This window comes from Pseudomonas paralactis (assembly GCF_001439735.1).
GTDB lineage: Bacteria > Pseudomonadota > Gammaproteobacteria > Pseudomonadales > Pseudomonadaceae > Aquipseudomonas > Aquipseudomonas paralactis.
Genome location: NZ_JYLN01000005.1, coordinates 1 through 230,686, shown reverse-complemented (window position 1 = coordinate 230,686; position 230,686 = coordinate 1). Strand labels below are relative to the sequence as shown.

The window sequence follows — 230,686 nt, the reverse complement described above, 5'->3', positions numbered from 1 at the left end:
TTCAGGACTGAGCACGGCGATCCATTCGGTACCGCTGCGGCCAATCAGCTCCTTGACCGCCTCGGGGCGTTCCAGGTGACAGGGCTGCAAACGCAGCAGGCCCACGTCGCAAGAGCGATCCCCCACCGCCTGCAAGGCACAGCTGTCCACTTCCCAGCCTGCCGTGCGCAGCCCAGGCAACAGCCTGTGGCAGTCATCACAGGGGTCGACTACCAGCAAGCGGCGTTGAACAGGTGTATCAACCATGACGATTCCTTGGCGCCAATGTTATTAAAGTTATTTAGAAACAACGATTTGCGGCGCTTGCAGCTAACCCTAGCAAGATCTTGACGCTCGCCTTGTACTATTTCGCTATAAGTGTGGGCAAAAAGCCATGTGGGTGCCGTCGCGAGCGAAAAGTTGCCCGTCACTGAAACTTTCATTCAGCTTTCAAAACAGCCGCTTACATGACGTTAGTCAGGGAAAGTTAAAATTTCTTGCTCTAGCATGTGACCCGCACCCCACCATCGTGCATCAGTACAAGTAACCCACCGCACGGTCAGCCCAACCGCCGGTACTCACTTGAATGGGCATACAGAGAGAAGACCCAAATGAACGCTCCGCTGCGCATCAACGAAGCTCTTTTGATTGCAGACCGTGCCTTCCAACCCTTTCAGTGCGTGGCCTGGCACGATGGCGTTGGCGCTCTCAGCCTGAGCGTCATCGACCGTACCAACACCCGTATCGGCAGCAAACAGCTGTCCTCGACTGCCTATACCGACCCGGCCCAACTTGAAGACTTGTTGTTGCAGGCCCGCGCCGAGCTCGATAAAGATGGTCACCAGTTACAGTCCTGGGTAATGCCGAAGTAATTTAATGCGGCAACTTCCAGCCAACGCCAAACATCGGCTGGAAGTTGTGCAATAACACTTCAAGTACTTAGCGTGTCGCGAGAATAAACCGCTCGAACGCCTCGGCAGCGCCGTCTTCGACGTTGCTGCCGGTCACCACATTGGCCTGGCGCTTGACGGTTTCTTCGGCCTGGCCCATGGCAATCGACAATCCAGCCACGTGAAACATCGCTGGATCGTTGCCACCGTCGCCAATGGCGGCGGTCTGGTCCAACGGCACGCCAAGGTGCTCGGCCAGGGTTTTCAAGGCTTCGCCTTTGTTAGCCAGCATTGCGGTTACGTCCAGATACACAGGCTGCGAACGCGATACCTGAGCCAAACCTTGGACCTTGGGCTGCAACTGCGCTTCCAGCTCCACCAGCAACTGCGTGTTGTTACTGGCCGCGACAATCTTGTCGACCCGGTCCAGGTAGGGCTCGAAACTCTCCACCACCACCGGCCCATAGCCCAAGCCATCGGCTTCGCGCTGCACCATTGGCCCTGGCGGGTCACGACGCAGCCAATCGCCGTCGGCAAACACCCACACTTCTACGTCCGGCTCGGCAGAAAACAACGCCAGGGTGACCAGAGCTGCTTCTGCCGGCAAATGGTGAGCAACCAGAATGCTGCCATCCGGGTTGACCAAGGTACCGCCATTAAAGCCAGCCACCGGCACATCGATGCCAAAGGTTTCGATCAGGTGCAGCATGGCCTTGGGCGGACGCCCGCTGGCCAGGCTGAACAACACTCCGGCTTCACGCATCGCACGGATCGCGTCGGCGGTACGCTGGCTGAGGCTGTGGTCGGGGTGCAACAGCGTCCCGTCTACATCACTGAGGACAAAGCGGATGGGATGAATCGTTGCGTCACTCATCCGAGGCTATGCCAGGCACGGCCATCACGGGCCAGCAAAGCATCGGCCGCCGCCGGGCCATCTTCACCGGCCTTGTAGGCCTGGATACCGTCGTCTTGCTTCCACGCATCCAGGAACGGCTGCACTGCACGCCAACCGTTCTCGATGTTGTCGGCACGCTGGAACAAGGTCTGGTCGCCGGTCATGCAGTCGTAGATCAGGGTTTCGTAACCCGTCGAGGGCTGCATTTCGAAGAAGTCCTTGTAGTCAAAGCCCAATTCGATATTGGCCATCTCCAGGGTCGGCCCCGGCTTCTTGGCCAGCAGGTCGAACCACATGCCTTCGTTCGGCTGGATCTGGATTTTCAGGTAAGTGGGCTTGAGCTCATCGACTTCGGTATCGCGAAATTGCGCATAAGGTGCCTGCTTGAAGCAGATCACGATCTCGGTGTCGCGAATGCTCATGCGCTTGCCGGTACGCAAGTAAAACGGCACACCAACCCAACGCCAGTTATCAATCATCACTTTCAGCGCAACGAAGGTCTCGGTGCTGCTGTCGGGCGCGACGTTGGCTTCTTCGCGATAGCCGGGCAATGGCTTGCCGGCGATTTCACCGGCGGTGTATTGGCCGCGCACCGAGTTGGCCCGCGCATCTTCCAGCGACCAGGGGCGGATCGCACCGACCACTTTGGCCTTCTCACCCCTCACCGCATCGGCACCAAAGGCTGCCGGCGGTTCCATGGCGACCATCGCCAGCAGCTGGAACAGATGGTTGGGCACCATGTCGCGCAAGGTGCCGGTTTTTTCGAAAAAGTTGCCTCGGGTTTCAACGCCTACCGTTTCAGCAGCGGTGATTTGCACGTGATCGATGTAGTGGTTGTTCCAGAACGCTTCGAACAGCACGTTGGAGAAACGGCTGACCAGGATGTTCTGCACCGTCTCCTTGCCCAGATAATGGTCGATGCGGTAGATCTGCTTCTCGCTCATCACCTTGAGCAGGCACGCGTTCAGCGCTTCGGCGGTGGCCAGATCGGAGCCGAACGGCTTTTCGATAACCACGCGCCGAAAACCATCGTCCGTTTCATTCAGCAAGCCGGCACTGCCCAGGCGCTGCACCACTTCACTGAAGAAGCGCGGTGCAGTGGCGAGGTAGAACACCGCGTTGTCGGTGCCGCTATCGGCGATCTTCTGCGCGATATCCGCGTAAGTGCCGTCGTCGAGGAAATCGCCCTCGACGTAGCTGATGCCTTTGGCCAACTGCGCCCACAACGCGGGGTCCAGGGCATGTTCGGCATTGCCCCGGACTTTGCCGGCGGCTTCGGTGCGAATGAAATCCTCAAGCTTCTTGGCGAAGTCTGCGTCGCTGATGGCGTTGTGATCAACGCCGACAATGCGCAGGCCTTCGCCCAGCAGCCCGTCGCGGCTAAGGTTGTATAGCGCCGGCATGAGCAGCCGCTTGACCAGGTCGCCATGGGCGCCAAACAGAAACAACGTGGTAGGTGGAGCAGGTTCGGCCTTGGGTTTCTTGCCGTTGGCGGTCATTTTTTGGAAGTCTCCACATGGCCGCCAAAGCCGAAGCGCATGGCAGACAGCATTTTGTCGCCGTAGGTGCTTTGCTGACGGGAGCGGAAACGCGCAAACAGCGAAGTCGACAACACCGGTACCGGCACCGCTTGCTCCATGGCCGCCTCGATGGTCCAACGGCCTTCGCCGCTGTCGGCTACCGAACCGGAGTAACCGTCGAGTTTCGGGTCGGTGGCCAGGGCGTCGGCGGTCAGGTCCAGCAGCCAGGACGACACCACGCTGCCACGGCGCCAGACTTCGGCGATGTCGCCAACGTTGAGGTCAAAGCGCTGGTCTTGCGGCAGGTTTTCCGAGTTCTTGGTCTTGAGGATGTCAAAACCTTCGGCAAACGCCTGCATCATCCCGTACTCGATGCCGTTGTGGATCATCTTGACGAAGTGCCCCGAACCCGCTGGGCCGGCGTGAATGTAGCCCTGCTCGGCACGTGGGTCGGCAGAAGCCGAACGGTCCTTGGTGCGCGGGATATTGCCAAGGCCAGGGGCCAGGCTTTTGAAGATCGGGTCGAGGCGATTCACGGTCTCGGTGTCGCCACCGATCATCATGCAATAGCCACGCTCCAGGCCCCAGACGCCGCCCGAGGTGCCCACGTCCACATAGTGCAGGCCCTTTTCAGCCAGGGCCTTGCCGCGACGCACGTCGTCCTTGTAGTTGGTGTTGCCGCCGTCGATGATCACATCGCCGTCTTCCAGCAGTTCGCTCAGTGCGTTGATGGTGTCTTCGGTGGGCGCGCCCGCCGGCAACATTACCCAGACAGCACGGGGCTTTTGCAAGCCGGCCACCAGCGCTTTCAAGTCGGCAACGCCGGTGGCGCCCTCCTCGCTCAAGGCTTTGACGAAGGCTTCGTTACGGTCGTATACAACGGTGGTATGCCCATTGAGCATCAGGCGCCGCGCAATGTTACCGCCCATGCGGCCTAGTCCGATAATCCCCAGTTGCATGTGCTGATGCTCCTAACTACTAAAAAATGTGTGACATAGTTTATAGCGCAATGAGGCTAATGAGGGTTAGTCCAGAGCAGATCCGTGTAGTTTCATGACAAAAAAGTTGCCATCGTTTCACCATCACCGCCCGAAAAGTCACACGACCGCCAAAAATAAAAAAGTTCCCTTGCTGCAAAAAAGAATTCAAACTTGCTTCCGACTGTTGTCCAAACCCTGTTTGGGCAGCGCGATCTACCGGCTATTTGCGAGGTAAGCAATGAGCACAGCACAGATGACCCGCCCGCCACAGACTCTCTACGTCAGCATCCGCCGCGATGAATTGCGCCAGTTGAAGGACGAGCGCGATCAGTTGCAACAGGAAGTCCTGCGTCTGCGTTCACACCTCCAGGCCCAACTCGAGCTGCCATCCCAGGCCAAGCCGGCGCTCTGCTGACTGCGTCTGGTCAGTTTGTAAGGCAACACCTACAGAAAACTCACAAAGTTTTCACACGCTTATCCCGATACTCCCGCCCGCGATGCCGCTCACGTTCTGAGCGGCCCGATGTCGCGCGACTCTGCGCGACGATCATTGACTGATGGGGCGCTGGATGGCGATGTTCAAACGCAGCACGACGACTGCGAAAGGCTTTGATTGGGCCGGCCTTGGTTGGCTATTCCTGTTTTTCTGGTATTTCTCCGGTATTACCCAACTGCTTATCCAACTGACCGGCACTTCCGGGTTCAGTGGTTTCCGCCAGGCATTCTTCATGAGTGCGCTGTGGCTGGCGCCGATGTTGCTGTTCCCGCGCAAGACACGGCTGCTAGCCGCCTTGATCGGCGTGGTGTTGTGGGCCTGTTCCATGGCCAGTCTGGGTTACTTCTTCATTTATCAGCAAGAGTTCTCCCAGAGCGTAATCTTCATCATGTTCGAGTCGAACATCTCTGAAGCAGGCGAATACGCAACCCAATATTTTGCCTGGTGGATCGTGCTGGCGTTCATTGCCCACACCGCCTTCGCCATCTTCCTCTGGACGCGCCTGCGCCCGGTGTACCTGCCGCGCGGCCAGTCGATTGTGGCGGCCATCGCCATTGTTCTGGCCGTGGTGGGCTACCCGCTGGTCAAGCAGATCGCTACCAGCGAAACCATGGAATCGGCCCTCGATCGCTTCGAAACTCGTATCGAGCCTGCCGTGCCTTGGCAGATGATCGTCGCCTATCGCCGCTACACCGAACAGCTGGACAATATGCAGGGCATGCTCAACAGCGCCAGCCAGATCCCGCCGTTGAAGAACCTCAAGGACAGCATGGCCGGCCAGCCGTCCACGCTGGTGCTGGTGATCGGCGAGTCCACCAACCGCCAACGCATGAGCCTGTACGGTTATCCGCGCAACACCACGCCGGAACTGGACAAGCTGCGCGACCAACTGGCCGTGTTCGATAACGTCATCACCCCGCGCCCCTACACCATTGAAGCGCTGCAACAGGTGCTGACCTTCGCCGACGAAGAGAACCCCGATCTGTACCTCAAGACGCCGTCGATTGTCAGCGTGATGAAACAGGCCGGGTACAAGACCTTCTGGATCACCAACCAGCAGACCATGACCAAGCGCAACACCATGCTCACGACCTTTTCCGAACAGGCCGACGAGCAGGTGTACCTGAACAACAACCGCAACCAGAACGCCCGCCAGTACGACGGTGATGTGCTTGCGCCGTTTTCCAAGGCCCTGGCCGACACCGCCGAGCGCAAGTTCATCGTGGTGCACCTGCTGGGCACTCACATGAGCTACCAGTACCGTTACCCGCCGACGTTCGACAAGTTCACCGACCGTCAAGGCGTGCCGGCCGGTGTCAGCGACGCACAGTTGCCCACTTACAACAGCTATGACAACGCGGTGCTGTACAACGACTTCGTGGTCTCCAGCCTGATCAAGGACTACGCCAAGACCGATCCCAACGGCTTTTTGCTGTACCTCTCGGACCACGGCGAAGACGTGTTCGACTCCGCCGGCCACGACACCCTGGGTCGGAACGAAGGCAAGCCGACTGCGCCGATGTACACCATCCCGTTCATGGCCTACGCCTCACCGAAATGGCGCGAAAGCCACGACTGGAGCTTCGCCGGCGACCTGCAACGGCCTTACAGCAGTTCGCAGTTGATCCACACTTGGGCCGACATGGCAGGCTTGAGTTTTGATGAACTGGACCACAGCAAGAGCCTGGTCAGCGACAGTTTCAAGCCTCGCCCCCTGCTGATCGGCAACCCTTACGATACCAAGCAGAAGGCGCTGATCGACTTCAGCCTGATCAAGCCGAAGAAAGCCGACGGCGCCGAAGTGGTGGCCAAGTAATCAGGTGCTTCGCAATAAAAAGATAACAATCATTCTCGTTAAAACCTAAAGTTCACCAACTCCTTTCGTCTTTGAATCATGCCCTCCCACCCCCGGGAGGGCTTGAAGATGACAAGGAGTCTGCCGCTATGTTCGCGCCTTTTACCCGATCCATCACCGTTACCTTCGGGCTCTTCAGCCTTGTGCTGAGCCCGAATCTACTGGCTGAAACCGTCCCCGAAAAAGCCTCCATCAAAGCTCTGGAACTGGGCGCGACCACTATCAGCGCAGACAGCCTGGGTGCCACCACCGAGCACACAGGTGCCTACACCACCGGCTCGATGAGTACCGCCACTCGCCTGAACCTCTCTGTCAAAGAGACCCCGCAATCGATCTCGGTGATCACGCGCCAGCAGATGGATGACTTCAACCTCAATACCTTGACCGAAGTGCTGCGCCAGACCACCGGCATCAACGTTCAGCATAACGACTCGGACCGTGTCTATTACTCCTCCCGCGGCTACGGCATCAACAACTTCCAGGTTGATGGAATGCTCAACACATTCGGCTACATGAAGTCCGACGCCGACACCATCATCTACGACCGTATCGAAGTGGTACGCGGCGCCACGGGCCTGACCACTGGCGCGGGGGACCCATCGGCGACCGTCAACATGGTGCGCAAGCGCCCTACCGCCCAATGGCAGGCACAGACGGGCGTGAGTGGTGCCAGCCATGACAACTACTACAGCTACATCGATGTGGGCGGTCCGCTGGCGTTCGACGGTAGGTTGCGCGGGCGCAGCGTACTGGCCTACCGTGACAGCCGATCCTTTCGCGATAACTATGGGCTGCAGCGTGCAGTCGGCTACGGCATTCTCGAAGGCGACCTTTCAGACGATACGGTGCTGGCGGTAGGTTTTGATTACCAGGACAAGCAGGTACAGGGCACCTCCTGGGGCACGGTTCCCTACTGGAACAGCCAGGGCGACAAGGCCAGGCTGCCTCGCTCCACCAATATGGCGGCGCACTGGAGTTCCTGGCCGCTGACTGACAAGACCACCTTCGCCACCCTTGACCATCGGCTCGGCGGCGACTGGCACGTGAAGGCCGCCTATACCCATCGCCAGAGTGACACCGATGGCAAGGTTTACTACGGCGGCGCCGGTTTTCCCAACGCAGACCGCAGCGGCATGACGGCCTGGGCCAGCCATATGCGCGGTACGTCGCGAATGGAAGCCATCGACTTCAACCTGGCCGGCAGCTACACCTTGCTGGGCCGCGAACACGCATTGATGATGGGCTATGGCGAGGCCGCCCAACGTGATGTATCGCCCTTCATGCGCAGCGACCTGCCTGCCAGCTACTACCCCATCGAGGATTGGAAGCACATGGGCGGCATCGGCAAGTTCGCCGACACGGTCACTGACCTCAAGGGCGAACACAGCAAGAAACAGCAGAAAGCCGGCTACCTCGCCACTCGCCTGAGCCTTACGGACCGCTTGCACGCGGTGCTGGGCAGCCGCTACGGCAGTTGGGAGCTGGAAAACGCCACGCCCGAATACAACGACAATGATCAACTGACGGCTGCCGGCAAAACACACCAGACCCACAACGACATGTGGACGCCCTACGCAGGGTTGCTCTATGACATCACCCCGCAGTACACCGTCTACGCGAGCTACACCGATATCTTCAAGCCGCAAGACAGGCGTGACGTCAACAAGAAATACCTGGAACCGGTGGTAGGCAGCAATTATGAGGTGGGGCTCAAGGGTAGCCTACTCAATGAACGCCTGAACCTGGCGGCCGCTTATTTCTGGAGCACCCAGGACAACGTTGCAGAGCGCGATGACTCGGTCCCTCCCAACCCCGTCACTGGCGAGGAGTACTACAAGTCTGGCGGCAAGGGTAACAAGGTCAACGGCTTCGAATTGGAAGCCGCTGGCGAAATACGGCCGGACTGGAACCTGACCGCCGGTTACACCTACACACACTCGCTCAATGGTTCAGACAAACGCACCAATACCGGCCAGCCCTTAAATCTGTTGAAGGTCTCCAGCGCCTATCGCCTGCCGGGTGCATGGCGCAACCTCACCGTTGGTGGCGCAGTGAACTGGCAAAGCGAAATCCACGATTTCGGCAACCGGCCCACAGGAGCACGCAATAGCGAAGGTCGGCCGATAACCACTCGGGCGAAGATCACACAGCAGGGTTACACCGTGATCAACCTGATGTCACGCTACCAGTTCGACGAACAGGTGTCCGCCTCGGTTAACGTCAACAATCTATTTGATAAAAAATATTACGAACGTGTCGGATTCTATAATGGCGTGTACTGGGGTGACCCGCGATCTATCACGCTTGCATTGGACTGGAAACTTTAGCCCCCCCAGCGAAGTTAACAAAACTGTTAACTTCGCAGTGCCTACCCGTTAATTCCCACTTAACAAGATAGCGCCATAGTCGCTCCATGATTCTGATCAAGGACCGGCCAGACACTGATCACTCTTAATGGGAATACCGCGATGAAACTCTCGACGTTGATGCTTGCCAGCCTGATGACACTGACCTCCGCCGCTGCCTTTGCAGAGGGCGGTTCAGAGCGTTCGAAGGAGTTCTACGATAACTTCAGCTTCATTCAACAGCAAACCCACGGCGAGGCAGAGCAACGAACGGCCTCTGCCGACGGAAAGACGTTGAAGGTCGACACGGCAAGCCAGGAACAACCGAACAGTTGATTTAATGCTTAGTTAATCCGTAACACCCTGTGCCATCCCGCTCCGTTGGCAAAGGTTTATTGGGCGCCATTGAATGGCGCCTTTTTTTTGCCAACTATTTATTACAAGAGTTTGCTCCAGAACAACATACGGCCATGCTTCGGATCAAATACCGAATCATCGAAACCAAACTTGCGGTACGCCGATTGCGCCACAGCATTACCCTCCAACACTTCCAGAGTGATCTTGCAGCAGCCGCGCTGACGGGCGATTTCCTCGACTTTGTGCAGCATTTTCTGGCTCAAGCCCAAACCACGAAACCGATCCATCACCGCCACATCGTGGACGTTGACCAGCGGGCGGCAAGCAAACGTCGAGAAACCCTCGAAACAATTGACCAACCCGGCCGGTTCGCCACCAACGAACGCCAACACGCTGAACGCGTGGGGGCGCTTGGCCAGTTCGGCCGGCAGTTGCTGCAACAGATCGGCTGACAAGGCGTGGCCACCGCCCATCGGGTCTTGCGCATAATGGTTGAGCAGCAAGCCGATGGCGTTGGCGTGCACCTCGTTGGTATAGCTGGCTTGCAGCACCAGAATGTCTGGGGTGTCCATTTCCTTCCTCGATAACGACAACCAGGGATTCGTTCCCCTTTGAGAGCCTCGATTGTAAGCGTGGAGTCGGCAGTAGATGAAGGAGATTAACTACAAATATCTGACGGAAATTGCGAAGCTTGCTTGTATCAAATCGCGCAAACGGCCCTGAAGTGGCGATTTTTCCTAGACCGCAAAGCGCTGTAGTTGCATCTCCTGCAAGCGGCTCAGGGTGCGACGGAAAGGAAACGCCAGGTAGCCTTCGGTGTACAGGCATTCCAGGGGCACCCGGGCTTCGATAAAAAGTGGCACCTTGCGGTCGTAGCATTCGTCCACCAGCGCGATAAAGCGCCGCACGCTGTCATCATGCACCGACAGCTGCGGCAATTGGCGGTCTCCGGCCATCACACGCTCGGCAGCGTCCTCGGTGCCACGGGCAATCCGCCCCGGGCGCTGTTGGGCGCTGAGGTTTGGAACCTCGCCCAACAGGATGGCCCGGAAGCGATCGCACAGCAGCATGAAGTCCATCGCGGACAGGGGCTGCTCGCACAGATCGGCATAACGGCACCAGAGCACCGCGTCACTGGCCTGCACTGCCACAATGGAGCGGTAACCCACGCTTACCACGCCGCTGCTCACGCCTTGGCCTTGGCTTAATTGCTTGAACACGCAAGCCAGTGCATTGGGTTGATCCACCCAATAGCGTTGCTTACCCACACCCGGATGCAGGCGATGATCTTCACCACCGTCCACCGCTACCACTTGCATATGGCGCTGGAGCGCGTCGATGCCCGGCAGAAAACGCTCGCGATTGAAGCCATCGGCATACAGCTGATCAGGCGGCTGGTTAGAGGTGCATACCATCACCATGCCCTGCTCAAACATCACCTGGAACAACCGCCCGAGGATGATCGCGTCGCCGATGTCATTGACAAACAGTTCATCGAAGCACAACACGCGCACGTCCCGGCTCAGTTCCTGAGCCAATGCTCGCAAAGGATCCTGAGTTCCGGTGAGCTGGAACAGGCGCTGATGCACCCACGCCATGAAGTGATGAAAATGCTGGCGCCGTGAAGGTACTCGCAGGCTGTGGTGGAATTGATCCATCAGCCAGGTCTTCCCACGTCCCACCGGCCCCCACAGGTAAACCCCGGCAATTGGCGAGCGCCCCTGATGCAAAGCCTCGTGGCACGCTTGCAAGGCCTGCACCGCCCGACGCTGGGCGTCGTCAGGGACGAAGCCTTGCTGGGCGGTGGCATGCTGATAGGCAATGAGGGGCGAGTCGAAGGTCATGCCGGATGCTCTGCGAACTGATATGGGAAGGGGCTTACCAGGCAGTTAAGGCTCTGTAGGAGCGAGCTTGCTCGCGAAGAATTCACAGGCGCCGCGTTCATTCAGGAAGCACGCTTTATCGTTGACGTTTTTCGCGAGCAAGCTCGCTCCTACAGAGGGCAATGTACGCTTAGCTGATTGGCATTAGGGCTCGCCCCCGATGAACACAGGTATCTACACAACTTCGTAGCAGCCCACCGTAACCACGATGCGAGCGAGCCGCTCTTGATCTGCTCTTGATCCGAGGCGCCCCGTCAAACCACGCGGCCCGTAATCCATGGCGGATTACGGGCACACCGAGCCTAAGCGAGGTGCCACATCAAATAGAAAGCCTTACGCCAGGCTCTTGCTGACCACTTCATAAACATCGCTGGACAGCTCACCACACGCCCGAATGCGCTCCAGCTCCGCCTTCATCAGTGCCTGACGCGCGCTGTCATACTTGCGCCAGCGCGTCAGCGGCGCCAATTGACGCGAAGCGATTTGCGGATTCAAGGTGTTGAGCTCGATCACCAAATCAGCCAGGAAGCGATAACCCGAGCCATCCGCCGCATGGAAGTTGACCAGGTTCTGGCCCGCAAATGCACCGATCAACGCGCGCACCTTGTTCGGGTTCTTGATGGTGAATGCCGGGTGTTGCATCAGCGCCTTGACCCGCGCCAGCCCGCCCGGCAACGTGCTGCCGGCCTGGACACTGAACCACTGGTCCATGACCAACGGGTTGTCCTTGAAGTTCTCGGCAAACACCGCCAGGGCCTGGGCTTTTTCCGCTTCGAACGGCGAGTTCACCAGCACTGCCAGGGCCGTCAGGCGTTCGGTCATGTTATCGCTGGTGTCGAACTGATCCAGGGTAGCCGCCAGCACTTCTGGCTTGCCGCTGAGCATCAGGTACGACAACGCAATGTTCTGCAGGGCGCGGCGGGCAAAGTGCTCGGCCTCTGCCACGTACGGCGTTTGCTTGGACAGCTCACGGTTGGCCTGGTAGCGCAGCCACAAGCCTTCGAACAGGTTTTCGGCCAACTGCTTGCGAGCATATTCACGGGCCGCGTGGATGGCATCCACATCCGCCACTTCGCTGATTTCCGTCAGGTAGGCTTCACTTGGCAGCGAGAGCATTTCCGCGACCATGGCCTGGTCGAGGCTTTCGTCGCTCAATACCGTGCGCAACGCGTCGATCAGGCGCTGATCCAGCTTCAGCGGTTGGCCTGCCTGATACTGACCGATCAGTTCCTGCAACACCTGCACCGACAACTGCTGGCCAGCATCCCAGCGATTGAAGCCGTCGCTGTCGTGCTGCATCAGGAACATCAGTTGGTCACGGGTGTACGCGAAGCTGAGTTTCACCGGCGCCGAGAATCCACGCAGCAGCGAAGGCAATGGTTTTTCAGCGACATCGACGAAGGTGAACGTCTGCTCGGCTTCAGTCACCGAGATCACTCGTGAGGTGCCCACAGCAGTAGCCTCACCGGCCAGGCGCAATGCGATAGCGGCGCCCTTCCCGTCCAGCAAGCCCAGCGACACCGGAATCACGAACGACAGTTTTTCGACCTTGTCCGGCGTTGGCGGGCAGCTCTGGCGGAAGGTCAGGCTGTAGGTCCCGGCCGCTGCATCGTAGGACTCGCTCACCGCCAGGCGCGGCGTACCCGCCTGGCTGTACCAACGCTTGAATTGGCTGAGGTCGGCGCCATTGGCGTCTTCCATGGCCTTGATGAAATCGTCGCAGGTCACGGCCTGGCCGTCATGGCGTTCAAAGTACAGGTCGCTGCCTTTGCGGAAGCCTTCGGCACCGAGCAAGGTGTGGATCATGCCGACTACTTCCGAACCCTTTTCGTACACGGTCAGGGTGTAGAAGTTGGAGATCTCGATAAAGCTGTCCGGGCGCACTGCGTGGGCCATGGGGCCGGCGTCCTCGGCGAACTGGTGCGTACGCAGGTACGCCACGTCCTGAATGCGCTTGACCGTGGCCGAGTTCATGTCGGCGGAGAAGCCCGAGTCACGGAACACGGTGAAGCCTTCCTTGAGCGACAGCTGGAACCAGTCGCGGCAGGTCACGCGGTTGCCCGACCAGTTGTGGAAGTATTCGTGGGCGACGATGGCTTCGACGCGCTGGTGGGCGGCATCGGTAGCGGTTTCGGCGCGAGCCAGCACGGCGCTGGAGTTGAAGATATTAAGGCCCTTGTTCTCCATGGCCCCCATGTTGAAGTCGTTGACCGCCACGATCATGAAAATGTCGAGGTCGTACTCGCGGCCGTAGGTTTCTTCATCCCAGCGCATGGATTTTTTCAGGCTGGTCATGGCGTGCTGGCACTTGTCGATGTTTTCCGGCTCGACGTAGATGCGCAACGCGACTTCGCGGTTGGTCATGGTGGTGAAGCTGTCTTCGACGCACCACAGGTCACCGGCCACCAGCGCAAACAAGTATGCAGGTTTCTTGAACGGGTCTTCCCAGGTCGCCCAGTGTCGGCCGTCTTCGCCAGGGCCGCTGGCAATCGGGTTGCCGTTGGACAGCAGCACCGGGTAGCTGTGCTGCTCGGCGATCACCGTGGTGGTGAACACGCTCATCACATCCGGGCGGTCGAGGTAGTAGGTGATCTTGCGAAAGCCCTCGGCCTCGCACTGGGTACAGAACATGCCGCTGGATTTGTACAAACCTTCCAGGGCAGTGTTGGTTTCCGGGTGGATCTTGACGGTGGTGTCGAGGGTGAAGGTCTCACTCTTTGGCTGCACGGTCAGGTGGCTGTCGGTCAACTGGTAGTCAGCGTCCGTCAACGGCTGGTCGGCCAGGTTGACACTCAACAGCTCAAGTTGCTGGCCATCGAGCACCAATGGCGGCAAACCGGCGCCGCGCTCGGGGTTGCGGCGCATCACCAGCTGCGCGTGGACCAGGCTGTGGTCCTCGAACAACTCGAAGGTCAGGTGCGTCTCGTCGATCAGGTAGTCCGGCGCCTGATAGTCCTTAAGGTAAATCATCTTCGGTTGTTCGGTGCGCATGCTTGGGATCCTTCTACTGATGCACGGCGAGCTGGTAGGCCGTGTATTTACGAATGTTGATAACGCCGGTATCGAAGATCAGGTATTGGCCTTTGATCCCCAGCAGCGTGCCTTCGGCAATCGGATTCTTGTCCAGGTTGAAGCTGACGATCTTGGTCGGATACTGCTCGACCGGGTAGCGGATTTCAATCGGCTCGATGTCGGCAATGGTTTGGATGGCTTGCAGGCCAAAGCGTTCCTGCAAACCCAGCAAGCCCTCGGCGCAAGAGGCAAATAGCTCATCACGCACCTGCTTGAGGTCCACCGATTGCGCGTCGCCCTTGAGCAAGGCACGCCAGTTGGTCTTGTCGGCCACCTGGCTGCGAAACAGATCTTCGACGAAGCCCGATTGCTGGCGCGTCGCCACGCGCATGATCGGCAGCGCCTGGCTGGCGCCCTGGTCCAGCCAACGGGTGGGCAACTGCGTAGCACGGGTAATGCCGACCTTGATCCCCGACGAGTTGGCCAGGTACACCACGTGGTCGGTCATGCAGAATGTCTCGCCCCAACCCGGATCGCGGCAGGTGCCGGCGTCGTAATGGCAACGCTCGGGGCTCATGATGCACAGGTCACACTGGGCCAGCTTGGTCATGCACGGGTAGCAATAGCCCTGGCTGAAGCTGGTCTTGGTCTTGCGCCCGCAATGGCTGCAATGAATAGCGCCCAGGTATTCCAGGCGTACATGGGTGCCGATCAGCGGGTTGACCGGCACCTCGGTGTCGCCAAGGCGAAAGGCGTATTGAACGGTCGGCTCACCGAGTTGCGCCGACATTTTGCTGACTGCACCGCGACCAATTTCAATCAATGGATCGCATCCGACTTGAACAGGATATTCGGTACTGGCGCGGATTTAGATGCGCACTCCTGCGGGCCCATATAGCCGGTACGCTGCTCCTCGGGCAGGTTCTGGATTTCCCAGGCGATCATCGCTTGCAGGGACAATTCGCGCTGCTCGGCGGTGAGCTTGCGACCATCGGACCATTTGCCGATTTCCACGGCGAGCTTGAGGCTCTCGTAGATATCGGGGGTAATGTTTTCGATCATTTCAGCAAAAGAGGACATTCGGCTCTTCCTTATCAAATAGACGATTTGCGACGGTTGTACAGCCCGCCGAGCAAACCGGTGAGGCAACCGATAACCAGGCCGCCGACATGGGCTGCGTTGGCGATTTGGCCGAAGCCGATCATCGAGACCAGCCCCGAAAGGCACAGCAGCAGCCACACCAGCATCATCACCAGCACCCCACGGGGCAGGCGATAGGCCGGGTTGGGCGACAACAGTTGAAAGATCCAGCAATGCCCGAGCAGGCCATACAGCACACCGGACAAGCCGCCAAACAGACCGGGGCCGCCATAAGCGTACTGCGCGTAGTTGGAGACCAGGCTGAACAACAGGGTCAGGCCCAGCAGGTTGATGCCGCCTTGGCGCGCTTCAATGCGCCGCCCCAGCTCCCAGTACCACATGCCGTTCATGGCCAGATGCAGGATGCCAAAGTGGATCAGCATCGGCGTCACCAGACGCCACCACTGCCCTGAAGCGAGCGTGTCGGCCAGCGGCGTGAACTGGATGTACTCGCCCAGCACCCGGAACGGCAAGAACGTCAGCCAGGCCATGGTTTGCAGGTTTTCGCCGAGCAACGTCACGGCAGCGACGATGAGGCTGGCCAGCAATACCAGCGCGGTGACCGGGCTATGGCGCACTTGCTGGACAAAGCCTGGCCGAGCAACCGGTGCCTGTTCGGGAATATCCAGTTGCTGGTCCGGGTCACCGGCGGGGAAGCGCTGATACAACACACGCACGTCGTCACTGATGGTCTCGGGCACCCACAGCACCTGTTCACCGGCCTCTTCACTGACGCGATGGGGCACTTGCATGCGTTGCAGCAATTTGACGAAACCACCCAGGTCAACGCTCAGGGGCAAGCGCAATACAGCTACGGTACTCATGGAATGGCCTCTGGTCGCTCAACGTCGACCCATACGAATTTACGCGGATCCAGTTGGGTTTCCTGGTCCAGTCGATACGCCACCAGCTTGCCGTACAACACTGCGCTGTAATCCAGGCAGGCCAGGTTCGGGCGGATCGGTGCCGGTTTACCACTGCGCCAGTAGTGGCCGACAAACAACAGCGGCTCGTCGACGCCGTAGCGCAGCAGGGAATTCTTCTCAGTGGACGATAACGGCGTACGCGCCACCGGCTCCGGCAAGGCGTCGGGCTGGAACACGATGTCACCGTAAGTCTTGGGGTCATCTTCCCAGAACTTGGTGCGGAAGAATGACCGCGTCAGGCCGTCGCCACCGGTCAGGGTGAGGCCGTCGGGCAAGCGCATATCGGTACCGCGCAACAGCCGATCAAAGGCATTGCAGGCGAAACTGCCCGGTACGGCGGCGGCTTGCAGGAAGTGTTGGTCAATGCAGCCATCCGGGAAGGTGGCGCGCAACGGCTGGATAAAGCCTTCATCCCAGCACGCGTGCACCACGCGAAAACGCCCGGCGTCGACAAACAGCGGCATGTCATAGAACCAGCCGAGGAAGTCGTGCCAATCGTTCGGGTGGTGCTCGAACTGGGTCAGGGTCTCGTGGATCAACCGCGCATGACGTGGGTTGTGCTCGCGCACAAACTGCCTGCCGCTGCCGGGGGGTGCCGGTGTGGTCCAGCCCAGCGCATTGAACTCATGGTTGCCCATGATGCACAGCGCCTGCCCGGCCACGGTCATGTCGTGGACGATATGCAGCGCCTCACGGATGCGTGGGCCACGGTCGATGATATCGCCCAGGAACACCGCCATGCGCGACGGATGGCGCCAGGTGCCGCCCTGCTTGTGGTAACCCAATTGGTCGAGCAAGTGCTCAAGGGTATGAGCGCAACCGTGCACGTCACCAATCAGGTCGTAGCTACGCGCGGGATCGAGCATCAGTCGCCTCCACCCCCCAAGCGGCTGCCCCAGCCCAACTTGGTACGGCACACTTCGTAGTAGTTGTGATCCAGTGGGTGGATCAAGCGCAACTTCTGTGCCTTCTTGCTCACGGTGATGGTGTCACCGGGGGCGCAAGTGAAATGGTTCTGCCCGTCGCAGGAGACTTGCGGGTAGATTTGCATGTCTTTGGACACCACGATTTTCAGCTCACTGTTGCCATCGACCACAATCGGCCGACTGGACAACATATGGGGATACATCGGCACGATCACAATGGCATCGAGCTTGGGATGCATGATCGGGCCTCCCGCCGACAGCGCATACGCGGTTGAGCCGGTAGGCGTGGCGACGATCAGGCCGTCAGCCTTCTGGCTGCACACGAACTGGCCGTCGATATACAGTTCGAACTCAATCATCCGCGTGGATTTGCCCGGGTGCAGCACCACATCGTTGAGGGCATCGCCCTGGCCGATCGCCTCGCCGTGGCGGCGCACTTCGGCCTGCAACAGGAAGCGGTTCTCCACCAGGTAATGGCCGTCGAGCACCTTGGCCACTTCGACTTCCAGCTCATCGGGGCGGATATCCGTCAGAAAGCCCAGGCTGCCACGGTTGATGCCCAGCACCGGCACGTTATGCCGAGCCAGCGCCCGGGCGGCGCCGAGCAGGCTGCCATCGCCGCCGACCACGATGACCATATCGCAGACCTCGCCGAGCATCTTGCGCGACGAGGTCTGCAGGCCGTGGCCCGGGAGGATTTCGGCGATGGTGTCTTCGAGGATCACATGCAGGTGGCGCTCGAGCAGAAACTTCTTCAGCCGGCGGACGGTGTCCAACACCTGGGTACTGCCCAGGCGACCGATAATGCCGATATTGCGAAATTGCTCCATGGGGCTCCTGCGGGATTTGGGGTGCGGCAAAAAAGAACGATTATGGGCGAAAGGCCGCCTCAGGCAAAATCCTTTGTCGCCGCGGGGCCTTGATGACAATGGTTCTCAGGCACCTTCACCCGGCTGAAAAGGCTATGCTCGGACCATGACTGTGTTCTCCGATTTGCACAACTTGCCCCGCCAATTGCGCCACCCCGAGGTGCGCGACCTGGCGTGGGTGATCCTTGCCCCGCCGATGCTGGCGCAAACGCCGTGGCCGCAGCGCCACCCGCTGGCCGGCAGTGACTGGGTGCAAGCGCCGCACCGGCTTGAGCAGTGGCTGCGCGGGCTCGATCAAGACAGCAGCGCCTTGCAGCAATGGCTGAGCCTGGCGCGCACACGGCGCCTGGGCCTTTATTACGAGCGCCTGTGGCAGTTTGCCGTGCAGCACGCGCCGGGTGTGGAATTGCTGGCCGCCAACCTGCCGATCCGCCGCGCCGGGCATACCTTGGGCGAACTGGACATGCTGCTGCGCGACCGCGATGGCGTGCACCACCTGGAACTGGCGATCAAACTCTATCTTGGCCCACAGGACGGCAATGGCCAGGACGCCGCGCAATGGCTGGGGCCTGGCTGTCATGACCGGCTGGATCGCAAGCTGGCGCATCTGGCCGAGCATCAGCTGCCGATTTCTGCACGGGCCGAGAGCCGCGACGCCCTGGCGGCGCTGGATATCCAGGCGTTCGATGCGCATTTGTGGCTGGGCGGGTATCTGCTCTATCCCTGGCCGGGCACGGCGCAAGCCCCGCTCGGCGTCCACCCGCAGCATCTGCGTGGATGCTGGTTGCATCAGCGCGACTGGCCGGACTTTGTCAGCACCCGCCCAGAGGGCCGCTGGCAACCCCTGCCCCGCCACTCCTGGTTGGCACCTGCGCATTACACGGCCGATGAAGTGTGGAGTGAGGTGCAGATGCAAGGTTGGCTGGCAGACCTGGACCCACTGGCCCCAGCGCAGTTGCTGGTGCGCATGGTGCCGAACGGTGAGGAGTGGGAAGAAGCGGAGCGGTTGTTTCTGGTGGCGGATCTTTGGCCGAATGTGCCGGGGACAGGCTGATAGGTGTGGGGGGGGGTTGAGGGCCTCATCGCAGGCAAGCCAGCTCCCACAGTTTGACCGCGCCGCCGATTCCATGTGGGAGCTGGCTTGCCTGCGATGGCGATAGCCCAGGTGCTACAGCTTATCGATGTGCTGATACTCCAACTGCAACCCCACCGCCAATTCCTCAGCCCGCCCCAACCTGATCGGCCCACGCTCGATGTCAATCAACATGCCTGGGCACTCCAATCGCGGCAGCGCGCCCATCGCCTTTAGCCGCCCATCGGTCACCACCAGTAACTTCTGTTGCTCGGCGGGATAGCGCTTGCGTCGCGCCGCCAACCAATGCCCCGCCTCGGTCAGCGCAGCCAGCAACGGCGTCCCGCCGCCCGCTCCCAAATGCTCCAACCAATCGGACAAGCCTTTCGCCGCCTTCAAACCTTGCACCTGCCACTTCGGCGATGCCCCGCTGGCCGTCAACAACGCCATGCGCGCCCGTTGGCGATAAGCATCGTCAAACAACTGGGCCAACAAACCCTTGGCATCGGTCAACGCCCGATGGCGCCGGGTGGACGCCGAGGCATCGACGATTACCAACCACAGTTCAGGCGCCGACCGGCTACGCAGGTGGAACAGCAGGTCCTCACGGCATTGCGGCCGCCCACCCAGCAACGTGCCCGGCCAATTGATCGCCCCGCGCTGTGCGCTGCGGGCCTTGCCCTGCCGGCCGGTGTTCAATCGCCCCGCCTGGGGCCGGGCATCCGTTCCCTCGTCAGGTCGGGGGCGGATGCCTAGGGCTTTTTTGGCCAGGTCGGCACATCGCGACGGGCGCCCGTGGGCAAGGCCGGTGCGGGCATATCACCCCATTGGCCTTGGCCGGGTGAGCTTTCAGACGGTTTCGACGACTGCCCTTGATTCGGCGGTGCGGCCGGGGGCGTTTGCTGCTGACGACGATGGCGCAAGGCAAACTCGGCCACCGCTTCAATATCTTCCTCGGCAATGGCCGACGCACCACGCCAGGCCGCATGGGCGCGGGCGCCACGCAGCCAGACCAGGTCGGCGCGCATACCGTCCACGCCTGCCTCAAAGCAGCGTTCGGTAATCTGCGCCAACGCGTGATCGTCCAGGTCGATGCTGTCGAGTCGCGCCCGCGCCTGCGTGCAGCGTTCGCGCAACTCGGCTTGCGGCGCGGCCCACTGCGCGCAGAAAGCCGCAGGGTCACTGTCGAAATCCAGGCGACGACGAATGATCTGCCCACGTTCGGTGGGCAAGGTCTGCCCGTTCAGCGCCACATTGAAACCAAAGCGGTCGAGCAATTGCGGGCGCAACTCGCCCTCCTCCGGGTTCATGGTGCCGATCAGCACAAAGCGCGCCGAATGCCGATGGGAAATGCCGTCGCGCTCGATCAGGTTGGTGCCGCTGGCGGCCACGTCCAGCAGCAGGTCCACCAAATGGTCGGCCAGCAAGTTGACTTCATCCACATACAGCACGCCGCCGTCAGCCTTGGCCAACACGCCGGGGGAAAATTGCGCACGGCCTTCGCCCAGCGCGGCATCCAGGTCCAGGGTGCCGACCAGGCGTTCCTCAGTCGCGCCCAGGGGCAGGGTCACGAACTGCCCGCTGGCGAGCAGGTCCGCCAGCCCACGGGCCAGGGTCGACTTGGCCATGCCCCGCGGGCCTTCGATCAGCACGCCGCCGATACGGGGGTCGATGGCGGTCAGGCACAGTGCCAGTTTCAGGTCGTCAGCTCCGACCACGGCAGACAACGGAAAATGGGGAATATCAGTCATCAGCTGTCTTCTTCTATATCCAGCAAGAGGTTTTCCAGTGCTTCGCGATACGCCCCCGGCGCCTGCCACATGCCTCGCTGCTGGGCTTCAAGCATACGTTCGGTCATGTCGCGCAGGGCATCGGGATTGTGCTGTTGCACAAAAGCCCGGGTGTCGGGGTCCAGCAGGTAGGCGTCTGCGAGCAGTGCATATTGATGATCATCGATCAGCGCGGTGGTGGCGTCGAAAGCGAACAGGTTGTCCACGGTCGCAGCCATTTCAAACGCGCCTTTGTAGCCGTGGCGTTTCACACCTTCGATCCACTTGGGGTTAGCGGCGCGGGCGCGGATCACCCGGTTCAGCTCTTCCTTCAAGGTACGGATTTTGGGCAGGTCCGGCTGGCTGTGGTCGCCATGGTAACTGGCGGCCTTGTCGCCGCTCAGGGTTTCTACGGCGGCGAGCATACCGCCCTGGAATTGGTAGTAGTCGTTGGAATCGAGCAAGTCATGCTCGCGGTTGTCCTGATTCTGCAACACCGCCTGCACCTGGCTCAGGCGCTGGGCAAACTGCTCGCGGGCGGCGGTGCCTTCGTCAGCGCCCCCGTAGGCATACCCGCCCCAGTTCAGGTAAACCTCGGCCAAATCCTCGCGGCTCTGCCACAAACGCCCGTCAACCGCGCCCTGCACACCGGCGCCATAAGCGCCCGGCTTGGCGCCGAAGATACGCCAGCCAGCCTGTTTGGCCGCGGCCTCTGCGTCCAGGCCCGACTCAAGCAACGCTTGGCGCTCACTGCGCACCTTGGCGGCCAGTGGGTTCATATCGTCCGGTTCGTCCAGCGCCGCCACCGCCTGCACCGCCGCATCGAACAGGCGGATCAGGTTTGCGAAGGCATCCCGGAAAAAGCCGGACACGCGCAGCGTCACGTCGACACGCGGGCGGTCCAGCAAGCTGATCGGCAGGATTTCAAAATCATCCACCCGCTGGCTGCCGGTGGCCCACACCGGGCGCACGCCCATCAACGCCATGGCCTGGGCGATATCGTCACCGCCGGTGCGCATGGTGGCCGTGCCCCATACCGAGAGGCCGAGTTGGCGCAAATGGTCGCCGTGATCCTGCAGGTGGCGCTCCAGAATCAAATTCGCCGACTGGAAACCGATGCGCCAGGCCGTGGTGGTTGGCAGGTTACGCACGTCCACGGTGAAGAAGTTACGCCCGGTCGGCAGCACATCCAGGCGCCCGCGACTGGGCGCACCGCTGGGCCCTGCCGGGACGAAGCGCCCACTCAAGGCATCCAGCAGGCCACGCATTTCTGCCGGGCCACAGGCGTCCAGGCGTGGCGCCACCACGATGCGCAGGCTTTCGATGACCGACTTGACGTCTTCCCAGCCAGGCTCTTCCAACTGCTCGATGGGGCCCTCCAGTGCCTGCTCGATCAACCGCGCCGCATAGAGCTCCAGGCGTTCACGGGTATCGCCGGCGGTGCGCCACAGCTGCCCGTCAATTTTTTGCAGCACCAACGGGCGCCGTCCGGTCCACGGCTCGGCCAAGGCGCAATCGAGCGGATCAAAACCCAGTTCGAACGCCTTGGCCAACACCCGCAACAGGCTCGATTGCGGGCCACGTCCATCGCCACGGGGAATGCGCAACAGGGCCAGCAAGGTGTCGATGCGCAAACGGCCTTCGGGCGACTCGCCAAAAATATGCAGACCGTCGCGAATCTGCGACTCCTTCAAGTCACACAGATAGGTATCCAGGCGCGGCAACCACACCGCCGCATCCGCATCACCGCTCAGTTCAAGCTCCTGGTCGATACGGGTTTCACGCACCAGCTTGAGAATGTCTTTTTGCAGCTCAAGGGCGCGGCGCGGGTCGAGTAACTGCGCCTCGTAGTACTCGTCGGCCAACAGTTCCAGATCACGCAAGGGGCCGTAAGTCTCGGCCCGGGTCAGGGGCGGCATCAGATGGTCGATGATGACTGCCTGGGTGCGTCGCTTGGCCTGGGCGCCCTCGCCCGGGTCGTTAACGATAAACGGATAGATATTGGGCAGCGGCCCGAGCAACGCATCCGGCCAGCAGTTTTCCGACAGGCCTACGCCTTTGCCCGGCAACCACTCCAGGTTGCCGTGCTTGCCCACGTGGATCACGCCGTGGGCGGCATAGGTGTGGCGCAGCCAGAAGTAAAACGCCAGGTAGCCGTGGGGCGGCACCAGGTCCGGGTCGTGGTACACCGCGCTGGCGTCCACCTGGTAACCCCGCGCCGGCTGGATGCCGACGAACGTCAGCCCCAGGCGCAGGCCGGCGATCATCAGGCGGCCATCGCGAAACATCGGATCGTTTTGCGGCGCGCCCCAGCGTTCCAGCACGGCCTGGCGATTGGCCGCTGGCAGGCGCTCGAACATCGCCAGGTACTCATCCAGACCCAGGCTTTGATGACACGGGCGCAGGTCGAGGCTGTCGAGGTCGTTAGTGACGCCGCCGAGCAGTTCATGGATCAGCGCGGTGCCGCTGTCGGGAAGCACATCCGCCACCGGATAACCTTCGGCTTGCAAGGCGCGCAAGATATTCAGCGCCGCCGCCGGGGTGTCCAGGCCCACGCCATTACCGATGCGACCATCGCGGGTCGGGTAGTTGGCGAGGATCAACGCGATACGTTTTTGCGCATTCGGCACACGGGCCAATTCAACCCAGCGCCGCGCCAACTGTGCAACAAAGTCCATGCGTTCGGGGGCTGCGCGATAGCACACCACGTCCGACTGGCTGCGCTCGCTGCGCCAGGCCAGGTCCTTGAAGCTGATCGGCCGGCTGATGATGCGCCCGTCCAGTTCGGGCAAGGCGATATGCATCGCCAGGTCGCGTGGGCCGAGCCCCTGCTCGCTGGCCTGCCAGCCAGGCTGGTTGTCCTGGGCGCAAATGGCCTGGATCACCGGGATATTGCGCCGGAATGGGCGCAGGTGCGGTGCTTCGGGACTCGATTGGGCAAAGCCGGTGGTGTTCAGGATCACCGCCGCCTGTACTTCATCGAGCCAGTCTTCAACCACTGCCAGGCAACCAGGCTCCTTCAGGCTGGCCACCGCGATAGGCAGGGGGTTAAGGCCCGCGACCTGCAAACGCTGGCAGAACACGTCGATGAAACCGGTGTTGGCGGCCTGCAAATGGGAGCGGTAAAACAGCACCGCTGCCACCGGCCATTGCGCATTCCACTGCGCCCGCCAATCATCAAGATCGGCATTGGCAGTTTGCGGATGATAGATCGCGGTACGCGGCAACGCCTGCGGCTCGTTCCAAGGGTAATCGCGCCCCAGATAATCACTGGCCAGGCAGCGATAAAAATCCAGGGCATTACCCAGCCCGCCCTGGCGCAGGAAATGCCAAAGGCGGTCGCGCTGCTCGGCGCCAACCGTGCTCAAGCCACTGAGCTCTGGGTCTGGGCGATCATCCCCCGGCATCAGGATCAGCGTGACGCCGCGTTCGGCCAGCTCCACCAGGCGCTCGATACCGTAGCGCCAATAGCCAATGCCACCGTGCAGGGAAATCAGGATGACCTTGGCGTGACGCAATACCTCATCGACGTAAAGGTCGACCGAGGCATGGTTTTGTACCTGCATCGGGTTGGCCAGGCGCAGGCTGGGGTAATCCTCGGGCAACTGGTGGGCGGCTTCGGCCAGCAGCGCCAGGCTGGAATCGCCGCTGCACAGGATCACCAGCTCGGCGGGGGTTTGGCCAAGGTCAGCGATATTGTCGTCCGCGACGAAACCACCGGGCTGGGTCCTGAGCAGGTGCATGGTTAAACGCTGAGGGCAGCGCGCAATTGCGCTTCAAGGCCGGCGGCGTCCAGCTCTTGGCCGATCAGCACCAGGCGCGTGGTGCGCGCTTCATCGGCGCCCCAGGCGCGGTCGAAGTGCTTGTCAAAGCGTGTGCCCACACCCTGGATCAGCAGGCGCATCGGCTTGTTTGGGATAGCTGCAAAGCCTTTCACACGCAAAATGCCGTGCTGCACCACCAATTGGGTCAGGGCGTCGAGCAACAGGGCTTCGTCGGCTTGCGGCAAGTCGATGGAGATGGAGTCGAACGCGTCGTGGTCGTGGTCGTCTTCGCCTTCATGGTGCTGATCGTGATGGCTGTGGCGAGCGTCGATATGCTCTTCGGAGCTGGCGCCGAGGCCGATCAACACGTCCAGCGGCAGGCGGCCGCTGCTGGCTTCGATGACCTTCACCGCCGGCGGCAGTTCTTCGGCCACTTCCAGGCGCACACGGGCCAGGTCTTCGGCGCTGATCAGGTCGGCTTTGTTGAGGATCACCAGGTCAGCGCTGGCCAGTTGGTCGGCGAACAGTTCGTGCAACGGCGACTCGTGGTCCAGGTTGGGGTCAAGTTTGCGCTGGGCGTCGACCTGATCCGGGAAGGCGGCAAAGGTACCGGCGGCCACGGCCGGGCTGTCGACTACGGTGATCACCGCGTCAACGGTGCAGGCGCTGCGGATTTCCGGCCACTGGAAGGCTTGCACCAACGGCTTGGGCAGGGCCAGGCCCGAGGTTTCAATGAGGATATGGTCCAGGTCACCGCGACGGGCGACCAGTTCGCGCATCACCGGGAAGAACTCTTCCTGCACCGTGCAGCACAGGCAGCCGTTGGCCAGTTCGTACACGCGGCCGTTGGCTTCTTCCTCGGTGCAACCGATAGAGCACTGCTTGAGGATCTCGCCGTCAATGCCCAGCTCGCCAAATTCATTGACGATCACGGCAATGCGACGGCCCTGGGCGTTGTCGAGCATATGGCGCAGCAACGTAGTCTTGCCCGAGCCGAGGAAGCCGGTAACGATGGTGACGGGAAGTTTGGCCAGTGTTTTCATCGGATGCCCTTTGGGGCGGGCATACGGGACGACAGGCCCTGCGGCGGCGCGCAGCAGCGGATTTCGTCACCGGATCACCCCGCCCGGTTGAATTGAAAAATCGGTGACGAGGCAGGTCTCCTGGCTTGGGGCGTGCAGGTCTTGCGACCAACGTTGACTGCGCCTTCCCGCCGTCTCGGCAGTGGCATGGCAGTCAACTGAACCCTTCACAGTTGCGGGGGCAGCCGCGGCTTGAACCGCGTTCCCTTCTTAGCTTCGGCGTGGGGCCGAAGAACCTCGAAGGTGCAAGGCTACAGGGGCTCGCGGCATTTGACTACCGTCCCCGGCCCATGCTCTCCTACACATCTTGTTTCGGGTGCCCTTCACAGGGTGAAACGGGAAACCGGTGCGTCATACCCCTATGACAAGTCCGGTGCTGCCCCCGCAACGGTAAGCGAGCGAAGCGTCACGGCCACTGTGCTTTTGCATGGGAAGGCGATGCTTTTCAGGCGCACTCTGTCCAGAGCCGCCCCTCGCAAGCCCGGAGACCGGCCCGAAAAAATCAGATAACAAACCCGCGGTGGGCGGGCGCTGTTCGAACCCTGCGTGCCTGGCGCGTGGGGTTTGCATGCGCTCGTTTCACCCTGACACCTGAAAGGGACGCGCCATGTCGATCATCAGCAGCACTACGCCCTCCGCAAGCAGCACCACCACGTTGAGTCAACGCCTGAGCGCTGCGATCGGCGCGGCAATCCTGGGTGCGTGCCTTGTGTACTTCGCCGGTTTTTCGCATATCGAGGCGGTGCATAACGCGGCCCACGATACCCGCCACAGCGCCGCGTTCCCTTGCCACTGAGGCCTGCCGACATGATCAAACGTATTGCGCAAACCGCAGGTTTCACCGGCCTGCTGGCCGCCCTGCTGCTGACCCTGCTGCAAAGCTTGTGGGTCTCGCCGTTGATTTTGCAGGCCGAAACCTATGAAAAGGCTCCTGTAGCGACCGAAGTTGCCCACGAACACGGCGCAGGTGCCGCTGCACATAGCCACGACGCCGAAGCCTGGGAGCCGGAAGATGGCTGGCAGCGCGTGTTGTCGACCACAGGTGGCAACCTGGTGGTGGCGGTCGGCTTTGCGTTGATGCTCGCCGGCCTTTACACCTTGCGCGCCCCCACCCGCACCGCCCAGGGCTTGCTCTGGGGCCTGGCGGGTTACGCGACCTTTGTGCTGGCACCTACCCTGGGCCTGCCGCCTGAATTGCCGGGCACGGCCGCGGCTGACCTGACGCTGCGCCAGACCTGGTGGATCGGTACCGCCGCCTCCACCGCCGCCGGTATTGCGCTGATCGTGTTCGGTCGCAACGGGCTGCTCAAAGTGCTGGGCGTGGCAATTCTTGCCGTCCCCCACGTGATTGGCGCGCCGCAGCCGCAAGTGCATTCGATGCTGGCACCCGAGGCGCTCGAAGCACAGTTCAAAATCGCATCGCAACTGACCAATGTGGTGTTCTGGCTGGCCCTGGGCCTGATCAGCGCCTGGCTGTTTCGCCGCAACCGCGACGACCAATACTCGGCATGACGTTGGTAGTCGGCCTGGGTTGCCAGCGGGGTTGTGACGTTCACACGCTGCTGGCGCTGCTGGACAGCGCCCTCGTCGAAGCGGGTATCGGCCGCCAGTGCTTGACGGCGCTGGCCAGTATCGATCGCAAGCAGGATGAGCCAGGGTTGCTGGCGCTCGCCCAAGTGCTGAATGTACCGCTGCTGTGCTTCGATGCCACGCAATTGGCGGCTTACGAAGAGCGACTGAGCCACAAATCGAGCGTCGCATTTGCCCATACCGGCTGTTACGGCATTGCCGAAAGCGCCGCCCTGGCCCTGACCGAACAGCTCGCTAATGCCCCTGCCCGCCTGCTGATCACTCGCAGAAAAGTTGCCCACGCCACGCTTGCATTGGCCTGCACCGGCTAAAACCTTGATAATCGCCCTTGCGACCATGAGCCGTTTTCATGCTCGCCCGCTTTTCAACAGGAACTCTCCATGACCGTCTACTTCATCGGCGCAGGCCCCGGCGATCCGGAACTGATCACCGTCAAGGGCCAGCGGCTGATCCGCAGTTGCCCGGTGATCATCTATGCCGGCTCGTTAGTGCCCGCCGCGGTGCTGGAGGGTCATCAGGCGCAGCAGGTGGTCAACAGCGCCGAGCTGCATCTTGAACAGATCATGGACCTGATCAAGACCGCCCATGCCCAAGGCCAGGATGTGGCGCGCGTGCACTCGGGCGACCCGAGCCTGTATGGCGCGATTGGCGAGCAGATCCGCCACTTGCGGGAAATGGGTATTCCTTTCCAGGTCATTCCCGGCGTTACGGCAGTAGCGGCCTGCGCCGCGTTGCTGGAAACCGAGCTGACTCTGCCGGACATCGCCCAGAGCGTGATCCTGACCCGATACGCCGACAAGACCAACATGCCCCCCGGTGAGAGCTTCGACAGCCTGGCCCGCCATGGTACGACCATGGCGATCCACTTGGGGGTCAATCACCTGGAAAAGATCGTCGCCGAACTGCTGCCCCACTATGGCGCCGATTGCCCAATTGCCGTGGTGCACCGAGCGACCTGGCCGGATCACGATTGGGTTGTCGGCACCCTGACAGATATTGCCGCCAAGGTCGCAGCCAAGGGGTTCCGGCGCACGGCACTGATTGTGGTGGGCCGAGTGCTGGCCAGTGACAGTTTCGGCGAGTCGTCGCTGTATCGGGCCGGGCATGCCCACCTTTACAGACCCTGATTATGTGGGGTGGCTTGCCCTAATCCCTGTAGGAGCGAGCTTGCTCGCGAAAACCCCATAGGCGCCGCGTTTATTCAGGAAACACGCGTTATCGTTGACGCTTTTCGCGAGCAAGCTCGCTCCTACAGAGAGCGCATAAAAAAACGGCGCTCACGGGCGCCGTTTTTTATGCTCGCAGTGAACACCTTACTCAGTAGTAGGCATTTTCTTTCTGCGTGTGGTCGGTCACGTCACGTACGCCCTTAAGCTCAGGAATACGCTCAAGCAAAGTCCGCTCGATGCCTTCGCGCAGGGTCACGTCCGCCTGGCCGCAGCCCTGGCAGCCGCCGCCGAATTTCAGCACGGCGATCCCGTCATCCACCACGTCGATCAAACTCACCTGGCCGCCGTGGCTGGCCAACCCCGGGTTGATCTCGGTTTGCAGGTAGTAGTTGATGCGCTCGTTGACCGGGCTGTCGGCGTTGACGTTCGGCACCTTGGCGTTGGGCGCTTTGATGGTCAACTGGCCGCCCATGCGGTCGGTGGCGTAGTCGACCACGGCGTCGTCAAGAAAGGCTTCGCTGAAGGCATCAATGTACGCGGTGAAGCTTTTGAGCCCCAGGGCGGTGTCTTCAGGCTTTTCTTCGCCGGGCTTGCAATACGCGATGCAGGTCTCTGCGTACTGGGTGCCGGGCTGGGTGATAAAGACGCGGATGCCGATACCCGGGGTGTTCTGCTTGGACAGCAGGTCAGCCAGGTAATCGTGGGCGGCGTCGGTAATGGTTATGGCAGTCATGGAAACTCCTCACAGGCTTGCCCGCAGTTTACGCCAAATCATTACAGAGGTACAAAGTCCTAGTATTTTTGTCGGGAAATAATTACCGAATCATCAACGCCCAGCCAACGCTTGAGCACGCGATAGGTTGCCTTCTCCAGCCATCGATAGCTTGCATAAGCGCCCAAAGCTATCACCACGATGCACATCAGCAGCATCGTGTAAGGGTCTACGCCCATTCGCTGGGCAACAAAATACCCAACGGCGAGCACCGGCACGTGGATCAAGTACACCGAATAGGAACAATCCCCGAGCAACTTCAAAAAGCGGGAGCCTTGAAACCAGGGCTCCAACGCTACACAACTGATGACCAGTACCGCACTGGGCACTCCCCATTCCAGCGCACGCGGTATATCGGCCCCATGATAAATCGCCGTTAACGCAACGACGATACCCAGCACCGGCAGCCACGGCTTGGCCTGGCACCTACCCCGTCGATACATCATGCCGATCATAATGCCCATCAGAAACTCCAGCACAATGCCATTGCTGTAGAACCCACTGGCCAAGCCCAGGGCGGGGCCGATATAGCACATCAGATACAGCAACGTGGCCGCGACCCACAACCGACAGGATTCGCGAACCAACAGCGCGACTGCAAACAGCGCATAGAACACCATCTCGAAATTCAGGGTCCACCCAACGCCCAGTAGTGGGTAGACCTCTACACCCGGCTCGCTTGGAGCTGCGATGAACAGCAGCGACATCAGCACATAACTCGGATCAAGATGCTCTTGGGGAAACACCGAGGGCACGGTGGCAACCAGAACAATCATCAACAGGGTATAGAACCAATAGGCCGGGACGATCCTTGCCACGCGCATAAACATGAAACGCCAAGGGGTCAGGGCTTTGTCCGCAGTCGCAAGAAAGATCACAAAGCCACTGATGACAAAGAATATATCCACCCCGATACCGCCTTTATCGGCCAGCAGATACTCCAACGCGTTATGTGCCTCAAAGTCGAAGAACAACTGCATGAAATGAACACCCACCACCATCCACGCCGCCAGGGCGCGTAGCGCCTGCACTGAAATCAACATCGTCGGAGTACCTTTTCCCGGTTTATCGATAGATATCCGACTGCTTCAGCGCCCGCGTGGTGGGGTGACCGGATCAATACCAGCAGTTATAGGTTCTCATAGCGGTTCATGTCCAATACGCCCTCTTCCACCGGTGTGGTTTCGTGGATGTACCGCGACAAGTCGTGGAAATACTGCCAGAACAACGGATGGCTGCGCCGCACGCCCCAGTGATCAACGATTTTCTCGAAGCTTTGCGCGTCCCTGGCCTGCTCCATCTGTGCGACAAAGGCAGGTACTTCCCGGGCCGGGATATTGAACATGAAGTTCGGGTAGCTGCTGAGCACACCCGGGTAGATGGTCAAGGTGTCCAGGCCCGGCTGATAGCGATACGCCTCGCCCAGCAGGAACGCGACGTTACTGTGGGCACGGTTGCGCAGCAGGCTGTAGACCTCGCGCTTGCCGCTGGCGGTCTCGATGCGCAGCATCGTGGCTTCGGGCAATTGCTCGATCACCTTGAGCCCTGCCGCCGGCCGTGAGGTCAGGCGGCTCAGCGCTTGTTCGGCATCCTGCAAGGCCGGGTCAATGCCGTCGCGGGAGCAGAACGCGCCGCTGCAGCGGTTGATCGGGTCGGGGCTGGCGTTCAAATGGCCGTAGCGGGTCAGCAACTGGTTGGCGAAGTCACGCTTGGGGTCTTTTTCGCTCAGGTGCAAACCACTGGCCTTGTCATCGTCAATCGCTTCATAGTCCAGCCACAGCTTGAGCTTGCCGCTGTTCTGGTACCAGTCGTCCATGAAGTCTTCGCGGGTGTCGGCGGGCATCAGGCGCAGGAAGTTCTGCTCGGCGCCGTTACGGATCAGGTCGAAATACAGGCGCGTCTGGGCCTGATGCGATACGTTGCCAAACACATCGAAATTCACCGCCAACTGGTAATAGGTGCGTTCCAGCAGTGGGTAGTCGAACAGCCACATCGTCTGCGGGACCTCGCCAATCAGGCCCTTGGTCACCGAGGCGCTGTCGAAATGGCGGAAAATGCTCAACAAGGCGTTGTCATTACCCGCCCACAATGTCGACCAGCTCGGCGCCGGCAGGTCTGCATAGTTGTCACGGCGCAAGGCTTCGTACTGGTTGCGCTTGTCGCGGTAGGCCAGCCACAGGCTCAGCACACTGCCCACGTCGTCATTCTGCCCAGGCATGGCCAGCAACGGCGTGGCCTGGCCACGATAACGCGCATCGGTGATGTACAGATCGTGGTCGGGGTCCTGGAACAGCGTCCAGAAGTTATCGCGGATCACGTCCGTAGCGATCTGCCCACGGCACACCGGCCCGCGAATGAAGGTACGCACGAAGTATTCAGCGTTATCGAGCATGAATTGGTAACGCGCTTTGGCCGGGATGGCTTCGAATGTCGCAAACGGGTTGGCGCGGCTGCCGGGGCCGTAGCCTGGCAAGGCAGTGACATGCCAGTCGCCGGCGTAGAACAACGCCTTGATCCGCGCCATCTTTGCTGCGCTGAAGGGGTAAGTGATGTGGGTCTTATGCACGATCACGCCCTGCACCGGCCACAGGCGGTAGTACACCTGGGTGCCCGGGTCGTCGTTGGGGCGACGGGTGGCGATCAGGTCAATCGGCTGGCCACTGGGCGTACGCGAACGCACCCACTGGAAGTAATGCCCCGGCTCACCGCTCTCGAAATAGATATGCGCCAGAAACAAATGCTCGAACAGCCAGCGCGCCACCAGGCTTTCCCGGGCGCCCGGCTGGTTGAACAGGTTTTCCCACTGTTGCACTTGCAACGCTTCCCTGGCGCTTGGCGCCAGGCCCTGCTCGTCAATCGGCGCGCCGGAGGCCAGCCAGCGTTGTAAAGTCTGGTACTGCTGATCGGTCAGGCCGGTGACCGCCAGCGGCATGCCTTCCTTGGGGTGCGCGCCGGCATAGGCACTGAACTCGCCGGGCGTTGCGCACATATTGTCGCGGTTGAGCCCCAGCACAATGCTGTCGGGCAGCTTGGCATTGGGCGCCAACGGTGCGTTGTGCCCCAGCTCCAGCATGCGCGCCATCAGCGCAGCCTGGCTGCCCTGGGCGTCCAGCACCGAGTAGAAGCCCTTCTGCTGCCACGCCTGCTTACCAAATGCGTCATAAAACAAACGCGTCGTTGGCGTGGCCTGGCTGCGCTCGCCGTCATACACCGGCATTTTGCTTGCACCGCGCGCGGCGCCCTCGGCACTGCCCAGGTTGAGCTGGCAGGCGGAGTCGTAGCAGGCGTGGCAGGCCACGCATTTCTCGGTGAAGATCGGTTGGATATCGCGGGTATAGGAAATCGCCGAAGCGGGGCCCTCTGCCTGCGCAGTACTGGCTATCAAGGCCAGGACGGCGCTGACGATCAAACGAAGTGACATGTATCGGGTCCCGATTCAAGGCGTGCGGTCTGTGAAGTGGCGGTGATTCTACCGGGCCATGACCGCCAGCAACATGAGCGATATTCATGCATAACCCGGACATGCTCCAAATCGGCACAGGTTTGCTATGATTCACGCCCTCCGTAATGCCTGACTAGAGTAGTCCCATGCCCGATCGTAGCGCTCGCCTGCAAGCCCTTCACCAAGCCCTCAAGGAACGCATCCTGATCCTTGATGGTGGCATGGGCACGATGATCCAGAGCTATAAGCTTGAGGAGCAAGACTACCGTGGCAAACGCTTCGCCGATTGGCCAAGCGACGTCAAAGGCAACAACGACCTGCTGGTGCTGACCCGCCCAGACGTGATCGGCGGCATTGAAAAAGCCTACCTGGACGCCGGCGCCGACATCCTTGAAACCAACACCTTCAACGCCACGCGTATCTCCATGGCCGATTACGGCATGGAAGAACTGGCCTATGAACTGAACGTGGAAGGCGCACGCCTGGCGCGCAAGGTGGCCGACGCCAAAACCCACGAGAACCCGGCCAAGCCGCGTTTTGTAGCCGGTGTACTGGGCCCGACCAGCCGTACCTGCTCGCTGTCGCCGGACGTGAACAACCCCGGCTACCGCAACGTGACCTTCGATGAGCTGGTGGAAAACTACACCGAAGCCACCAAGGGCCTGATCGAAGGCGGCGCCGACCTGATCCTGATCGAAACCATCTTCGACACCCTTAACGCAAAGGCCGCGATCTTCGCCGTGCAAGGGGTGTTCGAGGAGCTGGGCGTGGAACTGCCGATCATGATCTCCGGCACCATCACCGACGCCTCCGGCCGTACCCTGTCGGGCCAGACCACCGAAGCGTTCTGGAACTCTGTGGCCCACGCCAAGCCGATCTCGGTCGGTTTGAACTGCGCCCTGGGCGCCAGTGAACTGCGCCCCTACCTGGAAGAGTTGTCGAACAAGGCCAACACCCATGTGTCGGCGCACCCCAACGCTGGCCTGCCCAATGAGTTCGGCGAGTACGATGAACTGCCGTCAGAAACCGCCAAGGTCATCGAAGAATTCGCCCAAAGCGGCTTCCTGAACATCGTCGGCGGTTGCTGCGGCACCACGCCTGGGCATATCGAAGCCATCGCCAAGGCTGTGGCCGGTTACGCGCCGCGCTCGATCCCGGACATTCCCAAGGCCTGCCGCCTGTCGGGCCTGGAGCCGTTCACCATCGACCGCAGTTCGTTGTTCGTCAACGTCGGCGAACGTACCAACATCACGGGCTCGGCCAAGTTCGCCCGCCTGATCCGCGAAGACAACTACACCGAAGCCCTGGAAGTCGCCCTGCAGCAGGTGGAAGCCGGCGCCCAGGTGATCGACATCAACATGGACGAGGGCATGTTGGATTCGAAGAAGGCCATGGTGACCTTCCTCAATCTGATCGCCGGCGAGCCGGACATCTCCCGCGTACCGATCATGATCGACTCCTCCAAGTGGGAAGTGATCGAAGCCGGCCTCAAATGCATCCAGGGCAAGGGGATCGTCAACTCCATCAGCATGAAGGAAGGCGTAGAACAGTTCATTCACCACGCCAAGCTGTGCAAGCGCTACGGCGCGGCAGTGGTGGTGATGGCGTTCGACGAAGCCGGCCAGGCCGACACCGAAGCGCGCAAGAAAGAGATCTGCAAGCGCTCCTACGACATCCTGGTCAATGAAGTGGGCTTCCCGCCGGAAGACATCATCTTCGACCCGAACATCTTCGCGGTCGCCACCGGCATCGAAGAACACAACAACTACGCCGTCGACTTCATTAATGCCTGTGCCTATATCCGAGATGAACTGCCCTACGCGCTGACCTCCGGTGGCGTGTCCAACGTGTCGTTCTCGTTCCGTGGCAACAACCCGGTGCGTGAGGCGATCCACTCGGTGTTCCTGCTGTATGCGATCCGCGCGGGCCTGACCATGGGGATCGTCAACGCCGGCCAACTGGAGATCTACGACCAGATCCCGGCCGAGCTGCGTGACGCCGTCGAAGACGTGGTGCTCAACCGTACGCCGGAAGGCACCGACGCCCTGCTCGCCATTGCCGACAAGTACAAGGGCGACGGTAGCGTCAAGGAAGCCGAGACCGAAGAGTGGCGCGGCTGGGACGTCAACAAGCGTCTTGAACACGCGCTGGTCAAGGGCATCACCACGCACATCGTCGAAGACACCGAAGAGTCGCGCCTGTCGTTCGCGCGCCCGATCGAGGTGATCGAAGGCCCGCTGATGTCCGGCATGAATATCGTTGGCGACCTGTTCGGCGCCGGCAAGATGTTCCTGCCCCAGGTGGTGAAATCCGCCCGCGTGATGAAGCAGGCGGTGGCGCACTTGATCCCGTTCATCGAGCTGGAAAAAGGCGACAAGCCCGAAGCCAAGGGCAAGATCCTCATGGCCACGGTCAAGGGCGACGTGCATGACATCGGCAAGAACATTGTCGGCGTGGTGCTGGGTTGCAACGGCTATGATATCGTCGACCTGGGCGTGATGGTGCCAGCGGAGAAGATCTTGCAGGTAGCCAAGGAGCAGAAATGCGACATCATTGGCCTGTCCGGCCTGATCACGCCGTCGCTGGATGAGATGGTGCACGTGGCCCGCGAGATGCAGCGCCAGGATTTCCACCTGCCGCTGATGATCGGTGGCGCCACCACGTCCAAGGCGCACACGGCGGTGAAAATTGAGCCCAAGTACAGCAACGACGCAGTGATCTACGTGACCGACGCCTCCCGCGCGGTGGGCGTGGCCACGCAGTTGCTGTCCAAGGAGCTGAAGGCCGGCTTCGTCGAGAAGACCCGCCTGGAATACATCGACGTACGTGAGCGCACCTCCAACCGCAGCGCCCGCACCGAGCGCCTGAGCTACGCGGCGGCCATCGCCAAGAAGCCGCAGTTCGACTGGAGCAGCTACGCCCCGGTGGTGCCGACCTTTACCGGCGCCAGGGTGCTGGACAATATCGACCTCAAGGTGCTGGCCGAGTACATCGACTGGACGCCGTTCTTTATATCCTGGGACCTGGCCGGCAAGTTCCCGCGAATCCTCACCGATGAAGTGGTGGGTGAAGCCGCCACCGCGCTGTATGCCGATGCCCGGGAAATGCTCAAAAAGTTGATCGACGAGAAACTCATCAGCGCCCGTGCGGTGTTCGGTTTCTGGCCGACCAACCAGGTGCAGGATGACGACCTGGAAGTCTATGGTGACGACGGCCAGCCCATCGCCAAACTGCATCACTTGCGCCAGCAGATCATCAAGACCGACGGCAAGCCGAACTTCTCTCTGGCCGACTTCGTGGCGCCAAAGGACAGCGGCGTGACCGACTATATCGGTGGCTTCATCACCACCGCCGGCATCGGCGCCGAAGAAGTTGCCAAGGCCTACCAGGACGCCGGCGATGACTACAACTCGATCATGGTCAAGGCCCTCGCCGACCGCCTCGCCGAAGCCTGCGCCGAATGGCTGCACCAGCAAGTGCGTAAAGAACACTGGGGCTACGCCAAGGACGAGCAACTGGACAACGAGGCGCTGATCAAGGAGCAATACAGCGGTATCCGCCCTGCCCCCGGCTACCCGGCGTGCCCGGATCACACCGAAAAAGCCCAGCTGTTCCAACTGCTCGACCCCCAAGCCCAGGAAATGCACGCAGGTCGCAGCGGCGTGTTTCTCACCGAGCACTACGCGATGTTCCCGGCGGCAGCGGTCAGTGGCTGGTACTTTGCCCACCCGCAGGCGCAGTACTTCGCCGTGGGCAAGGTCGACAAGGATCAGGTCACCAGCTACACGGCACGCAAAGGCCAGGACCTGAGTGTGACGGAGCGTTGGCTGGCGCCGAACCTGGGCTACGACAACTGAGGTAACGCTGCTACTGGCTGCGGTAACCGTTTACCGCACCTACGATGACTCAATGCGATTTCCTGTGTCGGACCGATTCTCGGTCCGCTGAACCGGCAGCTCAGCACAACCGGTTTTACACAGGAAACGCATGTCGTCATGACCGAACCCAATACTCCCTCGTTAAACTCAGCCTTTCGCCAACTGCCCGCCCAGGCAGTGCATGAGCACTTCGCTACGCGGCCGGCGCTGTATTCTGTCGTCTTCGAGGCATTGCGCAGCCGGATGCTGGAGCACTACCCGTCGCTGAACCTCGACTGGCTTGCGGTCAAACTGGCCAGCCCTCAGCCCAATGGCGAATACACCTACCCCGCACTCATGGAGGTGGCTGTCGCCCATGTACTGAACCCACAGTTACTTGACCTGCGCGCCGTACGCGAGCGTCCGTACTTCCTCACGACACAGCCCCCCGCCGTGCTCAAGACCGGGGATGGCCAGCCGCTCGACATGCAGGTGGTCGCCCAGATTCTTGACGAATTTCCCGCGTCCCTCTACTTGTACATGCAGCACGATCTGGCCGACTACTGGAGCCAGGTCGACAACCATGGCAACAGCCGCTGGCAGTGGCTTGCAGAGTTCCTCAATGGTCAGATGATTGCCACTGCGGCCAGCCAGTCACAGCTAAGCGACATGCAGCGCGACATGCTAGCGGTAGTTGCCGCCTGGCCGGCGCAACGTGAGCGCCTGCCCCGCTCCTCGCCCGCCACCTACGTATATTTCATCGAGAGCACACTCACCCGCGTCGGCAAGACGGTGCGGGTATTGACCCCGGACCTGTTACTGGTACGCGATAAACAGGTGTTGCTCTACAGCGTAGCTGGCGCAGTCCAGGCGTTTGATTCGCTGGAGGCGTTCAGCCAGGCCTGGGGGAGCAGGATGCAACGCGAGTTTCAGTTCGACAGCCTTGCCTGGCAACGCAACGAAACTGCCGCCAACGTGTTTGAACAACAGGCCGGGCTGATCCTCAACCAACAACTCGAAGACCTGGCAATCCTATCGTTCCAGGGGCAAGACGAAAAAAAACTCGATCAACGCCTGGATACTCTCACCGATCCGGCGGTTTTTTTTACCGACATCAAGGTGCCCGACACCCAGCGCCTTGGCACTGTGAGCCAGCAACTGCCGCAATGGCTCAAGCAAGCCGAGCCCGCGGATCGTTTCGCCTATCACCGCCACTTGCAGGATATGGCGCAAGTGCTGCAGAAAAACCAGGGGCGATCGTTCAACGAGGGCATTGAAAACATCCACACATTCAGCCGCGTCGCATTGCGCAAGCAAATGCAAGCCGATCACGGTGATTTCGACCCTGACGCGGTGCTGTTGGACTTCGCGGTAGCGGCGGGTTATCCGGGCGGCGCCGGAATCATCGAACACGTGCGCATGTCACTGACGGAGCTGGCTCTGAAGAATCTGGCCGGCAAGCCCAAAGGTACGTTGAAGCTATCTTCGACAACAGCCACGCCACTGCCTGGCTGGTTGAATGAAGACTATCTGATGGGCAGCAACGGCCTGATCCAGCGCGTCGATATCGGCACCACCTACCCCAAGGCCCTCAAAGAGCTGCTGCTGTCCGATACCGTCGAGGCACGTCGCCGCGAGTTGCTGTTTACTCGCGAACTGAAGGCTCATCTGCCGATGCAGGCACTGGAATTCAAGGTCCGCCAGCAGCATGGCATGACCGTGACGGGTTACCAGTATGTCAAGGCACTCATGGGAGAAACGCCTTCGCTCAGACTCGTCAACGATCAGGAAATCGTCCTGCGCCCCCTGGCGTTGTGCCGCAAAGCCGGGGCCACGCCGGACGAAGTAAATAATATGTTTATCATCGAGCCTCGCGACTCCCAGATCGGGCCACACTTGCTGTACCGACCGCTGTACGCCGAGTCCCTCAACGAATACCCCACGCGCCAGGCGCTGCTGGAGGCCATCGCCGAACCAGGTGCGTTGCAGGACAGCGTGCTGACCTGGCTGTCGGACAAGGCGCGCCCCATCTATGCACACGGCGGCATCAAAGAGCCGCACATCATCCGTTTCTTGCCCGGCGACGAGTTCAACCGACCCGAGAAACCAGCGCCCGCGACCCTGGCCGTCGATGACGGCGCCGGTGAATGGCTCCAGTCCCAGCTCAACGGCCAACTGCCCAACCACTTGTTTGGCAGCACCGCGCGGGCACTGGTCGACCTGGCGGACCGCGAGTCGATCTCCAACGCCGAAAGCCGATGGGCCATTGTGATGGAGGGTGCCTGGCTGTTGTTCAATACATTGCTGCTGCCCTTGGTACAGGGCCCAGCCATGTTGGCCGGCTGGTTCCTGGTGCTGGTTGCCAGCCTGGAGCAGGACTTGGCTGGCCTGGACAGTAGCGATCCCACCACCCGCGAGTTGGCGCTGATTGATCTGCTGCTCAATACCGCGATGGTGTTGCTGCATGGCGCATCGCCTTCTGCCAAACCGTTGTCGCCACCGAGTGCAACCGACGGCGCATTGCGCCTTGAAACCTGGCGCCGTGCTCCAGGCCTGCCGCCACCACAGGATGCGCCAGTGATACGCCCTGGCGCAGTGTCATTGCCGGGAGAACCCCCGGCATCAGGCCACACCGCCCTGGACTTCGTTCGCTCGCTGGCAAGCCCACACGCAAGCGAACGACTGAGGGCGATGCTGGACATCAATGTGCCGTGGCCTGAACCCTTGCCGGCTGCGCAAGCCAGCGGCCCGCTCAAAGGCCTTTACCGCATAGATGGCACCTGGCACGCCAGCCTCGGTGGGTTGCTGTTCCAGGTCAATGTGGTGCCGGGATTCAACGAGGTCTATCTGGTACACCCGCAATATCCTCAACACCCCGGTTTCAAGCTGATAAGCGACCACCAGGGGCACTGGCGCCTGGACACTCACGCCAGGCTGGAGGGCGGAATGCCCCGGGAACGCTTGAGTAAATGGCAGAGGGAACGTGCCGAAAAACTGGGTGTATTAAAGGCCGAACTGCAAGCACTGAATGCCGAAATATTCTCGCTGATACCCACTTCGCTTTCGCTACAAAGCACTCTGAACGCCGCCCGTGCCCAGCTTGTTGAACAAAGCAAAAGCCTGCGCAAGGATTGGTTATTGCTGGGCAGTTCCGCGAACATACCGAAGTTGCACGCAGAAGTTCTTATCCGTCATGAGAAGCGGCGTGTCGCGGCGGCCCAAGCCAGGACGCAGTGGAATATCGCCCTCGATAACTTTCAGCAGTACGGCCGTGTGGTAATGGCGCTGATGCAAAAAATCGAAGCCAAGGCCAGCGAACTGATGGCTGTCGACAGGACTGACCCCACTTATGTAAGGGAACGAAACAGGGCAAGCAAAAGCAACTTTGACTTCTGGGCAGGCATCTACGAATCGGTGTCGCAAAAAATGGCAGACGCCCTGGAAACCGATCGTGGCGAAACCGACGCTGAACTCAGCGCCCGCGCATCACGGGAGCTGCCACAAAACATCAGCGGCGCCTACGACGACTACATCATCACCAAAAAACGCCAGCTTGCCGCGCTTACGGAAATGGTCGAGCCCGCTGAAAAGATCGAGACGTTACTTAAAGAGGCAGACCCGGCCCTGCGCCAGATACTCTTGCAAGGCAAGCCTTCTGATCAAAACATCCGCTCGGTCGCGATCAAACAGCACGCCCTGCTGGTGTTCATGGACTTGGTGTTTAATCGCATGAATGACTCGCGCAACCCAACGGAATTTCCATTCGTGCGCGATCTGACCGACACGCGAACGGCAACCAGCTTGATGGCGCATACGGAAATGCTCACCACCACCGGCTACTCGGCCCGAGAGCAGATCGACGTTCTCAAGGACGTTCTGGAGCGATATGAGCAATTGGAAAACGCTGTCACGTCACTGGCTGAAATGAATTCCGGCTTCATTCGCGAGGAGCATCGCCAACCCTTTCTGGACTACCTGGCTTACGCCCGCACCAGCCTTGAAGCGCAGTTGGCCAATTTGATTCTGGTGGAAGAAGGCTTCGCGCCACTGCCGACGCCCGAGCGCATCACACGGCAGAAAGCACCGAACCGAAGAGTGATCAAGACCCGTGACCGCAGGACACTGGTGGGTGAAGTGCGCCCTGCCCAGCGTGACACACCGGGCAACTTCGTCGATATCAAGGACCCGCTCACCGGGAAAACCCTCGCCACCTACCTTGAACACCCCGGCGAAGGTGTATGGAACGTGGTTGAAGAGGTCGGGCCCTCAGCACCCGCGCCGACGGCAATCAAGCGTTCGCTGAAGACCATAGAAGCACAGGCGCAAACCGTCAGGGACGAGCGCACCGGCATTGACAGCAGCATCGCCTTCCAACAACGAAAGCTACGCGACCCGGGCCGACTGGAAAGTCTCGACCCCCTTGAGTGGGATGTGATACTGACCCAGCACGCAGCGAAGTTCACAACCCTTGCCGAAGAACTCCAGCGCGATCACGCCAACGATCCCGGCGCTCGCGCCTTGATCGACCAATACCGCAGCCTGGCGGCCGAGGCAACGCAACAGGCCCGTGAGCATTGCAGCGAAGGGTACAAGTTACAACGCCCAAAAGCCTCCCACGTCAATTACTTGTGGAAACACGGTTTTGTCGATATCAACCTGGTGAAGAGCCGCGTGCCGTTGAAGGCCGGTGACTTTCTCACCGAGTATGCAGTACGCGATAAAAGCAAAATCAGGGCGGGTATAAAGGGTAAGGACAATGTTTTGTGGTACGCCCATTTCCATTACTCATCCGTCGATCAACCGCCCTCCCAACCTGACTTCGGCCACCTTAAAACCCCGAGTGAGCAGCGATATACGCGCCGGGAACTGATTGAACAGGCGCGTGCCGACAACCGCGCCGTGGTCAATCTGGAGAAAGCCGAGATCAAGCCACCGCTTGATCAGCGGCTATTCCTGGGGTTGGAGGTACTGGCTTCCAAATGAGCCTCGACAGACTGTCTATACTCTGCACGAGAACCTTGTTGACGAGGGGTTTATGGACGATCCAATCGATAACAAACCACCGACCTTCTGGCAGATGCTGCACAGCGTGACGGCCGCCGCGTTCGGTGTGCAAAGCGGCAAGAATCGCGCCCGCGATTTCACCCATGGCAAGCCCAGCCACTTCGTGATCCTGGGCATTGCGTTCACGGTGGTGTTTGCCTTGACGCTGTTTGGCATCGTCAAGCTGGTGCTGTACCTGGCCGGTGTTTAACGCAGCCGCCGATGCAAACTGAACCGCATCAACAGGACGCCGGTTTGCCAACGACCGCCAGCGCACGGAATCCACCGGCGCTGGCGGCGCTGACAAATGCAGGCGCTCAGATGAACATTGAATATCGATCGCTGCTCAATCAACGGTTTTATTACTGGTGGCTGACCCAAAATACAGCGGTGCCGACCACGAGAATAATCAGAAACAAAATGGCCCAGGCATCAACGGTACTGTCAGGTTTACGGGCTTTGGTGGAATTACTCATCGCATCGCCTCTTGTCGGTTTTATAGGTGACTGCACTAAGACTCGTCCACAGTAAAGACCAGTCTTGCCCCCATGACAAATGTGGGTATCGCGATAACTGTTCTCATTAGTCAGTTTGGTTATGTGCATATACCCAAACATCACTTTTGCGCATATACGCAAACTGGTATCGTGCGCCGGCTCCGTTGGGAGTGCGCGGCCGTGCGCGCAGATTTGCCGAGAACAGGACCTATATGTACGTATACGACGAATACGATCAGCGCATCATCGAGGACCGCGTCAAGCAGTTCCGTGATCAGACCCGACGCTACTTAGCAGGTGAACTGAGCGAAGAAGAGTTCCGCCCTCTGCGCCTGCAAAATGGCCTTTACGTTCAGCGCTTTGCGCCGATGCTGCGGGTGGCCGTGCCTTATGGCCAACTGACCTCGCGCCAGACGCGAATGATGGCCAGGATTGCCCGCGATTTCGACAAGGGCTACGCCCACATCAGTACCCGCCAGAACGTGCAGTTCAACTGGCCGGCCCTGGAAGATGTGCCGGACATCCTGGCTGAACTGGCTACCGTGCAGATGCACGCCATTCAGACCAGCGGTAACTGCCTGCGCAACGTGACCACCGACCAATTTGCCGGCGTCGCTGCCGACGAACTGATCGACCCACGGCCGTGGTGCGAAATCGTGCGTCAATGGACCACTTTCCACCCGGAATTCGCCTACCTGCCACGCAAGTTCAAGATCGCCATCAATGGCTCGACCTCGGACCGTGCGGCCATCGAAGTGCACGACATCGGCCTGGAGCCGGTGTACAACGCTGCAGGCGAGCTGGGCTTCCGTGTGCTGGTGGGTGGCGGCCTCGGCCGTACGCCGGTGGTCGGTGCCTTCATCAACGAGTTCCTGCCGTGGCAGGACCTGCTGAGCTACCTCGACGCCATCCTGCGGGTTTACAACCGCTATGGCCGTCGTGACAACAAATACAAGGCCCGGATCAAGATCCTGGTCAAGGCGCTGACCCCTGAGGTGTTCGCGCAGAAAGTCGATGCCGAGATGGAACACCTGCGCGGCGGCCAGACCACCCTGACCGAAGCCGAAGTGCACCGCGTCGCCAAGCATTTTGTCGACCCTGAGTACAAGGCCCTGAGCAATCAGGACGCCGAGCTGGCCGCACTCGACCAGCAACACCCAGGCTTCGCCCGCTGGCGCACCCGCAACACCCTGGCGCACAAGAAGCCGGGCTATGTGGCCGTGACCCTGTCGCTCAAGCCCACCGGCGTTGCCCCTGGCGACATCACCGACAAGCAGCTGGACGCCGTAGCCGACCTGGCCGAGCGCTACAGCTTCGGCCAACTGCGTACCTCCCACGAACAGAACATCATTCTCGCGGACGTCGAGCAGAGCCAACTGTTCACCCTGTGGGGCGAGTTGCGTGAAGGCGGTTTTGCCACGCCGAATATCGGCCTGTTGACCGATATCATCTGCTGCCCGGGCGGCGACTTCTGCTCCCTGGCCAACGCCAAGTCAATCCCGATTGCCGAATCGATCCAGCGCCGTTTCGACGACCTGGACTACCTGTTCGACATCGGTGAGCTGGACCTGAACATCTCCGGTTGCATGAACGCCTGTGGTCACCACCACGTCGGCCACATCGGCATCCTGGGCGTGGACAAAAAAGGCGAAGAATTCTATCAAGTGTCCCTGGGTGGCAGCGCCAGCCGCGATGCGAGCCTGGGCAAGATCCTCGGCCCATCCTTCGCCCAGGAAGCCATGCCCGAGGTGATCGGCAAGCTGATCGACGTGTACATCGAACAGCGCACCGAAGATGAGCGTTTCATCGACACCTACCAGCGCATCGGCATTGACCTGTTCAAGGAGCGCGTCTATGCAGCGAATCATTAAGAACAACGCAGTCGTCGACGAAACCTGGCACTTGTTGCCCAAGGACGCGAGCTTCGACGGCATCTCCAACTGCGACGACCTGATCGTGCCGCTGGCCCTGTGGCGCGAACACGGCCACGCCCTCAAGGCCCGCGACGGCGGTTTGGGTGTATGGCTGGACGCCGATGAAGAAGCCGAGGAAATCGGCGCCGACGTGGAACACTTCCAGGTTATCGCCCTGAACTTCCCGGCGTTCACCGATGGCCGCAACTACTCCAACGCCCGCCTGCTGCGTGACCGTTATGGTTACAAGGGCGAGCTGCGAGCGATTGGCGATGTGCTGCGCGACCAGTTGTTCTACCTGCACCGTTGCGGGTTCGATGCCTTCGCGTTGCGAGCCGACAAAGACCCCTACGAAGCGCTGGAAAGTCTCAAGGATTTCTCGGTGACCTATCAAGCGGCCACCGATGAACCCCTGCCACTGTTCCGCCGCCGCTAAGCCCGTGTCCCTGTAGGAGCGAGCTTGCTCGCGAAAAACCTGAACGATAACGCTGACATCCTGAATGAACGCGTTGTCCTCGAGTTCTTCGCGAGCAAGAACCAGGCGTCCCCCTCGCTCCTACAGTTGCATCGCCTGTGATCGACTCCCGCTTGACATTAAAGTTAACTTTAAGCTTAGCCTGAGGCCTCCCCAGCTCAGGAGTTAACCCATGTCCCCCTTCACCCCCCTGCAACTGTCTAACGGCCAAGTCATCGCCAACCGCATCGCCAAGGCCGCGATGGAAGAGAACATGGCGGACCTGCATCAGGCACCATCCAAAGCATTGAAGCAGCTGTACAAGACCTGGGCCGACGGCGAGCCCGGCTTGCTGTTGACCGGCAACGTGATGATCGACCGCCGCGCCATGACCGGCCCTGGTGGTGTCGCTCTGGAAAACGAGCAACACCTGGCCAGTTTTCGTGAATGGGCCGACGTAGCCCGGACCAAAGGTGTGCACTTCTGGGTACAGCTCAGCCATCCGGGCCGTCAGACCATGGCCAACCTCGGTCAACAAGCGTTGGCACCCTCGGCTATTGCGCTGGATGTGGGCAGTTTTTCCAAGATGTTCGCCAAACCCAAGGCCATGACCGAAGACGACATACAGGATGTCATCAAGCGCTTCGCCACCAGCGCCCGCCTGGCCGAGCAAGCCGGGTTCACCGGGGTGCAGATCCACGGCGCCCATGGTTATTTGTTGAGCCAATTTCTCTCGCCCTTGAGCAACCATCGCACCGACCGCTGGGGCGGCTCCCTGGAAAACCGCGCACGCCTGTTGCTGGAGGTCCTCCGTGCCGTACGTGACAGCGTCAGCCCTTCATTTTGTGTGTCGGTAAAACTCAATTCCGCAGACTTCCAGCGTGGCGGCTTCGATGAGACCGATGCACGCGCTGTAGTGGAGATGCTCAATACACTGCCGATCGATTTGCTTGAGTTGTCCGGCGGCAGCTATGAAGCGCCGGCCATGCAAGGCGAGGCGCGGGACGGCCGCACCTTGGCCCGTGAAGCCTACTTTTTGGATTTCGCCACCCAAATGGCGAGCATCGCCACCATGCCACTGATGGTGACCGGAGGTATTCGCCGCTTGCCAGTGGTCCAGCAAGTATTGGACAGCGGCATCGCCATGGCCGGCATCGCTACCGCCCTGACCCTGGAGCCGCAACTGATCAAACAGTGGCGTGAAGGTCGCGACCTCAACCCACAACTGCGGCCCATGGAATGGAAGCGCAAACCCCTGGCAGCCCTCGCCACCCTCGCCGTGGTGCGCGACCAGATGCGCCGTCTGAGCCGCGGCCGTCTGCCCAACCCCAACGTTGCGCCCTGGCTGGCATTGGCCTGTGACCAGTGGTTTATAGCGCGGCGTACGCGGCAATACCGCGCAAGCATGAAGTCTTAGGCTGCGAGCGAAATCCTGCGTTGCCTGACTACCCGAACGCCATCGTTGATAGTTTCATTCAAAGAAAATCCAATTAAGCGCATTGAAAAAGAGATATTTCTTACATCCAAGAACCACGAAACGTAGCGAACCCGTCCGACATGACATCGCATAACCCCGAAGTTTCTAATAGCAGTACTTTTAGAGCAGGGTTTGCCCAATGTCGTACACAAAAAATCCCCAAGCCCCACAGCCTCTTACTCCACCCACCCAAGGAACCAGGCCGGAGACTCCGGCCTTGGTTGACGTCCTCTCGCAGTTATCGGATCCCGAATTCGACATGCGCGGCGTGGCCTGGAACCCGCTTTGCGATGCCGCCACGCCGCTGATAGGCCTGGTCATTCGAATACGCCGTCTGACCCAGCATGATGATGTACCTGCGCTGTACCAAGCCGTACGTAACCACATCACTGCAATCATGGAGGAAGTCAGCCAGCTCGACTACGACCCCGGCATGCTCAAGGCTTACTCCTACAGCCTTTGCTTGTTGGTGGATGAGGTGGTGATGGGCACGCCATGGGGGAGATCATCAGAATGGAGCCAAGACTCGCTGCTAAACGCCTTTCACCAGGAAACCTGGGGCGGGGAGCGATTCTTCATCGTGATGAACAACATGATTCCCGAAGCAGCCAGGTACCAGCATGTGTTGGAGTTCATGTACCAGTGCCTGATCTCAGGCCTTAAAGGCAAATACGGCGCCCATCCCAAAGGTGATGATGAAATCCAGAAAATCATCGACCTGTTGCACGGCCTGTTGCGCCCGCTGCGCGGCGAAACACCCAAGCGCCTGACCGACCCGCTGACCAACATCGCGCCGCGCAACTATCGGATCAAACGGGTCTGGCCGTTGTGGACGCCGTGGGCCATGGCCGCCGTGGTGCTGATAGTCGCCTACACGTTCTATTCCATGCGCCTGAACGCTCTCACTCAGGAAGTGCTGGTATCACTGAACAAGATCCTCGCGCTATAGCGCCCAACTCATCAATAGCCGATCAGGAAGGACGCCATGCCCCGTCAAAGCGACCTGCGTTTCACGTTCGAGCCCTTGAAAGGCGAAGCCTTCGATGTGGTGTCTTTCACGCTTGAAGAAAGCCTGTCCCAGCCGTTCAAACTGCAATTGGAACTGGCCAGCCACAACGCGGCCATCGACTTCAAAAACGTGCTAGACCTGGCGGGGCTGTTCACGATCTGGCGCGGCGAAATGCCGGTGCGCTACGTACACGGCCTGGTCAGCCTGTTCACCCAGGGCGACACCGGCTTTCGTCGCACCCGCTACACCGCCGTCATCGAACCGACCCTGGCGCGTTTCGACCTGCGCTCCAACTGGCGCATCTTCCAGGGCCAGACCGTGCCCGACATCATCACCAGCCTGCTTGCCGAGCACCGACTGACCGACATCCGCCGCGAAATCTGCTTCGATCACCAACCCCGCGAATACTGCGTACAGGCCGGCGAAACCGACCTCGATTTCATCGCCCGCCTGGCCGCCGAAGAAGGCCTGCTCTACACCTTCGAACACCGCGACGACGGCCACACCCTCGTCCTCACCGACCGCGTCGGCGGCCTGGGCACCATCGGCACGCACAAACATTGCCCCGTGATCTACCAACCCATGGCCGGCGGCGATGCCACAGAACCGGCCTTGACCCGTTTTCACTACACCGAACAAGTACGCACCGCCCGCCAGGTACAACGCGACTACACCTTCACCCACCCGCGCTACGACCAACAGCACACCGCCACCGGCGACCAGGACCTGAAAAACCAGCACAAGGACTACGAGCGCTACGACTACCCCGGACGCTACAAACGCGACATCGCCGGCAAACCCTTCACCAAAACTCGGCTCACCGCCCTGCGCAATGACGCCAAACTGGCGCACCTGGCCGGTGACGACGCGCGCCTGCAACCGGGGCTAGCGTTCGACCTCAACGAACATCCCCGCGAAGACTTCAACGACCGTTGGCGCACCATCGCCATCACCCATGAAGGCAAACAGCACACCAGCCTGGAGGAAGAGGCGTTCGGCAGCGACCACGGCAGCTCTTATGAAATGACCGCCAGCGCCATCCGCTGGACCTCCGACTGGAAAGCCCCGCTGCGCGACAAACCCTGCATCGACGGCCCGCAGATCGCAACGGTGGTTGGGCCGCCAGGGGAAGAGATTTATTGCGATGAATGGGGCCGGGTGAAAGTGCAGTTTCCGTGGGATCGCGCTGACAAAAACAACGACCAGAGTTCGTGCTGGATTCTTGTGGCACAGGGTTGGGCCGGTGCGACCTGGGGCGCCATGGCCATTCCACGTGTGGGTCAAGAGCTGGTGATCAGCTATTTGGATGGCGATCCTGACCAGCCCATCGCCACGGGCCGTACCTACCGCGAGACCAATCTGCCGCCGTACCAGTTGCCCAAGCACAAGACGCGGATGACCATCAAGAGCCAAACCCATAAGGGTGCAGGCTTCAACGAGCTGCGATTTGAGGATGAGTTGGGCCATCAGGAGGTGTTCATCCATGCCGAAAAAGACAAAAACGTCCACATCAAGCACAACAACACTACCTTCGTAGGAAACGACCGAAGCGAACAAGTCGGGCATGACGAGCACATCGAAATCGGTCATGACCGCAGCGAACGAGTGGGCAACGATGAAGACATTGCTGTCGCTCAAGACCAGCATCTGCAAGTGGGCCGTGATCGTATACACACTGTAGGGCGCAACCACCACATCGACATCGGTGGAGACCGCGTCGAAGAAATTGCCAACAATCGGCATGACAGGATCGCCGCTGACCACCAGGTGCAGATCGGCGGCAATGCTGAACAATCAGTACGCAACCATTACCGCCTCTGCGCAGGACAGCGCATTGAGCAAAAAACCCGAGTGTTCGATGTTGCATCGAACGAGCGCCTTATTCTGCGAGCGCCCGGCGGCAGCATCACGATTGATGGCAATGGCATCACGCTCGATGGACTGGCCATCAGAATCAAAGGCCCTGTGACCACAGATCCGATCGGAACGGGTAACCCACTCGGCACTCCACAACTGCCTGCCCTACCGCCGGGACCGTTCCTGGGGCGCTACACGTTGCTCAAGAACGACCAACGTGCCTTCGCAGGCTATCGGTATCGCATCACCGATGGCACGGCGCTGCTTGCCGAAGGGCGCACCTGCCCCTTGGGTGGCACTGAGTGGACGGTGACGCCGGCAGCCAAACCCGTGCAGGCCCATAAGGCAATCATGCGCGACGATCAGCAAATCACCGAAACGTGGGCCCCCTACCTGATGGCCCTTGATGATCAAGGCACCCCCGTTGAGGCCAAGGCGATTTTCCCCGACGACTTTCTGGATCAACACAGTGGAGACCTCGACTGATGCCAGGCCCACTAGCTCCAGCCGTCGCGCGGATCATCGACGGTGCCTATCGCGCCTATCGGGCAAACCAGGCTTTTGAGAACAGCAGAACCGCCGCCGAACTGGCCCAACTCGCGGTGGAAATTGCCGAGCGCAGGAAGCAGATCAAGGAAACCCTTCGCGTCACCATTGAAGCAATGACCCGCGAGATCGAGGTCAAGAGTTCCACCTTTGCCGTGGTGGATCGCGGCGGTAATAGCACAGTTTCTCGACGAGGCCAGGAGAACATCACGTTCAAGGAATACATCGAACGCAAAGTGCCCTTTCGCCCGGCGATCAGCCAAGTCTGCACCGTTGCGCTGCAAATGCCGATCAAGGTACCGCGCCGTATTCGCAAGAAAATTGCCGGCGATACGGTACCGACCACCATCGAGATCGCCCTCAAACAATTTACCGCCTCGTTGTTTTTTGAAGCCGTGGATGAGGCACTGGAGTGGCGCAGCCCGCTCAAGGCCGAACCCAACTACAACGGCAACAGCAAGAAGGCGTTGTTGGGCGAGCCGGTTACGCGGCCCAAACGGTTCGGCAGTGCCGTGCAGCCTTTTTGGCCACGGCCGAAGGGTTTGCTGGCGCCCGATCTGGTGGTGGTTGAGTACCGGCAAGAGCCGTTTGAAACCGAGAATGTGTTTGCGGCGGTGGAGATCAAGTTCCCGGGTGATTGGGCAGTTTCAAAACAAATGAAAAGGTACGTGACCCTCATGACACCTGAGACGGGAATAAATCCGGCGAAAATTGGCAAGGAAAAAGTGGCGTTGCTTAGGGTTCCGGAAGACTGCGTGGGTTTTAAAGCAGAAGAGAAGAATTCCTCGATGAAAGGTAATAAAAATAGGAGGTAAGCGTGAGCACTATTCATAGACTGTTTAACGAAGAAGAGCGTGATGAGTTTATTGCAGAGCTTAAGGAATGGCCCAACACCGATTGGGGTACAGATGAGGTCGCCCGGCATAGCGTAAGCCCGTTCATCAGCTTCTACTTCCCCCCCAACTCCGACAACCAAGTCGATATCGCCCTGCTGATGGTTGATATTCACGAAGCCTTCGAACGCCTGCTTGGTCATCCTTACACCATGACCATGCACGAAGACACAGATCGTCCGCACCCTTACCCCGAGGAGGAGTTCGACCTTCGCATGCAAGCGATGGATGTCGATGCAAACGATTACTTCGAATTCTGGTTTACCGACGAAGCAAACCATGCCAGTTCACCCACAACATCGGGCCATTTCTGGCGTAGCAGGCACGAAGGTACCGGGAAAAAATCGGCTTACTCCTGGGTTGTTTTCTATTACCGCTGGCAATGGTGGCAGGACAATCGCGATGCCTGGCGACAGTTCGTCCTCAAGACCATTGACCTGCTCAAGGCTCACCAGGTCTACAGCGGCTTCGCCATGGCCAATCCAATGGAATATGGCACCCGGGCGGAAGTCACTACCTGGGAGCGAGCGCTTATGCCAGCTTTCTACGGACTTGATATCGAATATGCCTATGGCATGGACGACGAATTGCCTAACGGCATCCGCCCGCCCACTTGGGCCTTCCTGCTCGCCGATCACTGGCGAGAAAAGCTCGACCTGACCCGCGAACAGGTACGTAGCGCACTCGCTCACCCCCGCATCAACGTCATCGAACTGCACAGCGGCCAGTGGATTGAGCTGGGCGAACAGCCCAAGTTGTACCCTGTCGAACTCGGCGTGCCGGAACTGCCCATGCTCTTGAACAGACTGCTCAAGCCCATCCGTTACGACGATCTGGGATTACTCGGCTTCGGCCAATGGGACGGTGATCCGAATGAGCGCTTTACCGACGCCGACAGCCGCCGCTGGATGGCACGTTTCGATACCGACAGCGACTGGCCCACGCCAGCATCGCGATTGGGCACACCCAAGCCAACGGCTCCCGCGCAAAACTCTGCGCCGCTGAGCATCATTGCGGGCATGCCATGCACCCAAGCCGGCTGGTGGCTTGTCCCGGGGGTCGCTGATTCACGTCGCGAATTCAAGCAAGGCGAAATCCTGCCCGTGCTCACCTCGCAACCCAGTGAAAGGCTGACGCTTTGGCAACGCGACTCCGACCAAACGCCCCCGGAACCCGCCCGGCACGCCAGCAGCCACGAAGCCGCTCCCCGCGCCGGCCGCTGGGAAATGGAGGCGGATCGCTGCGTGGAGTGCACCGTCCGGCTGAACGAACGGCTGCCGTTACATCAAGGCCAAAAGGTGCGCTGGTTATGGACTGTCAGCGGCATGCGCGCCCGTAGCGGCGAAACCTGCCCGTATCCAGGGAAATGGGTGTGTGACTACAAACCCGGTACCGAACGGCTATTCGATTACGCCGCCCTGATGCCGCACGTGGACGGTGAAAAAGTTGTCTGGCGCTGGTTAGGGCTGGTGCAGAGATGAGTGTCGACTGATGCCTGTCCCTCTAACCCCTGCCGTCGCGCGGATCATCGACGGTGCCTATCGCGCCTATCGGGCAAACCAGGCTTTTGAGAACAGCAGAACCGCCGCCGAACTGGCCAACTCGCGGTGGAAATTGCCGAACGCAGGAAGCAGATCAAGGAAACCCTTCGCGCCACCATTGAAGCAATGACCCGCGAGATCGAGGTCAAGAGTTCCACCTTTGCCGTGGTGGATCGCGGCGGTAATAGCACGGTTTCTCGACGAGGCCAGGAGAACATCACGTTCAAGGAATACATCGAACGCAAAGTGCCCTTTCGCCCGGCGATCAGCCAAGTCTGCACCGTTGCGCTGCAGATGCCGATCAAGGTACCGCGCCGTATCCGCAAGAAAATTGCCGGCGATACGGTACCGACCACCATCGAGATCGCCCTCAAACAATTTACCGCCTCGTTGTTTTTTGAAGCCGTGGACGAGGCACTGGAGTGGCGCAGCCCGCTCAAGGCCGAACCCAACTACAACGGCAACAGCAAGAAGGCGTTGTTGGGCGAGCCGGTTACGCGGCCCAAACGGTTCGGCAGTGCCGTGCAGCCTTTTTGGCCACGGCCGAAGGGTTTGCTGGCGCCCGATCTGGTGGTGGTTGAGTACCGGCAAGAGCCGTTTGAAACCGAGAATGTGTTTGCGGCGGTGGAGATCAAGTTTCCGGGAGATTGGGTAGTAAAAAAACAAATAACGGACTACGTGAACCTGATGAAGCCCTCAACGGGCGTCAACCCGGACAAAATCGGAAGAGAGAAAGTTGCGCTGTTGCGGGTGCCGGAAGATTGCACCGGTTTTGAAATAGATGAAAAGAACAATTCAACGTCCAAAGGCCAAAAAAACAGGAGGTAAGCATGAGTACGACTCATAGACTTTTTGATGACGAAGAACGTGACGAGTTTATTGCAGAACTGAAGGAATGGCCCAACACGGATTGGGGTAAAGATGAAGTCGCCCGCCATAGTGTCAGCCCGTTCATCAGCTTCTACTTCCCCCCTACTCCTGATAACCATCGCGATGTAGCTCTATTGATGGTGGATATCCACGAAGCTTTCGAAAAACTGCTTGGCTTCCCTTTCACCATGACCATGCACGAAGACACTGAGCGTCCTCATGCTTATCCGCAAGAAGAGCCTGATCTTCGCAGGCAGGCCATGGAAGCCCATCCACACGAGTACTTCGTATTCTGGTTTACCGACGAAACAAACCATGCCAGCTCACCTACAACATCGGGCGATTTCTGGCGTACTTGGTATCGAACTGACGGGTCGCGAACAGAGTATTCCTCAATCGTATTCTATTACCGCTGGCAATGGTGGCTGGACAACCGCGATGCCTGGCGCCAGTTCGTACTCAAGACCATTGATCTGCTCAAGGCTCATCAGGTCTACAGTGGTTTAGCCATGGCTAACCCAATGGAATATGGCACGCGAGCAGAAATTACCACATGGGAAAGAGCCTTGACGCCCGCTTTCTACGGGCTCGATATCGACTACGAGTTTTCGATGCGTGACGAGTTACTCAACGGCATCCGTCCGCCCACCTGGGCCTTCCTGCTAGCCGATCACTGGCGCGTAAAACTCGACCTGACCCGTGAACAGGTACGCGAAGCACTCGCTCACCCCCGCATCAGCATCACCGAACTGCACAGCGGCCAGTGGATCGAGCTGGGCGAACAGCCCGAATTGTACCCTGTCGAACTCGGCGTGCCGGAACTGCCCATGCTCTTGAACAGACTGCTCAAGCCCATCCGTTACGACGACTTGGGATTACTGGGCTTCGGCCAATGGGACGGTGACCCAAACGAGCGCTTTACCGACGCCGACAGCCGCCGCTGGATGGCACGTTTCGATACCGACAGCGACTGGCCCACGCCAGCATCGCGATTGCTCACAGCCAAGCAACAGCTCCCGCGTAAACCTTTGCGCCGCTGACCAGGGCTTATGCAGGTATGCATCACTGAGTGCAAGCATGACGCAATCTTCACATTAAAGGCGGAGCATTCGCCGTGATTGAACTGTCCCCTACTGATCAGCAGTTTTTCAACCTCACTGACGATTGGAGTTCCTCATGGCGAAAATCAACCTGGCGCAGCAGTTGGCGACCACCCTGGAACAGGCAGGCATCAAGCGTATCTGGGGCCTGACCGGCGACAGTCTCAATGGCCTGACCGACGCGCTGCGCAGCATGGACAGCATCGAGTGGATGCATGTGCGCCACGAAGAGGTTGCCGCCTTCGCTGCCGGTGCCGAAGCGGCGGCCACTGGCGAGTTGACGGTGTGCGCCGGCAGTTGCGGGCCGGGCAATCTGCATTTGATCAATGGTTTGTTCGACTGCCATCGTAATCATGTGCCGGTGCTGGCGATTGCCGCGCAGATTCCATCGTCGGAGATCGGCCTCAACTATTTCCAGGAAACCCATCCCCAGGAGCTGTTCAAGGAGTGCAGCCATTTCATCGAGCTGGTGAGCAACCCCGAGCAGATGCCCCAGGTGCTGCACCGCGCCATGCGCTCGGCCATCCTCAATCGCGGCGTGGCGGTGGTGGTGATTCCAGGGGATGTATCGTTGCTGGAAGTGGAAGACAAGCTCAAGCCCTGGCCAGCCCTGCACGCACCGCGCACCTTGCCGGCTGAACAGGACTTGCAACGTCTCAGCGAGATCCTTCAGGGCAGTGAAAAAGTCACCCTGCTCTGCGGCAGCGGCTGTGCCGGTGCGCACGATCAGGTGGTGGCGTTGGCCGACGCACTCGGCGCGCCGGTGGTGCACGCACTGCGCGGCAAGGAACATGTGGAATGGGATAACCCCTTTGACGTGGGCATGACCGGCCTGATCGGTTTCAGCTCCGGTTACCATGCCATGCTCGACTGCGACACGTTGATCATGCTCGGTACCGACTTCCCCTACCGTCAGTTCTACCCCACCGATGCCAGAATCATTCAGGTTGATCGTGACCCGCAGGCCCTGGGCCGACGCGCCACGCTGGATCTGGGCATCGCCGCCGATGTCAGCGAAACCATCGATGCCCTGCTGCCGCGCTTGACCCGCAAGACCGATCGCAGCTTTCTGGAGACCTCGTTGAAGCATTACGAGAAGGCCCGCCAGGGGTTGGATGACCTGGCGCAGCCCTCCAAGGCCAATCGGCCGATCCACCCCCAGTACGTCGCACGCTTGCTCAGCGAGCTGGCCGACGATGATGCAATCTTCACCGCCGACGTCGGCTCACCCACAGTGTGGGCGGCGCGTTATTTGAAAATGAACGGCAAACGGCGGCTGATTGGCTCTTTCAACCATGGATCGATGGCCAATGCCATGCCCCAGGCCATTGGCGCCCAGGCGGCATTCCCTGGGCGCCAGGTGATTTCGATGTCGGGGGATGGCGGGTTCACGATGTTGATGGGGGATTTCATTTCACTGGCGCAGTTGAATCTGCCGGTAAAACTCATTGTGTTCAATAACTCATCCCTGGGTTTTGTCGCCATGGAAATGAAGGCTGCCGGGTACCTGGACACTGGCACCGAGTTGAAAAACCCGGACTTCGCGGCCATGTCCAATGCCATGGGTATTCTGGGGATTCGCGTAGAGCAATCCGAAGATCTGGAACCGGCCCTGCGCCGCGCCCTGGCCCATGATGGCCCCGTGCTGGTGGACGTGGTGACAGCCACGCAGGAACTGGTGATGCCGCCGAGTATCAAGCTGGAACAGGCCAAAGGGTTCAGCCTGTATATGCTTAAAGCGGTGATGAGCGGTCGCGGCGATGAGGTTATCGAACTGGCACGCACCAACTGGTTGCGATAACCCCTACTGTAGGAGCGAGCTTGCTCGCGAAGATCGTTAACGATAACGCTGACATCCTGAATGAACGCGTAGTCCTCAGGTTTTTCGCGAGCAAGCTCGCTCCTACAGGTGCCGGGCTAATATCAGCCCTTCTGTTTTTCTACCCACTTGCCGTAGGCATCGATGAATGACTGCAGGAACGGTTTGGTTTTTTCCGAGACCTTGCCCGCCTCATCGAATACGTTACCGGCGCCGCCTAAATAGGCTTCCGGCTGTTGCATGCACCACACATCCAGGAACACCAGCGACTGACGCAGGTGATGGTTGGCGCCAAAACCACCAATGGCACCCGGCGATACGCTGATGATCGCTCCAGGCTTGCCGCTCCAGGCGCTTTGCCCATAAGGGCGGGAACCCACGTCGATTGCATTCTTCAGCGCAGCGGGTACGGAACGGTTGTATTCCGGGGTCACGAACAGCACGGCGTCGGATGAGCTCACCTGTTGGCGGAAAGTGCTGTAGGCTGCGGGCGGTGTTGCACCGTCGATGTCCTCGTTGTAGAGCGGCAGGTCGCCGATTTCAACAATATTCAACTTGAGGTTGGCAGGTGCCAGCTCGGCCAGGGCCAGGGCGACCTTGCGGTTGATCGACGCTTTTCTCAAGCTGCCCACCAGGACGGCAATCGTGTAGACCTTGCTCATTGAGGTTTCCCGACTTCTGAATAAAGGAGCTTGTAGTTATAGAGGCTTAGCGGCCTGTTCACCAGCGAGTTTTGATGATTCCCGCGGCGATTTCCTTGCAGCTGCTTGCGCAGGAAACGTCTGAAAACATCAGCGAATAGTATTTTTTTCTTATAGGTAAACTACCCCGCTCCCTGACGGTCTACAGAACCGCAAATCGAGTGTTTATCTCCAGAGGTTCTAAACAGATGGCAGCAGTACTAGTTGGACAGTTCCATGCTCGAGACGCGGAAGGCCGCGTATATTCGGTGCATGAGTTCCAGGAATCCGACCCGGCGCAGGGCGACCTGGCTGGCTCGACGCCCACCACCACCTACAAGCTGGCCATTGGCGACCGCGTAGAGAAACTGGAAGGCGATGAATTCAAACTGCTCCAGTCGGGGACCATTCTTGTCCGCGAATCGCAAACGACCCTGGCGTCATAAGGGCCCCCATTTTGTACACCCGCTCAGTCCTGGCCATCGTTGGCGTTGACTGGGCCGGGGTCATCAAGGGCTGCGCATCTGCGTTATTTCAATGCCCTGCTCGCTTTGTTTGAGCGTCACCACCAATTGCCCTCTTTCCCCCTCCACCGCATACATCGAGCGCTTGTAGCCCGACCGGTTGGACGCGGGATACGCCTCCACTTGCCTGATCAGGTTAACCGCCAACACGGCGCCCACCTGCTCGCTCACCTTTTCCTGGGAACGGATGAACGTTTCAAGTGCAAGGTCTTCAGGAGGGTGTTCAGTGGAGTCATTGAAGAGGTAAGCCGCCATGCACCCCACGGTCAAAAGGACCAGGAGTTGCTTGGCCGTCACCCCGAAGAACGTCGAGGGTAGAGGCATTTGAGACCAGACCTGTTTTTTGTTGTATGTACCGGCAAGCCGGCATTGGTCGTTGCTGATCAGACGCACCATTCTAATGAGGTCATGGCCGAACGCCATAGGCCGGGGCGACCCGCGCAGTCTTTTTTGCGCCTGAAGGCCTGCACCATTGAATCCAATTCGCGCTGCACATAGACTCCGGCCATGCGTTTACGTCATATCGAAGTGATTCAGGCCATCTTGCAAACCGGACACCTGGGCACCGCCGCCGAATGGTTGCAACTCTCTGTGGGTGAAGTAGACGCCACGCTCAAGGATGCCGAGCTGCAATTGGGTTTTATGTTGTTTGCCAGCGTGCGCGGACGTTTGCAAGCAACGCACGAGACGCTGCAATTGCAGGCGCACATCGTCCAGTTGTACGAAGCACTCGAACCGTTGCAACGCCTGGCCGGTCGCTTGAAACATCACCACGCCGTGCCCCTGCGTGCGCTGTGCACCCCTCCCCTGGCCAATCAACTGCTGCCGCAAAGCATTGCCATGCTGCGCAGACGCTTCCAGGACACGCCGTGCAACCTGTCGAGCCAGCCGACCCGGGAGATCGTCAGGAGCCTGCTGCTGCACGAAGCCGATGTGGGGCTGAGCCTGCATGACCCGCAACATCCACAAATTCAAAGCACCCCACTGGCCCAGGGCAAGCTGCAATTGCTCGCGCCCCACGGCTGGCTCAAACCCAAGCAGAAGTACATCGCGCTGCAGGATCTGGCAGGGCAGTCGCTGATCGGGCTGGAAGGCCACGACCCGCTGAGTCGTCTGCTGGACGCCAAACTGCAAGCCCTGCGCCCGCTGCCGGTGGTGCAGACGCGGGTACAGACCTACCAGATGATGCGCAGCATGGTTGAGGCCGGTGAAGGCTTGGCGATTGTCGATCCTTTTACCGCCTCTGGTGCCAGGGAAGCCGGGCTGGATGCGTGCCCGGTGTCGCCCCCCATAATGGTCAGCCTGTATGCACTGACCCTGAAAGACGGCGCCACCTCACCGGCATTGAATGCGCTGCTGGAGATTGTCACCCAGAAGGCCGAAAGTCTCCTGGGCGGCGACACAAACCCCTCGTAGGAGCGAGCTTGCTCGCGAAGGACGTGAACGGTTACGCGCTCATCCTGACGTAACGCGGCGCCTTTGCGTTTTTCGCGAGCAAGCTCGCTCCTACAGGGCTTAGATCGATCCCACTTCCGTCTTGAATAACCGATACCAGAAAATCGCCACTTCACGGGTTTGTGGATCAATCCCGCGATAACGCAATTGGTCGATCCCACCCATCACATACCCGCAGCGCTCATACAGGCGGCAAGCCCCCAGATTATTGTTTTGGGTTTCCAACATCATGCCCGGCAGGTTTTTCTTGCGGGCCCAGAACTGCGCCACGTCCAGCAGCGCCTTGGCCACGCCATGACGTCGCGCCGGCAACACCACGGCCAACTCATCAACATGGGCAAAACCGTTCCAGTTGGTGCTGACCACCACGTGCCCTACCGCACGGTCATCCAGGTAGGCCATGAAGATCGCACTGTCGGCGGCATCGCGAAAGCTGGCGAACTCTTCCGGGTCGATGCCATAGCATTTGCGATACGGCAGGATGCGCTCCACCGGCCATTGATCGACACGCTGGCCCATCTGCGGAACGCCATAGGCCTCGACCTCGAAGCTGAAGTCATTGCCCCATACATAAGCGTCAAAACCTTCGTCGGCGACGCGCACACTGAGCCCTGGGTACTTCGGGTTCATCACAGCTTGCTGCATAAACATTCTTAACCCTTGATGCAATCGACGGTGTAACGACGGCCACTACCGTCATCTTCGTGTTGCAGCCCATGAACATCGGCGACAAAACCGGGGAAACTGCTATCGAACGTTCGGGCAAATGCCAGGTAGTCGATGATTGAACGCGTTGATTCTGTAAAGCGCTCGCCGGGCATGATCAATGGAATGCCCGGCGGATAAGGCACCAGCATTACGGCTGCGATGCGTCCTGGCAAGGCATCGATGGATACCGCTTCGACTTCGCCCCTCACCAGTTGGTCGTAGGCATCGGCGGGTTTCATCGCGATCTGCGGCAATACCGTGTACATGCGTTTGAGATGCTTGGCGGTGGCGTTGCTACGGTAACAGCTGTGCAACTGGTCGCAAAGATCGCGCAGGCCCATGCCCTGATAACGTACCGGCCCCTGGGCGTACACCGAAGGCAAACAACTGGCCAGGCTGACGTTGGCATCGTAACTGCGCTTGAACTCCAGCAACTCGGTGAGCAAGGTACTCCACTTGCCTTTGGTGATCCCCATGGAGAACAACACAAGGAACGAATACAGCCCGGTTTTTTCCACCACCAGACCGCGCTCCCAGAGAAACTTGCTGACCACCGCAGCGGGAATCCCGCAATCGCTCAAGGCGCCACCGGCATTGAGGCCGGGCATTACCAGGGTGACTTTGATCGGGTCCAGCAAGACATAATCTTCAGCCACGTCGCCAAAGCCATGCCAATCATCCTGAGGATGCAGTAGCCAGTCCGCCGTGGCAACGCGGTCGATACCCGCCACCGATTGCGGCTGCCAGATCGAAAACCACCAATCCTCGGCAGCAATATGCTGGCGCAGGTTGGCCAGCGCGCGGCGGAAACTCAAGGCCTCGTCGAACATCTCCTGCAGCAGCGAGCGCCCGGCCGGCCCTTCCATCATTGCCGAGGCGACGTCCAGCGAGGCGATGATGCTGTATTGGGGTGAAGTCGAGATGTGCATCATGAAGGCTTCGTTAAAACGGTCACGATCCAGCTGCCGTGCGCCGCCGTCCTGCACATGGATCATCGACGCCTGACTGAATGCGGCCAGCAGTTTATGAGTGGAGTGGGTGGTAAATACCAGCGGGCTGTCCGGTGTGCGCAAGGTACCCATGCCATAGCGCCCGGCGAAAAACTCGTGAAATGCCGCATAGGCGTACCAGGCCTCATCGAAGTGCAGCACTTCTACGCTGTTACCCAATTGCTGCTTGATCAGTTCGGCGTTGTAGCACAGGCCGTCGTAGGTGGAATTGGTTACCACCGCCAGCTTCACCTTGGGTGGCCGGCCATGCGTCAACGGGCTGGCGTCGATCTTGGCGCGGATTGACTCAGGGCTGAATTCGCTCAGAGGGATCGGGCCGATGATCCCCAGCTCGTTGCGCTCCGGGCACAGGTACAGCGGGATAGCGCCGGTCATGATGATCGAGTGCAGTACTGACTTGTGACAGTTGCGGTCTACCAGCACCAGGTCGTCACGGCCAACCATGGAGTGCCAGACGATCTTGTTGGCGGTGGAAGTGCCATTGATGACGAAGAACGTATGGTCGGCGCCGAAGTTGCGCGCAGCGCGGGCCTCGGCTTCGGCCAGGGGCCCGGTATGGTCGAGCAGCGAGCCCAGTTCAGGGACGGAAACAGACAAGTCCGAGCGCAGGGTGTTCTCCCCGAAAAACTGGTGAAACGCCTGCCCCACCGGGCTTTTGCGGTACGCCACGCCACCGCCATGGCCAGGGGTGTGCCAGGAATAATTGGAATCGGCAGTGTGCTGCACCAAAGCCTTGAAGAACGGCGGCAACAGCCCGTCCAGGTAAGTGCGTGCAGAGCGGGCGACCTGACGCGCCAGAAACGGCACGGTGTCTTCGAACAGATAAAGAATGCCACGCAGTTGGTTAAGCTCGCTCATTGCATCGGCCGGCGCATTTTCCAGGGTGACTTGCTCACCCAGGGCGAAGATCGGCAGGTTGGGTGCCCGCACCCGCGCCAGGCGAATCAGCTCGACCATGTTTTGCAGCAGGTGGGTATTTTCCCCGGCGCCTTCGGCGGCAATCAACATGCACGCCAAACCGTGATGGGTGGAGGCCACCAACCGCCCCTCGGCGTAGTCCACCGCAGAAAAGATACTGAAGCCCTCTTGTTCCAATTCCCTGGCGATACCTCGAACCCGGTCACCGGCAACGGTGTCGGCCTTGATGTCACGGTGCACGATAAGAATGGGAAACTTGAGGTCTTTGTACATGAGCGCTCTTACTCCGGAGGGCTTTGCACTCAGGGTAGAAGCTGGAAGCGAATGTGGCGAATGAAGATTTTTCGGCAGTGGTGATCACATGTGCAAGCGCGCCTGCCTCACTGCCAGTCAGCTATAGAGAGGGTGCAGGCAATAGGCCCCTTGTGGCGAGGGAGCTTGCTCCCTCGCCACAACACAAGCCTGCCACCACTACTGTTGCGTAAGTTGAGTCCACAACGCCGGCGCGCCAGCAGCCTTGGCAATCGCTTCCAACCGCGCCACGTGCTCGGCCAGGTCTTGCTCGCTGGCACGAATGACCGGTGTCGGTTTGCGATCAGCCGGCAGGCGGCGGATTTCCGAAGGACGGTTGCCGGAGCCTTCCGCCGAGCCGCTGCCATCGGAGGCGTTACCCGCCAGGGACAGGCTGGTTTGCCCGCCGGTCATGGTCAGGTAAACATCGGCCAGGATCTCGGAGTCGAGCAAGGCGCCGTGCAGTTCACGGCCGGAGTTATCAACGCCATAACGCTTGCACAAGGCATCGAGGCTGTTGCGCTGGCCCGGGTGACGCTCGCGGGCCATCATCAAGGTGTCGAGGATCGTGCAGTGCTGGGAAATGTCCGCACGGTCCGTCTGCCCCATCAGGGCAAATTCGTTGTTGATAAAGCCGATGTCGAACGCCGCGTTATGGATGATCAACTGCGCGCCGTTGATGAACTCGAAGAACTCATCGGCGACTTCGGCAAAGCGTGGCTTGCCCTTGAGGAATTCGTCGGTGATGCCGTGGACGCCGATCGCGCCTTCGTCACTGTCACGGTCTGGTTGCAGGTAAACGTGGAAGTGGCGGCCGGTCAGGCGGCGCCCCATCAGTTCGACGCAGCCGATTTCGATGATCCGGTGACCATCGGTCACCGGCATGCCGGTGGTTTCGGTATCGAGTACAACAGATCGGATGGCCATCAGGGTTCAGCTCTCAACGGTTTGGTACATTTCAAGGGGCGGGATATTAGCACGCTCCAGAACCGGTGCGCCCCATGGCAAACAGCCGCGGCGGCTCGCCCAACAGTTTTTTACAAGGTTTAGCAAACCTGCTGCAGTTTGCTGCCGTCCCTGTTGTTAGCCTGCACGCCCCTTCTTGATGCGGAATACCCGGATTCATGTGCACGTTTAAATGGCTGTTTATTCCCTGCCTGCTCTGCGCCGCCAGTGTGCAGGCCACCAGTTTCGTCATGACGACTGACGCGCTGGTAAGCCTGTCGATGAGTGCCACAGGAGGCACCAGCAGCAGCTTCAAGGACGACAAGATCGTGCTGGCGGCCAAGGCCGATGCCGCGTCGTTTATTGCAAGCCAGGGTGAAATACGCGGCGTTCAGTTGGAGTCGGCGTTCGAGCACATTCGCCGTTTGAGGGTGGATCTACACTGCACGGACGAGCAACTCGCCCGTGCGATCCTGGTGCTGTAACCGCCCGGCGTGAACGGCCGCTGCGGTGTTGCGGATCAGCTCTGCTTGTAGCCGCGCACTTCATCCACGCCACGATTGGCCAACTGGTCAGCGCGCTCGTTGCCAGGGTGGCCGATGTGCCCGCGCACCCATTTCCAGGTGATGTCGTGACGGTTGCATTGCTCATCGAGCAATTGCCACAAGTCGGCGTTCTTGACCGGCTCCTTGGCCGCCGTCTTCCAACCGCGCTTCTTCCAGTTGACCATCCACTCGTTGATGCCCTTCATCACGTATTGCGAGTCGGTCACCAGCAGCACGTTGCAGCGCCGCTTGAGTTCTTCCAGGCCACGAATGGCGCCCATCAGCTCCATGCGGTTATTGGTGGTGTTGGCTTCACCGCCCCACAGTTCCTTCTCCACGCCCTTGCACACCAGCAAGGCGCCCCAGCCGCCGGGGCCGGGGTTGCCCTTGCAGGCGCCATCGGTGAAGAGTTCTACGCTATCGGTCATCGGTTGTATCCATCAAAACGGGCTGGCGGTAATCGACCGACAGTATCCCTAGGCCGGGCAAACCGGCCTGAAATCAAAAAAGGAGTTTAGCGTTCGCTTTGCTTGCGGTTGACCTTGGCCAGCGGCATCGGCACGAGCTTTCCAATGGGCTGGCGCGCAACCTGGCGTACCGGCCGCAACCCGACCACGATCTTGCGCGCCACCAGCAGATAGAAGCCGCCGCCCGCCAGTTGCCAGGCACCCGCACGGCGTTCCCAGCCCGCCAGGCGACCCTGCCACTTGGCTGTCGCAAGCGGCGGACGATAGCACCCGAAGCGACGTTTCTCCAGCGCAAAGCCCAGCAGGTTCAGCCAGTCTGCCACCCGCGATGGCGAGATACAGCGCGCCTGACGCAGGCCATCATGGGCGAATACACGGCGCAAGCCCCAACTGCTCCAGGGGTTGATACCGACAATCAGCAAATGGCCACCAGGGCGCACGCTGCTCGCGGCTTCGCGCAGCAACCCATGGGGCGACAGGCAGAAATCCAGGCCATGCTGCAACACCACCACATCTGCCGCATGTTCGCTCAAGGGCCAGGCCTGTTCCTCACAGACGATTTCAACCCCCGGCAGCGGCGCGCCCAGGCGAACATTGCGTTGCACCTGCGGCGCCGATGGCGGCGTCTGAGCCGAGGGGCCGTAATGCACCAGATAGCCGCCAAAGAACCGACCCAGCTCGTCATCGAGCATGCGCCGCTCTTCATCCAGCAGAAATTGTCCAATCGGCCCGGACAACCATTCACGGGCCGCGCTGATCAGGGCCAGCCACTCAGGATCGGCCTGGGCGAACGCTTTATCAGTCATTGCATTCTCCAACTCGCCTAGACGTTCTAAGATGCACCAATGTGTTCAGCTTGGCGAATCGAAGAATGATACAGATCAGTGCCCTACCCGCCTTCACCGACAACTACATCTGGTTGTTACAAGACCCTTCCACCCTGCGCTGCGCTGTGGTCGACCCCGGCGATGCCGCGCCGGTGCTGGCCTGGCTCAAGCACAACAGCGAGTGGACCCTCAGCGACATCCTGGTCACCCACCATCACCATGATCATGTGGGCGGCGTCGAGCAACTGAAAAATGTCACCGGCGCCAGGGTCTACGGCCCGGCCAACGAAAAGATTCCGGCGCGCGATGAAGCCCTGCAAGACAACGACCGCATCAGCGTACTGGGCTGGGACTTCGACGTGTACGCCGTGCCGGGGCACACGCTGGGGCATATTGCCTTTTATCACCAGGGCGTGTTGCTGTGTGGCGATACGCTGTTCGCTGCCGGTTGCGGTCGCCTGTTCGAGGGCACGCCGGAGCAGATGCACGCCTCCTTGCAGCGCCTGGCCGCCCTGCCTGCCGACACACTTGTGTATTGCACCCATGAATACACACAAAGCAACCTCAAGTTTGCCCAGGCGGTGGAACCGGATAACGCCGATATCGCTGAACGTGTGAAAAATGTCGCCCAACTTCGCTCCCGTGGCGAGATCACGCTGCCTTCGAGCCTGGCCCTGGAAAAACTCACAAATCCATTTTTACGCACCGCTGAAACATCCGTTAAACAAAAAGCGGACGAACGGAACGGCCGCGACAACCGCTCTGGGGCCGAAGTGTTTGCTAGCTTGAGGGCCTGGAAAGATAAGTTCTAACAGGATGCAATCTGATACGTAATTTCTGAATGGTTGACCGGAACCAAAGCGCTTTCTAGAATCGCCCGACATTTTTGCCCGGAACTTACTTCCAGCCAATGTCGTCATCTATTCGTAAATCCATTTCTTCAGACGCATTGACCCGCCTGGCTCAAGCCGTGGCGGTGGCCGTTTCCGCAACTCTGGCGGGCTGCCAATCGACTAATTACGCTGCACAATCCACCGTGCAACCCAAACCCAATCTTGCTGCCAAGATTAAGCAAAAACCTATTTGGCTATCAGAGAAGCCCAGCCCCGAAGTGCCCCAGGATGTCTGGGAACGCATGCGTCGGGGCTTTCAATTGCAGGACGGTGTCGGCGTCAACCCACGCATTGAGCAACAGCGCTTGTGGTTCGCCAGCAACCCATCATTTCTGGAAAATGCCGGTGAGCGCGGCAGCCTCTACATTCATTACATCGTCGAACGCCTTGAAGAACGCAACATGCCTCTGGAGCTGGCCCTGCTGCCAGTGATTGAAAGTGCCTACAACCCGATGGCCTATTCGCGCAGCGATGCGGTCGGCTTGTGGCAGTTCATTCCCTCCACCGGGCGCTACTTCAACCTGCGCCAGACCCGCGCCTACGATGGCCGTCGGGACATTACCGCTTCCACCACCGCCGCCCTGGACTATCTGACGCGTCTGCATGACATGTTCAACGGCGACTGGCTGCTGGCTCTGGCGGCCTACAACGCCGGCGAAGGCACGGTCAGCCGGGCGATCGAGCGCAACGAAAAGCTCGGCCTGCCCACCGACTACTGGAACCTGCCCCTGCCCCAGGAAACTAAGGACTACGTGCCCAAGTTCCTGGCCTTGTCCCAGGTGGTTCTGGCGCCCGAGGCTTATGGCGTCAACCTGAACCCGATTGCCAACACACCGTATTTCGAAGTGGTTGAAGTCAAGCAAAGCATGGACCTCTCACGGGTTGCCGCGCTGGCCGAGATCGACGAAGACGAACTGTTCCAGCTCAACCCGGCCTTGAAACAACGTACCACCCTGGACGGCCCCCAGCATTTGCTGGTGCCGACCTCCAAGGCGCAGTTGCTCACCAGCACCCTTTCGACGATGAAGCCGGAAGAGTTGCTGAGTATGCGCCCAAAAAAGCCGGTGTTCGACGAAGTCGAGTCCAAGGCGGTTGCCGGGCGTACCCGCAGCTACAAAGTGCGCAGTGGCGACAACCTTACGCTGATCGCCAAAGCCAACAAGGTCGATGTGCATGACCTGCAGCGCTGGAACAAGCTCAACGGCCAGTCACTCAAGGTCGGCCAGACCCTGGTGATGCAGGACACCCGCAAGGCTGCCGCGAAAAAACCGGTGCAGTACAAGGTAAAAAAAGGCGACTCGTTGTACATGGTCGCCAAGCGTTTCAACGTTGAGATGCAACATCTCAAGCGTTGGAACCCGCGCACGGGCCAGGCGCTGAAGCCGGGGCAAATGCTAGTGGTGTCGGGGCCAAGATAAAGCCCTCAAGAACACCGGAGGCTAATGTGGGAGGGGGCTTGCTCCCGATAGCAGTGGGTCAGTCAGCCTATGTACTGGCTGACATGCCGCTATCGGGAGCAAGCCCCCTCCCACATTGGATCGCCATCGCCCTAACTGGCTTTTTCCAACCGGAACAAGCTGTTACTGTACCGATCATAAAGCCCAAGCCGCCTGGATCGGATCTCTGACTTGAAGCGTCCTCTCCTTCTACTAATAAGTCTGGCCTTGAGCTTTGCTGCGAACGCGACGATTACCGAAAGCCACGGTTACGCGCAGTTCGGCTCACTCAAGTACCCGGCCAAGTTCACCCATTACGATTGGGTAAACCCTGCAGCGCCCAAAGGCGGCACACTGCGGGTCATGGCCTTTGGCACGTTCGACACGCTCAACCCCTATACCTTCAAGGGCACCAGCCCGGTTTCTACCGGCAACTTCCTGCAATACGGCGTCAATGAGCTGAACGAACCCTTGATGGTCGGCACCGGCCAGTACGCGCCGTCAGGGGATGAGCCCACTTCCAGCTATGGCCTGATTGCCCAGTCAGTGGAATACAGCGAAGACCGCAGTTGGGTGGTGTTCAACCTGCGCCCCGAAGCGCGCTTTCACGACGGCAAGCCGATCACCGCCGCAGACGTGGCGTTTTCCTATCGCACCCTGCTGACCGAAGGCCACCCGCAATACCGTACCAACCTGCAGGAAGTGGCCAGGGTCGATATTCTCAACCGCCACCGCATCCGTTTTGTGTTCAAGCGCGCCGGCAATCCATTGCTGATCCTGCGCCTGGGCGAATTGCCGGTGCTGCCCCTGCACTACTGGAAGAACCGCGACTTCAAGGCCACCACCTTCGAGCCGCCGCTGGGCAGCGGGCCATACCGCATGACCAAAGTCACCCCGGGCCGGCAGTTGGTGTTTGAGCGGGTCAAGGATTACTGGGGCAAGGACCTGCCGGTCAACCGCGGCTTCTACAACTACGATAAGGTCGAGGTGGAGTTCTATCGCGACAGCGACGTGGCGTTTGAAGCCTTCAAGGCCGGTGAATTCGACATTTATATCGAGCATCAAGCCAAGAACTGGGCCACGGGTTACAACTTCCCGGCGGTCAATCGGGGCGATGTGATCAAGGCGCAGATTGCCCACCAGATCCCCACACAGAGCCAGGGTCTGTTCATGAATACCCGGCGGCCCGCCTTCAGCCAGGCCAAGGTCCGCGAAGCCCTGGGGTTGATGTTCGACTTCGAATGGACCAACCGTACCCTGTTCAGCAGCGCGTATAAGCGTTCGGTGAGCTATTACCCCAACAGTGAATTTTCGGCCACCGGCCTGCCAGTGGGCCATGAATGGTTGATGCTCTCACCCTACCGCGACCAACTGCCGGCCGCACTGTTTACCCAGCCGTTCAGCCTGCCGCAAACCGACGGTCGCGGCATCCCTCGCGAAACGCTGCGTCGCGCCCTGGCCCTGCTCGGCGAAGCCGGCTGGAAACTGTCGGGGCAACGCCTGCTCGACAAGGATGGGCAACCGCTGCGCCTGGAGATCCTGCTGGTCAATCCGAACCTTGAGCGCATCCTGCAACCTTATGTCGAAAATCTGACCCGTATCGGCATCGACGCCCGCTTGCGCACCGTCGACCGGGCACAGTACAAACAGCGCCTCGATCAATTCGATTTCGACATGATTCTGATGACCCTCAACCAGACCTTGAGCCCCGGTCTTGAGCAGTGGCAGTACTTTCACTCCAGCCAGGCCGCGATCAAGGGCAGCAAGAACTACGCCGGCATCGCCAGCCCGGTGGTCGACCACCTGCTGGATCAACTACTGGCGGCGCAGACCCGCGAACAACAACTGGCCGCCGGCCGTGCCCTGGACCGCGTGCTGCTGTGGCAGCACTACAGCATTCCCAACTGGTACCTCAACTATCATCGCCTGGCGTACCGCAACCGGTTCGCCTTCGTTACCACGCCACCCTATAGCCTGGGCCTGAGTGCGTGGTGGCTGAAAGCTTCGGAGAAAGCCCAATGATGTCTTTGCGTACTACCCTGCTCGCCAGCCTGTTGCTGTGCACCGCGGCCCAAGCCGCCCCGCAACACGCGCTGACCCTCTACAACGAGCCGCCCAAGTACCCCGCCGACTTCAAGCATTTCGACTACGTCAACCCCGACGCTCCCAAAGGCGGCACCTTCCGCGAATCGGCCATGGGCGGCTTCGACAGCCTCAACCCCTACATCAGCAAGGGCGTGCCGGCGGATAACCTGCCCTTGATCTACGACACCCTGGCCATGCAAAGCCTGGATGAACCCATCACCGAATACGGGCTGGTGGCCGGCAAGATCGAAAAAGCCCCGGACAACAGCTGGGTACGTTTCTACCTGCGCCCCGAAGCGCGCTTCCACGATGGCCACCCGATGCGCGCCGAAGACGTGGTGTTTACCTTCCAGACCCTGATCAAGGACGGTAACCCGCTCTACCGCAACTACTACGCCGATGTCGACGAAGTGGTCGCCGAAGACCCGTTGCGTGTGTTGTTCAAGTTCAAACGCACCAACAACCGCGAACTGCCGCTGATCCTCGGGCAGTTGCCGGTGCTGCCCAAGCACTGGTGGGCGACTCGTGACTTCTCCAAGGGCAACCTGGAAGCGCCCCTGGGCAGCGGGCCGTACCAGGTGTCGGAGGTCAAGCCTGGACGCATGATTCGCTACGAGCGGGTCAAGGACTACTGGGCCAAGGACCTGCCGGTGAACAAGGGCTTCTACAATTTCGACACCCGCATCACTGATTACTACCGTGACAGCACGGTCTCCCTGGAAGCCCTGAAGGCCGGGCAGTTCGACTACTGGCTGGAATTCAGCGCAAAGAACTGGGCCAATGCCTACAACATCCCGGCGGTGACCCAGGGCCGACTGATCAAGGAAGAGATCCCCAACGGCAACCCCACCGGTATGCAGGGTTTTGTATTCAATATGCGCAAGCCGATGTTCCAGGATGTGCGGGTGCGCAAGGCGATCAGCCTGTTACTGGATTTCGAATGGAGCAACAAGCAGCTGTTCAATGGCGCGTACACACGGACTCGCAGCTATTTCGAAAATTCGGAAATGGCCGCCACCGGTCTACCCGGCCCGGACGAGCTGGCAATCCTTGAGCCGTTGCGCGACCAGATCCCGCCCGAAGTCTTCACCCAGGCTTTCGAACCTTCCAAAACCGATGGCAGCGGCATGATCCGCACCCAGCAGCGTGAGGCTTACCAGCTGTTGCAAGCGGCCGGCTGGAAGATTGTCGATGACAAGATGGTCGACAGCACCGGCAAACCGGTGACTATCGAATTCCTGCTGGCCCAGACCGAGTTCGAACGCATCCTGCTGCCGTTCAAGCGCAACCTGGCCGACCTGGGTATTGACCTGGTGATTCGCCGGGTGGATGTCTCGCAGTTCGTCAACCGCCTGCGCTCGCGGGACTTCGACATGCTGGTGGGCAGCTTCCCGCAGTCCACCTCGCCCGGTAACGAGCAGCGCGAATTCTGGAAATCGTCCAGCGCCGACAAGCCCGGCAGCCGCAACTACATGGGCCTCAAGGATCCGGCCGTCGACCAGTTGGTCGAAGAGCTGATCGATGCCGGCTCACGCCAAAGCCTGATTGCCCACGCCAGGGCACTCGATCGCGTACTCCAGTTTGGTTACTACGTGGTGCCCAATTGGCACATCAAGACTTTCCGCGTCGCGTACTGGGACCATTTGGGTCATCCCAAGGTCTCGCCACGCTACGACGTGGGCACGGCCACCTGGTGGGCCAAGCCTGACGTCAAACCGGCGGTATCCCTGGACACGACGCAAAACGCCGATGCGGCGAGCGGAGGCGATTAAATGCTGGCCTATATTGTTCGCCGCCTGTTGCTGATCATCCCCACGCTGTTCGGGATTTTGCTGATCAACTTCGTGATCATCCAGGCCGCCCCCGGCGGGCCGGTGGAGCAGATGATCGCCAAGCTGGAAGGCTTCGAGGGTGCCACCAGCCGCATTGCCGGGGGCGGAGCCGAAGTTGCGGTGGCCGGTTCCAGCTACCGCGGGGCTCAGGGCCTGGACCCGGCCCTGATCAAGGAAATCGAAAAGATGTACGGCTTCGACAAGTCGGCGCCGGAACGCTTGTGGATCATGGTCAAGAACTACGCCCGGCTGGATTTCGGCGACAGCTTTTTCCGTGACGCCAAGGTCATCGACCTGATCAAGGAAAAGATGCCGGTGTCCATCTCCCTCGGGTTATGGAGCACCCTGATCATGTACCTGGTGTCGATCCCGTTGGGGATCGCCAAGGCCACGCGACACGGCAGTCACTTCGATGTGTGGACCAGCTCGGCCATCATCGTCGGCTATGCGATTCCGGCATTCCTGTTTGCGATCCTGCTGATCGTGGTGTTTGCCGGCGGCAGTTACCTGGACTGGTTCCCCCTGCGCGGGCTGACCTCCAACAACTTCGATGAGTTGAGCACCGGCGGCAAGATCCTCGATTACTTCTGGCACTTGGCCTTGCCCGTCACCGCACTGGTGATCGGTAACTTCGCGACCATGACCCTGCTGACCAAAAACAGCTTTCTCGACGAGATCAACAAGCAATACGTGGTCACCGCCAAGGCCAAAGGGCTGACCAACCACCGCGTGCTTTACGGCCACGTGTTTCGCAATGCGATGCTGCTGGTGATCGCCGGCTTCCCTTCCGCCTTCATCGGTATCTTCTTTACCGGCTCGTTGCTGGTGGAAGTGATCTTCTCCCTCGACGGCCTGGGCCTGATGAGCTTTGAAGCAGCCATCAACCGCGACTACCCGGTGGTATTCGGCACGCTGTTTATCTTCACCCTGCTGGGGCTGATCGTAAAACTGATCGGTGACCTCACCTATACCCTGGTCGATCCGCGTATCGACTTCGCCAGCCGGGAGCATTGAGATGAATTTGTCCCCCCTCAATCGCCGCCGGTTCGAGCGGTTCAAGGCCAACAAACGTGGCTGGTGGTCGCTGTGGCTGTTCCTGATCCTGTTCGGGCTGAGCCTGGGCGCAGAGCTGATCGCCAACGACAAACCCCTGGCCGTGCATTACGACGGCGACTGGTATTTCCCGGCGCTCAAGCGCTACCCGGAGACCACCTTCGGCGGCGAATTCCCCCTGGAGGCCAACTACAAGAGCCCGTACATCCAGGAGCTGCTCAAGGCCAAGGACGCCTGGACCTTGTGGGCACCGATCCCGTTCAGCTACCAGAGCATCAACTACGACCTGAAGGTGCCCGCCCCCGCGCCCCCTTCAAGCGTTAACCTGCTGGGCACCGATGACCAGGGCCGAGACGTGCTGGCGCGGGTGATCTACGGTTTTCGGGTGTCGGTGCTGTTTGCCCTGACCCTGACCGTGCTCAGCTCGATCATCGGCGTGATTGCCGGCGCGTTGCAGGGGTTCTATGGCGGCTGGGTCGACCTGGCCGGGCAGCGCTTTCTGGAGATCTGGTCAGGGCTGCCGGTGCTCTACCTGCTGATCATCCTCGCCAGCTTCGTGCAACCCAACTTCTGGTGGCTGTTGGGGATCATGCTGCTGTTTTCCTGGATGAGCCTGGTGGATGTGGTGCGCGCCGAGTTCCTGCGTGGGCGCAACCTTGAATACGTGCGTGCAGCGCGGGCGCTGGGTATGCAGAACGGCGCGATCATGTTCCGCCATATCCTGCCCAATGCGATGGTCTCGACCATGACCTTTTTGCCGTTCATCCTCACCGGCGCCATCGGCACCCTCACCGCCCTGGATTTCCTTGGCTTTGGCCTGCCGGCGGGCTCGCCGTCGCTGGGTGAACTGGTGGCCCAGGGCAAATCCAACCTGCAAGCGCCGTGGCTGGGCATGAGTGCCTTTGCGGTGCTGGCGATCATGTTGAGCCTGCTGGTGTTTATCGGCGAGTCCGCTCGCGATGCGTTCGACCCGAGGAAATGAGATGAATCCGGACAATCTGATCGAAATCCGCGACCTCAGTGTCGAGTTCGTCACCGGTGAACATCACCACCGCGTGGTCAACCAGGTGAGTTTTGACATCAAGCGGGGTGAAACCCTGGCACTGGTCGGCGAAAGCGGCTCCGGAAAATCGGTGACGGCCCACTCGATTCTGCGGCTGCTGCCCTACCCGTTGGCGCGGCACCCGTCCGGCACTATCGAATACGCCGGGCAAGACCTGCTGACCCTTAAAGAAAAGACCCTGCGGCATATTCGCGGCAACCGCATTGCGATGATCTTCCAGGAGCCGATGACGTCCTTGAACCCGCTGCACTCGATCGAAAAACAGATCAATGAAGTGCTCGGGCTGCATAAGGGCCTGACCGGCAAGGTCGCCACCCGGCGCACCCTGGAATTGCTGGAGCTGGTGGGTATCCCCGAACCGCACAAACGCCTCAAGGCGCTGCCCCACGAATTGTCCGGCGGCCAGCGCCAGCGTGTGATGATCGCCATGGCCTTGGCCAATGAGCCGGAGTTGCTGATCGCCGATGAGCCGACCACGGCGCTGGACGTTACCGTGCAGTTGAAGATCCTGGAATTGCTCAAGGAGCTGCAGGCGCGGCTGGGCATGGCGCTGTTGCTGATCAGCCACGACCTCAATCTGGTGCGACGCATCGCCCATCGCGTGTGCGTGATGCAGCAAGGTTGCATCGTGGAGCAGGCCGAGTGCGAGACACTGTTCCAGTCGCCCCAGCATCCCTATACCCAGGAATTATTGGCGGCGGAGCCCAGCGGCGGCCCGGCCGGCAACGAGGTCGGGCCACCGCTGCTGGAAGTGGATGACCTGAAAGTCTGGTTCCCGATCAAGAAGGGCTTTTTGCGCAACACCGTGGATTACGTCAAGGCGGTGGACGGCATCAACTTCAGCCTGCCCCAGGGGCAGACGCTTGGCATCGTCGGTGAAAGCGGCTCGGGCAAGTCCACCCTGGGCCTGGCGATTTTGCGCCTGATCGGCAGCAAGGGCGGGATTCGCTTCGAGGGCCAGCAACTGGACAGGCTTACCCAGCAACAGGTGCGCCCGTTGCGCCGGGAAATGCAGGTGGTGTTCCAGGACCCGTTCGGCAGCTTGAGCCCACGCATGTGTGTCAGCGAAATCGTCGGCGAGGGCTTGCGTATCCACAAGATGGGCACGCCTGACGAGCAGGAAGCAGCGATTATCGCGGCGCTCAAGGAGGTGGGTCTGGACCCCGACTCCCGCCACCGCTACCCCCACGAATTCTCCGGTGGCCAACGTCAACGCATCGCCATCGCCCGCGCCCTGGTGCTCAAGCCGCGCCTGATCCTACTGGACGAACCCACCTCGGCCCTGGACCGCACGGTACAACGCCAGGTGGTTGAATTGCTGCGCGGGTTGCAGGCCAAGTACAACCTGACCTACCTGTTTATCAGCCATGACCTGGCGGTAGTGAAGGCGCTCAGTCACCAACTGATGGTGGTCAAGCAAGGGCAGGTGGTGGAGCAAGGCGATGCGAAGGCCATTTTTGCCGACCCACAACATGCCTACACTCGCCAGTTGCTCAAGGCCGCCTTTTTGGTACCGGCCTGACGTCACATTGAGGCTGACGCCACTGGCGGTGTGTGTAAAGATCAGCCCTCGATCTCTCAAGGGATGGAACCACCGCCATGTCGCTGAACACCCCTGCCCGCCCCGCTCAGGCGCCTTGTTTCTGGCGCGACGAACGCTTGCCGTTTATCGAGGCGCGCACCATTGCCGACGGACGCAGGGTTACCTACACCCGGCACGCCCACGAGCACTTTTCCATCGGCGCGATTACCTGCGGGCGCAGTTATTACCACTACGGCACACAGACGTTCGAGATCAGCGCAGGCACCGTGGTGCTGATGAACCCCGGCGACGTACATGCCTGTAACCCTATCCGCAATGAGCACTGGTCCTACCATATGCTCTACCTCGATACCCCCTGGCTGACCGACCTGCAGCACCAGTTGGGTTTCAGCACCGACCAGGGTTACCGCCCGTTCAACACCCCACATACCCGGGACACCTCGCTGTACAGCGGCTTATTGGCGTTGTACCGACTGCTGGTGGATAAGCAGGCCGAACTGCTACACAAACAGAGCGCGCTGGTAGGTTACTTCAGCGAAGTTCAGCAGCGCTTGAACCCGTCGCTTACGCCGGTACGGGAGGTCAATCACAAGCTGGAGCGCGCTGCGGATTTCATCCGTGAACACTGCACCGAGGCGTTGAAACTGGAGGATATTTGCCTGGCGGCCGAGCTGTCGCCGTCTTACCTGATTCGCGCGTTCAAGCAATATTACGGGCTGACACCCCATGCCTTCCTGGTCAATCACCGTATCCAGTTCGCCCGCGCTCGATTGCGCGACGGCGAACTGATTGCCGATGTCGCCCTGGCCGCAGGCTTTGCCGACCAGGCGCACTTCCAGCGCACGTTCAAACAACACTTTGCCGCCACGCCCGGACAGTACCGCGAGAACCTCAAGCCATCAGCAAATAACCCACACTGGCCACCAGCAACCCGGCCATGGAGCGGTTAAACAGGCGCACGCCCTGCGGGTTGTTCAAGTAGCGACGCAAAAACGTCCCGGCGTACGCCCAGCACGCCACCGACAGGTAGCAAATCACCAGGTAAAGCGCCGCAAACAGCCACACTTGCCTGGCATCGCCATCGGCCACGAACAAGCCCATGCCCGCGACACAGGCCAGCCAGGCTTTGGGGTTGAGCCATTGCATGATCGCACCGTACAGCATCGACGGCGCGCTAGCTGCACCTTCGGCGTCCAGGCGACCGTCATCCCTCGCCAGTTTCCAAGCCATGTACAACAGGAAAGCCACCCCGCCCCACTGGATCAGCTGGGTCAGTATTGGCCAGCGCACCAGTACTTCATGCAGCCCCAGGCCGATCAATACCAGCAGTAACGTGAAGCCGACTGCCGCGCCGAACACATGTTTCTGACTGGCGGCAAAGCCAAAACGTGCGCCGCTGCTCAAGGCGACCACATTGACCGGTCCCGGGGTGATGGAGGTGGCCAGGGCGAAAGCGGCCATGGAAATGATCAAGCTCATTGCAGTCCCTCTTGTTATGCCAAATAAAGATGACTGCACGGTAAAGGCTGAAACACCGCGGATATTGAAGAAAATGCCCCTGGGTGAACATTTGTGGTGATCTGTAAAGACGTACTTCCAGGCCCCCTAACTCGGTTAAGCAACACCAACGCAGGCTACGACCCGCGCCTGCTCTTGCTCTTGCTCTGCTCTTGCTCTTGCTCTGCTTTTGATCTTGATCTTAGGCGCCCCGTCAAACCACGCTGGCCGTAATCCGACAGGGATTTGGGGGGTAAACCGGCAGGGATGCCGGTTTAGCCGCCCCGCGCCATGGATGGCGCGTGGCGGCGGCCCCCCAAATCCATGGCGGATTACGGGCACACCGAGCCTAGGCGAGGTGCCGAGTGGTGGGGCAAGAGCCCTTTGGTTACTTTGGGGCTCTTTTCCAAAGTGACCCGCTGTAAAAGCGGAACCCATAGCAGCCATTACCCAAATAACGGATATATACTCGGTCTAATCCAACATCCTGGTCGGCTATCAGGCCGCCATCGGGGGCAAGCCCCCTCCCACATTCAAACCCCTCCCACAGTAGAGTCGCGGGTGTATCAGTTAAATAGTCGGCCGCTGCCGGCCTTCACGGGAGCAAGCTCCCTCGCCACAGGTCCCGCGTCGCGCCGGGCGCTAGACCTTTGGCTGCAGCAGCAAAGCGACCAGTGCACTCCACCCCGTCTGGTGCGACGCGCCCAACCCTCGCCCGGTCTCGCCATGAAAGTACTCATGAAACAACAACAGATCGCGGCTGGCCGGGTCCGCCTCCAACTGCGCATACCCCGCCATGGATGGCCGCAGGCCATTTTCATCGCGCAGCAATAGCCCAGTCAGACGCTGGCTGAGGCTGTCGGCCACTTCTTCAAGGGACGCCAGATAACCGCTGCCTGTGGGGTATTCCACAGAAAAATTATCCGCGTAGTAGCGGTGAAACTCGCGCAGCGACTCGATCAGCATGTAGTTCACCGGCATCCACAGCGGCCCGCGCCAATTGGAGTTGCCGCCGTACAGGCGTGAGTCGGATTCGCCGGGCTGGTAACGGGCGCACAGGGTGTCGCCATTCATCTTCAGCGCCAGGGGTTGCTCGGCAAAGGCCTTGGACAAGGCGCGCACACCGAAGGCCGACAAAAACTCCTGGTCGTCCAACATGCGGCGCAGCAAATCCTTGGTACGCTCGCCACGCAGCAGCGCCAGCAACAAGCGATTGCCCTGCCCTGGTTCGTTCCAGCGCGAGACCAGTTTGGCCAGGTCAGGCCGGTGATGCATAAACCCCAGCAAACGCTCGCGCAGGCCTTCCAAGCCCTCATGTTCGCGCTGTTCCAGCACCAGCACGGCGAACAGCGGCATCAGGCCAACGATAGAACGCAGGCGCACCGGTTCGCTCTGGCCGTCGGGACGGTGCAGCACGTCATAGAAGAACAGGTCCTGCTCATCCCACAAGCCTTCGGCGCTGTCATCGACGCGGTTGATCGCGCCGGCGATATACAGGAAGTGCTCGAAAAACTTCACCGCAATGTCCACGTACACGGCGTTGCGCTTGGCCAGCTCCAGTCCGATACGCATCAGGTCCATGGCATAGGCCGCGACCCAGGCAGTGCCATCGGCCTGGTCCAACTGATAGCCCGGCGGCAGCGTGGCCGAGCGGTCGAACAGGGCGATATTGTCCAGGCCCAGAAAGCCACCCTGGAACAGGTTGCGGCCTTCGGCGTCCTTGCGGTTGACCCACCAGGAAAAATTCAGCAGCAGCTTGTGGAAGATCCGCTCCAGAAAGTCCATATCGCCCACGCCGGTTAGCGCCTTATCCTGCTGATACACCCGCCAGCTGGCCCATGCATGTACCGGCGGGTTGGCGTCGTCAAAGCGCCATTCGTAGGCCGGCAACTGGCCGTTGGGGTGCATGAAGCGGTCTTTCACCAGCAGCAGCAACTGCTGCTTGGCGTAACCGGGATCGATCAGCGCGATGGCCACCGCCTGGAAGCCTTGGTCCCAGGAGGCATACCACGGGTATTCCCAGGTGTCGGGCATGGACAGGATGTCGAAGTTGGACAAATGCCGCCAATGGCTATTGCGCGCGTGCAGACGCTCGGGCGGCGGCGCAGGCTGAGCCGGGTCGCCGTCGAGCCACTGATTGACGTCGAAATAGTACAACTGCTTGGACCACAGCAAGCCGGCCAGGGCCTGGCGCTGCACATTGCGCGCATCGTCGTCGGTGATGCCTTGTTGCAGGGCCGCGTAGAAGTCATCGGCCTCCTGACGGCGCTGTTCAAACAGCTTGCGGGCATTGACCTGGGGCGCGCCCACTGGGGCAAAGCGCACATACAGGATTTTGCTTTCCAGGCCCGCCAGTTCAAGCATGAACCGCGCCGCCACCTTGGTGCCCGAATCCCGGCGGATCGCCGACTCCACACCCGCTACCACGTAATCGTTGATGCCATCCTTGAACGGCCCCGGCGCCGGTTGCCCGCCCAATTTTCGAACATTTGTCTCGTTTTCGCAGAACAACCATTGCAGTCCATCCTGGCCCCAGGCGCTGAGCTGGCGATCGTCAAGCTCATGATGACGGGCCAGCACGCGGTCGCCGTCCAGCGTCAATCTGGGTTTGGGCGCATCAAAGGTCCAGCTCCAGTCATTGCGCGCCCACAGCTGGGGCAGCACCTGCAGACGTGTCGATTGGTCCGAGCGGTTGTGCACGGTCACACGCATGAACATATCGTCGGGCTGGTGCTTGGCGTACTCAACGCTGATGTCGCAGTAACGGTTGTCTTCAAACACGCCGGTATCGAGGATTTCATACTCGGTGTCGTCCAGCCCACGGCTAGCGTTTTCAGCGATCAGGTCGGCATAGGGAAAGGCGGCATGGGGGTATTTGTAGAGCATGCGCATGTAGGCATGGCTCGGTACGCCATCGACGAAAAAGTACAGTTCCTTGACGTCTTCACCGTGGTTGCCTTCGGCGTTATTGAGGCCGAACAGGCGCTCCTTGAGGATCGCATCACGCTCATTCCACAGCGCCAGGCCCAGGCACCAGCGTTGCGCCTTGTCGCTGAAACCGGCCAGGCCATCCTCGCCCCAGCGATAGGCGCGGCTGCGCGCCTGCTCATGGGGGAAGGACGCCCAGGCGTCGCCATCGGCGCTGTAGTCTTCGCGCACGGTGCCCCACTGGCGTTCGCTCAAGTACGGGCCCCATTCACGCCAACGCTCGGCATCTTGCGTCGCCAGGCGCTGGCCTTCAATCGTGTCAAGCAGGCGGGTTGCGGGTACGGCCGTCATAGGGTTCTCCATCACCTACACAGTGAGGCGCAGTGTAGAACCCAATGGCGCCCGGTTGCACATGAAGACTTGGAAGAGGCGGGTTTTGCTCCTGTTCATGGCAGCTCATTCATTTGCAGAATGAAGTCCAGAGGAATCTTCGTTTGCAAGCCGGCCTGCGCCTCAACAAAATCGGGGAAAGGTCACTTTCCTCGCCACAGCCATCAGGAATTTTTCTATGCACGCCAACGCACATGTCAGCCCCGATGAGATCCGCAAGGGCTTTTCCAAGGCCATGTCCGACATGTACCGCGATGAAGTGCCGCTGTACGGCGCGCTGCTCGAACTAGTGGCCCACACCAATGCACGCGTACTCGGCAGCCAACCCGAGCTGGTGCAGCAGTTGCAGCGCACCGGAGAAATCCAGCGCCTGGACATGGAGCGCCATGGCGCCATCCGCCTGGGCACTGCCGCAGAACTGGCAACCATCAGCCGCCTGTTCGCGGTCATGGGTATGCAACCGGTGGGCTACTACGACCTCACCCCCGCGGGCGTGCCGGTGCATTCCACCGCCTTTCGCGCCGTGCATGAACACGCGCTGCAAACCAGCCCGTTTCGGGTGTTCACTTCACTGCTGCGCCTGGAGCTGATCGAAAACCTGGAGCTGCGAGCCTTTGCCGAAAGTGCTCTGGCCAAGCGCTCGATCTTCACCCCCGGCGCACTGGCGCTGATCGAGCAGGCAGAAACACAGGGCGGCTTGAATGCCAGCGACGCCCAGGCTTTTATCCGCGAGGCCCTGGAGACGTTCCGCTGGCATAACACCGCCACCGTCACAGGGGCGCAATACGAGCAGCTGAGCAATCAGCACCGCCTGATCGCCGATGTGGTCGCCTTCAGGGGCCCGCACATCAACCACCTCACGCCACGCACCCTGGACATCGACCAGGTACAGGCCGCCATGCCCGGCAAAGGCATTACGCCCAAAGCCGTGATCGAAGGCCCACCGCGGCGCCAGTGCCCGATCCTGCTGCGCCAGACCAGCTTCAAAGCGCTCGACGAACCTATCGCCTTCAGCGACGCCCAGGGTAGCCACAGCGCACGCTTTGGCGAAATCGAACAACGCGGCGTAGCGCTCACGCCCAGAGGCCGCGCCCTGTATGACCAACTGCTGAACGCCGCCCGCGATGAGCTGGGCGCGTTCCCCAATGAGGCCAACGCTGAGCGTTATGTGCAGTTGATGGAACAACACTTCCAGGTGTTTCCCGACAACCATGCGCAGATGCGCGAACAGGGCCTGGCTTACTTTCGCTACTTCGTGACCGACCATGGCCTGGCCGCACGCGGCCACGCGGATCAGCCGCGCACGCTGGAGGCACTGGTCAGCGCCGGTCACGTCGCGATCGAGCCATTGGTGTATGAGGATTTTCTGCCGGTAAGTGCGGCGGGGATCTTCCAGTCAAACCTGGGGGACGCAGCGCAGAGTCGCTACGCGGCCAATGCCAATCAGGCTGAATTCGAACAGGCGCTGGGCCGCAAGACGATTGATGAATTGCAGCTCTATGGCCAGACGCAGCAGCGTTCTATCGATGAATGCATGGCAACACTGCTGCCATAAAGAGGATGCCCACCCGGCTCAGCAGCACAATCCTTGCGCCGCAACAGTCCCCAGAGCCGGGTGGACGGGGCGCATCATAAAGACACAGCCCTGCGATGTCGCGCATACAAATCTGAACAAATATTGCCGTTTGCACCTAGCCCAATCGCCCGGCGATCTCGTCCTTGATCAGCAGCCGTTTCTTCTTCAGGTTTTCCACTTCCTCATCGCTGGCACTGGCTTTTTCCGCTTTTAGTACATTCGCGTCGGCGTCGTCATATTGAGTGAGCAGCGAATCCAGCCGTTTGTCCTCCGCCCTGCGCTTGTGAACGTCTTCCTTGCTGACACCCAAGTCCTGATACAGGTCGTGTTTCACTGGCATGGCGTACCTCCACAGATTGATCAATGGTCTACGCCCTTGAAGCTAGCCCATTCCAATGGGTCTTGTCATGTTTGAGGTCAATACAGCCCCGTTCGTCGCGCTGCATCCGATGGGATCAAACCTTTGCCGTGCCCTGCCCTCCACTGTAGATCGCCACCCGAGGGAGACAGGTTTCATGAATCACGCCGCCACTGCTGCCGACACTCAATGCATCAACACCCTGCGCACCCTGGCCATGGACGCCGTGCAGAAGGCCAATTCGGGGCATCCGGGCACCCCCATGGGCCTGGCGCCGGTGGGGTATACGCTGTGGAGTCGCTTCCTGCGTTATCACCCTGAACATCCCGACTGGCCTAACCGTGACCGTTTTGTGTTGTCCGTGGGTCATGCGTCGATGTTGCTGTATTCGCTGTTGCACCTGGCCGGTGTGGTGGAAATTGACGCGCACGGCCAGCGCTCCGGCCAGCCGGCCATCAGCCTCGACGATATCAAGCAGTTCCGGCAGATGGGCTCCAAGACCCCAGGCCACCCCGAGTACCGTATGACCACCGGCGTGGAAACCACCACCGGCCCGCTCGGCCAGGGCTGCGCCAACAGCGTGGGCATGGCCATGGCCCAGCGTTGGCTGGCCGAGCGCTTTAACCGCGACGACCAGGTGCTGTTCGACTATGACGTCTACACCCTGTGCGGTGACGGCGACATGATGGAAGGCATCAGCAGCGAAGCGGCCTCCATGGCCGGGCACTTGAAGCTGGATAACCTGTGCTGGATCTACGACAACAACACCATCAGCATTGAGGGCCACACCGAACTGGCGTTCAGCGAAGATGTGATCAAGCGCTTCCAGGCCTACGGCTGGCACACCCAGCACGTCACCGACGCCAATGACTTGCAGGCGTTGAGCGTGGCGCTGGAAACCTTCAAGGCCAACACCGGCGCGCCGACCCTGATCGTGGTCGACAGCGTGATTGGCTATGGTTCGCCGCATAAGCACAACACCGCTGCCGCCCATGGCGAGCCATTGGGCGAAGACGAGATTCGCCTGACCAAGGCTGCTTATGGCTGGCCGCAGGATTCGAGTTTTCTGGTGCCCGACGAGGCCCGCAGCGTCCTGCGCGATGCCCTCTACGAGCGCGCTGAACCGCTGTACGCCGAATGGAACCAGACCCTGGCAACCCTCGACCCGCCACGCGCCGATGAACTGCACCGGATGCGCGCCGGGGAAATGCCCGAGCAATGGCAGGCGCATCTGCCCAGCTTTGCCGCCGATGCCAAGGGCGTTGCCAGCCGCGCCTCCGGCGGCGAGGTACTGAATGCCTTCGCCCAACAGATCCCCTGGTTACTGGGCGGCTCGGCGGATTTGTCGCCGTCGACCAAAACCAACCTGACCTTCGACGGTGCCGGGCGTTTCAGCGCCGATGACTACAGCGGGCGCAACCTGCACTTCGGCATCCGCGAGCACGCCATGGGTGCGATTGCCAATGGCATGGCGCTGTCCTATCTGCGTCCGTACACCTCGACCTTTCTGGTGTTCAGCGACTATATGAAACCGCCGATCCGCCTGGCGGCGATCATGGAACTACCGGTGATTTTCGTGTTTACCCATGACTCCATCGGCGTGGGTGAAGACGGGCCGACACACCAGCCGATCGAACACCTGACTCAACTGCGCGCCACGCCGGGGCTGTTGACCCTGCGCCCGGGCGACGCCAATGAAACCCTGGAGTTATGGAAGGTGGCCCTGGCGCAAACCCATCGGCCAAGCTGCGTGGTGCTGTCGCGCCAGGCGCTGCCGACCCTGGACCGCACCCGGTATGCGTGCGCCTCCGGTGCGGCCAAAGGTGCCTATGTGTTGGCTGGTGCGGATAAGCCTGAGGTCATACTGATCGCGACCGGCAGTGAGGTCAGCCTGGCGGTGGCTGCCTACGAGCAACTCAGGGGCGAAGGCGTGGCCGCGCAAGTGGTATCGATGCCGAGTTGGGAGCTGTTTGAAGACCAGGATCAAGCCTACCGCGACAGCGTCTTGCCGCCCGCGATAAAGGCCCGGGTCGTGCTAGAGCAAGCAGGCCCTCTGGGTTGGGATCGCTACGTCGGGCAAACCGGCGCCAAGGTGGTGATGAACAGCTTTGGCGCGTCGGCGCCGTTGGCCAAGTTGCAGGAAAAGTTCGGGTTTACCGTGGAGAATGTGGTGAAGCTGGCCAGGGAGCAGACCCAACTGAACAAACGCTGATCAACAGGTGGGATGGGGCGTGCCCTAATGCCTGTAGGAGCGAGCTTGCTCGCGAAAAACGCCAACGATAACGCGTGCTTCCTGAATAATCGCGGCGCCTATGGGCTTTTCGCGAGCGAGCTCGCTCCTACAACTGCCTGGCCTTGGCCCCTCCCACATTTGGCTATCAGGTTAGCGCTTGGGCCAGGTAAGTCGCGGTGCGACTGTTCTTGCTTTTGGCAACCTTGTGCGGCGTACCGCACACCACTACCTTCCCGCCCTGGTCCCCTGCCCCCGGCCCGATATCAATGACCCAGTCGCTCTGGGCCACCACACGCATCTCATGCTCGACCACAACCACGCTATGCCCCGCGTCTACCAGTTGATTCAACTGGTTGAGCAAGCGGTCGACATCCTTGGGGTGCAAGCCGGTGGTCGGCTCATCGAGTACATACAAGGTAGCGCCGCGGGCATTGCGTTGCAGTTCGGTGGCGAGCTTGATGCGTTGGGCTTCACCGCCGGACAGTTCGGTGGCGGGCTGACCAAGACGCAAATAGCCCAGGCCGATATCGCGCAGCACTTGCAATGAGCGCAGTACGCCAGCCTGCTCGGCAAAGACTTCCACTGCCTGCTCGACCGTCAGCCCCAGCACCTGCGCGATGTTCAAACCCTGCCATTTGATCGCCAGAGTTTCGGGGTTATAGCGCGCACCATGGCAGGTGGGGCATGGCGCATACACGCTGGGCATAAACAGCAGTTCAACACTGACAAAGCCTTCACCTTCGCAGTTCGGGCACCGGCCCTTGGCAACGTTGAAGGAAAATTGCCCGGCGTCATAACCGCGCTTCTTGGCTGCCGGCGTGGCGGCGAACAGCTTGCGCACATGGTCGAACAGCCCGGTGTAGGTCGCCAGGTTAGAACGCGGCGTGCGACCGATGGGTTTTTGGTCCACCTGCACCAGGCGGCGAATGTGTTCCAGCCCGGCACTGATGCGCCCGCCACTGGCTTGCGGTGCGGCGTCTTCCAGGCTGGGTTCGTCGTCGTTTTCCAGCACGCGCCCAAGCCCCGTGCCCACCAGCTCCAGCAACGCCTGGCTGACCAGGCTGGATTTACCCGAGCCGGAAATACCGGTTACCGCGGTAAAGCAGCCCAGCGGAAATTCCACCGTCAGGTCCTGGAGGTTATTACGCGTCACCCCGTCGAGCTTCAACCAAGCGCTGGGCTCGCGCCGCGCCACGTTGGCCGGGCGCTGTGGGGCAAACAGGTACTCACGGGTCTGTGACGCCTCGACAGCCTCCAACCCCGCAGGGGGCCCGCTGTACAGCACTTGCCCGCCGTGTTCCCCGGCCGCCGGGCCCACGTCGATCAACCAGTCGGCGCGGCGCATGGTTTCCAGGTCATGCTCCACCACAAACAATGAATTACCCGCGGCCTTCAAGCGCTCAAGCGCGCTGAACAACGCTTCGCCATCCGCCGGATGCAGGCCCGCCGAGGGCTCGTCCAGCACATAGATGACGCCGAACAACTGCGAGCCCAACTGGGTGGCCAGGCGCAAGCGCTGCAACTCTCCCGACGACAGGGTCGGCGTGCTGCGCTCCAGCGACAGATAGCCCAGGCCCAACTCGATCAAGGTGTTCACCCGTTCGAGCAAGTCCTGCGCAATGCGCTGGGCTGCCAGGCGTTTTTCCACCGACAACTTCATCTTGTCCTGCCCCGCCGCCACCGGCTGCAGCAACTCGGCCAATTGTGCCAGGGACAGTTGCGACAACTCACCGATATCCACCCCGGCAAACTTCACCGACAGTGCTGCCTGGGTGAGGCGCTTGCCGTGGCATAACGGGCAGGCACTGCCTTGCATGAACTGCGAGACGCGCTTTTTCATCAGCGCGCTTTGGGTGTGGGCGAAGGTGTGCAGGATATAGCGCCGGGCGCCGCTGAAGGTGCCCTGGTAGCTGGGTTCGAGCTTGCGCTTCAACGCATCGCGGGTCTGCTGCGGGGTGAAGCCGGCGTACACCGGCACGGTGGGGGTTTCTTCGGTGAACAGGATCCAGTCACGCTGTTTTTTCGGCAGCTCACGCCAAGGGACGTCGACGTCATAGCCCAGCGTCACAAGGATGTCGCGCAGGTTCTGGCCCTGCCATGCCAGCGGCCACGACGCCACCGCACGCTGGCGGATAGTCAAGGAGGGATCGGGCACCATCAGTGCTTCGGTCACTTCATACACGCGGCCCAAACCATGGCATTGCGGGCACGCGCCCTGAGGCAGGTTCGGGGAAAAATCCTCGGCATACAGCATGGCCTGCCCCGGCGGATAGCTGCCGGCGCGGGAATACAGCATACGGATCAGGCTGGACAGGGTAGTGACGCTGCCCACCGAGGAGCGCGCACTCGGCGTGCCGCGTTGCTGTTGCAGGGCCACCGCCGGCGGCAAGCCCTCAATGCTGTCCACATCCGGCACGCCTACCTGGTCGATCAAGCGCCGCGCATAGGGCGCCACCGATTCGAAATAGCGACGTTGCGCTTCGGCATACACGGTGGAAAACGCCAGGGACGATTTGCCGGAGCCGGACACACCGGTAAACACCACCAGGGCATCGCGGGGAATATCGACGTCGACGTTACGCAGGTTATGTTCACGGGCGCCACGCACCCTGACAAAGCCCGATTGCTGGGCGCTAACCGCAGGGATGTTGCGCTGTGATGTCATGGGCAACCTTGTCTTGCGCTGAGCACCCTGCGCACGCGTTGAGTCAGGGCATCAGGACTGTAGGGTTTGCTCAGCAGGTGGATGTCGGCGCTGAGCAAATGATTGGAGGACAGAATGTCGCGGGTGTGGCCGGAGGTGAACAGCACCGCCACCGGCGGGTTTTGCGCACGCGCCCAAGTGGCCAGGTCGGTGCTCTTGACCCGGCCTGGCATTACCACGTCGGTGAAGATCAGGTCCGGCGCCGCGCCGCGCTGCAACACCTGCATCGCGCGGTCGCCATCTTCGGCGGTCAGTACGGTATAGCCCGACTGCTGCAGCAACTCGACCACCGTCAGGCGCACGCCTTCATTGTCCTCGACCACCAGGATGGTTTCCTGGCCGCCTTGCAGGTCCACGTCACTGTCGTCGTCGAGGCATTCGGGCTCCAGGCTGTGGGGAAAATACATCTGTACCACTGAGCCCTTGCCCTCCTCGCTCCACATATCCACGTGCCCACCACTCTGGCGTACAAAACCAAACACCATGCTCAGCCCCAGGCCGGTGCCGTGGCCTTCGCGCTTGGTGGTGAAAAAGGGTTCGAAGGCGCGCTTGAGGGTCGCCTGGGACATGCCTACACCGGTATCGGACACCGCCAGGCGCACGTACTCGCCGGGCCTGATGCTTTTACCGACGCAATCGTTGGGGTTGAGGATGACGTTTTCCCCGGTGATGCGAATTACCCCCTCGCCCTGCATGGCATCCCGGGCGTTGATCGCCAGGTTAAGCAGCGCGTTTTCCAACTGGTTGCGGTCGACATTGATGCACCAGGAGTCCTGGGGCAGTTGCACGTCGATATGAATGGTTTCGCCCAGCGCCCGTTGCAGCAACTCGCCCAGACCGGCGTAGATGCGTTGCGGGTTGTACACCGCCGGTGATAACGGTTGGCGTCGGGCAAACGCCAGCAGTTGCGAGGACAGCTTGGCCCCACGCTCGACTGCGGCGATGGCCGCGGTGACGCGACGTTGCACCTGGCAATTGTCCGGTTCATGCCGGGCAAGCAAATGCAGATTGCCGGCGATCACTTGCAGCAGGTTATTGAAGTCATGGGCAACGCCCCCGGTGAGGCCGCCAATCGCCTCCAGCTTTTGTGACTGACGCAACTGGTCTTCGGCGGCAGAGCGCGCCTGCACCTCAGCGGCCACGCGTTGCTCCAGATTATGGGTGAGCTCCTGACGTACCCGCTCGGACTTCACCAGCTCGGTGGTTTCCACCACAATCGCCAGCACGCCGGCCGGCTCCTGATTATCACCGGCCACCGGGCTGTAATAGAGGTCCAGCCACACGCTTTCCGGCCGGCCGTGACGCGACAACACCAGTTCCTTGTTGTTGAACGACAAGGTCCCGCCCGCCAGGCATGTATCGACCACATGCCGATTGAATTCGGCCACCTCCGGCCAGCCCAGCTCCACCGGCGTGCCCAATAGGTAGGGATGGCGCCCGCCGGCAAATGCCGAATAGCTGTCGTTGTAGATCATGTACCCCGCCCGCCCCCACAACATCACCATCGGCACCGGTGAGGCGAGCATCATTTGCACGGTGCAAGCCAGGCTTGTGGACCACTGATCCAGAGGGCCAAGGTCGGTCGTTGACCAGTCAAACGTGCGAATCCGCTGAGCCATTTCGCCGGCCCAGCCTTCACAGCCGTGGGGGTTGGATAAAAATTGCATCATTAGGCTCTGTGCGCAGGAGTAGACAATCGCAAGTTTTGGAGCGCGCCGACGGTGGATGGTTTCATCTTGTACGCATTGGAATGCACAAACCACTGAACTCAATGAAAATCCCGGCTGCGCACCACGATTCCATCCAACAGCGGCGTCAAATCGGTCAGGCGCCCTGCGATCAAATGCCGCACCTCGCCCACCGCTTCCCAGCGTCCATCCACCTTGAGCAGGCGCGAGCCCACCAGCGCCTGGCGCTGGCGCTCGGCCAGGTCGCGCCAGACCACCACATTGAGGTTGCCGAATTCATCTTCGAGGGTGACAAAGGTCACACCACTGGCCGTACCGGGGCGCTGCCGACCGGTTACCAAACCGACGATGCTCACATTGCGCCCATGCTCCACCGCCAGCAACTCTTGGGAACTGCGGCAGCGGCGCTTGCGCAACTCGGTGCGCAGCAAGGCCAGGGGATGCGGCCCAAGGGTGGTGCCCAGCGTGGCGTAATCGGCTTGCAGGTCCTCGCCTACGCTGGGCGCGGGCAATTGCACTACGGTTTCATCCGGACTTGGCTGGCCGGCAAACAAGCCGAGTTGCTTGTGCACACCGGCCATGTCCCAGCGGGCCTGGTGCCGGTTGCCGGCCAGGGCGCGCAAGGCTCCGGCATCCGCCAGCAGCGCCTGGGCCCGGGCATCCAGGCCAGCGCGTGCGTCCAGGTCGGCGATGTCGCTGAACGGTTGCCGTTGGCGTGCGGCTTCGATGCGCCGCCCATCGTCCTCGCGAAACCCCGAGATCATACGCAAGCCCATCCGAATCGCCGGTTGCCGACCATCGATAGGCTCCAGGCTGCAATCCCAGTCACTGGCTTGCACATCCACCGGGCGGATCTGCAAACGATGGCGCCGGGCGTCCTGCAGGATCTGGTCCGGGCTGTAGAAACCCATGGGCCAGCTGTTGATCAGCGCACAGGCGAAAGCCGCCGGCTCATGGCACTTGAGCCAGCAACTGGCGTAGGTCAGCAGGGCAAAACTGGCCGCGTGGGATTCGGGGAAGCCATAGCTGCCAAAGCCTTTGATCTGCTCGAAAATCTGCGCGGCAAAAGCTTCGGTGTAGCCGTTCTTGAGCATACCGTCGCGCAGACGTTTCTGGTGCGGCTCCAGACCGCCGTGACGTTTCCAGGCGGCCATGGAGCGGCGCAACTGGTCGGCCTCACCAGGGCTGTAGTCGGCGGCGACCATGGCGATCTGCATCACTTGTTCCTGGAACAAAGGGACACCCAGGGTGCGTTTGAGCACGGCCTCCAATTGGGGTGAAGGATAGGTTTCTGCTTCCTCTTTGTTCCTGCGGCGCAAATACGGATGCACCATGCCGCCCTGAATCGGCCCAGGGCGCACGATGGCGACTTCGATCACCAGGTCATAGAAGGTTTGCGGCTTGAGCCTGGGCAACATCGACATCTGTGCCCGCGATTCGATCTGGAACACGCCGATGGTGTCGGCCTTACTGATCATGGCGTAGGTCGCCGGATCTTCCTTGGGAATGTTCGCCAGGCTCAAATCCAGGTTGCGATGCCGACGCAGCAAATCGAAACAGCGGCGGATGGCACTGAGCATACCGAGGGCGAGGATATCCACTTTGAGCAGGCCGACGGCGTCCAGGTCATCCTTGTCCCACTGGATGATGGTGCGCTCAGCCATGGCCGCGTTCTCCACCGGCACCAGGGTGTCCAGCGGGTATTCGCTAATCACGAAACCGCCAGGGTGCTGGGACAGGTGCCGGGGGAAACCGATCAATTGCCCGGTGAGCGTCAACACGCGGCGCAGCAGTGGGCTGTCCGGGTCGAAGCCGCTTTCACGCAGGCGTTCAAGAGGTGGCGCGTCATCGCTCCAGCGCCCGCAGCAGTCGGCCAGCGCATTGATCTGGTCCGGCGGCAGCCCGAGGGCCTTGGCCACATCGCGCACCGCGCCGGCGGCATGGTAGCTGCTGACCACCGCCGTCAACGCTGCACGGTGGCGGCCGTAACGCTGGAATACGTATTGCAGCACTTCTTCGCGGCGTTCGTGCTCAAAGTCCACGTCGATATCCGGCGGTTCATTGCGCTCTTTGGAGAGGAAGCGCTCGAACAGCATGTCGGTCAGGCTTGGGTCGATTTCGGTAATTCCCAAGGCAAAACACACCGCCGAATTGGCCGCCGAGCCACGGCCCTGGCACAGGATCGAACGGCTGCGGGCGAAGCGCACAATGTCGTGAACCGTGAGGAAATAACTTTCGTAGCCCAACTCGCTGATCAGTCCCAGTTCCTTGTCGATCTGCTGCAAGGTCCTGGCATCGGCGCCCTTGGGCCAGCGCCGGGCAATGCCTTCTTCGGTGACCGCACGCAACCAGGAGGCGGCGTCATGGCCTGTCGGCACCAGTTCGCGTGGGTAGTGATAGCGCAACTGGCTCAGGCCGAAGGTGCAACGCCGTGCAATCGCCAGGGTTTCGTCAAGCAGCGCTTGCGGGTACAGCGCGGCCAGGGCATCGAGGCTGCGCAAATGCCGCTCGCCATTGGGATGCAACAGCGTACCGGCGTCGGCCACGGCGACGTGATGACGGATGGCGGTCATGGTGTCTTGCAGGGCGCGGCGGCCGCGAGCGTGCATGTGCACATCCCCGCAAGCCACCGCCGGAATCTGCAACTGGGCGGCCAGGTTCAGGCGTTGTCCCAGGTGGTGTTCGTCGTCCTGGCCGCAATGCAATTGCACCGCCAACCACAGGCGCCCGGCGAAGGTGCGGCGCAGCCATTGGATCGAGGCCTGGGTGTCGTGGTCCTGCGCCACCCACAGCGCCAGCAGGCCGGGCAGTGGTTGCTCGAAGTCTTCCTGCAGCAGACGGTAACGGCCTTTTTCGGCACGGCGCCGGGCCAGAGTGATCAGCCTGCACAGGTGCTGGTAGCCGCTGAGGTCTTGCACCAGCAGCACCAGTTTGGGGCCGTTTTCGATGCACACTTCACTGCCGATAATCAGCGGCAAGCCCACCGCTTTCGCCGCTTGCCAGGCCCGTACAATGCCCGACAAGGTGCATTCATCGGTGATTGCCAGGGCGCTGTAACCCTGGTGTTTGGCCCGCTGGAACAGCTCCAGTGCACTGGAGGCACCACGCTGGAAACTGAAGTTGGACAGGCAATGCAGTTCGGCGTAGCTCATGCGCTATTCGCCGCTGTAGGAGCGAGCTTGCTCGCGAAAAACTTGAAGGCGCCGCGTTCATTCAGGATGCCGGCGTCATCGTTGACGACCTTCGCGAGCAAGCTCGCTCCTACAGAGCTCATGCAAACCAGCCTTGCAGCCACAGCCCATCGCTGCACCCCACATTGCGGTAGGCCCAGCCTTGCTGGCCGGCGCGGGTCTGGATCAGGTAATAGTCGCGGCGGATATCGGCGCCATCCCACCAGCCGGATTCGATGCGCTCCGGGCCCATCAATATATGCACGCCCTGCTCGGCCACCAGCGTCGGTTCGGGCAGCAGCCAGCCGGGGCGCCGCACCTTGTTCAAGCTCGGGCATGGGCGGCTGTCGGTCGCGGCTTGCCAGGCGCATTCGGGGCGATGGTCGGCGTGAAAGCGCAGGCCCTGCACCGCCTCATCCCCCAGGCGCGCGCGCAGACGTTCGCGCAACTGTTCCCACGGCAGGGTTTGCTGCGGGCGGTCGTCGAACAGGTCCTGGCGCTGAGGCACGAACACCGGCAAGTCCTCGGCCACCAGGCGCAAACCACGTACCGGCGAGGTGACCTGGACCTGCTCCAGGCGCCCACGGGCCAGCTCGAACAACATCAAGGGCTCGCGCTCGGCACTGAGCAGGCCCACCTTGATCACGCTGTCGGGCGCCTGGGCATGTTCCAGGTGCAGGTCAAAGCGCTGCACGCCGCTGTCACGGCCGCACAGGAAGGCCGACAAATCGCCGGTCAAGCGTCGTAATGGAAACAGCAAGGCCTGGTGGGATTGCACATCGAAGTTCAACTCGATGCGCGCCTCGAACTGGTCCGGCGGCTGATAGAACGCCAATGCCAGGGGCCGTTGCCCGCTCAGGGCGTCGAGGTGCTTGAGCAGGCTGGCCTCAAAGCGCCGCGCCAGGGTATGCCGCGGCAATGCCTGCACCTGGGCCAGGGTGCGCAGGCCCATGCGCGACAAGGCGGTGGCGGCCTGTGGCTCAAGACCGGCGCGGTCGACAGGCAGTGGCGCCAGGGCCTGCATCAAGACGTTGTCATCGGCCACGGCCAGGCCATCGTAAAGATTTGCCAACACCCGCGCCGCCGCCGGGTTGGGTGCAGCGACGATGCGGTGACGAAAGCCAAGCTCGGTCAACTCCTTGCGCAAGCGCGCCTCGAACTGCGACCAGGGCCCGAACAGGCCCAGGCTCGACTCGATCTCGAACAACAAGGCACGTGGGTAATACAGGCTGACCTGGGAACTGAAGCGGTAAGCCCAGGCGGCAAGAAACTGCTGCAAGCGCTCGATTTCCAGAGGGTCGTATTCCACACAGGCAAAGCCTTTGGCCACGGCATGGGCGGCCGTCAACGATTGACCAGGGCGCAAGCCCAGGGCACGGGCGGCGGTGTTGACGGTTTGCAGCACACGTCGCTGCGGCGTACCGGCCAGCAGCGCAAGAGGCTGATCGGGTTCGGGGTGCACACGCTGCGCCCCGTCCAGCGCCAATTGCGGGAAGACGATACAGACCCAACGCATGGCAACCTCAATGCCCCGCCAGGGCAATCGGTGCCGGATGGGCCAACCCACCCCGGCACTTGAGCACGCGCACTTGCGCAGGCTTTGCCTCGACCGCCAGGCGCAAGGCCGCGGGCGAGGCATTGACCGCCTCACTCAAGGAGCGCCAGGCGAACGCCAGGGTCTGTCCGGTTTCCGCCGCCACCTGCAAACGCCGCAAGGCCCGATCATCAGCCTTGCGCGGCCAGCACAACACCGCACCGCAACTGCCCGAGCGCAGGCATTGTTCCACCGCCCACAGCGCATCGCGCTCCTGGGCCTGGATAATGGAAAGCTGGCGGATATCCACTCCGGCGTTCTGCCAGGCATGGGGATACGGCGTATAGGGCGGCGCCACCAGCACAATGCGCTCACCCTGGGCCGACAAGCGCGCCAGGGTGGGCAGCACCAGTTGCAATTCGCCCACCCCATCCCGGGCCATGAGGATTTCACTCAAGGCCGCTTCCGGCCAGCCGCCACTGGGCAGCACCGCATCCAGCGCCGCCAGCCCCGTTGGGTGCACGCTGGCCGGTGGCGCAGCGGGACGGCCCTTCCAGACTCGCCCGCCATTGAACAGCGAGTCCAGCGCAACCACGGCGCCCATCAGCCTTGCCTCACCAGGCCGCAGAACACCCCTTCGATGGCCAGGTCCTGATCAGGGCCGACCACAATGGGTTGATACGCCGGGTTGCGCGGCAATAAACGCACGCGCTCGCCGTTGCGCTCGAAGCGCTTGATGGTGACCTCACCGTCCAGGCGCGCCACCACAATCTGCCCGTTCAAAGCTTCGGCACTGCGGCGCACACCCACCAGGTCGCCGTCGAGAATGCCGTCTTCGATCATCGAATCACCCTGTACGCGCAGCAGGTAATCGGGGGTTTTGGCGAAAGTGGCCGGGTCCAGTTGCAAGCGGCTGTGCACGTCGGCATCGGCACCAATGGGCCGGCCGGCCGCCACCCGCCCAAGTACCGGGACATCCAGCCACTCCGGACGCGCAGGTTGATTGAGCAAACGAATGCCACGAGCCTGATTGGGGTTGACCTCGATGAAGCCGGCTTCAGTCAACGCCACCACATGCTTGCGGGCGACGCTGCGCGAAGCAAAGCCGAACGCCTCGGCGATCTCGGCGAGGCTGGGGGGCTGGCCTTGCTGCGCGATGCGCTCGCGGATGAAGGTCAGGATGGCGGTACGGCGAGGAGTAAGATTAGTCATGGAGTACATTTGTACTCCTGTGGGAAATTTCTGACAATAACCGTCAGTCGGCGGTCAACCTCCACGCCATCAAGGCATACCTATCAACACAACTGTGTAGTTAGCCAACCGTAACCACGATGCGAAGCGAGCCGCTCTTGCTCTAGCTCTTGCTCTAGCTCTTGCTCTGCTTTTGATCTTAGGCGCCCCGTCAAACCACGCTGGCCGGAATTCGACAGGGATTTGGGGGGTAAACCGGCAGGGATGCCGGTTTAGCCGCCCCGCGCCATGGATGGCGCGTGGCGGCGGCCCCCCAAATCACTGTCGAATTCCGGGCACACCGAGCCTGAGCGAGGTGCCGAGTGGTGGGGCAAGAGCGCTTTGGTTACTTTCGCGCTTTTCGAAAGTGACCCGCCGTAAGGGCGGAACCCATATCAGCCGTTACCCAAATAACGGATATGCACTCGATCAAAGTCCAGCATCCTGGCCGGCCCTAAGGCCGCCATCGGGGGCAAGCCCCCTCCCACATTTGGACCCCAGCACATCAGATATAGATTCGGCGACTTACACGCCGTCACGGGAGCAAGCTGGCCCCCGCAACTGAGCTCAGCGCTGCGTCGGAATACGAATATCACCACTACGGCATTGGCTTTTCACGCTGCGCGGGCACCCGGTGAATGCCAGCTCCTTGGTCAAGCACACGCGCACCTCCGACAGCACCTTGCCCTTGCAGATCACCGCCAAGCCGTGATTGCCCATGCGCGGGTTACTCTCGCGAAACAAGTCCTCAATCTCACGCGCCTGTAGCGACGCGGGCGTATTGAATGGCTGCAGTTGTGGCGGAATGACCACCGCGCCGAGGGCCGTGTCGGTCTTGTCCAGATACTCCAGCGGTTCGAGCCCGCTGCAGGTCCCATGCTTGGCCCATTCGTGCTTGAGCAGCGCACGGGTTGGAAACAGCGCCGCGCCCTTGTCCATTTCCTCGGCATTCAAGCGTGAGTGTGGCGCACAGGAGGCCGGCCACCCTCCCCGCGCGTATTGCGGCCACAAGCCGTGCAACACAAACCCATAGCCCTTGCCCGTGCACTGTTCATTGCCTGGGTGCGTCAGGCAGAAGGTCGGAGACCACGACAACGACAGCACATAAAAGTCAAACTCCCCCGGTAGCCCTTGGTCACGCGGCGCCGCCGTTGCAACTGTGGCGATCAGGAGCCACAACACCATCCAGTATTTCATCCCGTATTCCTTTAAAAATGAAGTCTCACGCTATCGCGGCAGCTAGGGATGGTTGGAGTAACGTTGCAGCACCTTGTCCAGGATGATATCGGTCTTCAACGCCTCGATCGCCAGCGACGGATGTTCGGCGTCCCCGCGAATATGCGCATTCATGCCCAATACGTGGTGCCACTGGATATGCGCATGGCACGGCACTTCCAACACCTCGCTGGTTTCGCTTTCCAGGCGCAATGGTTGATCCTCGAACACTGAAAATTGAATGCGGCCATGGCTGCCGATCAGTTCGACACGGTCTTCGCGGCGGTCCGCCACGAAATTCCAGCAGCCCATGCCCAAGGCACCATTGGCGAAGGTCCAGCAGGCCGTTACAGCATCCTCCGCCGCGTAGCGCCCGGCCTGGCGCGCAGAAAAGCCTGAGACCTCGACAATATCCCCGGCCAGGTACTGGAACAGGTCAAACCCGTGGCTGGCCAGGTCGGCGAAATATCCGCCACCGGCAATGGCCGGGTCGGTGCGCCAATTGGCGGCGTTGCTATCAGCTGCAGCGGCAGGCTTGCACAGGGTCCAGGTCAGGTGCCGCAACTCGCCGATGCGCCCCTCCTGCAACCAATTGCGCACTTGCTGGAAGCGCGGCAACGAGCGCCGATAATAAGAAACAAACAGGTGCAACCCCGCGCGCTCAAAGGTGCGTTGCATCAATGTGCTCTGCTCGGCATTCAGCGACATGGGCTTTTCGACGCAGCAATGTTTGCCCGCCGCAGCCACCATCAGGCTGTATTCAAGATGACTGTCGGGCGGTGTGGCGATGTAGACCGCATCCACCTCCGGGTCATTGATCAGTGCCTGGGCATCGGTATAAAAACGTGCAATGCCATGCCGCGCTGCATAATCGCGCACCGCCTCGCTACGCCGCCCCATCACGGCCACCAATGCTGAACCTGGCGCTTTGTAGAAAGCGGGTCCACTCTTTAACTCAGTGACACTGCCACAGCCGATCATGCCCCAGCGTATGGTCTTCATCGAATGCCCTCGTTCGTCTTCGTCAATCGGGCAGTATCCACATACAGGTCCCGGCACGCCATAACCACTTAGCATGACATTTGCATTACACTTTTGTGACATTCATCCGGCGCGGGGGCACATACGATGAAAATTAGAGCAACCGTCATTTGCGAACATGAAGGGCATATTCTCTTCGTGCGCAAGGCCAGATCAAAGTGGGCATTGCCGGGCGGCAAGGTAGAACGCGACGAACGCCCGGTGGGCGCCGCCGAGCGTGAGCTGGAAGAAGAAACCGGATTAAACGTCGACGGTTTGCTGTACTTGCAAGAACTGAAGGCCCGCGACACCCTGCACCATGTGTTCGAAGCCTCGGTGGTAAACATCGACGAAGCACGGCCATGCAACGAGATCGTTGCGTGCCAATGGCATGCCTACAGCGCCCTGGACGAGCTGGATACCACTGACGCCACCCGTCACATCGTCAAATCATTTCTGCGTCGCCTCTGACGCCGTGCTCAACCCCTAGCCCACTGCCGCAAACCCACGGCGCCCGGCCTTGATCTCGGCGCGCAACTCTCCAATCAGGTTTGAGATGGAACGGATGCTGTCCAGACCTTCAGGGGACACGCACGTCAACAAAAGATCGACACGACCGGACTGCGGCTCATAAATGCTGATGCGCAGCGAGCCATCGCTGTTCAAGGTGCAGTCGCAGCAAAGCGGTTGGAACCCCGAGGCCATGATGCGGTTGAATTCGACGATCGAGATCATGGCAAGCGCCCTTGTGCGGGCCTACCTGGTGGTTGTGATGCAAAACAGCGTAGATGAGGTTTCGCGGCAGGCGAGGCAATTAATGCAAAAGTGTTAGCCATGCCTCATTTCGCCCGGCAGCGAACGCGTGCCGAGTGGCAGGCCGTATCACTAACATGGTTACCCGTACTTAATTCAAGGCAAAAAAAATCCCAAGTAGCTGATGGAAACTTGGGATTTAAAAATGCATAAACCGTGGGAGGTGAACGCCCGGCTATAGTAGCGAGTGTAAAAACCTGTAACAAGATTATTTTAATCCTTTCGTCGGATTAAAAGCGTCGTAAGTCATTCAATAACCACATGTTTTTTAAGGTAACGAACGCACCGAGTGCCACTTTTTGGTGCAAGTAACGGTTATACCTTCACTATAAGTCCATCTATAAAAAAGGGTTATTCAGCCAGTCGCGGCACACTTTCAATCACTCTTGGCTCAACTGCTTGCACCTCTGTTGAAGTTCAGCGCGTCTGGCAGCGCTCACCTCCACGACGGTCTCCATGTGCCGACAAAGCGCCAGGCGCTCAGCGGCCTCTTCACGCTGACGGTCCACCTGAGCGTTGAGTTGAATGAAATAGCCCCCCAGTAGCGCTGCGAGGCACAGCACTCCCACGGCTAAATACAGCAAGCCGTTGGACGATGGCGGTTGCGGGGCATTCATGACCTACGGCGCCCTGTTTTTTTCATAGCGAACGTCATCGCCATCGACCTGACCGACGTTGGACCAACCCAGGCGTTGATAGAAGCCGTTGGCACGGATTTCATCACGCCCGTCAGTGACCAGATACAGCCGGTCATGGCGTTCAAACAATGCGGCCTCAGCCACTGCCATCAGTTGGCGTCCCAGGCCCAGGTTCTCGTGCGTGGGCAACACGAACATCGCGAACACTTCACCTTCATCCAGATCAACCATGGAAAATCCGGCTGCCTGGCCGTCAACTTCGGCGATCCAGGCGCAAGGCGCTTGGCGTAATGCGTCGACCAGTACCGGCGGCGTAATCCCCCGTTCGGCCATTTGCTCAAGGCTCAGATGGTTTTGCACCACCGAGGTGCGAATAGCGCACAGCGTATCGACATCATCGGCTGTCGCCGCTCGAATAAGCACTTGCATACAAGCCTCCATGAAGAAGTGCGCAATTGTATGCAAATACTCACACAGGGTTTGTGGGGGATTTGTAAGCGCCGTTAAACGGCTTCAGCTTATTTACGTGCGACTTTGTAGCGCAGGCAATCCTGGTAAAAACTTTTGCGAATCGCCTCGGGCTTGAGTCTTGAGCGGCTGTCATAGGTTTGCTCGGTGATACCCATGGCCATCATGCGCATCCAGGATTTATTGAACTTGATGGTCTGGATCTTCTGCCGAGCGGCATACAGCGACACCCCGGACAGTTTGAGTTCCTGGGCTCTGGCAGCCGTGCCCGCGCCCCAACTGCACATGTACTTGTCGCCCTCGCGCAACTCCCGAGCCTGTACGGTGGTCGCGCCACCCGCCAGGGAGCAGGCAATCAGCATCATTCCAACAGTGCGCATTTGCATCCCCACCTAACCACCTGAAAATAAAAGTGATTTTGGCGAGGATCTTGTTACAAAGGGGCCATTAAATTGCCTTCTTGCGCACTATTTTGGCAGCGGTGCGCAATGTGGCGAGGGGACTTTGCGAAAGTGACTGAAACCGGCCGCCTGCGCCATCTGGCGGGCACGTTTCTCGCCCATGAACGCTCCCAGCCCTTCCCCGCCATGGGACAGCGAACAGGTCATGCAATAGAGGGTACTCTGGGGGTACATGACGCGGCCGAACAGGTTCATGTTCTCGTGCAGCTCTTCAGACAGGTTGAGTTCTACCATCAGGTAGGTGCCGTCCTCATCAATCGCAATTAAGCGTCACGGCCGATGCCGGCTACTCCAATGGCGAACAGTTTCAAGCCTGTGAAAATGTCGGCATCATGGCCTTCGTACCGCCTAATCGCTCGGTCAACAATCAAGGTGACGGGGCCCCTAAGATAAAGATCAAAAGCAGATCACGAGCAAGAGCGGCTCGCTTTGCATCGTGGTTACGGTTGGCAGTGGCTATAAAAGTTGTGTAGATACCTATGCCCCGATGAGGGCGTGTCAGTCAGCATAAGTTTGACTGATTCATCTCCATCGGGGGCAAGCCCCCTCCCACATTTGCACTGCATCATCCTCCCTTGCATACGTGCCCCACCTGCTCACAAACCTGCCATCCACCCCCCAGCGCCTTGTAAATTCCCACCACCGCCAAGCGCTGCCCGGTACGCGCCGCCGTCAACGCACGGCGGCTGTTGAAGTCCGCACGTTCGGCCTCAAGCACATCCAGATACACGCCCTCGCCTTCGGCGAAGCGCGTGCGTGCAAACCTGGCCGCTTCGCGATTGGCCGCTGCTTCCAGCAGGCGCAGGTTTAGCGTATTGCCCGCAGCGCTGTTGGCCTGAAACGCATCATCGGTCTCTTGCAGGGCACGCAAGACGGTCTGGTCGTAGGCGATGAGTGCCGCCTGGGTGCGCGCCTCGCTGGCGGCTATTCGTGCGCGCACGCGTCCGGTATCCAGCAGCGACCAGCGAATTACCGGGGCGATAAAGTTCGACTGCATACCGGCATCCCCCAGGGAACCGAGGCTTCCGGCCAACAGCCCGATGGAGCCCTGTACCTGGATATCCGGATACAAACCGGCAGTTTCCACGCCTATTTGTGCAGTCTCGGCCGCCAGCGTGCGTTCGGCCGCCGCGATATCGGCGCGCCGAGCCAACAAGCCAGCCGGGTCGCCCACTTGCAGGGTACGCAGGTTCAAGGTATCACGGCCGGGTTTGGCCGACGGCGGCTTGAACCCTTGCGGCGCCTGCCCCAGCAGCACGGCCAGTGCGTTGGTAGAGGTTGCGCGTCGCCGTTCAAGGTCGGGCGCTACCGCCTCGACATTGCGCAGCAAGGCCTCGGCGCGTAGCCGGTCGAACTCGGTGGCGGCACCGACGCTGACCAGATGCTCCACCAGGCCCAGACTGTCACGCTGGCTCTGGCTGATATCCGCGACCACCGCCTGTTCAGTTTCGATCCCTTGCAGTTCGAACCAGGTGGCCGCGACGGTGGCCGCGACGCTCGCCTGCACGCTGCGCAGCAAGGCCTGGCGCGACCCCGCCTGCGCCTGCGCTACTTCTACCGAACGGCGCACGCGGCCAAACAGGTCGATTTCCCAGGCCGCATCCAGCGCCGCACGGGTGGTTTCGATTGAGCGTTCCTCACCGAACGGTGTCTCGACTTCACTGCGCCGCCTGTGCTCATAACCGAGGGCGGCACCGCCACTGGGCAGGAACCCTTGACGGCTCTCACGCAGCATTGCCTTGGCTTCGTCCAGACGTGCGGCGGCAATGCCAATGTCGTGGTTGGCCTCCAGCGCCTGCTGGATCAATTGGCTGAGGGCCGGTTCGTCGAACACCTGCCACCACTGCATTTCGACCTCGCCGCTGCCCAAACCTGCAACGGGCGCCCCGAAGCTTGCCGGCCTATGCGCGGCGGGCGGTGCCGGCGCGGAATAGTCAGGCCCTACCGCAGCGCAGCCTGCCAGCAGCAACGGCAACATAAAGAGTGGAAAAGACCGTTTCATGATGCGCGCTCCTCCAGTTGCAACTTCGGACTCGAACCCTGACGCTGCAAGCGCAGCGCCAGGCTGCGCATCACCACATAGAACACCGGCGTGAGGAACAGGCCAAACAGCGTCACCCCCAACATCCCGGCAAATACCGCAACCCCCATCGCATGGCGCATCTCGGCCCCGGCGCCACTGGCCAATACCAACGGCACCACGCCGGCTATGAACGCCAGCGACGTCATCAGGATCGGCCGCAAGCGCAGTTGGCACGCATGGATAACCGCCTCCAACGGGCTGGCGCCCTCGCCTTCGAGGCTGCGGGCAAACTCGACGATCAAAATGGCGTTCTTCGCCGCCAGCCCGACCAGCACCACCAGCCCGATTTGCACGAACACGTTGTTGTCACCGTCCACCAGCCACACGCCGACGATCGCGCTGAGCAGACACATGGGCACAATCATCAAGACCGCCAAAGGCAACAACCAGCTGTTGTATTGCGCGGCGAGGATCAGGTAAGCCAACAACACACACAGAGGGAAAATAAACAGCGCCGAGGACCCCGCGAGCTTCTGCTGGTAGGTCAAGTCCGTCCATTCATAGGTCACGCCTTCGGGCAGTACCTCCTGCGCCAGGCGCTCCATCAGCGCGACGGCTTGCCCCGAGCTGACCCCAGGCATAGCCCCGCCGGAGATGTCCGCCGAAGGGTAGCCGTTGTAGTGGATCACCCGGTCCGGGCCGGAACCCGGTGTGACGGTGACAAACGCCGACAACGGCAGCATGTCCCCGGCCGCATTGCGCACTTGCAGACGGCCGATGGCTTCGGCCTGCATACGGTGGTCGGCATCGGCCTGGGCGGTGACCTTGTAGGTGCGGCCAAAACGGTTGAAGTCGTTGACGTACAGCGACCCGAGATAGACCTGCAAGGACTCGAACACATCCGCCAGGCGCACGCCCTGGCTCTTGACCTGGGTGCGGTCGATGTCCACGTTCAACTGCGGGGCGTTGACGTCCAGGCTGGTCATCAACCCGGCGACCTGCCCCGATTCAGTGGCTTTGGTCATCAATACCTGGGTCTGCTGCACCAATGCCTCAAGCCCAACCCCGCCACGGTCCTCGACCTGCAATTTAAAACCACCGGTCACCCCAAGGCCGGGCACCGGCGGCGGCGGGAATACGCCGAGGAAACCGTCAGGGATGCTCGCGAACTTGGCTTGCAGGCGCCCGGCGATGGCAACCGCGGTCATATCGGATGAGGTTCGCTCTTTGAATGGATCGAGCATGACGAACATCACTGCCGCGTTCGGCACATTGACGAAGCCGTTGACCGACAACCCCGGGAACGCCACCACGCTTTCAACCCCCGGCTCATCCAGGGCGATTTTGGACATCTGCCGCACCACCGCATCGGTACGATCCAGCGAGGCCGAATTGGGCAACTGGGCGATCCCCACCAGGTAGTACTTGTCTTGCATGGGCACAAAGCCCGCCGGTACAGCATTGAAGCCGAACCAGGTCAGCGCCAGTAACCCGCCATAGGCGACAAGCGCCACCCCGCGTCGGCCGACGACCTTGCGCACCGAGTTGCCATACGCTTGCGGTGCACGCTGGAACGGCCGGCTCAGCACGTGTACCCAATGCGCGGCGCGACCGCGCAGGCTGCGCGGGTCGTGCGCCACGGCGGCGGTGCGCGGGCGCAGCAACAGGCCGGCAAGCGCTGGGCTGAGGGTCAACGAGTTGACCGCTGAAAGGATGGTGGAAATCGCGATGGTCAACGCAAATTGCCGATAGAACTCCCCCTGCAGGCCGCTGAGAAATGCCGTGGGAATAAACACCGCCGCAAGGACCGACGTAATGGCGATGATCGGGCCGGTGACCTCGCCCATTGCCTTGCGCGCGGCCTGTGTGGGCTCTTCGCCGTTCTCGATATGCCGCTCAACGTTCTCGACCACCACGATGGCATCGTCGACCACAATGCCGATCGATAACACCAGCCCGAACAACGACAAGGTATTGAGGGAAAACCCCATCAAATGCATGACTGCAAAGGTACCAATGATCGACACCGGCACGGCCATTAATGGGATCAGCGATGCGCGCCAGTTACGCAGGAACACCACCACCACGATGACCACCAGCAGGATCGCTTCCATCAGCGTGATGGCGACCGATTCCAGCGAAGCGCGCACAAACACGGTCGGGTCATAGGCTATCCGCGAGACCAACCCTTCGGGGAAGTTGGCCTGCAAACGCTGCATGGTGTCGCGCACCGCCTGCGCCACATCGAGCGCATTGGCCCCCGGGCTCTGGATGATTTGCAAAGCCACGGCCGGCTCGCCATCCAACAGGCTGCGCAGCGCGTAGGCATCGGCGCCCATTTCGATACGGGCGACATCGCGCAGGCGCGTAACCTGGCCGTTATCGCCGGTGCGGATGATGATGTCGCCAAACTGCGCTTCGTCCGTCAGCCGCCCAAGGGTGTTGACCGTAACCTGGAACGCCGCACTGGAATCAGGCGACTGGCCGACCGAGCCGGCGGCCACTTGCACGTTCTGCTCGCGTACGGCGCCGATCACATCACCGGCGGTCAAGCCACGGGCAGCGATCAGGTCCGGGTCGAGCCACAGCCTCATGCTGTATTCACCTGCACCCCACACCAGCACGTCGTTGATCCCCGGAATGCGCGACAGCTCATCACGCACCTGCAGGTAGGCGTAGTTGGAAATGTACAGCGGGTCATAACGTTGGTCGGGAGACAGCAGGTGGACCACCATGAGGATGTCCGGCGAGGTCTTCTGCGTGACCACACCGAGACGCTGCACCTCTTCAGGCAAGCGCGGTAACGCGCGCGAAACACGGTTTTGCACCTGGATCTGTGCCATGTCGGCATTCGTGCCCTGGGCGAAGGTCGCCGTCAGGATCATGCGGCCATCGGTGGCCGACTGCGAGGTCATGTAGAGCATGCCCTCAACGCCGGTAATCACCTGTTCCAGCGGCGCCGCCACAGTCTCGGCAATCACTTGCGGGTTGGCCCCCGGATAAGACGCGGTGACTTGCACAGTGGGCGGCGTGACCGCGGGGTATTCGCTCAGCGGCAGATGGAAGAAGGCGACAATGCCGCCGATCATCATCAACACCGACAGGACGATGGCGAAGATGGGCCGATCAATAAAGAAGCGTGGAAAGCTCATTGCACGCCTCCCACGGTCAGCGGGGCCTCAAGCGGCTTGCCCTCGATACTGGCGGCCAATGGCGTGACCGTCATACCGGGGCGTACCAGCCCTTTGACGACAATGCGCTCGCCCGGTTGCAGGCCCTGTTCGATCACCCGCAGGCCGTCAGCCATCGGGCCTAGTTCGACCGGGCGGTATTGGGTCTTGTCATCTTCACCGACCACCAGCACATAACGGCGGCCCTGGTCGGTACCAATGGAATGGTCGGCAATCAACACTCGCGTTTGCGCCGCGCCGGTGTCCAGTTTGACCTTGGCGAACAGCCCGGGGGTCAGGCGCCCGTCCGGGTTGTCGACCACCGCACGCACGCGCACGGTGCCGGTCTTGCGATCGGCCGCGTTGGCCAGAAAGTCCACCCGCCCGGCCCGCGCATAGGTTGTATCGTTGAGCATCGCCACCATCACCTTGGCGGCTTTGTCCCCCTTCGATCCGGCGTGTTCCCGCGTCGCAGCCAACGAGTGCAGATAGGTGCGCTCGTCGACATCGAAGTAAACATGCAAGGGGTCGACCGAAACGATCGTCGTCAACGGCGTCTCCCCGCGGGTGACATAGTTGCCTTCAGTGACGAGTGCGCGATCGATACGGCCACTGATCGGCGCGGTGACGCGGGTGTAGCTCAGGTCCAACTGCGCCGTATCCAGCGCCGCTTTCGCGGCCTCAACCTGGGCCCGGCCGGCATTCAAGGAGGCAATGGCGGTGTCGAGGCGATCACGCGCCACCACCTTCTTGGCGAACAGCTGCTCGGCTCGCCCATGCTCGGCCTGGGCCAGCAACGCATTGGCCTCGGCCTCACGCAAGCGCGCCCTGGCAGCATTCAACGCAGCCTGAAACACCCGCGGGTCGATCACAAACAACGGGCTGCCCCTGGTGACGAACTGGCCCTCGGGTACGCTGACACTTTGCAGATAACCGCTGACACGCGGGCGCAGTTCAACCTGCTCAATGGCGGTCAACGAGCCGGTGTACTCGACAAACGGCGTCACCGCCCGCGCTACCACCTCGGCCACCGGCACACTCGGCGGTTTGCCGGCCGCGGCCGGCGGCGCATTGTCTGTGCATCCGCCCAGCGTCAACACCACGGCCATTGCCCCGGTGATCAGGCTTATTGGTTTGGCGTACATCGTTCACCCTCCTTGGAATTTTCAAGACAAATCGACACTGGAGGTTTTTATCGGGCTTGCCACATTGGGAAGGTCAAGCGCTATAAAACCGGGAGGTGTATTTTTGTCTGGAGGGTGTTTGGAGGGAGACAGCAGACCTGGAGACTGACTGATCGGGAGATCACACTGGATTAAAAATGTAGGAGCGAGCTTGCTCGCGAAAAACTCACAAGCGCCGCGTTTATTCAGGAAGCGCGCGCAATCGTTGACATTTTCGCGAGCAAGCTCGCTCCTACCGACGACTTACCGCCCTAAACTGAGACGATCAGGTCCAAGCCACCACCAACAGCCCGGCACCCAACACCAGGCACAGCGGCGAGTAGAGGTAGGTATCCAGGCGCGCAAACCGGGAACTGCCGACCTTCTTGAAAAACCCTACCAGCTCCGAATCGCCAATCGCCCGGGCAAACATCAGCACCGCAATCGCACTGATGCCCCACTGCAACGCCCCATGGGAAACCGGCGAAAAATACAGCCCGGCACGCAGGCAGACCAACAACGCAATAGCCACCAACCCCATCGCCACCAGAAAGGTGCCCAGGGCCGACGGTTTGAACGCCGGTCGCGGCCCGTCGGCAAACTCCCCTGGTAATTGCGGGATGACCGCCAGGCTGCCAAATTTGCCACCGGCTGCCCAGTACAAATGCACCATACTGATGAAGGTAAATACGCCGACGATCCATCGCGCTATGACGAAGCTCATGGCCGGTACTCCCCAAAAATGTGCGAATGAGGATAGTCGCCCTGAGATTTTTTGCAGGCATTTCGTCGGCCGCTGATGGTAAAGTGCCGCCCCATGAAACTCGCCCGTGCCGACCGCTCGCTCATTGCCTGGATGCTCTACTGCTGCGTCCTGTTCAATGTGTTCGCCTGCAGCATTGGCCATGGGCAGATGGTGGGGATGCAGCTCAACGGCATCAGCGGCCAGTTCTGTACGGTGGACCCGCGCACCCAGGCGCCGCTGCCCGCCAACTCTACCGATGAGAACCTGCCAACCCTGTCCAAGGCGTTTGGTTGCCCGCTGTGTTCTACCGGCGGCATGGGGCCTGCGCTCAACTCCCATTTGAATGTGGCGGTACTGCCCCAACCCCATGCGCCGCCTGCTGCGGTGGTGCTTGCCGCTGATATTCCTGCCCGCTTCACCTGGCCCACGGCTAACCCGCGCGCGCCACCTGCTTTCGCCTGATCCCTGCGCTTTCCGATCTGCATTGCCCCCCGTTTGCGTGAGGACGTACGGGCAGCGGTGCGTTGTTTTCAAGCCAAGTTTTCAGGATTCAACCATGAAACATTTACCCCTGTTGGCGGGCCTGTTCGGCTGCCTGCCTGTTTGCGCCTGCGCCCTTGAGCTGGCTTTGACCACCATTGACGGTGATCAAAGCGTCGAGCCCGGCCTGGCCCTTGATCAATCCAGCGGCATGGCCTCGCGCCTGGGTCTGAGCGTGCGGGAAACCCCGGCGTCGGTGGCGATCGCCAACCGTAACGATATCGAGCGCCATGGCGCCAAGACCTTCCGCGATGCGGCCAATACCCTTCCCGGCGTCAACGCCAGCGCGCCGCCCGGGTTCGGTGGTTTTGTCTCGTATCGAGGGTTTACCAGCAGCCAGATCACCCAGATGTTCAACGGCATCAATGTCGCCACGGGCCTGGCGCGGCCGGTGGATGCCTGGATCTACGACCGCGTGGAACTGGTCGGCGGCCCCTCCTCCCTGATCAACGGCGCCGGCTCCGTGGGTGGCTCGCTCAATTACGTGACCAAGCTGGCGACCCGTGAAGAACTGGCCGCAGAAGGCCAACTGACCTACGGCAGCTACGACACCGCCGGCATGGCCTTGGGCCTTAATCACGCACTGACCGAACCCGGCGCCGACGTGCAGCATTACGCGCGGCTGGATGTAAGCCGCAACACCAACCACAGCCACATCGAGCGTGTTCAACGGGATGCCTGGAGCGTGGCGTTTTCCCTGCTCAGCGACCTCACCCCCAACCTGTCCCACACCCTGGCCCTGGAGTATCAGGACGAGCATGAAGACAGCCCGTATTGGGGCACGCCGGTGCTCAACCCCAAGGCCGGCGAACTGAAGATCGACAGGCACAACCGCTCCAACAACTACAACGTTGCCGACGGGCGTTATGAACAGCGCACGATCTGGGCGCGCTCGATCATCGACTATCGGATCAACGACAGCACCACGCTGAAAAACACCCTTTATCATCTCGACAGCCAGCGCGACTACCGCAACCTGGAGACCTACCAGTACAACGCCGACAACAGCGCCGTTAACCGCTCCACGGCCTATCAGGTGCGGCATCAGGGCGAACAGAATGGCAACCAGTTCGAACTGCGCCATGACACCAGCGTGTTCGGGCTCTCTACCACCTGGTCCGGCGGTTTTGAGTACAAGGTCAACAGCACCACCAACAGCCCCTTGAACGTATCGGGCCAAAGTACCGTTGACCCGAACAACTACAACCCGGGGCATTTCTATGACATACCCGGCACCCGACCGGGCTTTGTGAAGGACAAGACCAACCAGGTCACTACCAAGGCGCTGTTCATGGAGAACCGCCTGGGGCTCACGGACAAGCTGTCACTGCTGACCGGCCTGCGCTATGACGCGATCGACCTGGACGTGACCAACCACCGCACAATCACCGCCACCAACCCTCGGCACTTCAAGCGCAGCTGGGAACCAGTGACCGGCCGTGTGGGCCTGACCTATCAGTTCATCCCCGCAGCCAACGTCTATGTGCAATACAGCACCGCCGTGGAACAGCCCAATACCACCACCCAGATGTTTGACGTGTCCACCGGCAAGCAGTGGGAGATCGGCAGCAAGTTCGATTACCTGGACGGTCGCGGCTCGGCAACGGTCGCCGTCTACAAGATCGAACGCGAAGACTTTGCCGTCACCGACCCGCAGGACCCGACCAACAGCATCCCGGTGGGCGCGCAGTCGTCCAAAGGTATCGAACTGGCCAGCTCACTGCGCATCACGCCAAGGCTCCTGGCCGAAGGCAACTTTGCCTGGGTGGATGCCGAGTACGATGAATTCAATGAGAAAGTTGCCAGCGGCTCCGTGGTATCGCGCAAAGGCAATACGCCGACCAACGTGCCCAAGCGCGTGGGCAACCTGTGGTTGACCTACGACTTCTCAGAGCATTGGCAAGGGGGGGTGGATGCGCGCTATGTCGACCAGGTGTATGCCGATTATGCCAACACCCAGACAGTGCCGGCTTACACGCTGTTCGGTAGTTTCCTGCGCTACAAGCTCGATGCTCGCACCTCTGTGACCGGGCGGGTGCGTAACTTGACCAATGAGGTGTATGCCGAGTTTGCGCATGTATCGCCAGCTTACTATCTGGGGTCACCGCGGACCTTCGAGATAGCGGTACAAACGCGATTCTAAATCTGGAATGCAAAAAAATTGTGGGAGGGAGCTTGCTCCAGATGTGGGAGTGTCAGTCAATTTATCTGTGATTGATTCTCCGCTATCGAGGCATGGGTATCTACACAACTCTTTGGTGCGACGCCGGACCTGTGGGAGGGGGCTTGCCCCCGATGGCGGCCTAAGAGCCGACCAGGATGCTGGACTTTGATCGAGTACATATCCGTTATTTGGGTAACGGCCGCTATTGGTTCCGCTTTTACAGCGGGTCACTTTGGAAAAGAGCCCCAAAGTAACCAAAGGGCTCTTGCCCCACCACTCGGCACCTCGCTTAGGCTCGGTGTGCCCGTAATCCGCCATGGATTTGGGGGGCCGCCGCCACGCGCCATCCATGGCGCGGGGCGGCTAAACCGGCATCCCTGCCGGTTTACCCCCCAAATCCCTGTCGAATTCCGGCCAGCGTGGTTTGACGGGGCGCTTAAGATCAAAGGCAGATCAAGAGCAAGAGCGGCTCGCTTCGCATCGTGGTTACCGTCGGCAGTGGCTACAAAAGTTGTGTAGATACCCATGGCTATCGAGGGCAAGCCCCCTCCCACATTTTGACCTCCATCAAGTAGAGACACTGTCTATTGCTTGAGGGCCGACTCAACTTTTTGCGCAACATCATCGGTCAACCACGCCTTCCACACCTCAGGATGTTCCTTGAGAAACGCCTGTGCCACGTCCCGAGGTGGCGTGTGGTTCTCGCTCATCTTCGCCAAGGCTTTGTTAAGCGGCTCGATAGGAAACTCGACCTTCTCGAAGAACCGGGTAATCTGCGGATGTTCTTGCTGAAACGGCGTCGATACGCCAATGCTCAATTTGGATGCCAGCGAGCGCGTAGGCTTGGGGTCAGTGTTGTCCGCGTCGGTCAGGGTCTTCCATGCATCGGCATCAAACGGCGGTTCTTCCAGCTGGATCAATTTATAGCGCCCCATCAACGGGGTGGGTGACCAGTAATAGAACAGCACCGGCTTGCCCCGGCGGATCGAAGACGCAATCTCGGCATCCAGTGCTGCGCCCGAACCACTGCGGAAGTTCACGTAGGTGTCGTCCAGGCCATAGGCCTTGAGCTTCTGTTTGTTGACCACTTCGGACGTCCAGCCGATGGGGCTGTTGAGAAACCGCCCCTTGCCCGGGGATTCCGGGTCTTTAAATACGTCCTTGTAGCGCGCAAGGTCCTTTACACTTTTCAGGTCCGGCGCCAGGGCCTTGAGGTTTCTGGACGGGTCGCCCTTGACCACGTATTCCGGCACCCACCAGCCTTCAGTGGCGCCTTTGACCGTGTCTCCAAGCCCTGCCACTTTGCCTTCGGCTTCAGCCTTGACCCAAACAGGGCTGCGGCCCGCCCACTCTTCGCCGATCACCTGGATGTCGTTCTTGGCCAGGGCGGTTTCCAGGGTGATAGTGGTGCCCGGCAAGGTGTCGGTGGGCAAGTCATAACCCTTTTCGACGATAAAGCGCAGTACTTCGGTGATCAGGCTGCCGCTTTCCCAGTTGAGATCGGCAAAATGCACCGGCGCCTGTGCGGCCGAAACCGGCAGTGACAGACTCAGGGCCGTCAATGACGCCGCCAGCAGTGACTTCAATCCTTTCATGCCTTTGCACCTCGCGTTTTCGCAGTCATGGCAAACGGCTTGGCCGCTAATGCGCGAAGCCTCTGAATAGTTAAGTCAACTCAACTGTAGTAGAGGTTCCGAAAGAGAAAGGTGCACAACGAATTTACCGACTATTCGCTGGCCTTGAACGTCACCAGCTCACCCTTGCGCCACTTGGCGGCTTTGCCCGTCACGGCCTTGAGGGTTTTGGTCAGCCCTTCCTGCAATTGTTCATGGGCGGCAAATACCAGCATCACGCTGTGGCCTTCCTTGAACACAATGCCCTGACCTTCGTTCGACGATACAAAGGCGTAGTCGCCGAGGCCGTATACGGTCAACTTGATATCGCGAAACTTCAGCTCGAACTTTCCGCCTTCGCGGCTGGGCAAAACAGCCGCACGGAAATGGTCACCCACTTTGAGTTCCAGGCGCGGCTTGTCATCCACGACCATTGCCGCTTCGGTATCGATCTCGGCAATGTAGATGCCTTCCGGCGTCTGTTCAGTGACGTAGACAAACCGGGATTGAAACTGTTTGACCAACTTTGCGCGCAAATCACCCAACACGAATAACGCGTGCATATCCAGATTACTGACTGCCAAGGAAACGCCCCCACATCAAGAAAGCGCTGGCCGCGGAAGCGGGCAGCACAAAAAAACGGCCGTTACGGCACGATCACACATTCGTCAAAAATCTGAAGACCACCCATAAGACCCGTACAGCCAACCGCGGTGGACCTAAAGCAAGGTCAGCCGGTGGCACAGCAAATCACAGGTTCAACGACCCGAGAATACGAGTCGACCAACTTCAGAGAATAACCCAGTCAGAAATGCAGTTTTCCGACACCCAAAACAAAAAATACACGGGCATGGAACCAGTTGCGAACTGCCGACGACAATACTAAAACAGCAGGCCGGGTCAAAACCACCCGAAACACCAAGAAAAGACAGGCTAACAAGATCGATCGACAGGAGCTGAGCATGCAACGACGTCAACACAACGCTACGTCCTTCCACTCTCGTTCATCATGTCCAGACGAACGCCAATACTACTGCTTACATAACCTTGATGGGTACTCCCATTCAGCTCTTTACCAAGTGGTACCGGCCGGAAAGAACTTCTTCCACATTCTTGAAGTGCCCAGTGGCAGGATCAAGGGGTTTCGCAGCGATCACAATAAAGCCTGTGAATTAGCCAAAACTCTGGAAGCCAACCTGCAAGCCCTATGCGGGGGGCTCGTTTCGTCACCTGGATGACTTTACTGCGCCGTCGCCCTTCAACAACTGCCATACTGACCCGTCCATTGAAGTTTGCCCCGTATGGGTCAGGTTTCATCAGTGCAGTTACCTTGAAGGGAAGGCTATACGTGACGGAATTTGATATTGGCGAATTTTTTATCCACGGCGACGCAAGGGAAGTAGACGGAGAGTTTCAAGCAGTCATTATCATGCGGGCCAAACCCCCGCTGACCACCGTGACCGCGCACCAGGTAGAAAAAGACCGCTGGTTCAAGACTGCAGACGCCGCTGCCATCGCAGCAAAAGAAGCCGCAAAAGCCCTGAAAACCGCCGTGGATTGCGGTGCACTAAACTCCTGATAATCCGATAGAACTCTGGCGTCCAATTCCCCTCACATGCATAACGATCAGTTGGCATGGAGAACACTATGGACACCACTATCCCTACCCTTGAAACCCTGTTCGATCAATTGGGCCTGGATTCCAGTCAGGAAGCCATAGAACGCTTCACCGCCGAGCATCGCCTGCCGGATGATGTGAAACTCATCGACGCGCCATTCTGGAGCGAACAACAGGCGAGTTTCCTCAGGGAGCAATTGCAGGTGGATGCGCAATGGGCACCTGCGGTGGATGACCTCAACGCACTGCTGCACGAGTCGCCGAAGGCTTGATTCAATGCAGGCTGTCTGACTGTTCCATGCGCAACAGCGCTTGCCAGGCAGCCTGGCACTCCTGCGCTTCATCGCGACTGGCAAAAGCGGTGCCGCGCTGTTCACCATTGAGCAACACCACCCAGCAGGCTTTCTGGCCCAGTGCGCGCAGGGTTTCAGGTACGCCACTGCCGATCATCACGGCCACATCGACTTTGTTTTGCATGGAAGTTCTCCGTAGCATTAGTTAGCTGCCTAACAATGTTGGCCATGCTACGGTTTTATTCCAGTTGGAAAAAGCTATCCTGGGAATAGCTTCATTGCATAAACAGCAACAATCCCGCCCCCCAGACGTAGACCGGATGATCTCGGAAGGCTTTTGCAGACGGGGCGGCCGACGCATTGGCAGGCGCCCCATTGCGCGCATCAGGCTTGACGCTGGTGCTTGTCGATCTGCTCGTGGCGCTCTTGGGCTTCGATGCAGTACTTGGTGGTCGGGCTGATCAGCAGGCGCTTGAGGCCGATCGGCTCGCCGCTGTCATCACACCAGCCAAAAGAATCTTCCTTGATGCGCTCCAGGGCGCGCTCAAGCTGCGGCAGCATACGCTGGTCGCGGTCGATGGCATTTACCAGCCAGGTGCGCTCTTCTTCGACGGAAGCCGCGTCAGCCGGGTCTGCCGGGGTGTCCAGGCTTTCAATGGCGATACGGTTCTGTTCAATGCGCTCGTGGTGTTCCACCTTCATGTCTTGCAGCAACTTCTCGAAAAAAGCGTGCTGTTCGGCATTCATGTAGTCATCCGCCGGCATGGCCAGCAACTTTTCCTTTGTCATTGATTTCTCTATAAAAAATACGTGCATTAAGGCGAATAAGGGAGCGTTCCGCAAGGCCTGTGCAGGTCTCGGAAGGGCGCCGTCCATTTCAAGCGCCACCCGGCACTCAATTTACGAGGGGCGGCAGTCTAAGGCCGACTTGAGGGCGCAGCAACTGAAAAGACAGGCATTTTTTCCCAATTAACCCCCAAAGGCACCAGGACGGGCTTGGCGAACGGTCATCGGAGTGCGTTTATAGCAAGAAATTCAGTGCAGTGGAGCTATATAGAAGACAAACGGTTGAAACAGACTGGCACGATACCAAATGTGGGAGGGGGCTTGCCCCCGATAGCAATAGTTCAGTCAACATATTCGGTGACTGACACACCGCAATCGGGGGCAGGCCCCCTCCCACATTTGATTGGTGCTGTCCTTGAGATAGGCTCAGCGCTTGAGCTTGCGCTTGTTGCGATACTGGTCGATCACCACTGCCACCACGATGATCAGGCCCTTGATGATGTCCTGGATATACGCATCCACACCGACGAAGGTAAACCCGCTGGCCATCACACCAAGGATCAACGCGCCGATCACGGTGCCGGTGATGCGCCCTACCCCGCCCGCCAGGCTGGTGCCGCCGATCACCGCGGCGGCAATCGCGTCCAGCTCGTAAGACATGCCCATGCCCGCCTGCCCCGTCGCGGCACGTGCCGAGGCCACCACTCCGGCCAGGCCCGCCAGCAGCCCGGCGATGCTGTAGACGATGATCAAGTGGCGCTTGACGTTGATGCCCGAGGTACGCGCCGCCTGCATATTGCCGCCGATGGCGTAGGTGTACTTGCCGTACTTGGTATAGCGCAGGGCGATATGGAAGATCACCGCCACCACCAGGAAGATGATCACCGGCATCGCACCATGGCCGATGGCCGTGTAGGAATCCGAGAGCATGCTCACCGGCTGGCCTTCGGTGTAGTAACGCGCCAGACCACGGGCCGAGACCATCATGCCCAGGGTCGCGATAAACGGCGGGATACCGGTCACCGCGATAATGCTGCCATTGATCGCCCCCGCCAGCAGCCCAACGCCCAGGCCCATCGCCACCGGGATCCACACCGGCAAGTCGGTCAGGGACGGAAACACCGCCCGGGAAAAGTCCGAGGTCTGCGCCAGGCTGGCCGCGATCATCGCCGACAAGGCCAGCACTGAGCCGGACGACAAATCGATCCCCGTGGTGATGATCACCTGGGTCACGCCGATGGCCAGCAGGCCGATGATCGAGACTTGCAGAATCATCAGCACCAGGCGCTGGGAATTCATCAAAAAGCTCTGGTCGCGAACGATCCAGCCGAACAGTTCAAACACCAGGCCGATACCGATCAGCACCAAAAAGATGCTCAGTTCGGTGGGCATGCGTCGACGGTTCTTCACCGGTGCCGTCGCCGGCTTGTTGTCTGTTATTGCGTTCATAGCCCATCACCTTCTTATTCTATAGATCAGTGGACCGCGGACATGCCGGAGGCCAACTGCATGACTTTTTCCTGGGTGGCCTCGGCGCGATCCAGGGTGCCCATCAGTTCGCCTTCATGCATCACCATCACCCGGTCGCTCATGCCAAGCACTTCGGGCAGTTCCGAGGAAATCATGATCACCGCCATGCCTTCGCTGGCAAGAAAAGCGATCAAACGATAGATCTCGGCCTTGGCGCCCACATCGATACCGCGGGTCGGTTCATCCAGAATCAGCAGCCTTGGGTTGGTCATCAACCAGCGCGCCAGCAGTGCTTTTTGCTGGTTACCGCCGGACAAGGTGTCGATGCATTGTTCCAGGGATGGAGTTTTTACCCGCAGCTTCTTGCACATGTCCTCACACAGGACGCGCAGGGCCTTCTGCTGGATAAAGCCGTTGTCCGAATAGTGCGGCAACACCGCCATCTCCATGTTTTCCAGCACCGACAGGCACGGGAACAGGCCGCTGAGCTTGCGATCTTCGGTCAATAGCGCAAAGCCTTTCTCGATGGCCATGTGCGGGTCGGTGATGCGCACCGCCTTGCCGTCCAGGGTGATTTGCCCGCTGGAGCTTGGGGTGATGCCAAAAATGGTTTCCGCCACATTGGTGCGCCCGGATCCCATCAGGCCGGCGATACCAAGAATCTCTCCGGCGTGCAGGTCGAACGAGACGTCCTTGAACACGCCGTCCAGGCTCAGGTCGCGTACGGACAACAGCAAGTCCCCTATCGGCGTCTCGCGCACCGGGAATAACTGGCTCAGCTCACGCCCCACCATCATCGAGATCAGGCTGTCGCTGTTCATGCTGTCGGCCCGTTGCAGGCCGATGTACTGACCGTCGCGGAACACCGCCACTTCATCGGCAATGGCGAACACTTCGTTCATTTTGTGCGTGATGTAGACGATGCCTTTGCCCTGGGATTTGAGGTCGGCAATGATTGAAAAAAGGTGGGCCACTTCCTTGTCAGTAATGGCCGAGGTCGGTTCATCCATGATCAGGATGTCGGAGTCATAGGACACCGCCTTGGCAATCTCGACCATCTGCCGCTCGGCGATGCTCAGGTTACCCACCTGCTCTTCAGGGTCGAGGTTGATGCGCAAGCGCGCCAGCAACTCGGCGGTGCAGCGGTGCATTTCGCGGTGGTTGACCATATGCAGGCTGTTGAGCTGCTCGCGGCCGATCCAGATGTTCTCGGCGATGCTCATATGGGGCATCAGGTTGAGCTCCTGATGGATCATGGCGATCCCGGCCTTTTGCGCCGCCAGCGGCGTCTCAAAGGTAATGGGCTTGCCACGCAGGCGGATTTCCCCGGCGTCGGGCTGGTAGATGCCGGCGATGATCTTCATCAGCGTCGACTTGCCCGCACCGTTCTCGCCCATCAACGCCAGCACCGTGCCGGGGCGCACCCGCAGTTGCACGTCATCAAGGGCCACAACTCCGGGAAAGCCTTTGCTGATGTTGAGGATTTCCAGCAGGTAGGGTTCGTCCAGCGGCAACGGCTGGATGCCCGGGGGCTGCGAGGCAGCGGCTTGAGCAAGCATAAGGAGGTACTCCATCTGCAGGGCGGCCGTGGCCGCCCTGCCGGCTTATTGTTGTTATGTCAGGGCTACTTGAAGTCTTTGACGTTGTCCGGGGTGATCAATTGGAATGGGATGACAATGTTCTGTTCGATCGCCTCATTCTTCGCCATCTTGCGGGCCGCCTCTAAAGAGCCAACTGCCTGGCCTTTGGCGTCCTGGAACACCGACACAGTCATTTCGCCCTTAGTGATCGCGTTCAAGCCATCCGGTGTGCCGTCGACACCCGCAATCAACACGCTGCCCGGTTTGGTTCCGGCCGACTTCAAAGCCATGGCTGCACCAATGGCCATTTCATCGTTGTTGGCGAGTACTGCATTGAACTCACGGCCCTGGGTCAGCCAATCGTTGACCAGGGTCATGCCCTTGTCACGCAACCAGATGCCGGTTTGCTCCTGCTCGATTTTTATGTCTGGGTATTGGGTCAGGATCGCCTTGATGCCCTTGGTACGGTTGGTAGTGGAGTTGTTCGCCAAGTCGCCCAACAGGATCACGATCTTGCCCTTGCCGCCGAGTTTATCGGCGACGTACTGCATCTGCAGCTTGCCGGCTTCTTCATCATCGGAAGTCACAGCTGCCACACCTTTGGGCAGGTCTTTTTGGTCGGGCCGACGGTTGACGTACACCAGCGGGATCCCGGCTTCGATCGCTGACTTGCTGATCCGCGCCGTAGACGCGGTGTCCACCGGGTTGACGATGATGGCGTCGACTTTCTGGCTGATAAAATTCTCGACCTGGCTCAGCTGCTTGACCACATCGGCGCGGGCGTCCTCGAACTGCAATTGCACCCCATCGCCCTTGGGATAGGACTTGGCTTGCTTGTCCATGTACTCACGCACGTTGGTCAGGTAGGTGTCATCGAACTGCGACATGCTCACGCCGATCTTCAGATCGGCAGCCATGGCAAAACCACTGCCCAGCAACATGCACAGGGCCAGCGCGGTAAAACGGATCGGGGTCTTCATGAACGGTCTGTCTCCACTTTCTTGTTGGTTTTTTCGACGTTGCGTTTATCAGGACTCGGCTGTCAGTCGCACCACGGGCGCGCCTGGGAGGCAGCAAACCAGCGCGCCCTGGCTTTCGACGCACAGCACGTTGAGGAAGGAGAAGTAGAACGGCCGGGCGCGGGGCAGTCCGCGTGGCGCTTGGGCGGGGCGTAAAACTCGCAGTACAGCGTTGAAGATTTTCATCTGACGGTACCTGGTTGTTTTGATCTTGTTTTTGTTGAGTCGCCCGTTGGGCCCGGGACGTACTTTATGCAACCTGGAAACGACTGTATTAGAAAATAATTTCCATATCAACCTGTTTTAGAATTTTATTCTATTTTTGTCAAAACCACCTGTTGGCGCTCGGCGCTCAGGCGCGCGGCGTCCAATATACGGGTGGTTTCCAGGGCGTCATAGGCGCTTACCGGCAGCGGTCCCTGCCCTTGCACGGCCAGTTGCAACTGGCGATAAAACTGCGTCCAGCAGCCCTTCTCCGATGGCACCCGCTCACGCTCCGCGCCTTGTTCGAACCAGCCCCAGCGCCGATGCTCCTCAAAGCCCCAGTGCTCGCCTTCGGTCTTCGGCGATTTACCGGCGATCAGCGCGTCCTCCTGGCCGTCCAACCCTTCGACGGTGTAGCACCCCAGCGTGCCGCTGACACGAAAGCGCGGCGCCTGGCTGTTCTGCAAGGCGCTGCCCCACAGGTGTGAAATGACGCCGTTGGCATGGGTCAGGGAAACAAAAAAACCATGGTCCAGCGTGGGATGTTCCTGGGTGTACTGCAGCTGGGCGAACACCCGATCCACCGGCCCGAACAGTTGCAGCGCCTGATCGACCAAGTGGCTGCCCAGGTCCCGCAGCCACCCGCCGCCGCTGGCATTGCCCAGTGCCTGGGGGCTGTAGCGTTCCACACGGGATTCAAAGCGGGTGATGGTGCCCAGGGCACCGGCATCGATCAGTTTGCGCAGGGTCAGGTAATCCGAGTCCCAGCGCCGGTTCTGGTAAACGCTGAGCAGAGAGCCCTGGCGCTCGGCGGCAGTGATCAGGGCCTGGGCCTGCTCGGCGTTAGCGGCAAAAGGTTTGTCGCTGACCACAGCCACGCCGTGTTCGATGGCTTCCAGTACCAATGCCGGGCGACCTTTAAGGGTGGTGGAAATCACCAGGGCGTCAACGCCGGCTTCGACGATCTGGCCGATGGAATCGAAGGCTTTAACACCAGGAAGATCAGTACTTAATTGCTGGCGACGTTCGGGTGAACGCGTCACCACGCCGACAAAGGTAGCGCCAGGCAGGGTGGCGATCAGCGGCGCATGAAAAAAGCGCCCACCGTGGCCGTAGCCCACTAGTCCGATTCGCATGCTCAACTCCAGAATTGATTTGGGAACCCAAGCAACTGTGGGAGCTGGCTTGCCTGCGATAGCGGTGTGTCAGGCACTGAATCTGCCACTGATAGACCGCTATCGCAGGCAAGCCAGCTCCCACCATGTTAACCACATTTCTTCAGTGAGTTAGCCGTAGAAGCGCGGGCGATCCGGCAGGCTGACTTTCACAATCTGCCCACTGCCCTGCGCTTCAATGCAGGCATCCGCCGCCACCGCCGCCGCAAACCCATCCCAGGCTGACGGCCCACCGACCTGCCCGGCGCGCACACTGTCGATAAACGCCTGCAACTCGACGTCATAGGCACCGATAAAGCGATCCTTCCAATCCATCAGGATCGCATTGGACAGCTTCGCACCGCTGCGCAGTTGCACCTGAGACGGCTCCGGCAGTTTGGCGATACCGGTCTCCCCCACCACTTCGCACTGGATGTCGTAGCCGTATTGGCAGTTCACAAATACCTCCACGTCGATACGCGTGCCCTTGGCAGTTTCCAGCAGCACGATCTGCGGGTCGCGCAGGTGGGCCAGGGCCTTGCTGGTCTTGCGCGGAAACACCACCTGCACAGACACATAGTCGTCATTGAGCAACCAGCGCAGCACGTCCAGCTCGTGAATCAGGGTGTCGGTGATCGCCATGTCAGTGTTGTAATTCTCGCCCACCGTCGGGTTGCGGTGCGCGCAATGCAGCATCAACGGCTCACCGATCTGGCCGCTGTCGATCACAGCTTTCAAGGCCCGATAGCCTTCGTCATACGGACGCATGAAGCCCACCTGCACCAGGCGCTTACCGTAAGCCACTTCGGCCTCTACAATCTTGCGGCAGCCTTGTGCGGTAACCGCCAGGGGCTTTTCACAGAACACCGGTTTGCCGGCGGCGATGGCGGCCAGCACGAACTCTTCGTGGCTCGGCCCCCACGAAGTCACGAGGATCGCTTCAACCTCTGGCGAGTTGATCAGCGCATGGCCGTCCGGGTACACCTCGGCGTCCAGCTTCAACTCCGTCACCACCTGCGCGGCCTGCGCAAGGTTGATATCAGTGACCGCCACCACCTGGCTGTTGAGCAAGGTCTGGCTGCAACGACGGATATGGTCCCGGCCAATGGCGCCCGTACCGATCACTCCAAGCTTTAAAGACATGCAAACACTCCTCTTGTTATTAGTACTGCCGGGCCTTGGCCAGCTGTTCATTGAGTTTTTTTGCCGCTGCATTTGTACGTTCACTGGTGGACACCTGCGCCACACCCACCCGCCACCATGACAGGTAGCCGTGGACCATGGTCTTGGGCAGCACCTTGATATCGATCAGCGTGGATACGCTTTGCGTGCGCGCATCGGCCAGGGCCGCTTCCAGCTGCTCTACCGTGCTGACCTTGTAGGTCTTGCAGCCATAGGCCGCCGCACTCATGGCGAAATCCACCGGCACCAAACCGCCGTCGAGCTTGCCGCTCTCTGGGTTACGGAAGCGGAACTCGGTGCCGAAGCTGTCCATGCCGTTGCCGATCTGCAAGTTGTTGATGCAACCAAAGGCCATGTTATCGAGCAGCACCACGTTGATCTTGCGCCGCTCCTGGATCGAGGTGGCCAGCTCCGAGTGGAGCATCATGTAGGAGCCGTCACCGACCAGGGCATAGACCTCTTTGCTCGGCTCGGCCAGCTTCACGCCCAGGGCAGCATTGATCTCGTAGCCCATGCACGAATAGCCGTATTCGACGTGATAGGTATTGACGCCCTTGCTGCGCCAGGCGCGCTGCAAGTCCCCGGGCAGGCTGCCGGCGGCGGCGACGATGATCGCATCGTCGGCCAGCGTCTGGTTGAGCACGCCCAATACGCGGCTTTGGGTCAGGCAGGAGCCGGTCAGTTCGATAAACTCGCGCAGTACGGCGCGGTCCAGAAGGTCGTCAACTTCCGGCACAAAGTCATCGCCTGAGTATTGCACCTGGTGCACGCGATCCACTTCGGCATCCAGTTGCGTTTTGGCGTCAGCGATCTGCTCGCCCCATCCCGAACGGTAATCGCACAGGGCGTCGGCCAGCGCTTCAAGCGCGACTTTCGCATCCGCGAGCACTTGCACGCCGTCCAGCTTCAACGCGTCGCAAGGGTTGATATTGAGATTGAGAAAGGTCACATCGGGATGCTTGAACAGCGATTTTGACGAGGTGGTGAAGTCGGTATACCGCGTGCCGATACCGATGATCAGGTCCGCCTCGGGAGCCAGCAGGTTCGCCGCCAGGCAGCCGGTTTCACCGATGCCGCCGACGTTCAGCGCATGGCTGGAGACCACCGCGCTTTTACCGGCCTGGGTTTCGGCAAAGGGAATCGCAAAGCGCTCGGCAAAGGCTTGCAGTGCCGCATTGGCGCCGGAGTACTTCACCCCGCCGCCACAAATGATCAACGGTTTGCGCTTGCCGCGAAACGCTGCCAGCGCATCACCGATCATTGCGGCGGTGGCCGGGCGCCGGTCGATACGGTGCACGCGCTTTTGCAGGAAGTAATCGGGATAGTCCCAGACCTCGGCCTGCACATCCTGGGGCAACGCCAGGGTCACCGCGCCGGTTTCGGCTGGGTCGGTCAGCACGCGCATGGCGTGGATCGCTGCGGTCATCAGCTGTTCAGGGCGGTTGATACGGTCCCAGTATTTGCTCACGGCGCGAAACGCGTCGTTGGTGCTGATGCTCAGGTCGTGGAACTGCTCGATCTGCTGCAACACCGGGTCGGGCTGACGGCTGGCGTAGACATCGCCGGGCAACAACAGCAACGGGATGCGGTTGGCCGTGGCGGTGGCTGCGGCGGTGAGCATATTCGCCGCACCGGGGCCCACCGAGGCCGTGCACGCATAGATCTTGCGGCGCAGGTGCTGCTTGGCAAACCCGATGGCGGCGTGGGCCATGCCTTGTTCGTTGCGGCCCTGATGCACCACCAGGTCGCCACCGTCCTGCTCAAGCGCCTGGCCAAGCCCCAACACATTGCCATGCCCGAAAATAGTGAATACCCCGGCGACGAACTTGCTCTGTACGCCATCGATCTCGATGTATTGGTTATCCAGAAACTTCACCAGGGCCTGGGCCATGGTCAATCTTGTTGTGGTCATCATTTGCACCTTGTATGAATGCAATTGGAATGTTCAACACCGATCCACTGTGGGAGCTGGCTTGCCTGCGATAGCGGTCTATCCGTTGCACATGTATTGCCTGACACACCGCTATCGCAGGCAAGCCAGCTCCCACATTTTTGATCGCGTTATGGCAGTGGCTTTTGTAAATACGCCATGCTGCTGCCCAACGCCTGCTGGATATCCGCCAGCCCATGCACGCTTTCGGCAAACGGCTCGAACGACAGATAGCCGCTGTAACCGGTGCTCAACAAGGTGTCGATCTGCGCCGCATTACCGAGGATATCGTCCTCGCCCACCAGCACGCGGTGGCCGTCGCGGATCGAGTCGAGCGGCGCCTCGCGGTCTTCCACCCCGGAGATATGCACAAGGCCTGTCAGCTCCGCAAAGAACTCATGCTCGCCGGCCAGGTGATGGTGAAAGGTGTCGTGCACCACACGGAACACATCCAGACCACCGATGGCCTTGATTGCATCCACTGCCACACGCTTGCGACGCAGGGCGGATACGGTGAAACCCAGGGGTTCGATGAAGCCGAGAATCCCGTATTCGCGCAGGATCAACGCCAGTTCGCTCAACGCGGTGCGCAAACCGGCGGCGCGCTGCGCGTCGTTGCGCGTATCGCCAGACTGATTGAACGGGCACATCACCAGGCCCTGGGCCCCGCATTCACGGGCGTAGGTGGCCAGTTCGATTGCCTGGGCCCGGCGTTCGTCGTTCCAAACATCAAAGGGGTACAGCGCGTTGATCGACAACACCTGGATGCCCTGCGCGGCGCACAACTCACGCACGCGGCTGGCGGACATGCCGTATTCGATCTCGCGGTTCTTGAGGTCGTTGCGGATCTCGATGGCATCGCACTGAAGGGCTTTGGCCAGCTGGATAAAATCCGCCAGGGGCAAATCAGGCGCGACCATACGGTTAAGGGCAAAACGTAGCGGCGACTTCATTGTTGTTGTTCTCCGTCCAAAACCGTTTAAAGGTCCAGCAGCCAACTGTGCTGCGGGTCGTTATGGAAATGCCAGGCGCGCTTGGGGCCGGCCATGACGTTGAGGTAATAAGACTCGTAGCCATACGGCACACTGACCGGGTGATACCCCTTGGGCACTACCACCAGGTCGCTGTTTTCCACGGCCATAGCCTGGTCGATGCTGCGATCGTCGGTGTACACGCGCTGGAACACAAAGCCCTGGGGCGGGTTGATCTGGTGGTAGTAGGTCTCTTCCAGAAAGCTCTGATGCGGCAGGTCGTCAGTGTCGTGCTTGTGCGGCGGATAACTTGAGGAATGCCCCGAAGGCGTGCGCACCTCCACCACCAGCAGCGAATGCGCCGGCTCACTGTCGGGCAGGATGTCGCAGACATAGCGGGTGTTGGCGCCTTTGCCGCGCACACTGCGTTTGCACTGCTCGGGGCGTATCAGGCGCGGGGCAAAGCCCACAGCACCGGGCGCTGCGCAGACGGCAATCTGCACATCGCTCAGGGCCGTAACCCGGGCGTCAGTGCCCGGCGGCAAATAGGCGGCGAACGGTGACTTGTCTTCGAACACCGACTGGCGATCGCCCAGGTTCTGCCAATTGAAGCCTTCGCCTTCGATATTCACCCGACCGCTGAGCAGCACCAGGCACAGCTCCTGATCGCCCGCGCTGACCGGCAAGGTTTCGCCCAGGCTCAAGCGGTAAGCGGCGAAGCCTACGTACTCCAGGCGCCCCGCCTCCAGGGCAACCATGGTTTGCCCGCGTTTGCTGCTTTTGACCAACAAGCTCATCACTCAAACCCTCTCGTCGAGCAGCGCACGCAAGGTGTCATAGCCCTTTTTCGCGTAGATATAGCTGGGCGCCACGGCCGGGTCCTGCTCGGCTTCCACCACCAGCCAGCCTTGATAGTTCGCAGCCAGCAACACGTCCAGCAACGACGCAAAGTCGATATCGCCGTCGCCGGGTACCGTGAACGTGCCGTTGACGATGCAATCGGGAAAGCTCCACATCTGGTTGCGCGCCAGTTGCACCACCGGCTTGCGCACGTCCTTGAAATGCACATGGCAAACGCGGTCGATGTGCTTGCGCAACACCTCGATGGGTTCGCCGCCTCCCATGTAGCAGTGACCCGAATCGAACAACAGACCAACTTCCGGGCCCGTGCGTGTCATCAACTGGTCAATGTCTTCGGGTGACTCAACGTAAGCGCCCATATGGTGGTGGTAGGCCAGGCGCACGCCTTGGGACAAGGTGAAACGCGCCAGCTCGGTGAGCTTGTCGGCGTACGCCTGCCACGCCTGCTCACTGTGAAAGCGCGGACGCTCGATCAGGCGAATGCGTGAACCCTGGATCGAGTCGGCGACTTCGCCGTACACCAGTACGTTGGCGCCGTTTTGTTTGAGCAGTTCGACATGCCCGGCAATAGCCTCGATTTCCTCGGCCACCGAACGACGAGCCAGGCGGCTGGAGTACCAGCCGGAGACGAGGGCCAGGTCATAGGGGCGCAGCACGTCGCCGACGCCCTTGGCATCCTTGGGGAATTTGCCATTGAGTTCAAAACCTTCGTAGCCGATGTCCTTGCCTTCGCTCAGGGCCGTGCTCAACGGGGTTTCACCGCCAAGGGCCGGGAGGTCATCGTTGCTCCAGGAGATCGGGTTGATGCCAATTCGGATTGCGGGCATGGCTGCACCTTTATTATTCAAGTCGCTTCTCAACTGTAGGAGCGAGCTTGCTCGCGAAGATCGCTAACGATTACACCGGCATTCTGACGAAGCGCGGTGCCCATGCGTTTTTCGCGAGCAAGCTCGCTCCTACAGGTATCGGTCATGTATCAGGTTCGAGCACTGCGCCAGGCGTTGATGAGTTGTTCGAAGGTAGCCTGTACCTGCTGGATCAAGGTCTCATCATCGATTTCCCCCGCCATCCACGCCCGGCTCGGCTCCTGGAATATCGTGCGGCCCACGGCAAACCCGCGGCAGGTGCTGCTCTGGCTGGCCTGCTTGAAGCCATCAGCCAAAAACTCAGGGGAGGCATTCAGGCCCAGCAGCACCACGCCACGGCAGTACGGGTCACGCTCCTGGATAAGTTCGTCGAGCTTTTTCCAATCCTCGGCCGACTGTGCCTCGATCTTCCACCACGCCGGGTAGATACCCAGGTTGTACAGGCGCTTGAGGCTGCGATACAAAACGTCGGGGTAAGAGGATGGGTGATCCTTGGGCGGGATGACTTCCAGCAGCAGTTCATGGCCGCTGACGATGGACGCCTCATACACCGCCTTGAGCTGCGCTTCCTGTTCCAGGCGCAGCATCGGCTCGTCATCGGGGTGAAATTGCACCAGGCACTTGATGATCTGTTCCTGGGGCCAGGCAATCAGGTTACTGCCCACCGAACGGCCGTGTTCGAACGCCAGGGGCCGAGAGTTCTGCACTTCGACCGGGCGGGCAATCCACCAGCCGCGGCCACTGGCGGCGTTGAGGGCATCCTGGCCGAAACGCTGATCAGCGAGCAGGCCCACATCGGCCTCAATGCCCTGCTCGGCGAGCTTGTTCTCCACACGTTCAATGGCCTGGATAAACAGCTGCTTGATGGCGCTGATCCGCGCCAGATCCTGGCCGCCTTTTTGCGCCAGCTCCACCAGCTGCCAGCGGTGGTCGAAAGCGAACACGAACAGTTGCTTCCAGGCCTTGCGCGGCACCGTGACGCGGTGCAGGCGCTGCAAGGTTGCATCCTGGTCGGGCCGAGTGATCGGCACCGGGCTATTGAACAGGTAATCGAGTTCGGCGGGCGTGGGCATGGCCGGTGCGCAGGCGTGCCTCGAGACCACCAGGCCGCCACAGGCATTGGCCAACTGGCTGCAACGCTCGTCGCTGGCGTCATTGAGCCAGCCACTGAGAAAGCCCGACATAAAGGCATCGCCGGCGCCCAGCACATTGAGCACTTCAACGCGCACACCGGGATAGATCGCCCCGTCTTCCAAGCGCGCAGGGATTGCACCGTGGATCACCGTGCAGCCCTGCGGGCCGAGCTTGACCACCAGGGTCGCCGGGGTCAGTTCACGCACCGTGCGCAGGGCCGTGAGCAGGTCTTCACTGCCGCCGGCGATGAGAAATTCTTCTTCCGTGCCGACGATCAGGTCAAAACGCGGCAGGATTTTCTGCACATGCTGGCTGACATTCTGGTCGGCAACAAAACGGGTTTCGCCATCAGCCTTGCCCGCCAGGCCCCACAGCACCGGACGGTAGTCGATATCCAGCACCCGCTTGACGTTGTGTTTGGCGGCGTATTCCAGCGCCTGGATGCTGGCCTTGTACACGCCGTCGGTGGAGAAATGCGTGCCGGTGATCAGCAGCGCCTTGCTCGATGCAATAAAGGCTTCGCTGATGTCTTCGGCGCGCAGGGCCATGTCGGCGCAGTTTTCGCGGTAGAACACCAGGGGGAAAGTTTCGCGGTCCTTGAGGCCCAGCAACACCAGGGCGGTGAGGCGCTCCGGGTCGACCTTGATGCCGCTGACATCGCAGCCTTCGCGAGCCAGGGATTCGACCAGAAAACGGCCCATATGGTCGTCACCCACCCGGCTCAGCATCGCCGACTTAAGCCCCAGCCGGGCAGTGCCGAACGCAATGTTGGCGGAGGAACCACCGAGGTATTTGGCGAAGCTGGACACATCCTCAAGCCGCGCCCCCACTTGCTGCGCGTAGAGGTCGACGCCCAGGCGCCCGAGGCAAATCAGATCCAATTGACGCCCACTGGCAAAACGAGTCTGGCCCATGCTGGCTCCTGTTATTTTTATCAGCCTGCGCTGTGCCGCCGTGGTGGCGGCAAACGCTCTTGGTGGGAGCAGACTAGAACGTCCGACGGCGGCAATCAATATTTATTCCATAATTATTTTTAGTGGAATATTTTTTCCAATACGTCAGCATAGCGTCACGCCAGCGCCCGTGCATCGTTTCAGCAGGCCACGCGGGCCGTGATGTCGGGGTATTTTTTTGCGCCTACCCTGTAGACTTGCGCCAACCATCAGCGCATCAGACGAACACGCCAAAAGGATTGCCCATGTCCCGCACCGATCCCGAGACCACCCTGGAAGAAACTGTCGCCAGCCCTCCGATCAATGCCGAGCGCCTGTTGCAGCTGATCACCGACGAATACGAAAGCCTGCCGCGCCAGCTCAAGCGCATCGCCAGTTACATGAGCCAGCAGAGCGACCGCATCATGGTCGATCGCATCAGTGACATCGCCCGTGAATGCGAAGTACACCCCTCGGCCATCGTGCGGTTTTCCCAGCGTTTCGGCTTCAGCGGTTTCAGTGAAATGCAGGCGCTGTTTCGCGAGGCGTATACCCACAAGACCACGCCGGTGCAGAACTACCAGCAGCGCATCCGCAGCATGATCGCCAACAAGTCGCAGAAAGCCAGCGGCGGCGACCTGGCGCGTGAATGCGTCAACGCCACCCTCTCGGGCATCGAACGCCTGGGCCTGGAACTGGACGATGCGGCTTTCGAGAAAGCCGTGGACCTGGTGGTCAATGCCGACAACATCTACGTGGTCGGCGTGCGCCGCTCCTTTGCGGTGGCCGACTACCTGGTCTACAACCTGCAGCACACCAACAAGCGCATCCACCTGATCTCAGGCCTGGGCGGCAGTTATCGCGAGCAGATGCGCAGCGTGCGCGCCAATGACCTGGTGATTGCCATCAGCTTTACCCCCTACGGCAAGGAAACCCAGCACTGCCTGCGCATTGCCCAGCATCACCAGGCCAAGACCCTGATCATCACCGACAGCAACCTGTCGCCGCTGGCCAAGCGCGCGAATGCGGTGCTGTTGGTCAATGAAGGCTCTTCGTTTGCCTTCCGCTCGCTGAGCGCCACCTTGTGCCTGTGCCAGGCGTTGTTTATTGCGGTGGCGTATCGGTTGGAATTGAAGGTGGATGAAATTCATGAGCAGGTCGGGTTCGACGACTGACATGCGCCATCTGTAGGAGCGAGCTTGCTCGCGAAGAACTCACAGGCGCCGCGTTCATTCAGCAAGCACGCTTAATCGTTGACGATCTTCGCGAGCAAGCTCGCTCCTACAGTAATTGCGCCAGGGCCCGGCCGTGGAAGCGGATCTGCGCCAGGGTCAACGCGGTGTAGCCGATAATCACCGCGGGCGGCAACGTTACCTCGACACAGAACTTGCCCAGTGGCTGCAAGCTCAGCCCGGCGTCGGCAGCGCGGGCGCAGAAATCCGCCTCTGACACCCCTGCCGGTAACCACAACACAAAATGCAGCCCGGCCTGCTCACCACTGACCGTAACGCCCGGCGGGAGGCACGCGAGCAAGGCATCACGCCGCGCCTGATAGGCCTGGCGCGAAGCGCGCAAATGCCGCACGAACGCACCGCTGCCAAGAAAATCCACCAGGCCCGACTGATCGCTGGCGCCTACCGAATGCCCGGTCAGTTGCAAGGTGCGCAGCAGTGATGGGCGCAGGGCTTTGGGCACCACCATGAAACCCACTCGCAAGCCTGGAAACAGGTTTTTGTTGAAGCTGCCGCAGTAGAGCACGCGGTCATTCGTATCCAGGGATTTGAGCGCGGCCAGAGGGGCGCTGTTGTAGTTGTACTCGCTGTCATAGTCGTCTTCGACCACCCAGGCATCCGCCCGATGTGCCCAATCCAGCAACGCCAGACGGCGCGATACCGACAGGGTCACGCCCAGCGGCGCCTGGTGCGCGGGGGTGACATACGCCAGCCGTGCGTGTGCGGGGAGCTGAGCGGTATCTAGCCCTTCGGCGGTGACCGGAATCGACTGCACCTGTGCACCGGCCAGGTTGAACAGACGCCGCGCCGGGGTGTAGCCGGGGTCTTCGACGCAGGCCAGGTCACCCGGTTGAAGCAGTGTACGGGCAACAAGGTCAAGGCCATGACGAATGCCGGTGGTAACAATCACTTCGTCCGCCTCACAGTGCATGCCGCGATAACTGCGCAAGTAATCCGCAATGTGCTCCCGCAAGGCCGGCAGCCCCCCCGGGTGCGCGGCCTCCAGCACACCAGCGCCCGCGGCCAGCAAACCACGGGAGATGCAGCGCGCCCAGGCTTTGCGGTCGAACAGGTTGGCATCCGGGCGCCGTGCAACAAAGGGCACATGGCTCTGCACACCGGCGTGGGGTGGGTCGGCGTCAACCGGTCTGCGCAGCATGTGTTTTGATGCCGGGGCCGCAATGAATTGCTCGGGAATCACCGCGCACACCCGCGTGCCGGAGCCCGCCACACGCTGCACATAGCCTTCACTGTGCAAGCGGTCGAACACCGCCTCAAGGGTGCCACGTGAAACCTGCCAACGCTCGGCCAGGCTGCGGGTCGATGGCAAGCGGCTGTCGGCCGGCAACTGCCGATTCAGGATCGCCCCCCGTAACGCCTCATAGGCGCCCTGTTGTTTACCCGCACTCAGGTTGTCCGGGCGCGGCAGGTCAAGGTGGGAGGCGGCTTTTCCTCGGCGCATAGTGGTCCAGTCCTTCCGTGCACAAGTGGTTCTGCGGATTAAACCACAACGTCGCTAGAGTCCGGGCTCTACCCCTCGCGAAGTAACCGCCCATGACGCAACGTATTCTCGCCCCTTGGTTCTGGCTAACGCTGCTGACGGTCCTGGTGGGCCTGCCGCGTCTCACCCTGGACCTGCACTTGCCCGCCCTGCCCGCTATGGCCGACTACTTCCAAACTTCGGACAGTCAACTGCAACTGGTGCTGACGCTCTACACCCTCGGTTCGGCGGTTTCCTTGCTGGTCAGCGGCCCGCTTACCGACCGCTTCGGCCGTCGCCCGGTGTTGCTGGCCGGGTTGGCGATTTATGTGTTGGCGACCGTCACCTGCGCACTGGCCGACAGTCTGGGGGTGTTGATCATTGCGCGGCTGTTCCAGGCCCTCGGCGGGTGCTGCACCACGGTGATTGGCCGGGTGATTGTGCGCGACTATTTTGCCCCGCAGGAGCAGGCGCGCTTGCTGGGGTTGATCTCCATGGCGATGGCAGTATCGCCCATGGCCGCGCCGGTGCTTGGCAGCGTGTTATTGCCCCTCTTGGGTTGGCGAGGCTTATTTGTGTTGCTGGGGGTGATTGGCAGCCTGTTGTGCCTGGTGGTGCAACGGCGCCTGCCGGAAACCCGTCCGCCGCAAGTGGCCGCTGCCCCGCCGCCCCACTTGCTGCGCATCTACGGTCAACTGCTGCGCGACCGTTATTTCCTGCGTTATGCCTTGGCGATCGGCTGCGTTTACAGCACCTATTTTCCGTTTATCAGCGAGTCTTCGGCGTTGCTGCAACGCGGCTTTGGTTTGTCGCCCAGCACCTATGCGCTGGTATTTGCCGCTACGATCAGTGGCTACATGCTCGGCGCCAACCTGTTCCGCCGCCTGGTGGGGCGGTTCGAGGCAGACCGCTTGATCAGCGTTGCCATCGGCCTGAATGTGCTGGGCAGCGTGATGCTGGCGACAGCCACAACAGTGCTGGCGCAGGATTGGCTGGCGATTGTATTGCCGATGGTGGTGATCATGGTATCGGTGGGGCTGACGATGCCTGCCTGCCAGTTGTCGGTGTTGCAGCCCTACGGCGCGATGGCCGGAACGGCGTCGGGGTTGTTCTTTTTTATTCAGATGATTGTGACGGCGCTGAGCAGTTGGGCCACCGGGCTGCTGTCGGATGGCACTGCGCAACCGCTGGTGATCATGACCTCAATGGCCAGCGCCTTGCTGGTCACCAGTTGGCTGACACTGCGTAAAACCAAAAGTGGGAAGGAGCAAAGCCCTTCCCACCCTTTACCGAGCCAGGCCCGGATTTAGTGCATGAAGATCGCGATCAGGATGATCACCGGAATCGGCACGCCGAGGAACCACAGCAGTAATGAGCGCATGATGCTTTCCTTTAATGAATGGACCTTGAATTAACGAACGTAGTTTTCGGTTTCGACGTACACCACAGCATCCCGGCGGCGACCGCCGAAGGTGGCAGCGAAGCTGGCGAAGAAAGCACCGATCAACAGCGCCACGAAGGTCCACAGCGAGGTGTAGGCAGCCACTTTGGCGGCGGTCTCGGCGGCTTGCTTGGCCTTGAGCTTGGCGTCTTCGATGGCTTTACGGGCCTCGCCGTAGACTTTGTCGATACGCGCCTCGGCATCGGCCTGGCTGAGGTTGGTGCGTTGGGTGATCAACTGGGCCAGGTAGGCACGGTCTTCGGCAGCCAGTTGGCCGTCATTGCTCAGGGTGCGGGCAAAGATACGGCCGACCACGGCGTGCGCCGCGTCGTCGCTGACCGCGGCTGGGCGGTCATCGCGGAACAGGCTGTCGACGTAATAGCCGAAGTCGCCGCTGTCGGCACCTTTGGCTGCGCTGCCGGCCGCCTGGGTCAAACCACTGGCGGCGCCCGACGCGACGCTGGCACCGGCTTTAACACCGCCGCTGACCACACTGCTGACCGAACCGACCACCAGCATTGCCGTGATCAGGGTAGCCACAGCCCACGCCAGGAAACCATGGGCGGTATCGCGAAAGTAGACTTCATCGCCGTGCATATTGGCCCACTTCACCCGCAACCGGCCGGCGATGTAGCCGCCCAGGCCCGATGCGACGATCTGGGTAAAAGCCAGCCAGACAATCGTGGAAATGCCAAGACCCTTGGCGCTGATACCGCTGTCGGCCCACGGCGACACCGCCGAAAAGCCAAGGCCAAAGCCCAGCAGCACCAGAATCAGTGACAACGCAGCCGCCGCAGCGGCCCCGGCGAAGATCGCCCCCCAGGAAACCCCGGAGAGCGTGCTTGACTCTTGCAGCGCGGATGAGGATGTGATCATTGTTGTTTTGCTCCAGGCATGAAAAATAGTGTTACAAGTCTCAAAAGGGACAGTGCAGGCACCATGCCAGTCGCCATACGATTTAAAATTCTTATTTTTCAGTAAGTTAACTAAATTGAACTTCGCAAAACCATGCAAGTTGCAAGAAAGGTGGGTTAAGACCGGGCGATATGCATTCTTCCGTCGGGCACATTCCATGTAGGAGCGAGCTTGCTCGCGAAAACCCCCACAGGCGCCGCGTTGATTCAGGAAACACGCGTTATCGTTGACGTTTTTCGCGAGCAAGCTCGCTCCTACAGGCATTAGCGCTTGCCCCCCTCCCACACTGGGTTGTGTCAGTCATGGTGTCAGTTTTGCCAAGATGAAGTTTTATTTAGGAAACATTCAGCAACTTCTTGGCAAAATAACCTCCACTTCTAGTGTGAACGCTCACCAGGTACTCCTATGACCCGCATTTTGACCATCGAGGATGACGCCGTAACGGCCCGCGAAATCGTCGCCGAGCTGAGTAGCCATGGACTGGACGTAGACTGGGTAGACAACGGCCGCGAGGGGCTGGTCCGCGCCGTGAGCGGCGATTACGACCTGATTACCCTCGACCGCATGTTGCCCGAACTGGATGGCCTGGCCATCGTCACCACCTTGCGCACGATTGGGGTATCGACGCCAATCCTGATGATCAGCGCCCTCTCCGATGTCGACGAGCGTGTACGCGGCCTGCGTGCCGGCGGCGATGACTACCTGACCAAGCCGTTCGCCTCCGACGAAATGGCCGCCCGTGTCGAAGTGCTGCTGCGGCGCAAAAGCACGGTCAAGGAGTTCGAAACCGCCCTGCGCGTGGCGGACCTGGAGTTGAACCTGATCAGCCGCGAAGCCAGCCGCGCCGAGCAGCCGCTGACGCTGTTGCCGACCGAATACAAACTGCTGGAATTTCTGATGCGCAACACCGGGCAGATCCTGTCGCGCATGATGATTTTCGAGGAAGTCTGGGGTTATCACTTTGACCCGGGCACCAACCTGATCGACGTGCACATCGGTCGCCTGCGCAAGAAAATCGATCCCCCGGGCCTCACGCCGCTGATCCGCACGGTACGAGGTTCCGGGTATGTCATTGCTGAACCCCTCTAAGGGCTGGCGTTCTTCCAGCAGCCGCTTGCTGGCGCTGTACAGCTCGTTGTTCGTGGCGTGGAGCTGCATCCTCATGGGGGTGCTGTATTACGAGGTGTCGGGCTACCTCAGCGACCTGTCGCGCCATTCTCTTCTGCAACGCCAGCACTTGTTCCAGCGTTTTGACGGCGAAGCCCTGGTCGAAGCGCTGACCACCAGCATGACCTTCGACATGAAGGGCGTCGACGCCTACGGCTTGTTCGACGAGCAGTTCCGGCCCCTGAGCGGCCCGATCCGCACGGTACCGGCCGACCTGCCGCTGGATGGCAAGATCCACACCCTGGCCAACTGCGTCGAATCCGATGACCCCAAGCTGCCCAAGGACAGCTGCGACGCCGTTGCCACCCACACCGACGACGGGCGCTGGCTGGTGCTGGTGCGCGCCAACGGCTCGCTGTTCGGCGTAACGCGGATCATCTGGCATGCCCTGCTGTGGGCGCTGTCGTTGACCATCATCCCCGGCGCTGCCGGCTGGCACCTGCTGCGCCGCCGCCCGTTGCGGCGCATCCGCGGGATCCAGGCCAGCGCCGAAGCCATCGTCGCCGGCGACCTGACGCACCGCTTGCCGCTGTCTGATCGGCGCGACGAACTGGACATGCTCGCGGCCATCGTCAACGCCATGCTCGAACGCATCGAGAAACTGATGAACGAGGTCAAGGGCGTGTGCGACGCCATCGCCCACGACCTGCGTACCCCCCTCACCCGCCTGCGCGCGCAGCTTTACCGCATCAAGCAGCAAGCCGAGGAAGACTCCGCCCACGCAGTGAAACTCGATGACGCCATTGCCGAAACCGACACACTGATGGCGCGCTTTCGCGGGCTGCTGCGCATTTCCGAACTGGAAGATCACCAGCGTCGGTCAGGCTTTTTGGTACTGGACCCGCTGCCGTTGCTGCGCGAACTGCATGACTTTTATCTGCCCCTGGCGGAGGAAGGTGAAATGGAGTTGGTATTGCAAACTCCCGAATCATTGCCGTGGGTGACCGGCGATCGCGCCCTGTTGTTTGAGGCCTTGGCCAACCTGTTGAGCAATTCGATCAAGTTCACTCCGCCCAATGGCAAGGTCATCCTGCGAGCGGTCAATGATATGGGCAGTACGCGCATTGAAGTGCTCGACTCGGGGCCCGGAATTCCGGCGGCTGAACGCGCGTCGGTGTTTCAGCGTTTCTATCGGGTGGATGAAAACGATCAGCAAGGTGGCTTTGGTCTGGGGCTGTCGATTGTGGCGGCGATCATCAACCTGCACGGTTTCAAGCTCGAAGTCGGCACCAGCGAACTGGGCGGCGCCCTGCTGGTGCTGGAATGCCGCCAGCAGTTGATACCGGAATAGAACGTAAGGGACATCAAGGACGGCGCTTGCCCTAACACCATGTAGGAGCGAGCTTGCTCGCGAAAAACCCATAGGCGCCGCGTTTACTCAGGAAACACGCGTTATCGTTGACGTTTTTCGCGAGCAAGCTCGCTCCTACATGGTGTTTCAAAGCCCTCCCCCATATTTTTTCTAGAGCACACTCCCCATGGCCTTGATCAACACCGGATCAAGCGCATAGATATCCGGCGCGTAGACCAGGCTCCCCTGGCGATCCACTTCCACCGTCCAATACCCCAACAGCACCGGCACCGGCGTGGTCAGCCTGAATTCATGGGTCAGGCCGGTGGCCAGCAGTTCATCGGTACGGGTGCGTTCGGCCGGGGTTACCAACAGGTCACGCAGCAGCAGCGGCTGCTCGACCCTCACACACCCCGAACTGAACGCCCGTGGCCCCTTGGTAAACAGCGGCTGGCTGGGTGTGTCGTGCAGGTACACCGAGAAGGGGTTGGGGAAGCGCATCACGATCTTGCCCAGCGGGTTGCGCGGGCCAGCCTGCTGGCGCAGCAGGATATTGCCGGGACGCGCCCAGTCGACCTGATCGGGCGTCAGCGGATGGCCTTCGGCGTCGAGCACTTGCAGGTTTTGCTGACGCAGGTATTCAGGGTTGAGACGGATGGCCGGGAGTTTGTCCTCGCGCATGATGGTCGGCGGGATGGTCCATGTGGGGTTGAGGGTCAGCCGCGTGATGCGCGACTTGAGCAGCGGTGTCTGGCGTTCGGCGCGGCCCACTTGCAGGCGGGTTTGCCACACCGGAATGCCGCTCTGGTACACACTCAATTGCGCGGCAGCCACATTGACTACGACGCCTTCGGGCTCCAGGTCCTGGGCCAGCCAGCGGAAACGCTCCAGGTTGATGCGCAGTTGTTCGCGGCGTATCGCCGGGCTGATATTGAGTTCGGCCACGGTGCCGGCGCCGATCACACCATCGGCTTGCAACGAATGACTGAGCTGGAACGCTTTGGCCGCCTTGACCAGATCGCCCTGATATTGCTTGCCGTTGGGCAACTTGGCCAGATAGCCGCCACTGTGCAGGCGCCGCGCCAATTCCGGCACACGCGGGTCTTCCATGCCGGGGCGTAATAGCGGACCACTGCCTACCGCGTCCCAGTGCGGTAAAGGTTGCTGGCGCAGGCTGGAATAGGCATTGCGCAGGCTGCGATACAAGTCTGCACTGGGCCGCGCCTGGTCGAACCCTTTGGCCATGTCCTGCAAGCCGGTGGCGGCAAATGCCAATACTGCGGTGTTAGGGTCAATTGTGGGCGGTTGAGAATGCCAGAGCGGTTCATAGCGCGATTGCAGCAGGCGCCCGTAATGCAAATCGTGCAGGGCTTGAAGGTATTGCTGGCTGATCGCGATGTCGCTGCACAGCACGTTGGCCGTGGCATCTACCGCAGGCAAGCTATAGTGGGAGGGATCCAGGCCGTCGTCGGCCAGCATCTGCAACTGGGTGTGCAAGGCTTGCCGGGACTCGTCGGCCGACCATAACGGTGCATTGCCCTGCTGTTGGTAAAAGGCTTGCAGGCGCACTTGCGCGGTCGCGTCGACCCGCGAGACCAGGTGCGGGCATACGCTGGACAGTTGCGCCAGCGCCTGCTGTACCGGCGCCAGATCGACGGGCGCAGGCGTAGTGACCGGCAGCGGCTCAGGCGCCAGCGCATCGGCTGTCGCGACCAATGGTGCAACGAGCAGGCAAATGCTCAAGTAACATGCGTGTTTTTTGAACAATTGACTTAGCTCCACTCCACAGCGGGGACTCGACTGTAGATGCTGACTTTTATGCGCCACCTCGGCTTGATCACCGGGGGCCTGGCTTTATTGAGCAATTTTGCGCTCGCCGCCGCTGGCACCCCACCTTCCCTATATAGCAGCCTGGCGCGCTCGGCTCCAGAACTCAATCCCACTGTACTCAAAAGTGCCCTGAGCGCGGTGCAGTGTGCAGTCAATAACGGCGAGGAACGCTCCGATCGCCTGGCGGTTATTGACTACTCCCAGCCCTCGACCGCTCGTCGGCTGTGGATCTTCGATTTGCGCAAACAGACCCTGGTACTGCGTGACCTGGTGGCCCATGGCGCCAAGTCGGGGGAAAACTTCGCCACTCAGTTCTCCAATCTCGAAGGCAGCCATCAATCCAGCCTGGGCTTGTTCCGCACCCAGGAAAGCTACCTCGGTGCCCATGGCTACTCGCTGCGCATGGATGGCCTTGAGCCCGGCTTCAATGACCTGGCACGCGACCGCGCCATCGTGATCCATGCCGCCGACTACGTCAGCCCGTTATGGAGCAAGCGCGAAGGCCGAATCGGGCGCAGCCAGGGCTGCCCGGCAGTACGCCCGCAGGTCGCCCGTCAAGTGGTAGACAAGCTCAAGGATGGGCAGTTCATGTTCTCCTGGTATCCCGACCAGCGCTGGTTGAAGTCCTCGACGTACCTCAATTGCAAACCCCAACAGGTGGCGAGTAGTCGTACAATCCGTGGCGGATAGCCTGTCCCCACAGATAAAAGAGAGCTTCGAATGCTTCTACACACCAGCACCTGGATCGAAATCGGGCAGTTTCTGGAACGCAGCCGCACGGTCGTGATCCCTATCGGCTCCAACGAACAACACGGCCCCACCGGCCTGCTGGGCACCGACTGGATGTGCCCGGAGATCATCGCCCATGAGGCGCAAAAAAACGCCGACATCCTGATCGGCCCTACTTTCAATATCGGCATGGCCCAGCACCACCTGGGCTTTCCCGGCACCATCTCGCTGCGCCCTTCCACCTTTATCGCCGCGATTGGCGATTGGGTGCGTTCGCTGGCCGGGCATGGCTTCGAGAAAATCCTGTTCCTGAACGGCCATGGCGGCAATATCGCCACGATCGAGGCGGCGTTTTCCGAGCTGTACGCCGAAGCCAGCTTCGCCCGCCGCCCGGCCGGGTTCGCGCTGAAGCTGGTGAACTGGTGGGACCTGGAAGGCGTCACCGACCTGGCCCAGCGCCAGTTCCCGGTCGGCCACGGCAGCCACGCCACGCCGTCGGAGATTGCGGTGACGCAGTGGGCTTACCCGCAGTCGATCAAGTCTGCCGACTACTCACCGCAAATCGCCAACACCGGCCCGATCCGCGAGGCGCTGGACTTCCGCGCGCGCTTCCCCGATGGCCGCATGGGGTCGGATCCGGCGCTGGCGACGGTGGAAAAAGGCGGTGAGTTGGTCGCGTTGGCGGCGCTGGGGTTGATCAAGACGGTGGACAGCTTCAGCAACGAAGCAAAACCTTGAGCCAAATGCGGGAGGGGCCGTGCGACGATCCGACTTGCTCCCGATAGCAGTTCTGTAGGAGCGAGCTTGCTCGCGAAAAACTCACAGGCGCCGCGTTCATTCAGGAAGCACGCTTTATCGTTGAAGTTTTTCGCGAGCAAGCTCGCTCCTACAGAGGGCTATGTACGCTTAACTGACTGGCATCAGGTCAAGCCGCTCCCACATTATTTGCAGTCCTGGGCCGCCTGCTCAAGCCGCGATGGCTTGATTGCCGAAACCAGCGGCTTGCGCTCATACAGCGACACTTTGGTACCGTCCTGGGACTTGTAGGCTTCCAGCACATCATCGGCGGCGATCTTGCTGGTCAACAACACCTTGGCGTGACGGGAGTTCTGCGTCACGGTCGAGCTGATGCCGTGCTTTTCCAGCTTGGGCAATAGGCATTGCACATAGCCTTCGGGGGTCTTGGCGGTTTGCAGGGTCAGCGACGGGGCATTGGGAGCCGTAATACAACCAGTCAGCAACAGGGCAGCAAAGGCCACTGCCGGGGCGAAAAAAGAGCGCATACAGATTCCTGAAAATAACCAATAGGGTTCACATCCACTCGCGAATCAACCTGCGCGAACCAGGGCCTTGAGCGACACATCGAACTGCTTCAGGGCGTCTTGCTGTACATCTCGCTGCTGCTCGATCAACGCGGCAATCTCCGGCGCTGCCTTGCCGTGCACCCACACTGACGGCACTTGCCTGTCCATCGAGCCTTCGGCCTTGGCGATATATTGCAGGTTCGCGTCATAAAAACGTGCTGCAAAGCGTGCCTCAACCCGGTCGTTACGCTGGGTCAGCAACTGGTTATGGGTATCGAGCACCACCACCACATCCGGATGCGCCTGCACCATGTCATCCAGGGAGCTATAGACCGTCACCGAGAAAAAAGCGCCCTGCAGCGAGTTCATCAACCAGTCGATAGCCAGTTCCGGATCGGAGCTGTTAACGAACGCCTGGCGAATCCGCCCATCCAGGGCATCCTTGGCGCCGTTCATTGCCATGGCATGATAGCGCTCAAGGTAGATGAGGTTGTCGCGGGTGTTTTCGCTGAACAACACCCCTACTGTCTGGGTGCGTTGCAGGGATTCTACGCTAGCGGCCAGCGGCAGCAAATGGCCTGTACGCAGCTCATCGGCAATCGCCGGGGTGGTCATGACGGTGGCGCCCAACATCAGGGCCATTAAAGCAAGCTGGATAATCGTCCTCATCGCGCATTTCCTTGAGCTGCGTCTGGATGGGCAGATTTTGCGCGTTTGGCGAAAAAACAGAACTTGTGATCCTTGATGGTGACTATCATTTGAACCGATAGTGTCAGGCAGCCCATAAAACCTATAAGGACCCCGCCATGAAGCCCTACCAGAAAACCTTCGACCGCATCCGCGATGCCGTACTGCCGGAATTTCGCGAGCGGGTCGCCGATTACCTGGTCGAGTATGAAACCGTACTGCTGGACCCAACCGCCGACGCCGAACAACGCTCGGCCAGCGCCCAGCAACTGCGTGGTTACCTGCGGGGCTTGAACACCATGCGGGTGCTGGGCATGGCCCACTGGGAGGACCTCGACCGGCGTGTCAAGGAAGAGTGGCAGCTAGAGCACCGGCCGTTGCAGGTTGACCCACTCCCGAACTGACGGGCGTTGCCACTGGCGTTGCGCGTACGCCACCAGCTCGGCCGGCACGGCGTCGCCGTTAAGGATCAGGCGATTGAGCATCACCGCCAGGTCCACATCGGCGATCGACCACTGACCAAACAAATACTCGGGGTTGCCCGCCAATAGTGCCTGAGCAGCGCTGATCAACTTGCCCGCAGCAGCCTGCGCCATCGGCGATAAAGGCGGCATCTGCTGCCCGTAGAACACCACCAGGGTTGAACGCTCCTGACGAATTGGCAGCAAGTCACTGCGTAACCATGCCTGAACCTGCCGCGCCCTCGCCCGCTGCTGCAGACCCGCCGGGTAAAGGCTGATCGGGGGATAAGCCTGGTCCAGGTACTCAGTAATTGCCGAAGATTCCGACAACGTAAAATCACCGTGCTCCAGAGTGGGTACCCGTTGGGTCAGGGAGCGCTGGGCGTAACCCGCCGACTGGTTTTGCCCAGCGTCCAGGTCCAGGGTAACCGTGTCGAACCCCAGGCCTTTTTCCCGCAGGGCGACAAACACCGACATGGCGTAGGGGCTGGTGAACAGCGAATCAACGTAGAGGCGCAGCGGGGGTTGGCTCATGGGCTATCTCCGAGGATGAAACACCACGCTACGAGATCCGGGTCGATAAAGATAATGCAGGGTTTTTATGGGGGCATTCCTGGCGGGAATACAAAAGCCACCCTATGTCTGGCTGCTCCTGTTGTTTGCCAGTAAAACTGTCACCAGCGCTCCCAAGACGCCTAAACCAAGGGTTAATAACGCCACGCCATGCATTCCAACGGCAATGAGCAGTGATGCTAATGTTGCGAATAACAGAGCGACTAACTGTTGCAAGAAACTAAACAACATCATTGCCTCAATACCAGGGTATTTTTTTACCGCCATGGACGCGACGCAGGGATAAATCATTGCCTGGGCATACCAGACTGCTAGATATGCAAAGAATATAAAGTGGCGATCCAAGTGCTTTAGGGTAGTTAATAAAAATACAGACACCGCAAAAAGCAGCACACCGCTGGCCATCATTGAAAGTGCAGAAAGGCTAACCGACCTAAGTGCACACCTTACGGATAGCGCCCCGAGCCAATAGGCACCCCCCAGCCATACGCCAAACATACCGTACTGCGCGCCATTCCACTCTAATAGCGCGTCGAAGACGTAGACACCTACACCTTGGTACACAACAAACACCCCATAACCACATCCGCCTAGTATGACCGGCAAATAAAAGCTGGGATGACTGACCATGGCTGCATACCTTGGAGGTCCGACTCGCTGCTGACTAGCAATATCCAAAGCAGACAGAGTCTCTCTTACGGGCAGCATCAGTATAGCGGTGATGACTGAGCCGCAAGCCATGACCACTGCCACCACCTCCCAGCGAAAAAAAGAAACCAATAAACCGCTTGCGACTTGTCCTGCCGCCAGCGCAAAAACAAATGAATAGGATAAAAGGGATAAATTTCTCGCCAAGTGAACCCCCGAGAAAACCTCCGATAACAATGCGCGCCCCAGCAACGCCGCCCCACCGCCACCAAAGCCTTGCATCAGCCTGGAAAGATAAAAGCTTTTATCATCACAAGCCCACACGGATAAAAAACTCCCGCTAAAGAAGATGCAGCAAAACCCCAAAAGAACTGCTGAACGACCAAATAACCGAATAAGGTGACCGGCAAAAATCAATGGAAACGCGGCACCGCTCAAATACATCAATAAGGCGTTGTAGCCTTCAGCCTCACTCATACCGAGCGCATAAATGATGTAAGGCGTGGCGGGAAGATAAAGTGTCACGCCCAGCTGGGCCATCACGGTGGTGCTGCAAGCTAAAATCAGTATCCGCACATTCGGCTGCACGTCCTGCGCCTCAGGTTAGTTATCCTGATAATGATGTTTGAGCACGCAGAAGAACTTTACAAGCAAGCAAAGTATAGGATTCAACCTAAAAATTTGTAGGCAAATTCTTCAAGTAATCACAGGTCTCCCCCAAACTAACCGATGCATCGTGATGTTGAATCAGTGAAAGGTGATTAAGCAAACACTCTTGCTCCGCCCTACCCCGCAAACCCTCCCTCATCCAAAAAAACCTGTTCCGCTGCTGTCGTAGCCCTGCCCAACACCGCATTGCGATGGGGAAACCGCCCAAACCGCTGGATAATATCGGCATGTTCCTTGGCCCAGTGATAAGTGTTGGCATCCAACTGCTGGTTAAGCACCAACGAGCGCTGCTGGTCTTGCGGGTCTTCGGAATGTTCAAACGGCAAATAACAAAACGCGCGTAACTGCGGATCGATCTGTTGATCCAGCCCGGCATCCACCATCTGCTGCGCATAAAAACGCGCCAGCGGGTCGGTGGCGAACATGTGCGCAGTGCCGCGAAAAGCGTTGCGTGGGTATTGGTCGAGCAAAATCAATAACGCCAGTGCGCCATCGGCCGTGGCCAGCCAACCGTCGAGCTCGCGCCGCGCTGCTTGCATATGGGTAGTGTGGAAGGTGTCGCGAAAGGCCGTATCGAAGCCTTCGTTCTTGGCGAACCAGCGCTTGGGACCGGCCTGTGTCCAGAACTCAATCACGGCCTCGGCCGGTTGTGTGGTGGTGTGTGTCATGGGTACCTCCCCATCAGTTCGCAGATAAGATCCAGCGCGGCAATGCGCAGCTTAATGTTATAGGATAACGCTAATTTCTCGTCTTGCCTGTGATCCTTGCCCATGACCGACGCTGTTCCCCTCCGTCAACGCCTGCAATCCATCGATGCCCTGCGCGGCCTGGTGATCCTGTTCATGCTTCTCGACCATGTGCGTGAAACCTTCCTGCTGCACCGTCAGGTCAGCGACCCGATGAGCATCGACAGCATTGAGCCTGCGCTGTTTGCCAGCCGCACCCTGGCCCATCTGTGTGCGCCGGTGTTTGTGTTACTCACCGGATTGTCGGCGTGGCTGTACGGTCAGAAATATCAGGGACGACGCGATGTGTCGGCCTTTTTGTTCAAGCGCGGACTGTTCCTGGTGGTGCTGGAATTCACCCTGGTCAATTTCGCCTGGACCTTCCAGTTGCCGCCCAGCGTGATCTATATGCAGGTGATCTGGGCCATCGGCGTGAGCATGATCGCCCTCGCAGCGCTGGTGTGGTTGCCGCGCCCGCTGCTGATCACCTTGGCGCTGGTGATCATCGTCGGGCATAACCTGCTCGACGGGGTGCACTTTGCCCCCGGGTCGGGGTTGCAGACTGGCTGGTCAATCCTGCATGAGCGCAGTTGGATCCAGGTGTCGGAAAACCTGCGTCTGCGCGTGACTTATCCGGTGCTGCCATGGATCGGTGTGATCGCCCTGGGCTATGGACTGGGGCCATGGTTCGCCACTACCGCACTGCCAGCTCTGCGTCAGCGTCATCTGCTGATCGCGGGTGTGGCGGCATTAATGGGCTTTGTGCTGCTGCGGGCAGTCAACGGCTACGGCGAGCAGCCTTGGTATGCGTATGACAATGGCGTGCAGACCCTGATGAGCTTCTTCAACATCACCAAATACCCGCCGTCGCTGTTGTTCCTGGCGTTGACGTTGGGGGTTGGATTGTTGCTGTTGCTGGCGTTCGAACGCGCCGGGTCTAAGCGCTGGATTGGCGTGCTGGCGGTGTTTGGTGCGGCGCCGATGTTCTTTTATCTGCTGCATCTGTATGTGTTGAAGGTGCTGTATGTCGCCTGTGTGGGATGGTTTGGGCTCAACCACGGCAACTATTTCGGCTTCGACAGCATCGGTGCGGTGTGGCTGATGGCGTTGGTGTTGCCGCTGGTGCTGTACCCGCCGGTACGTTGGTTTGCCGGGCTCAAAGCGCGCCGGCGCGATATCGCCTGGCTCAAGTACCTCTGACCGGGGCTGGGAGGCAAGCCCTAATGCCAGTCAGTTAAGCGTACATCGCCCTCTGTAGGAGCGAGCTTGCTCGCGAAGGTCGTAAACGATGACGCCGGCATCCTGAATGAACGCGGCGCCTATGAGTTTTTCGCGAGCAAGCTCGCTCCTACAAAAACCTTAACTGACTGGCATTTAGGGCAAGCCTCCTCCCACACTTGCAGACAATATCAGGCCAATTCAGCGCGTAGTTGGCGGGCGGCGGTGACCATGTGAATGAGCGCCGCCTCCGTCTCCGGCCAACCGCGGGTTTTCAAGCCGCAATCGGGGTTGACCCACAAACGCTCTGCCGGAATCCGCTTGGCAGCCTTGCGCAGCAAGTTAGCCATCTGCGATACATCGGGCACCCGTGGCGAGTGGATGTCATACACGCCGGGGCCGATGTCGTTCGGGTAGTCAAAGGCCTCAAAGGCATCAAGCAACTCCATGTCCGAACGCGAAGTTTCGATGGTGATCACGTCGGCATCCATCGCCGCGATGGACTCGATCACATCGTTGAACTCGCTGTAGCACATATGAGTGTGGATCTGGGTTTCGTCTCGCACGCCGCCGGCGCAAAGGCGAAACGCTTCGGTGGCCCAGTCGAGGTAGTGTTGCCACTGTGCCTGGCGTAACGGCAAACCTTCGCGGAACGCGGCTTCGTCGATCTGCACGATCCTGATGCCGGCGGCTTCCAGGTCCACCACTTCGTCACGAATCGCCAGGGCCAGTTGCCGAGCCTGCACTTGGCGGCTCACATCTTCCCGTGGGAACGACCACATCAGCATGGTTACCGGGCCGGTCAACATGCCCTTCAACACCTTGTCGGTCAGCCCCTGGGCATAGCGGATCCATTCCACGGTCATGGCTTTCGGGCGGCTCAGGTCACCGACGATCACCGCCGGTTTCACGCAACGGGAACCATAACTCTGCACCCAGCCGAAACGGGTGAACGCGTAGCCATCCAGTTGCTCGGCGAAGTACTCGACCATGTCGTTACGCTCGGCTTCACCGTGCACCAGCACGTCCAGGCCAAGGTTTTCCTGCACTTGGACAGCGTGCTTGATTTCGCTGTGCATGGCTTCGACGTATTCGGCTTCGCTCAACTTGCCGGCCTTGTACGATTGACGTGCCAGGCGGATCGACGCGGTTTGCGGGAAGGAACCAATGGTAGTGGTCGGGAACAGCGGCAGGTTCAGGCCGGCGCGCTGCTTCTCGATACGCTGGGCAAACGGCGACTGGCGTTGGCTGTCCTGCTCGGTGATGGCGGCGACGCGAGCCTGTACGGCAGGCTTGTGGATCCGCGTCGATGCCTCACGAGCAGCCTGTACGGCACGGCTTTCAGCCAGGGCGGCCAGTACGCCGGGCGCCTCGGGCTCGTCGACAGCCCGGGCCAGCAACGCCACTTCTTCGCACTTTTGCACGGCAAAGGCCAGCCAGCTTTTCAATTCGGCATCCAGCTTGTCTTCACGGGCGAGGTCTACCGGGCTGTGCAGTAGCGAGCAGGACGGCGCAACCCACAGGCGATCGCCCAGCTTTTCATGGGCATGCTGCAAAGTGGCCAGGGCCTTTTCCAGGTCGCAACGCCACACGTTGCGGCCATTGACCACGCCCAGGGACAACACCTTATAAGCCGGCAGGCGATCAAGGATGGTCGGGTACTGGTCCGGTGCACGCACCAGGTCGATATGCAAACCATCAACCGGCAAGTTGGCCGCCAGGCCGAGGTTTTCTTCCAGGCCACCGAAGTAGGTAGCCACGAGTTTTTTCAGCGGGTCACGCTGGATCAGGTTATAGGCACGCTCAAACGCGTTCTTCCAGTCCTGCGGCAAATCGAGCACCAGGATCGGCTCATCAATCTGCACCCACTCCACGCCCAGATCCGCCAGGCGTTGGAAGATCTGGCCGTACAGCGGCAACAAACGCTCAAGCAGATCAAGCTTGTCAAAAGCGTCGCCCTTGGCCTTGCCCAGCCACAGGTACGTCAGAGGGCCAATGACGACAGGCTTGACGGTGTGGCCCAGGTCACGGGCTTCCTTGACCTCTTCGAACAGTTGATCCCAGCCCAGGTGGAACTGCTGATCAGCGCTGAACTCCGGCACCAGATAGTGATAGTTGGTATCGAACCACTTGGTCATCTCCTGGGCGTGAGCACCGGCGCAGCAGCTGTCACTGACGCCGCGAGCCATGGCGAACAACGTGTGCAACGTGGCGTGGCCATCGGCCGGGCGGAATCGCTCGGGGATCACGCCGAACATCAACGAATGGGTCAGCACCTGGTCGTACCAGGCGAAATCACCGACGGGTAGCAGCTCGATGCCGGCTTGTTGTTGCAGCGCCCAGTGAGTCTTGCGCAAATCACGGCCAACGGCGCGCAGGCCGGCTTCGTCGAGCTCGCCCTTCCAGAACGCTTCCTGCGCTTTTTTCAGTTCACGATCGCGTCCAATGCGTGGAAACCCGAGGGAATGAGCGACTGCCATGACTTACAACTCCGATGGTGTGATTGATGGCGGTCATTGTCGGCAGAGGGGTGTCTTGAGACAAACTCATTCTGTTCTAGATCATCACAAGATTTACTCATGTTCAGGTAAGCATGACATTCGCGGCGCTATTGTTGATGTGTGGGGTGCCAGGACGGCCGTCATCGCGGCCTCGCTTAGGCTCGAGCGCTCCCACAGGAGGCGGCTTGATTCTTATGAACGGTCATACTTACGCCCTATGCTTAACGTGGCGCGCAAAATCCGCCGGCTAACCTTTCGATCTGCCCCAAGTGCGGGCACAATGCGTGTCCTTTTTTGGCAGGCACCGCCGCAGGCTCTCAAAAATGATCAAAACGCCGTACTACCTCATCGATAAACAGAAGCTTCTGGTCAACATGCAGAAGATTGCCTACGTGCGCGAGCAGTCCGGCGCCAAGGCACTGCTGGCGCTCAAGTGCTTTGCCACCTGGTCGGTGTTCGACTTGATGCAGCAATACATGGACGGCACCACCTCGTCGTCGCTGTACGAGTTGAAGCTGGGCCGCCAGAAGTTCGAAGGTGAGGCGCACGCCTACAGCGTGGCCTGGGCCGATGATGAAATCGAAGAGATGCTGGAGAACTGCGACAAGATCATCTTCAACTCCATCAGCCAGCTGCAGCGCTTTGCCGAGCGCAGCGAAGGCAAGACCCGTGGCCTGCGCGTAAACCCACAGGTGAGCAGCTCCGACTACCTGCTGGCCGACCCGGCGCGTCCGTTCAGCCGTCTGGGCGAGTGGGACCCGGTGAAGATCGATGGCGTGATCGATCAGATCTCCGGTTTCATGTTCCACAATAACTGCGAGAACGGTGACTTCAGCCTGTTCGACAAGATGCTCGGCACCATCGAGGAACGCTTCGGTGAGCTGCTGCACAAGGTCAAGTGGGTCAGCCTCGGCGGCGGCATCCATTTCACCGGTGAAGGCTATGCGCTGGACGCGTTCTGCGCGCGCTTGAAGGCATTTTCCGAGAAGTACGGCGTGCAGGTGTATCTGGAGCCCGGCGAAGCGGCGATCACTAACAGCGCCTCCCTGGAAGTCACCGTGCTCGACACCCTCTACAACGGCAAGAACCTCGCCGTGGTAGACAGCTCCATCGAAGCCCACTTGCTGGACCTGCTGATCTATCGCCTCAACGCCAAGCTGGCGCCGAGCGAGGGTGAACACACCTACATGGTGTGCGGCAAATCCTGCCTGGCCGGGGACATCTTCGGCGAGTATCAATTTGATCGTCCGCTGGCCATCGGCGATCGGCTGTCGTTCATCGACACCGCAGGCTACACCATGGTCAAGAAAAACTGGTTCAACGGCCTGAAAATGCCGTCCATCGTAGTGAAACAACTCGACGGTACAGTCGAGGTGGTTCGTGAATTTGGTTACGACGACTACCTGTCCAGCCTTTCCTAAGCTGGCGGATACAGGAGAAATAAAGCAATTGAAAAAGAACGTTCTTATCATTGGTGCAGGAGGTGTCGCCAAGGTGGTGGCCCACAAGTGCGCGCAGCACAACGACGAACTCGGTCGTATTGCTATCGCGTCGCGCAACATCTCCAAATGCCAGGCCATCATCGACAGCGTCAAGGCCAAGGGTAGCCTCAAGGTTCCCGCCGAAATCCAGGCCTTTGCGCTGAACGCCCTGGACGTGGAAGCGACCAAGGCCCTGATCCGCGAGACCGAGTCGCAGATCGTTATCAACGTAGGTTCCGCGTTCCTCAACATGTCGGTGCTGCGTGCCTGCATCGACACGGGCGTTGCCTACCTCGACACCGCCATCCACGAAGAGCCGGGCAAGGTCTGCGAGACCCCGCCGTGGTACGGCAACTACGAATGGAACCACCTGGAAGAATGCAAACAGAAGAACATCACCGCCATCCTTGGCGTGGGCTTCGACCCGGGTGTCGTCAACGCGTATGCCGCGCTGGCGCAGCAACAGCATTTCGACCGCATTGATTCGATCGACATTCTCGACGTCAATGCCGGCTCCCATGGCAAATACTTCGCCACCAATTTCGATCCGGAAATCAACTTCCGCGAGTTCACCGGGCAGGTGTGGAGCTGGCAGAACAGCCAGTGGACCAGCAACACCATGTTCGAAGTCAAACGCACCGACGACCTGCCGGTAGTCGGTTCGCAAAACCTCTACCTTACCGGCCACGATGAAGTGCACTCGCTGTCGAAAAACCTCGACGTGCCCAACGTGCGGTTCTGGATGAGCTTTGGCGAGCACTACATCAACGTATTCACTGTGCTGAAAAACCTCGGCCTGCTCTCGGAAAAACCGGTCAAGACCGCCGAAGGCCTGGAAGTGGTACCGTTGAAAGTGGTCAAGGCCGTGCTGCCCGACCCGTCATCGCTTGCCCCGGGCTACACCGGCAAGACCTGCATCGGCGACCTGGTCAAAGGCACCAAAGGCGGCCAGCCACGCGAGATGTTCATCTACAACGTGGCCTGTCATGAAGAAGCCTTTGCCGAGACCGACAGCCAGGGCATCTCCTACACCGCAGGCGTACCACCGGTGGCCGCAGCACTGCTGGTTGCACGTGGCGAGTGGGATGTGAAGCACATGGCCAACGTTGAGGAACTGCCGGCTGAGCCGTTCCTCAAAGCGCTGGATGTGATGGGGTTGCCGACTCGAATCAAGGACGAGAACGGTGATCGGGCTTGGGATGCGATTGCCTGAACAGGTGATTGCTGACTGACAAAAGAATGCGCCCCCAGGGGCGCATTTTTTGTTTAGGCAAGCACACCGTTCAAACCCGGGAAATTTCATCGCCAATCCGTCTAAGCAACTGTCAATTTCCACAGGTTACGGGCCGTGCGAAAACCACTAGCCTGACTCGCTTACCCCTTCACCATGCGCGAAAGGAATCGTCCATGAACCCGTCAAAACAAACCAACAACCTGACAGTGCATCTGGCGTGGCTGCTCTACAGCATCGCCTGCTACCTGATTTTCCTGACCACGTTTTTATACCTCATAGGCTTCACAGGTGGCGTGCTGGTGCCCAAGACCATCAACGATGGGCCAGCTGTCGACTGGCCGCTTGCAGCGCTGATCAACGGGCTATTGGTGATTATGTTTGGCGTCCAGCACAGCCTCATGGCGCGCAGAAGCGTCAAGAACGCAATGGCCGCGCTCATTGCCCCAGTGGCTGAACGCTCCACCTATGTGCTGCTCAGCAGCCTGGTGCTTGGGGTGATGTTCTGGTTGTGGCAACCCATTGCATACACCGTCTGGGAGATTGAAGCGGCTTGGGCCAAGGCACTGTTGTCAGGCTTGTTCTGGCTGGGCTGGGTCATCGTATTGCTGGCCACCTTCCTGATCAGCCACTTCGAACTGTTCGGATTAAAACAGGCCATTGATCATTGGCGAAACACCCCACAGAAGGCGGCGATATTCAAAACACCGCTGTTCTACCACCTCGTGCGTCACCCGATGTACCTGGGTTTTTTGATCGCGTTCTGGGCAACGCCGCATATGACGGCAGGCCATCTGTTGTTCGCGCTGGGGATGTCGGTTTATCTGTTCATGGGCGCCCGTTTCGAAGAAAGGGACCTGGTGCGACTGTTTGGTGAGCGGTATCGACGGTACCAGCGTGACGTGGGCATGATCATGCCGCGACTCAGAAAACGACACCGTTAACCTCCGGTAGGAGCGAGCTTGCTCGCGAAGATCGCCAACGATGACGCGGGCAACCTGGATGACCGCAGGGCCTGGGCGTTTTTCGCGAGCAAGCTCGCTCCTACAGTGATCGTTGGCGCTGTGTCAGCCAGCATATCCGGCACTGAAAAACCGCTATCGCAGGCAAGCCAGCTCCCACAGAGGATTTGCGGCGTCAGGATATTTCCCACAACTGTTTCAGGTTGTCGCTCGGAATTTCGCTGACTAACCTCTGGACCGTCGCTGCCAATTCAGCGGCCGGATTTGACCGTCCGACCTTGTTAACGAACTGCTACGCCCTGCACCTCTTCAGGCGTTTTTTTTGTGCCTGAGGTATTGTGTCGCGGCAGTTGTGCGCGGGATACCTTCGGGTATGCCGGGTTCGTTGACAACCGGTCGGTCAACCCGCGTACAGCTGCCACCCTCTTCGCTTGACCGCGAACGCTGGCGGCTCCACTTGTCGACGGAGTTTCACCATGATTAAAGACACCCCAAATCCCCCGGAAACGCTCTTTACTGTGCTCCCCGGCCTGGGCACCGAAACCCTGCTGATCAACGCCTCCCAGGATCTAGCCTCCATCAGTGACATCGCTACTCATCTAGCCTTTGAAATCGACGGTACCCAACGCAACGTAGCACTGGGCATCTGCCGCATGCTCGAAGGTGTGCAGTTGCTCGTAGACAAGGCACTGGATGACACCCACCCAGCCACTTGACCTGATGATCGTGCCGCGCCCTTACCTACTGTAGGAGCGAGCTTGCTCGCGAAGATCGCCAACGATGACGTGGGCAACCTGGATGACCGCAGGGCCTGGGCGTTTTTCGCGAGCAAGCTCGCTCCTACAGTGTGGATGCTGGCTCGGGTTCTGGGACGTTTCCCACAACTGTTTCAGGTTGTCGCTCGCAAGTCCTGAATGAAGCCTGCCCCGCCACGTAAAGCCAGGTCATACCCCACCCTCCAAAGCACTGAAGATGCATATGTGGGAGGGGGCTTGCCCCCGATGGCGGTGAATCAGTGACAGGTAAGCTGAGTGACACCGCTATCGGGAGCAAGCCCCCTCCCACATTGTGTTTTATAGTGCCTGTTGCTTAGCGTTCCACCGCGCCTCTAAAACACCGACCACCCTATCCGCTCACTCAACAACTCCAACGCCTTCATCCCCGCCAACGAATTCCCCGCTGCGTTCAACTCCGGCGACCACACGCACACCGTGAACTGCCCCGGTACAACCGCGACGATCCCGCCACCTACCCCGCTCTTGCCGGGCAAGCCCACGCGGTAGGCAAAATTGCCCGCCTCGTCATACAGCCCGCTGGTGGCCATGATCGAGTTCACCTGTTTGGTCTGCCGCGCCGTCAAGATTTGCTCGCCACTGTGGGCGCTCACGCCTTCGTTGGCCAGGAAGCTGAAGGCTCGTGCCAGGTCCAGGCAGCTCATCTGCAACGCGCAGTAGTTGAAGTAGCTGTGCAGCACTGCATGCACGTCGTTATGGAAGTTGCCGAAGGATTTCATCAGATAGGCCATGGCCGCATTGCGCGCACCGTGCTGGGCTTCGGATTCGGCGACCACGCTGTTGACCAGAATTTGCGGGTTGCCCGACAGGCGCCGTACGAAATCGCGCATCGACAAAATCGGCACGGCGAAGCGCGATTGGTTAATGTCGCAGATCACCAGGGCGCCGGCATTGATAAACGGATTGCGCGGGCGGCCGCGTTCGAATTCCAGTTGCACCATGGAGTTGAATGGTTGCCCCGAGGGCTCATGGCCCAGGCGCTCCCAGATACTTTCGCCACCATGGTCGATGGCCTGTACCAGGCTGAAAACCTTGGAGATGCTCTGCACCGAGAACAGCGTATCGGCATCACCGGCGCTGTAGGCCGTGCCATCGTTGCCGTAGACCGCAATCCCGAGTTGGTTGGCCGGCACGTCGGCCAGCGCAGGAATATAGTCAGCCACTTTGCCGAGGCCGATCAGGGGGCGCACTTCGTCGAGAATCGACTCCAGCAGCGCCTGCATATCTTGTCCTGTCATCGTTGTTTAAATCAGTGATAAGCGAGGCGCGGAGGATACGTTAATGAGCGCGGAAGCCCCACACAATCTCTACCACCCGCTCGGCAATCACCACATACACCAGGATCAATAACACTTGCAGCGCCAGGTGATAAGGCAGCTTGGCCAGTCGGCGAATGCCGTCGCTGACATTCAACAACATCAACAACGTCGACAGAATAATCAGCCCCCAACCGGCGATGTTGGAGGCGAACACCCCGATAAATAACTCACGCCGCCCCATTAACGTATCGGTGCCCGCCGCAAACAACAGCGCGCACACCAACAGGTTTTTCACGTTGTCGAAAATCTGGGTGCTCAGGTCGTTTTCCAGCAACGCCAGATACCGCGTCCATAAGCTGCGCATACTTGAGTACCGAGTGGGAAGGCTCGTCACTCAAGGTAGTTCATTTACAGGCGCTGTCGAGCCAGGGCGCGGCTTAGAAATGCGCGGCATCCGACACCCGCTCATCCAGCACATCCTCAGCCAGTGCCCAGGCACGGTCGCTGGACTCCACCACCAGCAGCGGGTACCCCCAGGCCTTGCCGAACGTCACGGCAAATGGCTTGAGGGCCAGGCGCTTGGCCGCACTGGGTTCGACCTGGATCATGCCTTTGACGTACGCACGCAAGGCCGTTTTGTTTTTCTTCATCCAGATCGAAGCGTGCCTGCGCTCCTCGTGGGAGTGGGCATGGTTGTTTTCATCCACGGCTTTTTCGTGCAGCAGCACAAAGGGTTGTTCGCGTGCCAGCAGCCGTTCGAAGATCAGGAAGGCATCTTGCGCCCCGCCCTCATTGGGGGCGTCAAACACGATTTTCACCACGGGGAAAGTTGAACTGTCGAGTCGCATGGCAAAGCTCCTTGGATGAGATTTATTCTCATCATAAAAGCCTGCGCGCTGGACGGCATTGCACAAAATAGCCAGAATATTTCGCAATCCAGCCAGAGCAATGATCCGCATGGTCCATCATCGCCTCGACCAGTACGACCCCAGCAGCGTGCGCGACGCCGCGGCGATCCCGCGCCCGGTGGTGGCCGTAGGTGCCTCAAGCACCTGCGAACGCTGGGAGCACACCCCGCACCATCATCAGCATGGGCAATTGATCTACACCTTGCGCGGCGTGGTGCATTGTGTGATCGAGGCCGGTATCTGGATCGTGCCGCCGCAATGCGCCTTATGGATTCCCGGCGGGGTATCCCACGCAGCAAGGGGCGCCGGGGAAGCGGATGTGTATTGCCTGTTGATCGATCCCGACGCCGCCAGTGCCCTGCCACGACAATGTTGCACGCTGGCGGTGTCGCCCTTGCTGCACGCATTGATCGGCAAGGCTGTGGGTTTCCCGCAGCTCTACGATGAAGACGGCGCCCAGGGCCGGCTCGTGGCCACATTGCTCGATGAATTGGCCCAGGCCCCCATCGAAGCCCTGCATTTACCGATGCCCCAAGACCCACGTTTGACGCGACTGGCCAACAGCTTGCTCGCCAACCCCGGCGACAAGTCCACTTTGGGCGAGTGGGCCACGCGCATCGGCATGAGCGAACGCAGCATGACTCGCCTGCTGCTGGAAGAGATCGGTTTGAGTTTCGGTCGCTGGCGCCGGCAGCTGCATGTGATCCTGTCGCTGCAGCGCCTGGCCAACGGCGAGAGCGTACAAACCGTGGCCCTGGACCTGGGCTATGAAAACGCCAGCGGGTTTATCACCATGTTCCGCAAGGCCACGGGCCAACCGCCAGCGCGTTATCTGGCGCAGCGCATGAGTTCGCCCAGCCAGGGAGCACAACCGGGTATTGCGATGCGCGAGGGGATCGCTTGAATGCATGTTGCTGAAACGCCCTCATCGGCGGCGAGGGCCGGATAAACAACGGGTGACAACCGTCCAGTACTTTGGGGTTTTCCACGCGGCCTTGGGTGTTGACGGTGTATTCCACTGAGCAGTCGCCTTCGAGGTTCTTGTCCAAGGCGCGCTCGGGGTAGTCCGGCGCGGCCTTGCTCAAGGGTTGGTACTGGCGGCTGTCGAAAACCTCGGTGGGCGCAGGCACGGCAGCTCGGGCTTTTTCAGAGGCCGCACGTTCCTGATTCAGGCTTCAACGACGCGGCGAACTTTCGGCGCTCTTTCAAACGTTGGACCGGCAGCACGCCCACTCTGATTCGTCAGCTGTTCAGCAGCCGCTAGCCAAGCGTTCGCGCAGGAACTCCACCAGCGCCTGCACTGGCCGTGAGCTCTGCCGGTGCTGGGGATATACGGCCGACAATGTCAGGGCTTGCGGGGCGAATTCGTCCAACAGGCTAACCAGGCGACCGTCCTTCAAGGCATCCCCGACAATAAAGGTCGGCAGGTAAGTGATGCCCAGGCCGGCGATGGCGGTGTCGCGCAGCAAATCGCCGTTATTGACCCGCATACGTCCGCTCACATTGAGTGCTTGCAGCTTACCCTTGAAGCGCCATTGCACCTGGCGCCCGTGCCCGTAGGGCAGGCAGTCGTGGTCGGCAAGATCGTCAGGTTTTTGCGGCGTGCCGCGCAGGGCCAGGTAATCGGGGCTGGCGCAATACACCCGCGGGATGCTGGCGATGCGGCGGGCGATCAGGGTGGAATCTTCCAGGGTGCCGATGCGCAGCACCAAATCGTAGCCTTCGCCGATCAGGTCTACCGGGCGGTCACTGAGATCAACCTCCACCGACACGTCGGGATAGCGCTGCAGGAACAGCGGCAACAGACAACCCAAATGCGCCATGGCAAACGAAAGCGGCGCACTGAGGCGGATTGTGCCGCGCGGTTCGCTGTTCTGGCCGGCAATGCCCTGCTCTACCTGCTCGACATCACTGAGCAGGCGCAAGGCGGATTCGTAGTAACTCTGGCCCAGCGGCGTAACATCCAGGCGCCGCGTGGAGCGGTTGAGCAGGCGCACGCCCAGCCGTTCTTCCAGCTGGATCAGACGGCGGCTGACAAACTGCTTGGACAGGCCCAGTTGCTCGGCGGCGGCGGTGAAACTGCCGGACTCCATGACCTGACAGAACAGGCGCATGTCTTCGAAGGGGTTCATTGTCACTACTCGGTGGACGATGGGCTGTTTTATAACCGGTTGGTCGCAGCACCACAAATCAAATGTGGGAGGGGGCTTGCCCCCTCCCACAAGGGATTACCGACAAATTTCGAGAACCGGTTACTTGGCAGTAAACGCCGAGTAGCTGTTCATCAGGTTGCGGTAGTTGGGGATGCGTGGCGACAGCAGGTTGGCCAGCCCTTCCATGTCGTTGCGCCAATCCACTTGCAGCTCGCAGGCTACCGAGAACCAGTTCACCAGTTGCGCACCGGCGGCGGTCATGCGTGCCCAGGCGGCTTGTTGCACGGTTTCGTTGAAGGTGCCGGAGGCATCAGTGACCACAAACACTTCGAAGCCTTCGGCCAGGGCGCACAGGGTTGGGAAGGCAACGCACACATCCGTCACCACACCGGCAATGATGATCTGCTTACGGCCGGTGGCCTTGACGGCCTTGACGAACTCTTCGTTGTCCCAGGCGTTGATCTGGCCAGGGCGAGCGATGTAAGGCGCGTCCGGGAACAGTGCCTTGAGTTCGGGCACCAATGGGCCGTTGGGGCCACTTTCGAAGCTGGTGGTCAGGATGGTTGGCAGGTTGAAGAACTTGGCTACGTCGGCCAGGGCCAGCACGTTGTTCTTGAATTCGTTGGGGGAAAAATCCTGCACCAGCGAGATCAGCCCGGTTTGGTGATCGACCAGCAGGACAACGGCGTCATCTTTGTTCAAGCGCTTGTAAGTCATGGGTTAACTCCTTCGATTTGCTGATTAAAAGGCGAAGCACGAGCAGCCGAACGCACCCCAGAAACCCTGGAAGTCGCTGACCGGCACGCTGGAAAGACGGGCTTTTTCATGGCTGTGGGCGTGTACGCCACAGGGGCCGCTGCATTGATGCACCTGCGCCTGCATCGGCGAAGTCGGGCGCCAGTGCCCCGGCACCTTGACCACCGGCGACCAGTCCGGCAGCACCGGCACGCGCGGCGGTGCGTAATCTTCGAAGTCGCCGGCGCCGTAGACGACCTTGCCGCCGACCACGGTGAGTACCGACTCGATCCACTTGATCGCTTCTTCATCGACACTGAAAAAGTCCGCCGACAGCGCTGCAACATCAGCCAACTGGCCGACCTTGATTTGGCCTTTCTTGCCCTGCTCGGACGAGAACCAGGCGCTGCCGTGGGTAAACAATTCCAGCGCGGTAAGGCGCGGCAAGCCCTCGGCGTGCAGCTCCAGGCCGCCGACCGTGCGGCCGCTGACCATCCAGTACAACGAGGTCCAGGGGTTATAGCTGGAAACCCGCGTGGCATCGGTGCCCGCCCCTACCGGCACGCCTTCGGCAAGCATGCGTTTGATCGGCGGCGTGGCTTCGGCGGCTTTGGCGCCGTAGCGCTCGACAAAGTATTCCCCCTGGAACGCCATGCGATCCTGAATCGCGATGCCGCCGCCAAGGGCGCGTACCCGTTCGATGTTTTTTGGGGTGATGGTTTCGGCGTGGTCGAAGAACCACGGCAGGCCATTGAACGGAATGTCACGGTTGACCTTCTCGAACACGTCGAGCATACGCGAGATGGATTCGTCGTAAGTGGCGTGCAGGCGGAACGGCCAGCGCTGTTCCACCAGGTGGCGCACCACCGGCTCCAGCTCCTGCTCCATGGTCAGCGGCAGGTCCGGACGTGGTTCGAGGAAGTCTTCAAAGTCGGCTGCCGAGAACACCAGCATTTCCCCGGCACCGTTGTGGCGCAGGTAGTCGTCGCCCTGATGCAGGGTGACACTGCCGGTCCAGTTCTTGAAGTCGCTGAGTTCTTCCTTGGGCTTTTGGGTGAACAGGTTGTAGGCGATGCGCACCGTCAGCTGCTGGTCCTTGGCCAGTTGCTCGATCACCGCGTAATCGTCCGGGTAGTTCTGGAAACCGCCGCCGGCATCGATAGCGCTGGTCAGGCCCAGGCGATTGAGTTCGCGCATGAATTGGCGGGTGGAGTTGACCTGGTATTCCAGCGGCAGCTTCGGGCCTTTGGCCAGGGTCGAATACAGAATCATCGCGTTGGGCCGCGCCACCAGCATACCGGTGGGGTTGCCGTTGCTGTCACGCACGATCTCGCCGCCCGGTGGGTTCGGCGTGTCCTTGGTGTAGCCGGCCACACGCAGCGCCGCTCGGTTGAGCAAGGCGCGGTCGTACAGGTGCAGCACGAACACCGGGGTATCCGGCGCGGCCTGGTTGAGTTCTTCCAGAGTCGGCATACGTTTTTCGGCAAACTGGAATTCGTTCCAGCCGCCGACCACGCGCACCCATTGCGGCGTGGGGGTGCGATCTGCCTGGTCCTTGAGCATACGCAAGGCGTCAGCCAGGGACGGCACGCCTTCCCAGCGCAGTTCGAGGTTGTAGTTCAGCCCGCCACGGATCAGGTGCAGGTGCGAGTCGTTGAGCCCGGGGATGACGGTGCGGCCCTTGAGGTCGATCACCTGGGTGCCGCTGCCGCGCAGGGCCATGGCCTCGCCGTCAGTGCCCACAGCGACGAAGCGCCCGTCGTGGATGGCGACGGCGGTGGCGCGTGGGTTTTCCCGGTCCACAGTGTGGAACTGGCCATTGAACAAAATCAGATCGGCGTTCATAGGGTTTCCTTTACAGAGGCTTCAAGCCAGGGAGCGAACAGGCGGGTGGCCGCTGGCATCAGCAGGTACACCACCAACAGCACAATGGTGAGGGTGACCAGGAAGGTCGAGACCACGTAGTTGGACAAAAATGGATGCAACCGCAGGATCGGCCCCCAGATAAACGGCAACAGCAAGGTTTGCGGCAGGATCACAAACAGGCTGACCACCGCCTGCTTCCAGCGCGGCGGCTTGACGGCGCCGTCGGCCTGGGGCGCGAACCAGAACTCATTGGCGCCGCCGATTTCAGTCTGGTCGCCGTCAGCCAGCATCGGCGCGGCTTCGTCGATCAGGGCCTGGCGTTGTGGAGAGTCAAGCCACAGCTCCAGGGCATCGGTGGAGCTGTAGCGCAATACGCAAGTGAACAGGGCCGTGCCGCTTTGCTGGCTGCGTACCACATCGACGCCCAGGTGGCCGGGACGCTCGCCGGCGATACGCACGATGCGCCGTAGCCAGGCTTCATATTCGGCTTCACGGCCGGGCTTGACCCGGTGCTTGACGACCAGCGTGACGACTTCGTCAGAGCTGGTTTTAGATGTTGGGTCCATGATTGGGTGACTCCCCCGCAGAATTAAGCGATGGGAGGAGTTTGGTGGGAATTGGAAGCGCAGAATTGGATGTATGTGCTGTTGTGGGAGGGGCCTTACCCACTGTAGGAGCGAGCTTGCTCGCTAAAACCGTCAACGAAAAAGCGCGCTTTCTAAATGAACGCAGCGCCTGTGGGTTTTTCGCGAGCAAGCTCGCTCCTACAGGGGATCACCGACAGTCAGTTCGCCGCCATATGCTCGGCAATCCGCCCGCGTAGCCAGCGCTCTGCCGGGTCATTGTCATGCACCCCACTCCACACCATCGACAGCTCTGCCGCATCAATTGCGAACGGTGGGTCTTCGGCGCGCAAACGCGTGCCCTCGGTCAGCGCACAGGCGGCATAATCCGGCACGGTGGCGATGATCTGCGTACCCGCCAGCAATGCGCGCAGGCCGCTGAACTGCGGCACCGCCAGCACCACCCGCCGCGAGCGGCCGATGCGCGCCAGGTCCAGGTCGATGTTGCCGCTAAGGTCACCCGAAAATGACACCATTGCGTGGGGCCTGGCGCAGTAGTCGTCCAGGCTCAGCGGCGCCTGCCCGTCATCGCCGCGCAGTACCTTGCAGGGAATATCCCGTAGTTTTTTGCGCTTGGCGTTGGCCGGCAGTTCGGTGGTGTAGCTCACCCCGACCGAGATTTCACCGCTGGCCAGCAGCGACGACATCAACAGGTAATTGGCCCGGCGCACCACCACGATAATGCCCGGGGCCTCTTCGCGCAGTTGGCTGAGCAACGCTGGAAACAGCCCAAACTCGGCATCATCGGACAGGCCGATACGAAACACCGCGCAACTGGTGGACGGGTCGAAATCCTTGGCGCGACTGACGGCGCCCGAGATGGTGTCCATGGCCGGTTGCAGCTCCTTGAGTATGGCCACCGCCCGTGGCGTGGGTTCCATGCCGCGACCGTTGCGCAGCAGCAACGGGTCATCGAACAAATCACGCAGACGGCCCAGCGCCGCACTGACCGCCGGCTGGCCCATAAAGAGCTTTTCGGCGACTCGAGTCAGGTTTTTCTCGAACATCAGCGCCTCGAAAATCACCAGCAGGTTCATGTCTACGCGGCGCAAGTCGTTGCGGTTCATGGCGGTATCCAGACGATTTACAGGGGGTAAGGAAAGCATGACCTCGATGTCCGGGATTGCATAGCCGTGCTGTCTTTTATGCGAGCGCACCTGGCGAAATTAACAACGATTAACTCGTCAGCCAGGCGGCCGGGCAACAAGATGAGCCACGTCTACACTGCATCCATTCACGGGAACGCTCCCATCGACTGCGGATATTTGTCATGGCCCGACTAGAGCAATATGCCCCTCGTTTGTCCGCCACCGGAGGCCTGTGCCCCCGGCGCGAGCGCATCGCCAAGCAACTGATCCTCGCCAACCTCGGTGAAAGCCTGGCCATCGCCGACCTGGCTCAGGCCTGCGCCTTGTCGCGCAGCCATTTCTCCCGCGCCTTCAAATGCAGCACCGGAGTGTCGCCCCAGGAATGGATCCGTCAACAGCGGATCCTGCGGGCCAAGGAATTGATCACGGGTTCATCCTTGAGCCTCACGCAAATCAGCCTGGAATGCGGATTCTGCGACCAGGCGCACTTCTGTCATATGTTCACGCGCAGCGAAGGCGTGAACCCGATGACCTGGCGAAATCACCACTCGCGCTCCAAGCCTGACGTGATCGCCGCCTAGTGGTCTTCGTGCAGCTGGAATATGCTGGCCCAACCCCTACTCCAGAACCCGGGCAACCATGACAGACCTGAGCGACCAGGCCGTGCACTTCGGCCCTTATTGCATCCACCCGCGCCAGCGCCTGGTGCTGGAGGCCGGTCGCCCGTTGCGTCTGGGGCGGCGGGCGGTGGACATCCTGCTGATTCTGCTGGAGCAGGCCGGCAATGTGGTAAGCAAGCAAGAGCTGATCGCGCGGGTCTGGCCCAGAAGCGTGGTGGAAGACGGCAACCTGCGGGTACACATGGCGGCATTGCGCAAGGCACTGGGTGACGGCCAGGCCGGGCAGCGCTATATCGTCACGGTCGCCCAGCGCGGCTACAGCTTTGTTGCGCCACTGAGCATCGAACCGATGACGCTACCCACCGACGGCGTTCCCCAGCGCCCGCGCCATAACCTGCCGCTGCGACGCACGCGAATGATTGGCCGCCAGGCCCTGATCGACGCCCTGGTGCAGCAACTGCCGCAGCAACGCTTCATCACCCTGACCGGCGCCGGTGGCATCGGTAAAACCACCGTGGCCCTACGTGTCGCCGAGTTGCTGATCGGGCATTACCGCGATGGGATTCATCTGCTGGACCTGGCGCCGCTGAGCGCCGCGTCGATGATCCTGCCCAACCTCGCCGCCCTGCTGGGCCTCACGCCCGGCGAGAATGCGCCACTGGTCAGCTTCGCCCGCAGCCTGCAGGCGCGCCAGATGCTGCTGGTGATCGATAATTGCGAACACCTGCTCGACGACATTGCCCTGATCAGCGAAACCCTGTTGCGCCATGCGCCGCACCTGCACATTCTCAGCACCAGCCGCGAAGCCCTGCGCGCCGAAGGTGAACATGTACAACGCCTCGAACCGCTGGCCTGCCCGCCCGCCACCGGCAACCGGGCCCAGGCGCTGGGTTACCCGGCCATGCAATTGCTGATCGAGCGGGCGATGTCCCATCAGGAAAGCTTTGCCCTCAGCGAAGCCGAACTGCCGCTGGCCATTGATATTTGCCAGCGCCTGGACGGCATTCCCCTGGCGATCGAACTGGTCGCCGCGCAGATCGAACGCTTTGGCTTGCAGGGGCTGCTGGTACAAATGGAGGACAACTTCCGTCTGCTGACCCGCGGACGGCGCAGTGCCCTGCCCCGCCAGCAAACTCTGCGGGCCACCCTCGACTGGAGTTTTGACCTGCTCACCGAATGCGAAAAAATCTGCCTGCGCCGGCTCGCCGTGTTCCGCGGTGGCTTCAGCCTGGTCAGCGCGGCAGCGGTGATCGCCGGGGACAATATCGCCCCGGCACAGGTGCTCGGTTCCATCACCCCACTGGTGGCCAAGTCACTGTTAAACGTGGAAGCCAGCGATGACGAGATGGTCTATCGCCTGCTGGATATCACCCGTACCTACGCGTTGGAAAAACTCAGCCAGGCCGGCGAGTTGCAAACCACTCGAGAACGTCACGCCGCCAGGTGCCTGGCGCTGATGGAACAGGCGCAAGGCGACTGGGAACTGATCGCCACGCAACCCTGGATCGAACGTTACGCACCGCTGCGCGAGGACGTGCGCGCCGCCCTCGATTGGGGCTTTAGCGAGGCAAACGAGCACCTGTTGGCCATTCGCCTGACGGTCAGCGCGATGCCGCTGTGGCAGGAGCTGTCGTTATTGCGCGAGCATGGCGGTTATGTGCATAAGGCCCTGGCGCTGATTGATCAGGTCAAGGCGCCTTGCAACCAACTGACCCTGCAATTGCAGTTGGCCCTGGGCAGTCTTTCGTACCATGCCCTGGGCCCCGCGCCCCAGACCGTTGCAGCCTTTGTGGGTGCTGCACGGCTGGCCGAAATCAATCAAGACCGGGCCGGCCAGTTGCGGGCAGTCTCGGGCCATATGGCCGTGAACCTGTGTGCCGGGCGTTATGCCGAGGCGCTGGAGCAAAGCGTACAGTTCGAACGCCTGGACCCGCGCACCGAGCCGCTGCTGGACCTCAGCGTCCAACGCTTGCGCGCGCTGGGCCAGCACTACATGGGTCATCAAGCGCTGGCCCGTCATCATGCCGAGCAGGTGCTGCAGCGCATGACCCACAGTGGCCATGTGAACCGCTTCGCCCATGGCGTTGGCGTGCAATACGATCAAAACGTCGCGTCCCTGACCATCCTGGCAAGAGTCCTGTGGCTACAGGGTTTTCCCGAGCGCGCCTGGCGTACAGCCAGCCAGGCGCTGGAGATGGCGCTGCAGATCAATCACGGCACATCGATCTGCTACACCCTGGCGTTGGCCGGCGTGGTAATCGCCCGCTACAACGGCGCCGAACAGGACGCTCAAACGCTGCAAACGCTGCTGCTGGAGCAATCCCACAAGCATTCGGTGCAACTGTTCCAGACCTGGGCCGGGCATTACGCCGGCATCCTGGGTGACCAGCATTTGCAGGGCCTGGGACTGATCAAGGACACCTTGATCACACTCGGCTGCTGTGAACCCGACGAGGCCGCCTTTGAAAGGGCACGCAGCGGTGCTGCCGGCTGGTGCGCCGCGGAAATTCTGCGGGTGCGTGCCGAACAGTGGGCGCGCGAGGGTGATAGCCGTGCGGCTGAAACGCTGTTGCTCCAGGCGCTTGGCCTGGCACAGCAGCAAGGCGCCCTCGCCTGGGAGTTGCGGTGTGCTTACTCCCTGGCGCAACTGTGGCAACAGCAAGGGCGCATTCTGGCGGCCAGGGACCTGCTGAGTCCGATCCACGCGCAATTTACCGAAGGCTTCGCCACCCGGGACCTACTGCGCGTGCGCGGCCTGCTCGATGAGTTGCAGGACAAACGGCCGGCCTGACATCACGTCCAGGCAGTCGCCATAACCTTGCTGCAACCGCTGCACCTGAGCCGGATCACGCAGTTGCGCCAACGCGTAGCTGCGCACGCAGTTGAGCAGCCGGTAACGCGGCAGGCCCAAGCCCGGTTCGATGACCAGCAGCGAGGTATTGACCAGACGCGCCAGCAGATAAGACAGGTCGGCGTGCTCAAGCTCGGTACCGCGCACCATCTCGCTTAAAGTGGGCAAGGTCACCGCCATCTTGAACAAGCCCAACTGCAAGAACAGCCAACACTGCGGCAGGCTCAGACGCTCGTAGCTCCACTCCAGGGCAGCGCTCATGGATCGATGGTGTTCCAGCGCTGTGCGGCGCCCGCGCGCAAGCCCCTGCAAGCCGCTGCGCAATTGCTGATGCACTGCGCCGATGCCCAGTGCATCGACTTGGGCGGCCGCCAGTTCGAGCGCCAACGGGATACCGTCCAGGCGCCGACAAATATCGCGCAACGGCGCCAGGTCCTGCGGCCGCAACACAAAATCCTGCTGACTGGCACGGGCGCGGGCGACGAACAGTTGCACCGCGGGACACGCCATGGCCTGCTCGACACTGCGGCACACTGAAGCTGATGGCAGCGTCAGCGGGGGTACACGCGACACCCACTCGCCGGGCGCCAGCAAGGCTTCGCGACTGCTGATCAGGACAGTCACTTCGGGCGCTCGTTCGCGCAGTGCGCGCACCAGTTTTCGACAGGCACCCAGCAACAGGTCCGCACCGTCGAGTACCACCAGCAACTGGCGCGAGGCCAACTGGCGAGATACCTCATCGAGACTGTCGGTGGGTGTGAGCTGCACGACCGTGGCGAGGCTGGCGAGCAGTTCTCCAAGCGTTTGCACGCAGGCCATGTCGAGCCACCACACCCCGTCGCGATAGCGTGGCAACACGCGCTCGGCCAGGGCCAGGGCCAGCGTACTTTTGCCGACGCCGGCCACACCGGTGAGGGTCAGCAAGCGCTGCCCGGACAAGCGCCGTGCCAACTGGTTCACCAACTCGTCTCGACCGAATACCGGGCTGAGCCGGGCAGCCAGGTTATGCGCGGCCGGCTGCGTCGGCACAGTCGCTTGCACGAGGCCGGTGAAGCAGTACCCACGCTGGGGGTGATTGAGGATCAGGCGTTGCCCGTCCAGTGCCCGACGCAACGCGGCAATATGCACGCGCAGGTTATTGTCTTCGACGATGCTGTTGGGCCAGACCCGTTCGATCAAGGTGGCCTTGCTGATGAACTGCCCCGGTGCTTCCAGCAACACCGCCAGAATATCCAGAGCACGGCCGCCCAGCGGCACCGGCCAGCCAGACTTGCTGACCAGGCGCTGTTGCCGATGAAAGGTATAGGGGCCGAAGCTCAGCGTCGCAGAATCTTGCATGTCCGTAACAGCGCTGAAACACCCGTGCTTGAGTGCCTGCGCGTCCTTTTCCATGGGCTCGGCCCTATCTTGCCAGCTAGCGATGACAGGACAATGCTGGCACGGGGAGCGATACGGACAATCGAGTGCCTCAGACGGACATTGTGTCGTTAACTGAACTGTTGTCGGTATTGGGTTGGGTTCAGGCCCAGTTTTTCACTGAACAGAAAGCGCATATGCCGCACGCTGCCGAAGCCTGCGTGGAACGCCACGGTCTTGAGCGGCAGGTCGGTGGTTTCCAGCAGTTGCCGGGCCCGGTCGATGCGCGCGCCCTGCAAAAACGCCATGGGCGTCATCTGCACGTCCTTGGCGAACAGTCGCGCAAAATGGCGTGCACTCATGCCGGCCAGTTCGGCCATGGACTCGATAGTAAATGGCTGATCAAGATGGGCGAGCACGTGATTCTGCACGCGGGTGATCGCAGTTTCCTGAGGCGCTACCGCAGCGGTCATGGGGCTGAACTGGGCCTGGCCACCCTGGCGTTTCATCACCACCAGCAGGACTTTGGCCACGTCCACCGCCACTTGCTTGCCATGGTCCTGGGCGACAATCGACAGGGCCAGGTCAATACCAGCAGTAACGCCCCCCGAGGTAATCAGGCGCCCGTCCTGCAAGTAGATGCGATCGGTCTCGACGATGGCGTTGGGAAAGGCCTTGATCAAGCGCTCGGTGTAGTGCCAGTGAGTCGTCACGCGGTGCGCGTCGAGCAAGCCTGCATGGCCAAGTACAAAGGCCCCGGTGCAGATCGAGCCGAAACGCCGGGCACGCGGCGCGGCTGCCTTCAGCCAAGGCAGCAACGCAGGGTGGCATTCGTTATAGGCGCCGGGCCCGCCCGGTACCAGCAGCAGGTCATAGGCCGCCTGGGCCTGGTCCAGCAGCAGATCGGTCTGGACCATCACACCGTTGGAGGCCCGCAACGGGCCTGGCTCAGTGCCAATGGTCAGTATCTGGTAGTGATCGGCAGTCGGCAGGTAACGGTTGGCAATTGAAAACACTTCGAGCGGCCCGGCCATGTCGAGCAGCAGGAAGTCCGGAAACAGCGCCATGGCCACGGTTTTCATAAGCGGGAAATGTCCATCGAAAAGAAGTGCGGCGGGCATTATGGCACGACTTTTACTGTCAACCTTAAAGCGACAGTTATTGTATTTTCATCTTCTTAATCAATCATTCGTTAACCATTAACCTTCTTCTCAACGCCAGCGCCCTGCATCTCGCAGCCTGCGCTCACTTGAGGACTGGACCATGCTGACCCTTCGCAAAGCTTCCGAACGCGGCGCCGCCAATCACGGTTGGTTGAAGTCGTTCCACACCTTTTCCTTCGCCAACTACTGGAACCCCAAGGAACAGGGTTTTTCCGACCTGCTGGTGATCAACGATGACCGTGTCGCCGCAGGTAAAGGCTTCGGCCAGCACCCTCATCGCGACATGGAGATCTTCTCCTATGTGCTTGAAGGCGCCCTGGAACACAAGGACACCCTGGGCACCGGCTCGGTGATCCGCCCCGGCGATGTGCAGTTGATGAGCGCCGGCAGCGGCGTGGCTCACAGCGAGTTCAACCACAGCCAGCGGCTTGGCGTGCACTTCCTGCAAATCTGGATCGTGCCGAATAAGGCGGGTGCCAAGCCGCGCTATCAACAGGAACACTTCAGCGAAGCGCAAAAACGCGGGCGCTTGCAGTTGATCATCTCGCCGGACGGCACCGACGGCTCGCTGAAGGTTCGTCAGGATGCACGGGTGTATGCCGGGCTGTTCAACGGCGACGAAAGCACCCGCCTGGAATTGGCGCCGGATCGCTACGCCTACATCCACGTGGCGCGCGGCAGCGTTGAACTCAATGGCCAGCGCTTGCTGGAAGGCGACGGCGTGCGGGTGCGGGACGAGCGCCAGATCCGCCTGAGCCATGGCGAGGACGCCGAGGTGCTGGTGTTTGACCTGCGCCCCAACGAACTGCCGCAGATGCCATGACGGTCACGGTGATGGCCCCGCAAGCGGGACCATCGCTGGCGTCGATAGTCACCATCAGCGCAATGAAGTTCTCTTAAAAAATGCAACGCGTAACATCAAACCCATGCCAAACGGCACCCAACTAAAGCATTCGGAGCACACCATCATGAAACGCCAAATCCTGCTTAGCCTCGCTTTCTCGGTACTGGCTGCAAACGCTTTTGCCCACCCGGTAGTCGCTGAAGGCGGTGCCGATCGTCTGATAGAAACCCGTGTCGCCGAAGGTGGCGCGGATCGCTTGCAGGAACGCGGCCTGGCTGAAGGTGGTGCTGACCGCCTGCAGGAACGCGGCCTCGCCGAAGGCGGTGCCGACCGCTTGCAGGAACGCGGCCTGGCTGAAGGCGGTGCTGACCGCTTGCAGGAACGCGGCCTGGCTGAAGGTGGTGCCGACCGCTTGCAGGAACGTGGCCTGGCCGAAGGTGGTGCCGACCGCTTGCAGGAACGCGGCCTGGCTGAAGGCGGTGCTGACCGCCTGCTGAGCACCCACGTATAACCCGCACTGTTGGCGGGACACTCCAAACCGGCCTGATCAGCCGGTTTTTTTTCGTCTGCGATTTGGATAGCTATCGACACAAACTTTGTAAAGCTACCGCAATCACGATGGGTAGCGCCCCGTTAAACCGCGCGGGCTTGCGTGGGCTACCTGTTGCGATTGGTCACATTCCCCCGGCCCGCTGCAGAGGAACCCTTACGCCCTTTTCCTTCACCCAACATCGCGTCTGAAATACAGACGCACGCCTTAGGAAACCGGCCTCTCAGATATTTACCTACGAGTACCCGCCCATGCTCAGCGCCCCCCTGCACACCCAACGACATTGGTATAACACGCCATTCCATACCCCAATGCCCGCCGTGCCCCCCAGCCAGGCAGGCGTCACCGGGCAGACAAACCAACCCTCAGCCCTGGTATCCGGGCTGTCCACTTCTGCACCGACAACCTACACAGAAGGGTTCGGCGACCGACACAACCTGCAGACGCTGACCAACAACCTCACCGAAGCTGCGACACAACTGGACGCAAACGCCACGCCCCAGGCAATACGGGCCGCCTTGAGCGCGCCGCTGGATATCCACCCTGACTCATCGTTCCCTATGCGCCCCAGTGAAGGCGCGACACTGGAAAGTTTTATCAGGGCCAAGGGCTGGGCCGTACCCACCACCCTGCTTGCTCTGACTGAACTGATAAACATAGTGAAACATGCGGCCCTGACCCAACCGCTGGGTAATTTCGGCGGCGCGTTGTCATGGTCAGTGCCCTTGAGTCAGGCGGAGCAGACCCGGCTGCGCGTTATCTCCATGAGGTCAGACTTCCCGAACGCCCTGGATGCTCTGCTGGCCCAGCACCCGCTCTCCCCCGAGCTACCGAGTGACCCCGCCCAGGCGCTGGAAGCGCTGCTCAATGGCCGCGCCGGGCAAGCGCTGGGTAAACATCTGCAAGAGCAATCAAGCGGTATCGCCACGGACAATAGCGCCGCAGACTATCTGATGGCAGCCATTAACCTGCAATTGGACCCCGAATCCATCACGGCCCCTCGACATAACAAGGTGGCGGGATTGGACCTGGCAAACGAGAAACACTGGGGTAAGCCCGCTGCTACGGTGGTGGAGGCATTGAGCAAGCATTTGAGCGACAGCGGCAGGATCAGCCCGGCACTGTCCAAGGTGGGCGCGTACGCTCTACTGGCGAAGAAAGCCCCCGTTTATCTGATCAAGGACATTCCGCCCACCGTGAACTATGGCAGCGCGGCTTGGCTGAACCTGGTCATCGCGGCGACGGCCATCGAAGCCGGTACGCCGGGAAAAGTCCCGAATATGACTTACGCTCAAGTGATGCTGGAGGGCGAGCGCGCCCGGCTGGAGCAACCCGATGCCGCTCGGCACGCCCAGATGACGGCCTTGGTAGACTGGGGAATCTGCCAGCACCTGATCGCCCCCAGGGACGACAGGCAATACACACAGCAAGAGTTGGAAACCCTCAGAACCACCTTCAATGCCCGACAACAAATCATGCTCAGCGCCTCCCGGGCGATGGACCTGGAACTGCCCACGCGTGAAAAAATGGCCCTGGAGATGCTGGTGGAACGGTACGGCGATCTGGGCGACCTGTTTAAACAGAAACTCATCAAGACCGGTACCGCTACGCGCACAGGGCAGACTAAGGAGCATACCTGGTTATACGGTCGTCATTCGATGCTGGACTTCGCAATGATGGATCTGGAGTTGCCCTATGTCTTCGAAGCATTGGACAAACGCATTCCCATCCAGGATATGAATGCCCGTTATCGATTTGGGATACGCGGTACCTTCGAACAACGATTCGAAGACACGATCAAGCAAAAAAAGGTCGCCCTGAATACAACGGTCAAGCATTTGATTGCCCAACTGCCACTCGAAGACCGCAAGCACTTTGAGTACGGCGAGATTACTTATTATCGAGAGTCGTCTACTCGGTTGGGTTTCTGGAGCAAGTCCGATCCCGTCTATAAAAAGGACCTGTTGGTAAAAATTGAACGCAACGGCCAATCCACCGGCTATCGGATCGACCTCGCCCGAGGCACGATCGTGCCGGCTGCCAGGTGGGAGGTGAGAGAGCATACATCCAGGGATGCGGGAGACGTAGAGTTGGGTACCCGCGTGTTCATACCCAAAAACGTCAGCAGTCATCACGCAAAAGAACGCGCCGGTGCGGCGGGCGCGATTGATAGTTTTTCCACGCCCCGCACACAGGACATTGCTGATGTTTTCGTTGAGCACTACAACCTCGACGACCCGGACATCGAACGATACGCCAGAGGGCAGACGACCCAGGACCTGGCTAACGCAAAAGCTCATCAAATCGACGAATTCTTCATGAATTTGATTCCTTTCCGCTCGGCGATTGAAAACTTTAAAAAGGGTAACAACGTCGAGGGCGGATTTGACTTGGCCCTGGATGTATTTGGTTTTCTGACAGCCGGCGCGGCCAACATCGGCAAACTGACCAGGGTCGCCGGCAGTGTCGCGTCCCTCGCATCCAAAATCGCACGGACAGGCAAAGTGGTCGGCATGGTCACCCTGAGCAACCTGAACCCCATGGACGGTTTGGCTGACCTGGCCGTCGGAGGAGCAAACCTGCTCAGCAAAGGAGTGACCAAAACTACAGCGTGGCTGGCTAACCTACAAAAAACGGGTCACAGCCACGAGTGGCTCAAGGCTCTCAGTCAGGAGCATGGCAGCGCGTTGCTCGGTTCAACCAAGTCCGGCGAACACTCCGTTGAGGGGGTTGCGGTACTCAAAAACGATCAGTGGCACCACTACGATCCCATCACCCGCCAACCCTACGGTGCGCCGATCAAGGACTTCACTCCGAAAGTGCTGGCAACCCAAGGTGAAATCAACGGCATCATCAGCGACTGGATCACCGGATGGCTCAATCCGGCAAAAAGCGATATCCCTTTAGCGGAAGCTTTCAACGATGCGGTTGCAGCAGCAACCGCAACTACCACAGGCCAGGCTGCGTTCCATCAAGGGTACAGCACGGTCGCCGCGTCCAGCCTTTCTGGCTACTCAGCGGCACTGAGCATCAGCCAGCTGAAAAAACTGGCCATGGACTCCATCGACTCACCCGCAATACTGGGTAGCCTGTCCAAGCGTATCGACGAGTTGGAGGCCCTGCCAGAAAAAGTCAGGGCACACTACGAGACGCTCATTACGCCACAAAACCCCGTGCCCGGCCTCCACCCGACACCGCAACAAATACAGTTTGAAGAGGGGTTCGCAAGGGGTATTCCAGACGCAATCGCGGGCTTCTCGCCGACGATGAAAATGCATCAATTGCGCGAGCTGATATTGACCCCAGCGCTGTCACCTGCAGAAGTGGGTGCCCTGTTCCGGCATATGCAAAATCGACTGCTTGAAACAAGCTTGGCAACGAGCAGAAAATTCACGGATGACATCACGGCCGCCGGCGGCACAGTGATCGCCATGCCGCAGGGCTATTATCTGAGTCAGGTGAATATTCCGTCCTCGGGCGACTGCGCCGCCTTGTCGAACACCATGGCGTTGGCCATTCTCGACGACGCCGAAGACACACTGATAAAGAATTTCTTTCTCAGTATGGCGCACCCCAAACACCCTAATACTGAACGATTCCGCAACAGCCTGGAGAGGTTCCAGACCATCCTCAGAGATGACTTTCATTCCGGGCAGCTCACCCGCAAAGCCACGTACGACATGATCATCTCGGACCTGGCAACGGCCACCACCTCCAAAGCCTTGCTCATCGGCAATCCAAAGCATGGCGTAACAGCCGCCGTCAGGATTCTGAATGGTAAAAAAACCTGGTTCTATTACGACCCCAATTTCGGGCTCGCCAAATTCACCACTGAGGCGTCCATGCGCAGCGGCATCGAACGCGTGCTTAACAGTGGGCAAACCAGCCATCTGTTCCAGCCACTCAAACGGGCCGAGGGCTATACCGTGTCTGAATTCAACGAGTTGTATCTGATCAATAAAATGAGAGACCCGCGAAGTGTCAGTGGCCTGTATTCGGCAGCCATATCGGTAACCTAGATAGCCGCCAATGGCGCTTAACGTTCGCGTTTGACCTTCAAGTGCCGCGCATACCAGGGCCGCCTGGGCACGCGCTTGAACAGGCCCTTGAGCAGCTCCTCATCGGCACCGAAGGTGATGCGCAGGGCCAGCTTCATGATTTCCGGGTCCATTTCCATCGAACGCCCCTGTTGCAGCCCCGGTGTGGTGCTGCAGCCGTGGGTGTCCGGGCCCAGCCAGGGGTCGCCCACTTCAACCCAGCGGCCCGGCGCAAACCAGGCCACGCCGTTGACTTGCAGGCGGCGTACTTCGCCCGGGTTGAAGCGCTCGTGGGCGCGAAACCAGTCTTCGATGCGGTCATCGATCCAGCCATGGAAGTGCCAGAACACCGGGTTGACGTGGGATGAAAACGGATCGCCGAGGAAGTCATTCTCCGGCGCATACCAGCGTGCCGCAAAATCTGCAGGGTCGCGGGCGAACGGCACCGGTGCGCCATTGGACGGGTCACGCGGCACCGAGGCCCAGCGCATGTGCAGCCAATCATGCAGGCCCAACTCCATCTCCGAGCCCAGCTGGCCCAGGGTGAGCTTGGCCAGGTAGCGCGGGTCGCGGTACTGGGATTCCCACACCTGGAAATTACTGTGATAGGTCTCGGCCGCCTTGATGTCGCTGACCCACTGGGTGTAGTCGGCGTCGTCCGGCGCCGACCAACAGGGCGGCAGCGCGAAGCCGTCGTGGTTGTCGAAGTAGCGCACAAACCCCAGGCGGTCCCGCTCCAGCGCCGGTTGCGGCGCGGGGAATTGCGGCCACGACGGCAGGTCTTGCATGGAGCGCGCAGTACCGAGCATATGCCGGTGCATGAAGAAGAAGTCGATGCCCGAGCCATTACGGTCCTTGTGTTTGCCGCGGGCATCGCGCTCCTGACCACGGGGCCCGGGTTGCCAGCCGATACCGCGCAAAGCCTCGCGCTTTTCTTCGGAGAGTTTGTGCCACTGGTCTCGCGTGGCGTGCCACAGCTGGTGAAACAGGCGATGTTCGGGCGAAACCAGCCAGGCCAGCAAGGTGGGATTCAGACCGATGCGCTGGCGGGCCTCGGGGAACAGCTGTTTGTGCGCAATAAAACGGTTATCGCGCTCAATCAACGCCAGAGGGCGCTCAAGATCGAGGATTTGCCCGCTGAGCGTGGCGCTGCCGGCATTGCCGAAGGCGGCCCAGACTTCATCAAGGGTCATCTTGAATTCATAGGTCGGCACGCCGCCAACCGAGTCGCGGTCGATCAACCGCCAATAGAGCACGGCGCCCTCGCCCGTCAGCAGATCGCCCAGTACGCGATAGCGCGGCTCGCCGTCGGCGCGCAGGTTCTCGGCGGTATCCAGGTAACCACGCAGGCCACGGCCACGAGGGGCGATGTCGAGCAGCAGCTCCAGGCCGTGCAGCGGCAAGCCTTTGAGGCCGGCATCCCGCCCTGCCAGGCGCAGGCTCCAGACGCCGCGCAGGGTGTTGGCCAGGTGCTGGCCCTGGGTGTCGGCCAGGTCAACCGTGGCTTCGCCGGGGGTGATGGGAAATTCTTCTTCCCGCGTCAGCTCGCGATGGGCATAAAAGGCCGCCGGCACGGCCGCGCCGGTCAGCGCCAGGCCTGCGATGAACCCTCGTCGAGAGATTGTCATTGTCTACCTTAGGAAACGGCTTGATCAGAGCTAGAACGTTTGCAGCCCGCCGAAATTTACCGTCGCACCCGCACGGCCTAAATTTCCCCCGCCAGCGCTCGTTCTTCCCTGATAGCAAAGGCCGCAACTGACTGAGATGGCAATGACAAAATCACGTTCGAAAAAGGCGTTGTATATCGGCCTGCCGTTGGCCCTGGCTATCGGCGCCGGGGTCGGCTTTCTGGTCTGGGACCGTTGGTTCAAGGGCAACGCCGGCTACCCGCTGGAGGTGATCAAGCAGGCCAATGAAATGCAGGATCGCCTGTTGTCGTTCGACAGCCATATCACCCTGCCCCTGGACTTCGGCACGGCAGGCAATGAGGCCGACAAGGATGGCAGCGGCCAGTTCGACCTGGCCAAGGCATCGCGAGGCAGATTGTCGGGGGCCGCATTGACGATCTTCGGCTGGCCGGAAATCTGGAACGGCGATAACGCCCCACACAAACCCACCGATGGTTTTGTCGAAGAGGCCCGCCACGAGCAGGAGGTGCGCTACAAGATCATCTCCGGCATGGTGCGCGACTTTCCCAACCAGGTGGGCATCGCCTACACCCCGGACGATATGCGGCGCCTGCACGGCGAAGGCAAGTTCGCGATCTTTATCAGCATGCTCAACGCCTACCCGCTGGGCAACGACCTGAACCAACTGGACCTGTGGACCGCACGCGGTATGCGCATGTTCGGGTTCAGCTACATCGGCAATAACGCCTGGTCCGACTCGTCGCGCCCGCTGCCGTTTTTCAATGACTCCCCCGACGCCCTTGAAGGCCTGTCGCCGATCGGCCAGCAGGCGGTGCATCGTCTCAATGACCTGGGCGTGATCATCGATGTGTCGCAGATGTCGACCAAGGCCCTGGAGCAGGTCGCGCAGTTGAGCCGCACGCCGATGGTGGCGTCCCATTCGGCGCCTCGGGCGTCAGTGGATATCCCGCGCAACCTCAGCGACAAGGAACTGCAACTGATCAAGAACAGCGGCGGCGTGGTGCAGGTGGTCGGCTTCCCCGCGTACCTGCGCCCTTTGAGCCAGCCGACTCAGGACAAGCTCAACGCTCTGCGCGCACGCTTTGACCTGCCGCCACTGCCCAACCTGGCCATGGCCTTGATGCCCGGCGATGCAATCATTGCCGCCTGGCCCGAGCAACGCTTCGGCGAGTACGCCGGCGCGCTGTACGCCATCCTTGAGGAAGAACCCAAGGCCACCCTCAAGGACCTGGGCGATGCGATTGACTACACCGTGCGCAAGATCGGCATCGATCACGTCGGCATCGCCTCGGACTTCAACGACGGCGGCGGCCTCCAGGGTTGGGAAAACGTCGGCGAAGTGCGCAACGTCACGGCCGAACTGATCCAGCGCGGCTACTCCGAAGCCGATATCGCCAAGCTGTGGGGAGGCAATTTCCTGCGGGTGTGGGACCAGGTACAAAAAGCCGCCAAGCCATTGGCCAATCGCTAACCACCACGAAGTAAGTCCATGACCGACCGCCGTACATTTCTCAAGCAGGCCGGCGTCTTTGCCGCGAGCCTGCCGCTGGGCACCGCACTGCTGCCCAAGGCACTGGCAACCACTACCAACGACCCATGGACGGGGCTCAAACAGCTGTTCAACCAGGATCCGGACTATCTGCACTTTTCCAACTTCCTGGTGACCTCGCACCCCAAGCCCGTGCGCGAGGCCATCGAGCGCTACCGCCAGCAGATCGACCGCAACCCCGGGCTGGCGATGGACTGGGACCTTCAGGAAACCTGGAAGCGTGAAGGCCAGGTACGCGAGTGGGCCGGCCGCTACTTGAAGGCCGCGCCGGCGCAGATCGCCCTCACCGGCAGCACGTCCGAAGGGCTGGCGATGATTTATGGCGGGATCAAGGTGCGCGCCGACCAGGAAATTCTTACCACCGTGCACGAACACTATGCGACCGAGTTCAGCCTGGATTTCAGAGTGCGCAAGGAGCAAACCCAGGTTCGTAAAATACGCCTCTTCGAAAACGCCAATCGGGTCTCGGCCGATGAAGTGCTGGGCAATATCCAGCGCAATATCCGTCCCAACACTCGCGTGCTGGGCATGACGTGGGTGCAGTCGGGCAGCGGCGTGAAATTGCCCATTGGCGAAATCGGCAAGCTGGTGGCCGAACACAACCGCAACCGCGACGAGCAGGACCGCCTGCTCTATATCGTCGACGGCGTGCATGGCTTTGGCGTGGAAAACCTCGATTTCCCGGACATGCATTGCGATTTCTTTATCGCCGGCACCCACAAATGGATGTTCGGGCCGCGCGGCACCGGCCTGGTGTGCGCCCGGGAGAGCCAAAACAAATACATCACACCGATGATACCGACCTTCTCCGAAGACAAGGACTTTGCCACGACCATGACGCCCGGTGGCTACCACGCCTTCGAGCATCGCTGGGCCGCCGACGAAGCCTTCAAGTTGCACCTGCAGTTGGGTAAGGCGCAGGTACAGGCACGCATCCACGCGCTCAATACCGAACTAAAAGACCGGTTGCTGGCTCACTCGCAGATCGAATTGGTCACCCCGCGCAGCCCCGAGCTGTCGGCGGGTTTCACCTTCTTCCGGGTCAAGGGCCAGGACAGCGATGCGGTCGCGGCCTACTTGATGAAAAACCGTGTGGTGGTGGACGCGGTGGACCGTGACGTCGGCCCGGTGATTCGAACCTCGCCCGGCCTGCTCAACAGCTCGGATGAGATCCAGCGCTTCATGACCTTGCTGAGCCAGCGGTTATGACATTTTTCCCTTTGAACGAGATGCCCACATGACTCCATCCCGACTCAAACCCCTGACCGCCCTGGCGCTCACCGCCCTATGCGGCGCCCTGCTGCCCAACCTGGCCCAGGCCGCCGCCCCGCAACCGGGCAAAGTCTTCAAGGACTGCAAGGACTGCCCGGAGATGGTGGTACTGCCCGCAGGCACTTTCACCATGGGCACCCCGGAAGATGAAGTGGGACGCGAGCCCGATGAAGGCCCGATGCATGAAGTGACCTTCGCCAAACCATTCGCCATGAGCCGTTTCCACATCACCGCCGGCGAATGGGACAGTTACGTGCGTCAGAGCGGCGTGAAGATCGCCAACGGCGACGACCGCCCCGGTCGCGAATGCATCGCCAGCAAGCCGCGCTACCCCCAGAGCCCACGCCAGCCGGCCGTGTGCATGGACATGGACGACATCAAGCAATACGTAAGTTGGCTGTCGAAGAAGACCGGGCACACGTACCACATGGTCAGCGAAGCCCAGCGTGAATACGCCGCCCGCGCCGGTACCACCGGACCGTTCCCCTTCCCGTTCGACGAGGGCAAGGGCTACAGCATCGCCAGGCACGCCAACACCTACGGCCCGGCGGACGGCTACAGCTATTCGTCGCCCGTGGGCAGCTACCCGCCGAATGCGTTCGGGATGTATGACATGCACGGCAATGTGTACGAGCGGGTAGCCGATTGCGAGCACCCCAACTACGTCGGCGCGCCGACTGATGGCAGTGCGTGGATGGAGCCCAATTGTGAGGTCTACCAGATTCGCGGCAATGACTGGGGCGAGGCACCGGTGTTTTCACGCTCGGGCAATCGCAACAACATCTACCCGCAGACGCGCGGGGACTGGATTGGCTTTCGGGTAGTACGCGAGCTCTAAATTGTGGGAGGGGGCTTGCTCCCGATAGCGGTGTGTCAGTCACCCATGCATTGACTGACATGCCCTCATCGGGAGCAAGCCCCCTCCCACATTTAGATCCCATGCATCAGCAAGATTGTGCTCAGCCTTGTTTGGCCAACAGCTCCAAGCCCTCGTGCAGCGCCGGGAACAGGCTATTGTTGAAGTTGTTCCAGCGCAGTTCAAGGATGGTGTCCTCGGGCGAGATCTCGGTCTTGAGCACGTCGTGGAACACCTCACCCGAATCGATACCATTATCCACGTAGTGGAACGACGCACCGGTCCAATACAACGGCTCGCACGCCTGAGTCGCTTTGGTCGCCCAGTCGGTAATCGCCTGCCCACGCGCACCGTACAGCGCATTCCAGGTGGCATAGGCCCCACGGCGCTCGTAAGGCGATTCGATGCGGGTGATGCCCGGATGAATGTTCATGATGCGCCGCGCAAACGGCGCGCCCGGACGCACCAGTTCATCGAGGATCACCAGCAAACCGTCAAGCACCACGATGTCGGCCTTCAACTCCACCAGGGTGTCATGCAGGCGCCGCTCGAAATCCTGCTTGCCAGCGATATGTTCGGCGCTGCCCCGTGGCAGCCGGCGATAGGTGGATGGCACGCTCAGCAGCAGGTCATTGACCAACTTGCCCTGCACGCGCAAATCCGCCGGGTACAACCACTGGCGACCCGGCTTGTAGGCGAAGCCATAGTCCGCGACCAACTGCTGGTCGCGCGGGTTTTGCTCATCGTCGTCATACACCACGCCCACCAGGTTGTAGACCTCGCCCAGCGGCGTGTCATTGAGCGAGCCCACCAGAAACTCCAGCACCGACTTCATGTAGCGCTCGTGGTCCTTGTAGGCCACCGGCTGCCCGGCCTTGTCGGCAGCGGCATTTCTCAGGGACCAGACATACACCAGGTTCTTTTTCGTCATTTGTTTCGCTCTCGCTGAAAGGGCCACGCACAGCGTCGATACGCGTGCGCCTACACAACAAGAACGAACCAGGCCCCAGGCAATTTATCGCTCACTGCCACCGCCTGGCGCACCGAGCTAAATAGTCACGCCGATGCTTCGTTTGTCATGGGTAAGGGTCTGTGTGCCCAGCCCCCACTTTTTCATTTTCCGGGAAGTATTTATGACCGACCCCAAGCGCGGCGCCTTCAAAGGTTTGCTCGCATTGCTCAGGCCCTTTCGCACCATTGTGACGGTCTCCGTCGCCCTCGGTATGGCGGGTGGCCTGGCCATCACGTTGCTGTTGGCGACCATCAATACTGCCTTGCACTCATCCACCGGTATGACACAGGGAGTGATCCTGACCTTCGCCGCCCTTTGCCTATTGGCCCTGACCAGCTCAATCGTCTCCGATATCGGCACCAATTATGTGGGCCAGCGGATCATCGCCGCCCTGCGCAAGGATCTCGGCGAAAAAGTGCTGTCAGCGCCCATCGAACAGATCGAACAGTATCGCTCTCACCGTCTTATCCCGGTACTGACCCATGACGTCGACACTATCAGCGATTTCTCCTTCGCCTTCACCCCGCTGGCCATCGCAACAACCGTGACGCTGGGTTGCCTTGGCTACCTGGCTTACCTGTCGGTGCCGATGTTCCTGATGATGGTGGTGGCAATCATCATTGGCAGCAGCGTGCAGTTCATTGCCGGCGCAAAAGGCATTCGTGGCTTCGACGAGGCCCGTGATCAGGAAGACGAGCTGCAACGCTACTATTCGGCAATCGCCTCAGGCGCCAAGGAGCTGCGCATCCATCGACCGCGCCGCTACCGCATGAACACTCACCGCATCCAGGAAACCGCCGACCGCATCAGCGACATCCAAGTGCGCTCGGTGAACATCTATATTGTCGCCAAGACCTTCGGCTCGATGCTCTTTTTCGTCGTCATCGGCCTGGCCCTGGCGATGCAAGCCTACAACCCAAACCCGGACCCGGCGGTGATCACAGGTTTCGTGCTGGTGCTGCTGTACATGAAGGGCCCGCTGGAACATGTGGTGGGTTACCTGCCGATCATCGGCAAGGCACGCATCGCGTTTGCACGCATTACCGAACTGTCCGAACGCTTCTCCTCCCCCGAGCCGCACTTGCTGATGGACGGCAGCGAAGCGCCCACACCCGTGGTGCACAGCCTGGAATTGCGCGGCGTGAGCTACAGCCCGCCGCCAGTGCAAGGCAGCCAGCCGTTCCACCTGGGGCCGATCAACCTGAGCATCAAGCAGGGCGATATCGTATTTATCGTCGGCGAGAACGGTTGCGGCAAGACCACGCTGATCAAGCTGTTGCTGGGCCTGTATCAACCCCACGCCGGCGAAATTCGCCTCAACGGCGAAACCGTGACCGACCCGGCACGCGACGACTACCGCCAATTGTTCACTACGGTATTCGCCGACTACTACTTGTTCGATGACCTGGTCCAAGGCAGTGCCACTCAATCGCTGGACAGCGCCGCCAAGTACCTGGAACGCCTGGAAATCGCGCACAAGGTCAGCGTCAAGGACGGCGTGTTCAGCACCACCGACCTCTCTACCGGGCAGCGCAAACGCCTGGCCCTGGTGAATGCCTGGCTGGAAGAACGCCCGGTGCTGGTGTTCGACGAATGGGCCGCCGACCAGGACCCGGCCTTCCGCCGCGTCTTCTATACCGAGCTACTGCCAGACCTCAAGCGTCTGGGCAAGACCATCATTGTGATCAGTCATGACGACCGTTACTTCGATATTGCCGACCAGTTGGTGCGCTTGAGTGCTGGGAAAGTCATTGCAGAACTGGAACCGGCATAAATTTTTCCGGTTTATGCGAGTGGGAACGTCTCATATGCATTAATGAGAATTAACCGCATTAAGAACTCATCTGCCAACACTCAAAAAGAGAAAAATCCATGCCAGTACGGCTTGCCTTCAGCCCGTTGAGCACCGCAGTAACCATGCGACGGGCCTTGAAATTAAACGTTCTGCCCAGTGCGCTGGCCCTTGCGGTCAGCCTGCCGGTGGCGGGTTATGTTCAAGCGCAAGAGTTCGAGCTGAACATCCCGGCGCAGCCTTTGAGCACGGCACTGCAGGTGTTCGGTCAACAGGCTGACCTGCAGATCCTGTACAGCCCTGAGACCGTCAAAGGCAAACACAGCAGCGCCGTCAACGGAAAGATGGAGCCAACGGCCGCAATCGAACGCCTGCTGAGTGGGACAGGCGTCAGCTACAGCCTGCAAGGCAGCTCGGTGATCATCAACGCGCCCGGTTCAGGCACCGGCGCCTTGGAACTGGGTGCGACCCAGATCAATGCCAACCAACTGGGCACTATCACCGAAGGCTCCGGTTCCTACACGCCGGGCACCATCGCTACGGCCACCAAGATGGTACTGACCCCACGCGAGACACCTCAGTCAATTTCCGTGGTGACCCGCCAGACCATGGATGACTTCGGCCTGAACGGCATAGATGACGTGATGCGCCACACCCCAGGCATCACCGTTTCCACCTTCGACAGCGAGCGAACCAACTACTACTCCCGCGGCTTTCCGATCCAGAACTTCCAGTACGACGGTGTGCCCACCACACGTAACGAAGGCTACTCGGCCGGCCAGACGTTGAGCGACATGGCGATCTACGACCGGGTCGAAATCCTCAAGGGCACCACTGGCCTGATGACCGGCGCCGGCGGCCCTGGGGGCACCATCAACCTGGTGCGCAAGAAACCCACCGCTGAATTCCAGGGCCATGTGAGCGTCGGTGCAGGCTCGTGGGACAACTACCGCTCGGAGCTGGATGTGAGCGGCCCGTTGACCGACAGCGGCAACGTGCGCGGCCGCGCTGTGGTGGCGTATCAGGACAAGCATTCGTTCATCGACCACTATGAACGCAAGACCAATGTCTACTACGGCATCCTTGAATTCGACCTGTCGCCGGACACCCTACTGACCGTCGGCGCCGACTATCAGAACAACGACCCAAAAGGTTCGAGTTGGTCGGGAAGCCGTTCCCTGTTTGATGGGCAAGGTAACGAAATCAAGTTCGACCGGGGTTACAACAACGGCCCCAAATGGAGCAGTTGGGGCCAATACAGCCGCAGCGTATTCACGACCCTGGAGCATGCCCTGGATAACGGCTGGATCGCCAAGGCCAACTACAGCAACCAGTTGAATGGCTATAACGCGCCACTGGGCTACGCTTCACCCATTGATGGATCAACCGACAGAGCGTCAGTCTACGGCTCCAAGTTCACTGGCAAGACTATCAGCAACAACGGTGACTTCTATCTTTCCGGGCCGTTCAACCTGGGAGGACGTGAACATCAACTGGTCGTCGGCTCTTCGGTCTCGCGCTCGCATTGGGAAGGCAATGACTATTACGGCTATGAAGCGACTTACCGGGACAGCAACAACTTCCCTCTCTATGAGTGGAACGGTGACAGCCTGGAGCCGGCCTGGGGCCCGGCCCATGAGAAGGACGACATCACCCGCCAGGCTGCCGTCTACTTCTCGACACGCCTGAGCCTCACCGACGACCTGTCCCTGTTGCTTGGTTCACGCTTGACGGACTACAGGGTGACCGGCACCAACGATTCACGTGAGACCGGCAAACTCATTCCTTATGCGGGCGTGGTGTACGACCTCAACGACAACTTCTCACTGTACGGCAGCTATACCTCGATCTTCATGCCGCAACAGCTGCGGCCAGACCGCAACAACAAGATGGTCGAGCCGGACGAAGGCGAGAACTATGAGCTGGGCGTGAAGGGTGAGTTCTATGATGGCCGCTTGAACGCCAGCCTCGCCTACTTCGAGATTCACGAGTCCAATCGCGCCGAGGAAGACACCGAGTACAACAACAATATGCCGGCCAACTCGCCCGTCGAGTGGGCCTACAAGGGCGTCCAGGCCACGACCAAGGGTTATGAAGCCGAGATCTCCGGAGAACTGGCGCCTGGGTGGCAAGTACAGGCTGGCTACACCCACAAAGTGATTCGTGATGACGACGGCAAGAAGTTCTCTACGTGGGAACCTCAGGACCAACTGAACTTCTACACCAGCTACAAGTTCACCGGTGCACTCGACAAGCTCACCCTCGGCGGCGGTGCACGCTGGCAGGGCGAAGCCTGGCAAGACGTCTACAACCGCGGCAAGAGTGCCACCCAGCGGTTCTCACAAGACCCGTACTGGTTGGTCGACGCCATGGCGCGCTACCAGATCAGCAAAAACCTGTCCGCCACGGTCAACGTCAACAACGTGTTCGACAAGCGGTACTACACCAACATTGGCTTCTACACGTCGTCGTATGCCGGCGACCCACGCAATGTGATGCTGTCGACCCGCTGGGACTTCTGATCTGACGGGCTGAACATCCGCAACACCCAACACCCTGTGCAGGCCCAGCCTTTACAGGGTGTTTTTTATGGGTGACGGTTCATCAACCGCAACCCATGAAAAAGCCCCAGGTCACTGCGGGTGACCTGGGGCTTTCTGGTTTGCCAGCGATTACTCCATGGCTGTCACAAAGCTGCGCACGAACTCGGCGTTGTCGATGATGCGTTCATGGTCCACGTCAATCATCACCGAGCGCACCACACACGCCCCGCCAATCGTCCTTTCCATGCTGGCTTCGATCAACGCCTTGTGCTGGCCCGCACGGCTCATCGCCGCCCACCAGCAACTCACTGGCGCCTTGAGTGGCTTGAAATCAGCCTGCTCCATGCGCTTGAACAACGCACGGTCAACCTCCCAGGAAACCTGCGCCTCGCTGCCGGCCAATAGTTCTTGTTTGATGTCGCCAAAGGCTTCACCCAGGGTTGCCTCGGCCCATTCAAGGAAATGTGCCCACTGCTCGCCTTGATCAACGCGGGTTACCTGAACAGCCTGCCAAGTGGTGTGAATTGCCTCGGCAAACGCCGGGAACATCTCCCCGAGCAACGCCACACGCCGTTCGTTATCGCAAACCTCGCTGTCATCGGTGGTGACGGCTGCGTCCCAATATCGGGTGAGCCAGCGCGGTGGCGAAGCGTCGATCCAGCCGACGAACTCCACCTGCCGCCCTGCTTGCTCCAGGCCGTAAGCGACCTCGACCGCGAGGTTGCCACCCAATGACCAGCCGGCCAAATGGAAGGCCCCCTCAGGCTGCGCCTCCAGCAACTGCCCGGTGTAGTCTTCGATCATCTCCGACCAGGAGGGTACTTCGGCGCCCTCCTCGGCCAACGCACGGCAGATCACCCCCACCACTGGCCGTTGCTCCCGCAATGCCAGGGCCACGGCTTTGTAACAGTGCACCGAACCGTAGCTGGGGTGAAACAGGTACAGCGGCGTGCCTTGGGTACAGCCGTTAAGAGGTACCAACAGCGATCGGCGCGTCGTGCCTTGCAGGCAACCGACCTGAGCGCGCACGGTCGGGTTGAGCATCAACTGGCTGACTGAAAGACCAATACCGCTGGCCTTGCGAATCCTCTCCTTGAGCATCAACACCAACAGCGAGTGGCCACCCAACTCAAAGAAGTTGTCGTTCAGGCCCACCGACTCCACGCTTAATACATCGCTCCAGATCGCAGCAATTTTCTGTTCCAGCTCGGTCTGTGGTGCTTCAAAACGCCAGGTTGACTGCGTGTCCGGCTTTGGCAATGCCCTGCGGTCCAGTTTACCGTTGGGGCCCAGTGGCATCTGGTCCACTACCAACCACTGCGCCGGCACCATGTAATCCGGCAGGTGCACCGCCAGGTGGGCACTGATGACTTCACGCCAATCATCACCCTGCTCCTGCAACACCAGGTAACCCACCAAGTGTTTGTCGTCCACCGCCAGCACCGCCGCCTCACGCACCCAATCGTGCTCCAGCAACCGCGCTTCGATTTCACCCAACTCGATACGCAAGCCACGCAGCTTGACTTGGTGGTCGATACGCCCGGCGTATTCGATCACGCCGTCTGCGCGATAGCGGGCCAGGTCGCCGGTACGGTACAGGCGCTCGCCCTGGATGAACGGGTGAGCGATAAAACGCTCCGCCGTCAGGCCCGGGCGACGGTGATAACCGCGCGCCAGCCCGACACCGCCGAGGAACAACTCACCCAACACACCCGCCGGGACAGGCTCGAAATGGCTGTCCAGCACATAGCAACCCAGGTTGGCGATCGGCTTGCCGATCGGTACAGCATCACGCCCTTCGTCCAGGCAGGTCCAGTGGGTCACGTCGATGGCCGCCTCGGTCGGGCCATACAGGTTGTAGAGCCCGGCCTGCGGCAACTTGGCGAACACTTGTTGCTGCGCATCCACCGGCAACGCCTCGCCACTGCACACGATACGCTGCAGGCTGGTGCAGGACGACACCTTGGTATCGAGCAAGAACGCTTGCAGCATGGACGGCACGAAATGCAGGGTGGTGACCTGTTCCCGATTGATTAGCTCAATCAGCTTGCCCGGATCACGATGGTCACCGGGCGCCGCGATCACCAGGCGTGCGCCGGTCATCAGCGGCCAGAAGAACTCCCATACCGATACGTCAAAACTGAACGGGGTTTTCTGCAACACGGTATCGCCCACCTCCAGGGCATACGCTTGCTGCATCCAGCACAGGCGGTTGGTCAATGCGCAATGGCGGTTACCCGCGCCTTTGGGCTGGCCGGTAGAGCCGGAAGTGTAGATCACGTAGGCGAGGTTTTCGCCATCGAGCGTGACGCCCGGGTTTGCCTCACTGTAAGTCTCTACGCCACCCTCACCCAATACCAGGGTTTGTACTCCGTGTGGAATCGGCAGTTGCTCGTGCAGGTGCGCCTGAGTCAGCAGCAGTTTTACACCGCTATCAGCAAGCATGTAGGCCAGGCGCTCACGCGGGTATTCCGGGTCTAGCGGCACGTAGGCGCCACCGGCCTTGAGCACCGCCAGCAGGCCGACGACCATATCGATGGAGCGTTCGACAGCCAGGCCGACCAGCACATCCGGGCCCACGCCCGCCTCAACCAAACGATGCGCCAGGCGGTTGGCGCGGCAGTTCAATTGGCTGTAACTCAGGCGCTGCGCCCCGAATGCCAACGCCGGCGCGTCCGGCGTCAGCGCGACCTGATATTCGATCAGCTCGTGCACGCCGCGATGCAGCGGGTACTCGCGTGCGGTCGCATTCCAGTCGTCGACGATCAGCTTGCGCTGGGCATCGGGCAACGACGGCAAGTCTGCCAGCCGCTTCACATGTGCCAACGTCAACGCCTGCAGCAACTGCTGAAAATGCTCGGCCAGATGGGCAATATCCTGCTCACCGAACGCGGCGTGATCGTAGTTGAACTCCACGGCCAGGCTGTCGCCCATGGCCAGCAAGACGGTCAAGGGGTAGTGAGTCTGTTCCAGGCTGTCCATCGCACCAAAATGCAAGCCGGCCGGGGCTCCCTGCTCCAGGGCCTCAGACACCGGGTAGTTTTCGAACACCAGGATGCTGTCGAACAACGCTTCGCCTGCCAGGCCGGCCCAGCGCTGGATGTCAAACAGCGGCGTGTGCTCCTGTTCGCGCAACCGCAGGTTTTGCGCCTGTACCTGCTGCAACCAGGTATCCACGCTCAATTGTGGGCTGGGCGCCGCTATCACAGGCAACGTATTGATGAACAGGCCGACCTGCTGCTCGATGCCTGCCAACTCGGCCGGGCGCCCCGCCACCGTCGCGCCGAAGGCCACCGTGTCGAGACCGGTATGGCGTTGCAGCAACAGCAGCCATGCGCTCTGCACCAGGGTATTAAGGGTGACCTTATGGCCTTGGGCAAACGCCTTGAGCTGCTCGGTGGCCGCCTGTCCCAGGCTCAGCCGGTGAATGCCGTTGACCTGGGCCACGGCCTGCTCATGCCTGCGCCCCCGCGACAGTCGTGTTGGCTCCTGCAGGCCGACAAGCTGGGCCTTCCAGAACGTTTCGCTGGTGGCCGGATCCTGGGCCTGCAACCAGGCGATGTAGTCACGATAACGCCCATTCGGCGCACGCGGCGACTCGCCCGCGTAGTACTGCATGACCTCGCCAAACAATTGGGAGGCACTCCAGCCGTCCATCAGGATATGATGGTTGGTGTAAATCAGATGATGAGTGTCGGCACCGGTACGCACCACCACCAGGCTCAGCAAAGGTGCCTGCTCAAGCACAAAGCCTTCGGTACGTGCGGACTGAGCCAGTGCATCGAGGGCCTCAAGGCGATCAACTCGATGTTGCCAATCGTGCTCGACCAACGGCACGCGCACCGACTTATAAACCACTTGCAGCGGCTGCCCGAGCTCGGTCTGCCAGATGAATGCCGTGCGCAGGATCGCGTGGTGCTCCACGGCCACCTGCCAGGCTGCCTGAAACCGTGCGACATCCAGCCCCTGCACGTCGACGCGCATCTGGTTGATGTAGTCGCCGGAACCCTGGCCATACAGAGATTGAAACAGCATGCCCTGTTGCATCGGTGACAACGGGTAGATGTCTTCGACACGGTTCAAGGGCAGCACCAAGCCATCCAACTGCGCTTGACTCAAGTGTGCGAGCGGGAAATCCGACGGCGTTGCGCCAACGCTTTCAGGCTGGCAGCAATGCTCGATCAGGGCCTTGAGTTCATCGGAATAGGCGTCGGCTAATGCCTGGATGCTCTGCGGCTCGAACATATCCTGGCTGAAACTCCACGTCAGGTTCAGCTCACCGCCATACACCTGGCCGTTGATTTCCAACCAGTTGCCCAAGGATGCCTCGGGGCTTTGATCGGCGCCGGCAGCATCACCGGATGGCGCGAAAAACCCCTGCTCCTGCGCGCCCTCAAAGCTGGTGTCGAACTGGCCCAGGTAGTTGAAGGTAATACGCGGCTGGGGCAGGCGAGCCAGGACTTCACGTACCGGTGCTGGCCCCAGGAAGCGCAACGCACCAAAGCCCAGGCCTTTGTCGGGAATTGCGCGCAACTGCTCTTTGATACCCTTCAGCGAGTCCTCCAGGGTTTGCGCAGGCGTCAGCTTGACCGGGTAGATGCTGGTGAACCAGCCAACCGTGCGGGTCAGGTCGACATCGTCGAACAGGTCTTCGCGACCATGCCCTTCCAGGCGGATCAGGGTCGACGCGTGTCCGGTCCAGCGCCCGATCACGCGGGCCAGCGCCGTGAGCAGCAAATCGTTGATCTGGGTGCGATAGGCTGCAGGTGCCTCCTGCAACAAACGACGGGTGTGAGTGGCGTCCAGATGAGTAGTCGCACTGGCCGCATGGCGATTGCTCAAGCTAGCACCCGGCCGGGCACCCGGCAGATCAGTCTCGGCGCCCTGCAACCGGGTCTGCCAACCTTCCAGCTCGAGGGTCAACGCTTCGCTTTGGGCGTGCTGCTGCAGGCGCAAGGCCCAGTCGCGGGCCGAGCTGGTCTTGCCCGGCAATACTACCGCCGCGCCACAGGCCAGCTGGCGGTAGGCAGTCTGCAGGTCTTCGAGCAGGATCCGCCACGACACGCCATCTACTACCAGATGATGGATGACCAGGAGCAAACGCTGGGAACCGTCGCCCAGTTGCGCCAGCACCGCACGCATCAAGGGGCCGTGAGTGAGGTCAAGGCTGCGTTGCGCCTCCTCACCCAGCGTTGTGAACGCGTCAATGTCGTGCACAGCGCGTTGCCACAGCACTGCGTCTGCCTGGTGCTGATCGGCACTGCGATACACGCCCTGCCAGCCACCCGCGCCCTGGATGAACTGCAAACGCAGGGCATCGTGGTGGACGAGCAACGCCTGGAGGGCCTGCGTCAGGGTGGCTGCTTCAAGATGCTCATGGGGCTGTAGCACCACCGACTGGTTCCAGTGATGGCGCTCGCAAATGTCATCGGAAAAGAACGTTTGCTGGATCGGTAGCAGCATCGTCTCCCCGCTCAAGGCAGCCTGGCTGATGCCCGGCCCTTCGACACCCTGGCGCGCAACACCGGCCAGGCTTTGTACGGTCTGGTGCAGGAACAGGTCCTTGGGCGTGAAGCGGATACCGGCCTGCCGCGCTCGGCTGACCACTTGGATCGAGATGATCGAATCCCCGCCCAACTCGAAGAAGTTGTCGTTCAGGCCCACTTGCGGCAGGCGCAACACATCGGCCCAGATCGCCGCAAGACGCAGCTCCAGCTCGCTCTGCGGTGCCACGTAGGCTTGCTGCAACAGGCTGACGTCCGGTTGCGGCAAGCCTTTGCGGTCGAGTTTGCCGTTGGGGGTCAATGGCATCTGCGCGAGGAACATGAAGTAAGTCGGCACCATGTAATCCGGCAGCCGGTTTTTCAGGGCGCGGCGCAGGCTCTCGCGGAACTCGGTTTGATTGGCCAGGCTGGCATCTGCCGGTACTACATAGGCCACCAGTTGTTTACCGGTCGGGCCTTCCTGGGCCACCACCACGGTTTCACCGACATTTTCCTGTTCGCGCAGGCGCGCTTCGATTTCGCCAAGCTCGATGCGAAAACCACGGATCTTCACTTGGTGGTCGACGCGGCCGAGGTAATCGACTACCCCATCCGGACGCCCACGCGTCAGGTCACCGCTGCGATACACGCGGCTGCCGGGCTTGCCGAACGGGTCTGGCACGAAACGCTCGGCAGTCAGTGCCGGACGCTCCAGATAACCCCGGGCCACGCCCTCGCCACCCAGGTACAACTCACCGGCCACACCGATGGGTTGCAGATTCAGTTGCGCATCCAGAACGTAACCGCTGCGGTTGCCCAGCAAGGTGCCGATGGGCGCGTAGACAGCGCCGCAGGGATCACCTTTACGGGCCTTCCACAACAGCGGTGTGACCACGGTTTCCGTCGGGCCGTAGCCGTTGAACAGGTATTTAGGCTTCAGCGCGCGCCACGCCAGGTCATAGCTGGCTTGAGCAACGGCATCACCGCCAAAGCAGTACACCCGCACTGCCGGTGGATTGCCGTCGCGCTCGGCATGTTCGGCCAACTGCTGCAGGTACACCGGCGGGAACACCGCCATGGTCACGTTATGGCGGTGCATCTGCTCGTAGGTGTATTCCGGCAGCCACAGGCTGTCGTCACGGATCAACACGCTGGCGCCGTTGATCAGCGGGTGCATCCAGCCTTCGTGGGAACCGTCGAAGGCAAAGGACATGAAGTGCAGTTCGCAATCGGCCGGTGAGGTTTCATAGCGCTCACCAGTGGCGATGATATGCGCCACCAGCGGACCGTGTGACACCGCCACGCCCTTGGGTAAACCGGTGGAACCGGAGGTGTAGATCACGTAGGCCAGGTTGTCGCCGTGTAATTGGACCCGCGGCGCCACATCGCGGTAGTGCACCCATGCCTTGAGATCGTCGATGGCCAGGCTGTCCAGGCCCTCGGCAATCGGCAGTTGTTGCTGCACCGCCGAATGGGTCAGCAGCAACTTGGCACGGCTGTCTTGCATCATGTACAGCAAGCGATCACGTGGGTATTCCACATCCAGTGGCACGTAGACGCCACCGGCTTTCATCACCGCGAGGAACGCCACCATGATCTCGGCACTGCGCGGCATGGCGATGGCCACCCGCACTTCCGGGCCGACACCACGGGCAATCAGCGCGTGGGCCAAGCGGTTGGCCTGGCGGTCCAGCTCGCCGTAGGTCAGTATCTGTGCATCGAACTTCACCGCCACCGCTTCGGGGTTTTGCCAAGCACGCTCGGCGAACAGCTCATGAACCAGTTGTCGGGCAGAAAAGCCTGACGCTGTACGGTCCCACAGTTGCAGGATCTGCTGGCGCTCAGCCGGGTCGAGCAGGTTCAAGTGGCCAATGCTCTGCTGAGGATGGGTAACCATGCCTTGCAGCAGGTTCTGCCAGTGACGGGCCATGCGCTCGATGGTCGAGGCATTGAACAGATCGGTGGCGTAACCCAGCGTTGCCCAGATGCCGTCGGTGCCTTCATGCACATCCAAGTCCAGATCGAAGTGCGCAGTCTGGCTCTCCCACTCCAGGCCTTCGACACGTAATGCAGATAATTGATGTTCGTTGCCGCCCAGCCGCGCTTCGGTCTGATGGTTGAACATCACTTGGAACAGCGGGTTGAGACTCAGGCTGCGCTCCGGTTGCAGCGCTTCCACCAGTTGTTCGAACGGCAGGTCCTGATGGTCCTGGGCTTGCAACGCACGTCGCCGGACCTGCTGCAACAGTTGCAGCACCGAGGTCTGCGCGTCGATATCGGCCTTGAGCACCTGCGTGTTGACGAAGAAACCCAGCAACCTCTCTGTCTCGACCCGGTTGCGGTTGGCAATCGGCACGCCGACGCGCACATCTTCCTGGCCACTGTAGCGGTGCATCAATGCCTGGAACGAGGCCAGCAACAGCATGAACATCGTCACTCCTTCGCGCTGCGCCAAGCCCTTGAGCTCTGAGACCAAAGCAGGTGGCAGCTCCACCAACAGGCGAGCGCCGCGATGGCTTTGCTCGGCCGGGCGCTGGTGGTCCAAAGGCAGCTCAAGCACGGGTTGTTCGCCACCCAGCAAATCCTGCCAATAGGCCAGTTGCCGCTCTTTTTCACCCGCGTCCATCCACTCGCGCTGCCAACGGGCGTAATCTGCGTACTGAATCGGCAAGGCCGGCAGTTGCAGGTCATGGCCCTGGCTGTAGGCGCTGTACAACTGCACCAGTTCATCGACCATGATCTGCATCGACCAACCGTCAGAGACGATGTGGTGCTGGACCAGCACCAACACATGCTCGTCGTCGCTCAGGCGCAGCAGCGTGGCGCGTAGCAGCGGCCCCGCTTGCAGGTTGAACGGCCGGGCAATTTCGGCCTCGACCTGCGCCTTGACCTGCGCTTGATCGCTGTGGACCAACGCAATCTCGACACGTGCCTGCGGCAGGATGACCTGCACGGTCTGCTCGTCGCCCTGATGCAGATGGGTGCGCAGGCTTTCATGACGCGCCACTATCGCATCGAAGCTGCGCTGCAGCGCAGGCAGGTCCAACTGCCCCTTGAGGCGCAAGGCGCTGGGCACGTGGTAGGCCGCGTTTTCGGGGTCCAGCAGCCAGAGGAACCACTGGCGCTCCTGGGCATAGGACAATACCAACGGCAGATCACGCGAAGCCGGCACCAACGCCGGCGCTGCCGCACCGCCACGTTTGCCTTCGGTGTGCAGCGCGGCCACAAACCCTTCCAGGCGTGGCTGCTCGAACAGTACCCGCAACGGCAACTCGATCCCCAGGTTGTGCCGCAGGCGCGAAGCCACTTGCATAGCCAGTAATGAATGACCGCCCAGTTCGAAGAAGTGGTCGCCCAGCCCGATGCGCTCGACACCGAGAATATCAGCCCAGATCGCGGCAACCTGCTGCTCCAGCTCACTGACCGGCGCCACCCACTGCCGGGCCGCCTGGCTCACCTGCGGGCGAGGCAGGGCATGGCGGTCCAGCTTACCGTTGGGGCTCAACGGCAACCGTTCCAGGAACATGAAATGCGCCGGTACCATGTAGTCCGGTAGCTCGTCACCCAGGCTTGCGCGAATCTGCTCACGCAATGCCGCCAGCTCGGCTTGCGGCTGGTGCGTGACCAGGTAGGCGATCAGTTGCTGGTCGGCGGCAATCACCAGTGCTTCGCGCACACAGTCCTGAGCGAGCAGGCGCGATTCTATTTCACCCAACTCGATACGGAAGCCACGCACCTTGACTTGGTGATCAATGCGGCCGATGTATTCGATCACCCCGTCGGCACGATAGCGAGCCAGGTCGCCGGTGCGGTACAGACGCCCGCCTGCCGGATCGAAGGGATCGGGGATAAATCGCTCGGCCGTCAGCGCTGCACGGTTAAAGTAACCGCGTGCCAGTAAAGGCCCGCCAATCACCAACTCACCGGCCACCCCCACAGGCACCGGATTCAGGCTCGCGTCCAGCAAGTAAATAGCGCGACCGTCCAATACGCGGCCGATCGGCATCATCTGCGTAACGGCTTCGCTGCCATCCACATAGCCTGCGCAATCCAAAGCAGTAACGGTGACGGTTGCTTCCGTCGGACCATAGGTGTTGAACAGCCGCACGTGGCCCAGCCCGGCATCACGCCAGGAGGCCAGCCCTTCTGGCGGCATTGCTTCACCGCCTGCATGCACCTGACGCAGGCGACCGTAATCGCGCACCCCACGCTCGGCAAAATCGCGCGCAATCAAGTGCCAATAAGCGGTGGTGAGGTCGACCACCGAAATATCATGTTCGATCAGTTGGGTGTAGAACGTGTCGCTGTCCCACAACTCACCGCCGCGCACTACAACCGCAGCACCACAGCACAGCGCTGGGTAGAGTTGTTCGACAAATCCATCGAAGTTGAAAGTGCCGAACTGCAGTACGCGATCAGCCGCGGTCAGCTCGAACAGCTCGATAAACACTTCGACATGGCGCGCCAACGAACCCTGGTCGATGCCAACGCCCTTGGGTCGCCCGGTCGAGCCGGAGGTGAACATCAAGTACGCCAGGTTAGAGGAGAATGCGCGCACCGCGGGGTCAGTCGACGGGTACTCGGCCAGCCATTCCTGGTCAGGCTCCAGGCAAATCAACGCCAGGCCAGTGCTGATCGGCAGGCGTTCGAGCAGCGCCTGCTGGGTCAGCAACAACTGCAAACCGCTGTCTTCGATCATGCATTGCAGGCGGTCCTGAGGGTATTGCGGGTCCAGCGGAACGTAGGCGCCGCCGGCCTTGAGCACCGCCAGCAGCGCGACGATCATTTCCAGCGAACGATCAACGGCCACACCGACCAGGCCGTCGGCGCTCACACCCTGCTCAATCAGTTTGTGCGCCAGGCGGTTGGCCCGCAGGTTGAGATCGGCATAGCTCATACGTCGCTGATCCATGATCAACGCGATGGCCTCGGGCTGGCTCGCCACCTGTTGTTCGAATTTGTCTAACACGCTATTGCAGGCTGCACGTGTCGGTTGCGGCGGGTTCCATTCGCACAGGATCTGCGCCTGTTCACGGCCACTCAGGATCGGCAAGTCGGCGACACACACATGCGCCCCGCTCACCACGCTGTGGAGCAGGTTTTGCCAGTGCGCGGCGAAGCGGTGCAAGGTACTGGCGTCGAAAAGCGCGGTGGCATAGGTCAACGAAGCCAGCAGACCTTCGGCAGTTTCTTCGGTATCCAGGCTCAGGTCGAAATGCGCCGTATGGCTGTCCCACGCCAGCCCTTCGACGCACAGGCCAGGCAACTGCTGGCTGTCACGATTGGCGTCGGCTGCGGACTGATGGTTGAACATCACTTGGAACAACGGGTTGTGGCTCAGGCTGCGTTCAGGCTGCAGGGCCTCGACCAGTTGTTCGAATGGCAAGTCCTGATGGGCTTGGGCCCCCAGCGCCTGTTCCTTGACCTGCTGCAACAACCGGGCAAAGGTCATGTGCCCGTCAATCTGGGCCTTGAGCACCTGGGTATTGACGAAAAAGCCGATCAGTTGCTCGGTCTCCAGACGGTTACGGTTGGCGATGGGCACGCCGACACGGATATCCGACTGGCCGGTGTAGCGGTAGAGCAACGACTGGAAGGAGGCGAGCAGCAGCATGAACATCGTCACGCCCTCGCGCTGCGCCAGGGCGCGCAAACCCTCGACCACCGAAGGCTCCAGCACCAGATCCAGGCGTGCCCCCTGGTAGCTCTGCATGGCCGGTCGCGGACGATCCAGCGGCAATTCGAGTACTGGCTGCACATCGTCCAGGAGCGCACGCCAGTAGGCCAATTGACGGTCCTTTTCACCCGCCTCCATCCAGGTGCGTTGCCATTGGGCATAGTCGGCGTATTGAATCGGCAGATCCGCCAATGTCGGCGCAAGACCCTGGCTGTAACAGGCATACAGGCTGACAAGCTCATCAACCATCACTTGCATCGACCAGGCATCCGACACGATATGGTGTTGAACCAGCACCAATACGTGCTCATTCTCGCCCAGTTGCAACAGTTTGATGCGTAACAGCGGCCCGGCCTGCAGGTCAAAGGGCCGGGCGATTTCGCCTTCCACCCAGGCTCGCAAGCGAACTGGGTCGGTGGAGCCCAGCACTTGATAGTCGATGACCGCAACAGCCTGCTCAAGCACGCGCTGGACGGTCTGCTCCGGGCCGGCGAAAAACACCGTGCGCAGAGTTTCATGGCGTTGAACCAACGTATCAAAGGCCCGTTGCAGCGCACCACGATCGAGCGTGCCCAGCAGGCGCAATGCGGCCGGAATATGGTAGGCCGCGCTCTGAGGCTCCAACTGCCAGAGGAACCACTGGCGCTCCTGGGCATACGACAGCAGCAAAGGCTGCTCGCGATCGGCCAGGGTCACCTGTGCCAAGGCTGCGCCCTGCTCACCCAGCGCCTGCACAAACGCCCCCAACACCGGCTGCTCAAACAGGCTTTTGAGCGCCACGTCGATAGCCAGCGCCTGGCGTACCCGCGACACCACGCGAGTCGCAAGCAGCGAGTGGCCGCCCAGCTCGAAGAAGTGATCCTCCAGGCCGACCTGTGGCACACCGAGCACTTCGGCCCAGATCGCCGCCACTTGCCGGGCCTTCTCGCCGACCGGTGCGACATAGCGTTTTTGCAGCAAACTGGCGTCTGGCTTGGGCAATGCCTTGCGGTCCAGCTTACCGTTGGGGGTCAACGGCAGACGTGCCAGGAACAGCATATGCGCCGGCACCATATAGTCCGGCAGTGCCCCGCGCAGGGCGACCTTGAGTGTTTCACGCAAAGCGCCCTGCTCGGCCTCCGATATCGCGGCGTGCGTCACCAGATACGCCAGAAGCTGGTCATTCTCGGCCATCACCACGGCTTCAAGGATCGCATGCTGCTCGCGCAGACACGCCTCAATTTCGCCCAGTTCAATACGGAACCCACGCACCTTGACCTGATGATCGACACGACCGATGTACTCGACTACGCCATCCTCGTGATAACGCGCCAGGTCGCCCGTGCGATACAGCCGCTTGCCGCTGCGGGCGAACGGATCAGGTACAAAGCGTTCGGCGGTCAACGCCGCACGGCCGTGATACCCCCGAGCCAGGCCGACACCACCAATCAGCAGTTCACCGCTGACGCCTACCGGGCATGGCGTGAGCTCGGCATTGAGGATAAACAGAGAGGTGTTGGCAATCGGCCGACCGACAAAAGGCAAGGGTTCCACGAGTGAGTGGGCCGCCGACCAGATAGTGGTTTCCGTCGGGCCATACAGGTTCCATACCGTGCCCTGCTGCGCCAGCATTCGCTGTGCCAGGTCGGCCGGCAATGCTTCGCCGCCGCACAGGCACTGGACCCCGTGCAGCAAGGCGCGGCGCTCACTGTCCAGAAGCATGCGCCAGGTCGACGGCGTGGCTTGCACCACGTTGATCGCCTGGTCATGCAGCAGGCTCAGGATCGCTTCAGGATCCTGGGACACCGACTTGTCCGCCACGACTACCGTGGCGCCCACCGACAGCGGAACGTAGAGTTCAAGGGCGAAAATATCGAAAGAGAACGTGGTCAACGACAGTAGCCGCGCCTGGGCGGCAATGCCCAGGGTACTGGCCATGCCCTGGGTGAAGCTGCTCAGCGCACCATGGAGCACCATTACGCCCTTGGGCTTGCCGGTGGAACCAGAGGTATAGATTACATAAGCCAGGTGTTCGCCGGTCAGCTCGATAAGCAGATTGTCACTGCTGTGGCGCGCGTCATCCTGCTCGTTGATGAACAGCACCTGCTGGTCGGCCGCCAGTGGCAAGCGTTCGTGCAGGTCGCCGGCAGTCAATAGGACACGTGCGCGACTGTCTTCAAGCATGAACGCCAGGCGTTCGGCCGGGAACTGCGGGTCAAGCGGTACATAGGCACCACCAGCCTTGAGGGTCGCCAGCAAGGCCAGCACCATGTCCACCGAGCGCTCCAGGGCCACAGCCACCAGCACGTCCGGGCCGACACCGGCCGCACGCAAGCGGTGGGCCAGGCGATTGGCGCGCTGGTTCAGTTCTGCGTAGCTCAGTGCCTGACCATTGCAGATCAGCGCCGTCGCGTCCGGGCGGACCTGCGCCTGGGCTTCCAACAGGCGATGCACACCCACATCCTGCGCGAATGCCTGATGCGTCTGGTTCCAGGCGCGCACCAGTTGCTGCCATTGACTATCGTCCAACAACGGCAGTTCACCGACCCGGCCATTGCAGTCCTGGACCACCAGGTGCAGCAAGCGGTGCCAATGCGCGAGGAAACGTTGCATGCCCGGCGCGTCAAACAGGTCGGTGGCATAGGTCAATGACGCCTGGATGCCCTCAGCTGACTCCTGGGTGTCGAGGTTAAGGTCGAACTGCGACGTTTTGCTTTCCCACTCCAGACCCTGCACGTGCAGGCCCTTGACGCTGCCGCCACTGCGCTGCGCGTCGGTCTGGTGGTTGAACATGACCTGGAACAACGGGTTATAGCTCAGGCTACGTTCCGGCTGCAGCGCTTCCACCAATTGTTCGAAGGGCAAATCTTGATGAGCCTGGGCTTGCACCGCGCGCTGGCGGGTTTGTTGCAGCAGCTCGCGAAAGGTCATCTGGCCGTCGATATCGGCCTTGAGAATTTGCGTGTTGACGAAAAAACCGATCAGCCGCTCGGTTTCCACCCGGTTACGATTGGCCACCGGCACACCGATGCGGATGTCAGCCTGACCGCTGTAGCGATGCAGCACGGCCTGGAACGACGCCAACAGCAGCATGAAAACCGTCACGCCCTCACGCTGCGCGAGGGTCTTGAGGGCCGACACCAGCGACGCTTCGAGTGTCAGGTCAAGCCGCGCGCCACGGTAGCTCTGCACTGCTGGGCGTGGCCGGGCCATCGGCATTTCCAGTACCGGTTGCTCGCCGCCGAGCATGTCGACCCAGTAACTCAGTTGGCGTTCGCGCTCACCGGCCTCCATCCAACTGCGCTGCCAGAGCGCATAGTCGGCGTACTGAATCGGCAAAGCCGGCAATTGCAGGTCTTGGCCCTGAATATAGGCGGCATAGAGTTGGACCAACTCGTCAACCATCACCTGCATCGACCAGCCATCGGACACGATGTGATGCTGCACCAGCACCAGCACGTGCTCCTCGGGCGCCAGGCGCAGCAGCTTGACCCGCAACAGCGGACCTTGCTGCAAATCGAATGGCTGGGCTATTTCAGCTTCTATGAGGTCTTTGAGCTGCCCTTCCTGGGCGTCGACCAGCGCAACTTCAACCCGCACCTGCTCGGCAATAACCTGCAAGGCGCTGTCGCCGTCCTCCTGTAAATATGTGCGCAGGCTTTCATGGCGCATCACTAGCGTGTCAAAACTGCGCTGCAACGCGGCCACATCCAGGTAGCCGCTCAGGCGCAAGGCCCTTGGTACGTGGTAGGCAGCGCTCTGCGGTTCCAGTTGCCACAAGAACCATTGCCGTTCCTGAGCATAAGAGAGCCGTAGCGGCTCACCTTCCTGGCGCTTGAAAACCGGGGCAATCTCAAACAGGTTGATGCCTTGCTGCTTGAGCATTACCGCCAATGCTTTCTTTTGTTGCGCCGAAAGTGAACCTACCGACTCGATTAATGCTTGCACGCCACGCCCCTCAGGAAATCAATTTATCCAGATCTTCTGCTGATAGACGTTTGAGGGCCTCCAAGGATTTAGCCAATGCGTCCTGCACTGGCAAATTATTTGCCTGTTTGGTCGCCACATGGGCACTGAAATCGGCCAGTGTCGGGGCGGTGAAAATCGATTTGACGTCGAATTCAGCGTGCAACTGCTCGCGCAGGCGCACCACCACTTGGGTTGCCAGCAGAGAATGCCCGCCCAGCTCAAAGAAGTTGTCGTTCAGGCCCACCCGGTCTACCTCCAGTACCTGCGCCCAAATAGCGGCGATCCGTTGTTCCTGCTCGCTGCGCGGAGCGACGTATTCCCGGGCTTGCAGGTTGGCGTCCACCTTCGGCAGGGCCTTTCGATCCAGCTTGCCATTGGGGCTTAGCGGCATTTGCTCCAGCAGCACCCACTGGGCCGGGACCATGTAGTCCGGCAGATGTTGAGCCAGATGGGCACTCAGCACATCACGCCAGTCATCGCCGGCGTGTTGCAACACCAGGTAGCCCACCAGATATTTGCCGTCGACTGCCAACACGGCGGCTTCACGCACCAGGCTATGCTCCAACAGACGCGCTTCGATCTCACCCAACTCGATGCGCAGGCCGCGCAGCTTGACCTGATGGTCGATACGCCCGGCGTACTCAATCACACCGTCTTCGCGGTAGCGCGCCAGGTCACCGGTGCGATACAAGCGCTCGCCCTTGACGAAGGGGTTTGCGACGAAGCGCTCGGCAGTCAGCGCTGCACGGCGGTGGTAACCACGGGCCAGGCCGACCCCCCCCAGGTACAGTTCACCGAGCACACCGACCGGTACCAGTTCGAAATTGTCGTCGAGGATGTAGCAGCCGAGGTTGGCAATCGGACGGCCAATCGGCACCGCGTCGCGGCCTTCCTCGACACAGGCCCAGTGCGTTACATCGATGGCGGCTTCGGTCGGGCCGTAGAGGTTGTAGAGTGCGGCTTGCGGCAGTTTGGCAAAGACTTGTTGCTGGGCATCCACCGGCAACGCCTCACCACTGCACACAATGCGGCGCAGGCTTTGGCAGGTGGGCACCGCCGAATCTTGCAGGAATGTTTGCAACATCGACGGTACGAAGTGCAGCGTGGTGACGTTCTCCTGATTGATCAGACTGATCAGCCTGGCCGGGTCGCGGTGATCGCCAGGGGCTGCGACCACCAAGCGTGAACCCACCATCAGCGGCCAGAAGAACTCCCACACCGACACGTCGAAACTGAACGGGGTCTTTTGCAGCACGCTGTCGCCGGCCTCCAGGCCGTATGCCTCCTGCATCCATTGCAGGCGGTTCGTCAGGGCACAGTGCCGGTTGCCGGCGCCCTTGGGCTGGCCGGTTGAACCAGAGGTGTAGATCACGTAGGCGAGGTTTTCGCCCTCCAGGGCGATCGCCGGGTTGGCATCGCTGTAGCCGTCGAAGCCGTTTTCACTCAGCAACAGGCTATCCAACCCGTCTGGAATCGGCAGTTGCTCACGCAAATGCGCCTGCGTCAGCAGCAGTTTCACGCCACTGTCTTGCAGCATGTAGGCCAGGCGCTCACGAGGATATTGCGGGTCCAGCGGCACATAAGCACCACCAGCCTTGAGGACTGCCAGCAAGCCAACGACCATCTCTATGGAGCGCTCCGCCGCCAAGCCCACCAGCACGTCCGGGCCCACGCCGGCTTCGATCAAGCGATGAGCCAGGCAGTTGGCACGACGATTCAGCGCGGAGTAGCTTAGACGCTGCCCGGCAAAAACCACGGCCGCCGCGTCGGGCGTGCGCGCCACCTGCTGTTCAATCAGTTGATGCACGCATTGCTGCAACGGGTAATCGCGCTCGGTAGCGTTCCAGTCCTGTAGCATTTGCTGACGCTCAGTCACATCCAGCATCGTCAGGTCACCCAGGCGTTGCTGACCGCCCTGGAGCATGGCTTGGAGCACATTGACCAGATGGCGACCGAAGGCTTGCACCGTGCTTGCAGCGAAATATGCACGGGCAAAGCTGAACTGCACCGACAGCGTGTCACCGACGTCTACCAGCACGGTCAACGGGAAGCTGGTTTGCTCGCGGGAATCGGGCAGGCCAAAACGGATACCACTGCCACCGCTCTGTTCCAGGGCCTTGGACACCGGGTAGTTTTCAAACACCAGGATGTTATCGAACAACGCCTCACCGCCCTGCCCGGCCCAACGCTGAATATCGTACAACCCGGTATGTTCATGCTCGCGCAAGGCCAGGTTCTGCGCCTGCACCGCTTGCAACCAGTGCGCCACGCACTGCTGGTCATCCACTGCACAGATCACCGGCAACGTGTTGATGAACAGACCGATCTGCTGCTCTACCCCCACCAGATCCGCCGGGCGCCCGGCCACGGTGGCGCCGAAGGTCACCACCGACTGCCCGCTATGGCGCTGCAACAGAACCAGCCACGCTGCCTGGATCAGGGTGTTGAGCGTGACCTTATGGCTGCGCGCAAAGGACTCCAGGCGCCCCGTCAGCAGCCGATCCAGGCTCAACAGGTGCTCGCCATGCCCGTCCGTTGCCATTGGCTGATTGCTGCCCAAGCGAGTCGGTGCCTGCAGCGCACTCAACTGCTCACGCCAGAAGGCTTCGGTCGCGCCGGCATCACGCTGCTGCAACCAGCCGATGTAATCGCGGTAGCGCCCAACCGCTTCAGGCACCGCCACACCGGCATAACGTTGCAGCACTTCGCCGAACAGACGCGAATTGCTCCAACCGTCCATCAAAATGTGATGGTTAGTATAGATCAGCTCATAGCGCTGCTCATCGGTACGCACCAGTACCAGGCGTACTAGCGGCGCCTTGGTCAGGTCAAAGCCCTGGCGACGCTGAGCTTGCTGCAGATTTTGCAGCGCCAGTTCGCGCTCCGGCATTGTGCGCCAGTCCAGGAGCTCGATCGGCAAACGGGCCTCGCGGTACACCACCTGGCACGGCCATTCCAGCTGACCCTCCCAGAAGTACCCACTGCGCAACACGTCATGGGCGTGTACCGTGGCATCCCAGGCCCGCTGGAACCGTGCCACATCCAGGCCCTCGGCTGTCACGCGGATCTGGTTGATGTAGTCGCCGGCCGCCTGTTCGTACAGGGTGTGGAACAGCATGCCCTGCTGCATGGGCGACAAGGTGTAAATGTCTTCAATCGCCTGTGCCGCCAAGGGTAAGGATTCCAACTGCTGCTGGTTCAGGCGCGACAACGGGAAGTCGGACGCCGTCACGCCGTGGTTGCCGGGGGCGCAGCAATGCTCCACCAACGCCGTCAGTTCGCGGGTGAATGCCTGGCTCAAGGCTTCGATCTGCGCCACGTCGAACATCAACGGGCTGAACGTCCAGCCCATGTGCAGCTCTGCGCCGAATACCTGACCGTTGAGTGTCAACCAGTTGCCCAATGGTGCATCCGGGCTTTGCTCGGCACCCGCGCTTTCTGCTGCCGGTACGAACAAGCCGTCCGGCTGGTCAAAGCTACCGTCGATCTGGCCCAGGTAATTGAAGGTGATGCGCGGCACCGGCAACTCACTGAACGCCTGGCGCGTGGCGTCATCACCCAGGTAGCGCAGCGCGCCGAAGCCCAAGCCTTTGTCGGGTACGGCGCGCAGTTGCTCCTTGATCTGCTTGATTGACGCAGCAAGCGATTCGGCAGGAGTCAGGCGCACTGGAAACAGGCTGGTGAACCAGCCCAGGGTACGGGTCAGGTCGATGTCGTCGAACAGCTCTTCGCGACCATGGCCTTCAAGTTGGATCAGGCTGCAAGGCTGCCCGGTCCACTGGCAGATGACACGTGCCAGGGCCGTCAGCAGCAAGTCGTTGATCTGCGTGCGGTAGGCCGTGGGCGCCTGTTGCAATAATTGCCGGGTGTGCTCGGCGTCCAGTTGGCTGACCACCGTTTGCGCCAGGTAGCCGGGACGCGCACCTTGCGGATCACGGCACGGCAAGTCGGTAGGCACGCTTTGGAGCTGTTGCAGCCAGAAGTGTTTTTCCGGCTGTACTGCTGCGCTGCGGGCATGGGCCTGCAAACGCTCGGCCCAGGCCTTGAACGACGTGGTCTTGGCCGGCAATGCCTGTTGGCGATACAGGCTTTGCAGGTCTTCAAGCAATACCCGCCAGGACACACCGTCCACCACCAAATGGTGCATAACCAGCAACAGGCGCTGAGAACCGTCGGCCATGTCAGCGAGTACCGCTCGCAGCAACTGGCCTTGTTGCAGGTCGAGACTGCGCTGGGCACGCTCGCACAGGGCTTGCAACTGCGCGGCGTCGTGCACGCTCGCCTGCCACAGCAGTGTTGTGGCTTGCGCGTCATGTCGTGCGGTCCAGCCCCCAGCTTGCGGTGTGAAGCTTAGGCGCAGCACATCGTGGTGCTGGATAAGCGCCTGCAATGCAGCTTCCAGTTGGTCGCCACGCATGGCCTGACGCGGCGTCAGCAGCAGAGACTGGTTCCAGTGGTGCCGGTCGGGCAGATCCATCTCGAAGAACAACTGCTGGAACGGCAGCAACAACGTCTCTCCCTGCACCGGGCCTTGATCGATCACTTGCGCTGTCTGCAATTGCGCCACACGCGCCAGGCTGCGCACGGTCTGATGCAGAAACAGCGCCTTGGCGGTGAAATGGATACCGGCGGCACGGGCGCGGCTGACCACTTGAATGGAAATGATTGAATCACCACCACGCTCGAAGAAATTGTCGTTCAAACCCACCTGTTCAACGCCCAGCACTTGGGCCCAGATCGCGGCGATCTGCTGCTCCAGCACACTGTGGGGAGCTTCGTAATGGTGCGTGGCTTCGGGTTTGGGCAGAGCCTTGCGATCGAGCTTGCCATTGGAGCTCAGCGGCATCTGCTCCAGCAGCATCCACTGTGCGGGGACCATATAGTCCGGCAGGTGTTTGCCCAGGTGAACACTCAGCACGTCACGCCAGCCATCGACGGCGTTTTGCAGAACCAGGTAACCCACCAGATATTTACCATCGACAGCCAGTACAGCCGTCTCGCGCACCCAGTCGTGTTCCAGCAGGCGCGCCTCGATTTCTCCCAGCTCGATACGCAACCCGCGCAGTTTGACCTGATGGTCGATACGCCCGGCGTACTCGATCACGCCGCTTTCACGGTAGCGCGCCAGGTCGCCGGTGCGGTACAGGCGCTCACCCTTGATAAACGGATGGGCGACGAAACGCTCGGCGGTCAGTGCCGGGCGCCGGTGGTAACCACGCGCCAGGCCGACACCGCCCAAGTACAACTCGCCCAGCACCCCAACCGGCACGGGTTCGAAATTGCTGTCGAGGATGTAGCAGCCCAGGTTGGCAATCGGCCGGCCAATCGGCACGGCGTCGCGACCTTCATCGACGCAGGTCCAGTGAGTCACGTCAATGGCGGCTTCGGTCGGTCCGTACAGATTGTAGAGCGCCGCGTGCGGCAGCTTGGCCAGTACCTGCTGCTGTGCATCCGCCGGCAATGCTTCACCGCTGCACACGATGCGTCGCAGGCTTTGGCAGGTCGACACTGCCTGATCCTGCAGGAACGCCTGCAACATCGACGGCACAAAGTGCAGAGTGGTGACTCGCTGTTGGTTAATCAGGTGGATCAGCCTGGCCGGATCACGGTGATCACCCGGCGCCGCCATCACCAGGCGGGCGCCGATCATCAATGGCCAGAAAAATTCCCACACCGACACGTCGAAGCTGAACGGCGTCTTTTGCAGCACCGTGTCACGGGCGTCCAATGTGTAGGCTTCCTGCATCCATTGCAGCCGGTTGAGCAACGCTGAATGGCGGTTACCCGCGCCTTTGGGTTGGCCGGTGGAGCCGGACGTGTAGATGACGTAGGCAAGGTTTTCGCCGTCCAGGGCAATCCCGGGGTCGACGTCGCTGTAGGTCTCAAATGCAGACTCGCCCAGCACCAGGGTTTGCAGCCCTGCAGGAATCGGCAGTTGCTCACGCAGGTGCGCCTGCGTCAGCAGCAATTTCACGCCACTGTCTTCAAGCATGTAGGCCAGCCGCTCACGCGGGTATTCCGGGTCCATCGGTACATAGGCACCACCGGCCTTGAGCACAGCCAGCAGGCCGACCACCATTTCGATGGAACGCTCCACCGCCAGACCCACCAGCACGTCTGGGCCTACGCCTGTTGCGATCAGGCGATGCGCCAGGCGGTTGGCGCGACGGTTCAGTTCGGCGTAGCTCAGGGTAAGGTCGTGCAGGCACAACGCCGGCGCCTCTGGCTGGGCCAGCGCCTGGGCTTCGATCAACTGATGCACCCATTGCCCTTGCGGGTAATCGCGCTCGGTGGCATTCCATTTACAGAGGATGTGCTCGCGCTCATGGTTGCTGAGTGTTGCCAGGTCCTGCAAGGTCGACGCGCTGTTCATCACGGCGGCACGCAACAGGCTCAGCCAATGTTCGGCCATGCGCGACACTGTGGCGGCCTCAAACAGGTCGGTGGCGTAAGTCAGGGAAGCCCAGATGGCATCACCGCTCTCCTGGGTATCCAGGCTCAGGTCAAACTGGGCGCTATGGCTGTCCCATTCCAGGTTGGCCACGCTCAGGCCCGGCAACTGCCGGGCGACGATGGGCGAGTTGGCCTGATGGCTGAACATTACCTGGAACAGCGGGTTATGACTCAGGCTGCGCTCCGGTTGCAACGCTTCCACCAACTGCTCGAAGGGTAAGTCCTGATGGGCCTGGGCCTCCAGCGCACGACGCTTGGTGTGCGCCAATAGCTGGGCAAAACTCATCTGACCGTCGAGGTCGGCCTTGAGCACTTGCGTATTGACGAAAAAGCCAATCAGCGATTCGGTCTCGACGCGGTTGCGGTTGGCAATCGGCACACCAACGCGAATATCCTGCTGGCCACTGTAGCGGTACAAAAATGCCTGGAAGGATGCCAGCAGCAGCATGAACATCGTCACACCTTCACGCTGGGCCAGAGCCTTCAACCCTGCAACCAGTGAAGGCTCCAGTGCAATGTCCTGGCGTGCCCCCCGAAAGCTCTGTTGTGCCGGCCGCGGCTGGTCGAACGGCAATTCCAGCACCGGCTGCACGCCGCTGAGCAGTTCGCGCCAGTACGCCAATTGACGCGCCTTCTCCCCCGCCTCCATCCAGCTGCGCTGCCACAACGCGTAGTCGGCGTACTGGATAGGCAGCGGCGCTAGAACACAGTTCTGGCCTTGACTGTACGCGGCGTAGAGCTGCATCAGTTCCTGCACCATCACCCCCATCGACCAACCGTCGGAGACAATATGGTGCTGCACCAGCACCAACACGTGCTCCTCTTCACTGACGGCAAACAAGCTGACCCGCAGCAACGGCCCTTGCTGCAGGTCGAAGGGACGGGCAATTTCGGCTTCGACACGGGCCTTGAGCTGTGTTTCGTCGACTGCGCTTTCGGCGATCTCGATCACTGCGTCGCCCAGTACCTCCTGGGTGCGCTGCTCGGCGTCCAGATGCAGGCGAGTACGCAGACTTTCATGCCGCGTCACCAGGCTGTCGAAACAGCGTTGCAGTGCGACCTTGTTCAAGCGGCCGCTCAGACGTAACGCACCGGGTACGTGATAGGCGGCGCTGTCCGGATCCAGTTGCCAAAGAAACCACTGGCGCTCCTGAGCGTAGGACAGCGGCAGATGTTTGCCGTCCTCGCGGACCGAGGCAATCGGCAGTTGAGCGAAACTCATGCCCCGGCTTTGCAGGCGCTGGTAAAACTGCTGGCGCTGCTCCAGAGGCAAGCGAAGAAAGCGCGACACCAGGTCAATATTAGGGTTGGAAAGCATGGTTCAAATCGCCTCTAGTTCGCTCAAAAAGTCACGAAGGTCATCAAAATCTTCCACGCTGCCAGCGCGGAAAGTGGCTGCGGCCTGCACATAGGCACGCAGCGATTCGGTCTGGAACAGTTCCATCAGCGGTACATCCAGGCCCAATTCGGCTTGCACCCGTGAGGTGATCTGGATCGCCAACAAGGAATGACCGCCGACTTCGAAGAAGTTGTCGTTCAAGCCCACTTGCCGCAGGTGCAGGACGTCGGCCCAGATTGCCGCGATCTGCTGCTCCAGCTCCGATTGCGGGGCCACGTAGTGCTGCTGCATCTGGCTCGCATCCGGCAGCGGCAGGCCCTTGCGGTCGAGCTTGCCATTGGGGGTCAGCGGCATCTGCACCAGGAATACGAAGTGGCTGGGCACCATGTAGTCCGGCAGGTCGGCTTTCAGGGCGCGGCGCAGGGCATCACGGAACTCGCCGTGGTCGGCCAGGCTGGCGTCGGCCGGCACCACATAAGCCACCAGTTGCTTGCCGGTCGGGCCTTCCTGGGCCACCACCACGGTTTCACCAACGCTGGCTTGCTCGCGCAAACGCGCTTCGATTTCCCCCAGTTCGATACGGAAACCGCGGATCTTCACCTGATGGTCGACACGCCCCAGGTAATCCACTACGCCATCCGGACGCCCACGGGTCAGGTCGCCGCTGCGATACACACGGCTGCCGGGCTTGCCGAACGGGTCTGGCACGAAACGCTCGGCAGTCAGTGCCGGACGCTCCAGATAACCCCGGGCCACGCCCTCGCCACCCAGGTACAACTCACCGGCCACACCGATGGGTTGCAGATTCAGCTGCGCATCCAGAACATAACCGCTGCGGTTACCCAGCAAGGTGCCGATGGGCGCGTAGACAGCGCCGCAGGGATCACCTTTACGGGCCTTCCACAACAGCGGTGTGACCACGGTTTCCGTCGGGCCGTAGCCGTTGAACAGGTATTTAGGCTTCAGCGCGCGCCACGCCAGGTCATAGCTGGCTTGAGCAACGGCATCACCGCCAAAGCAGTACACCCGCACTGCCGGTGGATTGCCGTCGCGCTCGGCATGTTCGGCCAACTGCTGCAGGTACACCGGCGGGAACACCGCCATGGTCACCTTGTGGCAGTGCATCTGCTCATAGGTGTATTCCGGCAGCCACAGGCTGTCGTCACGGATCAACACGCTGGCACCGTTGATCAGCGGGTGCATCCAGCCTTCGTGGGAACCGTCGAAGGCAAAGGACATGAAGTGCAGTTCGCAATCGGCCGGTGAGGTTTCATAGCGCTCACCAGTGGCGATGATATGCGCCACCAACGGACCGTGTGACACCGCCACGCCCTTGGGTAAACCGGTGGAACCGGAGGTGTAGATCACGTAGGCGAGGTTGTCGCCGTCCAGCGCCACATCCGGGGCCGTATCGCTGTAACCGACCCATTCTTCGGCGCGATCAATCGCCAGGGTATCCAGGCCCTCGGGGACTGGCAGTTGCTGCAGCGCCCGGCTGTGAGTCAGCAGCAGTTGCGCACGGCTGTCTTGCATCATGTACAGCAACCGATCACGCGGGTATTCGATATCCAGCGGCACATACACGCCCCCGGCTTTCATCACCGCCAGGAACGCCACCATGATCTCGGCACTGCGCGGCATGGCGATGGCCACCCGCACTTCCGGGCCAACGCCACGGGCGATCAGGGCATGGGCCAGGCAGTTGGCCTGGCGATCCAGTTCACCGTAAGTCAGGGTTTGAGCATCGAATTTCACCGCCACCGCGTCCGGGGTTTCCCGGGCGCGGTCGCCGACCAATTGGTGCACCAGGCGCTCGGCTGAAAAACCGGCGTCGGTCTGGTTCCACAGCTCAAGAATCAGCTGTTGCTCATCTTCACCCAGCAGGCTCAATTGACTGATGGGTTGTTTTGGGTCAACCACCATTGCCCGCAACAGGTTCTGCCAATGCCCGGCCATGCGCTCGATGGTCGCCACAGCGAACAGGTCGGTGGCATAACTCAGGGAGGCACGCAGGGCCGTCGGGCTTTCTTCCACATCCAGCGCCAGGTCGAACTGGGCCACACCTTCGTCCAAACCCAGGACTTCAACGTGCAGGTCGGCCAGGCGATGCAGATGGCTGTCGGCAGCGCTCACCCGGTGGTTGAACAACACTTGGAACAACGGGCTCAGGCTCAGGCTGCGCTCCGGTTGCAATGCCTGCACAAGCTGTTCGAACGGCAGGTCCTGGTGAGCCTGGGCCTCCAGGGAACGCTGGCGCACCTGGTGCAGCAATTGCTCGGTGCTCATTTGCCCATGGATATCGGCCTTGAGCACTTGGGTGTTGACGAAAAAGCCGATCAACCCCTCGGTTTCCAGACGGTTGCGGTTGGCAATCGGCACGCCCACGCGCACGTCTTCCTGGCCGCTGTAGCGATGCAACAATGCCTGGTAAGACGCCAGCAGCACCATCGGCAGCGTTACACCCGCGCTGCGCGCCAGGCTGCGCAAGCTGTTCAGCAGCGCGGGGGCCAGCTCGACGCCCAGGCGTGCGCCGCGATGGCTTGGCTGTGCCGGGCGCTGGTGGTCGAACGGCAACTCCAGCACTGGCTGCTCGCCGCCCAGCTGCTTACGCCAGTAGGCCAATTGACGCGCCTGCTCACCCGCCGCCATCCAGTCGCGTTGCCACACGGCATAGTCAGCGTACTGGATCGGCAGTACCGGCAGGCTTGGGGTTTGACCCTGGCTGAAGCTGGCATACAGCTGCACCAACGCCTCGACCATCAGTTGCATCGACCAGCCATCAGAGACGATGTGGTGCTGCACCAGCACCAGCACATGGTCGTCCTCGGCCAGACGCAACAACTTGACCCGCAGCAGTGGCCCGCGCAGCAGGTCGAACGGACGTGCAACCACCTGCGCAACCTGTGCCTTGAGGCCAGCGTAATCGCTGTCGACGCGCTCGATATCGAGGCGGCCAACCGCCCCAATCACCTGCCACGCCCCGCTGGCGTCCTGCTGAAAATGCGTGCGCAAGCTTTCATGGCGGGCCAACAGACTGTCGAAGCTGCGCTGCAGCGCAGCCTGGTCCAGCGGGCCCTGCAAACGCAAGACGCTGGGGATATGGTACGCAGCGCTGGTGGGGTCCAACTGCCAGAGGAACCACTGGCGCTCCTGGGCATAGGACAGCGGCAAAGGCTGCGTGCGATCGGCCTGGAGCAACGCCGGTGCAGTAACGCCCTCCTCGCCCAAGGCCCGTACGAAATCACTCAGCAGCGGGTGTTCGAACAAGGTCTTGAGCGCAACTTCCAGCTTCAGGGCCTGGCGCACCCGCGATACCACCCGTGTAGCCAGCAATGAATGACCACCCAGCTCGAAGAAGTGGTCGTCGAGGCCAACCTGCGGCACCTCCAGCACTTCGGCCCAGATGGCCGCCACCTGCTGCTCGCGCAGGGTTGCCGGTGCTATATGGCCTTTGAGTGAATCGCCAACCTCCGGCTTGGGCAGCGCCTTGCGGTCGAGCTTGCCGTTGGGGGTCAAGGGCAGGCTATCGAGAAACATCCAGTGCGCAGGCACCATGTAATCCGGCAGGCGCTCGCGCAGCGCGGCTTTGTACACCTGCTGTGGCTGCGGTGCGGTGCTGACCAGATAGGCGATCAGGCGGTCGTTATCGGCCAGCACCACCGCTTCGCGTACACCGTCGTGCACACGCAGGCAGGCTTCGACTTCACCCAGCTCGATCCGGAAACCACGGACCTTGACCTGATGGTCGACGCGCCCGATGTACTCCACCACGCCGTCGGCCCGATAGCGTGCCAGGTCGCCGGTGCGGTACAGGCGTTCGCCCGGCGCCCCAAACGGGTTGGGCACGAAGCGTTCGGCAGTCAGCGCCGGCTGCCTGTGGTAACCGCGCGCCAGGCCGACACCGCCGATCAGCAGCTCGCCAGACGTGCCTTGCGGGCATGGCGTGAGGCCGGGATTGAGGATAAACAACCCGGTATTGGCAATGGGCCGTCCAACGAAAGGCTGCGCTTGGTGTAGACGATGAGCCGCTGACCAGATGGTGGTTTCTGTCGGGCCATAGAGGTTCCATACGGGACCTTGCAGCTCGAGCAGGCGCTGGGCCAAGTCGGCTGGCAGCGCTTCACCACCGCACAGACAGGTTATGCCACTCAGTAAATGGGCGCGCGGGCTATGGAGCAACATGCGCCAGCTCGATGGCGTGGCCTGCAGCACACTCGCGGCCTGACGCTGGGCCAGTTCGAGAATCGCCTCAGGGTCGAGGGCCATGTCCTGGGCGCTCAGTAGCACTGTGCCGCACATGCTCAGCGGCACGTACAGCTCCAGGGCGAAGATATCGAACGAGAAGGTCGTCAGCGACAACAGCCGCGTCTGCCGGCCAATATCCAAGGTGCCTGCCATACCGCTGGTAAAACTGCACAGCGCCTGGTGGCCTACCATCACCCCTTTAGGCTTGCCGGTGGAGCCGGAGGTGTAGATGACGTAGGCCAGATTTTGCGGTGTAACGGCAACCTGCGGGTTATATGCCTGCGTGCCGACATCCTCGACCATCAGTACCTGCACGCCTTGCGGCTGCACCAGGCGCCCTTGCAAGTGCGCCTGGGTCAGCAGCACTCGGGCGCGGCTGTCTTCGAGCATGAACGCCAGGCGCTCTGCCGGGAATTGCGGGTCGAGTGGGACATAGGCGCCACCGGCCTTGAGAATCGCGAGCAAGCCGACCACCATGTCCAGGGAACGCTCCACGTGCACTGCCACCAGCACGTCCGGGCCGACACCCATGGCGATCAAACGATGGGCCAGGCGATTGGCGCGGCGGTTGAGTTCACCGTAGCTCAGGCGCTCCTCGTCGAAGTGCAGCGCGATGGCGTCGGGTTGCGCCACGGCCTGGGCCTCAAACAGCTGGTGTACGCAGTGTTCGTGTGGGTATGGGGTGTCGCTGCGGTTCCAGTCGTGCACCATTTGTTGCCATTGCGACGTGCTCAGCATCGCCAGTTCATCCAGGGTCTGGGAGGCATCGTGCACGACCGCGCGCAGCAAATTTTGCCAATGCTCGGCCAGACGCTCCACGGTTGCAGCGTCAAACAAGTCGGTGGCGTACGTCAGGGACGCCCAGAGGCCGTCGGCCGATTCCTCGGTTTCCAGGTTCAAGTCGAACTGCGTGCTGTGACCCGCCCAGTCCATTGGCTGCAACACCAGGCCAGGCAGTTGCACTGAACCCGAACGCAGGCTGCTTTGATGATTGAACATCACCTGGAATAGCGGGTTATGGCTCAGACTGCGCTCCGGCTGCAACACCTGCACAAGTTGCTCGAACGGCAGGTCCTGATGGGCCTGGGCTTCCAAAGCGCGCCGTTTGACTTGGCCCAGCAACTGCTCGAAAGGCATCTGCCCGTGCAACTGCGCCTGCAGCACTTGGGTATTGACGAAGAAGCCCATCAGCCGCTCGGTTTCGAGACGATTACGGTTGGCGATCGGCACGCCGACGCGAACCTGCGACTGGCCGCTGTAGCGGTGCAGCAAGGTCTGGAACGAGGCCAGCAGGAGCATGAACAAGGTCACGTCCTGGCGTTCGGCCAAGGCTTTGAGCTCAGCCAGCATCACGCGGTCAAGATGGATCTGCCGGCGTGCGCCGCGATAGCTCTGCACCGCTGGGCGCGGATGGTCCAGCGGCAAGTCCAGCAGCGGATGTTCGTTACCCAGACGGGCGCACCAGTAATCGAGCTGGCGTTGTTGCTCCCCTGCCGCCATCCAATCACGCTGCCAACGGGCATAGTCGGCGTACTGGATCGGCAAGGCCGGCAAGTCCGCGTCACCTTGGTACAGCGCTACCAACTCGTCGATCATGACCTGCATCGACCAGCCATCAGAGATGATGTGGTGTTGGGTGATGACCAGCACGTGGTGTTCAGGCGCGACGACCAGCAACTTGACGCGCATCAATGGGCCGTCAAGCAGGTCGAACGGGCGCTGGATTTCTTCGCTGACGGCGTGCTCGATGGCATCGGCGTCGATCGCTTGCTGCTCAACCGGCACGGTCAGACTGGGGTGGACGACTTGCAAGGTGTGCTCGCCCGCCTCCACAAACGTAGTGCGCAGCGGTTCATGACGCTGCACCAGGGCCTGGACGGCGCGTGCAAGTGCCGCACTGTCGAGTTGACCGCGCACGTGCAATGCAGTCGGTACATGGTAAGCCGCGCTGGCCGGGTCCAATTGCCACAGGAACCATTGACGCTCCTGAGCAAAGGACAACGCCAGCGGCTGCTCACGTCCAAGCGCTTGGAGCGCTGGCGCCGTATCGGCCGTCAAGCCTGCGCAAGCCGCCGCGAAGGCTGCCAGCGTCGGCTGTTCGAACAGGGCCCGCAACGGTACTTCCAGCTTGAGGTCGTGACGCACCCGTGAGATCACCTGAGTCGCCAGCAACGAGTGACCGCCGCGTTCGAAGAAGTGGTCGTCCAGGCCAACCCGCTCCACGTGCAGCACCGCTTGCCAGATCGCTGCCAACTGCACCTGCAAAGGGCTCTGAGGTGCCACGTACACGGCGCACGCCTGGCTCAGATCCGGTGCCGGCAGCGCCCGGCGGTCGAGCTTGCCATTGTTGTTCAGCGGCAAGGCATCGAGTACCACCCAATGTCCCGGCACCATGTAATTCGGTAACGCCTGACGCAAGCGTGTCGCCAGTGCCTGCGCTTCCAACTGCTGATCATCGGCGGGTACCACATACGCCACCAACTGCATGCCGATCGCGCTCGGCTGGGCAATCACTGCCGCTTCACGCACGTCGGGCAAGGCTTGCAGGCTGGCTTCGATCTCGCCCATTTCGATACGCAGGCCGCGAATCTTCACCTGATGGTCGATACGCCCCACGTATTCCAGCGCCCCCGCCGCGTTGTGCCGGGCCAGGTCGCCACTGCGATAAAGCCGCGCACCGGGCATGGCGGAAAATGGGTCAGGCAAGAAGCGCTCGGCAGTGAGCGCCGGGCGATCGAAGTAGCACTGGGCCAAGCCCGCCTCGGCGCCGATGCATAACTCGCCCACACCGTCGGTGCTTAGCAGTTCGAAACCGCTGTCGAGCACATACAGCGCACGCCCTGCAATCGCCCGCCCAATCGGTACGCCGTACGCGTCGTTGGCATCGGTCAACTGGCAGTCATGCACGCTGGACACCACCGTGGCTTCGGTCGGCCCGTAGGTATTGACCAGGCGCACATGACCAAGCCCTGCGGCATACCAGGCACGTACACCCTCCACCGCCATGGCTTCACCGCCCACATGCACCTGGCGCAGCTTGCCCAGGGAGCGGCAGTGCACTGCACATTCCTGCGCCAACAGATACCAGTAGGCCGCCGGCAAATCGGCCAGGGTTACGCCTTGCTCGACGATCTCCCGCGCCAGTTGCCCGGCGTCCCACAGCTCATCACTGCGCATGATCAACGCTGCGCCCACACACAAGGGCGGGAAGCACTGCTCGACAAAACCGTCGAAACTGAAGGTCGCAAACTGCAAGACGCGATCCTCGGCACTCAAGCGGCTGTACAGCGTGGCACTGTCGCAGAATTGACCGAGGGCGGCATGATCGATGGCCACACCTTTGGGCTGACCGGTGGAGCCCGAGGTGTAGATCACATACGCCAGATCAGCAGCGGCGGCAGGGTTGGGCACGTTGGTCGCCGGGTAGCCGGCCAGCTCGTCACCGCAGGCGGTGAAATCCACACGTGCCAGTCCTTGGGGCAATGGCAGATCCACGAGCAAACCCACTTCGCTGAGCAGCAGGTTGAGTCGGCTGTCGGCGAGCATGTAGGCCAGGCGCTCGACGGGGTATTTCGGGTCCAGCGGTACGTAGGCCGCGCCACTTTTGAGTACCGCCAACAGGCTGACAATCAACTGTGGGCCACGACGCGAAGCCAGGCCCACCCGTTGTCCGGGACCGACACCAAGCTCCAATAGGCGATGGGCCAGACGATTGGCCCGCTGGTTTAGCTCGGCGTACGTCAAGCCTTCGCCACCCGCCAGTACAGCCATGGCGTCTGGCGTGGCCTGGGCTTGGGCAGCGATGCGTTGATGCACGCGCTCGTCACCCTGGGCAGCCGCGGCCGACCGGCTGAGAGCGAGCATATTCTGCTGTGCGGTGGCGTCGAGAAGGCGCAGGTTACCAAGGGGCACATGGGCATCTGCGAGCAATTGCGCCAGCAGGTGTTGCAGGTTGGCGCTCAGGTGCGCGACTTGCGGCTCGCTGAACAGGGAACGGTCGTAGCTGAACTCCAGGCGCAGGTTGGCCCCCAGCTCAATGCCCAGGGTCAATGGGTAGTGCGTTTGTTCATGGTTGTGCAGGCGGCCGAAGGTCAGGCCAGCCGGCGCGCCTTGCTTGAGCGCCTCGGCAACCGGGAAGTTTTCGAACACCAGCAAGGTATCGAACAGCGCGCCGTGATGGCCGGCCCAAGCCTGGATATCGTAGAGCGGTACATGCTCATGGTCGCGCAGGCTGAGGTTGAGCGCTTGCAACTCGCCGAGCCAGCTTGCGACCGACTGGGCTGGCGAGGCTGCACTGATGATCGGCAAGGTATTGATGAACAGGCCCAGTTGCTGCTCGATCCCTGGCAGTGGCGCAGAACGCCCGGCCACGGTGGCGCCGAAGGCCACGCAATCCTGGCCTGTGTAGCGCTGCAACAGCAGGCTCCAGGCGCCTTGCAACACGGTATTGAGGGTCACTTTGTGCTGGCGCGCAAACTCGCCGAGACGTCGGGTAACGTCGCTATCCAGCGCCACGTGATGGTCCGCCATGCCGATCCCGTCCACCGGCTTGCGCAGTGCCTGGGACAGCAAGGTCGGCGTCGGCAATGCTGCCAGTGCGGCTTTCCAGAACGCTTCGCCAGAGCCTTGCTGTTGCAACCAGCCCAGATAATCGCGCCATTGCCCCAGTGGTGCGGGCACAGCCTGGCCTGCGTAGTGAGTAATGACTTCGCCAAGCAACTGCGCGTTGCTCCAGCCATCCATGAGAATGTGGTGGCTGGTAAAAATCAGGTGCCAGGCCGCGCCCGCGCCGCGCACCAGGGTCAGGCGAAACAGCGGCGCGGCATTCAGTGCGAAACCGCGCTCACGTTCAGCCTGGGCCAGGGCGTCGAAGTCGGCATACGGGTCTTCAATCACTTGCAGTTGCAGGTCAACCTGGTGCTGGATCAACTGGTGAGCACTGTCCATGCCCAACCAGTGGAAGCTGCTGCGCAGGGTGTCATGGCGATCCAGCGCGGCCTGCCAGGCACGCCCGAAGGCCAATAGGTCGAGCCCTTCGATGTCGAGGCGCAACTGGTTGATATAAGACTGGGCTTCGGGCGCAAGCAACGTGTGGAACAACATGCCCTGCTGCATCGGCGACAGCGGGTAAAGATCGGCAATGGCCGACCCCGCCACGGGCAATGCATCCAGTTGCTGCTGAGTAAGACGTGCCAACGGAAAATCCGACGGAGTCACCTGCCCTGCCGGTGCTGCACAGCAATGCTCGATCAACGCCTTGAGTTCAGCGGTGTATTCATCCGCCAGACGCTGGACGCTCGACACGTCAAACATCTCGCGACTGAAGCCCCACTGCAGCGCCAGTTCACCGCCATAGACCTGCCCTTCCACCGTCAACCAGTTGGCCAGCGGTGCCTCGGGATCCTGGGCCCGGCCATTGCCCTCACCTGCCGGTACAAACAATGCTGACTCATTGAACTGACGGTCGAACTGGCCCAGGTAGTTGAACGTAATGCGTGGCGCAGCGAGGTTCGCCAGGCTTTCGCGGGCCTGCGGCGAACCCAGGTAACGCAGTACACCGTAGCCCAGGCCCTTGTCGGGCACGGCGCGCAGTTGCTCCTTGACCGATTTGATCGCATCGGACAACTCGCCTTCGGCGTGCAGACGCACCGGGAACAGGCTGGTGAACCAGCCGACGGTGCGGCTCAGGTCGATGTCGTCGAACAGGTCCTCGCGACCATGCCCCTCCAGTTGGATCAACGCGGCAGGTTGTTCACTCCAGCGGCTGATCACCCGCGCCAGGGCGGTCAGCAATAGGTCATTGACCTGGGTGCGGTACGCCGCTGGCGCCTCTTGCAGGAGGCGGCGGGTCTGTTCGGCGTCGAGGCGCGTTTCCAGCTTGATGCCCAAGCGATTTTGCAGGCCTCCCTCGGGGTGGTCGCAGGGCAACTCGGCGTCGATGGATTGCGCCTGCCAGTACGGCAGTTGCGCGTCAAGGGTTTGTGCGTGGCTCTGCAACTGTTGCGCCCAGTGCTGGTAGGCAGTGGTTTTCGCCGGCAGCGGCTGTTCGCGGTAAGCCTGTTGCAGGTCTTCGAGCAGGATGCGCCAGGACACGCCATCGACGACCAAGTGGTGGATCACCAGTAGCAAGTGTTGGCTACCATCGGCCATATTCACCAACGCGGCGCGCAGCAGCGGGCCTTGTTCCAGGTCAAGACTGCGCTGGGCCTCTTCACAGAGCGCGGCCAATTCGGTGTCGGTGTTGGCTTGGGAGTGCCACAGCAGCGGCTCGGCGGGCAGCGCTGCATGGCTCTGATGCCAGCCATCTGCCTGCTGCACAAAGCGCAAGCGCAAGGCGTCGTGATGCTGGATCAACTGGTTCAAGGCCGCTTCCAGCCGCGCGGGCTGCAACGTCTCGCGCGCGGTCAGCAGCAACGACTGGTTCCAGTGCTGACGCGCGGGGATCGCCTGGGTGAAAAAGTGCTGTTGCACAGGGGTCAGAATCACCTCGCCGCTGACCGGGCCCTGGTCGATCAGGCTGACTTGGTCGAAGCTGGCCACCCGCGAAAGGCTGCGGATGCTTTGGTACTGGAACAGGTCCCGTGGGCTGAGTCGGATACCGGCTCGGCGGGCGCGACTGACCACCTGGATAGAAATGATCGAGTCGCCACCCAGCTCGAAGAAGTTATCGTCCTGGCCAACCTGTTCAACGCCGAGCACATCGCTCCAGATCGCGGCCAGGGCTGTTTGCAGGTCGCCTTGCGGGGCGATAAACGCCTGTTGCAGCGCTGCATCCGGCACTGGCAATGCCTTGCGGTCAAGTTTGCCGTTGGCGGTCACCGGCAGCTTGGCCAGGGTGACGAAGTGGGTCGGCACCATGTATTCCGGCAGGCTGCCGAGCAGCCAGGGCTTGAGGTCGGTCGGCTCCTCGCCTTCATACACCAGGTACGCGACCAATTGTTTGCCACCTTGCACCAACACCACTGCTTCGCGCACATGTGGATGTTGCAGCAGGCGCGCTTCGATTTCGCCCAGTTCGATACGCAAGCCGCGCAACTTGACCTGGTGATCGAGGCGGCCGAGGTATTCGATCACCCCATCGGCGCGCTGGCGCACACGGTCACCGGTGCGATACAGGCGTTCGCCTGTCACAAACGGGCTGGGTACAAAACGCTCGGCGGTGAGCGCCGGGCGCCGGTGGTAACTGCGCGCCAGGCCAACGCCGCCCAGGTAGAGTTCGCCGCTGACGCCAGCCGGCACCGGGTTGAGTTGCGCATCCAGCACGTAGGTGCCGAGGTTGGCGATGGGGCGGCCGATGGGCACGCTGTCGGCGCCTTCGTCGATGCAGGTCCAGTGCGTGACGTCGATGGCCGCCTCGGTCGGGCCATAGAGGTTGTACAGCGCCGCAGTCGGCAACTTGGCGAACACTTGCTGTTGCGCATCCAGGGGCAAGGCTTCGCCGCTGCAGACGATACGCGCGAGGCTTGCGCACGCCTGTACGCCCGGCTCATGGATAAACGCCTGCAACATCGACGGCACGAAGTGCAACGTGGTAATGGCGTGTCGGCCGATGGTTTCGATCAAACGCGCAGGCTCTCGGTGTTCGCCAGGCGCTGCAACCACCAGGCGTGCGCCGGTCATCAGCGGCCAAAAGAACTCCCACACCGACACATCGAAGCTGAACGGGGTTTTCTGCAAGACCGCGTCATTGGCACCCAGGCCATACGCCTGCTGCATCCAGCTCAAGCGGTTGACCAGTGCGTGGTGGCTGTTGCCGGCGCCCTTGGGCTTGCCGGTGGAGCCGGAGGTGTAGATCACATAGGCGAGATTGAGCGCATCAGTAGCGACGGTCGGCGCTTGGTGACTGTAGCCGTCGAGCCACAGCGCGGGCTGATCCAGGGCAATCACCTGGATACCGGCGGCCGGCAGCACGGCCAGCAGGCTTTGCTGGCTGAGCAATAGTTGAATGCCGCTGTCCTGGATCATGTAGGCCAGGCGTTCCTGCGGATACTCGGGGTCGAGGGGCACGTAGGCGCCACCGGCCTTGAGAATCGCCAGCAGGCCAATCACCATTTCGATAGAACGCTCGACGCAGATCCCCACTAGTACGTCGGGGCCTACGCCCTGCTCGCCCAAGGCGTGGGCCAACTGGTTGGCACGCGTATCAAGTTGGGCGTAGGTCAAGGTGGTGCTGCCAAACACCAGTGCCGGTGCATCCGGCGTGCGTTGCACCTGCTCTTGGATGAGGTGATGGATCCCGCGCTCCGTCGGATATGGCTCGGCGGTCTGGTTCCAGGTGTGGACCAGCCGTTGCTGTTCATGCGCATCGAGCATCGGCAACTCGCCGATACGCAGGTCACCTTCCGTCACCATCGCCTGTAACAGGCTGATCCAGTGGCGGGCCATGCGCTCGATGGTAGGCGCGTCAAACAGGTCATTGGCGTAGGTCAGCGCAGCCTGCAGGGTGCCGGATTTTTCATAGGTGTCCAGGGTCAGGTCGAACTGCGTGGTGCGACCTTGCCATTGCACCAGGGCCAGCTCCAGGCCGGACGCCGTGCTGACCGAAGCGATGTCGGCAACGACCGGCTGGTGGTTGTACATCACCTGGAACAGCGGCGTATGACTCAGGTTGCGCTCGATTTTCAGCGCCTCTACCAACCGCTCGAAGGGCAATTCCTGATGGGCCTGGGCACCCAGGGCGTGTTCCTTTATGCCTTGCAACAGCTCGGTGACGCGGGTTTGCCCGCTCAGTTCGGTGCGCAACACCTGGGTGTTGACGAAGAAACCGATCAGCCCTTCGACTTCAGTGCGGTTGCGGTTGGCAATCGGCACACCGACGCGAATATCACCCTGGCCGGTGTAGCGATGCAGCAAAACATTGAACGCGCCCAACAGCAGCATGAACAGCGTGACGTTGTGTTGTTGCGCGCAACTGCGCAGTTGCGCGGCCAATGCCGGCTCAATCGCGAAGTTATGCCGTGTACCTCGGTAGCTGGGCATGGCCGGGCGCGCGTGGTCGGTGGGCAGCTCCAGCACCGGATGTTCATCGCCCAGGCGCGTCTGCCAGTATTCCAACTGGCGCGCCTGCTCCCCCGCTTCCAGCCAGCGGCGTTGCCACAGGGCATAGTCGCTGTACTGGATCGGCAGCGCCGGCAATTGCGGTTCTTCGTTGCGTTCATGGGCGTCATAGCAACGGATGAACTCGTCGATCAGCACATTCATCGACCAACCATCGGAGACGATGTGGTGCAGGGTCAGCAGCAGCACGTGCTCTTGATCGGCGAGTTTGAGCAGTTGCACACGCAGCAGCGGGCCGTGCTCCAGGTCGAACGGCAACAGGGATTGGCGGGTAGCGGCATCATTGACGGCCTGCTCGCGTTCGGCGGCCGGCAAGGCGCTGACGTCCAGCTGCTCGACCTTTACCGCCGGTTCTACCGCCACCTGCGTCAAGCGCTCGTCAGCCTGACGCTGGAACACCGTGCGCAGGGTTTCGTGGCGCGCCACCAGGCTGGCGAACGCCTGCTCCATCGCAGAGAGGCACAGCGCGCCGGTCAAGCGCACCGCACCAGGCAAATTGTAGGCGCCGCTGGTCGGGTCCAATTGCCAGAGAAACCACATGCGCTGCTGCGCGTAGGAAAGCGCCTGGCGATCCTCAACCTGCACCCCTGCCGGTATCGGAAACCTGGAAAAATCCACGCCCTCTTTCTGCAGGGCTTGCAGGAACAGTTGGCGTTTTTCCAGGGGCAGCCCGATAAACCGGCGAGCAAGTTTCAAGGAGTCTTCAGCATTCATTTCTTCGAATCCGGGGCAATAGGCGGGAAGCACAAAGGCACGTCGTCCCTATAAAACGAACCGGGAAGGGAAAAATTAGCGGGGGATAGGCGGCCGTTATCCGCGGGGAATGCGGGCTGGCGGGAAACGTCCTACGAAAAAAAGCGTGCGCGGCCGATATTTTCAGCGATGCGTAAGATTCAGGCTTGCCGAGGCCAAGTTATCCAGCCGTTTACGTGAGGAAAATCCGCACAATGAATCGCCAACTGCAATACAAAGGCTATAGAAGCTCGGTTGAACACAGCGCGGCCGTAAATGATTTGCTTGACCGGGCGTGCTCCGTAGCCCCTTCATCCTAAACGCCGGTAACCCAATGCAGCCGAGCACAACACCACCGCCCCCGCCGCCAACGCCACCCGGAACCCACTGGCAGCGCCGAAATGATCGATCATCCAACCAGAACTGGCGGCGCCGATAGCAACGCCGATGCTCAACCCGGTGATCAGCCAGGTCATACCTTCGGTGAGGCGGCTGGGCGCAACGATCTGCTCGACCATGGCCATCGACACGATCAAGGTGGGCGCGAAAAACAGACCGGAGATAAAGATGGCGACAGCCAGGCCGGGGATGTTGCTCACCAGCAACAAGGGCAAGGTCGTCAACGCCGTGGCCATGCCGCAGAACAGGAACTGACGCGGCAGCGGCGCCTTGAGCTTGAGGGCACCGAAGGCCAACCCGGCCAGGCACGAGCCGATGGCGTACACCGACAGCACGATACTCGCCGCCGCCGGCTGGCCCTGATGCTGGGCGAACGCCACACTGACCACGTCCACCACGCCGACGATCACGCCCATGGCCAGCAGCAGGGTCATCAGGATCAACACCGCAGGGGAAGCGATCAACCAGCGGCCGTGAGCGCCGTGGTGCTCGTGTATCGGTGGCTCGGTTTGCCGCTGCAATACAAAGGTAGTGACGCCCACGGCGAGTAACAGTGCCGCCACTAAAGGGCCGGCTTCCGGGAACAGCACCACACTCAGGCCCACAGAGATGGGCGGGCCGATAATAAAGCACACCTCATCGAGCACCGACTCCAGCGCGAACGCGGTTTGCAGCCTGGGCGTCCCACGATACAACTGGGTCCAGCGCGCCCGCACCATGGCGGACATATTGGGCATGCACCCGGCCAGCGCCGCGAACAGGAACAGCGTCCAGCTCGGTGCCTGCAAGCGCGTACACAGCAACAACATCAATAGCGCCCCGCCGCCGACCAGCGCGGCTATCGGCAGGACCTTGCCCTGGCCGTAGCGGTCCACCCAACGCGACACTTGCGGCGCACAAAACGCAGTGGCCAGGGCAAACACCGCCGCCACCGAACCTGCCAGTCCATAACCGCCATGCACTTGAGCGAGCATGGTGATCAGGCCGATACCGGTCATCGAGATGGGCATGCGCGCCAACATGCCCGCGAGCACAAAGGCCCGGGCGCCGGGGACCTGGAATAATTCGGCGTAAGGGTTTGCCATCCTGCGTAACCTCTTGCTCAACGCCACGGGCTTGCTATCTGAAGCGATCCGGGCAGAATACATACGGTGCGTATGTGACAGATCATGCTTCGCATACGCAGCGTATGTCAATCAACAACCCGTGAGAACTCCATGAGCCGAGCCCGTGCCGAAATGATCGAAGAGACTCGCGCCCGCCTGATCGCGAGTGCGCGCCGGGCATTCGCCACCCTGGGCTATGCCCGTACCTCGATGGATGACTTTACCGCTCAAGCCGGGCTCACACGCGGTGCGTTGTACCATCACTTCGGTGACAAAAAAGGCTTGTTGGCAGCGGTAGTTGCCCAACTCGACAGCGAGATGGACGAGCGTTTGCAGCGCATCAGCGAGCAGGCCGTAGAGCCCTGGAGCGGTTTTTGCGAACGCTGCCGAGCTTATCTGCGCATGGCTCAGGACCCGGAAATCCAGCGCATTGTGTTGCAGGACGCGCCAGCGGTGCTGGGTGATACCGGCTCACAACACCACTGCGTTGAGTCGTTGCGCCAATTGTTGGAGGCCCTGATGCAAGCCGGCTGGGTCGCACCGGCGCCCAGCCAGGCGCTGGCGCAGTTGATCAACGGCAGCCTGGTCAATACAGCGCTGTGGATCGCCCGGGATGCACACCCGAGCGTGCGGCTGGAGGAAGGTTTGCAGAGCCTGGAAGTGTTATTGCGCGGGCTCAGCCTCACACCAAGCGCTTGATTTGCTTATGCCTCCATACCAGCCGGTAATACGCGGTCTGCAACACCAGCATCGCCAGGTAGGTCACCGGAAACGCCATCCACACTCCTTCCAGCCCGAAGTGGGCGTTGAACAGATAGGCCATCGGCAGCTCCACGCAAAGCACGCAGAAAATCGAGATCGCCACCGGCATCAGCACCACGCCGCTGGCGCGCATGATGCCGCCGATCACGGCCTGGAAACCGAATACCAGGATGCTCCAGAGCATAATGTGCAGCAGGTGCTCGGCTCTGACACGGGCGCTGTCGTCGGTGATGAACAGACCCAGCAACCAGTGCGACAGCCCATAACCGAGCACGATCAGGCCACCGGTCAGGCACAGGTTGATCACCAACCCCGTGCGCAGGATCGGCCCGATGCGCTCCAGACGCCCGGCGCCGATCGCCTGGGCACCGAGGATCGAGGCGGTGATGGCAATCGACAGCGCCGGGAACTGGACGTAGTTGACGATCTGCGTCACCGCGCCATAAGCCGCCGTGGCCTGGGAGCCGTGGCTATTGACCAGGGCCAGGATGACCAATTCAGACAACGACAACACCACCATCTGCAAGCCGGTCGGCAGGCCGATGCGCAGCACTTTACCGAGGATGACGCGGTCCAGACGTAAAGCCGCGAGCAGCTCGCGATCCGGTGCCATCACATGGTTTTTATGCCGCAGGCGCAGGACCAGGAACAGCATCGCCAGGGCGTTACCCACCAAACCTGCGTAAACCGCACTCTGGATGCCAAGGGGCGGCAGGCCGATCCAGCCGCGAATCAGCGCTGGCGTCAGCAGCAAGCCCACCAGGGTCGAAACCATTAACGCCAGCAACGGCGAAATCGTGTCGCTCACCCCACGCAGCAACTGGGTATAGAGGATGAACACCAGCAACAGCGGCATGATCAACATCATCATCTGGGCATACCCCACCGCATCGTCGAGCACATCCACCGGGGTGCCCAACGCCTGCAGCGCCGGGCGCGCAAACAGGCCACCCAGCAGGGCGGCGATCAGACCAACCAGCGCCCCGAGCGTCAGGGTGGCGCCGGTAATCACCTTGACCAACCCGATCTCCCGGGCGCCCCACGCCTGGCCGATCAGCACCGACGCGCCCGCCCCCAAGCCAATCACCAGGGCGATAAAGAAAAATACGATGGGGAACATTCCCGACACTGCCGCCAGCGCCTGGGTGCCGAGCATTTGCCCGACATAGATGCCGTTAAGCGTGCCGGAAAAGCTTTGCAGAAAGTTGGACAGCACCATCGGTGCCAGAAAGATCAGGTAGATCTGCCACAACGGGCGCTGTAAAGGGGTTTGCATGAAAAATGGGGCCTCGAATAACGAAAGCGTCGCAGGGTTATACCGTAAGTGGATCCAATCCTCCCTGCGCTTTCTCAAAGAACGCTTATCCTCCGAATGTTTGGGAGGGCCTGCGCAAGGTTGGATCAAAGGGATTTATTCGCGGCCCGATTGCCGCCGCCTCACGCTTCAACAACTCCACCACCATCGGCAATCGGCTGGGCCCCAGGCGATCACTGATGGTCGCCACACTCAACGCCGCGACCGCGTGCCCGTCGCGGTTGAGGATCGGCACCGCCAGCCCCGCCATCCCTTCCAGTACGCCGGTGTTGCGTGCCGCATAGCCTAAATTACGGACATTCTCCACTTCGCAGCGCAACAGCACTTCGTCATACAGATGGAAATCCTTGAGCCGTGGCAGGTTGTAGCGAATCACCGTTTCGCGCTCTTCCTGCGGCAGAAAGGCCAGGATTGCCAGGCTGCCCTGCCCGACGCCCAGGGCCACGCGCCCACCGATATCACCGGTGAAGGTACGAATCGGGTATGGGCCTTCGCTGCGGTCCAGGCAAATGGCGTCGAAGCCGCTGCGCGCCAGCAGGAACAGCGAATCGCCCAACGATGCACTCATGCGCAACAGGCTGGGGCGCACCAGATCGCGCAGGTTGCCGGTCTTGCCGGCATTGGCCGCCAACGCGAAGAACTCCAGGCTCAAGCGATAGCGTTTACTGCGCGCATCCTGTTCGACCATCCCTTCATCCATCAGGCTGCGTAGCAAGCGGTGCGTGGTGGGTTGGGAGAGGCCAACGTGTTGCGCGAGCTGGGTGACCCGTTCCCCACCCTCGGGCACCTCACCCAGGGCGCGCAGCAAGGCGAACACGCGGGACACGCCACCTGCCCCCACTTCCTTGCCGCTTTCATTCCGCTCAATGGAATCCATATCAGCTGGTCTCAACATTAATTCTGCTCAGTGAATAAATCTTAAAATAGTAGTCCGTTGAGTGAAATTCCATCTTTCGCCCATCCTAGTCTTCGCTCTAATCTGCGTCCACAGGGGCGAAACGAACAACAACTGGCAGCCGACTCAAGATCGAGCGTCAACGCACCGGCAACACTCTTTTCGCATCTGCCCAAACAATAAAGCGCGCTTCTGCGCGGCTCAATAAAAGGTGGAACGCAGACATGGCATTTCTCCAACTCAACGCCTTGAGTAAACGCTACGGCGCCGTTGATGCAGTAGTCGCCACCGACCTTGCGGTGCAAAAAGGTGAATTCGTTTCACTGCTCGGCCCTTCGGGCTGTGGCAAGACCACCACTTTGCAAATGATCGCCGGCTTTGTGGATGTGAGCAGCGGCCAGATCCTGCTCGATGGGCGCGACATCACCCACGCCAAGCCTGCCAGTCGTGGCCTGGGCGTGGTGTTCCAAAGCTATGCGCTGTTTCCCCATATGAGTGTGCGCGACAACGTCGCCTTCGGTCTGAAGATGCGCAAGGTACCGGCCGCCGAGATCGCAAGCTTGGTCAAAACCGTACTTGAGCTGGTTCGCCTGGCGCCCCACGCCGAGCGCTACCCCAGGGAATTGTCCGGCGGCCAGCGCCAACGCGTGGCCCTGGCCCGTGCCTTGGTGATTGAGCCACCGGTGCTGCTGTTGGATGAGCCGCTATCCAACCTTGACGCCAACCTGCGCGAAGAGATGCAGTTCGAAATCCGCCGCATCCAGTGTGCGGTAGGTATCACTACCTTGATGGTCACCCACGACCAGGCCGAAGCGCTCTCCATCAGCGACCGCGTGGTCGTGATGCAGGCCGGACGCGTGACCCAGATTGACGTGCCGTACAAGCTTTATGAACACCCACGCACGCGCTTCATTTCGGACTTTGTCGGCAAGGCCAACCTGCTGGCCGGGGACTACGATGCGCTCGGCGTGCCCCAAGTACGCCACCAGGGCGGCGCTGGCGAACTGACGCTGAGCTTGCGCCCGGAAAAAATCCAACTGGTTGAGGCCGGCTCGGGCCGCGTGCAAGGGCAAGTGCTTGACCGTTATTTTTTCGGCAGCCAATGGCTATACCGCATCCAGACCGCCCTTGGCGAAATCACGGTGGTACGCAGCAACGACGGCAGCGCACCGCTGGACAGCGGCGCGGCCGTGGGCCTGCAGTGGCAAGCCGATTTACTGCGGGTGCTGACGGCCGATGAGGTGCACCCATGAGTCGTGGCTACCTGCTCTCGTCGCCGGCGCTGGTGCTGTTTGCCGGGTTGCTGATCCTGCCCCTGGCCTTGACGCTGGTGCTGTCCTTTAACGTCTTCGATTACCAGGTGGGCGTAAAGGCCGATCAGTGGACTCTGGCCCACTACCTGGCATTGTTGAGCGATGCCTATTTCTACGAGATCTTCTGGCGCACCTTCTGGATCAGTGCGCTGGTAACGTTGCTGTGCGTGGTGATCGGTGTACCGGAGGCCTACATCCTCAGCCGCATGGGCACGCCGTGGCGGTCGATCTTCCTGATTTTGATCCTCACACCGCTATTGATTTCCGTGGTGGTGCGCGCATTTGGCTGGAGCTTGCTGCTCGGCGCCGACGGCCTGGTCAACCAAGTGATCCAGGCCCTTGGCGGGCGCCCGGTGAAGCTGCTGTATACGCCGTTCGCCGTGATCATCGCGCTGGTGCACGTGATGCTGCCGTTCATGATTATCCCGGTATGGACCTCCCTGCAAAAACTCGACCCCTCGGCGGAACAAGCGGCGTTGTCCCTGGGCGCAAGCCAGGCCACGGTAATGCGCAAGATCGTGCTACCCCAAGTGATGCCCGGCGTGCTCTCCGGCACCTTGATCGTGTTCGGCCTGGCCGCCAGTTCGTTCGCGATTCCAGGGTTGCTGGGCGGACGGCGTCTGAAAATGGTCGCCACTGTGGTGTATGACCAATACCTCTCGGAACTCAACTGGCCCATGGGCGCGACCATTGCGGTGGTGCTGCTGTTGGTCAATCTGCTGATCATGCTGAGCTGGAACCGCATGGTCGAAGGCCGCTACAAAAAATCCCTGGGGGTTTAAGCGCATGTCCAGAAACGGTCCTTTGGCCCTCGGTTTTCATGCTTTGGTGGTGCTGTTCATGATGGCGCCGCTGGTGGTGGTGTGCCTGGTGGCGTTTACACCGGAAAACACCCTGAGCCTGCCCACATCGGGCTTTTCCCTGCGCTGGTTTCGCGCCGTGTTCGAACGCGCCGACTTTATTCAGGCGTTTTATAACAGCCTGGTGCTGGCGTTTACTGCCGCAACCCTGGCGACCTTGATTGCGGTACCGGCGGCCTTGGCGATCAGTCGCTATACGTTCCCGGGGCGCAACTTTTTCAGTGCACTGTTTCTGTCGCCGATCATCATCCCGCACCTGGTGCTGGGGGTGGCGATGCTGCGCCTGTTTGCGCTGATGGGCGTCAATGGCAGCTTTACCTGGTTGATGCTGGCGCACGTGGTGATCATCACTCCCTATGTGCTGCGCCTGGTGCTGGCCGCAGCCATCGGCATTGATCGCAGTGCCGAACAGGCCGCCCAATCCCTGGGAGCCGGGCGGTTCACGCTGTTTCGGCAGATCACTTTGCCGATGATTCTGCCTGGAGTGGCCGGTGGCTGGTTGCTGGCGTTCATCAACAGTTTCGATGAGGTGACCCTGTCGATTTTCGTCAGTTCGCCGGCCACGCAAACCCTGCCGGTGCGCATGTACGTGTATGCCACCGAGTCCATCGACCCGATGATGGCGGCGGTATCGGCGCTGGTGATCGCACTCACCGCAGCCACCATGATCCTACTCGATCGGGTCTACGGTCTGGACCGCGTCCTGGTGGGGAAACACTGATGGCGTTGTTCAAGCGACTGACCGAAACCCAGCGCCCTGCCCTGGCGTTCACCCTCGACGGCCAGCCCGCCACCGGTTTGCTCGGGGATACCTTGCTGACTGCGATGCTGACCTGCGCGGATCACTTGCGCGGCAGCGATTTCAGCGCCGAGCGGCGCGCCGGGTTTTGCCTGATGGGCGCGTGCCAGGACTGCTGGGTGCGGCTTGCAGATGGGCGTCGGGTACGCGCCTGCTCGACCTTGCTCGAAGAAGGCCACGCGATCAGTCGCGATCCTGGACGTCAGCCATGAAGCCTGTGGTGATCGTAGGTGCAGGACCGGCGGGCATTACTGCCGCACGTACGCTGCTTGACCACGGCATAACGCCCTGTCTGATCGATGAGAGCCCGCGCGGTGGAGGGCAGGTTTATCGGCGCCAACCGGCCAATTTCCAGCGCTCGGCCAGACAGCTTTACGGCTTCGAGGCAGGCAAGGCGCAGGCCGTGCATCGCACCCTGGACGAGCTCGCACCGTTAATTGACTACCGAGCGCAAACCCTGGTGTGGAACGCCGAAAACAAACGCCTGGACCTGCTCAACAACAATCGCACCGACAGCGTCGAGTATTCACGCATCATCGTTGCCACCGGCGCCACCGACCGCATCCTGCCGGTGCCGGGGTGGACATTGCCGGGTGTCTACAGCCTGGGCGCGGCGCAAATTGCCTTGAAATACCAGGGCTGCGCAATTGGCGAGCGCGTGGTGTTTTGTGGTTCCGGGCCACTGCTTTATCTCGTCGCCTACCAATACGCCCAGGCCGGCGCCAAGGTGATGGCAGTGCTCGACAGTGCGCCGTTCAGCGCTCAGTGTCGCGCATTACCGGCGTTGCTCAGGCAACCGGCGACCCTGGCCAAGGGTTTGTATTACCGCGCGTGGCTGACCGCCCATGGGATAGCCGTGCATCAGGACGCAACGCTGGCGCAGATCAAGGGAGAGCAACGGGTGCAGGGCATTCGCTGGGGCGAGCAAACCCTGGAATGCGATGCGGTAGCCTTCGCTCATGCCCTGCGCAGCGAAACGCAACTGGCGGACCTGCTCGGTTGTGAGTTTGCCTGGAACAGCCTCAACCGCGCCTGGCTGCCACAACGCGACAGTACCGGGCGCAGCAGCGTCGAGGCGGTATATCTGGCTGGCGATGGCGCCGGGATCATGGGCGCGGATGCGGCGCAGATCGCCGGCGAATGTGCAGCGTTGGCGCTGCTGGAGGATGCCGGTGTCAGTGTCGATCGGCATCGGCGCGATACGTTGGTCAAGCAACTGGCGAATATCCAGCGCTTTCGCCAGGGCCTGGAAACCGCATTCCCGTTCCCTGAACAGTGGGCCGTGCAAGCCCCCGACGAACTGATTCTTTGCCGCTGCGAAGAGGTCAGCGTCGGTGAAGTGCGGGCAGTGGTGGACGAGGGTCACTGGGAAATCAACCGGGTTAAAGCCCATTGCCGCGTTGGCATGGGCCGCTGCCAGGGGCGTATGTGCGGGTTGGCGGCAGCGGAAATTGTTGCCCAGCGCAGCGGGCGTGGCATCGCACACATCGGACGCCTGCGAGGCCAGGCGCCCATCAAGCCGCTGCCCTTTGGCGTGGAGGAACAGCCGTGATTGACGTCATCGTACTGGGCGGCGGGATCGTCGGCGCATCCGCCGCCTTGATGCTTGCTCAGAAGGGTCAGCGCGTGGCGCTGGTGGAACGGGATTTTTGCGGCTCGCATTCCAGTGGCGTCAATTATGGCGGCGTGCGGCGCCAGGGTCGGCCCTTGCATCAGTTACCGTTGTCGCAGCGCGCCCATCAATTGTGGGCCGACTTGCCAGGTTTGATTGGCATCAGTGGCGAGTACGTACGCTGCGGGCATTTGAAGCTGGCACGCAGCCCCGAAGATTTTGCCGCGCTGCAAGCCTATGCCGAGCAAACCCGTGGCTTCGACCTGGGCTTGCAGCTGTTGGACCGCACCGCGTTGCGCAGGCGCTTCCCCTGGGTGGGCGACGTGGCAGTGGGCGCTTCCTTGTGCCCGGACGACGGACATGCCAACCCGCGTCTGGTGGCCCCTGCCTTTGCCCGTGCCGCGCTGCGCCATGGCGCCGAGGTATACGAGCAAGCCGAAGTGGTCCGCATCGAACACAACAGCCACCTGTTCCAGGTGCACTGCGCCAATGGCCTGCATCTGCAAGCTCCCTGGCTGCTCAACTGCGCCGGCGCCTGGGCCGGCAGCGTCGCCGCGCAGTTTGGCGAACCGGTGCCGATCACCTCGGCGCACCCGGCGATGCTGGTGACTGAACCACTACCCGTGGTGATGACTGTCAGTACCGGTGTCGAGGGTGGGGGAATCTATGCGCGACAAGTCGCCAGGGGCAACTGCATCCTCGGCGGCGGTCGCGGCTTTGCACTCGGTCCGCAAAAAGCCAGGCCAGGTCAGGCGGCGCTATTGGAGATTCTGCGCAATGCCGGCGAACTCTACCCCTTTCTCAAAGGCGCCCAGGCGATTCGGACCTGGAGCGGGACCGAAGGTTACTTGCCCGATCACGAACCGGTGATCGGTCCCAGCAGCACCCAACCTGGCCTGCTCCACGGTTTCGGCTTTGCCGGCGCCGGGTTCCAGCTCGGGCCCGCGGTCGGTGAAGCCCTGGCAGAGATCGTCTGCGAAGGGGCCAGCCGCCAACCCATAGAAGCGTTTTCCATCCGTCGTTTCCAAGCCTGAGAGGAAAAGATCCATGCACTCACGTATCGCTTTATCCTGCTTGTCCCTCGCCTTGCTCACCGGCACCGCCCATGCCGCACCCACGCTGTACCTGGGCATGAACGGCGGAACCATGGAGCGGGTGTACGCCGACAAGGTGCTGCCCGCCTTCGAGAAAGCCAACAACGTCAAGGTGGTGATCGTACCCGGTACCTCCTCGGACATCCTTGCCAAGGTCCAGGCCAACAAGGCCAACCCGCAGATGCACGTGATGTTCCTCGACGACGGCATCATGTACCGCGCCATCTCCATGGGCCTGTGCGACAAGCTCACGCCAAACCCGACCCTGGAGCAAATTCCGGCCAAGGCCAGAATCAAGGACGAAGCCGTGGCCGTGACCCTGGGCGTCACCGGCCTGGGTTACAACGCCAAGATGTTCAAGGACAAAGGTTGGGCCGCGCCCACCTCGTGGATGGACCTGGCCGACCCGCGCTTCAAGGACAAGGTAGTCTTCCAGTCCCTGGCCTCCTCCACTTTCGGCTTGCACGGGTTTCTGATGTTCAACCGTATCCAGGGTGGCGACGAAACCAACGTGGAGCCCGGCTTCAAGGCCTGGCCAACCAGTGTCGGCCCCAACGTACTGGAATACATCGCCAGCTCAGCGAAGATCTCCGAGATGGTGCAAACCGACGAAGCCGCGATCTTCCCGCTCACGCCGACTCAGGTCGCCACGCAGAAGCTGCTCGGCGTGCCGATGGAGTACGCCCAACCCAAAGAGGGCGCCGTGGTGCTGAACGTGGCCGAGTGCGTGATCGCACGCAATGACCAGCCGGAACTGGCGCAGAAGCTCGCGGCGTTCCTGCTGACCGCCCAAGCCCAGGCACCGGCATTGGAAGAAGGTGACCAGATCCCGTCGAACCCAACCACCCCCACCACCGAAAAAACCCGTGCGCGAGTGGAGGCCATGCAAGGCTATTTGCAGACGGCGATTTCGATTGATTGGGACCAGGTTAACCAGGCCCGACCGAAGTGGAATGCGCGGTGGAGTCGCTCGATTGAGCGTTGAGGTGTGAGCCCTGCGCAATCGCGGCCAGTTCTTCGCGGGTGCTGCTGATAACAGCACCCGCCTTGAGCAACTCATTGACCGCCTGTACACCGCCCTCCTCGCTGATGCTGCGACAAGCCGGCAGGTGCAGGACCACTTGCAGGCCGGCCTTGAGCAACTGCAACGCGGTGGTCTTGACGCAATAGTCCAGGGCCAGGCCGCCGACGATCACGCGCATCACCTCTCGGGCCTTGAGGTACTCGATGACGCCGGTGGACAGTTTGTCATGCAGGTCGTGGTAGCAGGCGCCATATGGGTGCAGGTTGGGTTCGACGCCCTTCCAGACGAAGTAGTCATAGTCATAAGGCATTGGCAGTTCGTCGAGCAATGCAAAGCCTTCGGTACCCGGTACGCAGTGGCTGACCCAAGTGACATCGGCGTGGGCAAGGCCGGTGGGTTGCAACATCTCGCTGTGCTGCGCAACCACCCAGGGGGCGTGCGGGGTGTGGGCGTCCTTGCTGCCGATGCGATGACCGGCGAGGCTGGCCATGTAGTTGAGTTCGGCGCCAATGCGGTCGCCTCCGACCACCGGCAATTCATTGGGGCACAAAGGCGTGAAGCTTTTCTGCGCGTCGACGTCGAATGAAGCGATGGCGGTTTTCGAAAGGGTCATGACGTTCACATCAATGGCGGTAGGGGCATGCCCCCGATGACGAAGTGTCAGTCACTTGCCACGTGGCTGGCAACACCCTCATCGGGGAACAGGTATAGACGCAATCTTGCTGTGACGCCGGACCTGTGGCGAGGGAGCTTGCTCCCGTTGGAGTGCGAAGCGCTCCCAAGATTTGGCGCCGCTCCGCAGCCCAGCGCAAGCAAGCTCCCCTCGCCACAGTTATTGGTTGTCTTAACTGACTGGCATCAGGCAACCCGCCTCCACCATTTTGAACGGCGCATGGCTTCAGTTCATCCAGTTGCCGCCATCCACGTTGTAGGTCTGCGGCAGACTGCGATGCACGTATTCACCCCCTGTCGCCAAGGTCGTCCGCTGATTTCTGACCAAATCGTCCGCTAATTCGCATTTTTTCCAAACAGTTCAAGCCATTGACACAAGTTGGTACAACCTGTGCAAACGTTTGCGGAACGAACTTGACCGCCAAGTTCAGCCCTACCCGACGAATCGGGCATAAACCGCGTACGAATAAGGACTTTCAATGCATCTCACCTCTAAGCCTCGTGCTTGCCTTGGTGTTTCCTTGCTACTGGCCGCCGTTACGGGAGTACTCAGTAGCCCCATTTTGGCGCAGCAAAACCCTGCCGATGACTCAGCCCAGGGCGAAACCCTTAGCCCTGAGGCCAGCCCGCCAGCGAAAAAAGGCGTTTACCTGTCGGAATGGTTCAACCAGGACCTGACGCTGATCGGCAGCAAAGACATCAGCTTCGGCCCCAAGCCTCAGGACGATGTCTACCTGGAATACGAATACTTCGGCCGCAAGGGGCCCTTTGAGCTGTATGGCTACATCGACGTGCCGAAGATCCTCACCATCGGTAACAGTAATGACAAAGGTGTGTGGGACCATGGCTCGCCAGTGTTCATGGAGCACGAACCGCGGATTTCCATCGACTACCTCGCAGGACGCAGCCTGGCAATCGGCCCGTTCAAGGAGTGGTATGTGGCCTTCGACTGGATTTACGATCACGGCAGTCATAAAGAAAACCGCGCCAACACCTTGTACAGCGGCCTGGGCACCGATATCGACACACACTCGCGGGTTAATCTGTCGGCCAACTTCTATGGCCGCTACCAGTGGGAAAACTACGGCGCCAGCAATGAATATTCCTGGGATGGCTACCGCGCGCAGATGAAGTACATCGTGCCGATCGGCAAGTTCGACAACGGTGCTTCGCTGACCTATATCGGCTTTACCAACTACGATTTCGGCTCGGATCTGCACAAGGACAACCCGGCGCGCACCGCCAACTCCCTGGTGGCGACCAACGTGTTGCTGTACTCGTTCACCCACCTGCGTTTTACCCTGGTGGGTCGTTACTTTCACAACGGTGGCAACTGGGAAGACGGCAGCGAGTTGAATTTCGGCGAAGGCAACTTCCGCGCCCGCTCCGATGGCTGGGGTTACTACGCCGGTGTGGGTTACCAATTCTGATCAAGGAGCTGTACATGAAGGCACTGACTCGTATCTCGCTGGCCGTCGGCCTCGCCCTGCTGCCCCACATGGTGCTGGCGGATAACCCGGAACCGATCAAACCCAAGGTAATGTTGATCACCATGTTCGCCCCCGAGGCGCAAACCTGGATCGACCGCCTGGAACTCAAGCAGGAAGTACGCGTGCCGGGGCTGTCTGCCGACTACCCGGTGATTCGCTGCAACACCCGGGACGTATGCCTGCTGGTAACCGGCATGGGCCAGACCAACGCCGCTGCGTCGACCCTGGCCCTGGCCTTGTCGCCCAAATTCGACCTGCGCCAGAGCTACTTCCTGATCGCCGGTATCGCCGGCATCAGCCCCAAGCACGGCACCATCGGCACCGCTGCCTGGGCCCATTACCTGGTGGAGTTCGGCACCCAGTGGGAGCTGGACTCACGGGATGCGCCCAAAGACTGGCCGACCGGTTATATCGGCATCAACACCAAGGGGCCCAACGAAAAGCCACCGCTGGACTACAAGACCGAAGTGTTCGAGCTCAACCCCAAGCTGCAAGCCAAGGCGTTTGCCTTGTCGCACAAGGTAGAGCTGACCGAAAGCAAAGAATCCGCCGCCTGGCGCAAGCACTACCCCCAAGCGCCGGCCAACCAGCCGCCGCAAGTCACGCGTTGCGACACGCTGGCGGGCAACACCTGGTTCTCCGGCACCCGCCTGAGCGAACGCGCCGAAGTCTGGACCAAGTTGCTCACCGACAATAAAGGCGAATACTGCACCACCCAGCAGGAGGACAACTCCACTTATGAAGCCCTGCTACGCGCCAGTCGCGAGGGTCTGGTGGACATCCAGCGCCTGGCCGTGGTGCGCGCAGGCTCCGACTTTGACCGGCCTTATCCGGGTTACAGCGAGGTCGACAACCTGCTCAAGTATGCGGACCAGGGTGGCTTTGCACCGGCCCTGGAGAACCTGTACCGCACGGGCAACCCGTTAGTGCAGGCGATTGTGAAACATTGGTCGGCATGGGAAAAAGGCGTACCCGAGGTCGAGTAAAGATCTGCTGTAATTAGATGGACTCGCCCAAGCCGAGGCGTCTATGCGCCACGGTGGCATTCTTATAGAAGCCAACGACAGCGAGGGCGAGCCCATGAAAAAGCATACGACGATCAATCAGTCTTTGTCAGCCGA

At 60.7% G+C, this 230,686-nt stretch carries 163 protein-coding genes, 3 pseudogenes and 2 riboswitches (1 of these 168 cut by a window edge); of the genes and pseudogenes, 77 read left to right on the top strand and 89 right to left on the bottom strand.

Annotation, left to right across the window (positions count from 1 at the left end):
* On the bottom strand, positions 1-246 hold the beginning of the coding sequence (locus TX23_RS15150; protein WP_057702876.1) for a sigma-54 dependent transcriptional regulator. The gene continues 1,077 nt to the left of window position 1, outside the view; the window shows 246 of its 1,323 coding nt (coding positions 1-246); its start codon is at positions 244-246; the stop codon falls past the left edge of the window.
* A gap of 344 nt (positions 247-590) precedes the next feature.
* Here TX23_RS15150 and TX23_RS15145 point away from each other — a divergent pair, with 344 nt between their 5' ends.
* Entirely contained in the window at positions 591-851 is a 261-nt protein-coding gene (locus TX23_RS15145; RefSeq protein ID WP_057702875.1) for a hypothetical protein, read from the top strand.
* Positions 852-918: 67 nt separating this feature from the next.
* Here TX23_RS15145 and TX23_RS15140 read toward each other — a convergent pair whose 3' ends face one another.
* Genes TX23_RS15140 through gnd form a run of 3 tightly spaced genes read right to left on the bottom strand, consistent with a single transcriptional unit; the run spans position 919 to position 4,243 of the window.
* Positions 919-1,743, bottom strand: a complete 825-nt coding sequence (locus TX23_RS15140) for a Cof-type HAD-IIB family hydrolase (protein ID WP_057702874.1) — start codon at positions 1,741-1,743, stop codon at positions 919-921.
* Positions 1,740-3,263 (bottom strand): glucose-6-phosphate dehydrogenase, encoded by a 1,524-nt coding sequence (gene zwf, locus TX23_RS15135; RefSeq protein WP_057702873.1) that lies wholly within the window; start codon positions 3,261-3,263, stop codon positions 1,740-1,742. Before zwf ends, TX23_RS15140 begins: the two co-directional genes overlap by 4 nt.
* Positions 3,260-4,243, bottom strand: a complete 984-nt coding sequence (gene gnd, locus TX23_RS15130; RefSeq protein ID WP_057702872.1) for a phosphogluconate dehydrogenase (NAD(+)-dependent, decarboxylating) — start codon at positions 4,241-4,243, stop codon at positions 3,260-3,262. The genes zwf and gnd overlap by 4 nt, the downstream gene beginning before the upstream one ends.
* Positions 4,244-4,502: 259 nt before the next feature.
* On the opposite strand from gnd, the gene TX23_RS28025 reads away from it, so the two are divergent.
* From TX23_RS28025 to TX23_RS15115, 4 genes are all read left to right on the top strand, one after another.
* A complete protein-coding gene (locus TX23_RS28025) occupies positions 4,503-4,679 on the top strand; it encodes a DUF6026 family protein (protein ID WP_157243918.1) in 177 nt (58 codons plus the stop codon).
* Between the two features lie 154 nt (positions 4,680-4,833).
* Entirely contained in the window at positions 4,834-6,576 is a 1,743-nt protein-coding gene (locus tag TX23_RS15125; RefSeq protein ID WP_057702871.1) for a phosphoethanolamine transferase CptA, read from the top strand.
* A gap of 128 nt (positions 6,577-6,704) precedes the next feature.
* Positions 6,705-8,942: a TonB-dependent siderophore receptor gene (locus TX23_RS15120; RefSeq protein WP_057702870.1), complete on the top strand. Its 2,238-nt coding sequence runs from the start codon at positions 6,705-6,707 to the stop codon at positions 8,940-8,942.
* Positions 8,943-9,083: 141 nt separating this feature from the next.
* The gene (locus TX23_RS15115) at positions 9,084-9,296 is read left to right on the top strand and encodes a hypothetical protein (RefSeq protein WP_057702869.1); all 213 of its coding nucleotides are present in this window, start codon (positions 9,084-9,086) and stop codon (positions 9,294-9,296) included.
* A 101-nt stretch (positions 9,297-9,397) separates the two neighbouring features.
* On the opposite strand, the gene TX23_RS15110 is transcribed toward TX23_RS15115, so the two are convergent.
* From TX23_RS15110 to TX23_RS15075, 8 genes are all read right to left on the bottom strand, one after another.
* On the bottom strand, positions 9,398-9,889 hold the full coding sequence (locus TX23_RS15110) for a GNAT family N-acetyltransferase (RefSeq protein WP_057702868.1): 492 nt from the start codon (positions 9,887-9,889) through the stop codon (positions 9,398-9,400).
* A 165-nt stretch (positions 9,890-10,054) separates the two neighbouring features.
* The gene (gene zapE / locus TX23_RS15105; protein ID WP_057702867.1) at positions 10,055-11,161 is read right to left on the bottom strand and encodes a cell division protein ZapE; all 1,107 of its coding nucleotides are present in this window, start codon (positions 11,159-11,161) and stop codon (positions 10,055-10,057) included.
* Positions 11,162-11,533: 372 nt separating this feature from the next.
* The gene (gene pepN, locus TX23_RS15100; RefSeq protein WP_057702866.1) at positions 11,534-14,191 is read right to left on the bottom strand and encodes an aminopeptidase N; all 2,658 of its coding nucleotides are present in this window, start codon (positions 14,189-14,191) and stop codon (positions 11,534-11,536) included.
* A gap of 13 nt (positions 14,192-14,204) precedes the next feature.
* A complete protein-coding gene (locus TX23_RS15095; RefSeq protein ID WP_003190752.1) occupies positions 14,205-15,035 on the bottom strand; it encodes a DUF2797 domain-containing protein in 831 nt (276 codons plus the stop codon).
* Positions 15,032-15,292, bottom strand: a complete 261-nt coding sequence (locus TX23_RS15090) for a YeaC family protein (RefSeq protein WP_003190750.1) — start codon at positions 15,290-15,292, stop codon at positions 15,032-15,034. Before TX23_RS15090 ends, TX23_RS15095 begins: the two co-directional genes overlap by 4 nt.
* Before the next feature lie 14 nt (positions 15,293-15,306).
* Complete coding sequence (locus TX23_RS15085; RefSeq protein WP_057702865.1) at positions 15,307-16,176, bottom strand: rhomboid family intramembrane serine protease; 870 nt, start codon at positions 16,174-16,176, stop codon at positions 15,307-15,309.
* A complete protein-coding gene (locus TX23_RS15080; RefSeq protein WP_407071384.1) occupies positions 16,173-17,147 on the bottom strand; it encodes a metallophosphoesterase in 975 nt (324 codons plus the stop codon). Before TX23_RS15080 ends, TX23_RS15085 begins: the two co-directional genes overlap by 4 nt.
* Positions 17,144-18,034: an NAD(+) kinase gene (locus TX23_RS15075; protein WP_003217892.1), complete on the bottom strand. Its 891-nt coding sequence runs from the start codon at positions 18,032-18,034 to the stop codon at positions 17,144-17,146. The genes TX23_RS15080 and TX23_RS15075 overlap by 4 nt, the downstream gene beginning before the upstream one ends.
* A 145-nt stretch (positions 18,035-18,179) precedes the next feature.
* Between TX23_RS15075 and TX23_RS15070 the strand changes: the two genes are divergently transcribed.
* Positions 18,180-19,127 (top strand): DUF1853 family protein, encoded by a 948-nt coding sequence (locus TX23_RS15070; protein ID WP_057702863.1) that lies wholly within the window; start codon positions 18,180-18,182, stop codon positions 19,125-19,127.
* Positions 19,128-19,241: 114 nt separating this feature from the next.
* Here TX23_RS15070 and TX23_RS15065 read toward each other — a convergent pair whose 3' ends face one another.
* From TX23_RS15065 to cobW, 4 genes are read right to left on the bottom strand one after another with little or no spacing between them, the layout of a single operon-like run.
* The gene (locus tag TX23_RS15065) at positions 19,242-19,844 is read right to left on the bottom strand and encodes a vWA domain-containing protein (protein WP_057702862.1); all 603 of its coding nucleotides are present in this window, start codon (positions 19,842-19,844) and stop codon (positions 19,242-19,244) included.
* 53 nt (positions 19,845-19,897) lie between these two features.
* The gene (locus TX23_RS15060) at positions 19,898-20,896 is read right to left on the bottom strand and encodes an ATP-binding protein (protein ID WP_057702861.1); all 999 of its coding nucleotides are present in this window, start codon (positions 20,894-20,896) and stop codon (positions 19,898-19,900) included.
* Positions 20,896-24,657, bottom strand: coding sequence for a cobaltochelatase subunit CobN (gene cobN / locus TX23_RS15055; protein ID WP_057702860.1), 3,762 nt, complete (start codon positions 24,655-24,657; stop codon positions 20,896-20,898). Before cobN ends, TX23_RS15060 begins: the two co-directional genes overlap by 1 nt.
* Before the next feature lie 2 nt (positions 24,658-24,659).
* A complete protein-coding gene (gene cobW / locus TX23_RS15050; RefSeq protein WP_057702859.1) occupies positions 24,660-25,721 on the bottom strand; it encodes a cobalamin biosynthesis protein CobW in 1,062 nt (353 codons plus the stop codon).
* A gap of 93 nt (positions 25,722-25,814) precedes the next feature.
* Positions 25,815-26,015, bottom strand: a riboswitch (cobalamin riboswitch).
* 42 nt (positions 26,016-26,057) lie between these two features.
* Positions 26,058-26,271, top strand: a riboswitch (cobalamin riboswitch).
* A gap of 96 nt (positions 26,272-26,367) precedes the next feature.
* Here cobW and TX23_RS15045 point away from each other — a divergent pair.
* From TX23_RS15045 to cobM, 4 genes are all read left to right on the top strand, one after another.
* Positions 26,368-26,556, top strand: a complete 189-nt coding sequence (locus TX23_RS15045; protein ID WP_057702858.1) for a CbtB domain-containing protein — start codon at positions 26,368-26,370, stop codon at positions 26,554-26,556.
* Positions 26,557-26,567: 11 nt separating this feature from the next.
* On the top strand, positions 26,568-27,272 hold the full coding sequence (locus TX23_RS15040; RefSeq protein ID WP_057702857.1) for a CbtA family protein: 705 nt from the start codon (positions 26,568-26,570) through the stop codon (positions 27,270-27,272).
* Complete coding sequence (locus tag TX23_RS15035) at positions 27,269-27,661, top strand: cobalamin biosynthesis protein (RefSeq protein ID WP_057702856.1); 393 nt, start codon at positions 27,269-27,271, stop codon at positions 27,659-27,661. Before TX23_RS15040 ends, TX23_RS15035 begins: the two co-directional genes overlap by 4 nt.
* Positions 27,662-27,730: 69 nt before the next feature.
* Positions 27,731-28,477, top strand: a complete 747-nt coding sequence (gene cobM / locus TX23_RS15030) for a precorrin-4 C(11)-methyltransferase (RefSeq protein WP_057702855.1) — start codon at positions 27,731-27,733, stop codon at positions 28,475-28,477.
* A gap of 190 nt (positions 28,478-28,667) precedes the next feature.
* On the opposite strand, the gene nfuA is transcribed toward cobM, so the two are convergent.
* From nfuA to TX23_RS15015, 3 genes are all read right to left on the bottom strand, one after another.
* The gene (gene nfuA / locus TX23_RS15025) at positions 28,668-29,252 is read right to left on the bottom strand and encodes a Fe-S biogenesis protein NfuA (RefSeq protein WP_003190728.1); all 585 of its coding nucleotides are present in this window, start codon (positions 29,250-29,252) and stop codon (positions 28,668-28,670) included.
* Positions 29,253-29,311: 59 nt separating this feature from the next.
* Positions 29,312-30,334: an acyltransferase family protein gene (locus tag TX23_RS15020; protein ID WP_057702854.1), complete on the bottom strand. Its 1,023-nt coding sequence runs from the start codon at positions 30,332-30,334 to the stop codon at positions 29,312-29,314.
* An 86-nt stretch (positions 30,335-30,420) separates the two neighbouring features.
* The gene (locus tag TX23_RS15015) at positions 30,421-32,712 is read right to left on the bottom strand and encodes a fatty acid cis/trans isomerase (protein ID WP_057702853.1); all 2,292 of its coding nucleotides are present in this window, start codon (positions 32,710-32,712) and stop codon (positions 30,421-30,423) included.
* Between the two features lie 167 nt (positions 32,713-32,879).
* On the opposite strand from TX23_RS15015, the gene metH reads away from it, so the two are divergent.
* The 14 genes from metH to poxB all read left to right on the top strand — a co-directional run bounded on the left by metH (position 32,880) and on the right by poxB (position 55,591).
* Positions 32,880-36,590, top strand: coding sequence for a methionine synthase (gene metH / locus TX23_RS15010; RefSeq protein WP_057702852.1), 3,711 nt, complete (start codon positions 32,880-32,882; stop codon positions 36,588-36,590).
* A gap of 138 nt (positions 36,591-36,728) precedes the next feature.
* A complete protein-coding gene (locus tag TX23_RS15005) occupies positions 36,729-41,573 on the top strand; it encodes a hypothetical protein (protein WP_057702851.1) in 4,845 nt (1,614 codons plus the stop codon).
* A 52-nt stretch (positions 41,574-41,625) separates the two neighbouring features.
* Entirely contained in the window at positions 41,626-41,844 is a 219-nt protein-coding gene (locus TX23_RS15000; RefSeq protein ID WP_057702850.1) for a DUF2970 domain-containing protein, read from the top strand.
* 11 nt (positions 41,845-41,855) lie between these two features.
* On the top strand, positions 41,856-42,164 hold the full coding sequence (locus TX23_RS28180; protein WP_167346935.1) for a hypothetical protein: 309 nt from the start codon (positions 41,856-41,858) through the stop codon (positions 42,162-42,164).
* A 178-nt stretch (positions 42,165-42,342) separates the two neighbouring features.
* A complete protein-coding gene (locus TX23_RS14995; RefSeq protein WP_032875965.1) occupies positions 42,343-44,001 on the top strand; it encodes a nitrite/sulfite reductase in 1,659 nt (552 codons plus the stop codon).
* A complete protein-coding gene (locus TX23_RS14990) occupies positions 43,985-44,479 on the top strand; it encodes a DUF934 domain-containing protein (RefSeq protein WP_057702849.1) in 495 nt (164 codons plus the stop codon). The genes TX23_RS14995 and TX23_RS14990 overlap by 17 nt, the downstream gene beginning before the upstream one ends.
* A gap of 211 nt (positions 44,480-44,690) precedes the next feature.
* A complete protein-coding gene (locus TX23_RS14985; RefSeq protein WP_057702848.1) occupies positions 44,691-45,914 on the top strand; it encodes an NADH:flavin oxidoreductase/NADH oxidase family protein in 1,224 nt (407 codons plus the stop codon).
* A gap of 277 nt (positions 45,915-46,191) precedes the next feature.
* Positions 46,192-46,923, top strand: coding sequence for a type IVB secretion system protein IcmH/DotU (gene icmH / locus TX23_RS14980; RefSeq protein ID WP_407071383.1), 732 nt, complete (start codon positions 46,192-46,194; stop codon positions 46,921-46,923).
* Between the two features lie 36 nt (positions 46,924-46,959).
* Positions 46,960-49,326 carry a type VI secretion system Vgr family protein gene (locus TX23_RS14975; RefSeq protein WP_057702847.1) on the top strand — a complete coding sequence of 789 codons (2,367 nt, stop codon included), beginning with the start codon at positions 46,960-46,962 and terminating at the stop codon, positions 49,324-49,326.
* On the top strand, positions 49,326-50,201 hold the full coding sequence (locus tag TX23_RS14970) for a hypothetical protein (RefSeq protein WP_057702846.1): 876 nt from the start codon (positions 49,326-49,328) through the stop codon (positions 50,199-50,201). The genes TX23_RS14975 and TX23_RS14970 overlap by 1 nt, the downstream gene beginning before the upstream one ends.
* 2 nt (positions 50,202-50,203) lie before the next feature.
* Positions 50,204-51,760: a type VI immunity family protein gene (locus TX23_RS14965; RefSeq protein ID WP_057702845.1), complete on the top strand. Its 1,557-nt coding sequence runs from the start codon at positions 50,204-50,206 to the stop codon at positions 51,758-51,760.
* A gap of 126 nt (positions 51,761-51,886) precedes the next feature.
* Positions 51,887-52,648, top strand: a complete 762-nt coding sequence (locus tag TX23_RS14960; RefSeq protein ID WP_233102222.1) for a VRR-NUC domain-containing protein — start codon at positions 51,887-51,889, stop codon at positions 52,646-52,648.
* 2 nt (positions 52,649-52,650) lie between these two features.
* Positions 52,651-53,730 (top strand): type VI immunity family protein, encoded by a 1,080-nt coding sequence (locus TX23_RS28240; protein WP_244885958.1) that lies wholly within the window; start codon positions 52,651-52,653, stop codon positions 53,728-53,730.
* A gap of 136 nt (positions 53,731-53,866) precedes the next feature.
* Positions 53,867-55,591, top strand: a complete 1,725-nt coding sequence (poxB, locus tag TX23_RS14950; protein ID WP_057702844.1) for a ubiquinone-dependent pyruvate dehydrogenase — start codon at positions 53,867-53,869, stop codon at positions 55,589-55,591.
* A gap of 122 nt (positions 55,592-55,713) precedes the next feature.
* Here poxB and TX23_RS14945 read toward each other — a convergent pair whose 3' ends face one another.
* Entirely contained in the window at positions 55,714-56,271 is a 558-nt protein-coding gene (locus TX23_RS14945; RefSeq protein WP_057702843.1) for an NADPH-dependent FMN reductase, read from the bottom strand.
* A 227-nt stretch (positions 56,272-56,498) separates the two neighbouring features.
* On the opposite strand from TX23_RS14945, the gene TX23_RS14940 reads away from it, so the two are divergent.
* Positions 56,499-56,735 carry a hypothetical protein gene (locus TX23_RS14940; RefSeq protein ID WP_057702842.1) on the top strand — a complete coding sequence of 79 codons (237 nt, stop codon included), beginning with the start codon at positions 56,499-56,501 and terminating at the stop codon, positions 56,733-56,735.
* A 63-nt stretch (positions 56,736-56,798) separates the two neighbouring features.
* On the opposite strand, the gene TX23_RS14935 is transcribed toward TX23_RS14940, so the two are convergent.
* Positions 56,799-57,137, bottom strand: coding sequence for a hypothetical protein (locus tag TX23_RS14935; protein WP_057703079.1), 339 nt, complete (start codon positions 57,135-57,137; stop codon positions 56,799-56,801).
* Positions 57,138-57,320: 183 nt separating this feature from the next.
* On the opposite strand from TX23_RS14935, the gene TX23_RS14930 reads away from it, so the two are divergent.
* Positions 57,321-58,229 (top strand): LysR family transcriptional regulator, encoded by a 909-nt coding sequence (locus TX23_RS14930; RefSeq protein WP_057702841.1) that lies wholly within the window; start codon positions 57,321-57,323, stop codon positions 58,227-58,229.
* A 99-nt stretch (positions 58,230-58,328) separates the two neighbouring features.
* On the opposite strand, the gene TX23_RS14925 is transcribed toward TX23_RS14930, so the two are convergent.
* The 3 genes from TX23_RS14925 to dnaQ all read right to left on the bottom strand — a co-directional run bounded on the left by TX23_RS14925 (position 58,329) and on the right by dnaQ (position 62,116).
* On the bottom strand, positions 58,329-58,898 hold the full coding sequence (locus TX23_RS14925) for a GNAT family N-acetyltransferase (protein ID WP_057703078.1): 570 nt from the start codon (positions 58,896-58,898) through the stop codon (positions 58,329-58,331).
* Positions 58,899-58,921: 23 nt separating this feature from the next.
* Positions 58,922-61,177 carry an Orn/Lys/Arg family decarboxylase gene (locus tag TX23_RS14920; protein WP_057702840.1) on the bottom strand — a complete coding sequence of 752 codons (2,256 nt, stop codon included), beginning with the start codon at positions 61,175-61,177 and terminating at the stop codon, positions 58,922-58,924.
* Between the two features lie 198 nt (positions 61,178-61,375).
* Positions 61,376-62,116 carry a DNA polymerase III subunit epsilon gene (gene dnaQ, locus TX23_RS14915; protein WP_164365998.1) on the bottom strand — a complete coding sequence of 247 codons (741 nt, stop codon included), beginning with the start codon at positions 62,114-62,116 and terminating at the stop codon, positions 61,376-61,378.
* A 203-nt stretch (positions 62,117-62,319) separates the two neighbouring features.
* On the opposite strand from dnaQ, the gene TX23_RS14910 reads away from it, so the two are divergent.
* A complete protein-coding gene (locus TX23_RS14910; RefSeq protein WP_057702838.1) occupies positions 62,320-62,625 on the top strand; it encodes a DUF2388 domain-containing protein in 306 nt (101 codons plus the stop codon).
* A gap of 35 nt (positions 62,626-62,660) precedes the next feature.
* Here TX23_RS14910 and rnhA read toward each other — a convergent pair whose 3' ends face one another.
* Positions 62,661-63,113 carry a ribonuclease HI gene (gene rnhA, locus TX23_RS14905; protein ID WP_003173571.1) on the bottom strand — a complete coding sequence of 151 codons (453 nt, stop codon included), beginning with the start codon at positions 63,111-63,113 and terminating at the stop codon, positions 62,661-62,663.
* Between the two features lie 86 nt (positions 63,114-63,199).
* On the bottom strand, positions 63,200-63,958 hold the full coding sequence (locus TX23_RS14900; protein WP_057702837.1) for a class I SAM-dependent methyltransferase: 759 nt from the start codon (positions 63,956-63,958) through the stop codon (positions 63,200-63,202).
* A gap of 65 nt (positions 63,959-64,023) precedes the next feature.
* On the opposite strand from TX23_RS14900, the gene gloB reads away from it, so the two are divergent.
* The 8 genes from gloB to TX23_RS14860 all read left to right on the top strand — a co-directional run bounded on the left by gloB (position 64,024) and on the right by TX23_RS14860 (position 74,834).
* Positions 64,024-64,791 (top strand): hydroxyacylglutathione hydrolase, encoded by a 768-nt coding sequence (gene gloB, locus TX23_RS14895; protein ID WP_057702835.1) that lies wholly within the window; start codon positions 64,024-64,026, stop codon positions 64,789-64,791.
* 98 nt (positions 64,792-64,889) lie between these two features.
* Positions 64,890-66,290: a transglycosylase SLT domain-containing protein gene (locus TX23_RS14890; RefSeq protein ID WP_057702834.1), complete on the top strand. Its 1,401-nt coding sequence runs from the start codon at positions 64,890-64,892 to the stop codon at positions 66,288-66,290.
* A gap of 210 nt (positions 66,291-66,500) precedes the next feature.
* Entirely contained in the window at positions 66,501-68,330 is a 1,830-nt protein-coding gene (locus TX23_RS14885; protein ID WP_057702832.1) for an extracellular solute-binding protein, read from the top strand.
* Positions 68,327-70,165: an extracellular solute-binding protein gene (locus TX23_RS14880; protein WP_057702830.1), complete on the top strand. Its 1,839-nt coding sequence runs from the start codon at positions 68,327-68,329 to the stop codon at positions 70,163-70,165. The genes TX23_RS14885 and TX23_RS14880 overlap by 4 nt, the downstream gene beginning before the upstream one ends.
* Positions 70,166-71,239 (top strand): microcin C ABC transporter permease YejB, encoded by a 1,074-nt coding sequence (locus TX23_RS14875; protein WP_057702828.1) that lies wholly within the window; start codon positions 70,166-70,168, stop codon positions 71,237-71,239.
* 1 nt (position 71,240) lies between these two features.
* A complete protein-coding gene (locus tag TX23_RS14870) occupies positions 71,241-72,260 on the top strand; it encodes an ABC transporter permease (RefSeq protein ID WP_005788757.1) in 1,020 nt (339 codons plus the stop codon).
* 1 nt (position 72,261) lies between these two features.
* The gene (locus tag TX23_RS14865) at positions 72,262-73,863 is read left to right on the top strand and encodes an ABC transporter ATP-binding protein (protein ID WP_057702826.1); all 1,602 of its coding nucleotides are present in this window, start codon (positions 72,262-72,264) and stop codon (positions 73,861-73,863) included.
* A 77-nt stretch (positions 73,864-73,940) separates the two neighbouring features.
* A complete protein-coding gene (locus tag TX23_RS14860) occupies positions 73,941-74,834 on the top strand; it encodes an AraC family transcriptional regulator (RefSeq protein ID WP_057702824.1) in 894 nt (297 codons plus the stop codon).
* On the opposite strand, the gene TX23_RS14855 is transcribed toward TX23_RS14860, so the two are convergent.
* Together TX23_RS14855 and TX23_RS14850 are read right to left on the bottom strand one after the other, a co-directional pair.
* Positions 74,776-75,363, bottom strand: coding sequence for a LysE family translocator (locus tag TX23_RS14855; RefSeq protein ID WP_057702822.1), 588 nt, complete (start codon positions 75,361-75,363; stop codon positions 74,776-74,778). The genes TX23_RS14860 and TX23_RS14855 overlap by 59 nt on opposite strands.
* A 660-nt stretch (positions 75,364-76,023) precedes the next feature.
* Positions 76,024-78,660, bottom strand: a complete 2,637-nt coding sequence (locus TX23_RS14850; RefSeq protein ID WP_057702821.1) for an MGH1-like glycoside hydrolase domain-containing protein — start codon at positions 78,658-78,660, stop codon at positions 76,024-76,026.
* A gap of 217 nt (positions 78,661-78,877) precedes the next feature.
* Between TX23_RS14850 and hglS the strand changes: the two genes are divergently transcribed.
* Positions 78,878-80,254 (top strand): 2-oxoadipate dioxygenase/decarboxylase HglS, encoded by a 1,377-nt coding sequence (gene hglS / locus TX23_RS14845; RefSeq protein ID WP_057702819.1) that lies wholly within the window; start codon positions 78,878-78,880, stop codon positions 80,252-80,254.
* A gap of 136 nt (positions 80,255-80,390) precedes the next feature.
* On the opposite strand, the gene TX23_RS14840 is transcribed toward hglS, so the two are convergent.
* A complete protein-coding gene (locus TX23_RS14840; RefSeq protein ID WP_057702817.1) occupies positions 80,391-80,615 on the bottom strand; it encodes a YdcH family protein in 225 nt (74 codons plus the stop codon).
* 175 nt (positions 80,616-80,790) lie between these two features.
* Between TX23_RS14840 and tkt the strand changes: the two genes are divergently transcribed.
* On the top strand, positions 80,791-82,845 hold the full coding sequence (gene tkt, locus TX23_RS14835; RefSeq protein ID WP_057702815.1) for a transketolase: 2,055 nt from the start codon (positions 80,791-80,793) through the stop codon (positions 82,843-82,845).
* Between the two features lie 166 nt (positions 82,846-83,011).
* Here tkt and uvrA read toward each other — a convergent pair whose 3' ends face one another.
* The 8 genes from uvrA to TX23_RS14795 all read right to left on the bottom strand — a co-directional run bounded on the left by uvrA (position 83,012) and on the right by TX23_RS14795 (position 95,409).
* Positions 83,012-85,531 carry an excinuclease ABC subunit UvrA gene (gene uvrA / locus TX23_RS14830; protein ID WP_057702814.1) on the bottom strand — a complete coding sequence of 840 codons (2,520 nt, stop codon included), beginning with the start codon at positions 85,529-85,531 and terminating at the stop codon, positions 83,012-83,014.
* A complete protein-coding gene (locus TX23_RS14825; protein ID WP_057702812.1) occupies positions 85,528-87,237 on the bottom strand; it encodes an ATP-binding protein in 1,710 nt (569 codons plus the stop codon). The genes uvrA and TX23_RS14825 overlap by 4 nt, the downstream gene beginning before the upstream one ends.
* A gap of 101 nt (positions 87,238-87,338) precedes the next feature.
* Positions 87,339-90,410, bottom strand: coding sequence for an error-prone DNA polymerase (locus tag TX23_RS14820; protein ID WP_057702810.1), 3,072 nt, complete (start codon positions 90,408-90,410; stop codon positions 87,339-87,341).
* Positions 90,411-90,528: 118 nt separating this feature from the next.
* A complete protein-coding gene (locus tag TX23_RS14815; RefSeq protein ID WP_057702808.1) occupies positions 90,529-91,944 on the bottom strand; it encodes a Y-family DNA polymerase in 1,416 nt (471 codons plus the stop codon).
* 7 nt (positions 91,945-91,951) lie between these two features.
* Positions 91,952-92,566 (bottom strand): translesion DNA synthesis-associated protein ImuA, encoded by a 615-nt coding sequence (gene imuA / locus TX23_RS14810; RefSeq protein WP_057702806.1) that lies wholly within the window; start codon positions 92,564-92,566, stop codon positions 91,952-91,954.
* Complete coding sequence (gene lexA / locus TX23_RS14805; RefSeq protein WP_057702804.1) at positions 92,566-93,183, bottom strand: transcriptional repressor LexA; 618 nt, start codon at positions 93,181-93,183, stop codon at positions 92,566-92,568. The genes imuA and lexA overlap by 1 nt, the downstream gene beginning before the upstream one ends.
* Before the next feature lie 576 nt (positions 93,184-93,759).
* Positions 93,760-94,389 carry a ribonuclease T2 family protein gene (locus TX23_RS14800; protein WP_057702803.1) on the bottom strand — a complete coding sequence of 210 codons (630 nt, stop codon included), beginning with the start codon at positions 94,387-94,389 and terminating at the stop codon, positions 93,760-93,762.
* Between the two features lie 42 nt (positions 94,390-94,431).
* Complete coding sequence (locus TX23_RS14795) at positions 94,432-95,409, bottom strand: Gfo/Idh/MocA family protein (RefSeq protein ID WP_057702801.1); 978 nt, start codon at positions 95,407-95,409, stop codon at positions 94,432-94,434.
* Between the two features lie 126 nt (positions 95,410-95,535).
* Between TX23_RS14795 and TX23_RS14790 the strand changes: the two genes are divergently transcribed.
* The gene (locus tag TX23_RS14790; protein WP_057702800.1) at positions 95,536-95,898 is read left to right on the top strand and encodes an NUDIX hydrolase; all 363 of its coding nucleotides are present in this window, start codon (positions 95,536-95,538) and stop codon (positions 95,896-95,898) included.
* A 15-nt stretch (positions 95,899-95,913) separates the two neighbouring features.
* Here TX23_RS14790 and TX23_RS14785 read toward each other — a convergent pair whose 3' ends face one another.
* The 9 genes and pseudogenes from TX23_RS14785 to TX23_RS14745 all read right to left on the bottom strand — a co-directional run bounded on the left by TX23_RS14785 (position 95,914) and on the right by TX23_RS14745 (position 104,887).
* Positions 95,914-96,162, bottom strand: coding sequence for a DUF1652 domain-containing protein (locus TX23_RS14785; protein WP_057702797.1), 249 nt, complete (start codon positions 96,160-96,162; stop codon positions 95,914-95,916).
* Between the two features lie 458 nt (positions 96,163-96,620).
* Positions 96,621-96,857, bottom strand: a complete 237-nt coding sequence (locus TX23_RS14780; protein WP_057702796.1) for a hypothetical protein — start codon at positions 96,855-96,857, stop codon at positions 96,621-96,623.
* Between the two features lie 3 nt (positions 96,858-96,860).
* Positions 96,861-97,307, bottom strand: coding sequence for a GNAT family N-acetyltransferase (locus TX23_RS14775; protein ID WP_057702794.1), 447 nt, complete (start codon positions 97,305-97,307; stop codon positions 96,861-96,863).
* A gap of 89 nt (positions 97,308-97,396) precedes the next feature.
* Complete coding sequence (locus tag TX23_RS14770) at positions 97,397-97,726, bottom strand: hypothetical protein (RefSeq protein WP_057703077.1); 330 nt, start codon at positions 97,724-97,726, stop codon at positions 97,397-97,399.
* A gap of 87 nt (positions 97,727-97,813) precedes the next feature.
* Positions 97,814-98,059: pseudogene (locus tag TX23_RS14765) on the bottom strand (class I SAM-dependent methyltransferase); the annotation flags it as partial.
* A 313-nt stretch (positions 98,060-98,372) separates the two neighbouring features.
* Positions 98,373-99,809 carry an efflux transporter outer membrane subunit gene (locus TX23_RS14760; protein WP_057702791.1) on the bottom strand — a complete coding sequence of 479 codons (1,437 nt, stop codon included), beginning with the start codon at positions 99,807-99,809 and terminating at the stop codon, positions 98,373-98,375.
* Positions 99,806-102,982 (bottom strand): efflux RND transporter permease subunit, encoded by a 3,177-nt coding sequence (locus TX23_RS14755; protein WP_057702790.1) that lies wholly within the window; start codon positions 102,980-102,982, stop codon positions 99,806-99,808. Before TX23_RS14755 ends, TX23_RS14760 begins: the two co-directional genes overlap by 4 nt.
* A complete protein-coding gene (locus TX23_RS14750; RefSeq protein WP_057702788.1) occupies positions 102,979-104,145 on the bottom strand; it encodes an efflux RND transporter periplasmic adaptor subunit in 1,167 nt (388 codons plus the stop codon). The genes TX23_RS14755 and TX23_RS14750 overlap by 4 nt, the downstream gene beginning before the upstream one ends.
* Positions 104,146-104,449: 304 nt before the next feature.
* A complete protein-coding gene (locus tag TX23_RS14745) occupies positions 104,450-104,887 on the bottom strand; it encodes a DUF3995 domain-containing protein (protein WP_057702787.1) in 438 nt (145 codons plus the stop codon).
* Positions 104,888-104,980: 93 nt separating this feature from the next.
* Between TX23_RS14745 and TX23_RS14740 the strand changes: the two genes are divergently transcribed.
* Both TX23_RS14740 and TX23_RS14735 read left to right on the top strand, forming a co-directional pair.
* Positions 104,981-105,370 carry a DUF2946 domain-containing protein gene (locus TX23_RS14740; RefSeq protein WP_057702785.1) on the top strand — a complete coding sequence of 130 codons (390 nt, stop codon included), beginning with the start codon at positions 104,981-104,983 and terminating at the stop codon, positions 105,368-105,370.
* Between the two features lie 94 nt (positions 105,371-105,464).
* On the top strand, positions 105,465-107,591 hold the full coding sequence (locus TX23_RS14735; RefSeq protein WP_057702784.1) for a TonB-dependent receptor: 2,127 nt from the start codon (positions 105,465-105,467) through the stop codon (positions 107,589-107,591).
* Between the two features lie 605 nt (positions 107,592-108,196).
* Here TX23_RS14735 and TX23_RS14730 read toward each other — a convergent pair.
* Both TX23_RS14730 and TX23_RS14725 read right to left on the bottom strand, forming a co-directional pair.
* The gene (locus tag TX23_RS14730; protein ID WP_057702782.1) at positions 108,197-109,207 is read right to left on the bottom strand and encodes an ABC transporter substrate-binding protein; all 1,011 of its coding nucleotides are present in this window, start codon (positions 109,205-109,207) and stop codon (positions 108,197-108,199) included.
* Positions 109,208-109,338: 131 nt separating this feature from the next.
* Complete coding sequence (locus TX23_RS14725; protein ID WP_186560256.1) at positions 109,339-109,788, bottom strand: hypothetical protein; 450 nt, start codon at positions 109,786-109,788, stop codon at positions 109,339-109,341.
* Between the two features lie 785 nt (positions 109,789-110,573).
* Between TX23_RS14725 and TX23_RS14720 the strand changes: the two genes are divergently transcribed.
* Both TX23_RS14720 and TX23_RS14715 read left to right on the top strand, forming a co-directional pair.
* Positions 110,574-110,804, top strand: coding sequence for a hypothetical protein (locus tag TX23_RS14720; RefSeq protein ID WP_057702779.1), 231 nt, complete (start codon positions 110,574-110,576; stop codon positions 110,802-110,804).
* 68 nt (positions 110,805-110,872) lie between these two features.
* Entirely contained in the window at positions 110,873-111,115 is a 243-nt protein-coding gene (locus TX23_RS14715) for a DUF2789 domain-containing protein (protein ID WP_057702778.1), read from the top strand.
* A 1-nt stretch (position 111,116) separates the two neighbouring features.
* Here TX23_RS14715 and TX23_RS14710 read toward each other — a convergent pair whose 3' ends face one another.
* The 12 genes from TX23_RS14710 to TX23_RS14655 all read right to left on the bottom strand — a co-directional run bounded on the left by TX23_RS14710 (position 111,117) and on the right by TX23_RS14655 (position 125,207).
* Entirely contained in the window at positions 111,117-111,320 is a 204-nt protein-coding gene (locus tag TX23_RS14710; RefSeq protein WP_005787746.1) for a hypothetical protein, read from the bottom strand.
* Positions 111,321-111,520: 200 nt separating this feature from the next.
* Positions 111,521-111,925: a TraR/DksA family transcriptional regulator gene (locus tag TX23_RS14705; RefSeq protein ID WP_003191666.1), complete on the bottom strand. Its 405-nt coding sequence runs from the start codon at positions 111,923-111,925 to the stop codon at positions 111,521-111,523.
* 423 nt (positions 111,926-112,348) lie between these two features.
* Positions 112,349-113,371 (bottom strand): ABC transporter permease, encoded by a 1,023-nt coding sequence (locus TX23_RS14700; protein WP_003191668.1) that lies wholly within the window; start codon positions 113,369-113,371, stop codon positions 112,349-112,351.
* 26 nt (positions 113,372-113,397) lie between these two features.
* Positions 113,398-114,951, bottom strand: a complete 1,554-nt coding sequence (locus TX23_RS14695) for a sugar ABC transporter ATP-binding protein (protein ID WP_057702777.1) — start codon at positions 114,949-114,951, stop codon at positions 113,398-113,400.
* Between the two features lie 65 nt (positions 114,952-115,016).
* Positions 115,017-115,952 (bottom strand): sugar ABC transporter substrate-binding protein, encoded by a 936-nt coding sequence (locus TX23_RS14690; RefSeq protein ID WP_057702776.1) that lies wholly within the window; start codon positions 115,950-115,952, stop codon positions 115,017-115,019.
* Between the two features lie 350 nt (positions 115,953-116,302).
* Positions 116,303-117,331: a Gfo/Idh/MocA family protein gene (locus TX23_RS14685; protein ID WP_057702775.1), complete on the bottom strand. Its 1,029-nt coding sequence runs from the start codon at positions 117,329-117,331 to the stop codon at positions 116,303-116,305.
* A 150-nt stretch (positions 117,332-117,481) separates the two neighbouring features.
* Positions 117,482-118,492 (bottom strand): Gfo/Idh/MocA family protein, encoded by a 1,011-nt coding sequence (locus TX23_RS14680; RefSeq protein WP_057702774.1) that lies wholly within the window; start codon positions 118,490-118,492, stop codon positions 117,482-117,484.
* A gap of 19 nt (positions 118,493-118,511) precedes the next feature.
* Positions 118,512-120,443, bottom strand: coding sequence for a 3D-(3,5/4)-trihydroxycyclohexane-1,2-dione acylhydrolase (decyclizing) (iolD, locus tag TX23_RS14675; RefSeq protein WP_057702773.1), 1,932 nt, complete (start codon positions 120,441-120,443; stop codon positions 118,512-118,514).
* 149 nt (positions 120,444-120,592) lie between these two features.
* Positions 120,593-121,414: a TIM barrel protein gene (locus TX23_RS14670; RefSeq protein ID WP_057702772.1), complete on the bottom strand. Its 822-nt coding sequence runs from the start codon at positions 121,412-121,414 to the stop codon at positions 120,593-120,595.
* Positions 121,415-121,440: 26 nt separating this feature from the next.
* Entirely contained in the window at positions 121,441-122,229 is a 789-nt protein-coding gene (iolB, locus tag TX23_RS14665; protein WP_057702771.1) for a 5-deoxy-glucuronate isomerase, read from the bottom strand.
* A 3-nt stretch (positions 122,230-122,232) separates the two neighbouring features.
* Complete coding sequence (gene iolE, locus TX23_RS14660; RefSeq protein ID WP_057702770.1) at positions 122,233-123,120, bottom strand: myo-inosose-2 dehydratase; 888 nt, start codon at positions 123,118-123,120, stop codon at positions 122,233-122,235.
* A 149-nt stretch (positions 123,121-123,269) separates the two neighbouring features.
* Positions 123,270-125,207: a bifunctional 5-dehydro-2-deoxygluconokinase/5-dehydro-2-deoxyphosphogluconate aldolase gene (locus TX23_RS14655; protein WP_057702769.1), complete on the bottom strand. Its 1,938-nt coding sequence runs from the start codon at positions 125,205-125,207 to the stop codon at positions 123,270-123,272.
* A 284-nt stretch (positions 125,208-125,491) separates the two neighbouring features.
* On the opposite strand from TX23_RS14655, the gene TX23_RS14650 reads away from it, so the two are divergent.
* Positions 125,492-126,400, top strand: a complete 909-nt coding sequence (locus TX23_RS14650; protein ID WP_005787722.1) for a MurR/RpiR family transcriptional regulator — start codon at positions 125,492-125,494, stop codon at positions 126,398-126,400.
* A gap of 106 nt (positions 126,401-126,506) precedes the next feature.
* On the opposite strand, the gene pdxR is transcribed toward TX23_RS14650, so the two are convergent.
* Complete coding sequence (gene pdxR / locus TX23_RS14645; RefSeq protein WP_057702768.1) at positions 126,507-127,919, bottom strand: MocR-like pyridoxine biosynthesis transcription factor PdxR; 1,413 nt, start codon at positions 127,917-127,919, stop codon at positions 126,507-126,509.
* Between the two features lie 92 nt (positions 127,920-128,011).
* Here pdxR and TX23_RS14640 point away from each other — a divergent pair, with 92 nt between their 5' ends.
* Complete coding sequence (locus TX23_RS14640; protein WP_057702767.1) at positions 128,012-129,247, top strand: multidrug effflux MFS transporter; 1,236 nt, start codon at positions 128,012-128,014, stop codon at positions 129,245-129,247.
* 101 nt (positions 129,248-129,348) lie between these two features.
* Here TX23_RS14640 and TX23_RS14635 read toward each other — a convergent pair whose 3' ends face one another.
* Positions 129,349-130,254, bottom strand: a complete 906-nt coding sequence (locus TX23_RS14635; protein ID WP_057702766.1) for a hypothetical protein — start codon at positions 130,252-130,254, stop codon at positions 129,349-129,351.
* Between the two features lie 444 nt (positions 130,255-130,698).
* On the opposite strand from TX23_RS14635, the gene TX23_RS14630 reads away from it, so the two are divergent.
* Positions 130,699-131,382, top strand: a complete 684-nt coding sequence (locus tag TX23_RS14630; protein WP_005787712.1) for a response regulator transcription factor — start codon at positions 130,699-130,701, stop codon at positions 131,380-131,382.
* Positions 131,360-132,751: a sensor histidine kinase gene (locus tag TX23_RS14625; protein ID WP_057702765.1), complete on the top strand. Its 1,392-nt coding sequence runs from the start codon at positions 131,360-131,362 to the stop codon at positions 132,749-132,751. The genes TX23_RS14630 and TX23_RS14625 overlap by 23 nt, the downstream gene beginning before the upstream one ends.
* 171 nt (positions 132,752-132,922) lie before the next feature.
* Here TX23_RS14625 and TX23_RS14620 read toward each other — a convergent pair whose 3' ends face one another.
* Positions 132,923-134,518 (bottom strand): L,D-transpeptidase family protein, encoded by a 1,596-nt coding sequence (locus TX23_RS14620; protein WP_057702764.1) that lies wholly within the window; start codon positions 134,516-134,518, stop codon positions 132,923-132,925.
* Between the two features lie 39 nt (positions 134,519-134,557).
* Here TX23_RS14620 and TX23_RS14615 point away from each other — a divergent pair, with 39 nt between their 5' ends.
* Entirely contained in the window at positions 134,558-135,271 is a 714-nt protein-coding gene (locus tag TX23_RS14615) for a murein L,D-transpeptidase catalytic domain family protein (RefSeq protein ID WP_057702763.1), read from the top strand.
* A gap of 30 nt (positions 135,272-135,301) precedes the next feature.
* Entirely contained in the window at positions 135,302-136,048 is a 747-nt protein-coding gene (locus TX23_RS14610; protein ID WP_057702762.1) for a creatininase family protein, read from the top strand.
* Positions 136,049-136,251: 203 nt separating this feature from the next.
* On the opposite strand, the gene TX23_RS14605 is transcribed toward TX23_RS14610, so the two are convergent.
* Positions 136,252-136,593 (bottom strand): hypothetical protein, encoded by a 342-nt coding sequence (locus tag TX23_RS14605; RefSeq protein ID WP_057702761.1) that lies wholly within the window; start codon positions 136,591-136,593, stop codon positions 136,252-136,254.
* A gap of 45 nt (positions 136,594-136,638) precedes the next feature.
* The gene (locus TX23_RS14600) at positions 136,639-137,283 is read right to left on the bottom strand and encodes a hypothetical protein (protein WP_057702760.1); all 645 of its coding nucleotides are present in this window, start codon (positions 137,281-137,283) and stop codon (positions 136,639-136,641) included.
* A gap of 137 nt (positions 137,284-137,420) precedes the next feature.
* Between TX23_RS14600 and TX23_RS14595 the strand changes: the two genes are divergently transcribed.
* Entirely contained in the window at positions 137,421-137,705 is a 285-nt protein-coding gene (locus TX23_RS14595) for a hypothetical protein (protein WP_057702759.1), read from the top strand.
* Here the strand turns inward: TX23_RS14595 and yfcF are convergent.
* The 3 genes from yfcF to TX23_RS14580 form a co-directional block, all read right to left on the bottom strand.
* Positions 137,664-138,296 carry a glutathione transferase gene (gene yfcF / locus TX23_RS14590; protein WP_057702758.1) on the bottom strand — a complete coding sequence of 211 codons (633 nt, stop codon included), beginning with the start codon at positions 138,294-138,296 and terminating at the stop codon, positions 137,664-137,666. The two genes, TX23_RS14595 and yfcF, sit on opposite strands and share 42 nt — an antisense overlap.
* Positions 138,297-138,398: 102 nt before the next feature.
* Positions 138,399-139,571, bottom strand: coding sequence for an MFS transporter (locus tag TX23_RS14585; RefSeq protein ID WP_057702757.1), 1,173 nt, complete (start codon positions 139,569-139,571; stop codon positions 138,399-138,401).
* Between the two features lie 197 nt (positions 139,572-139,768).
* On the bottom strand, positions 139,769-140,320 hold the full coding sequence (locus tag TX23_RS14580; protein ID WP_057702756.1) for a DUF924 family protein: 552 nt from the start codon (positions 140,318-140,320) through the stop codon (positions 139,769-139,771).
* A 102-nt stretch (positions 140,321-140,422) separates the two neighbouring features.
* On the opposite strand from TX23_RS14580, the gene TX23_RS14575 reads away from it, so the two are divergent.
* Positions 140,423-141,577: a DUF1624 domain-containing protein gene (locus TX23_RS14575; RefSeq protein WP_057702755.1), complete on the top strand. Its 1,155-nt coding sequence runs from the start codon at positions 140,423-140,425 to the stop codon at positions 141,575-141,577.
* Between the two features lie 209 nt (positions 141,578-141,786).
* Here the strand turns inward: TX23_RS14575 and metE are convergent, their stop codons facing one another.
* Positions 141,787-144,075 (bottom strand): 5-methyltetrahydropteroyltriglutamate--homocysteine S-methyltransferase, encoded by a 2,289-nt coding sequence (metE, locus tag TX23_RS14570; RefSeq protein WP_057702754.1) that lies wholly within the window; start codon positions 144,073-144,075, stop codon positions 141,787-141,789.
* 344 nt (positions 144,076-144,419) lie between these two features.
* On the opposite strand from metE, the gene TX23_RS14565 reads away from it, so the two are divergent.
* The 5 genes from TX23_RS14565 (at position 144,420) to TX23_RS28790 (ending at position 148,684) form a co-directional block, all read left to right on the top strand.
* A complete protein-coding gene (locus TX23_RS14565) occupies positions 144,420-145,517 on the top strand; it encodes a carboxynorspermidine decarboxylase (protein WP_005787689.1) in 1,098 nt (365 codons plus the stop codon).
* A 28-nt stretch (positions 145,518-145,545) separates the two neighbouring features.
* A complete protein-coding gene (locus tag TX23_RS14560; protein WP_057702753.1) occupies positions 145,546-146,790 on the top strand; it encodes a saccharopine dehydrogenase family protein in 1,245 nt (414 codons plus the stop codon).
* A 194-nt stretch (positions 146,791-146,984) separates the two neighbouring features.
* Complete coding sequence (mddA, locus tag TX23_RS14555) at positions 146,985-147,752, top strand: methanethiol S-methyltransferase (RefSeq protein WP_057702752.1); 768 nt, start codon at positions 146,985-146,987, stop codon at positions 147,750-147,752.
* Positions 147,753-148,246: 494 nt separating this feature from the next.
* Positions 148,247-148,486 carry a DUF6124 family protein gene (locus tag TX23_RS14550; RefSeq protein WP_057702751.1) on the top strand — a complete coding sequence of 80 codons (240 nt, stop codon included), beginning with the start codon at positions 148,247-148,249 and terminating at the stop codon, positions 148,484-148,486.
* Positions 148,487-148,528: 42 nt separating this feature from the next.
* A complete protein-coding gene (locus TX23_RS28790) occupies positions 148,529-148,684 on the top strand; it encodes a hypothetical protein (protein WP_157243917.1) in 156 nt (51 codons plus the stop codon).
* 194 nt (positions 148,685-148,878) lie between these two features.
* On the opposite strand, the gene glsB is transcribed toward TX23_RS28790, so the two are convergent.
* From glsB to TX23_RS14535, 3 genes are all read right to left on the bottom strand, one after another.
* Positions 148,879-149,787, bottom strand: a complete 909-nt coding sequence (gene glsB, locus TX23_RS14545) for a glutaminase B (protein WP_057702750.1) — start codon at positions 149,785-149,787, stop codon at positions 148,879-148,881.
* Positions 149,788-149,842: 55 nt separating this feature from the next.
* Positions 149,843-150,187, bottom strand: a complete 345-nt coding sequence (locus TX23_RS14540; protein ID WP_057702749.1) for a hypothetical protein — start codon at positions 150,185-150,187, stop codon at positions 149,843-149,845.
* Between the two features lie 73 nt (positions 150,188-150,260).
* On the bottom strand, positions 150,261-150,671 hold the full coding sequence (locus TX23_RS14535; protein ID WP_057702748.1) for a hypothetical protein: 411 nt from the start codon (positions 150,669-150,671) through the stop codon (positions 150,261-150,263).
* Between the two features lie 109 nt (positions 150,672-150,780).
* On the opposite strand from TX23_RS14535, the gene TX23_RS14530 reads away from it, so the two are divergent.
* Entirely contained in the window at positions 150,781-151,635 is an 855-nt protein-coding gene (locus tag TX23_RS14530; RefSeq protein WP_057702747.1) for an AraC family transcriptional regulator, read from the top strand.
* Here the strand turns inward: TX23_RS14530 and TX23_RS28785 are convergent.
* A pseudogene (locus TX23_RS28785) lies at positions 151,520-151,903 on the bottom strand (energy transducer TonB); the annotation flags it as partial. The gene TX23_RS14530 and the pseudogene TX23_RS28785 overlap by 116 nt on opposite strands.
* A gap of 2 nt (positions 151,904-151,905) precedes the next feature.
* Here TX23_RS28785 and TX23_RS27235 point away from each other — a divergent pair.
* A pseudogene (locus tag TX23_RS27235) lies at positions 151,906-151,995 on the top strand (helix-turn-helix domain-containing protein); the annotation flags it as partial.
* Here the strand turns inward: TX23_RS27235 and TX23_RS14525 are convergent.
* The 5 genes from TX23_RS14525 to TX23_RS14505 form a co-directional block, all read right to left on the bottom strand.
* Positions 151,982-152,863 carry a LysR family transcriptional regulator gene (locus TX23_RS14525; protein WP_057702746.1) on the bottom strand — a complete coding sequence of 294 codons (882 nt, stop codon included), beginning with the start codon at positions 152,861-152,863 and terminating at the stop codon, positions 151,982-151,984. The pseudogene TX23_RS27235 and the gene TX23_RS14525 overlap by 14 nt on opposite strands.
* A gap of 120 nt (positions 152,864-152,983) precedes the next feature.
* Complete coding sequence (ycaC, locus tag TX23_RS14520) at positions 152,984-153,601, bottom strand: isochorismate family cysteine hydrolase YcaC (RefSeq protein WP_005787666.1); 618 nt, start codon at positions 153,599-153,601, stop codon at positions 152,984-152,986.
* Positions 153,602-153,625: 24 nt separating this feature from the next.
* Entirely contained in the window at positions 153,626-155,464 is a 1,839-nt protein-coding gene (locus TX23_RS14515; RefSeq protein ID WP_057702745.1) for an amidohydrolase, read from the bottom strand.
* Positions 155,461-156,051: an antibiotic biosynthesis monooxygenase gene (locus TX23_RS14510; protein ID WP_057702744.1), complete on the bottom strand. Its 591-nt coding sequence runs from the start codon at positions 156,049-156,051 to the stop codon at positions 155,461-155,463. Before TX23_RS14510 ends, TX23_RS14515 begins: the two co-directional genes overlap by 4 nt.
* 218 nt (positions 156,052-156,269) lie before the next feature.
* Complete coding sequence (locus TX23_RS14505; RefSeq protein WP_057702743.1) at positions 156,270-157,175, bottom strand: LysR family transcriptional regulator; 906 nt, start codon at positions 157,173-157,175, stop codon at positions 156,270-156,272.
* 203 nt (positions 157,176-157,378) lie between these two features.
* Here TX23_RS14505 and TX23_RS14500 point away from each other — a divergent pair, with 203 nt between their 5' ends.
* A complete protein-coding gene (locus TX23_RS14500; protein WP_057702742.1) occupies positions 157,379-157,777 on the top strand; it encodes a helix-turn-helix domain-containing protein in 399 nt (132 codons plus the stop codon).
* A 58-nt stretch (positions 157,778-157,835) separates the two neighbouring features.
* Entirely contained in the window at positions 157,836-160,607 is a 2,772-nt protein-coding gene (locus tag TX23_RS14495) for an ATP-binding protein (protein ID WP_057702741.1), read from the top strand.
* Here the strand turns inward: TX23_RS14495 and TX23_RS14490 are convergent.
* Both TX23_RS14490 and TX23_RS14485 read right to left on the bottom strand, forming a co-directional pair.
* The gene (locus TX23_RS14490; protein WP_057702740.1) at positions 160,554-162,059 is read right to left on the bottom strand and encodes a winged helix-turn-helix domain-containing protein; all 1,506 of its coding nucleotides are present in this window, start codon (positions 162,057-162,059) and stop codon (positions 160,554-160,556) included. The two genes, TX23_RS14495 and TX23_RS14490, sit on opposite strands and share 54 nt — an antisense overlap.
* 95 nt (positions 162,060-162,154) lie before the next feature.
* Positions 162,155-163,105, bottom strand: coding sequence for a GlxA family transcriptional regulator (locus TX23_RS14485; RefSeq protein WP_057702739.1), 951 nt, complete (start codon positions 163,103-163,105; stop codon positions 162,155-162,157).
* A gap of 181 nt (positions 163,106-163,286) precedes the next feature.
* Here TX23_RS14485 and TX23_RS14480 point away from each other — a divergent pair, with 181 nt between their 5' ends.
* The 3 genes from TX23_RS14480 (at position 163,287) to TX23_RS14470 (ending at position 168,599) form a co-directional block, all read left to right on the top strand.
* On the top strand, positions 163,287-164,009 hold the full coding sequence (locus TX23_RS14480; protein WP_057702738.1) for a pirin family protein: 723 nt from the start codon (positions 163,287-163,289) through the stop codon (positions 164,007-164,009).
* Positions 164,010-164,154: 145 nt separating this feature from the next.
* Complete coding sequence (locus TX23_RS27230) at positions 164,155-164,541, top strand: hypothetical protein (RefSeq protein WP_082629627.1); 387 nt, start codon at positions 164,155-164,157, stop codon at positions 164,539-164,541.
* Positions 164,542-164,831: 290 nt separating this feature from the next.
* The gene (locus TX23_RS14470; protein WP_057702737.1) at positions 164,832-168,599 is read left to right on the top strand and encodes a hypothetical protein; all 3,768 of its coding nucleotides are present in this window, start codon (positions 164,832-164,834) and stop codon (positions 168,597-168,599) included.
* Between the two features lie 17 nt (positions 168,600-168,616).
* Here TX23_RS14470 and pvdP read toward each other — a convergent pair whose 3' ends face one another.
* Entirely contained in the window at positions 168,617-170,245 is a 1,629-nt protein-coding gene (gene pvdP / locus TX23_RS14465) for a pyoverdine maturation tyrosinase PvdP (protein ID WP_057702736.1), read from the bottom strand.
* A gap of 142 nt (positions 170,246-170,387) precedes the next feature.
* Between pvdP and pvdM the strand changes: the two genes are divergently transcribed.
* From pvdM to pvdO, 3 genes are read left to right on the top strand one after another with little or no spacing between them, the layout of a single operon-like run.
* Positions 170,388-171,737 carry a pyoverdine-tailoring dipeptidase-like protein PvdM gene (gene pvdM / locus TX23_RS14460; RefSeq protein WP_057702735.1) on the top strand — a complete coding sequence of 450 codons (1,350 nt, stop codon included), beginning with the start codon at positions 170,388-170,390 and terminating at the stop codon, positions 171,735-171,737.
* A gap of 18 nt (positions 171,738-171,755) precedes the next feature.
* Positions 171,756-173,024 carry a pyoverdine-tailoring periplasmic protein PvdN gene (pvdN, locus tag TX23_RS14455; protein WP_057702734.1) on the top strand — a complete coding sequence of 423 codons (1,269 nt, stop codon included), beginning with the start codon at positions 171,756-171,758 and terminating at the stop codon, positions 173,022-173,024.
* A gap of 28 nt (positions 173,025-173,052) precedes the next feature.
* Positions 173,053-173,925: a dihydropyoverdine dehydrogenase gene (gene pvdO, locus TX23_RS14450; RefSeq protein WP_057702733.1), complete on the top strand. Its 873-nt coding sequence runs from the start codon at positions 173,053-173,055 to the stop codon at positions 173,923-173,925.
* A gap of 121 nt (positions 173,926-174,046) precedes the next feature.
* Here pvdO and TX23_RS14445 read toward each other — a convergent pair whose 3' ends face one another.
* Positions 174,047-174,874, bottom strand: a complete 828-nt coding sequence (locus TX23_RS14445; RefSeq protein ID WP_057702732.1) for a N(5)-hydroxyornithine transformylase PvdF — start codon at positions 174,872-174,874, stop codon at positions 174,047-174,049.
* Between the two features lie 202 nt (positions 174,875-175,076).
* Between TX23_RS14445 and TX23_RS14440 the strand changes: the two genes are divergently transcribed.
* Both TX23_RS14440 and TX23_RS14435 read left to right on the top strand, forming a co-directional pair.
* The gene (locus tag TX23_RS14440; protein WP_057702731.1) at positions 175,077-176,729 is read left to right on the top strand and encodes a cyclic peptide export ABC transporter; all 1,653 of its coding nucleotides are present in this window, start codon (positions 175,077-175,079) and stop codon (positions 176,727-176,729) included.
* A 98-nt stretch (positions 176,730-176,827) separates the two neighbouring features.
* On the top strand, positions 176,828-179,269 hold the full coding sequence (locus TX23_RS14435) for a TonB-dependent siderophore receptor (RefSeq protein WP_057702730.1): 2,442 nt from the start codon (positions 176,828-176,830) through the stop codon (positions 179,267-179,269).
* Between the two features lie 150 nt (positions 179,270-179,419).
* Here the strand turns inward: TX23_RS14435 and TX23_RS14430 are convergent, their stop codons facing one another.
* The 4 genes from TX23_RS14430 to TX23_RS14415 form a co-directional block, all read right to left on the bottom strand.
* Entirely contained in the window at positions 179,420-194,377 is a 14,958-nt protein-coding gene (locus TX23_RS14430; protein ID WP_244885957.1) for a non-ribosomal peptide synthase/polyketide synthase, read from the bottom strand.
* Between the two features lie 10 nt (positions 194,378-194,387).
* Entirely contained in the window at positions 194,388-202,169 is a 7,782-nt protein-coding gene (locus tag TX23_RS14425; RefSeq protein ID WP_082629625.1) for a non-ribosomal peptide synthetase, read from the bottom strand.
* A gap of 3 nt (positions 202,170-202,172) precedes the next feature.
* Entirely contained in the window at positions 202,173-216,206 is a 14,034-nt protein-coding gene (locus tag TX23_RS14420) for a non-ribosomal peptide synthase/polyketide synthase (protein ID WP_057702729.1), read from the bottom strand.
* Between the two features lie 329 nt (positions 216,207-216,535).
* Positions 216,536-217,708, bottom strand: a complete 1,173-nt coding sequence (locus TX23_RS14415) for an MFS transporter (RefSeq protein ID WP_057702728.1) — start codon at positions 217,706-217,708, stop codon at positions 216,536-216,538.
* A gap of 132 nt (positions 217,709-217,840) precedes the next feature.
* Between TX23_RS14415 and TX23_RS14410 the strand changes: the two genes are divergently transcribed.
* Complete coding sequence (locus TX23_RS14410) at positions 217,841-218,428, top strand: TetR/AcrR family transcriptional regulator (RefSeq protein ID WP_057702727.1); 588 nt, start codon at positions 217,841-217,843, stop codon at positions 218,426-218,428.
* Here TX23_RS14410 and TX23_RS14405 read toward each other — a convergent pair.
* Positions 218,412-219,767: an MATE family efflux transporter gene (locus TX23_RS14405; protein WP_057702726.1), complete on the bottom strand. Its 1,356-nt coding sequence runs from the start codon at positions 219,765-219,767 to the stop codon at positions 218,412-218,414. The genes TX23_RS14410 and TX23_RS14405 overlap by 17 nt on opposite strands.
* An 85-nt stretch (positions 219,768-219,852) precedes the next feature.
* On the bottom strand, positions 219,853-220,683 hold the full coding sequence (locus TX23_RS14400; protein WP_057702725.1) for an IclR family transcriptional regulator: 831 nt from the start codon (positions 220,681-220,683) through the stop codon (positions 219,853-219,855).
* A 242-nt stretch (positions 220,684-220,925) separates the two neighbouring features.
* Here TX23_RS14400 and TX23_RS14395 point away from each other — a divergent pair, with 242 nt between their 5' ends.
* Genes TX23_RS14395 through TX23_RS14365 form a run of 7 tightly spaced genes read left to right on the top strand, consistent with a single transcriptional unit; the run spans position 220,926 to position 227,364 of the window.
* The gene (locus TX23_RS14395; protein WP_057702724.1) at positions 220,926-221,954 is read left to right on the top strand and encodes an ABC transporter ATP-binding protein; all 1,029 of its coding nucleotides are present in this window, start codon (positions 220,926-220,928) and stop codon (positions 221,952-221,954) included.
* On the top strand, positions 221,951-222,796 hold the full coding sequence (locus TX23_RS14390; RefSeq protein WP_057702723.1) for an ABC transporter permease: 846 nt from the start codon (positions 221,951-221,953) through the stop codon (positions 222,794-222,796). The genes TX23_RS14395 and TX23_RS14390 overlap by 4 nt, the downstream gene beginning before the upstream one ends.
* Positions 222,797-222,800: 4 nt before the next feature.
* Positions 222,801-223,595: an ABC transporter permease gene (locus TX23_RS14385; protein WP_057702722.1), complete on the top strand. Its 795-nt coding sequence runs from the start codon at positions 222,801-222,803 to the stop codon at positions 223,593-223,595.
* Positions 223,595-223,885 carry a (2Fe-2S)-binding protein gene (locus tag TX23_RS14380; protein WP_005787618.1) on the top strand — a complete coding sequence of 97 codons (291 nt, stop codon included), beginning with the start codon at positions 223,595-223,597 and terminating at the stop codon, positions 223,883-223,885. The genes TX23_RS14385 and TX23_RS14380 overlap by 1 nt, the downstream gene beginning before the upstream one ends.
* On the top strand, positions 223,882-225,225 hold the full coding sequence (locus TX23_RS14375) for an FAD/NAD(P)-dependent oxidoreductase (RefSeq protein ID WP_057702721.1): 1,344 nt from the start codon (positions 223,882-223,884) through the stop codon (positions 225,223-225,225). Before TX23_RS14380 ends, TX23_RS14375 begins: the two co-directional genes overlap by 4 nt.
* Before the next feature lie 50 nt (positions 225,226-225,275).
* On the top strand, positions 225,276-226,319 hold the full coding sequence (locus tag TX23_RS14370; RefSeq protein WP_244885961.1) for an NAD(P)/FAD-dependent oxidoreductase: 1,044 nt from the start codon (positions 225,276-225,278) through the stop codon (positions 226,317-226,319).
* Positions 226,320-226,332: 13 nt separating this feature from the next.
* On the top strand, positions 226,333-227,364 hold the full coding sequence (locus tag TX23_RS14365; protein ID WP_057702719.1) for an ABC transporter substrate-binding protein: 1,032 nt from the start codon (positions 226,333-226,335) through the stop codon (positions 227,362-227,364).
* Here the strand turns inward: TX23_RS14365 and TX23_RS14360 are convergent.
* The gene (locus TX23_RS14360; RefSeq protein WP_057702718.1) at positions 227,309-228,016 is read right to left on the bottom strand and encodes a nicotinamidase; all 708 of its coding nucleotides are present in this window, start codon (positions 228,014-228,016) and stop codon (positions 227,309-227,311) included. The genes TX23_RS14365 and TX23_RS14360 overlap by 56 nt on opposite strands.
* Before the next feature lie 538 nt (positions 228,017-228,554).
* Between TX23_RS14360 and TX23_RS14355 the strand changes: the two genes are divergently transcribed.
* Positions 228,555-229,505: a nucleoside-specific channel-forming protein Tsx gene (locus TX23_RS14355; RefSeq protein ID WP_057702717.1), complete on the top strand. Its 951-nt coding sequence runs from the start codon at positions 228,555-228,557 to the stop codon at positions 229,503-229,505.
* A 14-nt stretch (positions 229,506-229,519) separates the two neighbouring features.
* Positions 229,520-230,551, top strand: coding sequence for a purine-nucleoside phosphorylase (locus tag TX23_RS14350; protein WP_057702716.1), 1,032 nt, complete (start codon positions 229,520-229,522; stop codon positions 230,549-230,551).
* Positions 230,552-230,686: the final 135 nt, after the last annotated feature.

Coding starts and splice junctions, on each gene's coding strand:
- TX23_RS15145 (WP_057702875.1), top strand. CDS start 591: ATGAACGCTCCGCTGCGCATCAACGAAGCTCTTTTGATTGCAGACCGT.
- TX23_RS15140 (WP_057702874.1), bottom strand. CDS start 1,743: ATGAGTGACGCAACGATTCATCCCATCCGCTTTGTCCTCAGTGATGTA.
- zwf (WP_057702873.1), bottom strand. CDS start 3,263: ATGACCGCCAACGGCAAGAAACCCAAGGCCGAACCTGCTCCACCTACC.
- gnd (WP_057702872.1), bottom strand. CDS start 4,243: ATGCAACTGGGGATTATCGGACTAGGCCGCATGGGCGGTAACATTGCG.
- TX23_RS28025 (WP_157243918.1), top strand. CDS start 4,503: ATGAGCACAGCACAGATGACCCGCCCGCCACAGACTCTCTACGTCAGC.
- TX23_RS15125 (WP_057702871.1), top strand. CDS start 4,834: ATGGCGATGTTCAAACGCAGCACGACGACTGCGAAAGGCTTTGATTGG.
- TX23_RS15120 (WP_057702870.1), top strand. CDS start 6,705: ATGTTCGCGCCTTTTACCCGATCCATCACCGTTACCTTCGGGCTCTTC.
- TX23_RS15115 (WP_057702869.1), top strand. CDS start 9,084: ATGAAACTCTCGACGTTGATGCTTGCCAGCCTGATGACACTGACCTCC.
- TX23_RS15110 (WP_057702868.1), bottom strand. CDS start 9,889: ATGGACACCCCAGACATTCTGGTGCTGCAAGCCAGCTATACCAACGAG.
- zapE (WP_057702867.1), bottom strand. CDS start 11,161: ATGACCTTCGACTCGCCCCTCATTGCCTATCAGCATGCCACCGCCCAG.
- pepN (WP_057702866.1), bottom strand. CDS start 14,191: ATGCGCACCGAACAACCGAAGATGATTTACCTTAAGGACTATCAGGCG.
- TX23_RS15090 (WP_003190750.1), bottom strand. CDS start 15,292: ATGTCCTCTTTTGCTGAAATGATCGAAAACATTACCCCCGATATCTAC.
- TX23_RS15085 (WP_057702865.1), bottom strand. CDS start 16,176: ATGAGTACCGTAGCTGTATTGCGCTTGCCCCTGAGCGTTGACCTGGGT.
- TX23_RS15075 (WP_003217892.1), bottom strand. CDS start 18,034: ATGGAGCAATTTCGCAATATCGGCATTATCGGTCGCCTGGGCAGTACC.
- TX23_RS15070 (WP_057702863.1), top strand. CDS start 18,180: ATGACTGTGTTCTCCGATTTGCACAACTTGCCCCGCCAATTGCGCCAC.
- TX23_RS15060 (WP_057702861.1), bottom strand. CDS start 20,896: ATGACTGATATTCCCCATTTTCCGTTGTCTGCCGTGGTCGGAGCTGAC.
- cobN (WP_057702860.1), bottom strand. CDS start 24,657: ATGCACCTGCTCAGGACCCAGCCCGGTGGTTTCGTCGCGGACGACAAT.
- cobW (WP_057702859.1), bottom strand. CDS start 25,721: ATGAAAACACTGGCCAAACTTCCCGTCACCATCGTTACCGGCTTCCTC.
- TX23_RS15045 (WP_057702858.1), top strand. CDS start 26,368: ATGTCGATCATCAGCAGCACTACGCCCTCCGCAAGCAGCACCACCACG.
- TX23_RS15040 (WP_057702857.1), top strand. CDS start 26,568: ATGATCAAACGTATTGCGCAAACCGCAGGTTTCACCGGCCTGCTGGCC.
- TX23_RS15035 (WP_057702856.1), top strand. CDS start 27,269: ATGACGTTGGTAGTCGGCCTGGGTTGCCAGCGGGGTTGTGACGTTCAC.
- cobM (WP_057702855.1), top strand. CDS start 27,731: ATGACCGTCTACTTCATCGGCGCAGGCCCCGGCGATCCGGAACTGATC.
- nfuA (WP_003190728.1), bottom strand. CDS start 29,252: ATGACTGCCATAACCATTACCGACGCCGCCCACGATTACCTGGCTGAC.
- TX23_RS15020 (WP_057702854.1), bottom strand. CDS start 30,334: ATGTTGATTTCAGTGCAGGCGCTACGCGCCCTGGCGGCGTGGATGGTG.
- TX23_RS15015 (WP_057702853.1), bottom strand. CDS start 32,712: ATGTCACTTCGTTTGATCGTCAGCGCCGTCCTGGCCTTGATAGCCAGT.
- metH (WP_057702852.1), top strand. CDS start 32,880: ATGCCCGATCGTAGCGCTCGCCTGCAAGCCCTTCACCAAGCCCTCAAG.
- TX23_RS15005 (WP_057702851.1), top strand. CDS start 36,729: ATGACCGAACCCAATACTCCCTCGTTAAACTCAGCCTTTCGCCAACTG.
- TX23_RS15000 (WP_057702850.1), top strand. CDS start 41,626: ATGGACGATCCAATCGATAACAAACCACCGACCTTCTGGCAGATGCTG.
- TX23_RS28180 (WP_167346935.1), top strand. CDS start 41,856: ATGCAAACTGAACCGCATCAACAGGACGCCGGTTTGCCAACGACCGCC.
- TX23_RS14995 (WP_032875965.1), top strand. CDS start 42,343: ATGTACGTATACGACGAATACGATCAGCGCATCATCGAGGACCGCGTC.
- TX23_RS14990 (WP_057702849.1), top strand. CDS start 43,985: ATGCAGCGAATCATTAAGAACAACGCAGTCGTCGACGAAACCTGGCAC.
- TX23_RS14985 (WP_057702848.1), top strand. CDS start 44,691: ATGTCCCCCTTCACCCCCCTGCAACTGTCTAACGGCCAAGTCATCGCC.
- TX23_RS14975 (WP_057702847.1), top strand. CDS start 46,960: ATGCCCCGTCAAAGCGACCTGCGTTTCACGTTCGAGCCCTTGAAAGGC.
- TX23_RS14970 (WP_057702846.1), top strand. CDS start 49,326: ATGCCAGGCCCACTAGCTCCAGCCGTCGCGCGGATCATCGACGGTGCC.
- TX23_RS28240 (WP_244885958.1), top strand. CDS start 52,651: ATGAGTACGACTCATAGACTTTTTGATGACGAAGAACGTGACGAGTTT.
- poxB (WP_057702844.1), top strand. CDS start 53,867: ATGGCGAAAATCAACCTGGCGCAGCAGTTGGCGACCACCCTGGAACAG.
- TX23_RS14945 (WP_057702843.1), bottom strand. CDS start 56,271: ATGAGCAAGGTCTACACGATTGCCGTCCTGGTGGGCAGCTTGAGAAAA.
- TX23_RS14940 (WP_057702842.1), top strand. CDS start 56,499: ATGGCAGCAGTACTAGTTGGACAGTTCCATGCTCGAGACGCGGAAGGC.
- TX23_RS14935 (WP_057703079.1), bottom strand. CDS start 57,137: ATGCCTCTACCCTCGACGTTCTTCGGGGTGACGGCCAAGCAACTCCTG.
- TX23_RS14930 (WP_057702841.1), top strand. CDS start 57,321: ATGCGTTTACGTCATATCGAAGTGATTCAGGCCATCTTGCAAACCGGA.
- TX23_RS14925 (WP_057703078.1), bottom strand. CDS start 58,898: ATGAACCCGAAGTACCCAGGGCTCAGTGTGCGCGTCGCCGACGAAGGT.
- TX23_RS14920 (WP_057702840.1), bottom strand. CDS start 61,177: ATGTACAAAGACCTCAAGTTTCCCATTCTTATCGTGCACCGTGACATC.
- TX23_RS14910 (WP_057702838.1), top strand. CDS start 62,320: ATGTGCACGTTTAAATGGCTGTTTATTCCCTGCCTGCTCTGCGCCGCC.
- rnhA (WP_003173571.1), bottom strand. CDS start 63,113: ATGACCGATAGCGTAGAACTCTTCACCGATGGCGCCTGCAAGGGCAAC.
- TX23_RS14900 (WP_057702837.1), bottom strand. CDS start 63,958: ATGACTGATAAAGCGTTCGCCCAGGCCGATCCTGAGTGGCTGGCCCTG.
- gloB (WP_057702835.1), top strand. CDS start 64,024: ATGATACAGATCAGTGCCCTACCCGCCTTCACCGACAACTACATCTGG.
- TX23_RS14890 (WP_057702834.1), top strand. CDS start 64,890: ATGTCGTCATCTATTCGTAAATCCATTTCTTCAGACGCATTGACCCGC.
- TX23_RS14880 (WP_057702830.1), top strand. CDS start 68,327: ATGATGTCTTTGCGTACTACCCTGCTCGCCAGCCTGTTGCTGTGCACC.
- TX23_RS14875 (WP_057702828.1), top strand. CDS start 70,166: ATGCTGGCCTATATTGTTCGCCGCCTGTTGCTGATCATCCCCACGCTG.
- TX23_RS14870 (WP_005788757.1), top strand. CDS start 71,241: ATGAATTTGTCCCCCCTCAATCGCCGCCGGTTCGAGCGGTTCAAGGCC.
- TX23_RS14865 (WP_057702826.1), top strand. CDS start 72,262: ATGAATCCGGACAATCTGATCGAAATCCGCGACCTCAGTGTCGAGTTC.
- TX23_RS14860 (WP_057702824.1), top strand. CDS start 73,941: ATGTCGCTGAACACCCCTGCCCGCCCCGCTCAGGCGCCTTGTTTCTGG.
- TX23_RS14855 (WP_057702822.1), bottom strand. CDS start 75,363: ATGAGCTTGATCATTTCCATGGCCGCTTTCGCCCTGGCCACCTCCATC.
- TX23_RS14850 (WP_057702821.1), bottom strand. CDS start 78,660: ATGACGGCCGTACCCGCAACCCGCCTGCTTGACACGATTGAAGGCCAG.
- hglS (WP_057702819.1), top strand. CDS start 78,878: ATGCACGCCAACGCACATGTCAGCCCCGATGAGATCCGCAAGGGCTTT.
- TX23_RS14840 (WP_057702817.1), bottom strand. CDS start 80,615: ATGCCAGTGAAACACGACCTGTATCAGGACTTGGGTGTCAGCAAGGAA.
- tkt (WP_057702815.1), top strand. CDS start 80,791: ATGAATCACGCCGCCACTGCTGCCGACACTCAATGCATCAACACCCTG.
- uvrA (WP_057702814.1), bottom strand. CDS start 85,531: ATGACATCACAGCGCAACATCCCTGCGGTTAGCGCCCAGCAATCGGGC.
- TX23_RS14825 (WP_057702812.1), bottom strand. CDS start 87,237: ATGCAATTTTTATCCAACCCCCACGGCTGTGAAGGCTGGGCCGGCGAA.
- TX23_RS14820 (WP_057702810.1), bottom strand. CDS start 90,410: ATGAGCTACGCCGAACTGCATTGCCTGTCCAACTTCAGTTTCCAGCGT.
- TX23_RS14815 (WP_057702808.1), bottom strand. CDS start 91,944: ATGCGTTGGGTCTGTATCGTCTTCCCGCAATTGGCGCTGGACGGGGCG.
- imuA (WP_057702806.1), bottom strand. CDS start 92,566: ATGGGCGCCGTGGTTGCGCTGGACTCGCTGTTCAATGGCGGGCGAGTC.
- lexA (WP_057702804.1), bottom strand. CDS start 93,183: ATGTACTCCATGACTAATCTTACTCCTCGCCGTACCGCCATCCTGACC.
- TX23_RS14800 (WP_057702803.1), bottom strand. CDS start 94,389: ATGAAATACTGGATGGTGTTGTGGCTCCTGATCGCCACAGTTGCAACG.
- TX23_RS14795 (WP_057702801.1), bottom strand. CDS start 95,409: ATGAAGACCATACGCTGGGGCATGATCGGCTGTGGCAGTGTCACTGAG.
- TX23_RS14790 (WP_057702800.1), top strand. CDS start 95,536: ATGAAAATTAGAGCAACCGTCATTTGCGAACATGAAGGGCATATTCTC.
- TX23_RS14785 (WP_057702797.1), bottom strand. CDS start 96,162: ATGATCTCGATCGTCGAATTCAACCGCATCATGGCCTCGGGGTTCCAA.
- TX23_RS14780 (WP_057702796.1), bottom strand. CDS start 96,857: ATGAATGCCCCGCAACCGCCATCGTCCAACGGCTTGCTGTATTTAGCC.
- TX23_RS14775 (WP_057702794.1), bottom strand. CDS start 97,307: ATGCAAGTGCTTATTCGAGCGGCGACAGCCGATGATGTCGATACGCTG.
- TX23_RS14770 (WP_057703077.1), bottom strand. CDS start 97,726: ATGCGCACTGTTGGAATGATGCTGATTGCCTGCTCCCTGGCGGGTGGC.
- TX23_RS14760 (WP_057702791.1), bottom strand. CDS start 99,809: ATGAAACGGTCTTTTCCACTCTTTATGTTGCCGTTGCTGCTGGCAGGC.
- TX23_RS14755 (WP_057702790.1), bottom strand. CDS start 102,982: ATGAGCTTTCCACGCTTCTTTATTGATCGGCCCATCTTCGCCATCGTC.
- TX23_RS14750 (WP_057702788.1), bottom strand. CDS start 104,145: ATGTACGCCAAACCAATAAGCCTGATCACCGGGGCAATGGCCGTGGTG.
- TX23_RS14745 (WP_057702787.1), bottom strand. CDS start 104,887: ATGAGCTTCGTCATAGCGCGATGGATCGTCGGCGTATTTACCTTCATC.
- TX23_RS14740 (WP_057702785.1), top strand. CDS start 104,981: ATGAAACTCGCCCGTGCCGACCGCTCGCTCATTGCCTGGATGCTCTAC.
- TX23_RS14735 (WP_057702784.1), top strand. CDS start 105,465: ATGAAACATTTACCCCTGTTGGCGGGCCTGTTCGGCTGCCTGCCTGTT.
- TX23_RS14730 (WP_057702782.1), bottom strand. CDS start 109,207: ATGAAAGGATTGAAGTCACTGCTGGCGGCGTCATTGACGGCCCTGAGT.
- TX23_RS14725 (WP_186560256.1), bottom strand. CDS start 109,788: ATGCACGCGTTATTCGTGTTGGGTGATTTGCGCGCAAAGTTGGTCAAA.
- TX23_RS14715 (WP_057702778.1), top strand. CDS start 110,873: ATGGACACCACTATCCCTACCCTTGAAACCCTGTTCGATCAATTGGGC.
- TX23_RS14710 (WP_005787746.1), bottom strand. CDS start 111,320: ATGCAAAACAAAGTCGATGTGGCCGTGATGATCGGCAGTGGCGTACCT.
- TX23_RS14705 (WP_003191666.1), bottom strand. CDS start 111,925: ATGACAAAGGAAAAGTTGCTGGCCATGCCGGCGGATGACTACATGAAT.
- TX23_RS14700 (WP_003191668.1), bottom strand. CDS start 113,371: ATGAACGCAATAACAGACAACAAGCCGGCGACGGCACCGGTGAAGAAC.
- TX23_RS14695 (WP_057702777.1), bottom strand. CDS start 114,951: ATGCTTGCTCAAGCCGCTGCCTCGCAGCCCCCGGGCATCCAGCCGTTG.
- TX23_RS14690 (WP_057702776.1), bottom strand. CDS start 115,952: ATGAAGACCCCGATCCGTTTTACCGCGCTGGCCCTGTGCATGTTGCTG.
- TX23_RS14685 (WP_057702775.1), bottom strand. CDS start 117,331: ATGCGAATCGGACTAGTGGGCTACGGCCACGGTGGGCGCTTTTTTCAT.
- TX23_RS14680 (WP_057702774.1), bottom strand. CDS start 118,492: ATGTCTTTAAAGCTTGGAGTGATCGGTACGGGCGCCATTGGCCGGGAC.
- iolD (WP_057702773.1), bottom strand. CDS start 120,443: ATGACCACAACAAGATTGACCATGGCCCAGGCCCTGGTGAAGTTTCTG.
- TX23_RS14670 (WP_057702772.1), bottom strand. CDS start 121,414: ATGAAGTCGCCGCTACGTTTTGCCCTTAACCGTATGGTCGCGCCTGAT.
- iolB (WP_057702771.1), bottom strand. CDS start 122,229: ATGAGCTTGTTGGTCAAAAGCAGCAAACGCGGGCAAACCATGGTTGCC.
- iolE (WP_057702770.1), bottom strand. CDS start 123,120: ATGCCCGCAATCCGAATTGGCATCAACCCGATCTCCTGGAGCAACGAT.
- TX23_RS14655 (WP_057702769.1), bottom strand. CDS start 125,207: ATGGGCCAGACTCGTTTTGCCAGTGGGCGTCAATTGGATCTGATTTGC.
- TX23_RS14650 (WP_005787722.1), top strand. CDS start 125,492: ATGTCCCGCACCGATCCCGAGACCACCCTGGAAGAAACTGTCGCCAGC.
- pdxR (WP_057702768.1), bottom strand. CDS start 127,919: ATGCGCCGAGGAAAAGCCGCCTCCCACCTTGACCTGCCGCGCCCGGAC.
- TX23_RS14640 (WP_057702767.1), top strand. CDS start 128,012: ATGACGCAACGTATTCTCGCCCCTTGGTTCTGGCTAACGCTGCTGACG.
- TX23_RS14635 (WP_057702766.1), bottom strand. CDS start 130,254: ATGATCACATCCTCATCCGCGCTGCAAGAGTCAAGCACGCTCTCCGGG.
- TX23_RS14630 (WP_005787712.1), top strand. CDS start 130,699: ATGACCCGCATTTTGACCATCGAGGATGACGCCGTAACGGCCCGCGAA.
- TX23_RS14625 (WP_057702765.1), top strand. CDS start 131,360: ATGTCATTGCTGAACCCCTCTAAGGGCTGGCGTTCTTCCAGCAGCCGC.
- TX23_RS14615 (WP_057702763.1), top strand. CDS start 134,558: ATGCTGACTTTTATGCGCCACCTCGGCTTGATCACCGGGGGCCTGGCT.
- TX23_RS14610 (WP_057702762.1), top strand. CDS start 135,302: ATGCTTCTACACACCAGCACCTGGATCGAAATCGGGCAGTTTCTGGAA.
- TX23_RS14605 (WP_057702761.1), bottom strand. CDS start 136,593: ATGCGCTCTTTTTTCGCCCCGGCAGTGGCCTTTGCTGCCCTGTTGCTG.
- TX23_RS14600 (WP_057702760.1), bottom strand. CDS start 137,283: ATGAGGACGATTATCCAGCTTGCTTTAATGGCCCTGATGTTGGGCGCC.
- TX23_RS14595 (WP_057702759.1), top strand. CDS start 137,421: ATGAAGCCCTACCAGAAAACCTTCGACCGCATCCGCGATGCCGTACTG.
- yfcF (WP_057702758.1), bottom strand. CDS start 138,296: ATGAGCCAACCCCCGCTGCGCCTCTACGTTGATTCGCTGTTCACCAGC.
- TX23_RS14580 (WP_057702756.1), bottom strand. CDS start 140,320: ATGACACACACCACCACACAACCGGCCGAGGCCGTGATTGAGTTCTGG.
- TX23_RS14575 (WP_057702755.1), top strand. CDS start 140,423: ATGACCGACGCTGTTCCCCTCCGTCAACGCCTGCAATCCATCGATGCC.
- metE (WP_057702754.1), bottom strand. CDS start 144,075: ATGGCAGTCGCTCATTCCCTCGGGTTTCCACGCATTGGACGCGATCGT.
- TX23_RS14565 (WP_005787689.1), top strand. CDS start 144,420: ATGATCAAAACGCCGTACTACCTCATCGATAAACAGAAGCTTCTGGTC.
- mddA (WP_057702752.1), top strand. CDS start 146,985: ATGAACCCGTCAAAACAAACCAACAACCTGACAGTGCATCTGGCGTGG.
- TX23_RS14550 (WP_057702751.1), top strand. CDS start 148,247: ATGATTAAAGACACCCCAAATCCCCCGGAAACGCTCTTTACTGTGCTC.
- glsB (WP_057702750.1), bottom strand. CDS start 149,787: ATGCAGGCGCTGCTGGAGTCGATTCTCGACGAAGTGCGCCCCCTGATC.
- TX23_RS14540 (WP_057702749.1), bottom strand. CDS start 150,187: ATGCGCAGCTTATGGACGCGGTATCTGGCGTTGCTGGAAAACGACCTG.
- TX23_RS14535 (WP_057702748.1), bottom strand. CDS start 150,671: ATGCGACTCGACAGTTCAACTTTCCCCGTGGTGAAAATCGTGTTTGAC.
- TX23_RS14530 (WP_057702747.1), top strand. CDS start 150,781: ATGGTCCATCATCGCCTCGACCAGTACGACCCCAGCAGCGTGCGCGAC.
- TX23_RS14525 (WP_057702746.1), bottom strand. CDS start 152,863: ATGAACCCCTTCGAAGACATGCGCCTGTTCTGTCAGGTCATGGAGTCC.
- ycaC (WP_005787666.1), bottom strand. CDS start 153,601: ATGACTTACAAGCGCTTGAACAAAGATGACGCCGTTGTCCTGCTGGTC.
- TX23_RS14515 (WP_057702745.1), bottom strand. CDS start 155,464: ATGAACGCCGATCTGATTTTGTTCAATGGCCAGTTCCACACTGTGGAC.
- TX23_RS14510 (WP_057702744.1), bottom strand. CDS start 156,051: ATGGACCCAACATCTAAAACCAGCTCTGACGAAGTCGTCACGCTGGTC.
- TX23_RS14505 (WP_057702743.1), bottom strand. CDS start 157,175: ATGAACCGCAACGACTTGCGCCGCGTAGACATGAACCTGCTGGTGATT.
- TX23_RS14500 (WP_057702742.1), top strand. CDS start 157,379: ATGGCCCGACTAGAGCAATATGCCCCTCGTTTGTCCGCCACCGGAGGC.
- TX23_RS14495 (WP_057702741.1), top strand. CDS start 157,836: ATGACAGACCTGAGCGACCAGGCCGTGCACTTCGGCCCTTATTGCATC.
- TX23_RS14490 (WP_057702740.1), bottom strand. CDS start 162,059: ATGGAAAAGGACGCGCAGGCACTCAAGCACGGGTGTTTCAGCGCTGTT.
- TX23_RS14485 (WP_057702739.1), bottom strand. CDS start 163,105: ATGAAAACCGTGGCCATGGCGCTGTTTCCGGACTTCCTGCTGCTCGAC.
- TX23_RS14480 (WP_057702738.1), top strand. CDS start 163,287: ATGCTGACCCTTCGCAAAGCTTCCGAACGCGGCGCCGCCAATCACGGT.
- TX23_RS27230 (WP_082629627.1), top strand. CDS start 164,155: ATGAAACGCCAAATCCTGCTTAGCCTCGCTTTCTCGGTACTGGCTGCA.
- TX23_RS14470 (WP_057702737.1), top strand. CDS start 164,832: ATGCTCAGCGCCCCCCTGCACACCCAACGACATTGGTATAACACGCCA.
- pvdP (WP_057702736.1), bottom strand. CDS start 170,245: ATGACAATCTCTCGACGAGGGTTCATCGCAGGCCTGGCGCTGACCGGC.
- pvdM (WP_057702735.1), top strand. CDS start 170,388: ATGACAAAATCACGTTCGAAAAAGGCGTTGTATATCGGCCTGCCGTTG.
- pvdN (WP_057702734.1), top strand. CDS start 171,756: ATGACCGACCGCCGTACATTTCTCAAGCAGGCCGGCGTCTTTGCCGCG.
- pvdO (WP_057702733.1), top strand. CDS start 173,053: ATGACTCCATCCCGACTCAAACCCCTGACCGCCCTGGCGCTCACCGCC.
- TX23_RS14445 (WP_057702732.1), bottom strand. CDS start 174,874: ATGACGAAAAAGAACCTGGTGTATGTCTGGTCCCTGAGAAATGCCGCT.
- TX23_RS14440 (WP_057702731.1), top strand. CDS start 175,077: ATGACCGACCCCAAGCGCGGCGCCTTCAAAGGTTTGCTCGCATTGCTC.
- TX23_RS14435 (WP_057702730.1), top strand. CDS start 176,828: ATGCCAGTACGGCTTGCCTTCAGCCCGTTGAGCACCGCAGTAACCATG.
- TX23_RS14425 (WP_082629625.1), bottom strand. CDS start 202,169: ATGCTTTCCAACCCTAATATTGACCTGGTGTCGCGCTTTCTTCGCTTG.
- TX23_RS14420 (WP_057702729.1), bottom strand. CDS start 216,206: ATGAATGCTGAAGACTCCTTGAAACTTGCTCGCCGGTTTATCGGGCTG.
- TX23_RS14415 (WP_057702728.1), bottom strand. CDS start 217,708: ATGGCAAACCCTTACGCCGAATTATTCCAGGTCCCCGGCGCCCGGGCC.
- TX23_RS14410 (WP_057702727.1), top strand. CDS start 217,841: ATGAGCCGAGCCCGTGCCGAAATGATCGAAGAGACTCGCGCCCGCCTG.
- TX23_RS14405 (WP_057702726.1), bottom strand. CDS start 219,767: ATGCAAACCCCTTTACAGCGCCCGTTGTGGCAGATCTACCTGATCTTT.
- TX23_RS14400 (WP_057702725.1), bottom strand. CDS start 220,683: ATGGATTCCATTGAGCGGAATGAAAGCGGCAAGGAAGTGGGGGCAGGT.
- TX23_RS14395 (WP_057702724.1), top strand. CDS start 220,926: ATGGCATTTCTCCAACTCAACGCCTTGAGTAAACGCTACGGCGCCGTT.
- TX23_RS14390 (WP_057702723.1), top strand. CDS start 221,951: ATGAGTCGTGGCTACCTGCTCTCGTCGCCGGCGCTGGTGCTGTTTGCC.
- TX23_RS14385 (WP_057702722.1), top strand. CDS start 222,801: ATGTCCAGAAACGGTCCTTTGGCCCTCGGTTTTCATGCTTTGGTGGTG.
- TX23_RS14380 (WP_005787618.1), top strand. CDS start 223,595: ATGGCGTTGTTCAAGCGACTGACCGAAACCCAGCGCCCTGCCCTGGCG.
- TX23_RS14375 (WP_057702721.1), top strand. CDS start 223,882: ATGAAGCCTGTGGTGATCGTAGGTGCAGGACCGGCGGGCATTACTGCC.
- TX23_RS14370 (WP_244885961.1), top strand. CDS start 225,276: ATGCTTGCTCAGAAGGGTCAGCGCGTGGCGCTGGTGGAACGGGATTTT.
- TX23_RS14365 (WP_057702719.1), top strand. CDS start 226,333: ATGCACTCACGTATCGCTTTATCCTGCTTGTCCCTCGCCTTGCTCACC.
- TX23_RS14360 (WP_057702718.1), bottom strand. CDS start 228,016: ATGACCCTTTCGAAAACCGCCATCGCTTCATTCGACGTCGACGCGCAG.
- TX23_RS14355 (WP_057702717.1), top strand. CDS start 228,555: ATGCATCTCACCTCTAAGCCTCGTGCTTGCCTTGGTGTTTCCTTGCTA.
- TX23_RS14350 (WP_057702716.1), top strand. CDS start 229,520: ATGAAGGCACTGACTCGTATCTCGCTGGCCGTCGGCCTCGCCCTGCTG.